This window comes from Bacillus sp. YP1, from assembly GCF_000877815.1.
GTDB lineage: Bacteria > Bacillota > Bacilli > Bacillales > Bacillaceae > Bacillus > Bacillus subtilis.
Genome location: NZ_CP010014.1, coordinates 173,014 through 403,699 on the forward strand (window position 1 = coordinate 173,014; position 230,686 = coordinate 403,699).

Genomic DNA, 230,686 nt, shown 5'->3' on the forward strand with positions numbered 1-230,686 from the left:
TAGGAATGCGGAGATTTTGCTCGAATTTCTTAATACACAAACCGTAACGGTTTCATAAATGAAGTGATGAAAGGAGGAGACAGCCAATGAGCCAACTCTTCAAATCATTTGATGCGTCGGAAAAAACGCAGCTCATCTGTTTTCCGTTTGCCGGCGGCTACTCGGCGTCGTTTCGCCCTCTCCATGCTTTTTTGCAGGGGGAGTGCGAGATGCTCGCTGCCGAGCCGCCGGGACACGGCACGAATCAAACGTCAGCTATTGAGGATCTCGAAGAGCTGACGGATTTGTACAAGCAAGAACTGAACCTTCGCCCTGATCGGCCGTTTGTGCTGTTCGGACACAGTATGGGCGGAATGATCACCTTCAGGCTGGCGCAAAAGCTTGAGCGTGAAGGCATCTTTCCGCAGGCGGTTATCATTTCTGCAATCCAGCCGCCTCATATTCAGCGGAAGAAAGTGTCCCACCTGCCTGATGATCAGTTTCTCGATCATATTATCCAATTAGGCGGAATGCCCGCAGAGCTTGTTGAAAATAAGGAGGTCATGTCCTTTTTCCTGCCTTCTTTCCGATCAGATTACCGGGCTCTTGAACAATTTGAGCTTTACGATCTGGCCCAGATCCAGTCGCCTGTTCATGTCTTTAACGGGCTTGATGATAAAAAGTGCATACGAGATGCGGAAGGGTGGAAGAAGTGGGCAAAAGACATCACATTCCATCAATTTGACGGCGGGCACATGTTCCTGCTGTCACAAACGGAAGAAGTCGCAGAACGGATTTTTGCGATCTTGAATCAGCATCCGATCATTCAACCGTGATCAAAAGCGGACAGCTTCGGCTGTTCCGCTTTTTTTTGTGTTGAATGCCAATTTTTGCATGGTATAATAGTCGAAATACTCAAACAAAGGCAGGTCGAAACATGCGCACGTCTCCCAGGATGAAATGGTTTGTATTGCTGTTTACGTTTGTTTTCGCCATCGGAATGAACTCATTCAGAAATTCCTTTCAATTTTTTATGCTGCCAATGGCAGATGCCTTCCATGCCGACAGGTCGCTGATTTCGGTTTCTGTCAGCATTTTTATGATCACAACCGGCATCGTCCAGTTTTTTGTCGGTTTTTTTATCGACCGTTTCAGTGTCAGAAAAATTATGGCGCTTGGAGCTGTCTGCATCAGCGCAAGCTTTTTGGTGCTTCCTTATTCACCGAATGTTCATGTGTTTTCCGCCATTTACGGTGTGCTTGGCGGAATCGGGTATTCCTGCGCGGTCGGCGTGACGACCCAGTATTTCATCAGCCGTTGGTTTGACACACACAAAGGTCTGGCGCTTGCTATTTTGACCAATGCCAACTCTGCGGGCCTGCTGCTTCTCTCACCCATTTGGGCTGCGGCTCCGTATCATGCCGGCTGGCAGAGCACCTATACCATTTTGGGAATCGTCATGGCGGCTGTTCTGCTGCCGCTCCTCGTCTTTGGGATGAAGCACCCGCCGCATGCGCAAGCGGAGTCTGTGAAAAAATCTTATGATTGGCGGGGGTTTTGGAACGTGATGAAGCAATCCCGCCTCATTCATATCCTGTACTTCGGCGTGTTTACTTGCGGATTTACAATGGGAATTATTGATGCTCACCTCGTCCCGATACTGAAGGATGCGCATGTCTCTCATGTCAACGGAATGATGGCCGCGTTCGGGGCATTTATCATCATTGGCGGATTATTGGCGGGCTGGCTGTCAGATCTCCTCGGCAGCAGAAGCGTCATGCTATCCATCTTATTTTTCATTCGGCTGCTCAGCCTCATTTGCCTGCTCATTCCCATTCTCGGAATTCATCACAGTGACCTTTGGTACTTCGGGTTTATCCTGTTATTCGGGCTCAGTTACACAGGCGTGATCCCGCTGACCGCGGCGTCAATTTCGGAAAGCTATCAAACAGGATTGATCGGATCGCTGTTAGGCATCAATTTCTTTATCCATCAGGTTGCCGGAGCTCTCAGCGTGTATGCGGGCGGTTTGTTTTTTGACATGACTCATGGTTATTTGCTGATTGTCGCTGTGTGCATTGTGTTTGTGGGTTTATCGGCTGTAATAGAGCTGGTGCCGTTTTTAGATAAACAAAAGGCAAAAGAAACCCACCAATCAATATAAAAGGATCAGCACTGTCAATGCTGATCCTTTTTAAATTTGAGTTTTTTTGTTTCGGTATTTTTAAGGATAATCTCCTTGAATCTGTTCATTTCCTCTTTGGAATGAAAAAAACGTTTTGGGATCGCAATATATTGGCCACTTGATGTATTGACCCTGAAGATATTATTATATTCGAAAACAGCTGTGATTTCATCCCAATTGAAAATGAGGTCATATTTTTTAGAACATATACGAATTCCTTCTTGGTTCAGAGTATATGTTCTTTTAAATTTCATCCGTTCGTTCTTCTTGTATGCTCTGGAAAACTTCACATATAGAAGCAGGAGGAGCAGCAGTGTAAACAGAACGGACATCACGATAATCAACATACTGTTCATAAATAAGTTAAGCGCGTCACTGCCATAAACGATACGGGGCCATCCGTTAATGAAGTTAACTGCAGCAAATATGGCGCAAAACAACAGAAAGTAAAAGCATGATATTTTTGCGATTTGATAAAAAAAGATTTCTCTTACATCCTTAAAAGCGATTTCTCCTGGAAGATTGATACTTTCACTAGCATATTGAATCATACGGTAAACCTACACCTCTAACCATGTTTTTCCTTTCAGTCTAGCATAATTTCTCATTTTTTTGCAGGCATACCAGGGCGCTTTGTTTTTTTCTCCAGATTGATATTGCTCCCCACCACGCCAATCATAATACAAACAGCCCCGGCAAGATGATACCAGGCCAGGCTTTCTTTGAGAATTACAACTCCTGCAATCATCGTCACAATGGTAGATACATGATTAAAAGCGCTCATTTTAAACGCCTCAATTCGCGACAGCGTATAGTTAGACAGAAATGAAGTGACAAGTGAAGACAGCACGCCCAAATACACAATGGCGAGAACGAAGCCGGGCTCCCGGAACGGCAGAAAATAAGTGCCGACTGTTCCCGCCGCTCCGTGACGCACAAGGGCGATGGCGTTGAAGACGACAAAGCCGATGGCTGACATGATATAGGTGAGCTCTGTCAGCTTGAACCGCTGCGTCATTTTTCTGGCAGCAGTATTGTACATCGCTGAAGACAAAGCGGACAATAGGATCAGCAAAGACCCTTTTAAGCTGGCTGATTCCACGTCAACGCCTTTCATCACAAAAATAAACATGACGCCGGCAACGGATAAAACCGTGAACCCCTTTTGTGTCCACGTTGGGCGTTCCTTTAAAACATAAGCGGCAAAGACCATCGTGAAAATCGGAATGGCTGCCTGAATAATTCCCGCTTCAGAGGAGGACGAGTACACAAGGCCGAATGCCTGAAAGCTGAAAAATAACGCGGGATACAGCAGGGCGAGCGGCAAAATGGCAATGACGTCCTTTACGCGGATTGATAGCTTTACCCAGCCGAATAAGATCGGTACAGTGGCCGCAGCAAACGCAATGGTGAACCGATGCGCCAAAATATCAAACGGCTCTGCTGTTTGCAGTGCGATTTTTACGAATAGAAAGGATAAACCGATAATGAACGAATATAAAATAGCCGCTATATAAGCGGGGGCTTGCTGATGTTTAACCATAATGGGAAGGGCTCCTTTACCTGAATTGCAGCGCCGGTCGCTCCCTTTATTGTATGGCCGCGGTCAGAACGGTACAATGAGAAAAACAATGAACTGTACCGGTACAAAACAGGGGGAGAAGGCATGGAGAAATATATGAGTCTAGTAACGAGGATAGAGGAGATGATGCAAAGCACCGCCTATCAAGAAGGAGACAGGCTTCCATCTATCCGTCAGCTGTCCGCCCGCTACCAAGTCAGCAAAAGCACAGTGATCCGCGCGCTGCAGGAGCTGGAAAAGCGCCACCTTATCTATTCTGTTCCGAAAAGCGGCTATTATATTGTGAAAAAGACAGGGAAATCAAAAAGCGGGCAGCTTGGCCCCATCGACTTTGCCACATCTGCGCCGGATCCAGATGTGTTTCCGTATCTTGATTTTCAGCACTGTATCAACAAAGCGATTGATACGTACAAAAACGATTTGTTTATTTATGGGACGTCAAAGGGGCTTCCATCACTCATCCGCGTACTCCGAAAGCTCTTGGCCACTCAACAGGTATTTGCGGATGAACGGCATATTTTCATTACATCAGGTGTCCAGCAGGCGTTATCCTTGCTTTGTGCCATGCCGTTCCCAAATGGGAAAGAGAAGATCGCCATTGAACAGCCGGGCTACCATTTGATGGTCGAACAGCTTGAGACGCTCGGGATTCCCGCCATCGGGGTGAAACGAACGGAAGAAGGGCTTGATATAGCCGAGGTTGAGCGGTTATTTCAAACAGAATCGATTAAATTTTTTTATACGATGCCGCGCTTCCATAACCCGCTTGGCTGCTCATTGTCAGAGCGTGATAAACAGGAGCTTGTGAGACTGGCAGAAGCGTATGATGTCTATCTCGTTGAGGATGATTACCTCGGTGATCTGGAGGAAAATAAAAAGGCAGATCCGCTGTACGCATATGATCTGTCCTCACATGTCATCTATTTGAAAAGCTTCTCGAAAATGATGTTCCCCGGCCTCCGCGTGGGGGCGGCTGTTTTGCCCGAAGCGCTGACTGACACGTTCTATGCGTACAAAAAACTGAACGACATCGACTGTTCAATGATTTCTCAAGCAGCATTGGAGATTTACCTGAAAAGCGGTATGTACGGCAGGCATAAGGAGAAAATCAGAGATTCTTATAAAGAGCGGTCGCTGAGGCTACATCAAGCCATTCGAACTCACAGGCAGCTGGGAAGCGGACGCTTTACGTTCTCCAGCGGGCAGGCACCCTGTATGCACACCCATCTGGTGCTTCCTCAGGATCTGCCCGCCTCAAGAGTGATTCATAGACTGAAAAAACAAGGGGTTCTCCTTGAGGCGATAGACCGTCATTATTTATCAGATTATCCGAAAGAAAATCTATTAAAAATCAATATTTCCAATGTGAAAACGGAAGATATTGAGCGCGGTGTCAAGCTGTTGATGAGCCATTTATAAAAGCTCTTCGTACGAGACCATTGTGATATCCTCGGGGAAATCAGGGTGTGCGGCGCATACAGCCATTTTGTAGCCGGAATCGACCTCATACGTTTTGATATAGCATGGGGAATGGCTGTCCGGAAGCTCAATGGATACTTGTCCGTCCTGGTGCAGGCGCACTGAAAAGGAATCAAGCGGAAGCGATAAGCCTTTGCCTTCCTGTTTGATAAAGCTTTCTTTCATTGACCATAGATGATAAAAATAGTCTGTCTGCTCGTCCTTGTCTTTTGCTAAAAGGTCGCTGTACTCTGTTTTTGAAAAGAAGCGCTTGGCGATCTCAAGGCTGATCGGTTTCGTTTTTTCGATATCTATGCCGATCGGCTGTGAATCAAACGCACCAATGACCCAGCGGCCGGAGTGAGAAATATTGAAATGAGCGTCGGGAAGATCAGGGATGCACGGCTTCCCGTATTCCTGCGTGCTAAAGCGGATATCGGATTTGTCCAACTGATACTGCCTGCTTATGACTGAGCGAACGAGCACATCTCCCAGCAGGGTGCGGTGAGCATCTTCTTTATGATAAAATCTCCGACATTTCTCCCGTTTTTCAGGTGATATGAAAGACATGAACCGTTCATTTTCTTCCTGTGAAAGCGGGCGGTCCATATAAATTCCGTAAATCTTCATTCTAGATCCTCCGTCTGCAAAAGATTGTCAAAACCATCCTATCATACTTCCACAAGACTCATATAGAGGAGAAAATAAAAAAACAAAGCCAAGGCGGCTTTGTTTTAGTGTACAGGCGGAGATGCTTTCACAGCGGCTGTCCGCCTTGCCACAGCATAATTCAGCAACTGGATTGACTGGGGCAATGAAAAGCGCAAAATAAGTCCCGTGAGGATGGCGGTCAAAATGGTGCCAAAACCGATCGGCCCGCCCATGCCCCATGCCGCAAACAAAATGGTTATTTCCATGCCGTTCCGCACCCATTGCACATTCCAGCCGGTTTTTTCTGTAATCAGCATCATCAGTGAATCACGCGGCCCCGCGCCAAGGCCTGCTGATACATAAACACCGACGCCGTAACCGATCAGCACCACGCCTAGAGAGAAGACGATGATCGAGCCTGTGTAGGTCGAGGGGGCAGGCAGAATGAAATTGAAAAAATCTATAAATACACCAATGAGCACCATATTCAGGAGGGCACCAATTTTCGGCCAAGCTCTCGTAAACAATGACGTGAATCCGACGATGAGCGCTCCAATAATGATGGACCACTGGCCGACGGTAAGCCCGAAGTGCTGAAACAGGCTGTAATGAAATGCATCCCACGGACTAATGCCGAGTGCTTTTCCTTCTATCGTCAGGGATACACCAAAAGCCAAAATGATCAAACCGGCAAAATAAAATGTCCAGCGCAGAACAAGTTCTTGCTTCACGTGAGGTCCCTTCTTTCGTAAAAATCAGTCGATTGTCATTGTAGCACATCTGACAGAAGGGCGGAATAGGCGAAAGGGGCTCAACAAAAAAACAGGGCCGCCGCAGGCGCCCTGTTTCAGCGTGTTGGCAAACCCTTGCATTCGTTGTCAGGCCTGTGCTTCGGTGCTCACGAATTTAACATTCGCTGTGCTCCAATGCTCGCCCTTCCTAGACTTCAAAGGTTTTCAATCACGCTGAAAATCACAAAATCCTAAAACGAAAATCGTTTTAGGATTTTGTCAATAATCTGAAACAGGGCGCTGGCGCCCTGTTTTTCTTATTACAGCGGGTTCAAAATCCGGTTCAAGAACCGCTGTGTCCGTTCTTCTTTTGGTGCAGTGAAAATTTGCTCCGGCGGTCCTTGCTCCACGATAACGCCGCCGTCGATGAAGATGACTTCATCCGCAACTTCCTGCGCGAACTTGATTTCGTGGGTCACGACGACCATGGTCCAGCCTTCATTGGCCAAGTCCTTGATTACCTTCAGCACCTCTCCGACAAGCTCGGGATCAAGCGCTGAAGTCGGTTCATCAAACAGCATGAGCTCAGGCTGAATTGCCAGTGCGCGGGCGATGCCGACGCGCTGCTGCTGTCCGCCGGAAAGCTGGAACGGATATAAATCCATTTTGTCCTTCAATCCGACTTTATCTAGAAGCTGAATCGCTTCTTTTCTGACTTCCTCTTTGTTTCGTTTTTGCACCTGAATAGGGCCCTCCATCACGTTTTCAAGAGCTGTGCGGTGCGGGAACAGGTGATACGCCTGAAACACCATTCCGGATTTTCGGCGAAGCTTTAGGATATCCGCCTGTTTCACCTTTTTGGAGAAATCGATGGAGAAATCATCAAATGCAAGCTCTCCGCGATTCGGGATCTCCAGAGCGTTCAGGCAACGGAGCAGCGTCGTTTTCCCTGAACCTGAAGGCCCAAGTATGGCGATGACTTTTCCTTTTTCAATCTTCATATCTATTTTTTTTAAAATTTCATTTTCACCGAATGATTTGTTTAATCCTTTAACGGTAAGCATACTCGGAACCTCCTTATTTGGCCACGTAGCGGTCAAGACGCCGTTCGATGACATGCTGGACGAGTGAAAGCAGGAAGCAGATAATCCAATAAATAAAGGCTGCTTCAATATAGATCACTAAAATTTGATCAAGATTCCGCGCGCCGATTTCCTGGGCTTTTCTGAACAGCTCAGCGACCAGAATTTGAGAGGCGAGGGATGTATCTTTAATCAGGCTGATAAAGGTATTGGATAATGGCGGGATCGACACACGAAACGCCTGCGGCAAAATGACGCGGAACAGCGTTTTTTGATGTGTCATGCCAATTGTGTAGCCGGCTTCCCATTGCCCTTTCGGCACGGATAAAATAGATGCCCGAATGATTTCAGATGCATAGGCGCCGACGTTTAAAGAAAAGGCGATAACTGCGCTTGGAAATGGATCTAATGTGACGTTAAAGGCCGGGAACAGATAGAAAATGATGAACAATTGAACGAGAAGAGGAGTGCCGCGTATTGCGGATACGTATACGCTGAACACCCATCTCAAAGGTCTCACTTTCGACATTCTGGCAAGCGCCGTAATCAGCGCCAGGATCATTCCGAATATAAAGGAAAGAATCGTAAGGGGAATCGTATAGTAGATTCCCCCTGAAAGTATCGGCCAGAATGACTGCTGCACCAGATCCCACGGGATCGCCGTGCCAAGCGTCAATGCCGGCAGATTATTTAGAAACATCTTCGCCGAACCATTTTTTAGAAATTTTAGAAAGAGTCCCGTCCTCTTTCATTTCTTTTAATGCTTTGTTGACTTGATCAACAACCTCGCCGCTTCCTTTACGGAACGTGAAATATGTTGACTGAGGATCACCTGTTTCAAACGCGATTTTCACGTTTTTATTGCCAGATGTTTTTAAGTAGTTCAATACGGCAAGCTTATCGTTGTATGTCATATCGACACGGCCTTGCTGGATCATTTGAAGGGCCTGCGCCATACCTTCAACGCCTTCTACTTTAGCGCCGGCATTTGTAGCTAATTTGTTGTAGTTGCTTGTCAGTGATTGAGCTGACGTTTTTCCTTTTACGTCTTTTTCAGACTTAATATCGTTGTTGTCTTTTTTCGTTACGACAACAGCTCTTGATGTTGTGTATTTATCTGAGAAATCATATTTGTCTTCACGATCTGTTTTTCCGACTTGGTTGGCAACAACGTCAAACCGTTTGGAATTCAGGCCGGCAAACATACTGTCCCACTGTGTTTCCTTAAAGTCGACTTTAAGCCCGAGGCGTTTTGCGACTTCTGTGATAACTTCGACATCATAGCCAGTCAGTTTATCAGTGTCTTTGTCGTGGTAAGTGAACGGCTCATATGTTCCTTCCGTTCCGACTGTGAGCACACCTTTTTTCTTAATTGAAGCCCAAAGATCGCCATCTTTGGCATTATCTTTTGACTGATTGTCATTTCCTGCTCCGCAAGCTGCAAGAGCTGCAATACTTACGACCATGAATAAAGCCAATAATGCTTTTTTCATCTTATTCCCCACTTTTCTGGTTGATTTTATTGAAATAAAAAAATAGCTTACAAATCTAAAGGATAACTTTTTTTTAGTATGAGTCAAGTAATTGGTTTTCATAAGGCAAAATCTTTTAAAATAAATCCAAAAATTGCTGTGCCGGTTTAGGCAAATAACTGTCCGTTCTCCACATGACAGCCGGTGTCATAATGAAGGGATTATTTTCGATATGGACGGTGTGAACGTGATTTCTCATATGAACGGGAATCATTGTGACGGGCAAAATAGACGCGCCGAATCCGGATGACACGAGACTGAGCAAAGTTGCAGAGTCGTGGCATTCACAAACAATGCGCGGCTCCAGGTTCAAACGATGAAATTCATTCATGACCTGATTATAGACGCCTTTTCCGTTGACAGGCCGCAGCAGGATCAGCGGAAATGAAGGAATGTCCTCCATCTTAATGGTGTCTCCGCACGGATATCCGGCTTCATCTGAAAGCACGAGCACACATGGAATGTCATCAAGCTGCTTGAATTGTACTGTGTCACTTTTGATCAGTGTTGTCGTGACCGCCGCATCGATTTGCCGGCTTTCCAGCAGTTCCAACAGTGTCGCGGGTTCATTTTCCCAAATATTAAAGGTGAGATGGGGGTATCTCTCTTTGATCTGTGTTACTTTTTCAAGCATCAGAGCCGCGCAATAAATCGTTGATCCCACGGCAAGTGTGCCGGCTACTTCCTCCTTCAGCTCCTGTACCTCAATGACTGCATCTTCAAACCTATGCAGAATCTCTTTTGCTCTTTTTAGAAAAACAGCTCCTTCATATGTAAGAGTCATTTGTTTTTTCTTGTTACGGTCAAACAGGACAACACCAAGTTCGTCCTCCAGCTGTTTGAGCTGCCTGCTTAAAGGCGGCTGCGCCATGTGAAGCTTTTTGGCTGCGGACGTGATTTTCTGTTCTTGGGCAATGGTAATGAAGTATCGAAGCTGGCGAATATCCAAAAGAAAGCGCCTCCTTATCATACCTTTTAGGTATTAAATATAGATTTAATAGATATTTTTCATATGGATATATCAGGAGTATGATTGAAATGAAAGCAGAATTCAAGCGTAAAGGAGGGGGCAAAGTGAAACTCGTTGTCGGAATGACAGGGGCAACAGGGGCCATTTTCGGGGTCAGGCTGCTGCAGTGGCTGAAGGCCGCCGGAGTGGAAACCCATCTCGTTGTGTCTCCTTGGGCAAACGTCACGATCAAACACGAAACAGGCTATACCTTACAAGAAGTAGAACAACTGGCCACATACACTTACTCACATAAGGATCAGGCGGCAGCCATTTCAAGCGGGTCGTTTGATACCGATGGAATGATTGTTGCGCCGTGCAGCATGAAATCTCTCGCAAGCATTCGCACCGGAATGGCGGATAATCTGCTGACACGTGCGGCGGATGTCATGCTCAAGGAGAGAAAAAAACTCGTCCTCTTAACGAGAGAGACGCCTTTGAACCAAATACATCTCGAAAATATGCTAGCGCTTACGAAAATGGGCACCATCATTCTTCCTCCGATGCCGGCATTTTATAATCAGCCGAGCAGCTTAGAGGAAATGGTTGACCATATTGTATTCAGAACGTTGGACCAATTCGGCATTCGGCTTCCTGAAGCGAAACGCTGGAATGGGATTGAAAAACAAAAAGGAGGAGCTTGATCATGGCTTATCAAGATTTCAGAGAATTTCTCGCTGCCCTTGAAAAAGAAGGACAGCTGCTTACAGTGAATGAAGAGGTAAAGCCGGAACCGGATTTAGGGGCCGCCGCACGGGCAGCCAGCAATCTTGGCGATAAAAGTCCCGCGCTCTTATTTAACAACATTTACGGCTATCATAACGCGCGAATTGCGATGAATGTCATCGGCTCTTGGCCGAACCATGCCATGATGCTGGGCATGCCGAAAGACACACCGGTAAAAGAACAGTTTTTTGAATTCGCAAAGCGTTATGACCAATTTCCGATGCCGGTCAAACGTGAGGAAACAGCGCCATTTCATGAAAATGAAATCACAGAAGATATCAATTTGTTCGATATACTGCCTCTTTTCAGAATAAACCAAGGAGACGGAGGCTACTATCTAGACAAAGCGTGTGTTATTTCCCGTGATCTTGAGGACCCTGACAACTTCGGCAAACAAAATGTCGGCATTTACAGAATGCAAGTCAAAGGAAAAGACCGCCTTGGCATTCAGCCTGTCCCGCAGCACGATATTGCAATCCATCTGCGCCAAGCTGAAGAACGCGGCATCAATCTTCCGGTCACCATTGCGCTCGGCTGTGAGCCGGTCATTACAACGGCGGCATCGACTCCGCTTCTCTATGATCAATCAGAATACGAAATGGCAGGCGCTATTCAAGGCGAACCATATCGCATCGTCAAATCAAAGCTGTCTGATCTTGATGTTCCGTGGGGTGCTGAAGTGGTGCTTGAAGGTGAGATTATTGCCGGAGAGCGCGAATATGAAGGGCCGTTTGGTGAATTCACAGGCCATTATTCCGGCGGACGCAGCATGCCGATTATCAAAATTAAACGCGTCTATCACAGAAACAATCCGATCTTTGAACATTTATACTTAGGCATGCCTTGGACAGAATGCGATTACATGATCGGCATTAACACATGCGTGCCGCTTTATCAGCAGTTAAAAGAAGCGTATCCGAACGAAATTGTGGCAGTGAACGCCATGTACACACACGGTTTAATCGCGATTGTTTCCACAAAAACCCGCTATGGCGGATTTGCGAAAGCGGTCGGCATGCGCGCACTCACAACGCCGCACGGACTCGGCTACTGCAAAATGGTCATTGTCGTTGATGAGGATGTCGATCCATTCAACCTTCCGCAGGTCATGTGGGCGCTTTCGACCAAAATGCATCCGAAACACGATGCGGTCATCATTCCGGACTTATCTGTCCTGCCGCTTGATCCGGGATCCAATCCATCAGGAATCACTCACAAAATGATTCTCGACGCCACTACACCGGTTGCGCCGGAAACAAGAGGCCATTATTCACAGCCGCTTGATTCTCCGCTAACAACGAAAGAATGGGAACAAAAACTAATGGACTTAATGAATAAATAAGGAAAGGATGTTCGAAATGCATACATGTCCTCGATGCGACTCAAAAAAGGGAGAAGTCATGAGCAAATCGCCTGTAGAAGGCGCATGGGAAGTTTATCAGTGCCAAACATGCTTTTTTACATGGAGATCCTGTGAACCGGAAAGCATTACAAATCCCGAAAAATACAATCCAGCGTTTAAAATTGATCCAAAGGAAACAGAAACAGCAATTGAAGTTCCGGCGGTGCCGGAACGAAAGGCTTGATCCGCGTGAACTGTATGTCAGACCGTCTCTTTGAGCTGCTTGACGGGAGCTGCCTGAATGAGAAGCAGCATGAGGCCTTCGTTCTGCAAACAGTATCAGAGGATGGCTGGCCGCATGCCGCTATGATCAGTGCAGGTGAAATCATCGCGCTGAGCCGAACTGATATCCGAATCGCTCTGTGGAAAAACACAATGACTTCGGCCAACATCCTTCGCACAGGAAAAGCACAGTTCACGGCGTGGTGGAAGGGAGCGGCCTATTATGTAAAGCTTGAATGCGCGCCTTTACCGCCTTTGAAAGATGCCGAATATGAAAGAGACCGTTTTTCCTGCCGCATCGTTTCAGTGAAGGAGGACGTTGCGAAATACGCTGATTTGACTTCAGGTGTCCGTATACAGCTTCACAGCGCTGAAGAGGTGCTGAGCAGATGGGAGAAGACCCTGGAAGATTTAAAGCGGTAATATCGATAGCCTGACGCCATGCGTCAGGCTTTTTTTATATAATGAAAACAAAGGGGGCGTGAGAAATGGAACGTGCGGGGATCTGTCACTCGGACGGCTTTGATTTAGCTTATCGAATTGAGGGCGAGGGCGCACCCATCCTTGTGATCGGGAGTGCGGTTTACTATCCGCGCCTTTTTTCCTCAGATATCAAACAGAAATATCAATGGGTCTTTGTCGACCATAGGGGATTTGCTAAGCTTAAGCGAGGGCTTCGTGCGGAGGATTCGAGGCTTGATGCCGTCTTGGCTGATATCGAAAGGATGAGAACATTTCTTCAGTTTGAGGATATTATTATCCTGGGGCATTCCGGGCATGCTTTTATGGCTTTGGAATATGCCAGGACATATCCTGAACATGTCCGGAAGGTGGCGCTCTTCAATACTGCGCCTGATAACAGTGAAGAAAGACAGCGAAAAAGTGAATCATTTTTCATGGAAACAGCCAGCCTTGAGAGAAAGAAACGCTTTGAAAAAGATATCGCGAATTTGCCGCAGGACATTGAAAAAGATCCTGAAAGACGCTTCGTGCATATGTGTATTCGCGCTGAAGCGAAAAGCTTTTATCAAGAGCGGCCGCATGCAGCTGCCTTATGGGATGGCGTATTCACGAATATGCCGATCATTGATGAATTATGGGGCAATACATTTGCCCGGATTGATCTTCTTCAGCGGTTAGCTGATGTTCGTATGCCGGTGTATATCGGATTAGGGAGATATGATTATTTGGTTGCACCCGTTTCGCTATGGGATGCTGTTGACGATTTATATCCCCATGTGGATAAGGTTATTTTTGAAAAGAGCGGCCATCAGCCGATGCTGGAAGAACCGGAAGCCTTTGATCAAAGCTTCAGCAAATGGCTGGATCAATAAAAAAACAGCCCGCAGATCAAAATCCGCGGGCTGTTTCTGATTATAAGACCCCTTTCATCGCGCGTTTGATCATCGGCGAGAGCAGCAGGAGAATGCCGCCAAGAACGATAGAAATCAAACCGATGGTGCCGAAGTACATTGTTTCAGGAATTTTATCAAACAATCCGGCTACTTGGGCATTGATCGCTTGGGCTGCCGCGTTCGTCAGAAACCACATACTCATTGTCTGTGCAGAGAAGGCAGCTGGTGCCAGTTTCGTTGTCACGGATAAACCGACTGGAGACAGGCACAGCTCTCCAAGCACGACAAGCAGGAAGCTGAGAACGAGCCAAAGCGGGCTTACGAGTGCTTCTTTTCCTTGCATAGCAGGGAATACCATAATGATAAATGACAATCCGGCTAAAATAATTCCGATTGAGAATTTAACTGGTGTAGACGGCTGGCGTTTGCCAAGCTTCATCCAGAGCCATGCGAATATTGGCGCAAAAATGACGACAAACAATGGATTTAATGATTGGAACCATGATGATTGAAGTTCGAATCCGCCCAATGAAAGTCTTATGCGTTCATCAGCGTATACCGCAAGAATGGTCGCTCCCTGTTCCTGAATGGCCCAGAACATGACAGCACCGATAAACAAAGGAATGTAAGCGGCAAGACGGGATTTTTCTGTGCTGTCCGCTTTTTTGCTTGTAAACATGATGATGAAATAAATGACAGGAATCAAAATACCGAGAATACTTACAAGGTCGATAAAACGATTGATCGTCAGCACGCCTGTTTGTACAGAGATCATCACTGCGATCGCCACGATGATAACACCGATTCCGGTGCCAATCGCAGATTTTTTAGACAGCGGATTCGGCACATTGGAACCTGCAAGCCCGAGGTTTTTCTTTCTTGTCAAAGCAAAAACGATAAGGCCGAGAAGCATTCCGACCGCGGCAGCTCCGAATCCGAGATGATAGTTGTACTTCTGTCCGAGTGTTCCGACAATTAACGGCGCGAGTAAACCACCGAGGTTAATCCCCATGTAGAAAATACTGAAACCTGAGTCGCGGCGCGGGTCTTCTTTCGTGTAAAGATCCCCAACCACGCTTGAAACGTTTGGTTTTAATAAGCCTGTTCCGACAATGATAAGCACCATGCTGATATAGAATGCTATCGAACTGCCCGGATAGGCGAGTGCAATGTGGCCGAACATAATGAATATGCCGCCGTAAAACACGGTGTTTGCGGTACCGAATACCCGGTCAGCGAGCCATCCGCCAATAATGGTGGACATGTATACGAGTGATCCGTAAATCGACATAATGGCAACCGCAGTGCCCTTGTCAAAGCCGAGCCCTCCGTTTACCGTCTCTGTATACAAATAGTAAAGTAAGATTGCTCTCATTCCATAGTAAGAGAAACGTTCCCAAAATTCGGTGAAAAATAGTGTAAATAGTCCTCGCGGGTGACCAAAGAACCCTTTTTGCGGGACGCTTTTAATGATACTTTCGTTATCAATCGAAGCCATGTCAGCCAAACCCTTTCTAAAAAAAGTGTATTATAAAAATCATATTCTTATATAATACTTGTGTCAATATAATTTATACTCATTTCAAATAGTTCCATATTGGAAAAATTATAAATACCTAAAAATAGTGATTTCCTCCTAATTTTTAAACTTTTTATCGAGAGATTTTCTTACACAACTATTCCTTTATATTTTTTTAATAAAATTTTAGAGAAATGTACAAGCAGATCGGGCCTTTGTGAGTAACATGATAGTAATCATAGAGAAGGAGGCTCGCAATTGGCTGAATTCATATTAAATGCAGCGGATTTCGGTGTTCCTGGAGATGGTAAAACGGATTCGACAGAACGGATTAATCAGTGCCTTAGTACAGCTGTTTCGAAAGGCTATCATACTGTCTGGTTTCCAAAGGGAACATATTTAATAGACGCAACGCTTGGCGGAGATCTTAATCAGAAGTTTCGAAACGCGGGGATCATTGTTCCCGGCAACCTTGAGATTATGATGGACCCCGAATGTATCATGAAAGTGATACCGAATAGTTCGTGGGGTTATTCCGCATTTTATGTAGGCAAGCAAGAGAATATAACCATTTCCGGGGGACAAATTATCGGCGAACGGGATGAGCATACGTATGCCTCGGCAGGGATAAGGTCAACCCATGAATGGGGCTTTGGCATATGTATTGAAGGATGCTCGAATGTTGTCATTGATGATGTGAAAATTTCCGATTTTACCGGCGATGGGATCATAGTCAGCCCAAGGGGATTAAAGACCAATCAAGATTATCGAACGTCAGAGCAAATTATCATCCGCCGCTGTGAGGTTCGGCGGTCGAGGAGAAATAACATTTCCATTACCGGATGTGACATGGTCACGGTGGAGGAATGCTTGATTGAAGATGCCGGAACGGGGAATGGAACAGCGCCGAAATTCGGAATTGACATTGAAGGATATGGCGAAGGTGATGTTGATTATGAGGAACCGATTAATGTATCAATTCGCAATAACCACTTTGTTGGAAACGTTTCAAGTTCTGTGACCAATTTTAACGGGTATGGCATTTTAATAGAAGGAAATCACTCAGACAATACAATCAGCTACGGATATGGGACGCAAACAGTGATCAAGGGAAATATACTGAGGCGCCCTGAAGACGCGGCGGCTGCGCCAAGAGTCGGGATAACCGGACTCGGTGTATCACAAGGAAAAGAGACCAGTGATGCAGTGATCGCTGGCAACCTCATTACCGGATTTTCAACAGGAATTGATGTCAGGGGAAAGAGCGTTCTTGTGACGAACAACAAAATCAGCAACTTTGAAAACACAGGGATATTGGTTTATCAGTCCTCCGACGTAAAGGTAGACGGAAACCAAATTCAAAACGGACTGTCTGAAACAAGGCGCAGCATCGGTCTTCGCGCAGTGCTTTCAGATGACACCGCTTTTCTGAATAACTGTCTCATTCAAGTCGTTGACGGTGTGAGCGTTTCGGGCGGAAACATGATCATTAAAGATAATCTCCTGAGAAAATTCAGCCGAGGCATTTGGATTGCTCAAGGGAACGCGGTGATTGAAGGGAATACACTGAATCCTGGCGCGTTTGAAGCAGTGCCGGAATCATATTCTGTTTCCGTTACAAACAATGCCGGCGCTATCATCAAAAACAATACATTTAAAGAGTTTAAAAATTACCCCATTTACTGCTCCACAAGTGCAAAAACCTCAATTATCGGCAACCACTTAGAGAGATCTCCGCTTTTGGTCACCATCTATATCAGCGCCGGTGTGCATGAGATTTTTGATAATACCATTTCAGTCAACAGAACAGCTGGGAATCCGATTGTGATTTATCTCAATGGCTCTGCAGGCTCTATCATCTCAGGAAACACCATCAATAACCTCTCCGCGGGCACTGCGACAGCTATTCAAACAAACACGTCAACCAATTCCAAAATCATCGGCAACCGCATTTTTAAAGGGACTATCAACAAACACAGCAGTGATGCAATAGACGGCAATATTATCGTCTGAAAAAAGCGCCCCCTCTAGGGGTTCTTTTTTTTCGATTTATAGATCACGTACATTTCTCTCACAAGTACTAACACAAAAAATAAAAGCACGACCCATTCCGCAAATGTTGTCATCTTAAAGCTGGACATATTGTTATAAATGGCTTTTGTTAAACTGAACCCTTGAAGCATGTCCATCAATACAGAAATAGCTAATAAACAAATTAATATGACTCCTGTCACGCCCAATATCTTCATGCTTCATCATCCTCCGCTTTTAGTGTCTATCGTTGGCGGAGAAGTTATACCGCATCTAAACCTAATGCATAATCTCAATTTTAAAAGGAAGAATATGAGAAAACGACAAGGAAAGGTATTTGTGTATGCCTTTATTTTCTAAGCGAAAGAACAATACAAGTTCGAAAGACAAGCGCAATACAGAAGAAAAGAATCAGGAACAGAAGCAAGAAAAAGAAAGGCCGGTTCTCATTTCTCCAAGTTTGGCAAAGAATATAGCGGAAACGAAAAAGGAAGTCGGAAGCAGCTCTGACGTCATCATTCGCGAGATTAAAATCGGGGAGCAGGATCATGTCCACCTAGCTGTTATCTATATTGCTGGGCTGGTCGATAATAACACGATCCATGAGTCGTTAATTGACCCATTGGTACAGGATGAGTCTATCCAGAATACTCATGCGATCCAGCAAATTCTTGAAAAAACGCTCCCGCTCGGCGGGGTGAAAGCGGAAAAGAGCTGGGACAAGCTTTTTTCCGAGTTAATGCTTGGCAATGCGCTCATTTTTGCTGATGGCTATGATGAAGCTTTGATTTGCAGCACTCAAGGGGGAGAGCAGCGCTCCATCCAAGAGCCGAGCACCCAGGTGTCATTCCGCGGCCCGCGCCAAGGGTTTACAGAGTCTCTGCAAACCAATATTTCCATGATCCGGCGATACATTAAAAATCCGAATTTATGGGTTGAAAAAATGAAAAAAGGTTCTGTTACGAATACGGATATCGCTCTCATGTACATTCAAGGAATATGTGATGAAAAGGTGCTGAAGGAAGTGAAGCAGCGCCTGAAAAAAATAGATATTGACAGTATTTTGGAATCTGGATATATTGAGCAGCTGATTGAAGATGAAACCTTTACGACGTTTCCGACTATGTATCATACAGAACGCCCTGATGTTGTAGCGGGTAATCTGTTAGAAGGAAGATTCGCGATTATTGTGGACGGAACACCGTTTGTGCTTATTGCCCCGGCCTTATTTGTCCAGTTTTTTCAGTCTGTTGAGGATTATTATTCGCGTTTTGACATTGCGACAAGCATAAGAATTCTTCGTGTTTTAGTCTTTTTCATTTCGCTTGTGGCTCCGGCTGTATACGTGGCAGCCACGACGTTTCATCAAGAAATGATACCGACTCAGCTGTTAGTGGTCATTGCGGCCCAGCGGGAAATTGTCCCGTTTCCGGCTGTTGTGGAGGCGCTGACGATGGAGGTTGCTTTTGAGATTCTGAGGGAAGCGGGAGTCAGGCTGCCCCGGGTTGTCGGCTCGGCAGTGTCAATCGTAGGCGCGCTCGTAATCGGCCAGGCTGCCGTACAGGCTGGTATCGTCTCTCCGGCAATGGTGATTATCGTGGCACTCACCGCGATTGCAAGCTTCGCAACACCGGCGTTTGCAATGGCGATTTCAGCCCGGCTTATTCGGTTTATTTTTATTATTGCCTCAGCTGTTATGGGTTTTTACGGGCTGATTTTAGGGATCATTATGATGTTTGTCCACTTATGCAGTCTTCGTTCATTCGGCGTTCCATATATGTCGCCGCTTGCACCCTTTTCTTCACAAGGTGTAAAGGACGCGCTTTTCCGGATTCCGTGGTGGGCTGATGAAAAAAGGCCGGAATCGATCAGTAAGGAAGATAAGGTGCGGCAGGGGAAGGATCAACGCCCAGAGCCGGCCGCTTCACGAGGAATGGTGAACAAAGACTTGGAAGAAGGGGATCAGAATGGTACGTAAATGTCTATTAGCCGTTCTTATGCTTGTGAGCGTCATTGTGCTGCCCGGCTGCTGGGATAAGCGTGAACTGACAGATCTTGCGATTATCTCGGCGATTGGCATCGATCGGACAAACGAAGGCAACTACGTGCTGCATCTTCAAATTATCAATCCCGGAAATGTCGCCGGCGGGCTTCAGGGAGGCGGTGCTGGGGACAGGCCGCCTGTATCTGTCTATTCAATTGAAGGCGACAATTTGACGGAAGCACTCAGAAAAGCCTCCATGAAGGTATCTCGGCGGCTTTATTTTGCCCATACCAACCTAGTCGTAATCAGCGAAAAGCTGGCGAAAGAGGAAGGGCTGGATTTTGTATTAGACAATCTTGACCGGGACACGGAATTCAGGACAACGGCGACCTTCGTCGTTGCCCATAAAACAAAAGCAGAAAATATCGTGAAAATCCTGACGCCTATTGATAAAATTCCGTCAAACAAAGTCAATAAAACCCTCGATTTCACGGAGGCGCAATACGGTCGGGTGGTCAAAACCAATATTCAGGACGTTTTGAAAACACTTGCCAGCGACACAAGGGCACCGATTATTCCGGGTTATTTGATGATTGGCGATGATAAAAAAGGAGTCAGCATGGAAAACACGCAGGCAACTGACCCGAAAGCCATTCTTCAGGCAGACGGCTTGGCGGTTTTTGATAAGGCTGGGTATTTAAAGTATTGGATTGAAGATGATGAAAGCGTGGGGGCAGTCTGGCTTATGAATAAGGTCCAGCATACGTTTATTAATGCTGATTGGGGCAAGACGAAAGATGCGGTCAGCTTGCAGGTTACCCATCAAGATACAAAGCTGGTACCTGATATGCGGAACGGACGTCCGCACATCCATGTGAAAGTGACGGTTGAAGGAATTATAGATGCTGTCAAATACCCTTTCCAATTGTCTAATCCGAAGGTGCTGGCCGCTATTGAAAAATCGCTCAACAAAGAGCTTGAAAAGGAAATCAGCCATACTGTGAAAATGATCAAGAAGAATAAGATAGATTTTGTCGGTTTTGGTGACACGATATATAGAAAGTATCCGGAGCAGTGGGAGAAAATGAAGAACACATGGGACAAAGAATATTTGCCCGAACTGCCCATCGATGTGAAGGCCGAGACGTATATCAGAAGGACGGGATTGCGGAACAATCCGATCAAACACCAGTTTAAAGATGATTAGGTCTGAAGAAAGGAGAAGTGACAGATGGAAAAAGCCAGAATAAGCATAAGGCAGCTGTTTGTCATGATTATCATTTTTGAGCTGGGCAGCTCCTTATTGATTACACCCGGATCAATGGCGGGCAGGGATGCTTGGATCGCAGTTCTGTTGGGGTGTGCGGCCGGTTTGTTTCTTTTCTATTTGTATCAAGGAATTTATCAATGTTACCCCAATTCTTCTCCGAAAGAATATATGGATGATATGCTGGGAACCAAGCTGAGCTGGCTGTTTTCATTTCTCTATATTTTGTACTTTGCCTATATTGCCGCAAGGGTCCTGCGTGACTTTGGAGAAATGCTGCTGACATTTGCTTATCATGATACACCTATCATTATTGTAAATGGTTTATTAGTGATAGTTAGCATATACGCTGTAAGAAAAGGAATCGAAGTGCTCGCCCGCGCGGCTGAGCTACTTTTCGGAGCCATGTATTTACTGGGCGCGATCGGCCTCGTGCTGATTGTTGTCTCAGGTTCTATAGACCCGAATAACTTAAAACCGGTTTTGGCAGACGGCATTTCTCCTGTCCTTTACTCAGTTTTCACTCAGACCATGTACGTTCCGTTTGGCGAAGTCGTTTTATTTGTGATGATTTTCCCTAACCTGAATGACAGAAAAGATGTGAAAAAAATGGGGATGATTGCCATAGCTATTAGCGGATTGGTTGTGGCGCTCACCGTGGCGATTAATATCAGCGTGCTTGATGTTGATCTTACACTCAGATCCCAGTTCCCGCTTTTAAGTACGATTCAGACAATCAAGGTCGAAGAATTTTTAGACCGGCTCGATGTCTTTTTTATGCTGGCGCTGATCATCGGCGGCTTCTTTAAGGTTAGCCTCTACTTATATGCCACTGTGGTTGGGACATCTACGCTCTTTAAGGAAAAGAACCCCTCTCAATTGGCTTATCCGATGGGATTGGGCATCTTAATCCTTTCTATAACGATCGCGACTAACTTTTCAGAGCACTTGAACGAAGGCTTGAAAGTGGTGCCGCTGTATATTCATTTGCCTTTTCAATTATTGTTTCCGCTCTTTCTGTTTATTGTGGCTGTTTGGAAAAAGAAACGAAGAGAGAAGTCAAAAGGGGCGGAAGCAAAAAAATGATAAAAAGAGCGGGGGGATGCAGCCGCCGCTCTTTTTATGTTCACTTCTATATAAAAGGGGGATATAGGGTGCGCCCCTGTCTGCACTGGCAGAGGCGCGTTTTGTTATACGACTGCGATGTTTTCCTTCACAGTAAAGCTTCCTCTTGAAAGTCTGATATTGATGTCTGACACTTTTGCAATTTGTTCATCGTGCGTCACCATGATGACACATTTATTTTCCTTGTGTGCCAGATCTTGAAAGAGCCGTACGATCTCTTTTGATGTGTCCTCATCAAGGTTTCCGGTCGGTTCATCGGCTACGATAAGATTCGTGTCACAGCAGAAAGCCCTTGTAATTGATACCCGCTGCTGCTGTCCGCCGCTCAGTGTGAGCACTTTTTGCCGGGCTTGTTTTTCGTTGATGCCAACCTTCTGCAGCATGTCAAGCGCATATGATTCTTTGTTTTTTTCTTTAGAACCTGTGATTTCCATAGCGGTTGTGACGTTCTGCAAAGCCGTCATATACGGGAGCAGGTTGTACGCCTGAAAGACGATTGATACATATTGATTTCTGAAATTGGTTAAGCCGATTTTAGAAACCGCTTTTCCGTCGTAAAGGATGTTTCCTTCTTTTGGTGCGTCAAGTCCGCCTGCCAGAGACAGGAAAGTGGTTTTCCCCGTCCCTGATGTTCCGACGATTGTGTAGAATTTTCCTTTTTGAAAGCTGATGTTAATATCCTGAAACAATGGCTGGCTTTTGTCTTTATACCAGTAGCCGACTTGTTGAAATTGTAATAAGCTCATAGGTTCCGCCTCTTTCTATTCCTGTTTTGTCAATATCGTTTTCGGATGAAGCCGCAGTACTGAAATTGACGGCAGCAATGTTGCAATGATTGCGATTAGGATGCCGATCCCGCCAAGAATAAGCATGTCGTTCATAGAAACCGCGACGTTCAGTGAATCGATAACGTCCACGTTTGATGAACTGTGGCCGAACATTCCGCCGCCCATGCCGCCACCGCCGCCGGGCATTTGTCCGCTTGCGGTTTGCGTTGAATCTGTTGATGAACTGATCTGCTGGGATAAAAGCTGATTTCCAAGCTGATTCGCGACGAGATTTCCCGTCACAGATGCAAGGCCGATAGCGATAACGGCCACAATCAGAATCTCAGTCAAGAACTGTCCAATCAATTTCCATCGTTTTTCACCGATGGCCATTAACACGCCCATTTCGTATTTGCGCTCCCTGATTGACATCATGACAATCAGGCCAAGGATGACGGCGCCTGCTACTGATACAAGATACACGACGTTTTTAGAGAAAGAAGCCACATTTTCAATCGGGCCGACCATTTGCTGGTAAAGCTGATCGTTTGTATTCAGTGTGTACGTATCGAAGTCAATTGATGTTTTCTTCGCTGCTTTTACGAAAGCATCCATATTTTTCGCGTCGTCCATATAGTAAACAGCTGAGTCAATCGTATTTTTATAGTCGTCGCCTTTCAGCGCCGCTGTTGCTGTGTAAGGCGTATAAAGCTTGTTATAAGGATTTAAGAAAGAGAAATTTTGGGCTTGGTCATCACCTGAAGATGTTGTTTTATAAATACCGACGATCTTCAGCTTTACTGTCGTATCTTCATCTGTTGCTGATTCAATTGTGATCGAATCGCCAACGCTCAAATCATTTTCTTCCGCTAATGTTTCGTTGATCACTGTTACTTTTTTGCCGACATCTGATTTTGTAATCGCGCGTCCGTCTGTGATTTTTGAATCCCCGTCAGAGAAGTCATCAACTAATGCTGTGCTGATGACACCTTCAATCGAAAGATCGGCTTGCACCATTTGCGGTCCGCCTTGTCCGCCGCCTTGGCTGTTTTTAGCGGTTGAGCTTGAACTGCTGGAGCTGGAATCACTTGAACTAGAGCTTTCAATCGCATCAAAGTTTCCTGCGTTGGCTGAAGCTGATGTGGTGTAATTGTAGCTCTTCACATGATCAAGCGCTGCAAGCTTATTCGCATCAGACACTTTGATCGGTGTTGATTCGAAGCTGCGTTTTTCACCGCTGTCCTGCTGCTTTTCCATTTGCTTTTGGCGGTCAACCTGAAGTGTCACGCTTCCGCCGAGTTCCTGTCTGGCCAGTTCGCTTGACTTTTGTGCTGCCGACTGGATGGTGAGGCCTGATAGAACAAAGACACATATGACTGTAAACACAAATAATTGCAATAACGTTTTTCCCTTTTTAGCCTTCATATTCCAAAAGGCCCGTTTGATAAAGTTCATTTATGTTCCTCCGCATTGGTATTTTTATTGATAAGACCGCCTTTGGGGCGCGTCCCCTTGCTGATAAATTAATAGTAGTCCAAAGGTATGAAAAAAATATGAACAATCTATTTCTAGTTGATGAAATAAAAACTAACAATTGTGAAACGCAAAACCTTCTGTTTAAAATGGTGCTATTATATAAAAAAGCATCAAAACAACCGGAGGATATAATGAAAATATTAATGATAGAAGATAATGTTAGTGTATGTACGATGACGGAGATGTTCTTTTTTAAAGAAGGTTTTGAAGCGGAATTCGTTCATGACGGGTTAGAAGGGTACCAGCGTTTTACGGAAGAAAATTGGGATCTGATCATTTTGGATATCATGCTTCCATCTATGGACGGCGTGACCATCTGCAGAAAAATAAGAGAGACAAGCACGGTGCCGATTATCATGCTGACTGCCAAAGACACTGAATCAGATCAGGTCATCGGCTTTGAGATGGGGGCGGACGATTATGTCACAAAGCCGTTCAGCCCGCTGACATTGGTTGCCCGCATCAAAGCCGTCATCAGAAGATACAAGGCGACAGGCAAAGCGGTTATTGATGAAGATATGATTGAAACGGAATGCTTTACCATTAATAAGAAGACGAGAGAAGTATTATTAAACGGAGAGCCTGTAGAAAATCTCACGCCGAAGGAATTCGATCTGCTTTATTACCTTGTCCAAAATCCGCGGCAGGTGTTCTCCAGAGAACAGCTGCTTGAGCAGGTATGGGGCTATCAATTTTATGGAGATGAGCGAACGGTTGACGTTCATATCAAACGGCTGCGGAAAAAGCTTGCCAGCGAGGACAAGCCTTTCCTGTATACTGTGTGGGGAGTAGGGTATAAATTTGATGAAGATTAAATATTTATATCAGCTGCTGCTAAGCCATATCAGCATTTTGATTTTAGCGTTTGTCATTATCATTTCTCTGTTTTCCCACTTTGTGAAGGAATTTGCCTATCAGAACAAAGTAGAGGAATTGACGTCATATGCGGTGCAGATTGCAAATGAATTCCAAGCCGGCCAGGTGGACATGCGCAGGCTCTATCCTTATCAGGACATGTTAAGCACAAGAAAGACGCAGTTTATCATCTTTAATGAAGAGCAGCAGCCCTATTTTCTTCCTGAAGGCTTTCATCACCCACCAAGGGAACAGCTGAAGAAATCAGAATGGAATAAGCTTAAAAAAGGGCAGACTGTCATGATCAGGGCAGATGGCCGTTTTGATGATGAAGTGTCACTTGTGGCGCAGCCTATATTTGTTCAGAACGAATTTAAAGGCGCCGTTCTGCTGATTTCTCCGATCAGCGGCGTTGAACAGATGGTCAATCAGGTCAACCTCTATATGTTTTACGCTGTGATCAGCACGCTTGTGATTACGATTCTCGTGAGTTGGCTTCTGTCCAAATTCCATGTCAAGCGGATTCAAAAGCTGAGAGAAGCGACAGATAAAGTGGCTTCCGGCGATTATGACATCCATTTGGAAAACAGCTACGGGGACGAAATCGGCGTTCTGGCCTCTGACTTTAATATCATGGCGAAAAAACTAAAGCAGTCAAGGGATGAAATCGAGCGCCTTGAGAAGCGGAGAAGGCAGTTTATCGCTGACGTGTCACATGAATTAAAAACACCGCTGACGACGATCAACGGTTTGGTTGAAGGGTTGAACAGCCATACGATTCCTGAGGATAAAAAGGATAAATGCTTCTCGCTGATCAGTGAGGAAACGAAGCGCATGCTGCGGCTCGTAAAAGAAAATCTGGATTATGAAAAAATCAGATCCCAGCAAATTACCTTGAACAAGCTAGACGTTCCTCTGATCGAGGTGTTTGAAATCGTGAAAGAGCACTTGCAGCAGCAGGCGGAAGAAAAACAAAACAAGCTGATGATCCAAGTAGAGGATCACGTCATCGTACATGCCGATTATGACCGGTTCATTCAAATTCTCGTCAACATTACGAAAAACAGCATCCAATTTACGCAAAACGGTGACATTTGGCTGCGCGGAATGGAAGGTTATAAAGAGACGATTATTGAAATTGAAGACACGGGTATCGGCATTCCAAAAGAGGATATTGAGCATATTTGGGAGCGATTCTATAAAGCAGATATTTCAAGAACGAACACAGCATACGGTGAATACGGACTCGGTCTCTCGATCGTCAGGCAGCTCGTTGAAATGCACCAGGGCACAGTAGAAATCAAGAGTGAAGAAGGGAAAGGCACAAAGTTCATCATCCGCCTTCCTTTAACGGCAAAACAGCAATAGCATACAGGGCGGCGGCATCATCTGATGCATCCGCCTTTTTTGCACACCGCTTCGGTTTATTGCGTGCTCCCGAAAACAAAGATTGCGTGTTTTTCGGGTTGGGACGGTCTATAAACATGATAAAATATGACATAAACAGTTTTTGATGGGAGAGGGTGAAGGAATGAAGAGCGGGGTAATTCCTTCTTCAGCGGTCGGTCAAAAAATTAACGAGTGGTACAGATATATCCGGACATTCAGCGTGCCGGATGCCGAAGTGTTAAAAGCTGAAATCCAGCAGGAACTGAAACACATGCAGCATGATTCCAACTTGCTGCTTTATTATTCACTAATGGAATTCCGGCACCAGCTTATGCTGGATTATCTTGAGCCGTTAGAGAAATTAAATATCGAAGACCAGCCAAGCCTGTCTGAATTATCAAGAAACATTGACAGCAACCAGGCAGATCTCAAAGGGCTGCTCGACTATTACGTGAATTTTTTTCGCGGGATGTATGAATTTGATAAGCGGGAATTTATTTCTGCCATTACATACTATAAACAGGCGGAGAAAAAGCTCTCCTTTGTCGCAGACCATATTGAACGGGCTGAATTTTATTTTAAAATCGCGGAAGCTTATTATTATATGAAGCAAACGTATTTTTCATTGATTAATATAAAAAACGCCTATGAAATTTACGTGGAGCAGGAAACCTATAATGTGAGAATCATTCAATGCCATTTCGTCTTCGGGGTCAACCTGATGGATGAAAGAAATTTCGAACAAGCCGCACGCCATTTCAAATTGGCGCTCAATATGGCCCAAGCGGAACAAAAAGCCCAGCTGGTCGGAAGAGCATACTACAATCTCGGATTATGCTATTACAATCAAGACCTTCTAGACCCTGCCATTGATTACTTTGAAAAAGCGGTCTTCACATTTGAAAGCAGCAGGATCGTCAATTCTCTCCCGCAAGCCTATTTTTTAATCACCCTGATTTATTATAAACAGGGAAAACATGATAAAGCTTCGGAATATCACAAGCGGGGCTATGAATATGCTAAAGAAACAGACGATGCAGACTATGCCGTAAAATTCGAGTTTTTGCAATCCCTATATCAGGATCAGCCCAATGAAGAAGGAATCGAACGATGTTTCCAGTACTTAAAAAATAAAAATATGTACGCTGATATAGAGGATTTAGCCCTAGAAGTAGCAAAATATTACTATGAACAGAAATGGTTTAAACTGTCTGCTTCCTACTTTCTACAAGTTGAAGAGGCAAGAAAACAAATACAAAGGAGTGAAGGTTTGTATGAAATTGAAATCTAAGTTGTTTGTTATTTGTTTGGCCGCAGCCGCGATTTTTACAGCGGCTGGCGTTTCTGCTAATGCGGAAGCACTCGACTTTCATGTGACAGAAAGAGGAATGACGTAAGAACAAGCCCCTTCTCATTAGCGAGAAGGGGTTTTTCTTTTCAAAAAAACACCGCAAGACATAGTCTTGCGGTGCCGCGCCTTCATGGAGATTACGTTTATTTAGTAGCCTCCTACAAATGCAGTTCCCACAATGATCAAGAGGATAAATAACACAACAATCAAAGCGAAAGAAGTTCCGTAACCTGACATTTTGTGCACCTCCTTGCGAGATTGCTTCAGCAAATGCTGCAAAACTGTGGCGGACAGGGTCCCGCAGAGACGGTCAGCAGCTTAGAAGCCGCCAACAAACGCAGTCCCTACGATAATTAATAGAATAAACAATACAACGATTAAAGCGAAAGAACTGATGCCGCCGTAACCGCCGCCGTTAGAGTATCCTGACATAAGGTTTCACCTCCCTATGAAGGATACTATAAGATATGCTGAACCGATCCATTTGGCAGGGATAATAGTGGACAAGAGAAAAAATGAAGAATTCGGCTATATGAAGGTGATATAAAAAAATAGCGGGCGCTGCCGCCCGCTATTTATGTACGATTAAGAGATCAGCACGCCCGCGAAAAATTCCTGGTATAACGCTTGAACGGCTTTTCTTTCTTCGGCTTCTTTTACGCCAAACATCATGCTCACTTCAGAAGACCCCTGATTGATCATTTCGATATTCACCTGTGCCTCTGATAATGCTTTGGCGGCTCTTGCCGTTGTACCGACATTGTGGCGCATCGCTTCCCCTACAACCATAATCAGGGCGAGATGATGCTCGACGATGACTTCATCGGCATGCAAATCCTCTTCGATCCGTTTGATGACGCTGCGTTCAGTGGCGGCATCCATTTGCCCCTGCCGTAAAATGATTGTCATGTCATCGATTCCCGATGGAACATGCTCATACGTCAAACCATGCTCCTCCAGGATTTGAAGGGCTCTGCGGCCAAAACCGATTTCTCTGTTCATGAGATACTTGCTGATATAAATGCTGCAAAAACCGGTGTCGCTGGCAATGCCGACGACAGGCCCGTTTGTGTTATCCCGCTTGCTGACGACGCGGGTGCCTTCGGCTGAGGGGTTGTTCGTATTTTTGATCTGAACAGGAATCCCCGCTCTGAATGCCGGAATGAGCGCTTCATCATGAAACACTGAAAAGCCCGCGTAGGACAGCTCCCGCATCTCTCTATATGTCAGCTCGCTGATTTCCTTTGGATTCTCAACGAAGGACGGATTGACAGAATACACAGCGTCCACGTCTGTAAAGTTTTCGTACAAATCGGCTTGTAGTCCGTTGGCAAGAATCGAACCGGTAATATCAGAACCGCTCCGTGAGAATGTGATCACATCGCCATCCTTGCTGAATCCGAAAAAACCGGGAAAAATGATGAGTCCGTCACGTTCCCGAAGACGATAGAGGTTTTGATAGGATTCAGGAAGAACTTGCGCGTTGCCGGGTTCATTTGTCACAAAGAGGCCGGCATCCTTCGGGTTTACATATTCCGCTTTGACGCCTTTATAACGGAAGTAAGCGGCGATCAGTTTGGCATTGTTATCCTCTCCGCTGGCCTTGACTGCGTCAAGGTATTGTTCGGGATTGCTTTTGTCTCCTTCTAAAAGCTTAAACAGATCATCTCTGATTTTTTCGATAATGCTTTGCCCCAGCTGAAGCTCATTGGCGATGAGAGCGTACCGTTCCACAACAGCTTCCGCCAGTTCAGGTGCGCTGCCTGTTGCCAAATATTGTTCTGCACATGCGATTAAGAGATCAGTCACTTTCGTATCCTCGGCATAGCGTTTTCCCGGAGCTGAAACGACTACAGCTTTCCGTGCCGGATCTGAGGTAACGATGTGAAACACCTTGTCAAGCTGGGCGCCTGAAGCAAGTGAGCTGCCTCCGAATTTAACGACCTTCATGTTTACATCTCCTAATGTTTAAAATTTTCACACAAATTTAGTATTTATTATCTCTCTTTCAGTACTGTAAATCAAGGGGGAATTTCTTTCTCAGGAGAACATTTGTATTTTTCACGAGGAATAATGTTAGGTTTGCTGACCGTATGCCTGCGTTATAAAGATAAATATGGTAAACAGCCTAACGTTTTGGGATGGAAAATGGTTAGAATGATTAGTAAAATTGATAAATGACTAGGTTAATATTTTTAAAGAATATTGACTAACCCTATAAAAATGGTAATATGTAAATGATAATGATAATCAATTACTATATGGCCATATTGTTTTGAGTCCTTGCGGAGTAGGAGATACGTTCTTTTTGCTGTAAGGATGTAAGGAGGCAGCATGAAGCTACGTTACTTATTTATTCTACTTATCATATTAGCAGTCACATCTGTATTTATCGGTGTAGAAGATCTGTCGCCGCTTGATCTCTTCGATTTAAGCAAACAAGAGGCGTCAACGCTGTTTGCAAGCCGTTTGCCGCGATTGATCAGCATTGTCATTGCGGGATTAAGCATGAGCATCTGCGGTTTGATTATGCAGCAGATCAGCAGAAATAAATTCGTGTCACCGACGACGGCGGGCACGATGGATTGGGCGAGGCTCGGCATTTTAATTTCCTTGCTGCTGTTTACATCCGCCAGTCCTTTAATCAAAATGCTGGTCGCGTTTGTCTTTGCCCTTGCAGGAAATTTTCTGTTTATGAAAATCCTTGAAAGAATCAAGTTTAACGACACCATCTTTATTCCGCTTGTCGGTTTAATGCTCGGGAATATCGTCAGTTCAATCGCGACATTTATCGCATATAAATATGACTTGATCCAGAATGTGTCATCATGGCTGCAGGGAGACTTCTCTTTAGTCGTGAAAGGAAGATACGAGCTTCTTTATCTGAGTATTCCGCTCGTTATCATTGCCTATGTGTATGCGGATAAATTCACATTGGCCGGTATGGGTGAAAGCTTTTCTGTCAACCTCGGCCTCAAGTATAAACGGGTTGTGAACATCGGGCTCATTATCGTGTCCCTGATCACGTCTCTTGTCATTTTGACTGTCGGTATGCTGCCGTTTCTCGGTTTAATCATCCCGAATATTGTATCGATTTACAGAGGAGACAATCTGAAGAGCAGCCTGCCGCATACTGCGCTGTTGGGAGCAGTTTTTGTGCTGTTTTGCGATATACTGGGCAGAATCATTATCTTCCCTTATGAAATCTCGATTGGCCTGATGGTCGGAATCATCGGCAGCGGCATTTTCCTGTTTATGCTGTTAAGGAGAAAAGCCTATGCGTAACCAGATGAAAATAGCTTTGCTCGTTGGTTTAGCCATTGTATGTATTGGCTTGTTTTTGTTTTATGACTTAGGCAATTGGGATTACACCCTGCCGAGACGAATCAAAAAAGTCGCTGCCATTGTGCTGACTGGGGGAGCGATTGCGTTTTCGACCATGATCTTTCAAACGATTACGAACAACCGCATCCTGACGCCGAGCATTTTGGGCCTTGATTCTCTCTACATGCTGATTCAGACTGGCATTATCTTTTTGTTCGGTTCTGCGAATATGGTCATCATGAATAAAAACATCAACTTTATCATCTCTGTTCTGCTGATGATCCTGTTTTCTCTTGTTTTGTATCAGATCATGTTCAAGGGTGAGGGGAGAAATATCTTTTTCCTTCTGCTTATCGGAATCGTGTTTGGCACGCTGTTCAGCAGCCTGTCTTCTTTTATGCAGATGCTGATTGATCCGAACGAGTTCCAAGTTGTGCAGGACAAGATGTTTGCCAGCTTTAACAATATCAATACGGATTTGTTATGGCTCGCGTTCATCATCTTCCTGCTGACAGGCGTTTATGTCTGGCGTTTTACAAAATTTTTCGATGTGCTGTCGCTCGGACGCGAGCACGCCGTGAATTTGGGCATTGACTACGACAAAGTGGTGAAGCAGATGCTGATCGTGGTTGCGATTTTGGTTTCTGTTTCAACAGCGCTAGTCGGGCCGATTATGTTTTTAGGCCTTCTGGTCGTCAACCTGGCGAGAGAATTCCTGAAAACATATAAGCATTCATACTTAATCGCAGGCTCCGTTTTCATCAGCATCATTGCGCTGGTCGGAGGGCAGTTTGTGGTTGAGAAAGTGTTTACCTTCTCAACGACGCTGAGCGTCATTATTAATTTTGCCGGCGGGATTTATTTTATCTACTTGCTGTTAAAGGAGAATAAATCATGGTAGAGGTCAGAAATGTAAGCAAACAATATGGCGGGAAAGTTGTTCTTGAAGAGACGTCAGTCACGATTCAAAAGGGCAAAATCACCTCGTTTATCGGTCCTAACGGCGCCGGCAAAAGTACGCTGCTGTCTATCATGAGCCGCCTGATCAAAAAGGATTCCGGCGAGATTTACATAGACGGACAAGAGATTGGAGCATGTGACAGCAAAGAGCTTGCCAAGAAAATGAGCATTTTGAAGCAGGCGAACCAAATCAATATCAGGCTCACGATCAAAGACCTCGTCAGTTTTGGCAGGTTTCCGTACTCACAGGGCCGGCTGACAGAGGAAGACTGGGTTCATATCAACCAGGCGCTCAGCTATATGAAGCTGGAAGACATTCAAGACAAATACTTGGATCAGCTGAGCGGCGGACAGTGCCAAAGGGCATTTATCGCCATGGTCATTGCCCAGGACACAGATTATATTTTTCTGGATGAGCCGCTGAACAATCTGGATATGAAACACTCAGTTGAAATTATGAAACTGCTGAAACGGCTGGTAGAGGAGCTTGGAAAAACGATCGTCATCGTTATTCACGATATCAATTTTGCTTCAGTCTATTCTGACCATATCGTCGCTTTGAAAAACGGCCGAATCGTAAAAGAAGGACCACCTGAAGAAATGATAGAAACGTCAGTGCTTGAGGAAATCTACGATATGACCATCCCGATTCAGACGATTGATAATCAAAGAATAGGTGTTTATTTTTCTTAATATATAGAAGAGGTGAGGAGCATGAAAAAGTTCGCGTTACTATTCATCGCTTTGGTCACTGCCGTTGTCATTTCTGCATGCGGAAACCAAAGCACAAGCAGCAAAGGTTCTGATACAAAGAAAGAACAAATCACAGTGAAACACCAGCTCGACAAAAACGGCACAAAAGTACCGAAGAACCCTAAAAAAGTTGTCGTATTTGACTTTGGAAGCTTAGATACATTAGATAAACTAGGACTTGATGATATAGTAGCGGGCCTGCCGAAACAAGTCCTTCCTAAATATCTGTCCAAATTCAAGGATGACAAATACGCTGATGTCGGCAGCTTAAAAGAGCCAGACTTCGACAAAGTGGCAGAATTAGATCCTGATCTGATCATTATTTCAGCAAGACAATCTGAGTCTTACAAAGAATTCTCTAAAATTGCGCCGACGATTTACCTTGGTGTAGATACAGCGAAGTACATGGAATCATTTAAATCAGACGCTGAAACAATCGGTAAAATCTTTGATAAAGAAGACAAAGTGAAAGATGAGCTCGCAAACATTGATCACTCAATCGCAGATGTAAAGAAAACCGCTGAAAAGCTTAACAAAAACGGTCTCGTCATCATGGCGAACGATGGAAAAATCAGCGCGTTCGGCCCTAAATCAAGATACGGCCTGATCCATGACGTATTCGGCGTGGCTCCGGCTGATCAAAACATCAAAGCGTCTACGCACGGACAAAGTGTTTCTTACGAGTACATTTCAAAAACAAACCCTGATTACTTGTTTGTTATTGACCGCGGTACAGCAATCGGAGAAACATCATCTACAAAACAAGTCGTGGAAAACGATTATGTGAAAAACGTAAACGCAGTGAAAAATGGTCATGTCATCTACCTTGATTCTGCTACTTGGTATTTATCAGGAGGCGGACTTGAGTCTATGACGCAAATGATTAAAGAAGTGAAAGACGGTTTAGAAAAGTAAAACCAAAAAGAGCCTCCGCTAAGTAGCGGGGCTCTTTTTTTGTTAATCAGCGTGCCGGCTGCTGTTCGGCAGGGCGCTGAGGTTTCTTTAATGTGAATGAGAGAAGGAAGCCGACAAGTGCAATGACGGCAGCCACAATAAAAGCGGCATTCATGCCGTGCAGGGCGGCGTGCTTTACATTTGTCGTGCCTGCATGTGCCGCCTGGTTGCTCATCACGGAAACCAATAGTGCGGTTCCGATCGAGCCGCCGACTTGGCGAATCGTGTTGTTCATCGCAGTTCCGTGCGGAATCAAGTGGCGCGGCAGCGCGTTGATTCCGGCTGTTGTCACCGGCATCATGATCATGGCGGTGCCTAAGAGACGAACGGTGTATAAAACGACAATCCAAGCGAGTGACGTATGGTCAGTCAGCTGCATAAACGGCAGAGATGTCAGGAAAATGATGCAGAAACCGGCAATCGCCAGCCCTCTTCCGCCGACACGGTCAAAAATTCTGCCGATAATCGGCGACATAAAGCCCATCACAACGGCTCCCGGAAGGAGCATAAGCCCTGTATCAAAAGCTGTGACGTCTCTGACATTTTGTGTATAAAGCGGCAGGATGGTTTCCGTACCGATCAATAATGCAAAGACGAGGGTTCCCAGCAGTGTTGTTAAGCTGAAAACGCCAAACGTGAAGACGCGGAATTCCAGCATCGGTTTTTCAAGCTTCATTTGTCTTGTGATAAACAAGAGCAGCGCGATGACACCCACCAGCAGTGAAATCAAGACGGTTGAACTGGACCAGCCATAAGAGCCGACGCTTGAGAAGCCGTACAGAAGGCCGCCGAACCCAAATGTTGAAAGGATGACTGATAAAATATCAATCTGTGTTTTTCTTAAAGTCGTCACGTTTTTCATCAGGATGCTGGCAAGAATCAAATCAATCACAGCAAACGGAAGAATAATATAAAACAATGATCTCCAAGAGAAAGCTTCGACAGCCCATCCGGAAAGAGTCGGTCCGATCGCAGGCGCGAATGAGATGACCAATCCGACCATACCCATAGCCTGGCCGCGCTTTTCAATCGGAAAGATTGTCAGGAATACAGTCTGCATGAGCGGCATCATAATGCCGGCTCCAGCCGCTTGAATGATACGCGCTGTCAGCAGAACCGGGAAGTTCGGCGCGAACGCTCCGACGACTGTTCCGGCAGTGAAAATGCTCATTGCTGTGATGAGCAGCGCCCGGCTTGTGAATTTCTCAATTAAAAACGCGGTAATCGGAATTAAAATCCCGTTGGTTAACATAAATGATGTTGTCAGCCATTGTGCTTGGTTGGCATCGACATTGAAATCCCTCATGATATGGGGAAGTGCGGTAATCAACAATGTCTGGTTCAAAATCGCCACAAACGCTCCGGCTAACAAAATGCCGACAATGACAGAACGGTTAAAAGGTTTTTGTTCAATACTTGTGTTCAATACATATCCCTTCTTTTCTCTAAGTAATTAACAGTGTTTTTAACATGGAAACGGGCTGTGTTAAAACACCGGTTTGTTCCAGATAGCCAATCAGTGATTTGAGTAAAAAAGCGCGGGGTTCTTCCTTCTTCGCTTCTTCCTCCAGCATAGCGGCTGCGGATGTCAGTTCATCTACGTCATAGTCCGCGGCGGACAGGGAAGAGATGCCTTTATGTAATTCCTTCAGGCTTTCCGATAATAGGACTGATTTATCCTTTGGCTTGTAGGAGGATGCTGAATGAATATAAAGCTCGATGGCTTCGGGCGGAAGAAGAGACTGGCGGGTTTCCCTGTTTTTGATAATCTGATTGAGGGTGCTGATGATAAACTCTGCGATCGGGTGAAGCTCAAGCGGTTTTTCCTCGATTTTGATCAGCATTAAAAACTCACGCATCATACCATGAAGAATGATGACCAAATCCCACACAAATGGGAGAATGGTTTCTCCATACGCCTGGATCAGCGAATCGCGGTGCCAGCAGATAATCGTCGATCTGGTCTGATGGATATGCTGTTTGACCCGGTCATTATGCAGCTTGGGGTTTCCGTAGGTCAGCATATTGAAAAACTGCTGATTCCGCCTGAAGCCCTCCAGTTCCATTTTGACCTTTTGCGTCAAACGCTCCTCCGGTGTAAGTGCGGTATTTTCCTGAAGTCTTGAGGCCGCGGCCACCATTTGCTTCTGGTTAAATGACAGCAGCTCCAAAAGCAGATCTTCTTTAGATTGAAACAGCTTATATATCGAAGCTTTTGACATCTTACATTCTTCTGCGATCGCCTGCATGGAAACCGACGTAAAATCCTTTTCCGAAAAAAGCTTTCGCGCGGCTAACAAGATATCTGTTTTTTTATCAAGCATCTCATGGCTTCCTTCTTTCTTGAACATTAGAAAACCCATTGGTTCACAGAAAACCAATGAGTAACAATGAAAAAATTTTACCAGATAAACAAAATAGAAGTCAATGGATTTTAACCGGGTAAATGAAAGGCCTGCCGGAAAATCCGACAGGCCGAATAAGAGCTTATTTTTCAACTTTAAATCCTTGTTTTTCAAGCATTTCACGGATGTGCGGATAGTACAGGCGCTCATAGTAGGAAGCGATGCTCTGTGACCAGTTTCTTGTTTCTTTTCCGTTTGTCCGTTTATTCATGTATTCAGACATCTGTTCGTCGTATGCCTGAATGTGAGACGTCAGCTCATCCTGATTCAAATAAGTTTCCTGATGATTGACAGCTTCCTGCGGTAAGCGCGGTTTTTTCGCTGAACGGTCGGCAGGATGCCCAATGACAAGGCCGGATAAAGGGAACACGTATTTCGGAAGCTCAAGCAGTTCGATCAGCTCTTGAGGGTTCCCGCGAACTGCACCGATCGGAACTGTGCCAAGTCCGAGTGACTCAGCCGCTGCTGTTGCTGTGCCGAGGGCAATACCAGCGTCTACTGCGCCGACAAGAACAGATTCCAATCCATTTGTGATTTCCATTTTGAAATCATGCAGATCTTCAAGCGCAATTTTGGCCCGGTTGAAATCTGCGCAGAACAGCAGGAAAACAGGAGCTTGATCGATCCATGGCTGGCCGCCTGCCAGCTCGGAGATTTTCTTTTTGCGCTCTTTATCCTGGACTGTGATCACAGTCACTTGCTGTCCGTTGATAGAAGAAGGGGCTGATTGCACCGCTTCAATGATTTGGTCCAATTGCTCCTGAGCTACAGGCTCATCTGTGTAGCTGCGAATCGAGCGGTGGTCTGTTAAAGATTTAATCACTTCATTCATATGAGACACCCTTCCTTTACTCGTTAAGCTCTGTGCGGACAACATCAAGAGGAGCGCTCAGCAGTTCTTTTCCTTTTGCGACAAACCCTTGGAAATGCGCAGTTTCGTTATGGAATTTCATTGCCGCTTCATCTTTCCATTTTTCAAGCATGACAAATGTATTTTCTTCGCCTACTTTTTCGAATAGGTCGTATTGCGCGTTGCCTTCCTCAGCTCTTGAATGCTGAACAAGTGATTGAGCCTCGCTCAAAAATTCCTCGCGTTTTTCTGGTTTTACTTTGATGTAAGCTTGTAATACGATCATTTAAATCTCCTCCGTTGTTATGCGAATTTATTGTTCGAATTTCATCGAACTAAATGTAACATGTATTCTAAATGAGGTAAAGGAAAAACCCTTATATAGTAAAATTGTCATTCTAATTGTTGTGTGATACATTTGTGTCATGAACATTCCAAACCATCCAGAAACAGAAACATTGCAGCTGACAAAGGTTCTTCATGCACTTAGTGATCCGCTTCGTTTAGAACTCGTCAAGCAATTAGCTGAAGCAAAAGAAAAAACGTGCAGCACCTGTGCAGATGTGCAGGTTGCCAAATCGACTTTGTCGCATCATTTTAAAGTTTTGAGAGAATCAGGCATCGCTCAAGTTCGGATAGAAGGAAAGCGCCGGTATTATTCGCTTCGCGCTGAAGACCTTGAAAAGGCATTTCCGGGACTGCTTGAAGCCGTGCTGAATGTAGACCAGGACCGCTGGTGAATCAATCCCCTGTAACGGGGATTTTTTTATGTCCGTAAACCGCTTTGAAAAGCCGCTGCACACCCTCCTGAATATCTTCTTCCTTCAGCCGTGCAAAGCCGATAATGAGAGCGGGCCTGCCCGTTTGCCGCTTGTTTTCCTTCAAGTTAAATCGGCTCATTCCGAATATTTCAAGCTGCAGCCCGGCAGCATGTGACAGGATGTCTTGTTCGGTGCGCCTGGTATCAAATTCGGTAACAAAATGCAGTCCCGCATTTGCCCCTTTTACGGTAACCTCTCCGCTGAACTCTGCTTCTAAAGCGGTGATCAGGCGTTCTCTCTTTTCTTTATAATGCTGCTTCATTTTTTTTATATGCTTCTGATATTCACCAGACTCGATAAATTCCTGCAGGGTGAGCTGTGTAAGTGATGAGCAAGTCTGCAGATCATAGCCCCGCTGTTTGTATGTCCTCAACAGCTCAGGCGGCAACACCATATAGCTGATCCGCAAGCCGGGGAGAAGGGACTTTGAAAAGGTTCCCATATAGATGACATTTTGAAAACGGTCGAGGCTTTGCAGCGCCGGAATACTGTCTACATCATATGTGAATTCACTATCATAATCGTCCTCAATGATATATCGGCGCGGCTCCTCGGCTGCCCAGTTCAGCAGCTGAATTCTTCTGGATACAGGCATAATCGTTCCGGACGGAAACTGATGCGACGGGGTGGTCACTAGCACATCTGGTTGCTGTCTGGTGATTTCAGCAATCGACATGCCCTTTTCATCCAGCATGATCGTCTTGACTTGTTTTCCGGCATTCTTCAAAAGCTGATACATGCGTCTGTAGCCAGGCTCCTCCATCGCATACACGGCTTCCTTGGGTAAAAGCTCAGTCAACAGCTGCATGAGCACCTGTGTGCCTGCCCCTATGATCATTTGTTCTGGCCTGCATTTTACACCCCTCGTCAGGGAAATGAGCCTGGTAATGGCCGCTCTCACTTCATATATCCCTTGCGGATGTGACATATCGCCGAGCGTGCGGTATGAGCGGGAGGCCGCTTTTTGCTCGCAGCGGAACCAGCTTTTGATGGGAAAATGGTCTGTATCGGAACTCATGTGTGAAAACGATATCCAATCGCTCTGGTCGATGTGAATCTCTTTTAGATCATCCGGCAGTGCAAATGGAGGGTGTTCCTCGGCGGAAAACATGTCTAGTTCCTCCACGAAGAAACCCTTTCGTTCAATGGCGTACAAATACCCTTCAGCCAGCAGCTGCTGATAGGCTGAATTCACTGAATTTACGCTGACCTTGAGATTTTCAGCCAGCTCCCGCTTGGAGGGAACCTTCGAGTGAGGCAGCAGATTGCGGCTGAGGATTTCTTTTTTCAGCTTTTGATAAATTTGCTGATAGATATAATCGGCTTGCTCTGAACGATCGAGTGTAATTGTGATATCCATTTTGTAGTTTCTCCTTCTGATACCATCAAAAAGTTATAATTGGTACTTTTCATCATACCAAAGAGAAGTCAGAATGATAAGAAAATACCGACAGGGGGATATTCACATGAGTCAAACAACAGTAAGCATCACAACTGCACAATGGCAGCAAAAACGGGATCAATTTGTGTCAAAAGGTGTGAGCAACGGCAACCGCAGTCTGGCGGTCAAAGGAGAAGGGGCCGAGCTGTACGATCTGGACGGCCGGAGATTTATTGATTTTGCAGGCGCTATCGGCACGTTAAATGTCGGACACTCGCATCCGAAGGTGGTTGAGGCTGTGAAGCGGCAGGCGGAGGAGCTGATTCATCCTGGTTTTAATGTCATGATGTACCCGACTTATATCGAATTAGCAGAAAAACTGTGCGGCATCGCGCCGGGCAGCCATGAGAAAAAAGCGATTTTTCTTAACTCAGGGGCGGAAGCGGTCGAAAACGCCGTGAAAATCGCCAGAAAGTATACAAAGCGTCAAGGCGTTGTCTCATTTACGCGCGGGTTTCATGGACGCACGAATATGACGATGAGCATGACAAGCAAGGTAAAACCTTATAAATTCGGTTTCGGGCCTTTTGCGCCAGAGGTTTATCAAGCGCCGTTCCCTTATTATTATCAGAAGCCGGCCGGCATGAATGATGAAAGCTATGACGACATGATGATCCAAGCGTTCAATGATTTCTTTATCGCTTCAGTGGCGCCTGAAACGGTGGCGTGTGTCGTGTTGGAGCCAGTGCAGGGAGAAGGCGGGTTTATTATTCCTTCGAAACGGTTCGTACAGCACGTCGCTTCATTCTGCAAAGAACACGGCATTGTTTTTGTTGCTGATGAAATCCAAACCGGCTTTGCCAGAACTGGCACTTATTTCGCAATTGAGCACTTTGATGTAGTGCCCGATCTGATCACGGTTTCTAAATCGCTTGCGGCAGGCCTGCCATTAAGCGGCGTGATCGGGCGTGCGGAAATGCTTGATGCGGCAGCGCCAGGGGAGCTGGGCGGCACGTATGCCGGCAGCCCGCTCGGCTGCGCGGCGGCTTTGGCAGTCTTGGATATTATCGAAGAAGAAGGACTGAATGAGCGATCTGAAGAAATTGGCAAAATCATTGAAGACAAGGCGTGTGAGTGGAAACAAGAATTCCCGTTCATCGGTGACATCCGCAGACTCGGGGCGATGGCCGCAATCGAAATCGTCAAGGATCCTGACACGCGTGAGCCTGATAAGGCAAAAGCAGCAGCGATCGCGGCCTATGCGAATCAAAACGGATTACTTTTGCTGACAGCGGGAATTAACGGTAATATCATCCGCTTTTTGACACCGCTCGTCATCTCAGACAGCCTATTAAATGAAGGGCTCAGCATCTTGGAGGCGGGCCTGCGAGCTTAATCATTGGAAAGAAAACGGCCGGGTCTGCTATCATTTTAAGTAATCATGAAAAGAAAGGAATGTTCAATATGCCAGATCAATTAACGGTCTACAACCCGGCTACGGGCGAGGAGATCAAAACGATTCCTCAGCAATCAGCCAAAGAGGTAGAAGAAGCCATTGAACGTTCACATCAAGCGTTTAAAACGTGGTCTAAAACATCAGCGAACGAAAGAGCGTCTCTTTTGAAAAAATGGTATGAGCTGATTGTTGAACATAAAGAAGAGCTTGCAGATTTAATTACAAAGGAAAACGGAAAACCATACAAGGAAGCAGTTGGCGAAGTGCTTTACGGCGCAGGCTATATCGAATGGTTCGCAGAGGAAGCGAAGCGTGTGTACGGAAGAACGGTCCCGGCCCCGACAACGGGTAAACGAATTGTTGTCACACGCCAGCCGGTCGGCCCCGTTGCTGCTATCACGCCCTGGAATTTCCCGAATGCGATGATTACACGCAAAGCGGCGCCTGCTCTTGCCGCTGGCTGTACATTTATCATCAAGCCGGCGCCGGACACACCGCTGTCTGCTTATGAACTAGCGCGCCTCGCATATGAAGCGGGCATTCCGAAGGATGTTCTTCAGGTTGTAATCGGCGATGGAGAAGAAATCGGAAATGTGTTCACAAGCAGTCCGAAAATCCGCAAAATCACGTTCACAGGCTCAACACCTGTAGGGAAAATCCTTATGAAAAACAGCGCGGACACCGTGAAGCACGTCTCAATGGAGCTCGGCGGACACGCCCCGCTGATCGTAGATGAAGATGCAGACATTGACCTTGCTGTTGAACAGGCGATGGCGTCCAAATACCGAAACGCCGGCCAAACCTGCGTATGCGCCAACCGCCTGATCGTTCATGAATCCATTAAGGATGAATTTGCTGCGAAACTGAGCGAGCAAGTGTCTAAGCTGAAAGTCGGAAATGGACTTGAGGAAGGCGTCAATGTCGGACCGATCATCAACAAACGAGGCTTCGAAAAAATCGTCAGCCAAATAGATGATGCGGTTGAAAAAGGCGCGAAGGTTATTGCTGGGGGCACATATGACCGAAACGATGACAAAGGGTGCTACTTTGTGAATCCGACAGTGCTCACCGATGTCGATACGTCCATGAACATCATGCATGAGGAAACATTCGGCCCGGTCGCCCCGATCGTCACGTTTTCTGATATTGATGAAGCGATTCAGCTTGCCAACGATACACCGTATGGCTTGGCTGCTTACTTCTTCACAGAAAACTACCGCCGCGGCATCTATATTTCCGAGAATCTAGAGTATGGCATTATCGGCTGGAATGACGGCGGACCGTCAGCGGTTCAAGCGCCATTCGGCGGAATGAAAGAAAGCGGCATTGGCCGTGAAGGCGGTTCAGAAGGTATCGAGCCGTACCTTGAAACAAAATATTTGTCCATCGGTTTATAAAAAAATGCACGCTCCTGAGAGCTGCCGGATTTTCCGGCAGCTCTTTTTGTGTTCCGGCGAATAATCACAACAATTCCAGCCAAAATAACAGCAAATACATTTTGAAAGAAGGTTCCCCAACAATGGATTTATTATTGGCTCTTCTCCCGGCTTTGTTTTGGGGGAGCATTGTTCTCTTCAATGTGAAATTAGGCGGCGGGCCGTACAGCCAGACACTGGGAACGACGATCGGGGCACTCATTGTTTCTATCGTTATTTACTTTTTTGTTCAGCCCGTTCTGTCACTTCGCATTTTTATTGTTGGAATCGTATCCGGCTTATTTTGGTCACTTGGACAGGCCAACCAGCTGAAAAGCATTCAATTGATGGGCGTGTCGAAAACAATGCCGATTTCCACAGGAATGCAGCTCGTTTCCACCTCGCTTTTCGGTGTGATCGTGTTCCGCGAATGGTCAACACCGATTGCGATTACGCTTGGCGTTCTCGCTTTGATCTTTATCATTGTGGGAATCATTCTCACGTCCTTGGAAGATAAGAATGATAAAAAAGAGGGCGAGCCAAGCAATTTGAAAAAGGGCATTTTGATTCTCCTTGTTTCGACTCTTGGTTATTTGGTTTATGTAGTCGTGGCTAGATTATTCAATGTGTCCGGCTGGTCCGCGCTGCTGCCACAGGCAATTGGCATGGTGGTCGGGGGGTTAGTTTTAACCTATAGACACAAACCCTTTAACAAGTATGCGATCAGAAATATTCTCCCAGGGTTAATCTGGGCAGGCGGAAATATGTTTTTGTTTATTTCTCAGCCGCGAGTCGGCGTTGCAACGAGCTTTTCCCTTTCACAAATGGGAATTGTCATTTCTACGCTCGGCGGTATTTTCATCCTGCGTGAAAAGAAAACGAAACGCCAGCTTATAGCAATTGCGATCGGAATTATCCTGATTATTGCTGCCGCTGTATTCTTGGGAATCGCCAAAACAAATTCATAACAAATGGAGGAAGATGTATATGTATCCGGATTTAAAAGGAAAAGTCGTCGCTATTACAGGAGCTGCTTCAGGGCTCGGAAAGGCAATGGCCATTCGCTTCGGCAAGGAGCAGGCAAAAGTGGTTATCAACTATTATAGTAATAAACAAGATCCGAACGAGGTAAAAGAAGAGGTCATCAAGGCGGGCGGTGAAGCTGTTGTCGTCCAAGGAGATGTCACGAAAGAGGAAGATGTAAAAAATATCGTGCAAACGGCAATTAAAGAGTTCGGCACACTCGATATTATGATTAATAATGCCGGTCTTGAAAATCCTGTGCCATCTCACGAAATGCCGCTTAAGGATTGGGATAAAGTCATCGGCACAAACTTAACAGGTGCCTTTTTAGGAAGCCGTGAAGCGATTAAATATTTCGTAGAAAACGATATCAAGGGAAATGTCATCAACATGTCCAGTGTGCACGAAGTGATTCCTTGGCCGTTATTTGTTCACTACGCGGCAAGTAAAGGCGGGATAAAGCTGATGACAGAAACATTGGCGTTGGAATACGCGCCGAAGGGCATTCGCGTGAACAATATCGGGCCAGGTGCGATCAATACGCCAATCAATGCTGAAAAATTTGCTGACCCTAAACAGAAAGCAGATGTAGAAAGCATGATCCCGATGGGATATATCGGCGAACCGGAGGAGATCGCCGCAGTGGCAGCCTGGCTTGCTTCGAAGGAAGCCAGCTACGTCACAGGCATCACGTTATTCGCGGACGGCGGCATGACACAATATCCTTCATTCCAGGCAGGACGCGGTTAAATAAAAAAGCGACCCAGACATGACATCTGGATCGCTTTTTTTATTATGCACGCTTTTTCTTAACAAGCGCTGCTACAGATAAAATAATGGCAGCCGCAGACAGCACAATCGCTGTAATGTCTAGAGCTGAAGAACCTGGGTTTTCGGAATCGTCTTTTGTTTTCGTGGCGCCGTGCTCATCTGTCACTTGTTTTGCAGACGTGATGTTTGTAATGGAATGAGGTGTATCGGCATCCTCGTCACCTGTCCACTCAACAATGCTGCCGTCTTTGTAATATTGGTATGCGTCCCAAGCAGCTTCCTCCGCTTTGTCAGGGTTTTTGGCAACAAAGGTAAACTGCTGGAACTGTCCTTCCTGAATGCCTCCGTCAGTCGCCTCCCATGTCACGGACACTGATTTGTCATCATGTTTTTGAGTGGAAACCTTCCAGCCCGGAATTGGCTCATATTGCTGGAATTCAACATCCTTCGGCATTTTGAGGACAACCTTCGTTGTCGGCAGATTCTTCTCAGAAGGAACCTTCATTGTATACGTTTCCCAAGAGCCTGCAGCAGACTCAGCCGGTTTTACAGAAACATGCGCGCTGGCAGGGGCCGTAAAGAATAAGAGGGAGCCGACAATAGCCGGACATAGTGTCAATGCGATTTTTTTCAACAACGTAAACACTCCTTAATTGGTCTTTGTAAACATGATATTGATTTCGTTAAAGTCGCCGGTCAGGCCGTGGACTTTGATCTTCCAGTTTCCTTTTTCATTAATCGACAGGTTTTGATCTTGGAAGACGCCTTTTGTTTTTTCTTCTAATGTAAAGGTGCTTTTGTTTTCGCTGCCTGACAGGCCTGTTTTATAAACGGTTAACGTCATTTGCTGGATGTTTTTCACGGGATCTCCGTTATGGTCGGTGACACGCAGCTCAAAAACATTTTTTCCGGGCTGGTTTGGGCTGATGCTGAGAGAAACGCTTTGTCCGTTCTCAATCGCTTTGGTTTGGTAGAACGGTTCCGGCGCTGGCTCAGGCGGGCTTGGCAGGCTTGTAAACACGGCCGCTGTGATCAATACAGCGATGCCGATTGCCCACTCCGCTTTCAACGTTCGGCTGATTCCTGTGCGGCGCTGCTTTCTGGTAAGCAGAAAATGAATCGCACCTAAGACCAGCATGAAAACAAACAGCCCGCTTTTCACTAAAAGAGCTTGGCCGTACGCTGTATGGAACAGTGAATCCATTGAACGAATGATGAAAAATCCATTGAGCAAGCCTGAAAACAAAATGACGCCGACTGCAGTGAGCGCCCATGGAGAGAACCGTCTGACCGTCTCCCACGCGAGCGTTTTGTCAGGCTGCCTCCATTCTTTTGAGAGCAGCAAAACGAGTGCCGCTATTCCGCCGACCCAGATGGAAGCGGAAGTTAAATGAAGGAAATCCATCAAAATGCCGACCGTTTTTTCTTCAACGACAGCAGCATGCCCGGTAAACGCCTTGGCAAGCAGGAGACCGAAAAAGAAAATGAGCGGCGCTGTCCAATAGCCAAAGGATGAAAAGCGGTTTTTCCGTATCGCAGGGATGACAGACAGTGCGAGCAGCACGAACAGCGCGGCCTGTATGATCCAAATGGAGCCGCCTGCTGTCTCAAACAGTGTTTCTCTGATGTAGCCCGGCTGGAATGCGCTGCCCCAGCCGCCGCCTGCGTTCGCTTTTGTCTGAATCGGAAGCTGAAGCAAAAGCGCCAGCCCCAGTGCTGCGATCGAGCCGGTCAGGATACGTCTCGTCCGTTTGACGAGCTGTTCTGATTTCCCTTTATACCAGAAAAGATGGAAGAAAACCGTTCCGCTAAACAGAGATAGGGCTGTATACAGAATCGCGCGATCTGCTGCTGTTCCCGGATTCAGCGCTGAATCGGCTGCTTTTTGGCTGCTGAATCCGCCATCCGCTTTCCCGATACTGAACGGGATGACGCCGGAAACCGGATGCCCGTCCGCGGATACGGCATTCCATTCCGCTCTGTACACATCATGAGGCAGATTCTTTTTCAGCTTCACTGTCATGATGTGATGATTATCTTTTTTGATTTCAGTCTTGTCCGTATCCACACGGTCGCCGTTTGAATTATAGACTTTAATGTAATGAAACCCTTCTTCAACCGGTTCATTAAATTCGATTTCCACCTGTGCAGGGGCGTTTTTTAATTCGCTGTTTTCCCCAGGTGAAGATTTGACAATATAGGCGTGAGCAAAGCTTGTTTTCGGCAGGAAAACAAGAAAAAGCAGAAGGATGATCCACCATCTGTTTCGCTTCATCACTCAGACACCACCTTCCGCTGTATGTGTTGTGTTATTTCTTGGTGCAGGTGCAGCGTTTCTTTCGGTCTTGAAGCATGTCTTCCAGTGCTTGGTCGAAAGTGCAGACGGCTCCGCCGAATCCTTTTTGAAATCGTTCGGCATGGTCAAGTGTCGCAAACGGAATGGCCTGCGGCTGGCAGCAGCGCAGGTTTAATTCAGCATTTACGACGAAATAAGCCGAACCGGCACTGACGGTTGTCTGTAACAGAAAATCTCTGCAAATCAAGTGTGAAACCTCTTCCGTTTTATCCGCGTAACGCAAAAACGCGCAATGTGCGCAGCATAGCTGTTCAATGTCTTGGTTTACCGTAATCAGCTGAACCGAATGAGCTTGATTGACGGGCTTCAAACAATAGCTGCACATATGATCCGTTTGAGGTGTTCGGGCGGGGAGCGTGATGCCGCCGGCCGTTTTAATGACCTGATTTGACTGAACCAGCTGATTGACATCTCTATATACCGTCATTTCCGAAACGCCGAACCTTGCGCTGATGTCAGAAATTCTAAGCGAGCCTTCTTCTTTCAGCCACTTCAGTATGTGTTGCTGTCTATTAATCGGAAGCATTCATACACCCTCTTCATTAAGATCTATTTAAGCGTAGAGGATTTTAGAGACAGAGACAAGTAAGCTGATGATAAAAAATGTGAAAATGTGTTGAACAGCAACAAAACGAAACAGAAGGGACTCTGGTATAATAGACAGATGGAATAGAAAGTGAGGAATACCCTATGAAAGAAACACCATGCCCGAACTGCGGCAAACCTTTGACAGGCGATATGGTCAGATCATCAAATGTGCCTTGTCAATTTCGCTGCGGACACTGCCGGGAACGGCTTTATGAATATAAAGTATCAGCTCCGATTATGCTGGTATCATTAGCGGCCATCGTGCTGCTTATTTATCTTTTGCTGCTCCTCCGCAATGCGGCAGGCTCAGTGCTGCCAGCTGTACAGCACGTGCCGATGGCTGTTTTTGCGCTTGTGTGCGCCTATCCCGTTTTTATTGTGAGTGAGCGAATGATCGCAAAGTACGTGATTCAAAACGGCAACATTATTTATAGAGGAAAGAGAAAAGGCTCCTGATATCAGGAGCCTTTTTATTTTTAAAAAATTGTCACAGTCATGTGCCAAAGTCCTCTTTACTTTCAATTGTATAGGGACTGTAAGCGTTTTAACATAGAGTCAAAGGGAAGCATCATTCTCTGAACATATTTTTTTATCTTACAGCGACAAACAAAACAGGGAGGGTTTATATATGCAGCAGCAAGAACAGCAGCAAGGCGGCATGAAAGTGAAAGTGCAGCGCTTTGGGAGTTATTTGAGCGGAATGATCATGCCGAATATCGGCGCGTTTATCGCGTGGGGTATCATTACCGCGCTGTTTATTCCGGCAGGATGGTTTCCGAATGAACAGCTGAACACGCTGGTCAGCCCGATGATTACGTATTTATTGCCGCTTTTGATAGCGTATACAGGCGGAAAAATGATCTACGACCACCGCGGCGGAGTTGTCGGAGCGACAGCGGCAATTGGGGTGATTGTCGGATCGGATATTCCAATGTTTTTAGGCGCAATGATTATGGGTCCGCTTGGCGGATACCTCATTAAACAGACTGATAAATTATTCAAGGATAAAGTCAAACAAGGCTTTGAAATGCTGATCAACAACTTTACGGCAGGGATTGTCGGCGCGGCTTTAACGATTCTCGCGTTTTACGCCATCGGCCCGGTTGTCCTGACGCTAAATAAATTGCTGGCGGCTGGTGTGGAAGTCATTGTACACGCTAATTTACTGCCCGTAGCCAGTGTTTTTGTAGAACCGGCGAAAGTGTTGTTCCTCAACAACGCCATCAACCATGGAATCTTAAGCCCGATCGGAATCGAGCAAGCATCCCAAACAGGAAAATCAATTCTGTTTTTAGTAGAAGCAAACCCTGGACCGGGGCTCGGCATTTTGCTGGCGTACATGTTCTTTGGCAAAGGATCTTCAAAATCAACGGCTCCCGGTGCGGCGATCATCCATTTCTTCGGAGGGATTCACGAGATTTACTTCCCGTACATTCTGATGAAACCGGCCCTGATTCTCGCAGCCATTGCCGGCGGAGCAAGCGGACTTTTAACGTTTACGATCTTTAATGCCGGACTTGTCGCGGCAGCGTCACCGGGAAGCATTATCGCATTGATGGCAATGACGCCAAGAGGAGGTTATTTCGGCGTATTGGCGGGTGTATTGGTCGCTGCAGCTGTATCGTTCATCGTTTTAGCAGTGATCCTGAAATCCTCAAAAGCTAGTGAAGAAGACCTGGCTGCCGCAACAGAAAAAATGCAGTCCATGAAGGGGAAGAAAAGCCAAGCAGCAGCTGCTTTAGAGGCGGAACAAGCCAAAGCAGAAGAAGCGTCTGAGCTGTCTCCTGAAAGCGTGAACAAAATTATCTTTGCGTGTGATGCGGGAATGGGATCAAGTGCCATGGGGGCATCCATCTTAAGAAACAAAGTGAAAAAAGCGGAGCTTGACATCAGTGTGACCAACACGGCCATTAACAATCTGCCTAGTGATGCGGATATTGTCATCACCCACAAAGATTTAACAGACCGCGCGAAAGCAAAGCTGCCGAACGCGACGCACATATCAGTGGATAACTTCTTAAACAGCCCGAAATACGACGAGCTGATTGAAAAGCTGAAAAAGTAATCTTATAGAAAGAGAGTGATACTCATGCAAGTACTCGCAAAGGAAAATATTAAACTCAACCAAACGGTATCATCAAAAGAAGAGGCCATCAAATTGGCAGGCCAGACGCTGATTGACAACGGCTACGTGACAGAGGATTACATTAGCAAAATGTTTGAACGTGAAGAAACGTCTTCTACGTTTATGGGGAATTTCATTGCCATTCCACACGGCACAGAAGAAGCGAAAAGCGAGGTGCTTCATTCCGGAATTTCAATTATACAAATTCCAGATGGTGTTGAGTACGGAGAAGGCAACACGGCAAAAGTGGTATTCGGCATTGCGGGAAAAAATAATGAGCATTTAGACATTTTGTCTAATATCGCCATTATCTGCTCAGAAGAAGAAAATATTGAACGCCTGATCTCCGCTAAAAGCGAAGAAGATTTGATCGCCATTTTCAACGAGGTGAACTGACATGATCGCATTACATTTCGGTGCGGGGAATATTGGGAGAGGGTTTATCGGCGCGCTGCTTCATCACTCCGGCTATGATGTGGTGTTTGCGGATGTAAACGACACGATGGTCAGCCTCCTCAACGAAAAAAAAGAATACACAGTAGAACTGGCAGAAGAGGGACGTTCATCAGAGGTCATTGGCCCGGTGAGCGCTATTAACAGCGGCAGTCAGCCCGAAGAGCTGTACCGGCTGATGAATGAGGCGGCGCTCATCACAACAGCTGTCGGCCCGAATGTGCTGAAGCTGATTGCCCCATCTATCGCAGAAGGTTTAAGACGGAGAAACACTGCAGACACACTGAATATCATTGCCTGCGAAAATATGATTGGCGGAAGCTGCTTCTTAAAGAAAGAGATATACAGCCATTTAACGGAAGCAGAGCAGAAATCCGTCAGTGAAACGGTAGGTTTTCCGAATTCTGCCGTTGACCGGATCGTCCCGATTCAGCATCATGAAGACCCGCTGAAAGTATCGGTTGAACCATTTTTCGAATGGGTCATTGATGAATCAGGCTTTAAAGGGAAAACACCAGTCATAAACGGCGCACTGTTTGTTGATGATTTAACGCCGTACATCGAACGGAAGCTGTTTACGGTCAATACCGGACACGCGGTGACAGCGTATGTCGGCTATCAGCGCGGACTCAAGACGGTCAAAGAAGCAATCGATCATCCGGAAATCCGCCGTGTCGTTCATTCGGCGCTGCTTGAAACTGGTGACTATCTCGTCAAATCGTATGGCTTTAAGCAAACTCAACACGAACAATATATCAAAAAAATCATCGGTCGCTTTGAAAATCCTTTCATTTCGGACGATGTGACCCGCGTAGCGAGGTCACCTCTCAGAAAACTGGGAGAAAATGATAGACTTGTAGGCCCGGCAAAGAAAATAAAAGAACCGAATGCACTGGCGGAAGGAATTGCCGCAGCACTGCGCTTCGATTTCACCGGTGATCCTGAAGCGGTTGAACTGCAAGCGCTGATTGAAGAAAAAGGATACAGCGGCGTACTTCAAGAGGTGTGCGGCATTCAGTCTCATGAACCGTTGCACGCCATCATTTTAAAGAAACTTAATCAATAACCGATCACCCGTGACACAATGTCACGGGCTTTTTTTACTATCTCGCAATCTAGTATAATAGAAAGCGCTTACGAAAACAGGGAAGGAGAATGACGATGAAACAATTCGAGATTGCGGCAATACCGGGAGACGGAGTAGGAAAAGAGGTTGTAGCGGCTGCTGAGAAAGTGCTTCATACAGCCGCTGAGGTACACGGAGGTTTGTCATTCTCATTCACGGCTTTTCCATGGAGCTGTGATTATTACTTGGAGCACGGCAAAATGATGCCCGAAGATGGAATACATACGCTTACTCAATTTGAAGCGGTTTTTTTGGGAGCCGTCGGAAATCCGAAGCTGGTTCCCGATCATATATCGTTATGGGGCCTGCTGCTGAAAATCCGGAGGGAGCTTGAGCTTTCCATTAATATGAGACCCGCCAAACAAATGGCAGGCATTACGTCGCCGCTTCTGCATCCAAATGATTTTGACTTCGTGGTGATTCGCGAGAACAGTGAAGGTGAATACAGTGAAGTCGGCGGGCGCATTCACAGAGGCGATGATGAAATCGCCATCCAGAATGCCGTGTTTACGAGAAAAGCGACAGAACGTGTCATGCGCTTTGCCTTCGAATTGGCGAAAAAACGGCGCAGCCATGTGACAAGCGCCACAAAGTCTAACGGCATTTATCATGCGATGCCGTTTTGGGATGAAGTCTTTCAGCAGACAGCCGCTGATTATAGCGGAATCGAAACATCATCTCAGCATATTGATGCGCTGGCCGCTTTTTTTGTGACGCGTCCGGAAACGTTTGATGTCATTGTGGCGAGCAACTTGTTCGGTGATATTTTAACCGACATCAGCTCAAGCCTGATGGGAAGCATCGGCATTGCGCCTTCTGCGAACATCAATCCATCCGGCAAATATCCGTCCATGTTTGAACCGGTTCACGGCTCAGCTCCTGACATTGCCGGACAGGGCCTTGCCAATCCGATTGGCCAGATTTGGACAGCGAAGCTGATGCTCGACCACTTCGGAGAGGAAGAATTGGGGGCGAAAATTCTGGATGTAATGGAGCAAGTGACTGCCGACGGCATCAAAACACGCGACATTGGGGGACAAAGCACAACGGCTGAGGTCACTGATGAAATCTGTTCGCGCTTAAGAAAGCTCTGATGAATCAGGCCGGGGCAGATGGCTGCCCGGGCCTGTCCATTTCCTTACGAAAATTTCCACGAAAGTCTAACCAAGCAGATCCAAATGCTGTATAATAATTTGGAATTCTTAGGAAAGCATCGGGTGAAGGAAGTTGAATGCAAAAACAATCACGTTAAAGAAAAAAAGAAAAATCACAACGATCGTTATACTCAGTATCATTATGATCGCAGCTCTCATTTTTACGATCAGATTGGTGTTTTACAAGCCTTTTCTTATTGAAGGATCATCAATGGCCCCAACGCTTAAAGACTCAGAAAGAATACTGGTTGATAAAGCAGTCAAATGGACTGGCGGGTTTCACAGAGGCGACATCATAGTCATTCATGACAAAAAGAGCGGCCGCTCTTTTGTCAAACGTTTAATCGGTTTGCCTGGTGACAGCATTAAAATGAAAAATGATCAGCTATACATAAATGATAAAAAGGTGGAAGAACCATACTTAAAGGAATATAAACAGGAGGTCAAAGAGTCGGGTGTAACCTTAACGGGTGACTTCGAGGTTGAGGTTCCTACCGGTAAATATTTTGTGATGGGAGATAACCGTCTCAATTCACTGGATAGCAGAAACGGAATGGGCATGCCTTCTGAAGACGATATCATCGGTACTGAATCTCTCGTCTTTTATCCATTCGGTGAGATGAGACAGGCAAAATAAAACTCAGTGCAACAAAGAACATGGAACGTACGGAACCAAAACACGCGATAATAAAGCGCTGTAAGCGATTAAAAAATTTCTGATGAAACAGGGCGGAGCCGTTTTTCCGCCCCGTTTTTTATGATAGAGAGCGTTTTGAAGAAAAGGGCCCTGTTGAAATAAACAGAATCAGGATTGGCGAAGCCGTGAAGCGCATCGAATTGATAAATCTCAAGATGGGTATGCTGTTTTTCCCGCAGTTTTTTGATAAGAAGCGCTACGTCAAACGACGGCTCATAATTAGGGAAAAACAATAGGACCGGGCAGGCTGGCACGTGATGAAGAGAGTCGCGTATCCGGGAACCGTAATAACAAACCGATCCGCTCACCTCAGGCATACTGCTGCATTTCCATGCGATAGTAGCCCCCACGCTGAATCCAATCACAAAGATGTGCCGTCCGGCGTTTTGTCTGATCAAATTCTGGATGATGGTTTCTCCCGTTTTCAGCCGTTCGTGTTTTGTAAATTGTTCGTATGCCGTTTTTTCTTCTTGCAGTGTGTAGACTTCATCCTCGCCGAGCAGGTTGGGCGTCAACACATCATATCCAGCCATTTTGATCAGCCGGCCCATCTTTTTCATATGGCTGTTTACACCGTATATTTCGTGTACGAGAATGACAAGCGGTTTTGGGGACATAACGGCCTCCTTTTGTGTTTTTCCCATTATATCCTATCGTTTCACTTTAGGCTGAGATATAATGGTCAAAAAAGGAGATATAAAATGAACTCATTACCTTTGCCTCACCGCTATCCATTTATGTTTATTGATGGCGTGACGGATAGCGAGCCCGGCAAACATGCGGCAGCTTATAAGCTGATTAGTGAGAACGATTGGTTTATTACTGATACGAAAACAGAAATGCCGTTTTCACTTGTGATTGAAGCGCTTGCGCAAACCGCGGCTTTTACAGGAATTACAGATGAGAACAGCTTGGGATTATTGTCTTCGGTGAAGAAAGCGGAAAAGCTGGGAGAAGCTGTGCCTGGTGACCGGCTTGATCTTACGTTTGAAGTCACGCGCAATCGGCGCGGGTTTGTGTTCGGACATGCCAAGGCATCAGTTGGAGAGCAGCCTGTTGCTGAAGCTGAAATCGGCATCTATATTGAAAAATGAAAAAAACCCTTCACAACATTTTGTGAGGGGTTCTATTTTGTGTCGTAATCCCGTTCGCTTTGAGAGTTATCTCTTTGCTGGCGTTTGTGTTTTTCATCATTCATATTTTCCTTCAGCTCTTCATTAGGAATCGGATCGGTTAAGTCGTTGTGCTGGGGGTTTTCATTTGGTTTGTTTTGCTGTTTTTTTTCTGTCATGTTTGATCACCTCACCGTTTGTTTTCCTCTTATCCATTCTCCTCAAACATAGGAAATCGCTTTTTTGTCCCGCTGGGTATAATGTATTAGAATAGAGAGAAGCACAACAAAAAGATAAAGAGAGGTACATATATGTCTGTTCAAAGAGAAGATGTAGATATCAAGCTGATCGCAATTGATATGGATGGTACACTGCTGAACGACGAGCAGCTGATCTCGGATGAAAACCGCAAAGCCATTCGTGAAGCGGAGGATAAAGGTGTGTATGTGGTGATCAGCACGGGCCGGACGCTGATGACGTGCAGGGAGCTGGCGGAATCGCTAAAGCTGTCATCCTTTCTAATCACGGCAAACGGCAGTGAAATTTGGGATTCGAATTTTAATTTGGTGGAACGGAAGCTGCTTCATACGGACCATATTCAAATGATGTGGGATTTGCGGAATAAGCACAACACTAATTTCTGGGCTTCTACGGTGAATAAAGTATGGAGAGGCGAGTTTCCGGAAAACATTACGGATCATGAATGGCTCAAATTCGGCTTTGACATTGAGGATGACGATATCCGAAACGAAGTGCTTGAGGAGCTGAGAAAAAACAAAGAGCTCGAAATCACAAATTCAAGTCCGACAAACATTGAAGTCAACGCGCTTGGCATCAACAAAGCTGCAGCCCTTGCCAAGGTTACGGAAAAACTCGGCTTTACAATGGAGAATGTGATGGCGATGGGCGACAGCCTTAATGACATTGCGATGATCAAAGAAGCGGGTCTTGGCGTCGCAATGGGCAATGCGCAAGACATCGTAAAAGAAACGGCTGATTATATCACGGATACAAATATTGAGGATGGTGTCGCTAAAGCGATTCGCCATTGGGTACTATAAAAAAAGAGAGTCCTAAGATGGACTCTCTTTTTTAGTTTGGCAGGTTTTCTTCTGGGACCATGGTAGGTTTTCTGACAAAAGTATTTCACAAACTGATATGATTCACTTATAATGAAATAAAGTTCAAAAATTCGGAATAGTCGTTCCGGATTTCGGGACAATAAATGACATAAAGCATATCGCTTGCTTTGGCAGGAGGGATTCTGTGTTTCAGATTGATTTAAACTGTGATTTAGGAGAAAGCTTCGGAGCCTACAAGATAGGTCTTGACCAAGATATTTTAGAGTATGTGACATCAGCGAATATCGCATGCGGATTTCATGCAGGAGATCCTAGTGTTATGCGAAAAACCGTCGCGCTTGCAGCGGAAAAAGGCGTAAAAATCGGCGCGCATCCGGGTTTGCCGGATTTACTCGGTTTTGGGCGCCGCAATATGGCGATTTCTCCTGAGGAAGCGTATGATCTTGTCGTTTATCAAATTGGCGCGCTCTCTGGCTTTTTAAAAGCAGAGGGACTTCACATGCAGCACGTCAAGCCGCATGGCGCTTTATACAATATGGCGGCAGTCGATCAAAAACTGTCGGATGCTATCGCGAAAGCTGTCTATAAGATTGATCCAGGCCTGATTCTTTTCGGTCTTGCTGAGAGCGAGCTCGTAAAAGCGGGAGAACGGATCGGACTACAGACCGCAAATGAAGTGTTCGCCGACAGAACATACCAATCGGACGGCACGCTGACACCGCGCTCCCAGCCGGACGCACTCATTGAAAGTGATGATGCCGCCGTCACCCAGGTCATCAAAATGGTGAAAGAAGGGGCGGTCAAATCTCAGCAAGGACATGATGTGTCATTAAAAGCAGATACAGTCTGCATTCATGGAGATGGAGCCCATGCGCTGACATTTGCGCAAAAAATCAGAAAACATCTCAAAGCGGCTGGAATTGAAGTGACAGCTATTTCAGAACAGAAGTCAACATAAAGGAGGAACAATAGATGGAGCAGCAGAAAAAGACAGCAGGAAAAAAAGCGGGCAGCTGGTCATTGCTGATGGGCGCCGCCTTTTTAATGGCGACATCAGCAATCGGGCCGGGTTTCCTCACCCAAACCGCAACATTCACAAACACACTCGCAGCAAGCTTCGGTTTTGTCATCTTAATCTCTATTATTTTAGATATTTTCGCCCAAACCAATGTGTGGCGCATCATCGCAGTTTCTGGAAAACGAGGTCAGGAAATTGCGAATATGGTGCTTCCCGGACTGGGGTATTTCATCGCCATTCTCGTCGTGCTTGGCGGACTAGCTTTTAATATTGGGAATATCGGAGGGGCCGGGCTGGGACTTCAGGTGCTGTTCGGCATTACACCTGAAACAGGCGCTTTAATCAGTGCCGTTATCGCCATTTTGATTTTTGTCATCAAGGAAGCAGGAAAAGCGATGGACCGTTTTACGCAAATCGCGGGGTTCGTGATGATTATTTTAACGGTCTACGTTGCGGCGACGACAGCTCCTCCGGTCGGACAGGCAGTCGCAAATACATTCGTCCCGGAACACATCAGCATATTTGCCATTGTCACCCTAGTGGGCGGAACCGTCGGCGGTTATATCACATTTGCCGGAGGACACCGTTTGCTTGATGCCGGAATTAAAGGGAAGGAATCCATTCCGCAGGTGACAAAAAGCTCGGTTGTCGGCATTTTAATTACATCTGTCATGCGTATCGCTCTTTTTCTTGCGGTTCTAGGCGTTGTATCGAAAGGCCTGCACATTGATGAAAGCAACCCGGCGGCCTCTGTCTTCAAACTGGCTGCAGGAAATGTCGGTTATAAAATTTTCGGATTGATCATGTGGTCTGCGGCGATTACGTCTGTTATTGGAGCAGCCTATACATCTGTTTCGTTTTTCAAAACCTTTTCTCCAAAAATTGAAAAGAATTCACGCGGTATTATTATCGGATTTATTGTGATTTCTACGTTAGCTTTTATCACAATCGGCCAGCCTGCGAAGATCCTCGTCCTTGTCGGTTCACTGAACGGCTTAATTCTGCCGATTGCACTCGGAACGCTGCTTGTTGCCGCCTACAAGAAAAACATTGTCGGTGATTATAAGCATCCGCTTTGGCTGACAAGCACAGGCGCGCTTGTAGTGATTGTAATGGCAGTTATGGGAATCTACACGTTAATTACACAACTTCCTCAATTGTGGAGCTGATATAAGTGGAGCAATTAAACAAAATGGCGCCAAAGGATGTACGCGCCCTGATACGAGAGGGGAAAATAAACGGGCCGACCGCAGGCATGTCCGGCGGCTACGCCCAAGCGAATCTTGTGGTTTTGAAAAAGGACCTTGCGTTTGACTTTCTGCTGTTTTGCCAGCGAAATCAAAAGCCCTGCCCCGTGCTGGATGTGACTGAAGCAGGTTCGCCTGTGCCGTCTCTGGCTGCGCCTGATGCTGATATCAGAACGGACTTTCCGAAATACCGTATTTACAGGCACGGTATCTTAACGGAAGAAGTATCTGATATTACGCCATACTGGGAGGACGATTTTGTCGGCTTTCTGATCGGATGCAGTTTCTCCTTTGAACAGGCACTGATCAATAATGGGATAGCTGTCCGGCATATTGATGAGGGGACAAACGTCTCGATGTATAAAACGAATATCGATTGTGTTCCGGCGGGGGCGTTTCACGGACAGATGGTTGTCAGCATGAGGCCGGTTCCTGAACGGCTGGCTGTACGTGCCGCACAAGTGACCTCGCGTTTTCCGGCTGTGCACGGAGGGCCGATCCATATCGGTAATCCGGGAGCAATCGGGATTCGAGATCTCGGAAAACCGGATTTCGGAGATGCCGTTTCCATTCGTGACGGCGAGGTTCCTGTTTTTTGGGCATGCGGGGTGACCCCGCAAGCCGTGGCTATGAATGTAAAGCCTGAAATGGTCATCACACATGCGCCGGGGCATATGCTCATCACAGATATTCGAGACGAGTCGCTTGCGGTGCTGTAGCCTCTCGTCATCCTGATGAACGAGAAATAAAAGAGGTGAGAAAGATGACTGTACGATATCAAATCGAACAGCTCGGTGATTCTGCAATGATGATCCGATTCGGAGAAGAAATCAATGAACAGGTCAACGGCATTGTCCATGCCGCGGCCGCTTATATAGAAGAACAGCCATTTCCGGGATTCATTGAATGTATCCCGGCTTTTACAAGTCTAACCGTATTTTATGATATGTATGAAGTGTACAAGCATTTGCCTCAAGGCATAAGCTCACCTTTTGAGAGTGTCAAGCGCGATGTCGAAGAGCGGCTGGCAGAAATAGCCGAAGACTATGAGGTCAACCGCCGTATTGTAGAAATTCCCGTCTGCTATGGCGGTGAATTCGGTCCGGATTTAGAAGAGGTGGCGAAGATCAATCAGCTGTCACCGGAGGAAGTAATCGACATTCATACAAACGGTGAATATGTGGTGTATATGCTTGGCTTCGCGCCCGGTTTTCCTTTTCTAGGCGGGATGTCAAAACGCATTGCAGCTCCGAGAAAATCATCACCAAGACCGTCGATTCCCGCAGGTTCGGTCGGTATTGCGGGATTGCAGACAGGCGTTTACCCGATTTCAACGCCGGGCGGCTGGCAGCTGATCGGCAAAACGCCGCTGGCTCTTTTCCGGCCGCAGGAAAACCCGCCGACATTGCTGCGGGCGGGAGATACTGTGAAATTCGTTCGCATCTCAGAAAAAGACTATCACGCCTATAAGGAGGAGTCCAATTGAGCATGAAAGTATTAAAGCCCGGACTGCTCACAACGGTTCAGGATATAGGCAGAACGGGATACCAAAAATACGGCGTTCTGGCCAGCGGCGCTATGGATACGGTTTCACTGCGCATTGCCAATCTGTTGATAGGAAACGGCGAAAATGAAGCAGGTCTCGAAATAACGATGATGGGGCCCGGTCCGTCGTTTCATTTTTCAAAACAGACACTGATTGCTGTGACAGGGGCGGACTTCACGCTGCGTATTAATGACGAGGAAGCGCCTTTATGGAAGCCTGTGCTCATCAAGGAAAACAGCACGGTCAGCTTTGGCCCCTGCAAACTCGGCAGCCGTGCTTATTTGGCGGCAGCCGGTGGCATTGAGGTGCCTGCCGTCATGGAAAGTAAAAGCACATACGTCAGAGGAAGCATCGGCGGACTTCATGGCAGAGCGCTTCAAAAAGAAGATCAACTGAACATTGGAGAGATGTCAGCTCTTTCGCAAACCATCCTTTCCCGCTTAAGTTCGCAGCTTGGAAATCAGGGGTTTGCAGCACCGAAGTGGTCAGTCAGCCGCGGCAGATTTCTGCCATTGAAGAAGAATCCCGTCATTCGGGTGCTGGAAGGAAAGCAATTTGCCTTTTTCACAGAAGAATCAAAAACGCGTTTTTATGAAGAAGCATTTCGTGTCACGCCGCAGTCTGACCGTATGGGCTACAGGCTCAAAGGAGAACCGCTCGAACTGAAGGCCCCGCTTGAGATGGTGTCGGAAGCGGTTTCATTCGGAACAGTCCAGGTGCCGCCTGACGGAAACCCGATTATCCTGCTTGCAGACCGGCAGACGACTGGCGGCTATCCGAGGATCGCGCACATCATATCCGCTGATCTTCCGATTGTTTCCCAAATCATGCCGGGCGAGCACGTCCAGTTTGAGCCTGTGTCCCTTCAGGAGGCAGAAGCGCTTGCGGTAGAACGGGAACAGCATATAAAAGAACTGAAAACGAGAATAAAGATGGAATGGCTGACATAGCAAAGGGGATGCATGATGCAGAATAAAAACAAAACCGTAGTCAAATCTATGGCGCTGCTTAATTTGTTTTTGCACAAACCAAGCCTAACCTTAAGTGAACTGGTGTCGCTGACGGGAATGCCGAAGACCTCTGTTCACCGGATGGTCAGCTCCTTGGAGGAAATGGGGTTCCTCAGTCGGGATGCGTCCGGCGCTTATTCGCTGGGATTGGTGTTTTTGGAATTCGGACAGCTTGTCGCTGACAGGCTGGATATCAGAAAAATAGCGAAACCGGTGATGGAAGAGCTGTGCCGGGAAGTGGATGAGGCCGTGCAGTTGATCATGAGGGATGGCAATGAAGCGATATACGTTGAGAAAATAGAAGGGACACAGACTGTGCGGCTGTATACGGCGATCGGCAGGCGTTCCCCCCTATACGCGGGAGCGTGCGCCAGAAGCATTCTGTCCTTTCTTCCCCGTGAAGAAATCGAAGCATACATCAAACAAACCGAGCTCATTTCGATTGGCTCCGGAACGATTACCGATCCCGAAAAACTGCTTCAGGAGATTGATGCCTCTGTGCAAAATGGCTATACTGTCAGCTATTCAGAGCTCGAAAACTATACGGCGGCGATCGGCGCCCCGATCTTTAACCATAAGCGCCAAGTGGCAGCCGGCATTAGCATTGCAGGCTTTGAAGCGAGATTTACAGAAGACAGGCTGCCCTATTTAACAGAAAAGGTGAAGGACGCCGCTTTACAGATTTCAAGAAAAATAGGATATACATAAGTAGCCAATCTTTTCTCTGCTGCGTACATTAACGTATCGACGTTCAAGAGTGGAGGAAAGAACATGGTGCTTCGATATACAGCTCTGGGCGATTCCTTGACGACAGGGAGAGGCTCTGGGCTGTTTTCACCCGGCTTCGTCCAGCGTTTTGGGGACATGATGGAAGCTGACTTGAAAACAAGAACGGCAATAAAAATATTTGCCAGATCAGGCCTGAATACAGAAGAGATTTTGGGACTCCTGTCATATCCCTATGTGCAAAAATGCATTCGAGATGCTGATATGATAACGATCACAGGGTGCGGAAACGATCTCATCGATTCGGTCTTAGCCTACCAAACCTCTAAGGATGAAACGATTTTCAGCCGTGTATCCGCCCATTGCCATGAGAATTTTGAAAAGATGATTGCCAAAATCGCCGAGATTAAAGGAGAAAAACCTTCCCCGTACGCCATCCGAGTGTTCAACTTATACAATCCGTTTCCCGGCATTGAAATCGCCGGCAAATGGATCACATCCTTTAATTCACATTTAGAAACACTTGCATCAGCACCCCATGTCAAAATCGCAGATGCCTATAGCATCTTCAAAGGCAAGGAGCGGGAATATCTGTCCTTTGACGGTGTCCATCCGAACTGCAAAGGCTATCAAGCGATGGCTGAAGCCGTTCACAAGCTAGGCTATAAAGAACTATCAGTTTCATAGAAAACGCGCCTCATGACAGGCGCGTTTTTTTATGTGTGATCGAAATATTAAAAGAAACTTAAAATTCTCTGTCTTCTGTTCTACAGACAAACAAAGTGCGCTAGAATAATGGAGGACGTAGGCAAATATAGCCATAACGTTCAATATTTCGTATATAAGGAAGGATGGTCCTTTTGTTTCGGATTTTTAAAATGTCTTTTGCGGTTATCATTATTATACTGGCGCTTATTGCTTTTAACTATACGGAACACACCTCTGTTATCCAATCGGTCATGCTCGTCTTTCTTGGCGCGGTCATGTTTATGCAGGGGCTTGAAGAGCGCAAAAAAGAAAATGACGGCTCAGGCGCTTTTAATATTTATACCGCCGTTTTTGTATGGTCTGTCTCCCTTATCGGTTTTACACTTCATATTATATAAATCTATTACACATCCTGAAAATGCTCGACCGTCGGGAACGGGGTATAGAATCGATGAAGCAAGGCTTTCCACTCTTGATACTCTGAAGAACCGCGAAAGCCTTCCGTATGGTTCTCAAGTGTTTCCCACTCCACAAGAAGCAGATATTTATGCGTTTCCTCCATGCATTTTGATAACGAGTGAGTGATATAGCCCTTCATGCCGGAAATAATCGGCGCCGCTTGCCGGAATGCATCCTCAAACTCTTGTTCAAGGCCTTCTTTAATGTGAAGCATTGCTGCCTCTCTGACCATGCTATCCCTTCTTTCTGTCTTTTCAAATAGTCTACAGCAAACGATAGGAGATTTCTGCAAAATCGGTGAACTTTTCCTTCATTTTCAAAAAAATCTTGCACGCACCAATTCAATTAAGAGAAAATAACAAGTGGAAGGCAGGGGAAAGTCATGTTAAAAAAGTGTATTCTACTAGTATTTCTATGCGTCGGATTGATTGGGTTAATCGGATGCTCCAAAACAGATTCACCAGAGGATCGCATGGAAGCATTCGTGAAACAGTGGAACGATCAGCAATTCGATGACATGTATCAAAGCCTGACTAAAGATGTCAAAAAAGAAATCTCCAAAAAAGATTTCGTCAACAGGTATAAAGCCATCTATGAGCAGGCCGGCGTAAAAAATTTGAAAGTCACTGCGGGAGAAGTAGATAAGGACGATCAAGACAACAAGACAATGAAACATATCCCGTATAAAGTCAGCATGAACACAAATGCCGGCAAAGTCAGCTTCAAGAATACTGCTGTGCTGAAATTAGAAAAAACAGATGACGAGGAGTCATGGAATATAGATTGGGACCCATCGTTTATTTTCAAGCAGCTGGCTGACGACAAAACCGTGCAAATTATGAGCATTGAACCGAAACGAGGCCAAATTTACGATAAAAATGGAAAAGGTTTAGCTGTCAATACAGATGTTCCGGAAATTGGAATTGTTCCCGGAGAGCTTGGCGATAAAAAAGAGAAAGTTATAAAAGAACTCGCCAAAAAACTTGATTTGACTGAAGACGACATCAAGAAAAAGCTGGATCAAGGCTGGGTAAAAGACGATTCGTTTGTGCCGCTCAAAAAGGTCAAGCCTGACCAGGAGAAGTTAGTTTCTGAAGCGACGTCATTACAAGGCGTAACAAGAACGAATGTCAGCTCCCGCTACTATCCGTATGGCGAAAAGACAGCCCATTTGACAGGCTATGTCCGCGCCATTACAGCGGAAGAACTGAAGAAAAAGAAAGAAGGAACGTACAGCGATACGTCTAACATCGGTATCGCCGGACTTGAAAATGTGTATGAAGACAAGCTAAGAGGCACAACTGGCTGGAAAATCTACGTGCCGCAAACCGGGGAAGTCATTGCTGAAAAGAAAGCAAAGGACGGCGAGGATCTTCACCTCACAATTGATATCAAAACGCAAACGAAGCTGTATGATGAACTGAAGGATGACAGCGGGGCGGCAGTCGCGCTGCAGCCGAAGACAGGCGAAACACTCGCCCTTGTCAGCGCGCCTTCCTACGATCCAAACGGATTTATTTTCGGCTGGAGCGATAAGGAATGGAAAAAGCTAAACAAAGATAAAAACAATCCGTTTTCAGCGAAATTCAATAAGACATACGCGCCAGGTTCTACCATTAAACCGATTGCGGCTGCTATTGGAATCAAAAACGGCACCCTTAAAGCCGATGAGAAGAAAACAATCAAAGGCAAGGAGTGGCAAAAAGATTCGAGCTGGGGCGGCTATTCAGTGACACGTGTGTCTGAGAGACTTCAACAAGTCGATTTGGAAAACGCCCTTATTACGTCAGACAATATTTATTTTGCCCAGAATGCGCTTGATATGGGAGCGGACACCTTCACAAAAGGCTTGAAGACATTCGGTTTTTCAGAGGACGTTCCGTACGAATTCCCGATCCAGAAATCGTCTATTGCAAATGACAAGCTTGATTCAGACATTTTGCTTGCGGATACAGGCTACGGACAAGGGCAAATGCAAATGTCTCCGCTTCACTTGGCAACTGCTTACACGCCATTTGTTGACAATGGAGACCTTGTCAAACCGACGCTGATCAAAAAAGATTCACAAACAGCTGATGTTTGGCACAAGCAAGTGGTCACCAAGGAAGGAGCAGCAGACATTACAAAAGGTCTGAAAGGCGTTGTGGAAGATGAGCGCGGATCAGCGTATCAGCCTGTCGTGAAAGGAATCACAGTGGCCGGGAAAACAGGAACAGCCGAGCTGAAAACATCAAAAGATGATAAAGACGGCACGGAAAATGGCTGGTTTGTCGGCTACGATTACAAAAACAAAGACCTGCTTGTCGCCATGATGATCCAAAATGTGCAGGACCGCGGCGGCAGCCACTATGTCGTTGAGAAAGCGAAAAAGCAATTTCAATCGAATTAAAATGTCTTTTTAAAAGGAGCGAAAGGAAAAAGGGGATCTGAGGCCGAATGAACTAGTAAGGGGCAAAACCCGGTTTATACAAAGAAAAGAGGGATTTTGCATGCAGCGTATTCAATTGGCGGAGGATCTTCAATTTTCAAGAGTCATACACGGGCTTTGGCGGCTGAATGAATGGAACTATTCAGATGCTGAACTTCTGAGCCTCATTGAATGGTGTATCGATCACGGCATCACGACCTTTGATCATGCGGATATTTATGGAGGCTATACGTGCGAAAAGCTGTTTGGAAACGCCCTTGCCCTTTCGCCTGGATTAAGAGAAAACATAGAGCTGGTCACAAAATGCGGTATCGTTCTTGAATCGCCTGAACGGCCAGCTCACAGATCGCATCATTATAACACAAGCAAATCGCATATTTTGGCATCCGTTGAGCAATCGCTTATGAACCTTAGGACGGATTATATCGATGTGCTGTTGATTCACAGACCGGACCCGCTCATGGATCCGGAGGGGGTAGCAGAGGCGTTTCAGGCCTTGAAATGCTCTGGCAAGGTCAGGTACTTTGGCGTTTCAAATTTTAAAGATCACCAGTATCGGATGCTGGAATCATATTTGCCCGAGAAGCTCGTAACCAACCAGATTGAGCTTTCCGCATACGAATTAGAAAATATGCTCGACGGCACTTTGAACCTGTGCCAGGAAAAACGGATTCCGCCGATGGCTTGGTCGCCTCTGGCAGGCGGCAAAGTATTCACTGGAAACACGGATAAAGACCAGCGTGTCCGCACGGCGCTTGAATCCGTCCAAGGGGAAATCGGCGCTGCTTCATTGGACGAGGTCATGTACGCATGGCTGTTCACGCATCCGGCCGGCATCATGCCGATTGTCGGAAGCGGAAAGCGCGAGCGGATTTCCGCCGCGATAAATGCGTTGTCATACAAGCTTGACCAGGATCAATGGTTCCGCATTTTTACAGCCGTACAGGGTTACGATATTCCATAAAAAGCATCAGCTTACCAGCTGATGCTTTTTCAATATTGTCACACCGCATAGTGCCAAATTACCATTTATAAGTGATTGATTCTTTCTTGAAAGCGTTTTATATTAAAGGGAAACCTCTCTATATCCTCTACTGCATCTCCTTGCGACTTCATCCGCACATCAAGATAGTCTAGGAGGTCTTTTTTATGTATATGACTGCCAGAGAACAAAAGCTGTTAAAGCACTTATTATTACAAAACAGATATATAACCGTAACTGAGCTTGCTGAGCTGATGCAAGTCAGCACGAGAACCATTCACAGGGAACTCAAATCAATTAAACCGCTGATGGAAACCGTGGGGCTTACGTTAGATAAACAGCCCGGTAAAGGGTTGAAAGCAGTGGGAAGTCCCGAAGATAAACAAAAGCTGCTTACTGATTTATCATATGAACAGCATGAATACAGCGCCGACGAACGGAAACTGCTCATTCTTTGTTCGTTATTAGAGTCTCAGGAGCCCGTCAAACTGTACACGCTTGCTCATGATCTCCAGGTGACGAATGCCACGGTCAGCTATGACTTAGATGAGCTCGAGAAGTGGATTTCTCCCTTCGGACTGACACTGATCCGCAAAAGAGGTTTTGGCATCCAGCTCATAGGGCCGGAGAATGCGAAACGGAAAATTGTCGGCAACTTGATTGTGAACCGTCTCGACATCCAAATGTTTTTGGAAGCGGTTGAATTAAACATCAAAGGAAAAACCGATTCTTCAGAGAAAATGTTCGGGGTTGTCAGCAAAGGTGAGCTGTTAAAAATGGAGCGCATCTTATTTCAGCTCAAAGAAAAAATCGCTTTTTCATTGTCCGACAGCTCCTATATAGCGCTCGTCGTCCATCTGACGTATGCGATCGAACGAATTAAGCTTGGGGAAACTATCACCATGGAGCAAAATGAGCTTGAGGAACTGAAGAATGCGAAGGAATACAGCTCCGCTCTTGAAATCGCGGGCGAGCTTGAACGTGCCTTCGGCGTGACGATTCCAGAGGCGGAGGTCGGCTATATTACAATCCATCTTCGAAGCGCCAATCGAAAATACAAAACAGAATACAAAGCGCAGGAAATTGAGCTGGAAACAGCCCTGCAAACAAAGCGGCTCATTGCTTTTATTTCAGACAAAATCAGAATGGATCTGACGAAAAACTACTCTTTATATGAAGGCTTGATTGCCCATTTGGAGCCGGCCGTCAGCCGCATAAAAGAAAATATTGAGATATACAATCCGATGAAGGAACAGATCAAGCGCGATTATTTTCTGCTTTATATGGCGATCGAAGAAGGCGTCGAAAAGTATTTTCCGGGCATGTCCTTTTCTGATGATGAAATCGCTTTTATCGTTCTTCACTTTGGCTCGGCTCTTGAAATCAAAAAAGAAGAAGCAAAAGTGAAAGCGCTTGTCGTCTGCTCAAGCGGGATCGGCTCCTCGAAAATGCTTGCCTCCAGACTGAAAAAAGAGCTGCCGGAAATTGAATCGTTTGATATGTCATCCCTGATCGAGCTAAAGGGGAAGGATGTTCAAGCCTATGATATGATTGTGTCCACTGTACCGATTCCTTATGAAAACATTGATTACATCATGGTCAGCCCACTATTAAATGAGGAAGACGCAAACCAGGTCAAGCAGTATATCAAGCGGAAGATTCCCCTTATTCTTAACAAAAAAAGAAGCCCGAAGGAAGAGGCGCAGCAAGCTGATGTACCTGACATGCTAGAGGCGGCGGAAAGCATAGGGCGGTATATGGAAGTTATCCAAGATGTTCTGCGCCATTTTACGCTAGCTCCACTCAAAACAAACCCGGACCATAGCATGCTTTTGCTAGAGCTTTTTCAACAGCTGAAGAAGGATGGCCTGATCCGTAATCCGGAAAAAGCCGCGGTTTGCCTGGCTGAGCGGGAGAAACAAGGGGGATTGGGAATCCCCGGAACAAACATGGCGCTTTATCATCTCAAAAATGATGAAATCGTCCTGCCTTTTTTCAAAATGTTTGATCTCAGCACCTCCTATGAAGTGGATGGCATGGACGGAAATACCCTCAGGATGACACGCATTCTCGTCATGATGGCGCCTAACTCATTATCTGCTGAAGGCTCGGAGATTTTAAGCGCGATCAGCTCGGCAATTATCGAGAGCGGAGAAAGCATGGCGGGGTTTCAGGAAGAAGGAGAACAAGAATTGTATCAGCGGTTAAACCGCATATTTTTCACATGGATGAAAGAAAAAAACATACTGTAATCCTGCATGGCACACGTCAAAAATTTGGCGTGTGTTTTTCTTTGGACGGGGAACAAAATAAGAAAATGTGGGACTATTTTATCATTCAGTATTGGAATAATTCCAAAATGAAATAGTTTTACAAGTTATCTTTTTTGGGTTAAAATGGGTGAGGTAAGGAAGAAAATCTAACAAATTATTGAAGATTCAAGAGAATATAGGAGATGACGATATGGAAACATTACAGCATCTGATTCTGCATGACATGCCGAATAGCGAAGATATAGAGGCTGTAAAAAGCGGAGACCATACACTGACATATAAAGGTTACCGTAAACGGATTAATCAGCTGGCGAATGCCATGCTTCAAAAAGGAATTCAAAAGGGCGACCGTGTTGCATTGCTTTGCAAAAACGGCCATCCCGCCTCAACTGTTATGTTCGCCGCACTTGAAATAGGTGCTGTTGTCGTACCTGTCAGCTGGCAGCTGAAACCATATGAAATGACAGGCATTTTAAAAGCAAGTGAACCGAAAGCAATGTTTTACGGAGCGGAGTTTAAAGAGACACTGGATGAAGTTCTTCCTGAATTGTCCTCACTGTGTGTAACAATGGAAACTGGAACAGCTTACGAAACATCTGCTGAATTTGAAGCGCTGTTTGCAGGTCCTGATCATTTGCCAGAGACGGAAATGGTTTCCCCTGATGATACAGCACTTCTGATGTTTACATCTGGAACAACGGGTAACCCGAAAAGATGCATGATTACACATGGCGGCATATACAGATACGTTAAAAAATCCAACAGCTCAATAGCACGCATGAAGGGCCTTCGTTTTCTCGCGTGCCATCCGATTTATCATACGAGTGCGCTCATTTGCATCATGCTTGGAACGTTTGCAGAAACAACCTTTGTGTTTACAAAGGATCAAGATCCTGTTCACATGCTGAAGGTCATTGAAGAAGAGAAAATTCAGACAGTGATGGCTCTTCCTGTGTTCTACACGTATTTGCTTGAGGCGTGGGAAACGCACCAAACTGACTTATCTTCGCTTGTTATTTTAATGACAGGCGGAACAAAAGTGCCGAGCAGCCTAATCCGCCGCTATCTTGATATTGGCATTCCGCTTGCGCATGGCTATGGAAGTACTGAGGCTTGGGGCATCAGCACATGGACGCCTGATATGGGAATGGATAAAGCGGCATCTGCAGGAAAACCTGTGGCAGGTGTTAAAGTCAAAGTGGAAGATCCTCTGACCGGAGAAGAACTTCCTCAAGGAGAAATCGGCGAAATCGTTGTTCATACTCCATTCTTATTTAAAGGCTATGAAGACAATCCTGAAGCAACAGAGAAAGTGCTGCAAAATGGATGGTTTAGAACCGGAGATTCAGGATATGTAGATGAAGATGGCTTTATTTTCATCACGGGACGCTACAAGGATGTCATTATTTACGGAGGCGATAACGTCTATCCTGATCAGGTTGAAGAAGTTATCCAGCAGATCCCGGGAATCCTTGAAACGGCTGTGGTCGGTATTCCAGACCCGCTTTACGGTGAAAAACCGAAAGCTTTTATCGTGAAAAATGGCGGCCAGCGCATCACGGAAGAGGATGTCATCGCATTTTGTAAAGAACGCCTGTCCGCTTACAAAATACCTGAAGTTGAATTTGTTAACGAACTGCCGAAAAACAACCTTGGCAAGGTGAAAAAAGACGTCCTGCGCAATCAGGCTGTACATTCATAAAAGAAGAAGCCCGTCCACTTTATGTGGCGGGCTTCTTTGCACTTGCACAGACGGAAAGCTCAGGCTTAATGTTCTTAAATTGTATATCAATGTCTTCGAAGCCGGCTGCTTTAAAGTCAGCAATCATCTGTCTTCCAAATGATTTGGTTTTTTCAGGACTGGCATCCGCTTCCCGCGGCTGCATCGTAATGGCTGCTTTGCCACCTGGCTTTAATGCCCGATAAATCTGTTTCATGCCTTTTGTTTGGTCATTCCAAATGGTGTAGTTGTTAACGGAAATCACTTTATCATAAAACGAGGCGGGGAGAGGAAATGTCTCGATGCTTCCTTGTATCAGGCGTACGCCCTTTGGTTTCACTCTGCGGGCGGCCAGCTTCAGCATGGCCTCTGACACATCAATCCCATGAAGATGAACATCCTTCTCGCATTTCAGCATCTGCTGCATGCAGTATCCCGGGCCAAACCCGACTTCTAAAATGCTGTCCCCGCGCGTGATACCCAACTGATTGATTGTCCACTGATTCAGTGTTTGATTTTCAGCAGCCATGATGTACCCGGCAATCATGCCGATGACGCCCTTTGGCCTGCTGAATCTTCTAGAAAGCATGTTAATCATTCAGCAACCAACCCCCTTTTTGAGTTAATTTCCTCCAAGCGTTCCATGTGAAACATTTTTCTGATAAAGCAATGCGAAGGTGCTACGCCATGTTTATCCAAAGAGTGTGTGAGGTACACAACAAATAGACATGAAAACAAAGGAGGAGAATCATCATGGCAAATTATCCAAAAGAACTGCCGGCACAAACTCAAAGTCGCCAGCCGGGAATTGAAAGCGAAATGAATCCGAGTCCGGTGTATGAGTACGAGGATTATAAAGGAGCAGACAAATTAAAAGGAAAAGTAGCTCTTATTACAGGTGGCGACAGCGGGATCGGACGCGCGGTTTCCGTCGCTTACGCAAAGGAAGGCGCAGACATCGCCATTGTGTATAAGGATGAGCATGAAGACGCTGAGAAGACGAAGAAACGTGTTGAACAAGAAGGCGTAAAATGCCTGCTGATTGCTGGTGACGTAGGTGAAGAGGAATTCTGCAATGAAGCGGTTGAAAAAACGGTCAAGGAACTAGGCGGCCTTGACATCCTTGTCAACAATGCAGGTGAACAGCATCCGAAGGAAAGCATCAAAGATATTACGAGCGAACAGCTTCACCGCACATTCAAAACAAATTTTTATTCTCAATTTTATTTGACTAAAAAAGCAATTGATTACCTGAAACCGGGCAGCGCCATCATCAATACGACATCCATCAACCCGTACGTAGGGAACCCGACACTGATTGATTATACAGCGACAAAAGGGGCGATCAATGCCTTTACAAGAACAATGGCGCAGGCGCTTGTCAAAGACGGCATCCGTGTAAATGCAGTCGCGCCGGGTCCAATTTGGACGCCACTAATCCCAGCTACGTTCCCTGAAGAAACAGTTGCTCAATTTGGGCAAGATACGCCGATGGGCCGTCCTGGACAGCCTGTTGAGCACGTCGGCTGTTATGTGCTTCTGGCATCAGATGAGTCCTCTTACATGACAGGACAGACCCTGCATGTCAACGGCGGAAACTTTGTGACGACATAAGAGGGAGTGAGACATATGGGCATCACGAAAGAAGAAGTGAACAGCTACTATCAAAAAGCAGGGATTGTATTAACGGACGAGGAAGTAGACCAAATCCAGCTGATGGATTACGGCTTAGGAAAAGAAAGAAAAGTCGGGCTCCAGCTCTTCGTCTACGTCAATACAGACCGTTATTGCTCAAAGGAATTGGTGCTGTTTCCGGGACAGACTTGCCCGGAACACCGCCATCCGCCGGTCGACGGCCAGGAAGGCAAGCAGGAGACCTTCCGCTGCCGCTACGGAAAAGTGTATCTTTACGTAGAAGGAGAAAAAACGCCGCTTCCAAAAGTTCTCCCTCCTCAGGAAGACAGAGAACACTATACGGTCTGGCACGAAATTGAGCTAGAACCGGGCGGGCAATACACGATTCCACCAAACACAAAGCATTGGTTCCAGGCTGGGGAAGAAGGTGCTGTCGTGACGGAAATGTCATCGACGAGCACGGATAAACATGATATCTTTACCGATCCAAGAATATAAGGATGAGGCTTAGCAGCCCATCCTTTTTTGTATTGAAAAAAACAGAATCATCGATATAATGGGTGAAAAAGGAAAGAGGGCGAGGTAATGTTCACTTGCAAGGTAAATGAGCACATCACCATCCGATTATTGGAGCCGAAGGATGCTGAGCGGCTGGCCGAACTCATTATCCAAAATCAGCAGCGGCTCGGCCAGTGGCTGTTTTTTGCAGAAAATCCAAGCAGCGCTGAAACGTACAGAGAAACCATCATTCCAGATTGGCGGCGCCAGTATGCCGACCTGAACGGCATTGAGGCGGGGCTCCTTTATGACGGCAGCCTATGCGGCATGATCAGCCTGCATAACCTTGATCAAGTGAATCGAAAGGCTGAAATCGGATATTGGATTGCTAAAGACTTTGAAGGGAAAGGCATTATTACAGCTGCCTGCCGAAAACTTATTACGTATGCTTTTGAAGAGCTTGAGCTGAATCGTGTGGCGATTTGTGCGGCTGTCGGAAACGAAAAAAGCAGAGCGATTCCGGAGCGGCTCGGGTTTCTAGAGGAAGGCAGGGCACGGGACGGCTTATACGTAAATGGCATGCATCACGACCTCGTCTACTACAGTCTGTTAAAGCGTGAATGGGAAGGCGAAAAATAAAGAGCACACTTTCTTGTTTAAATCTTCCCCGGATGTGGAAAAGTAACAGCGGAGACGTTAAAAAGGAGTGATTCGAGATGAATCAGCAAGACATTAAACAAAAAGTGCTTGATGTTCTAGATCACCATAAAGTAGGTTCGCTCGCAACAGTTCAAAAGGGCAAACCGCATTCCCGCTACATGACTTTTTTCCATGACGGGCTGACGATTTACACACCGACAAGCAAGGAAACTCATAAAGCGGAAGAAATTGAGAACAACCCCAATGTCCACATTTTATTAGGCTATGATTGTGAAGGTTTTGGCGACGCATATGTCGAAGTTGCCGGAAAAGCCAAAATCAACAATTCGGCAGAACTCAAGGACAAAATATGGAGTTCCAAATTAGAGCGCTGGTTTGACGGCAAGGATGACCCGAATCTGGTGATTCTTGAAATTGAACCGGAGGATATCAGATTAATGAATGCCGGGGAGAAAACACCGGTCTCACTCGAACTATAAAAAATTTGTGTTTTCAAGGGCGATATGTTATTATGAATAGCTAGTAAGAAAAATAAGCAAATAAAAAAGAAAGTAAACTTCTTTTTTCTGTTTTGAGAGAGAAGCTTACCGCTTCCCAAGCAGCATAACCAGCTGCCCTTATTCTTTTCCTTCATAACAAATCGCCCCTAACGATGAGATGGAAAAAAGACTTTTTTGTTTTACAATTCACACCGGCGCGGCTTCGGAGCCGCAGTGACGATTGAGAGGTAGGGCTTTCGTTGTCTTGTGTTCAAGAAATTTCCATGGTGTTTACTTTCCAGAATGATTCTTCGGAACAATGCTTTATGAATCTAACCCGCCTGACTTGGCGGATGATATAATCTTTATTTGCGTATAGAAAAGAATAAGACAAACCGCCCGGCGTACGCCGGACGGTTTTTTTATTGCAAAAAACACATCGTACTGAAACCTCCTTGTCTTCATTCCAGTCTTATCTCTAGGATGAAATTGGAGGAAGAATAACGTGCATGTCATTACAACACAAGTACTTTTTATTTTTTGTTTTTTATTGCTGATTCACTCGATAGAAACTTTAGCCTATGCCACAAGGCTTTCCGGGGCCCGCGTTGGATTTATTGCGTCCGCGCTTTCTCTGTTTAATGTCATGGTCATCGTATCCAGAATGTCGAACATGGTGCAGCAGCCCTTTACCGGGCATTTAATTGATGATGCTGGAAAAAACGCACTGGCGATTGTAGGGGAGCAGTTCCGCTTTTTAATTTTCGGATCGACAGTTGGCACCATTTTGGGCATTATCCTGCTCCCGTCTTTTGTCGCTCTTTTTTCACGGGCGATTATTCACTTGGCGGGCGGCGGCGGCTCCGTTTTTCAAGTATTCCGAAAGGGATTCTCGAAACAAGGATTCAAAAATGCCCTTTCCTATTTGCGTCTGCCGTCCATTTCATATGTAAAAGGATTTCATATGCGCTTGATTCCGAAGCGTTTGTTTGTCATCAACATGCTGATCACATCGATTTATACGATTGGTGTGCTTTCGGCTTTATACGCAGGCCTTTTGGCGCCGGAGCGCAGCACGACAGCCGTCATGGCTTCGGGTTTGATCAACGGAATTGCAACGATGCTGCTGGCTATTTTTGTTGATCCTAAGGTATCCGTTCTTGCTGATGATGTGGCAAAAGGAAAACGAAGCTATATCTATTTAAAATGGACCTCTGTCACAATGGTCACATCAAGGGTGGCGGGCACACTCCTCGCCCAGCTCATGTTTATTCCCGGGGCCTACTATATCGCGTGGCTGACAAAGTGGTTTTAATAAGAAAGGCTGGATCATAAAGATCCAGCCTTTTTGCGCTTCCTTATTTATAGTTCCTTAATCCGCGGTCGTACAAAAAATTTCCGAATGGGACGAAAGCGGCGATGAAGCCGGCAGCTGACCATTTCAGCGGCCATTTGACAGAGAAGGTTGCATAAGCCAAGACAAGCAAATACAAAATGAACAACCCGCCGTGAACCGAACCGACAATTGTCACCGCAAGCGGAAGGCCTGCCCAATATTTAAGCGGCATAGCGATGAACAACAGGATTAAGAGTGACATTCCTTCAATAAAACCCATCGTGCGAAGTCTTCCGATCGGCGTGTGCAGCATAAATCGCCCTCCTTGTGGACACGTTTTCATTTTATACTATAAACAATCCGGGGGGGCATATGACAGCTTTCAAAAAATGTTCGGAAAACATTCATTTTTACATGCCTTTTCTAGGGAACTGTACTTGTCATTTACAAAAATACCCGAGATAATGTGTACAAAATCAAAAAAGAAGGATGTTGAAATGAAACTTGACCAGATTGATCTGAATATCATTGAGGAGCTGAAGAAGGACAGCCGTTTGTCGATGAGGGAATTAGGCAGAAAAATTAAGCTGTCGCCTCCATCTGTAACAGAACGGGTAAGACAGCTTGAATCGTTTGGCATCATCAAGCAATACACGCTGGAGGTCGACCAGAAAAAACTGGGGCTTCCCGTTTCCTGCATTGTGGAAGCAACCGTTAAAAACGCGGATTATGAGCGGTTCAAAAGCTATATTCAAACATTGCCGAATATTGAATTTTGCTACCGGATTGCGGGTGCAGCCTGCTATATGCTGAAAATCAATGCCGAAAGCCTCGAAGCGGTAGAAGATTTCATTAACAAAACATCGCCCTACGCGCAAACCGTCACTCACGTCATTTTCTCAGAAATTGACACGAAAAACGGGCGCGGTTAGAGAGTGCCGCGCGAAGTCTGTTATAATAACAGGATGAGCGTGAAAGAAAGAGAAGTGATCAAGCATGTCAAAAACAGTTGTATTAGCTGAAAAACCTTCAGTCGGCCGGGATTTAGCCCGGGTACTGAAGTGCCATAAAAAAGGAAACGGTTATCTCGAAGGCGATCAATATATTGTGACTTGGGCTTTAGGCCATTTGGTGACGCTTGCTGATCCGGAAGGCTACGGAAAAGAATTTCAATCATGGCGCCTAGAGGATCTGCCGATTATCCCAGAACCCTTGAAGCTTGTGGTGATAAAAAAAACCGGAAAGCAGTTCAATGCAGTCAAATCCCAGCTTACCCGTAAAGACGTCAATCAGATTGTCATCGCGACTGACGCAGGCCGGGAAGGTGAGCTTGTTGCGCGCTGGATCATTGAGAAAGCGAATGTCCGAAAACCAATCAAGCGGCTGTGGATTTCATCTGTGACGGATAAAGCGATCAAGGAAGGTTTTCAAAAGCTGCGCAGCGGCAAAGAATATGAAAACCTGTACCATTCTGCCGTCGCCAGAGCGGAAGCGGATTGGATTGTGGGGATCAACGCCACCCGTGCACTTACCACAAAATTCAATGCCCAGCTCTCATGCGGGCGTGTGCAGACTCCGACGCTTGCCATGATTGCAAAGCGCGAGGCAGACATTCAGGCGTTTACGCCCGTTCCGTATTACGGCATACGTGCTGCAGTCGACGGCATGACGCTGACGTGGCAGGATAAGAAATCAAAGCAGACGAGAACGTTCAATCAAGATGTAACAAGCCGTTTGCTAAAAAATCTCCAAGGAAAGCAAGCGGTCGTAGCTGAGCTGAAAAAAACAGCGAAAAAAAGCTTTGCGCCTGCGCTTTATGATTTAACGGAGCTCCAGCGTGACGCCCACAAGCGCTTCGGTTTTTCTGCCAAAGAAACGCTTTCTGTCCTGCAGAAGCTATATGAGCAGCATAAGCTCGTCACATATCCGCGGACGGACTCTAGATTTTTATCCAGTGACATCGTCCCGACGTTAAAAGACCGTCTGGAAGGCATGGAAGTAAAACCGTATGCCCAATATGTCAGCCAAATTAAAAAACGCGGCATTAAATCTCATAAAGGATATGTCAATGACGCGAAGGTGTCAGACCACCACGCGATTATCCCGACCGAAGAGCCGCTCGTTCTCAGCAGTCTGAGTGATAAAGAACGAAAGCTGTATGACCTGATTGCGAAACGTTTCCTGGCTGTATTAATGCCTGCATTCGAATATGAGGAAACAAAGGTCATCGCAGAAATCGGCGGAGAAACCTTTACGGCGAAAGGCAAAACCGTGCAGTCGCAAGGGTGGAAAGCCGTTTATGATATGGCGGAAGAGGATGATGAGCAGGAGGATGACAGAGATCAGACACTTCCTGCGCTTCAAAAAGGCGACACACTTGCCGTCCGCACGTTAACGGAAACAAGCGGCCAAACGAAGCCGCCTGCCCGCTTTAATGAAGGGACCTTGCTGTCAGCGATGGAAAACCCAAGCGCGTTTATGCAGGGAGAAGAAAAAGGCCTCGTCAAAACGCTTGGAGAAACAGGCGGCCTCGGCACGGTGGCAACGCGTGCCGACATTATTGAAAAACTGTTCAACAGCTTTTTAATCGAGAAAAAAGGCCAAGATATTTTTATCACATCTAAAGGAAAACAGCTCCTGCAGCTTGTTCCGGAGGATCTGAAATCACCGGCCTTAACAGCAGAATGGGAGCAAAAGCTGTCTGCGATCGCGGCCGGCAAATTGAAATCGGCTGTTTTTATTAAAGATATGAAGGCTTACGCTCACCAAACGGTAAAAGAAATCAAAAACAGCAGCCAAACCTTCCGACATGACAACATTACGGGAACGGCATGTCCGGAATGCGGCAAAATGATGCTGAAAGTAAACGGCAAACGCGGGACGATGCTCGTGTGCCAAGATCGTGAATGCGGAAGCAGAAAAACGATTGCCCGAAAAACAAACGCACGCTGCCCAAATTGCCATAAAAGAATGGAGCTTCGCGGCCAAGGCGAGGGCCAAACCTTTGCGTGTGTGTGCGGTCACCGTGAAAAGCTCTCTGTATTTGAAAAACGAAAAAACAAAGACAAAGCGCGTGCTACCAAACGGGACGTATCCTCTTATATGAAAAAACAAAATAAAGATGAGCCGATTAACAACGCGCTGGCAGAACAGCTGAAAAAACTCGGTTTGGATAAATAATAAAAAAACCTGTGCCTATCGCACAGGTTTTTTATTGGACTTAGGTCCTGTTTTCTTAATGTTCAAAAAGGGAAAAAAAAGCTAGCAATCTGCATTTTTTTTCTTTTATAGTAAATGTACTTTGTAACATGGCAGTCATATTTTCGTCTATAACTATTTGTGAGCGTCTGATTTGCTTCAGGCGACAAAGGGGGATTTGCCTGTGAGGCATGTACTAATTGCTGTCATCTTATTCTTCTTATCTATCGGACTTTCCGCAGGGTGTGCTGAAGCTGGAAACAAGACCCAAAATCAGTCGGCGACAGAAGTGAATGCCAGCCCGCTCCAGCCGGCGGAATATTTCATCTATCACAATTTAATGAATGACAAAGGGCTGATCAAAACCGATTTTTCAGACCAGCCTTCTTACTTGTCGGAATCTCTCGGACTGTGGATGGAGTTTCTGCTCAGCAAAAATGACGCACCACATTTCCAGGATCAATATCAGCATCTGACTGATTCATTTCTGATGAGCAATCACTTGGTGACGTGGAAGATTCAAAATGGCCAAGCGAGCGGGACGAATGCGCTGATAGATGATATGAGAATTATGCTGTCTCTTGACCAAGCCGCCGCAAAATGGGGCCGCAGCGACTACGCGCAAACGGCTAGGGATATCGGCACGTCTTTGAAGACATACAATATGAACAACGGGTTTTTTACAGACTTTTACGACTCACAGGCCGCTTCAAAGGATGTGACGCTTTCATACGTCATGCCTGATGCCTTAGCTGTCTTAAAGAAGAATGGAATCATAGACGAAGAAACAGAACAGCGGAATGCCAATGTTCTCTATTCAGCTCCTTTAAAAAATGGCTTTCTGCCGAAGACATACAGCTCGGAGACGAAGGAATACACATATGATAGTGAAATCAACCTGATTGATCAGCTTTACGCTGCTTGGCATTTGCCGGAAGGGGATGAAAAAGCATCTGTTTTAGCGGACTGGATCAAGCAGGAATTTCAGAAAAACGGAAAGCTGTACGGGCGGTATTCGGCATATACGAAGGAGCCTGCCGTCCAATATGAGTCTCCATCCGTATATGCCTTAGCCGTATTGTTTTTGACAAAACAGCATGAAAACAGTTCTGTCATCAAAGCCATATATGATAGAATGAATGACTTTGAAATTCATGATCCGGTGAAATCGTATTATGGAGGCTATATGAGCGGCACTCAGACGCATTCATTTGACAATCTGCTGCCGCTGTTAGCCGAAAGGAAGCTTTTTAATGAAAATATCATTCAGTGAATCACAAAAATTATTTGCTTATTTTTCAGGGCTCATCGCGGCCCTGTCTTTGTTTATTTATTATGTGTCAGCCCAGCAATCAGAAGGTGCTCTGATCCTTTGCATCACATTTGGCGTCATCGCCGCAGGCATCTGGTTCGGCCCGATTTACGCGCTGGCAGTGACCTTAATCGTACTCTTTGTTCTCGGCACCTTAATGATGTTTTTCCAGACTGGACAGACATCGCTCTTTCCGGCTGAGGAAGGGCTGCGAATGCTTGTCGTGTGGGGAATCGCGCTTTTGCTGTTTTCTTTTATTTCTGGAAGAATCCACGATATTACAGCAGAGCTTCGGCGCTCAATGACACGGCTTCAATCCGAAATTAAAAGCTATGTTGCTGTTGACAGAGTGACTGGTTTTGATAACAAGCAAAGGATGAAGCTGGAACTTTCAGAAGAAATCAAGCGGGCGGAGCGCTACGGCAATTCTTTTGTGTTTTTGCTGCTCCATATGCATTATTTCAAAGAGTTTAAGTCTTTGTACGGTGAAAAAGAAACGGACCGCCTCTTCCAATATGTCGGTCAGCAAATCAGGACAAGCGTTCGGGAAACGGATAAGAAATTCCGTCCCTCTGACGAGCGTATCGGGATCGTGCTGACGCACACGCCTGCTGAACATATGCCGGCCGTTCTGACTAAGCTGAAGAAACAATTGGATACATATCAGCTGGAAAATGGAAAGTATGTGTCGCTTACGTTCCACGTTTGCTATTTGCCCTACCGCAACGATATCCAAACAGCTGATCAATTTTTAGAAGAACTGGAAAACGAGATGATGATGAATGAACTATAAAGGAATCACATTGCTATGCGTCATGATGCTTCTATTTTCAGCTATTGCGTCTTTTCCCGTTTCTGCGCAAGCGAAAGATCAGGATGCCGGCATTCTCATCATCTACTCAACCTTGGACGGCAAAGAGTCGTCACAAGTCAAAATGCTCGATTTGCTTGCGGGCCACTTTACATCCCATGTGACAGTCAAAAAAGATTCAGACGTTGAAGCGTCGGATTTCAAAGGGAAAGACCATGTGATTTATTACGGCCAAACGAAAAGAAAGCTCAGCCAAAAATTGCTGTCTCTTATCAGCGGCGTGAAAAAACCGGTTGTCGCCATTGGCTATAACGCAGGCCAAATCAGCCAATTTTCTGGGCTTTCATTAGCCCGCAAAGAAAATGTGTTTCAGGTTCACAGCAGGTCAGAAAAGGCCGATGTGTCTCTGGAAAGCGGGCTTAACGTGCTGAGTGTATCAGGCCTGAAAGGAACGGCGCTTTACACCTTCAAAGCGGATGAAGGCACAACGCATTCTTTTATATGGAAAACAAAAAAAGGGAATGTGTACATTGGATTAACAAATTTGTTAAATGACAATTTGATCGTGGCGAAACAGCTCAGAGAAGCTTTCGGAGAGAAGGCGGGGACGACGTTATTGTATTTGCGTCTCGAGGATATCAGCCCGATGTCTGATGAAAAACTGCTGCTTCAAGCCGGTACATACCTGCATAAGCGGCATATTCCTTTTATCCTGGCGGTCATTCCGGTTTACTTGAATCCGGAAACAGGCGACAAAGTGTATTTGTCTAATCAACCGAAGATGGTCAAGGTGCTGAAGAAGCTGCAAAGCATGGGCGGCAGTATCATAGTTCACGGCTATACTCACGCTTATCGCTACAGTGAAACAGGAGAGGGATTTGAATTTTGGGATGCAAAGGCGGATCAGCCGATTACATCCGGAAATGCCGAAGACCCCCCGTCCATTTTGGAGAAAGAACAGGACTTCCCGAACGAACAAGCCTATCACAGCTATCTTGAACCATTTCGGGAAAAGGAAGAAACGTATACAAAACAAAAACTGACGCGTGCCATTGAGGATTTGACATCATCGGGTCTTTACCCGCTGGCGTTTGAAGCGCCGCATTACACGATGTCCGAATATGGCTATCAAATCGCCTCGCAGTATTTTACAAGCATTTTCGGCCAGGTCCAGCTCAGCAGCACAACATGGAAAACATCCGGTGCACCTCCGTTTGTGACTGCTCCTTCGATGCTGCACGGAATGACGCTTTATCCGGAAACGATCGGCTTTGTCGACACATCGAAGCAAAACCCGCTCGGTGAGATGGAGGAGCATATCTCCCAGATGATTGATTTTGAAGGCGGAGTAGCCGGAGGATTTTATCACCCGTACCTTGGGATGAAATATCTGCCTGAGCTGGTTGATCAGATGGAACGCATTCCAGACAGTGAATGGCTTGATTTAAAGAAAACGAAACAAACCGTCAAAACAGACAAAGTGGAAATTCATACAAGCGGTGACGGAACGATTCAGGTGAAAAACGGCGTAAGCCCCATTTACGAGTTTTTCGATCATCACCGGCAAACCCCTCTGGAAAAGGCGTTATGGATTCTCTCCGCTGTTGTGCTCTTATTTGTCATCATGTTTGTCAGTTATACGTTTTACTTGAGAGCCACATTGAAAAAACGAATTTTTAAGGAGAGAAGAAGCCTTGGGTAATACGCTGTTCTTTATCTCGCTAAGTTTAATATGGGTTATGCTTCTCTACCACATGTTCCTCATGCAGGGCGGGTTTCGCCACTATATGACCTTCGAACGGAATATCCCGAAGTGGAGAGAAAATATGAAGGAACTGCCGAAGGTCAGCGTCCTCATCCCGGCGCATAACGAAGAGGTTGTGATTCGGCAGACGCTGAAGGCCATGGTCAACCTTTATTATCCGAAGGACCGGCTGGAGATTATCGTCGTTAATGATAATTCATCAGACCGGACGGGTGATATCGTCAATGAATTTTCCGAGAAATACGATTTCATCAAAATGGTGATTACGAAGCCGCCAAATGCAGGAAAAGGAAAATCCTCTGCACTTAACTCGGGTTTTGCCGAATCGAACGGCGATGTGATCTGTGTGTATGACGCCGACAACACGCCTGAGAAAATGGCCGTGTATTACCTCGTGCTCGGCCTGATGAATGACGAAAAGGCAGGCGCCGTGGTAGGGAAATTCCGCGTCATCAATGCGGCAAAGACGCTGCTGACGAGGTTTATTAATATCGAAACGATCTGTTTTCAGTGGATGGCCCAGGGAGGCAGATGGAAGTGGTTCAAAATCGCCACGATCCCAGGCACCAACTTCGCGATCCGCAGAAGCATTATCGAAAAGCTCGGAGGCTGGGATGACAAAGCGCTCGCTGAGGATACTGAGCTGACCATCCGGGTATATAATCTCGGCTATCACATCCGCTTTTTCCCTGCCGCCATCACGTGGGAGCAGGAACCGGAAACATGGAAGGTATGGTGGCGCCAGCGCACCCGATGGGCGCGCGGCAATCAATATGTCGTGCTCAAATTTTTGGCGCAGTTTTTTAAGCTGAAACGAAAACGGATTATCTTTGATTTGTTTTATTTTTTCTTTACGTACTTCCTGTTTTTCTTTGGCGTGATCATGTCAAATGCGATTTTTGTAGTGAATTTGTTTTATGATTTGCATTTGTCTGTTGGATTTTTGGCAATGATTCTCTGGATTTTGGCGTTTTTCTTATTTATGACAGAGGTCATGATTACGTTGAGCATTGAAAAAACAGAAATGAACAAGCAAAACTTTTTTATCGTATTTCTCATGTACTTCACATACTCGCAGGCATGGATTGTGCTTGTTATCTACTCTTTATTCGTAGAAATCAAGCACCGTTTATTCAAGCAAGAGGTCAAATGGTACAAGACAGAACGATACAATCAACATAAAAGCGGGTGACCTTTTTGAAACAAATAATGATTTTTCTCACAAGCTTCATGCTGCTGGCGATGACTGGACAAACGGCTCTTGCCAAAGACGTACAGGTCAGCGGTTCGCTCCTTGGGAAAAGCAGCCAAGAACAAGCCAAACAGCAGGTGCTGACAAGCGAGCTGATTACACTGTATGGATCAAAAGACAGCGCAGAGCTGACGTATCAGATCCCGGCAGGCGCCTCTTCGGGCAATCAGCAATTGGTAATCGAATACGAGGCATCAAATCTTTTAATTTCTCCATCATCGTTAACGGTTGTCATTGATGATGAACCGGTCAAGACGTTAAAGCTTGATGGTGATTCCAAACGGAAAACAGTGAAGCTGAATCTGAATAAAAGCCAGTCTGCGCAAGGCTATCACAACGTATCGCTGAAATTCTACGGCGTAATGAAAGAGGGCGTGTGCGTCAGACAGGATACATCAGGCAACTGGATCAAAATTTATCCGGACAGCCGGCTGACACTTGCTGACAGCAGTGAAGCGAAGGGAACGTCGCTGGACCATTATCCGTATCCTTTCGCCCAATCTGGAAATACAGCGGAAGAAACAGCTATCGTCATTCCGGATAACCCAAGTTCAGCAGAAATAGAAGCTGCTGTTAAAACAGAAGGCTATTTGAAAACGGTGGACAGCAGTGTCAGTATTGCGTATGTCACGGAATCTGAACTGAAAAAAATCGATAAGCCGACGATTGTTATCGGCGTGGACAAGCATTGGAACGGCAAAGTGAAAAAACTGTTGAAACAAGCCGGGCTACAGGCAAAAGGAGAAAACCTTCTGCTTGCGGAGCGGGTGCTGAAAGCAGAGGGCAAACAGCAGCCGGTTCTGTTTGCGCAAGCGGCGTCCGAGGACGCGCTCACAAAAAAAATCAGCGTGATGACAGATCAGACATATACAGGCCAGCTCAGCGGCGATACACTTTCAATCAGCAAGCTTCAGCAGACTGAAAAAAAAGAAAGCGATAAGCTGACCCTTGAGAATTTTGGAGCGGGTGATATCACAATTGGAGCCGACAAAACATCTTCAGCACATTATTTTTATCCGGCTTCGGCTGTTTTAGATGAAAACCAATCGGCGAAGCTGTCGCTTAAACTGAAAAAGTCTGAAACGATTCAAGCCTCAACGGCTGAAAACGAGTCAGCCTCTCAGGCTGCAGAACTGAAAGTGATGATCAACGGCCAGCCGCACTCGGTCCGGCTTGATGAATTAGGAAAAGAAGATAAAAACGGATTCTATCATGTCACAGTGAAAGTGGACCCTAAGCTGCTGCAAAAAAACCGCTACATTGATATTCAGTTCGTCACGACCGGTTTAAAGGAAAACAACCCTTGTAACACCACTGATGAAGAAAAGTGGGTTTTTATCGATAAAAACAGTACATTATCATACGCCATCAAAGGCATGTCCCCGTCAGCGGATTTTCAAGAGTGGCCGCTGCCTTACGCCGGAAACCAGGATCAAACAACGTTAATCGTGCTTCCTGACACCGTAAGCCAATCGAAGCTAGAGGAGCTTTCTCTCGTAACAGAATCCTTTGGCAACGAAGCACAGCATTCATATACGGTAAAGAAATCATCTGACGTTACAGCAAATGATGCGAAAGGACGAAACCTCATTTTCATAGGAGGGATCAATCAATTTTCTCTTCTGAAGGAGAAATCATCAGATCTGCTTGTGCCGCAGGAAAAGAACGGCTCGTTTGATGTATCTAGTTTCGAGATGCTGAATGAGACGACAAAACAAGTGGTATTTACCCAAGCATCGGTTTGGGATTCACGCTATACAATGGCTGTCTTTGCACCGTCAAAAGGAGATGGCACGGCTGTCACAAAAGAGATCATCAGTTATCTGAACAGCAACGATGAGTCGGCAACCGTCCTTAATGAAACAAACAGCCAGCAGGTGTTTACAAACCACCAGCAGCTCAAATCGGAAACAAACAGTTCCGATGCAGAACAACCAACACAGGATCATAGCCAGAAATGGATGTATATTGGTGTGCTGGCACTCATTATGGTGGTTGCGGCAGTGTTCATTTGGATTGCCGTAAGACGCAAAAAAAGAAAGACAGATACAGAATAAAACAGAGGCGATTTTAGCCTCTGTTTTTTTATTTTTGGTAAGTAAATTCCATTTGTGGAACCTGTCATTTTATTTTTTTCTCTCAGCCAATAAGCCTCTTTACAACGTGCGGGAACGGGAGTATGATCTCTTTTAGAAAACAAATCGCTTAATCTGAAATCAGAGCGGGGGACCCAATAGAACGGCTTTTTGCCGTTGGGGTGAATCCTTTTTAGGTAGGGCTAACTCTCATATGCCCGAATCCGTCAGCTAACCTCGTAAGCGTTCGTGAGAGGAGATGAATGAAACCTGTGTTCGATGTTATGGCACAGGGGCATCCGTTTGCCTCTGTGTTTTTTGTTGTTCATTTTTGAATGCAAATCGCATACAGAGACATCATAGCAGAAAGGACTATCATCAACATGTGAGAGCAAGACACTGATGGATGTTTTATTGTTTTAATTGAAAAATGAGAAATTAAAAGGGGAAGACATCGATGTATCATTCAATCAAACGTTTTTTGATTGGGAAACCACTAAAATCCCAAGCAGCTGGAGAGCAAAAACTGACGAAATTAAAAGCCTTGGCTATGCTTTCCTCAGATGCGCTGTCATCTGTCGCATATGGGACAGAACAAATTCTAATCATTTTGGCAACAATCAGTGCAGCCGCATTTTGGTACTCCATTCCGATTGCGGTTGGCGTTCTCATCTTGCTGCTCGCACTGATTCTTTCATACAGGCAAATTATTTACGCTTATCCGCAGGGCGGCGGGGCGTATATCGTTTCTAAAGAAAATCTCGGTGAAAAACCGGGATTGATTGCGGGCGGTTCATTGCTTGTTGATTATATTTTAACAGTAGCGGTAAGTATTTCCGCAGGCACGGATGCCATCACGTCAGCCTTTCCTGCATTGCATGATTATCATGTGCCGATCGCTATTTTTCTCGTGTTAGTGATTATGATTTTGAACCTGCGCGGGCTTTCGGAATCAGCATCCATACTTGCCTACCCGGTTTATCTGTTTGTGGTGGCGCTTTTGGTTCTCATTGCAGTCGGGTTGTTTAAACTTATGACAGGACAAATAGACCAGCCAGCCCATCATACATCGCTCGGCACACCTGTAGCCGGCATTACGCTATTTTTGCTGCTTAAGGCTTTTTCCTCCGGATGCTCAGCGTTGACCGGGGTTGAGGCCATTTCTAATGCGATTCCTGCATTCAAAAACCCGCCTGCGCGAAACGCGGCAAGAACGCTTGCGATGATGGGGATTTTGCTGGCGATTCTGTTTTCCGGCATCACGGTTCTCGCGTACGGGTATGGTACGGCGCCGAAACCTGATGAAACAGTGGTTTCACAAATTGCGTCCGAAACCTTTGGGCGGAATGTGTTCTACTATGTCATCCAAGGTGTCACATCGCTTATTTTGGTTCTTGCGGCAAATACGGGATTCTCAGCCTTCCCGCAGCTTGCCTTCAACCTGGCGAGAGACCAGTATATGCCGCGAATGTTTACAGTCAGGGGCGACCGCTTAGGCTTCTCAAATGGGATTATCTTTTTAGGCTTTGCCTCCATTGTTCTCATTATCTTATTCGGGGGACAGACGGAGCACTTAATCCCGTTATATGCTGTGGGCGTATTTATTCCATTTACGCTTTCACAAACCGGCATGTGCATGAAATGGATCAAGCAAAAACCAAAAGGCTGGATCGGAAAAATGCTGATCAACTCCTGCGGCGCTCTGATATCATTTATGGTTCTATCCATTCTGTTTGTGACGAAGTTTAATGTCGTATGGCCTGTGTTAATCTTTATGCCTATCGTCGTTTTGCTGTTTTTTGCGATTAAAAATCACTATACTGCGGTTGGTGAACAGCTTCGCATCGTAGACAAAGAGCCGGAAGAAATCAAAGGCACCGTTGTGATTGTGCCTGTGGCCGGTGTCACCACCGTCGTGCAAAAATCGATTCACTATGCGAAATCACTGTCCGATCAGGTGATCGCCGTTCACGTGTCATTTGACAGAGAACAGGAAAAGAAATTCGAAAAACGTTGGGAAGAGCTTAATAACGGAGTGCGTCTCGTGACGCTTCACTCCTCTTACAGAAGCCTTGTCCATCCGTTTGATAAGTTTTTGGAAACAGTTGAGGCAAAAGCGAAGAAGGAGCAGTTTTCCGTTATGGTGCTGTTTCCGCAATTTATAACGAAAAAACGCTGGCACACCATCCTTCACAACCAATCGGCCTTCCTCCTCAGAGTCCGGCTGTTCTGGAAAAAGGACATAATGGTTGCCACACTGCCGTATCATTTTAAAAAGTAAAGCTCTAGGACCAAGGGAATCACCTTGGTCCTTTTTAGCGGGAAAAGGAGGTATGGGGGTGTATACACAAGGTGCTTTTGTGATCGTATTGAACGAAAGTCAGCAAATTCTGCTGGTGAAACGAAAAGATGTCCCTCTATGGGATTTGCCGGGCGGCAGGGTTGATCCCGGGGAATCGGCTGAGGAAGCGGCAGTGCGGGAGATATTGGAAGAAACGGGATACAATGCAGCGCTTTCTGCGAAAATAGGTGTTTACCAAAGGCCAAAGTTTCAAGATGAACAGCATCTGTTTTTCGGAAGCATTACAGGCGGACAAGCAATGGCTGACGGCACAGAGACAGCGGGATTAAAGTGGGTTTCCCCGGGGCGTTTGCCGCTTTTTATGGTGCCGAATCGAAAAAGGCAGATCAATGATTTCAAGAACGGCGCTCAAGATGTAAATGTCACCGTCAAGGATAGCGGGTTGCTCGCGGCGATCGACCTGTTGAAAAGAAGACTGGGCAAGTGATTCAGGTCTCCGGGTTTTAAAGCCTTTCTCCTGTGGTATTGAAAAAAGGAAAAAGGAGGATACGTTATGGCACACAAAACTGCAGGACAAGCAATGACAGAGCTGCTTGAGCAATGGGGAGTTGATCATGTATACGGCATCCCCGGAGACAGTATAAATGAGTTTATCGAAGAATTAAGACACGAAAGAAATCAACTGAAGTTCATTCAAACCCGCCACGAAGAGGTAGCGGCACTGGCAGCCGCGGCTGAAGCAAAACTCACCGGCAAGATCGGAGTCTGTCTGTCAATCGCAGGGCCGGGAGCGGTGCACTTATTAAATGGTTTATATGATGCTAAAGCCGACGGCGCCCCTGTGCTGGCGATTGCAGGACAGGTTTCTTCTGGCGAAGTCGGACGGGACTATTTCCAGGAGATTAAGCTGGAGCAAATGTTTGAGGACGTGGCCGTGTTCAACAGAGAGGTACATAGCGCGGAATCACTTCCGGATCTCTTAAATCAGGCGATCAGGACCGCCTACAGCAAAAAAGGCGTTGCGGTATTGAGCGTGTCAGATGATTTGTTTGCGGAGAAAATCAAACGGGAGCCCGTGTATACTTCACCGGTGTATATTGAAGGGAACCTAGAACCGAAAAAAGAACAGCTCGTCACCTGCGCCCAATATATTAATAACGCTAAGAAACCGATTATCCTGGCAGGGCAGGGAATGAAAAAGGCGAAACGGGAGCTCTTAGAATTTGCGGACAAAGCCGCCGCTCCGATCGTTGTTACACTCCCGGCAAAGGGTGTTGTTCCCGATAAGCACCCGCATTTTCTCGGCAACCTCGGGCAGATCGGAACAAAGCCGGCTTACGAGGCAATGGAGGAATGTGATTTATTAATCATGCTCGGAACGTCATTCCCGTACCGTGATTATTTGCCAGATGACACGCCGGCGATACAGCTCGATTCAGACCCGGCAAAAATCGGAAAACGGTATCCGGTGACAGCGGGCCTTGTCTGCGATTCGGCTCTCGGTCTGCGCGAATTGACAGAGTATATTGAACGCAAGGAAGACAGAAGATTCCTGAATGCCTGCACAGAACATATGCAGCATTGGTGGAACGAAATTGAAAAAGATGAGACAGAGGCAACAACACCGCTTAAACCTCAGCAGGTCGTGGCCCGTCTTCAGGAAGCGGCAGCCGATGATGCGGTGCTCTCTGTCGATGTCGGCACTGTGACAGTCTGGATGGCGCGTCATTTCAAAATGAACGCGAACCAGGATTTCATCGTTTCCAGCTGGCTTGCGACAATGGGTTGCGGCCTGCCGGGAGCGATCGCAGCAAGCTTGTCCGAACCGGAACGCCAGGCGATCGCCGTCTGCGGTGACGGGGGATTTTCCATGGTCATGCAGGACCTCCCGACCGCCGTCAAATATAAGCTCCCGATCACAGTCGTTATTTTAAACAACGAAAATCTCGGCATGATTGAGTACGAGCAGCAGGTCAAAGGCAATATCGACTATGTCACAAAACTTCAAAATGTCGACTATGCCGCATTTGCAGAAAGCTGCGGAGCAAAGGGCATCAAAGTGACTAAAGCGGAAGAGCTTGCGCCGGCTTTCCATGAGGCGCTGCACTCTGACCAACCGGTCGTAGTGGATGTCATGATTGGAAACGAACCGCCGCTTCCTGGCAAAATCACCTACGGGCAGGCGAAAGGTTTTAGCAAGTACATGCTGAAAAACTTCTTCGAAAACCAAAAATTTGAAATGCCGTCACTGAAGAAAAGCTTGAAACGGTTATTTTAAAAAAACAGGGGCCCTAAGAGCCCTTGTTTTTTGTTGGAAACAAATGTATTTTCAGCATGTTTGAATTCATAAAATGATCGGTATATGTATTAGGAACTGATTTCGCCATACTCGAAACAGACAAAAGGACAAATGCATCTTGTTTCAAAGCAAGATGCATTTGTCCTTGTATGTTTATTCTTATCAAATCTTACAGAACTCTTCTCATTATAAGCTTATTTCTCTTTTTTCTTCAGCCCGAAGAAGAAAGGAAAAGCAGAACCGACCAAGAAGGTGCCGAATAAAAACATGCCGCCGATAAACACGTGGAAATTTGTGTGTCCGGCCGTAAACGCCGTGATTAAGGAAATGATACTGAGCACGATCATGGCAATGCCGGGCGCGACTCTCATTTTTCCCTTGGATCTATGGGCAGTAACAGAACATAAAATGCCGATAACAATAGGAACAATCCACAAATAAAACAGAATAAATACTGACATCATCAAAACTCCGATTTTTCTTCTATCATAACAAATTTCTGTCAAAAAGGGTATCAATGAGCTTTGCGAAAAAATAAAAACCGGCTTTAGAAGCCGGTTTTTATTGAAACGTATCTACAATTAAAAACACATTCAAAGCAACGATCAATACAGCAATCAGCCAAGACACCACTGTGACCCATTTGGCGTTGATCAGAGATCCCATGATCCGTTTATTGCTTGTAAACATAATAAGCGGAATGAGGGCAAAGGCGATCCCGAATGACAGCACGACCTGGCTCAGTACGAGAGCGGTCGTCGGATTAACACCTGACGCGATGATCAAGATCGGCGGAATGATCGTGATAAAACGCCGTACATACAGCGGAATGCGGTAGTTGATAAATCCTTGCATAATCACGTCGCCTGAAAGTGTGCCGACAGACGAACTGGATAGACCGGCAACGAGCAGCCCGATCCCGAATAAAGCCGCAGACATAGGGCTGACAAGATGTCCGAATTGCTGAAATGCGACGTCGAGATCCTCAACAAACAGGCCGTTTTTGAAGAATAATGCGGCAGCCACAATCAGCATACTTGCATTAATAGCCCCTGCAATCAGCATCGCTATTAAAATATCAATAAATTCAAACCTAAAGATTTTTTTCCGTTCTGCATCAGTTTTGCCAACCACCCGCCGCTGTGTAAGGGCAGAGTGTAAATAAATGGCGTGCGGCATAACAGTTGCGCCAAGAATACCCGCTGCAAGAAGCACACTGTCGGTGCCATGAAACGCCGGGACAAAAAGGCCCTTCATCACTGACACGGCATCAGGCTTTGCGAAAAAGGTCTGCAGCGCAAAGGCGATCACGACCACAAACAGCATACCGGCAATACCGGCTTCAAGTGAGCGATAACCGCGGCGCTGAAGCTCCAATATCGCGAAAGAACCGATCGCCGCAATAATAGACGCTTCAAGCATCGGAATGCCGAACAGCAAATACAGTCCCAGAGCCGCTCCGATAAATTCCGCCAGATCAGTTGCGATAATGACCAACTCGCCCTGAATCCATAATCCGATCGAGACAGGCTTCGGGAATTCTTCACGGGCAACCTCAGGCAGATTTTTGCCTGTCGCAATACCGAGTTTGGCGGATAGGGATTGAATTAAAAGCGCCATGATATTGGAAAATAATATCACCCATAAGAGCATATATCCGTATTTAGAACCCGCCGAAATATTCGTTGCGAAGTTGCCGGGATCAATATAGGCAATGGCTGCTATAAATGCAGGGCCGAGAAAAGGGAGCAGCCCTCTGAATCCTCTGATTTTCCCGTCAAGCGCATCTTGGACGGCTTTGGAACGGGGAGATTGTGCTGTGATGTCCTTGTTCATCATGTCTCACCTGAATTCTGTTTGTTTTTGCCGTACAACAAAGAGTTTCCTTAAGGCAAATTATTTTATCTACATCATATGACCATCCCGGTTTCTTGTCAACCGAAAATGTTCAAAATACACTTCTGAATTTTTCCCTGTTATGTAACATGATATGTAGGGATTCGGGATAAGGTCCCATATAAAAAGACATCGTTTCATTTCGAAACGATGCCTCCTGTATCTAATGAGTCGAGTCTAGGCTTCCTTCCGCAGCCCGCGGAATATAAGGCCCAGCAAGAACACGAAGATGGCTGCCCCGATGATGGCCGGGAAAATAGCAAAGCCGGCGAGGCTCGGTCCCCATGTGCCAAGAAGTCCGTGCCCGATCCAAGCGCCGATCAGCCCGGCAATCATAGAGCCGAAAATTCCTCCCGGCAGCCGGTTTCCTACAATGGCGCTCCCAATTAATCCGATAACAATTGCAACAACTAATGAAACCAAAAAGCTAAGCATCATGATCACCTCTCATAAATGATTTACCAATCAATAACCGCTCCTGATCATTTCGAAACACCTAAAAGCATATTCCTTTATGATCCTGTTTTAATCTTTCTCTGCACACTGCCGTCAGCTAAATGAACAATGACCTCAGTGCCTTTATGCGCCGCGATTTCCTTTGCCCGTTCAATCGCTTCTTTCTTTGTATCCTTGATTTCAGACACACGTTTGGCGCCCTCGGCTTTGACTGCCCAGCCTTTTTTATGCTTAATAACATGCTCTGCTTTATTCATGAGCTCGGGGTTGCTGCCGCTGCTTGGATCAGCATCGCGTTCTGTCTCATCATCATGCGTCAGGAAATCATCAATTTCATCTGTAGAGGCGTTTTCCGCCCATTCCTTCGCTTTGCTTGTCGCAATTGGAATCGCGCGCCCTTCCTCATAGCCTTCATCAATCATCGCATTCGCAATGTCTATCGCCTTTTTTCTCACCGGCTTCTCAAGATTTTTTAATGAAGCAGGATAATCCTTCATCGACCAAGGCATGTCCATCACTCCTTTTCCTTTTATAAAAATGGTACCCGCAGGTGAAAAATAAAAACGCATCCGAAAAAATGAAGGTATACTATATAGTAGAAAAAACGGAAGGGAAGTGCGGATTGGGTGCTAACAGAACGAAAAGAAGACTTACATCAGCAATTAAAAGAGATAGAGAAATGGGAAAAAGATCAGCAAAAAGTCTGGTTTTGGGAAAAGCTCAGCCGTCTCCCGTTTCAGCTGCTGGACAAGCTGACACCGGAATTCATCCAGAAAAAGATCGGCAAGCTCTTGGATGAGGTCGGCAGCTTTGTTCAAACAGGCGGACAGTACCTGACATCTGAAAAACAGATTATCAGGATATTTCAAAAGAAACTGCCGGAGGAGATCTTTGAATCGCTGGAGGACATCCGGAAAGCGCCTCTTCCTGTCATGGATGAAATTGCGGAAGGAATGGGCAAAAACAGAACAAACGCAGCAACCGTTCAAGGCGCGACAACCGGTGTGGGCGGCGTGTTTACGCTGGCGGCAGACATTCCGGCAGTGCTTGGCTTATCACTAAAAACATTACAGGATATCGCAGTCGCATACGGCTATGACCCAAAGGAGAAAAAAGAACGCGTCTTCATTGTGAAATGTCTGCAGCTGACGTCGGCTGATGTTGTCGGCAAAAGATCGATTTTGCAAGAATTAAAACACTACGATCAAGACCGTACATATAAGAATGTCGCTTCTCAAATCCAAGGCTGGCGAGAAGTCGTTTTGGGCTATCGAGACACGTTTGGCTGGAAAAAACTTTTCCAGATGGTGCCGGTTGCCGGAATGGTTTTTGGCGCCGCTGCCAATCGTTCAACATTAAACGACATTACCGAGACAGGCATGATGCTGTACAAAAAGAGGCGCATTCTTGAACGACTGAAAGAAACAGAACGAGAGATGGAATAGCAGAAAGCAGACGGACACCGCGATCCGCCTGCTTTTTTTAGTGGAAACATACCCAATGTGTTTTGTTTGTTTAAAAGAATTGTGAGCGGGAATACAACAACCAACACCAATTAAAGGAGGAATTCAAAATGGCAGACAATAACAAAATGAGCAGAGAAGAAGCAGGTAGAAAAGGCGGAGAAACAACAAGCAAGAACCATGACAAAGAATTCTATCAAGAGATTGGTCAAAAAGGCGGAGAAGCCACTAGCAAAAACCATGACAAAGAGTTCTATCAGGAAATCGGCGAAAAAGGCGGAGAAGCCACTAGCAAGAACCATGACAAAGAGTTCTATCAAGAAATCGGTGAAAAAGGCGGAGAAGCCACTAGCGAAAATCATGACAAAGAATTCTATCAAGAAATCGGCCGAAAAGGCGGAGAGGCAACAAGCAAAAATCATGATAAAGAATTCTACCAAGAAATTGGCTCAAAAGGCGGAAACGCCCGCAACAACGACTAATCAAAAGCATAAAGGCAGACAACCTGTAAATAAAAAAGCGATCCGGCACATCAGCTGGATCGCTTTTTTTTGGAATCTTCTCAATTTATGCCACTATTGCGATACAATAAGTGAAAAAGGGGTTTTCGCTAATGTCCAAGATGCAAAACTTGCTCGCCATCGCAAATGAAGTCAAAGAAAAGCACGCCAATTTTTCAATCTCAGAGGTCAACGACCACTGCGTGCGCCTTGCGGTGTTTACGGGAGAATATGACTGGCACCATCACCCTGACTCAGACGAATTGTTTATTGTTCTTGAAGGGGAGCTGCTGATCGATTTTAAGGACAAAGAAACCGCGGTGCTCAAAGCAAATGACAGCCTGCTGATCCCGAAAGGCACGGTTCACCGCACACGCTCTTATGTCAGAACGGTTAATCTCTGTGTGGAGCATAAACAAGCCGAAACCGTCATCATAGAGGAGCAGCCATGCTAATCAAAAAGATGATATGTGAAGTAGACGCTGCAAACGCTGAAGCATTTGCAAAAGCGCAGTCACAGTGGGGAGCATTATCGCATATAAGCGGCTTTATCAAACAGGCCGGCGGCTGGCGAAAAACGATAGACGAGCCGCTCACCGCAGAAATCATCAGTGTATGGGAAAACAGAGAAGCCTATGATCATTTTATGGAGAACGAACATGACAGCATATACGAGGAAAACGATCAGAAGGCTGTAATTCTTTCGATAGAGGTGACGGTGTACGAAGAGGATAAACCGTTCGTTCACGATCTGTTACATAACCCCGATATCCGGTACGAACCAAACTGGACGGTTCTGAAGGCATAATCAAAGCCCAAAACATCATGTTTTGGGCTTGTCTCTTTACTCGCGTCCCGGAAGTGTATTATGAACATAAGGCGGTGCTGGTTTTAACTCCGGTTTTTCTCCAAACGTTTTTGCCTCTTTCACATATTCAAAGGCTTCTCCGTCCGGCGCTTTTTCATTCAGCCAGTTTTGCTCGGCGCTTTCTTCGCCTTCAGAGAAATTGATAAGCTGATGTGAGAACTCTTGTTTTTCGAGCGCTTTCGGGAATGTACCCGGCACAACCGGACCTTCCTGTGCTTCTAATTCTTTAATGGCGGCGAGCCATTGATTTTGGTGCATTGTGTCACGCGCCAGCAGGAAGCTGAGCATATCTTTGACGCCTTTGTCATCCGTCATTTCAAACAGGCGTGCGACCTGCAGACGGCCCTGAGATTCCGCATTCAGGTTGGCGCGGAAGTCTGCCAGCAGGTTTCCGCTTGCTACGATATAACCGCCGCTCCAAGGTACGCCTGTACTGCTTTCCGGCATGGCGCCAAGTCCTGATACAATCGCATGGTGAGGGTTCATGCCGCCTAGGATGGAGCCGATGACCGGATCTTCAGCAGCTTTTTCCTGCTGATCAAGAGGGGCATCCTCAAGAAGTCTGGCAATCATCGTTGCGATCATTTCAACATGCCCGAGCTCCTCAGTTGCCGTATCCATCAGCAAGTCCTTGTATTTTTCATTTCCTCTTGTGTTCCAGCCTTGAAATAAGTACTGCATGGCAACTGAAATTTCTCCGAATTGCCCGCCTAAAATTTCTTGCATTTTTTTAGCGAATAATGGATCTGGACGATCTGGTTTAGCAGGATGCTGCAGCATTTTTGTGTGCTTAAACATGTACCCATCTCCTTTTTCGATTATCTCTTTTTATATTTCCGATCGATAGAAAGATAAACGAAAAACAGCGTATCGAGATGGGAACTATGAATCTTTTCGCAGCTCCAACAGTTCCCGGATCAGCTCCCGGCCGAAGATGGGCTCATACTGCCGGTAAACAGGGTCAAGACGCTTCATCCATTCTTGTTTCTCTTTATCTGACAGCTCATAAATATGTATAGCAGAATTCTTTTTGATTTCTTCCAGCTGCTCCTTGTTCATTTGTTCGGCATACGTTTCATTCCAATCCGTCGTCTCCTTCATCGCTTCAGTCAAAATGCGCCTTGTTTCTGGTGTTTGCGCCTTCCAGAAGTGTTCATCGGTCATGACAGCGTAGCCGAGATAACCGTGGCTGCTTATTGTCAAATAGTCCTGAACATTATAAAATTTTTTAGAATAGATGTTTGAAATTGTATTTTCTTCGCCATCGACTACATTGTTTTCTAACAGCTGAAAGGTAGAATTGAAGGATTCCTGATGAGGTGTTGCGCCAAGCAGCTTGAACTGATCCTCAATCACATCGCTTTGCATAATGCGCAGATCCTGCCCTTTTAAATCATCCGGTGTTTTGACCGGCCCTTGATTTGTTGTGATTTGCTTAAAGCCGTTCGTCCAATAGGCCAGTCCTTTTAATTGGTTTTTCTTTAGAGAATCAAACAGCTGTGTACCGATGCTTCCGTTCAGCCCTTTTTTGACGGCGTTGTAATCTGTAAATGCATACGGCAGATCAAGCACTCCCCATTCAGGCGAGAGCATGCCGAGCTTCGATGTGGAGGGGGCGATAAATTGAACATCGCCGTTTTGCAATGCTTCAATTTCTTCAATGTCCGAGTACAGGCTTCCATTCGGAAATACTTCTATTTTTATTTTCCCGCCTGATTTTTCGTTCACCAGATCAGCGAATTTATTGGCGGCCAGCCCTTTTGGCGTATTTTCAGCAACCACGTGGCTGAATTTAAACACGATTTGATCCTGCAGGCCTTCCTGGTCGTCATCATAAACAATCTTTTTATTGCCGGTATGATCATGGAATCCGATAAATAAAGCGGTTGCAATTCCAGCGATCATCAGTGCGAGACATGCAAGCAAACTCTTCATGAAAAGCCCTCCCCTATGTTAAGGATAATGGGGGCAATGACATTCGTAAAGACCTGAAAGGAGAAGCTGATGAACAAAAAGAAGCTCTCAATCCGTTGGAAAATCACGATCTTATCCTATATACTCGTCATTTTCTCCTTTTTGATCGGCGGCATTGTGCTCATCGGCAACATTCAGCATACAGAGGAGCGGGAGCTGAAAAAGCGGCTGATGAATACGGCCCGGACTGTGTCAGAGATGACAGAAGTGAAAGAAGCCTTGGCGCGAAAAAAACAAACAGAAGCTGTTCGCCATGCGGTTGAAGAAATCAGGATGATTAATGAAGCAGACTATATTGTCGTCATGGATATGAATCACATCCGATATACGCATCCTGTCAGCACAAGCATCGGCAAGAAATCAGAAGGTGCAGACGAGGAGGCAGCGTTTGCGGAGCACATTTATTTCTCTGAAGCAAAGGGCGAGCTCGGCACGGCGGTTCGCGCTTTTTATCCGGTTAAGGATCAAGACCTGAACCAAATAGGCGTGGTGCTTGTCGGAAAAACGCTGCCGGGGATCGCTGACATCCTGCTTCATTTAAAGCGTGATATCGCCTTCATCGTTGTGCTGACACTCGGCTTCGGCCTTGCTGGTTCCTTTTTGCTGGCCCGCCATATCAAAAAACAAATGTTTCAGCTTGAACCCCATGAGATTGTCCGAATGTATGAAGAACGGACAGCGACGTTTCACTCGATGAATGAAGGGGTAATCGCCATTGACAATCGTCTCATCATTACGATTTTCAATGAAAAAGCGAAACAGATCTTTGAAGTGCAAGGGGATCTGATCGGCAAGGTGATTTGGGAGGTTCTCAAGGATTCGCGCCTGCCTGAAATCGTGGAGCGGAACAAAGCGGTTTATAATGAAGAAATTCGTGTCAGCGGAAAAGTCATCATGAGCAGCAGAATTCCGATCGTCATGAAGAAAAAAGTGATCGGCGCCGTTGCGATTTTTCAGGACAGAACGGAAGCGGCCAAGATGGCAGAGGAATTGACTGGTGTCAGAAACTTTGTGGAGGCGCTCCGTGTCCAAAACCATGAGCATATGAATAAGCTGCACACGATCGCCGGCCTCATCCAGCTGGGGAAATCTGAAAAAGCCTTGCAGCTTGCATTTCAGGCATCAACTGAGCAGGAAAATGTGACTGAATTTTTGCATCGCTCGATTCAAAATGACGCTGCGGCAGGCCTTTTATTAAGTAAAATCAGAAGGGGAAGAGAGCTCGGCATTGCTGTTCATATAGATGAAAACAGCAGTCTTCAGCAATTTCCCGAGCATGTTGATCAGCATGATATTGTCGTGCTTTTAGGGAATCTGATTGAAAATGCCTTCGGCTCATTTGAAACCGTTCAATCTGAAGACAAACGAATTGACATTAGTATCGAACAAACAGATGATATCCTTGCTATTTTAATAGAAGATAACGGCTGCGGAATTGATCCGGCACATATGCCTCGCCTTTACGACAAAGGTTTTACGGTCAATAAAACTGGTGGCACAGGCTATGGCCTGTATCTAGTGAAACAAATCATAGACAAAGGATCGGGCACGATAGAAGTTGATTCACATGCGGGGCAGGGGACATCTTTTTCTATCGTTTTTCCAATGAAGGGGGAGGAAGCACAGCATGGCTCGTAAAGAATGGAAGGTTCTGCTCATTGAAGACGATCCGATGGTTCAAGAGGTCAATAAGGATTTCATTACAACTGTTAAAGGCGTTACTGTCTGTGCAACGGCAGGAAACGGAGAGGAAGGCATGAAGCTGATTAAAGAAGAACAGCCGGATCTCGTCATTCTCGATGTGTACATGCCGAAAAAAGACGGCATCAAGACCTTGCAGGAGATCAGAAAGCAAAAGCTTGAAGTGGATGTCATTGTCGTCTCCGCTGCAAAAGACAAGGAAACGATCTCACTCATGCTGCAAAACGGGGCGATTGACTATATCTTAAAGCCGTTTAAGCTTGAGCGAATGAGACAGGCGCTCGAAAAGTACAAGCAATATAAACAAAAAATCGAAGCGAATGATACGCTGTCCCAGGAACAGCTCGATGCGATCCTGAATATTCCGCAGCAGGCCGTACAGGATCTGCCGAAAGGGTTGAATCACTTCACGATGAATGAAGTCACTGCTTTTTTGAAACAGCAAACCGCATCCCTTTCTGCTGAAGAGGTCGCCAAGGCGCTCGGCATCGCCAGAGTGACAGCCAGACGATATCTTGATTACTTAGAAAAAACCGGGATCATCAAATTGGACGTTCAATACGGCGGAGTCGGCCGGCCGGTCAACCGCTACGTGTTAAAAGGATAAACCTGAGACCAAAAAGACCAAAATGTCCGTTATGATCATAAACTTCCCCAGACGTTATGAAAACGCTATCATTCTAGTAAGAAAGACACAAAAGGCGAATAGGACAGGGGGATGAAGGATATGAAACTGTTTAAAAATTTAACAGTTCAGGTCATAACCGCGGTCATCATCGGGGTCATTGTCGGGCTGGTCTGGCCGGATGTCGGCAAAGAAATGAAACCGCTTGGCGATACATTTATCAACGCTGTTAAAATGGTGATCGCACCAATCATTTTCTTCACAATCGTTCTCGGGATTGCAAAAATGGGCGATATGAAGAAGGTTGGAAAAGTAGGGGGAAAAGCGTTTATCTATTTCGAGGTTGTCACCACCCTCGCACTCATTATCGGTTTATTTGTCGTCAATATTATGAAGCCGGGTGCGGGTCTTGATTACAGCAAGCTTGAAAAGGGAGATGTATCACAATACACGCAAAATGGTGGTCAGGGAATCGACTGGATTGAATTTGTTACACACATTGTTCCATCCAACATGGTTGATGCCTTCGCAAAAGGGGACATTTTGCAGGTCTTATTCTTTTCTATTCTTTTCGGAGTGGGTCTTGCGGCATTAGGCGAAAAAGGAAAAAGCGTCATTGATTTCTTCGACAAGGTTTCTCACGTTTTTTTCAAAATTATCGGCTACATTATGCGTGCCGCGCCAATCGGGGCATTCGGGGCGATGGCGTATACAATCGGACACTTCGGGCTCGATTCCATCAAACCGCTGGCAAGCTTAATGATGTCTGTTTATATTACGATGTTCCTGTTCGTATTTGTTGCTTTAAATATCATCTGCAAGCTTTACGGATTCAGCCTGTGGAATTACCTTCGCTTCATTAAGGATGAGCTTTTGATCGTGCTTGGCACAAGCTCTTCCGAATCGGTGCTTCCGCGTATGATGGATAAAATGGAGCGCTACGGCTGTTCCAAATCCGTTGTCGGGCTTGTTATTCCGACGGGCTATTCGTTTAACCTCGACGGCACATCCATTTATTTATCAATGGCGACTGTCTTTCTGGCACAGGTGTTTGGAGTAGACCTCAGCATCGGCCAGCAAATTACGATTATCCTCGTTCTGATGCTGACATCGAAGGGAGCGGCAGGTGTGACGGGAAGCGGATTTATCGTCCTTGCCTCAACGCTGTCAGCGCTGCAGGTCATTCCGCTGGAGGGTCTTGCACTCCTGCTCGGGGTCGACCGTTTCATGAGTGAAGGAAGAGCCATTGTGAACCTGATCGGAAACGGAATCGCCACGATCATTGTTGCAAAAAGCGAAAATGAATTTGATGAAGCAAAAAGCGTAGAGGCTGTTGAAGGCATGAAAAAAATGAAAACAGCAGTCTGAAAAAAGAACGGCCCATCCATGGGCCGTTTTTTTAATTGTTTAAGAATTATTAAGGTAAGGACAGAGACCTCAGCATTTTTTTGTTATATAATTTACAAATGGATACTATATTGAATGAAGGACGTTTGTCCTAACAGGAGTGTATAAATGGCCGCTTTAGTTAAATTTTTTCAGCACCCGGGAGTAAGGCGTTTCTCCATCTTTGTCGTGTTAACTGGTGTGTTATATCTATTTAAGAGCATGATCAACTTAATATTGCTTACCTTCATTTTCACATTTCTAATGGATCGTTTGGAGCTTGTCGTGCGGCAGTTTGTAAGCCAGTTCTTCCGCGTGAGCCAGCGGGTTGTCATTACGTTTCTTTACATGTTGCTGGCTGTGCTGCTTACAGTTGGGGGCTTTGTGTTTTATCCGGTCGTTGCGGCGCAGATCCAGCAGTTGGTAAAGCAGATTAAACATATTGCGTATCATCCTGACAGCATCCCTTTCTTTGATGAGATCACCAGTGTCTTCGGAGATATTAACATCAGTTCATATGTCAAAGAGGGCTTCAATGTAGTGTATACGTATCTGGCCGATATCAGCACATTCGGCTTGCAGGTTGTGATGGCGCTCATTCTTAGCATGTTTTTCTTATTTGAGAAAAAACGGCTTTCTGAATTCATGGCGAAATTTAAAACGAGCAAACTGAGGGTCTTTTATGAGGAAATTGCTTTTTTCGGAAGCAAATTTGCAAGAACGTTCGGCAAGGTGCTCGAGGCTCAATTTATCATTGCGCTCGTCAACTGTATTCTGACGTTTATCGCGCTTTGGATTATGCATTTTCCGCAGCTGTTTGGGCTTTCGATTATGGTGTTCTTCCTTGGATTGATCCCTGTAGCAGGCGTCGTCATTTCCCTGATTCCGCTCAGCATTATCGCCTACAGCACTGGCGGTGGAATGTATGTGCTCTACATTGTCCTTGTCATATTCGCCATTCATGCGATCGAAACATATTTCTTAAATCCGAAGCTGATGTCGGCGAAAACAGAGCTGCCAATCTTTTTCACCTTCACAGTACTCATTTTCTCTGAACACTTTTTCGGCATTTGGGGTTTAATTATCGGGATTCCGATCTTTGTGTTTCTCCTTGATATTCTGGATGTCACCAACAAGGAAGATAGGTCTAAAGGACCCCGAGAGAATAGCGATAAAGTTTAAAATCGAATAATGAGTGTGCCTCGATCTGCCGGCCTGCCTGTTCAGGGCATGGAATTAAGACTCGGAATCGGAGCTTGGCATTGCTTCGCACAGTGGTGAACACAACAGGTGACAATGCCTGTCATCATTACAGAAACTGAAAAGAACAAACAGTCGGAGTAAACGCTCATCATCGGTTTAACCAAACATTTGGAAGCAACAAATGCTATAATACAAACAGTGCCTAATGTTGGGCACTGTTTATTTTTTGTCGAAAAAGGAGGAAGGCTTTATGGCTGAGCCGATTTTACATATTGAAGGCCTCGATAAAAAGATTGGGTCTAAACAGATTTTAAAACAGATCAGCATGGACGTCATGGAGGGTGAAATCATCGGCCTTCTCGGTCCAAATGGTTCCGGAAAAACAACACTCATCCGTATTATCGTCGGGCTGCTGAAACAAAACAGCGGAAGCGTGACAATCAGCGGATTCCAGCATGATACAGAGTTTGAAAAAGCGATGGAAGCGGTTGGAGCGATTGTTGAGAACCCTGAGTTCTATCCGTACCTGACAGGCTGGGAAAACCTCAAGCACTTTGCGAATATGCACAAAAAAATAGCGGATGAACGGCTTGATGAAGTGGTGGAACGTGTCGGGCTGACGTCAGCGATTCATGATAAGGTGAAAACCTATTCCCTTGGGATGCGCCAGCGTCTGGGAATCGCCCAGGCAATTCTTCACCGGCCGAAGCTTCTCATTCTAGATGAACCGACAAACGGCCTCGATCCTGCGGGGATGAAGGATTTTCGCGATCATATTAAGGAACTCGCAGAAATGGAAGGAACAGCTGTCCTGTTTGCCACTCATTTATTGCGCGAGGTTGAAGACTTGTGCGACCGTGTCATCATCATTCAAAAAGGTGAGATCAAAGCGGAAGTCAGCTTACAAGGAACTGATCAAACCACAGAAAAAGCGATTATAGAAGTGCAGCCGCAAGAAAAAGCGCTCAATTGGCTGACAGGCAATCAATATCAAGCTGAGAGCCAAGACGGGACGATTGTAGTTGATGTGGCAAAAGAAAACATACCGGAGCTGAACCGATCACTTGTCGGACAAGATCTGAATGTATTTTCCATTACGCCTTACACGCAATCACTGGAAGACGAATTTATAAAAGCGACGACCGCTCATCAAGAGGAGGGAGAAGAGCTTGTCTAAATTAATTTGGAATGAACATATGAAACTTTTTAATCGGAAGGTCACTTTGGTTTCCCTTATCCTGATGGCTGTCTTTCAATTCTTCATGGCTTTGATCATTAAACGGATTGTCATCAGTGCCGGAACAGATGAAAACTTCATCGGCTATTTATCGTATACACCGAGCCTGAACATTTTGCTGCAGGCTTTAACGATCGTAATTGCAGCAACAATTGTTTCGATGGAATTTGATAAAAAGACGATCAAATTTTTGCTCATTCGTCCGGTTAAACGCCAAAAGGTCTTTTGGTCAAAATTAATCACAGTCGTGATGGTCAGCTTCTATTTGTATCTGGCATACTACATTCTGGCATTATTATTCGGTCTCGTGTTTTTTGGCACATCGGTGACTGCGGAATCAAAGACATTGCTGGTCAACACCTTGGCGCTGATCGGGTCAAACTGGCTTGAAGCTGTAATGATGGGATTATTCGGGCTGCTTTGTTCTTCGCTGTTCCGCAACAGCGCGGTAGCAGTTGTTGTTTCTTTTGTCGTTTTATACGGAGCGAGTACACTTGTTCAGCTCATGAAGTTGTTTGAAAACAAGTGGGGCAGCTTTTTGCTTTTTGCGAACACTGACTTTACGCAATACAGAAGCGGAGAGACAGCGTTGTTTTCAGGCATGACGCCATTGTTTTCAATTGGAATTCTCATCATACATGCCATATTCTTCATCGTTGTTGGCTGGTGGTGCTTCTGTAAACGGGATGTTCGGGTCTAAAGGCAAGGAATGACATTTTTGTGAAAAAGCTCACGTAAATCAATATCATTTGATATTTTGGTTTATACTAAAGGTACTGACGGAGGTGTCTCGATTGAGGAACTTTATTACCGCTTTACCGATCGTATTGCTGCTTGGATTCTCATTTGTGTCATTCATGTTTCAGTTTGAACATCTTGTTTATTTCAGGCTCGCGCTTGGGTTGTTTTCTCTCGTGGGACTGTACATGATATATAAAATGAAGACGGGCATCCGCTATTTTATCATCTATCTGTATGCCAGCTGGATTGTGTTGGCCGCAGTGACCGCTTTTGAAGAGCCGATTTTCTCAAGCTTTTTCTTTGGCGGCCTGGTGATGACGATGGGTTACCTGACATATATGCTGATTTATCTCGGCATGAAACAAGACCGGGATGCAAATCCTGTGTAATCGCGCTGTTCCCTTGGGGAACGGCGTGTTTTTCTATACTGGACAAAAAGATTAACAGTTGCGGAAAAATGGCAGGAAATCTATAATACATATTAAATTTATCGGAATTAAAACTTGGGGGGCTGCCGGATGTCATTATTTATACAAAACGATCAACAGCGGCAATGGATGGAGAAAATCGGACGGATTGCGGATGAATTTCAGCAAACAGCTGCTGAAGATGACGAACAGGGACGTTTTCCTGCAGAGAAAATACAAAAACTGCGTGATGCTGGGTATACAGCATTAACATTGCCGGCATCTCATGGCGGAGGGGGCATTTCTGTTTACGATATGCTCCTGTTTCAAGAACGGCTTGCACGGGGAGATGCTCCGACGGCTCTTAGCATCGGCTGGCATTTGAGCGTGATCGGGGAGCTTGGAGAAGGCAACAGCTGGGATGAAGACGTATTTGCATTTGTTGCCAAGGAAGTCCAGAACGGAGCTGTCATTAACAGGGCGGCGACTGAAGCGAAAACCGGAAGCCCGACAAGAGGAGGGCGTCCCGGTACACACGCCGTCAAAAAGGATGGCAAATGGGCAGTGAACGGGAGAAAAACCTTTACGACGATGTCACAAGCTCTGGATTATTTTTTAGTAACCGCATGGATTGAAGACAAACAAACAACAGGCGTGTTTCTCATTCATAAAGATGATCCCGGCTTGTCGATTGAAGAGACGTGGGATATGATGGCGATGCGGGCGACTGGGAGCCATGACCTTGTACTGAACGAAGTAATGCTTGATGACAATAAGCTGGTGGAACTGCTTCAAGGGCCTCGTGGAGCTAAGCCGAATGGCTGGCTGCTTCACATTCCTGCGATTTATCTTGGTGTGGCTCAAGCTGCTCGTGACTATGCAGTGCAATTTGCATCTGAGTATTCTCCAAACAGCTTGAATGGACCGATCAAGAATGTCCCGGCCGTACAGCAAAGAACAGGCGAAATGGAGCTTGAACTGCTCAATGCCAGACACTTTCTTTTCCATATCGCTCAATTGTATGACGATCCGGAGCGGCGTCCACACTTGACCAGCGAGCTCGGTGCGGCGAAACATATCGTCACAAACGCTGCGCTGTCTGTTGTTGATAAAGCGATGAGAATTGTCGGGGCCAAAAGCCTGGAACGAACCAACCCGCTTCAGCGCTATTACCGTGATGTGCGCGCCGGTCTTCACAACCCGCCGATGGATGACGCCGTGATACACAAGCTGGCAGCTGAAGCGTTTGAGTCATAAAAAAAGAGCCTAGCCGGCTCTTTTTATGTATTGTTTTGCTCTTGCAGATTTTTTTGATGCTTGCGGTCGATCCTGTCATAAATAACGTTCATCAGCTTTGGATTGCCCATAATCGCCTCTTTGTTTTCCTGGATCAGCTGTTGGTAAGTTTTCACTTTACGCTTCGGCATGCTCCGGTGCCCTCCTGACATGGTTGTATTCACTTTCTAACTCCGTCAGCGACAATTCATACAGATGACGCTTTGACTTTTTGTATATACCATTCTGTATTAACAGATGAATGAGCTGTTTTTTTCTGATTTCTGCAGACTGAGGTGTCATTGTGTCACCAACCTCCAATCAAACGATATTGATAATCATTATCAATTAACTTCAGTATACAATGTCCGCGTTAGCCTGTAAAGGTGAAAACAGTCCTATTCTTTCGCCAATTTACAAACATTCAACAAATCGACAAAAAGTTTCCCGGGCAATAATTTGCTGTCGAAATATTCCGCTTCATTGAACGCACCCTGCTATTTTTCATGTTTTGAACCATACTATGTAATAGAATGGAGGCTGGTATTCAATGGAGCGGACAGAAAATCTGAAAAAGGGAGAAAAAGGGGCGCTCCTCAATATTTTTGCATATGTCATCCTTGCTGTTGTAAAGCTAGTTATCGGGATTCTATATCATTCTGAAGCGCTGAGAGCAGACGGGTTAAATAATGGAACAGATATTGTTGCGTCAGTAGCGGTGCTGATAGGATTGCGGATTTCTCAAAGACCGGCAGACAGCGATCATCCATACGGCCATTATCGGGCTGAAACAATTTCGTCTCTTGTTGCGTCTTTTATTATGATGGCAGTCGGCATTGAAGTGTTAATCGGCGGAGGAAAAGCGATTGCGGGCGGCACAACGGAAACGCCAAATCTTATCGCGGCATGGACGGCGTTAGGCAGTGCTGTGTTTATGTATGGCATCTATTTATATAACAAAAGGCTGGCAGCGTCCATTAAAAGCTCTGCCCTGATGGCAGCGGCAAAGGACAGCAGGTCAGACGCTTTTGTAAGTGCCGGCGCGTTTATCGGTGTTTTTTCGTCCCAGCTGAAGCTGCCGTGGATTGATCCGGTAACGGCTTTTATCATCGGCATCATCATTTGCAAAACAGCGTGGGATATCTTTAAAGACGCTTCACATTCCTTAACAGACGGCTTCCATTTAAAAGATCTTGAGCCTTACAAACAGACCGTCGGCAGGATCGAAAATGTGCATCGCCTAAAGGATGTGAAAGCGAGGTATTTAGGCAGTACAGTTCATATCGAGATGGTCATTACGGTTGATCCGAAGCTTACAGTAGAAGAAGGCCATGGAGTGGCGGATGAAGTAGAAGACAAAATAAAACATGAACACGATGTCACTCATGTTCATGTTCATGTAGAGCCTGACGACATAAAATAAGGGTGTTTAACGAATTAGCTTATATGTTCAGATAAAAATTCAGTCACTTCTTCAGGCGTTTTGGCATTGGCGCTGTGAAGGTGAGCTGTTTTTTCACCATTTTTGAAAATAAGCAGGCTGGGAATGCCCATTACTTGGTATTTTTCAGCCAGGTCAGGAAGCTCGTCCTTATTCAGCTCATACCAATCGTTTTGGTTGTACTCTTCCAAAATATCGCCGATGAACATATTCATGCGTGTGCAGTCTGGGCACCAATCAGCATAAAACTTTACAATGATTTCTTTATCAGATTGAATCAGTTCATTAAATTGTTCGTTTGTCGTGATTTTTTTCATATGTCACATCTCCTTTTCAATGCCATTTTAATATAAAATAAAAAGGAATTACATACAAATGCATTCAACATCAGCATGCCCAAAAATAATTAGATCATTTTCCGGTGAAAATGATAAGATAGTAAAGATGAATTGTAGTGGGGGGAGTATCCATTGAAAACAAGTCTAGGATTAGTGTACGGAGGAAAGTCGGCAGAACATAATGTTTCCCTGCAGACGGCTCTGGCTGTAATCAAAGCGCTAAATACTGAGAAGTTTGATATACATCCGATTTATATAACAGAAAAAGGCGAATGGGTTAGAGGCGCCCGTTTAACTGAGCCTGTTTCAAACGTGAAAATGCTTCAATTTGAGCAAGGAGGCAATGCTTTTTCTCCAGCTGCCCTGAACCAGGAGATGTTTCCGCAGGAAGCGTCACAGCAAAATGAAGCCATCGACGTCGTATTCCCGCTCCTCCACGGACCGAACGGAGAAGACGGTACGATCCAGGGAATGCTCGAGCTGTTGAACATTCCTTATGTCGGCAACGGAGTGCTTGCTTCCTCAGCTGGCATGGATAAAGTTGTCATGAAACATTTATTTGCTCAGGCCGGCCTTGCTCAGGCTAAATACGCAGCTTTCCTTAAGAAAGACTGGACTCGTTCTCCGAAAGAAAGCTGTGAGGAGGTTGAACAGGAATTAGGCTACCCTTGCTTCGTAAAACCGGCGAACCTCGGCTCAAGTGTCGGAATCAGCAAATGCCGAAACCGTGAAGAACTGCAAAAAGCGTTTGAGCTTGCTTTCCAATATGACCGCAAAGTCGTCGTTGAAGAAGGAATTAACGGCCGCGAGATCGAAATCGGCGTTCTTGGAAATGACGATCCTAAATGCTCTGTTGTGGGAGAAATCGCACCGAAGACAGATTTCTACGATTACAAAGCGAAATATGAGGATGGAGATACTGATCTTATGATTCCGGCGATTGTGACCGATGAGGAATACGCTACAATCAGTGATATGGCGATCAAAGCGTTTAAAGCGATCGACGGTTCAGGACTCGTCAGAGCGGACTTTTTCCTGACAGCTGACGGCGAAGTTCTGATCAATGAAGTCAACACAATGCCTGGCTTTACACCTTTCAGCATGTTCCCGCTGCTCTGGAAAGAAGCCGGAGTGGAATATGCTGACCTGATTGAACAGCTTGTGGAGCTTGCAAAAGAACGCCACGCTGAAAAACAATTGATTAAGCATACATTCTAATGAAGAAGGACACTGCCGGTAAAAGGGCAGTGTTTTTTCCCGTATATACAAAAGAAAGAGAGGGACCTTACTTGATTAAGCGAACAGTAAAAAACATTGCCGAAATGGTTAAAGGCACACTAACAAATCCGCAATATGAACAAACAGTCATTCATGGAGTGGCAACCGATACAAGAAAACTGGAACAACATCAGCTCTTCATTCCGCTGAAAGGGGAACGTTTTGACGGCCACTCTTTTGTGGAGCAGGCTTTTGAAGCTGGTGTAGCGGCTGTTCTTTGGGATCGGTCAGTACCAAATCCGCCCGAGAATCACGCCGTCATTTTAGTGGACGATACCCTTACTGCACTTCAGCAACTTGCAAAAGCCTATTTGCAGGAGCTTGGCACGCGTGTCATCGGAGTAACCGGAAGCAATGGCAAAACGACAACAAAAGATATGATTCACGCCGTACTGGGGACCCAGTACCGTGTCCACAAAACTGGAGGAAACTTCAATAATCATATCGGTTTGCCGCTGACAGTTTTAGCGATGCCTGAAAATACGGAGATCGCCGTATTGGAGATGGGAATGAGCGCCAAAGGAGAAATTGACCTCTTGAGCCGCCTGGCAAACCCGGATGCGGCAGTGATTACGAATATCGGCGAATCGCATATGCAAGACCTCGGCTCTAGAGAGGGCATCGCGGAGGCGAAGCTTGAAATCATTAACGGACTTAAAGAAGACGGAGTGCTGATTTATATCGGGGACGAGCCGCTCCTTCAAAATGCATACAGCTGCCAGACGAAAACGTACGGTACGGGAACGCATAATGATTATCAGCTTCAGGATGTCAGCCAGAGTGAGGAAGGAACCCATTTTACAATCAAAGGGATAGAAAACACGTTTTTTATTCCGATACTCGGCAAGCACAATGTGATGAACGCCATGGCAGCGATTGCTGCAGGGGCTTATTTTGGCATCGCGCCTGAGGATGCGGCAAAAGGACTGAGCGGCCTAAAGGTAACCGGGATGAGACTTGAACTCATCAAAACAGACAGCGGCCTTTCGATAATCAATGACGCTTATAATGCGAGCCCGACTTCCATGAAAGCTGCAATTCAATTGACAGAAAGCCTCGAAGGCTACGGCAAAAAAATGCTCGTGCTCGGTGATATGCTTGAGCTCGGCGATCTTGAAGAAACGTTCCATAAAGAGTGCGGCGCTGTGATCAGCCCTGATAAAATTGACCGCGTCTTTACGTACGGAAAACTGGGAGCTTTTATCGCGGAAGGCGCCCTGAAACACTTTGAGAAAGGCCGCGTCAGCCATTACACTGAGAAAAAAGATCTCCTCCAAGCTGTGAAGGGAAACGCATCAAAAGGCGATTTGATTTTATTCAAAGCGTCCAGAGGTATGAAGCTTGAAGAAATCGTTAAAGATTTAATAGAGAGCCCGCTTTCATAAGAAAATATTTTGCGAAAAAACGCATATTGCATCATAAAATAACCTGATATGCAAACACTAATGTATGCCGGCCGAAAATTATGTATATCTGGCCGGCTGCGGCTATGATACAATATATATAGGTTATTTCGCGATACGAACATATTCGTCCGGACTTTTCATCGTGACCCGAAGTTCTCCGCTGGATTCTTGGGAGCGGATGGAGCAGCAGCCGGCATATTCGAGATGCCGATCTGCTTCTCATCTTATTGAAAAACAAATAGTGTAATGGTAAGATAAAACTTAAAGTAATTCGGGCTTTGTATACGGATGGATCCTGTCCTTCTTGTCTAAAGGGCAGTTTTATAAGTGGTAAATCACGACATTACTGAAACAGCAATTAGAAGGAGTTTGAATAATTTGACTATAACGTTTCAAGATTTTAATTTAAGTTCTGATCTCATGAAAGCAATTAATCGTATGGGATTTGAAGAAGCAACACCGATTCAGGCACAAACGATACCGCTCGGACTTTCAAATAAAGACGTCATTGGACAAGCGCAAACAGGTACAGGTAAAACAGCTGCGTTTGGTATACCCCTTGTTGAAAAAATTAACCCCGAGTCTCCTAATATTCAAGCAATCGTAATCGCGCCAACCCGTGAATTAGCCATTCAAGTATCTGAAGAATTGTATAAAATCGGACAAGATAAACGTGCGAAGGTTCTTCCTATTTACGGCGGACAGGATATTGGACGGCAAATCCGGGCGTTAAAGAAGAATCCGAATATTATTGTCGGAACACCTGGACGTCTTCTTGACCACATCAACCGCCGCACCATTCGTTTAAACAATGTAAATACCGTTGTAATGGATGAAGCGGATGAAATGCTGAACATGGGATTCATTGACGATATTGAATCTATCCTTTCAAACGTGCCAAGCGAGCATCAGACACTTCTGTTCTCTGCCACAATGCCTGCGCCGATCAAACGCATTGCAGAGCGCTTTATGACTGAGCCGGAACACGTAAAAGTAAAAGCGAAAGAAATGACGGTTTCTAACATTCAGCAGTTCTATTTGGAAGTGCAAGAACGCAAAAAATTCGATACACTGACTCGCCTTCTTGACATTCAGTCTCCTGAGCTTGCGATCGTATTCGGACGTACAAAACGCCGTGTCGATGAGCTGGCAGAAGCCCTGAACCTTCGCGGATATGCAGCTGAAGGAATTCACGGTGACTTAACGCAGGCGAAACGTATGGTTGCGCTTCGTAAATTTAAAGAAGGCGCAATCGAAGTTCTAGTCGCAACTGATGTTGCCGCTCGCGGACTTGATATCTCAGGTGTCACACACGTATACAACTTCGACGTGCCTCAAGATCCTGAAAGCTACGTTCACCGTATCGGAAGAACGGGCCGTGCAGGAAAAACAGGTATGGCGATGACGTTCATTACACCGCGTGAGAAAAGCATGCTTCGCGCAATTGAACAAACAACAAAACGCAAAATGGACCGCATGAAGGAGCCTACACTTGATGAAGCGTTAGAAGGCCAGCAACAGGTTACTGTTGAACGTCTTCGCACAACAATCAGTGAAAACAACCTGAACTTCTACATGACAGCGGCAGCTGAGCTGCTTGAAGATCATGATGCAGTAACAGTGGTTGCGGCGGCTATCAAAATGGCTACAAAAGAGCCAGACGACACACCGGTTCGCTTAACAGACGAAGCGCCGATGGTCAGCAAACGCTACAAGAACCAGCGCTCTTCTAAACGCAGAGACGGTCAAGGCGGCGGCTACCGCGGCGGAAAAGGGAAAAGCAACAACCGTTCTTCCTATGACAAAAAGCGTTCAAACGATCGCCGTTCTTCAGGTGACAGACGCCAGAAAAAATCTTACTAATTTGATCGATTCAGAGCCCAAAACATGATGTTTTGGGCTTTTTTATGTTCGCGATTTGTTATTCAGCAAACTTTCAGCTGACGGAAGCCATTTTTCTCTGTATGCTTAAGAATGAAACCTTTCTGTAAAAGAGACGTATAAATAACGACGAAAAAAAGGGAGGTAGGTATTTTTGAGAGAGCAGCCAAAAAACCAAATCAGTCCAGACGGATTAAAGGTTTGGCGACTTCAAGAGATCATCATATCTGCTGTTTGCTTGCTTATTGTCATTGCAGTTGCAGTGTTAAGCTATTATTTTCATTGGCCGTACTGGATCAGCGGCGTGCTCGGCGCAGTTTGGCTGCTGGGATCGATTGTGACGGTCTTTATCATTCCGAAGGTCCGTCATAAGGTGTGGCGATATGAAGTCCATGAACATGAAATAGATATTCAGTCAGGTATTTTTGTGGTGACACGTGTGATTGTTCCGATGGTTAGAGTTCAGCACGTCGATACGTCACAAGGGCCATTATTAAAAAAATACAACCTGGCAACGGTGAAAATTTCCACGGCCGCGACCGTTCATTCGATCCCCGCTTTAGAGATGGAGGAAGCGGATCGGCTGAGAGACTCCATTTCCCGTCTGGCGAGGGTGACTGACGATGATGTCTGAACCGAAACGCCTGCACCCGGCAGCAGTCATTTTGAATTTATGCCATACCATTATTCAAACGATAAAAAATATCATTCTGCCATTCTTTTTTGTGTATATTGTCAATTCAAACCATACTGTCCGTTTTTACGGAGCCATTGCGCTCGGTGTGCTGTTCATCTGGCTTGTAGCGGCAAGCATTATCAAATGGAGAAGGTTTACCTATCGAATTGAAGATGATGAATTTAGAATTGAAGAAGGCTTATTTGTTACGAAAAAGCGATACATATCGATTGATCGGATTCAAACAATGAATACGAGCGCGGGCCTTGTCCAGCAAATCTTTAAGCTTGTAAAGCTGCAAATTGAAACAGCAGGAGGAGGCAAAGAGGCAGAAGCCGTCCTTTCTGCTATTTCTGTTGAAGAAGCGGAACGCATCAAAGAAGCTGTCTTTAAGAAAAAAGCGCAAAGACGAGAAAATGAACTTGATGAAGAACGGCTTGAAGCTGAAGAGGAGTTGGATCCGTCCGTTGAGGTGCAAGAGCACTATCGCATGAACGCGAAAGAATTGCTCATGGCCGCTTCTACCTCCGGCGGAATCGGAGTCATTATCTCCGCTGTATTTGCACTTATTTCCCAGCTTGATGAAGTGCTGCCGATGGATTGGTTATTCGATAAATTTTCCTTCCTTCAGCACGCCAGTATTGGTATTTACGCGGTACTCATTTTTATCGGTTTATTTATCGCCTGGATTTTCAGCATCGCGGGCATGATGTTTAGATACGCGAACTTTCAAATCATAAAAAAAGAACAGGAACTGGTGATTTCAAGGGGAATTATTGAAAAACATCAAGTCACGATTCCGCTGCGGAAAATACAAGCCATTAAAATCAAAGAAAATATCATTCGCCAGCTTTTCGGATTTGTAACGGTGTCCATCGTCAGCGCAGGAGGCGGCGACCGGGAAAAAGAAGAAGGCGCTTTGACCATTCTCTTTCCAATGATTCATAAAAAAAAGCTTCCGCACATGCTCCGAACATTTACACCGGAATATACGCTGGAAGAAAACTGCCGCCGCCTGCCGCGGCGCGCGTTGAAACGCTATTTGTTCCGTTCTGTCATTTTTTCACTCTTTTTGATCATCCCGTTATGTATCTTCTTTCAGCCATGGGGCTATCTGTCAGTGATCCTGCTGCCGATAGAATTGCTCTTCGGCTATCTCGCGTATAAAGAGGCTGCATGGACGATCAACGGGGACCGTCTTCAGCTGACGTCTAGATTTATAGGCAGAACAACCGCCATTGTACTGAAAAAACGAATGCAGGTCTGCAAGTTCAGCCAATCCTATTTCCAAAAGAAAGGCCGCTTGTATACCATTTCTACTTCGGTGAAATCATCGAGCCATATGGAAGAATTAACGGTGAGGGATGTAGGTGAAGAGGATGCAGCCTTCATTTTAAAGTGGTACTCATATGAAAAAGCGGACGGTTAATACCGCCGCTCTTTTTTTTGCACGCATAAAAACGAAAGAAGAAACCCGCCGCATAGTCCAAACAAATGGGCCATCATGTTAATATTGGAGTTGATAAACGACATGAGAATGGCAAATGCGAGCAGTGTGATGATCATTTTGGAATGCTCCTGCCCAATTAACTCATTGCGAAAAAGAACCATAAACAGGTATACGCCAAATAGCCCGAAAATGGCGCCTGAAGCCCCGACATGCACGTAATCAAGCGGCTCTGTAACATAAGTGCCAATATTGCCGATGATGCCGGAGCCGGCGTATACAAGAAGGAAACGCGCTTTTCCCAGCATGCGTTCCAAAGCCGGGGCAAATAAAAAGATGGACATGGAATTAAACAGCAGATGTGTGAAACCGGCGTGCAGCAAAATCGGTGTGATAAGCCGCCACCATTCACCGTTTGCGACACCTAGATTATAGCCTGTGACGGTATCCCTCCATAACACGACTGAATGGGCAGGAAGTGAAAAAAACAGCCAGAGAACAGCTTGCAAAGCCAATATAAAGGTGACAACGGGGTAAAGCCTGATAAATGTTTGAAAATTTTCAGTCCGTATAAACATTCCGAGCCCCTTTTCTTCATTTTGGTATATCTATAGTAACACGTTTATGAGACAAACCATTTAAATAGTACGTACGCAAAGGAGGTTATCATACATGATTTACGGCATTGGGCTGGACATTACCGAGCTTAAACGGATCGCCTCTATGGCTGGGCGCCAGAAAAGGTTTGCCGAGCGGATTTTGACGCGAAGCGAGCTTGACCAATACTATGAGCTTTCAGAGAAAAGAAAAATCGAATTTCTCGCGGGCAGATTCGCGGCAAAAGAAGCTTTCTCGAAAGCATTTGGCACCGGCATTGGGAGACAGCTCAGCTTTCAGGACATTGAAATTAGGAAAGACCAAAATGGCAAGCCCTATATCATTTGCACGAAACTGAGCCAGGCTGCCGTTCACGTATCAATCACTCATACAAAAGAATACGCTGCCGCGCAGGTTGTGATTGAAAGGTTGTCAAGCTAGTCTGCATATTAGGGAAACCCCACTCATATATTTGATAGTGCATTAAGGGAGACAAGTTGTTTGAGGCTTTTATGGTACGCATCTGTTCTGCCTAAACGTGTACCGAGCGTACCGTTAAAGTCAAACAAGCGATTTCTTCCTTTTACATCAATTGAGAAAAAGGGGTTGAAAAAGGTGAGAAAAAGCTTTGTTTTGCTTTTAACGGGACTGCTTGCTGTTCTTATTCTTTCTGCCTGCGGGCAAAAAACACAGCAAGATATTGTGGCCGGGTTAGATGAAAAGGCGAAAGAATACACCTCGTACAAAGCAAAAGCGAAAATGACCATCGAGACAGGGAGTGAGCCTCAAGTATACAATGTAGAAATCTGGCACAAAAAGCCGTCTCTGTACAGAGTTTATTTAGAAAATCCGAAAAAGGACCAAAACCAAGTCATTTTACGAAATGAAAACGGAGTATTCGTTCTCACGCCGTCTTTAAATAAGAGCTTCAGATTTCAAAGCGATTGGCCGAACAACAGCAGCCAGGTTTATCTGTTTGAATCGCTCGTAAAGGATGTTCAAAACGATTCGGATGCAGTTTTCACAGCGAAAGAAAAGAAATACGTATTTGAAACAAAAACAAATTATCAGCATAACAAAATGCTGCCTACGCAAGAAATCACATTTAACAAAAAAGATATGAGCCCGTCATCTGTCAAAGTGATGGATACTGACCGGAAAGTAATGGTCAAAGTAGAATTCAGCAGCTTTGAATTTAATAAACAATTTGATAAAGAATCATTTGACGAAAAGAAAAATATGACTCTTTCTCAAATGGATGTTGCCACAAGCGCAAAGCCTTCCGATACATTTGCGGTCAAAACGCCGCTGGAACTGCCGCTTGGCGTCAAGCTGCTTGAAGAAAAAGATATATCTACTGAAGACGGGAAGCGCATCATCATGACGTACGGAGGAGAAAAATCATTTACGTTAATTCAGGAAAAAGCCCAGATTGCCAAGGCTTCCTCCTCCGTTACGCTGAACGGCGAACCGGTAAATCTCGGCTACACCATCGGCGCCTTGTCGGATGCATCATTGTCATGGACATATGAAGGCGTAGATTACCTTCTCTCTTCTAAAGATCTTTCTAAAGAGGAAATGGTGACAGTAGCAAAAAGCATGCAGGGACAATCATCGAAATAACAACAAAGGCCAAACATGATTTGGCCTTTTTTTCGTTAGACATCGTTTCCCTTTAGCCTTTAATTTTAGTATGATATGTAAATGATATTGAATAAAAGCTAGGAAGTGTCGTAATGAGCACAAAACCTTTTTACAGAGATACGTGGGCGGAAATTGACTTGTCCGCGATAAAGGAAAATGTCAGCAATATGAAAAAACATATCGGTGAACATGTCCACCTGATGGCAGTTGTGAAAGCAAACGCCTACGGGCATGGTGATGCAGAAACAGCAAAGGCTGCTCTTGACGCAGGTGCTTCATGCTTGGCCGTGGCTATTTTGGATGAAGCGATTTCACTGCGCAAAAAGGGCTTGAAGGCGCCTATATTGGTGCTTGGCGCGGTTCCCCCAGAGTATGTGGCAATCGCTGCTGAGTATGACGTGACCTTAACAGGTTATTCTGTTGAATGGCTTCAGGAGGCAGCCCGCCACACGAAAAAAGGTTCTCTTCATTTTCATCTGAAGGTCGATACGGGGATGAACAGGCTTGGTGTAAAAACAGAGGAAGAAGTTCAGAACGTGATGGCCATTCTTGACCGCAACCCTCGTTTAAAGTGCAAAGGGGTATTTACCCATTTTGCGACAGCGGATGAAAAAGAAAGAGGCTATTTCTTAATGCAGTTTGAGCGTTTTAAAGAGCTGATTGCTCCGCTGCCGTTAAAGAATCTGATGGTCCACTGCGCGAACAGCGCCGCCGGACTCCGGCTGAAAAAAGGCTTTTTTAATGCAGTCAGATTCGGCATCGGCATGTATGGCCTTCGCCCGTCTGCTGATATTTCGGACGAGATACCGTTTCAGCTGCGTCCGGCATTTACCCTGCATTCGACGCTGTCGCATGTCAAACTGATCAGAAAAGGCGAGAGCGTCAGCTACGGAGCCGAGTACACAGCAGAAAAAGACACATGGATCGGGACGGTGCCTGTAGGCTATGCGGACGGCTGGCTCCGAAAATTGAAAGGGACTGACATCCTTGTGAAGGGAAAACGCTTGAAAATTGCCGGCCGAATTTGCATGGACCAATTTATGGTGGAGCTGGATCAGGAATATCCGCCGGGCACAAAAGTCACATTAATAGGCCGGCAGGGGGATGAATATATTTCCATGGATGAGATTGCAGGAAGGCTCGAAACCATTAACTACGAAGTGGCCTGTACAATAAGTTCCCGTGTTCCCCGTATGTTTTTGGAAAATGGGAGTATAATGGAAGTAAGAAATCCTTTATTGCAGGTAAATACAAGCAATTAACTTACCTAAATGGAGAATTCATAAAACAGCTTTGCTTGAAGAGTGAATAATGGTATCATTATCACTGGATGGATAAAAGAGTCGTATCCGTAAGTTTGGTGGAGGTGTATGTTTTTTGTCTGAATCCAGCGCAAGAACCGAAATGAAAATCAGCTTGCCCGAAAACCTAGTAGCTGAATTGGATGGTGTAGCGATGCGGGAGAAACGAAGCAGAAACGAACTGATATCACAAGCAGTGAGAGCGTATGTCAGCGAACGAACAACTCGTCACAACCGTGATTTGATGAGACGCGGCTATATGGAAATGGCGAAAATCAACCTGAATATTTCTTCTGAGGCTCACTTTGCGGAGTGCGAGGCTGAAACGACAGTTGAGCGCTTAGTCAGCGGAGGATAATCATTTGATTGTGAAACGCGGCGATGTTTATTTTGCTGATTTATCTCCTGTTGTTGGCTCAGAGCAAGGCGGGGTGCGCCCGGTTTTAGTGATCCAAAATGACATCGGAAATCGCTTCAGCCCAACTGCTATTGTTGCAGCCATAACAGCACAAATACAGAAAGCGAAATTACCAACCCACGTCGAAATCGATGCAAAACGCTACGGTTTTGAAAGAGATTCCGTTATTTTGCTGGAGCAAATTCGGACGATTGACAAGCAAAGGTTAACGGATAAGATTACTCATCTGGATGATGAAATGATGGATAAGGTTGATGAAGCCTTACAAATCAGTTTGGCACTCATTGATTTTTAGACATATTTGCAGGTTGCTCAAATAGAGCAACTTTTTTTGTTTTCAAAAAACATAAACGATATAATAGTGAAATAACGAAAAAATATGTTGTTTTTTATTGGGAGGTAAGCGAATTTGATGTCGAATCAGACTGTATACCAGTTCATTGCCGAAAATCAAAATGAACTGCTCCAATTGTGGACTGACACACTAAAAGAATTAAGCGAGCAAGAATCCTATCAGCTGACTGACCAAGTGTATGAAAATATATCTAAAGAATATATCGACATTCTGCTGCTGTCTGTTAAGGACGAAAACGCTGCTGAAAGCCAAATCAGCGAACTGGCGCTTCGAGCGGTCCAAATCGGACTGTCTATGAAGTTTTTGGCTACTGCGCTTGCTGAATTCTGGAAGCGTCTCTACACGAAAATGAATGATAAGAGATTGCCAGATCAAGAGAGCACGGAATTAATCTGGCAGATTGACCGCTTTTTCAGCCCGATTAACACAGAAATTTTTAATCAATACTCAATCTCATGGGAAAAAACAGTATCTCTGCAAAAAATCGCGCTGCAAGAGCTGTCTGCGCCGCTTATCCCGGTGTTTGAAAATATCACTGTGATGCCTCTTGTCGGAACAATTGATACCGAACGCGCGAAACGAATTATGGAAAATCTTCTTAATGGCGTTGTCAAACACCGTTCCCAAGTCGTGCTGATTGACATTACAGGTGTCCCTGTCGTCGATACGATGGTTGCCCATCATATTATTCAGGCATCAGAAGCAGTAAGGCTTGTCGGAGCAAAATGCCTGCTGGCCGGAATCCGCCCGGAAATTGCTCAAACCATCGTCAATTTGGGGATTGATTTATCCCAAGTTATAACTAAGAATACCCTGCAAAAAGGAATTCAAACAGCATTGGAAATGACGGATCGAAAAATCGTTTCATTGGGGGAATAACATTTTGAGACATCCGAAAATCCCGATCTTGAAACTGTATAATTGCTTATTAGTGTCCATTCAGTGGGAACTTGATGACCAAACAGCATTAACCTTTCAAGAAGACTTATTAAATAAAATATACGAAACAGGTGCTAACGGAGTCGTCATTGACCTGACATCTGTGGATATGATTGATTCATTTATCGCGAAAGTGCTGGGCGACGTCATTACAATGTCTAAGTTAATGGGGGCTAAAGTCGTCTTGACCGGCATTCAGCCTGCTGTGGCAGTGACGCTGATTGAACTTGGAATCGCACTTGAGGAAATCGAAACTGCGCTCGACTTAGAGCAGGGGCTTGAGACATTGAAGCGGGAATTGGGGGAATAGCGAATGAACGACCAATCCTGTGTAAGAATCATGACAGAATGGGATATTGTGGCCGCCAGACAGTTGGGACGAAACGTTGCGAAAGAACTGGGTTTCGGCACGGTAGACCAGGCTAGAATTACAACGGCTATTTCAGAATTAGCCAGGAATATTTATTTATATGCCGGCAAAGGGCAGATTGGAATTGAACAGGTCGCAGACAGAGGAAAAAAAGGCCTGAAAATTATAGCGGAAGACCAAGGGCCGGGAATTCCTGATATCCGAAAAGTCATGGAAGACGGGTTTTCAACGTCTGGAGGACTTGGTGCGGGACTTCCCGGGGTCAAAAGGCTGATGGATGAATTCAGCTTAAATTCCGTAGCGGGGGAAGGAACAGAGATACAAGCCATCAAATGGCTTCGGTAGGAGGTAAGAACGTGGATTTTAGGGAGGTTATTGAGCAGCGGTATCATCAGCTGCTTAGTCGATATATAGCCGAATTAACAGAAACATCTTTATATCAAGCCCAAAAATTCAGCCGAAAAACAATCGAGCACCAAATTCCTCCGGAAGAAATCATCAGCATTCACAGAAAAGTGCTGAAGGAGCTGTATCCAAGTCTCCCGGAAGATGTGTTTCATTCGCTGGATTTTTTAATAGAAGTCATGATTGGCTATGGAATGGCTTATCAGGAGCATCAAACCCTTAGAGGGATACAGCAGGAAATCAAATCAGAAATTGAAATCGCGGCAAATGTCCAGCAGACGCTTCTCGGAACTAAAGTTCCTCAGGAGGAAGCGCTGGATATCGGCGCCATCAGTGTTCCCGCTAAACAGATGAGCGGTGATTACTACCACTTTGTCAAAGACAAGGAATCCATCAATATCGCAATCGCGGACGTGATCGGAAAAGGCATTCCAGCGGCTTTATGCATGTCCATGATTAAATACGCAATGGACTCTTTGCCGGAAACGGGCATACACCCTTCTCAAGTGCTGAAAAATTTGAATCGTGTTGTTGAACAAAACGTTGATGCCAGTATGTTTATTACGATGTTTTATGCGAATTACAATATGGACAAGCATCAATTTACATATGCTTCAGCGGGACATGAACCGGGATTCTATTATTCTCAAAAAGACAACACGTTTTACGATTTAGAGGCCAAAGGACTCGTTCTCGGCATCTCGCAGGACTATGACTACAAACAATTCGATCAGCATCTGGAAAAGGGCGATATGATTGTTTTATTTTCTGACGGCGTCACAGAATGCAGAACGGAAAACGGTTTCTTGGAGCGTCCTGATCTGCAGAAGCTCATTGAGGAACATATGTGTTCCTCTGCGCAGGAAATGGTCAAAAACATTTATGACAGCCTCCTCAAATTGCAGGATTTTCAGCTTCACGATGATTTTACGTTAATTGTTTTGCGGAGAAAGGTTTAACGTCTGTCAGACGAGGGTATAAAGCAACTAGTGATTTGAAGGAAAATTTGAGGTGATACGAATGAATATAAATGTTGATGTGAAGCAAAACGAGAATGATATACAAGTAAACATTGCAGGAGAAATTGATGTATACTCAGCCCCGGTGCTTAGAGAGAAGCTCGTTCCTCTGGCAGAACAAGGAGCTGACTTAAGAATTTGCCTGAAAGATGTCAGCTACATGGACAGTACCGGATTGGGCGTTTTTGTAGGGACCTTTAAAATGGTGAAAAAACAAGGTGGTTCGCTGAAACTTGAAAATCTTTCTGAACGGCTGATCCGACTGTTTGACATTACGGGCTTGAAGGACATCATTGATATTTCTGCAAAGTCAGAAGGTGGAGTGCAATGAAGAATAATGCTGATTACATCGAAATGAAAGTGCCGGCCCAACCTGAATATGTGGGAATTATAAGACTGACGCTGTCAGGGGTCGCAAGCAGAATGGGCTATACGTACGATGAAATTGAAGACTTGAAAATCGCAGTCAGTGAGGCGTGCACAAATGCGGTTCAGCACGCTTACAAAGAAGATAAAAATGGGGAAGTGTCAATACGATTCGGTGTGTTTGAAGACCGTTTAGAGGTTATTGTGGCGGATGAAGGAGACAGCTTTGACTTTGATCAAAAGCAGCAGGATCTAGGGCCGTACACACCTTCGCACACAGTTGATCAATTATCAGAAGGAGGGCTCGGTCTATATTTAATGGAAACGCTCATGGATGAAGTCAGAGTGCAAAACCACTCCGGCGTCACCGTAGCGATGACAAAGTATTTAAATGGGGAGCGAGTTGATCATGACACAACCATCAAAAACTACGAAACTAACTAAAGATGAAGTCGATCGGCTCATAAGCGATTACCAAACAAAGCAAGATGAACAAGCGCAGGAAACGCTTGTGCGGGTGTATACAAATCTGGTTGATATGCTTGCGAAAAAATACTCAAAAGGCAAAAGCTTCCACGAGGATCTCCGCCAGGTCGGCATGATCGGGCTGCTAGGCGCGATTAAGCGATACGATCCTGTTGTCGGCAAATCGTTTGAAGCTTTTGCAATCCCGACAATCATCGGTGAAATTAAACGTTTCCTCAGAGATAAAACATGGAGCGTTCATGTGCCGAGACGAATTAAAGAACTGGGTCCGAGAATCAAAATGGCGGTTGATCAGCTAACCACTGAAACACAAAGATCGCCGAAAGTCGAAGAGATTGCCGAATTCCTCGATGTTTCTGAAGAAGAGGTTCTTGAAACGATGGAAATGGGCAAAAGCTATCAAGCCTTATCCGTTGACCACAGCATTGAAGCGGATTCGGACGGAAGCACTGTCACGATTCTTGATATCGTCGGATCACAGGAGGACGGATATGAGCGGGTCAACCAGCAATTGATGCTGCAAAGCGTGCTTCATGTCCTTTCAGACCGTGAGAAACAAATCATAGACCTTACGTATATTCAAAACAAAAGCCAAAAAGAAACTGGGGACATTCTCGGTATATCTCAAATGCACGTCTCGCGCTTGCAACGCAAAGCTGTGAAGAAGCTCAGAGAGGCCTTGATTGAAGATCCCTCGATGGAGTTAATGTAATGATCCAGGTTGAAGAAAACGAGCATATTCAAACTCTAGTATATCAACTGAATAAAGAAGGGAAATCGATTTGCGGTGACAGTTTTTTTATGAAAGCTGATGATAAGGAGTTAATTTGCGCGGTTGCTGACGGACTGGGAAGTGGATCACTTGCTAATGAATCCTCTGCAGCCATCAAAGACTTAGTGGAAAACTATGCGAGTGAAGACGTAGAAAGCATTATCGAACGCTGTAATCAGGCGATGAAAAACAAAAGAGGCGCTACAGCATCTATCCTGAAAATCAATTTTGAGCAAAGGCAGTTTACGTACTGCTCTGTCGGAAATGTACGGTTTATTCTGCATTCCCCGTCTGGTGAAAGCTTTTATCCTCTGCCGATTTCGGGCTATTTATCAGGCAAGCCGCAAAAATACAAAACGCACACCGCCACCTATGAAAAGGGTTCAAAGTTCATTATACATACAGATGGACTCAACGTACCTGATATCCGCTCCCATTTGAAAAAAGGCCAATCGGTAGAAGAAATATCGAATTCGCTGAAAATGTATACGACATCGAGAAAAGATGACCTGACCTATATTCTTGGACAGCTGTCCTAAGAGAATAAGAACAAGAAGAAGCTGGAATACCGGCTTCTTTTTTTTATGTGTTTTTTTCGGTTTTTGATACACTAGAGAAAGAACGACAAAATTGGAGGCTTTGGTTACATGGAAACGTCAGCCCTTTTAAAACAGCAAATTGCGAAAGAAATAGGTTTATCACAAAAACACGTTGAAAGTGTCATCCGCCTGCTTGAGGACGGCAATACAGTCCCGTTTATTGCCCGGTATCGAAAAGAGCAGACGGGTTCAATGGATGAGGTTCAGATTCAGACGATTTCTGAACGCTGGCAATACATACAAAACCTGAATCAGCGAAAAGAAGAAGTCATCAGGCTGATTGCAGAGCAGGATAAACTGACAGATAATCTAAAACGTAAAATCGAGCAATCGGTGAAGCTTCAGGAAGTGGAAGACCTTTACCGCCCTTATAAACAAAAACGTAAAACAAAGGCGACAGTCGCCAAAAGCAAAGGCCTTGAGCCGCTTGCCGACTATATCCTGACACTTCCCCAAGATGATCATCTGGCAGCAACAGCAGACCAATACATCAGCGAAGAAAAAGAAGTGTTCACACGAGAAGAAGCGATTGAAGGCGCCAAGCACATTATTGCAGAACAAATCTCAGACGAGCCGACCTTCAGAAAGTGGATTCGCCAGGAAACCTTCAAAAGAGGAACCATTAAGTCTGCAGCCGGAAAGTCGGCAGACACCGATGAGAAAAATGTGTATGAAATGTATTACGAGTATGAAGAGCCAATTGCAAAAGTCGTTCCGCATAGGGTGCTGGCAATGAACCGCGGCGAAAAAGAAGACATTTTAAAGGTAGCGATCGAACCGCCTGCGGATCACATTAAGGCGTATTTAGAAAAACAAATCATCAAAAATCGCTCAACATCCGTAAGAGAGATTTTGCAGGAGACAATTGAAGACAGCTATAAAAGGCTGATCCAGCCGGCAATCGAGCGTGAAATCAGGAAAGAGCTCTCAGAAAAAGCTGATGAACAGGCGATTCATATTTTCTCAGAGAACTTGAGAAAGCTTCTTTTGCAGCCGCCAATGAAAGGCAAAACCGTTCTCGGTGTTGACCCAGCCTTTCGAACTGGCTGTAAGCTCGCTGTGTCAGATGAGACCGGAAAAGTCTTGAAAATTGATGTGATCTATCCGCATGCGCCAGTCAACAAAACAAAAGAAGCCCATGAAAAAGTGAAAAAGATTCTTGAGCAGTATCAAGTCGAGATGGTGGCGATCGGAAACGGCACAGCATCCAGAGAAACAGAACAATTCATCGTCAATGTACTCAAAGACATGCCGCGCAAAATTTATTATGTGATCGTCAATGAAGCGGGAGCAAGCGTCTATTCGGCTTCAGAGCTTGCCAGAGAAGAATTCCCTGACCTTAAGGTTGAAGAGCGCAGTGCCGTATCTATTGCTCGGAGACTTCAAGACCCGCTCGCGGAGCTCGTTAAGATCGATCCGAAGTCTGTTGGTGTCGGACAGTATCAGCATGACGTCAGCCAAAAACGCTTAAATGAATCTCTGCGGTTTGTCGTCGAAACGGTCGTAAACCAGGTTGGAGTAAACGTCAACACAGCCTCCGCCGCACTGCTTCAATATGTAGCTGGATTATCGAAGTCTGTAGCAGGCAACGTTGTCAAAAAACGCGAGGAAATCGGAAAGTTTTCAAATCGAAAAGAACTGAAGGACATCCCAAGGCTCGGTGCGAAAACCTATGAACAATGTATCGGTTTCTTAAGAGTGCAGGAAGGGACAGAGCCTTTGGATAGAACAGGCATTCACCCGGAAAGCTATAAAGAAACAAAAGCGCTTTTGAAAAAACTCGGACTTTCAACAGAACATATCGGCACGGCGGAATTGAAGGACAAAATCAATCAGCTGGCGCTCTCTGAAACGGCAAAAGAGCTGGGAATCGGCGAAATCACTCTGAAAGACATTTGTGAACAGCTGACAAGGCCGGAACGCGATCCACGCGATGAGGTGCCTAAGCCTTTGCTGAAAACAGACGTCCTTCAGCTGGAAGATTTGAAAGAGGGAATGGAACTGCAGGGCACCGTGCGCAATGTAGTGGACTTCGGAGCGTTTGTTGATATCGGAGTCAAACAAGACGGGCTTGTGCATATCTCAAAATTGAGCAATCAATTCGTCAAGCATCCTCTTGATGTCGTATCTGTCGGCGATATTGTGACAGTTTGGGTTGACGGCGTAGATGTACAAAAAGGCAGAGTATCGCTGTCTATGGTAAAATAAAAGCACTGCTTACGAGCAGTGTTTTTTCCTATAGAAATACCAGCATTGATTCAGCAGTTTAATTTGGTAATTATCTTTTTCAAGGAACGCTTTTTGCATCTGCTTTTTAAGCCAATTTGGCATAGGCTCATTCCTCCTCAGCTTTTATCATAAGAGGGACGGTGATTACCATATTGTATGCGAACGGTGAATTGTCCCGTTCAATGTTTTTTAAGTGAGGTGCACTATGGATAATATAGAGCTTCAAAAGCTGACAGAGGATATTTCTAAAACGTATTTTAAAAAGCCGTTCCGCCATCAGGCGCTTTTTAATGACAGGCTTAAAACCACTGGCGGCAGGTACCTGTTAACCTCCCATAACATTGAATTGAACAGAAAATATCTGATTGAACACGGCAGGGAGGAGCTGATCGGCATTATCAAGCACGAGCTCTGCCATTATCACCTCCACCTTGAAGGAAAAGGGTACAAGCACAGAGACAGAGATTTTAGAATGCTTTTGCAGCAAGTCAACGCGCCGAGGTTCTGTACACCCCTTAAGAAAAAAGCGGAAAACAAAAAAACTTATATGTATATCTGTACGGCCTGCGGCCAACAGTATATAAAGAAGCGCGCCATGAACCCTGACAGATACAGGTGCGGAAAATGCCGCGGGAAAATAAAAAGAATTTTTTCGTGAAAAAGGTTGACGAATATGGCAAGCCTATGTTACATTATAAAAGTCGTTACGAGAGATAAATAAAAATATTTACCTCTTGACACTGTAAATCAAGGCTGATATAATAAGTCTTGTCTCATTATTCCACAGTAGCTCAGTGGTAGAGCTATCGGCTGTTAACCGATCGGTCGCAGGTTCGAATCCTGCCTGTGGAGCCATATTGGAGAAGTACTCAAGTGGCTGAAGAGGCGCCCCTGCTAAGGGTGTAGGTCGCGTAAGCGGCGCGAGGGTTCAAATCCCTCCTTCTCCGCCATAAGATTTCGATATAAGTTCTCAACCATCGGCCCGTTGGTCAAGCGGTTAAGACACCGCCCTTTCACGGCGGTAACACGGGTTCGAATCCCGTACGGGTCATTCCATTTCGTTGGGCTATAGCCAAGCGGTAAGGCAACGGACTTTGACTCCGTCATGCGTTGGTTCGAATCCAGCTAGCCCAGCCATTTTTATTTTTTTGAAATCTAATAGTAAGAGCCATTAGCTCAGTTGGTAGAGCATCTGACTTTTAATCAGAGGGTCGAAGGTTCGAGTCCTTCATGGCTCACCATTTGTCTTTTTGCGGGTGTGGCGGAATTGGCAGACGCGCTAGACTTAGGATCTAGTGTCTTACGACGTGGGGGTTCGAGTCCCTTCACCCGCACTTTATTTACAAAGTGCACGCAAATCTGTTTTACTAGGTTAAGAGCCTACTAAACCAGCACAACACAATTTAATGATCACGCGGTCGTGGCGGAATGGCAGACGCGCTAGGTTGAGGGCCTAGTGGGTGAATAACCCGTGGAGGTTCAAGTCCTCTCGGCCGCATCAATGATACCAAGGGTTTAGATACCTTTGGTATTTTTTTATGCTCTCTTTTATTATGAGGCTTACTCCTTTTTACTCCACTCGTTTAGAATAGTTCATCCAGCTTATCAGCAGTTTCTTTTTGTTTATTAGGAAAGAGATGACCATAAACATCAATTGTTGTTTTGATAGAAGCGTGTCCTAAACGTTCTTTTATTGTGATGTAATCTTCTCTTTGATGAATTAACAATGCGACATGGGAATGTCTCAGATCATGAAGACGGATCGGTTCTAATTCCCCTCGATTACAAATTGTTTTGATTTTTCGGCTAAAGATGTCTTTATTTGCTGGACCCTCTTTATACTGAAAAATAAAAGTGTTTTCTGATGTTGAAACTTGAAGTCTTTCTAATATTTCTTTTTGTTTTTCTTTCCACTCCAGTAACATTTCAAATAGTTTTAGATTAATGCTGATCCGTCTATTAGAGTTTTTAGTCTTTGGTGGAGTAATTTTATATTCACCTTTAATAAAGGATAGTGACTTATACACATTTATTTCTTTTCTTACACTACCAACATCATTCCAAGTTAAAGCGAGCATTTCTCCACAGCGCATTCCTGTAAAATAAGCAACTGTGTAGAATACTTTAAAAAGCTGCTCTTCGTTTTTGTCTATTAATTTTATAAATGCTTTAAACTGCTCAGGAGTCCAAAATTTCATTTGTTTTTTAGTTATTGAAAGATTAGACACTCCATCACATGGATTAGCATTGATAATTTTTTCATTAATTGCAGTATCAAATAACTTCTTTAAGATAATCATTATGTTGTTAACAGTTTTGTTGGATAACCCTGTATCAATTAATTGTTTCTGAAAAAGTCTTATTTCTGTGTGGGTAAGCTTCTTGATATTACTATCCACAAAGTGAGGAGTAATGTGTTTATCAATTGTGTATAACTGAATCTGATAATAGTTAGGTTTGTTGTGAAGTTTGCAATTCTCCAGGTATATATTTTTCACCTCGTTGGATATGATACTGATGATGTTAAAAGGGACAATGCAGTAATACGTGTATATGATGGTGGGAAATATATTCAGCTTGCTTTCTATAATGATGGATCGCTCAATTATTCAACGTATGATTACTATGAGAAGATGGGGAATGATTATGAAGAAATGGAGCATATGCCTGCAACTGGAGAGCATGATCGTTTAGGCTTATATAAGAAAACACCTGATTATGAAGAAGTTAAAGGAAAAGAAACAAAAACACAGTAGAAATTTAACTTTTTGAGAGGAGCCACATTGGCACCTCTCTCATTGTAAAATTCATACTTCTTTTATACTGTGATTTATAGACAGTTTTTTGAACTATCTTAATGTTACAGTAAATTTACCTATGATTCTTTCATAAGTGAGGCTATAGGTTTCTAATAATGTTTGAACTTCCTTAACAGTCCAAGACTGAGGTGTTTTTTGTGATAAAGATTTAGCCAATTGAGACAATGCCCCTTTAAATTCTTGTAATAAATTTAAATCCATCACTTTAGTACCATCAGAAGGATGTGCATTTCCAAAACATTTTGAAGCTTTATGTAGGATGATCGGTACGAAATCTTGTTCATTCCCATATTTATCTTTATGCCACTGAATTGAATGCAGTAATTGCTCGATTTCTGATCGTGATATTTTATTATTTGTGCTATTATTCTTCACTTCAATAATTAAGTTTAATCCGTTCTCTAACTTCCAAAGGTTGTCAGGACCATCATTCTCTTCATCTTCAGGCATTTGAGATGCAAAACCTAAGAATTTTCCTATTTTGTAAATGCATTTTTCAAATTCAGCAGATTTTACATGAGGAGAATAGGTTAAATTAGAATATAAATTTTCAATAGCTATTACTATATCTGTAGCATTTGAAAACTGCTGTAACCATTGAACAATAACTTCCGCTTGTTTTCCTTTTACCTTCGTTAGCTTTGAGTAAGTATGAGATATTGGTTTAAGTACTTTAGAGGATAATTTTTTTGCTTTCAGCTGTATATCTACAGCACCTGTTACATCTACATTATCTAAAATATTTGCTCCTAGTTGTAAATACCATGCTTGATCTATTTCATTTAATGATTTATCGTAAGTATTCACTGCCTCTCGAATCATTGTACACGCCTCAATGTTTAAATCATTTCTATATTTCTCGAGAGCTGATTTTTCTATATTAGCAATGTTTAAAAGATAATTTGAATCGGATTTATTCTTGGAAGTAGCATTTAAAATCATTTCCTTATGATATTGTCTCCATTCTGGATCACGTGATAAACAGGCCTCTACTGCATCGTGAATTTCAGCCAAAGACTGTTCTACGCTCTCTGGTTTTTGGTCGCCAAAAAGCCCCAAACCGAAATTCAGTTGTTCTCTGGTAGCTGGTGAAAAAAAAGATCTATTGCTATCTATGCCAATAAAATTAAGCAATTTAGTATCGAGTATAAAAACAGTGCAATAATCACTTCCAGAACGGACTGCTCTCCCCAAGCCCTGTTCAATACTTTGAGCAATTTGTGCATCTATAAAAGGAGATCCCTCGCGAACAATTGAGATATAACGTTCTCTGACAGTTTGAGCATTTGGCAAACCATCTAATACTAAAATTCTGCAGGCATCGCCTGCTAGATCAATACCATCATATCTATTGATAAATACCATTAAATTTCCACGTGACTCACGTAACTTAGCCGTAGCATCTAATATATTATCTTTATCAACTATAATAGGGTTATACTCCGCCCACTCTTCTGATTTCTTTTTGTCAGGTACGATAACCACAACATTATTTTTTTCTGCATATTTTGAAATTATCGGCCGCATTAAATTGTCAGTTATTTCTGGATAGTATCTTTTGGGTGCAATAATAAGTCTTTCGCCTGCATCCCCATGATTTTCTATCTCTAAAGGATTTTCTACAGATTCTTTATCAATGCCTAGCTCTGTAATTAATTCTGTATTATTATTAAAAGTTGCAGAAAGTATGAATCTATGTTTAGCATTGTGAAAAGAAGGAATTTTTTGAATGGGTAACTGAAGTGGGGTAATTTCAATCTGAGTCCCACTTATGAAACATTGAGACCTTGGAATTTCATCTCCAATTAATCCCCATGTATATTTTACTGCTGGATCATTTGAAGAATATAATTCTTCAAGAATTGAATTCACATTTTCTGATTGCTGTCGCCAAACCCAATACGGAACTAAACGAGCAACCGTTGACTCGCCAGACTTTATTGCTGTTACAGCGCCCTGTCCTTGTTCTTTTAAAGCAAATTCAAATAGATCAAACAACTTTTTATAAGCTGGATTATTTCGATTAATTTTTATTGTGCATTGCTGCCGAGCCTTTTTTATACACGAATGCGCATCATCAATTACCAAGGACCCAATTGTTTGTATTGATCTAGAACCAAAACCCTCCACACCAAAGATTGATTTCCCATTGAATAGTCGCTCAAAAGTGGTTATTAATATCGCTTTACTATTAATGAAGTCTAAGGGAAACTCGGCAGCTTGCTTAGGGTCTTGAGGGATAGTAACAACAGGTATGTTATGAATACGAGCTTGTTCAACTGCTTGATTGACTAGTTGCTTATCAGGGCATAGGTATACAGCAGGTCCATGTCCTTCGTGGAGTTTGGATAGTAACATAAGTTGACCAATCAATGTTTTTCCCGCACCAGTATTTAGAATACCTATAATGTCTCTTTGATTACGGTTTTCATCCCATTTTTGAAGGAACTCTTTTTGATTATCGCGTAAATAATCATATCCTTCTTGATGTATTAACGATTTAAAGAGGTCACTTGGATTTATTATTTTTTTAGTTTTGGTTGTACTTCCACTTTTAATTCGATTCTTAAAGAGACTCATTGTTTTCTCCTTTTCAGATGTTTTGAAATTAATAATCTGCCGTTTTTTCCATATATTGATGTCCAGATTAAGGATATACCAAATCTCTCCACCAATCAAATAAGAATTTAAAATTCATTAATTCTTGTCAAGGACACAAAGGCTCATCACCACCGAAATAAAGACGAAAAGAATATTTTATTCAATAGACAATTCGTACCTTTTTGCATTTTAACTTTGTCAAGAAATGTTTGATCTGCCATAATAAAATTAATGTAAATATTCCAACAATTTAGTGGAGATGGGGAAGCTTTCTTGCAGCAGGGTTTTTTAAAGAGAAGCAAAATTCCATATGATTTGGTGACAAAAAAACTAAATGCTTGGTACATGGCGATAAAGAGTGATTTGGTTGATGAAGCAGAAAGAATTAAAGCGGAAGCAGAAGCTGAACTAGCTAATATAAAATGGGACATTAATTTAACATCAGCAATATAAAAAGATTTTAAGGTACTCAAGAAAGAGGCTCTCATATTTGATCAAAATCATCATAAAGAGCTGACAGCGAGATATACAGATATTAAAAGAAGGTATGCTGCTATCATGGTCGTTGCCAATCATAGAGGCATATCAAATAATGGTGAAAAACGAAGAGTATATAAATAGATTCGGCTTTAAGCTTAGTAAAAAAGTGAGAAAAAGAATGGATAATATCTAATAAAAGAGCCTAAAAAGGTTCTTTTTTTCGTTATGAAAAAAGATTAAGCTCTCAGTTAATCTTAATTTGAAATAGGTTCATTATATTTTTAAATAAATTCATGTACTAGGAGTGAAAATATGAAAACACATATTACATGGGCTTCAGCTTGTTTATTATTGATCTAGCTGACCGGATTTTCAAAGGATAAAAATTATATTTCTGACAAAAAAATCAAGGAATTAAACCATATAGAATCAACAAGCAGCACTTCGGAAAATAAAGCATTTTTTAATTACTCGGACATAGATAAGCGATATGAAACAGTTAAGAAGCATACAACCGAAAAGGGTTTGATTATGCATTCCCTTCTCGCTCAGATCAAAAGCACACAGTCAGCGTGCAAATGGATGTCCTATAAATATGTATTTTTCAATGAGCACTTCCTAATAAACATATAACCCCAAACCCCATTTGATTTTGCTTTCTTCTTTGTCGTAAAAAAGTTAAAATATTTATTTATCAAATTTGTTATAATAAGGTAGGTGGTAAGTGGACGGAGGGATAATTTGTCTGATTATTATGAATTAAAAGGTGTGCAAGCAATCCAAAATGAAACTTTAAAATTAGGATCGAAGTTAGTTTCTAAAATAAATGCTGGAGATAAAGAAATATCATTTGATGGAGAAATACAGTTATATAATTCAGCAGTGCATACTAAAGGAACATTTGAGGAAATTGTAAGAGTTCAAGTTAAGAGCACTGGTGTAGAAGAGTTCTCTGAAAGAAAGACTACATACTCATTAGAATTAGAACACTATAAAAATTATTTGAATTGCGGTGGGGTTTTGTTTTTTGTTGTTCAAGTAAGAAAAAGTAATGAAAAAACAAAAATTTTTTATAAACAACTGCTGCCATTAGAATTAGACAAGATCATTAGGCTATATGGGAATCAGAAAACTAGATCAATGGAATTAAAAGCACTAGATGGAACTAATTTGGAAAGTGTATGTAGATCGTATCTTTCAGAGCAAAAAATACAACCCACTATGTTTATTGGGAAAGAATATAAACCCGATGAATTCTCTTACTACAAGATTAGAAGTTTAACCTATGATTCATCAAGTAAATTGTTAGATGAAGAATTCTATTTATATGGTGTAGATGAATATGAAAAAATGTTTCCGGTAGATATGCTTACATTAAAAGGCTATACTATTGCTAAAAATAGGAATTTTAAAATTAGTGAAAAAAATTATGTTTTGTTTAGTGAATTTCACTATGAAAATTCACAACAAACTCTAATAATAGAAAAAGTGCTTACTATGAAGTTCGAACATAATAGACTTTCTTATGAAATAAATAAATTTGGTACGTTAGAAACTCAATTAAAAATAGTTGCATTTCTTATAGACGTCTTTGCATATATGGAAATAGAGTGTGAAGAATTTAAGTTTAAGCTGAAAAAAACTACTAAAGTGAATAAAACAAGGGATATTCTAGAAGGAACTTATTTTAAACTGAATAAATTAAAACACGTTTTTAGTGACTTTAAAATTTCATTGGATTCGAATATTGGCGACTTTAAAGATAATATTCCAAATCAGATGATGCTCCTTATAAAGACTTTTTATGATAATGAATATGAAGATTTAAAATTTCCTGATGCCATTACATTTATGGATATGTTTTTTGGTGAGTTGAGAATTGCTTTACTACATGATCCAACTAATGAAATAAAAATGAAAAATGCCTTTTCACAAGAAGTAGCAGGAATGAGAATCGTTGCTAGCACTGAAGAAATAAAAGAATCTGAAAATATAGAAAGTCATACTCCAGTTAGTATATATTCTTTAATGAGTTCAAATTTAATGTATAATGCGGCTAATTTTGATAAAGAAGTGGTTAAACAATCTTTCGATAGAGTTGATCCTTTTATAAATAATACTTCATTCCAAATAACCAATACTTTCTGTTTAGAATGTATTAAAGCCTTCGATAGGAGTGGAAGGTTCGACTTCTTATCTGTTGCAGAATATATTTATCAAAAACATTGTTATGTTTCTGATGAAGATTTTGATTCAATAGTGATATTTATAAACAAATGTCAAATCGAATACAGGATTAATAAGGAATTATCTCAGCAAAGTATTAAAAGACTTATGAATATAAAAAGAATTTATAATCATTACGGGGTTTTATTTTCTGTTAACATATTATTAGGTTCAATAATGGAAGCCAACTATTTTCTAAACAAGATGCCGAAAAAGGAAAGAGATTGTTTTCTAAATTTCCCTATATATAAAATATATAAAGAATTGATGGGTGAAAAATAAAATTCTTAATTAAATAGTTGCAAGAAGGTTAGAACAGATATTTATTTGTTTTTTTTGATCATCATTTAACCGTAATTGATGTAAATGTATAGAATTGATGTTAAGTGAATATATAAAATGTAATGAAAATAAGCTTTCATAACTAATGATACGGATTTACTATGTTGAGAGTCCATATTAGAAAACCATACCACAAACATCCTGGTATGGTTTTTATGTTGTAATCATTCATTTTGAAAATAACTTTATTGTAAGGATTGTAAAGATTAATCGTTACAATCCTCATCTTCGTCAAAATCCTCTTTACCATTTTTAAGTTGCTGAAGAAGGAATTCAAGAAAACTATTTGCAGCAGTATAACCATATCCTTCATGGTTGTCCCAAAGAATAACAGGACATTCGCCATCTACCATTTTATTTGTATCAAGACAATAAGAGAATTCATCTATATACTCAATAACAACTAGACCTGGTATAAGATTGTAAAACGTTCTGTATTCTTTTGTTTGCTCTACAACTTCAGCTCCATGAGAGTCATAACCGAGTATCATAGTTCCGAACGCGCCTCCTGAACCATACTCAGTTAAAAACCATTTATAACTGTCTGGAAGGGTTACTCTGAGATCTTCTTCTATCTCTTTGATTTCTTTATCAGTGACGCCACCAGTAAGAATTGAATATTTTTTATTCTCACCAAAGAATTTTTTCACTCTAGAGTAATTCACATTTAACCTCACATACATTTGATTTTGGTTTGCAATTCATCAATTTTATTAAGTTCATACTCATAATCACAGTTTTCTTCTAAAACAAAATTCATAGTTTCAAAGAAACTTTTCGCATTCTTTAAGAGTGATTCAAAAAAATCAAGTTTCGGTAGTAATACTTTTTGTTTTTGGTCAATTTCAAATAACAACATATCATTCGATATTGATTTCATTTTCAATAGAAGGGGTTGATCTGGAAAATAAGTTTCGCTTTTTCCTGTTTCAATAGCTTCTTCAATTAGATTTAAAAAATAAGCCCACAATTGGTCAACCAAGTCCCACATAGTGACATCAAGCAAATCTTGTTCACCATATTTTAAAATAATCGCTCCAGATAAATAGTAAGAGTCTAACTGTGGTTTTATGTTCTTTAGTCCCTCTATATTGCTAAGTGGAACAAAGTAATCGTCAATATTATTTTTTAAGATTGAAAGATCGTTTATCTTCTTATTTGGCCTAAGAATTAATGATTCAATATAAAACATTTTACCTCTCCTATTTTTCCGGATAGAATTGTCCTACTCTTCCTTTTTGAAAGCCTACAACATATTGTTGACCCTCATATGATCCTCTAATTTGATAACTAAATTTAGTTCCTTTTTTCGTTAACTCTTCACGGTTTTGTTTCATAATTGATTCTATCGCATCTGCAACATCGTTAACAGTCATCTCTTTATTAAGAAAAGATTGTTGAGACTTAATTGAACCATCCCATAAATTAGGTAGATGGCGCTCTAAAATATGCTTCATTCCTCGCTTATCAATGAGGAATGATTGTCCTCCAAAAGTGTATTTTCTGCTTTGGAAAGTTTTTAATTCGTTTACAACTTCATGCGGCTTAGCTTTCTTTAATCCTTGTACAGTAGACGAGGCCTTGAATATTTCAAGTGCAGAGTTTTTATAATTCTCTCCATCAATCACGTTAAAAGGAAAAGTCCCTGAACCACCAGCCATTGCATACTGTTGTTCAAAAACATTTGGTATTTTAACATATTCAATACCTTTTTTTATTCCTGCTTTTGAAGCTTCAAGTGTCTTAATTGCAGCAACTTTTGAACCGGCTTTTGCAACTTTGGATACTTTATCAATACCTTTCGGACCAACTATTGCAAGAACAACCGTACTCCCTACATAGGAAACCCATTTTGCTCTGCTGTAGCTATCTCCATAAATCATATCACGTTGAAATGTGTCTTCTATGTCTTTTGCTATGATCTTATAAGTATCGATTGGATGTAAGGCTGCGTTCACAGTTCCAGAAAGCGATTCAATCGGGTGTCTTGCAAGTTGATATAGACCCATCACTGTATCTTTACCTGCTTCATACATTCCCACTGCAATACCTTTTCCAATTTCAGCTTTTTGTTGGAGTTCTTCGAGTTGGCGGAAATAAACTTGCTGGTCAGGTTCCAAATTCTCGTATCCTATTTTTTTAGCGATTTTTAAATACTCGTCTGGATCTGTTACCTTTACAAGCTGTTTTTTCAAATCTTTTATTTCGCGTTTTTTAGCTTCTTCTTTTTTGATCTTCAAATAAGCTTCAGATTGCTTCTCGATATCGCTTTTTTTCTTATGTATATCGCTCTCACGATATGCCTTGGCATTATAGTGAAGGGGTGTAGCATTCTTGCCCTTACCTGTTGATTCCTGTAACTTTTGAAAGTCTACTTTAATGAATTGTTCGTTAGGTTCAGTTATTGCATATTCAGTTTTTAAGTTTTCGTCCACATCGCCTATTTTATCAACAGTCTTTTTCCGTTTGTTTTCGGCAGAAGAGAGCTCATCCTTAAAAGTCTCAGTTGAAAATAAATCAAGTGGAAGAATGTCATCGATGTCATTCAGAATATCTTTCATTGCTTTCTTCTGCTCAGACATAATTGATTTTGATTTTTTATATGCGTTTGCTAATTCATGTTCTAAGAAGGATTCCTCGATATATGCATCAGATAAGCTGGCATCTTCTAAAACACCGGAGATACTAGTAAGGAAAGCGATTTTCATTTCAATTAAATCAATCCATTGATCAGTGACACTCACATGATCGTGATAAAATGCTTTGATATTGTTTGCTCCCTTGCCAGAGAACTCACTATCATCAAGATCAGCAACAGCCTTAAATGCTTTTCTTAGCTTAATCAATTGATTTTTCAATTCTTTATAATCTTTTGCTCGGTTTTCAGCTTCAGATAACAAAGACTTAGCTTCAAATACCTTCATTGTTCAATCCTTTCAACGATTTTATATCTAAATATTACCATGGAATAGGTATGAAAGTTTTTAAAAAAAGTTTAAGGGAAGGGAACGAATTTTAGATCACTTGGCATAATGTAAGTTGGAGAAGTAACAGTTGTTTATATTCAAAATATATTTGTCTTTCATTTTTGAAACGGAATCAAAAACATTTAATTTAATTCCGAAGATAGTGTTAGGAAGACTGTATAATAAAAAGAGATACAGAATATGGGGGAACTAAAAGTGAGTTTAGGGAAAACAGTTGCACTAAACATAAAAGAAAAACAAGCCATTAAACCGACAGGGTTCTGGACATTTTTCTGTAACCCAAAGGTTTGGGCTATTGATGATTTTTTGAGTTCAAACCAAATAGAAGATACATTTTCCATTACAAGTTGGCAAAAAGAGTGGTTTAAGGAAGGTCAACAAGGGATTATTAGAGTTGGTCATGATAACCGGAATAAAAAAATGTTAAATGGTAAACCAAAATTAAATCGAGGTATTTATGCGGTAGTAGAAATAACGGGGAAACCCATTTATTCATCTGATAAAGATGAAAATTATTATTATGAAGAAAGTGATCATTTCAATTACAGAGTACCAGTTAGATACATTAAGAATTTGCTGCATTCACCAATCTTACTTGAGGATCTAGACTTTGAAAATGATGAATATGATAAGTACTTAATCGAAGGGTTTCAAGCCTCATCAATGCCGTTAAATCCAAAAGCATTTAAAAAAATATCTTCATTGATTCATAACACTGATGCACATCCTTTGAGAATTGGAGAACAATACTCAAGAAAAGATATTTACAAGATTTTTAACGTACCAGAGGGTAAACAGGGCGGGAATTGGAACACGGGGTATACTTCGTTTAATAATGATGTATTTGTCTTTGTCAATATAAGTTCTGCCGGAAGAACGGGGCATGATTACGATAATAAATTTATCGGAGATGACCTCCAATGGTTTGGTAAGAATAGTCATTCATTACAAAATGCTTCTATTCAATCTATGTTAAAACCCAAAGGTAATATTTATATTTTCACACGGGAAGATAGTAATAATCCCCTGTTTACTTACCAAGGAAATGCTAGAGTAAAAGAGTTTCATGACACTAAGCCAGTCAAAATTATTTGGGAATTTAATGATGAAAAAGAAATCCGACATAATCAAATGGCTGAGGAAATTGATAACCCAACAAGATATATTGAAGGAGCCACAAAAAAGGTCTCAGTCAACGTTTATGAGAGAAATCCCATGGCGAGGAAAAAGTGTTTAGAGCATTATGGCTTTAGTTGTGTCATTTGTGGGTTTGATTTTGAAAAGGTATTCGGAGAATTGGGTAAAGGCTTTATTCACGTACATCATATAATTGAGTTAAATCAGATAGGCAAGGAGTACGAAATTGACCCGATCAACGATTTACGTCCAGTTTGTCCAAATTGTCATGCTATGTTGCATAAGAAGAAACCTTCTTTCACAGTCGAGGAGTTAAAAGACATTATAATCGATAATAGATAAAAGCAACCATTACTTAAATCGGATTGCTACTCCATTTTTACTCCCGAATGTGAATTAACAAGTGTAAGTGCGTATAATCAAAATAAACAAACACTGATATATAAAGGCTTTGTAACAGAAAACACAGCTTCACTTTATTGAGGGCCTAGTGGGTGAATAACCCGTGAGGTTCAAGTCCTCTCGGCCGCATCAATGATACCAAGGGTTGTAGACCTTTGGTATTTTTTGTGCTTATTTTTAAAATTGTCTACTGCCCTAAAACTGCCTACTTACCTACAGTAAGCCAACTAATTTAAATTACTAGTGATTTTCTGTTTATTTGGATTTAGCTATTCGTAAACATCAATTGTGTCCACAACTTCTGCCTCTTCAGAGTGATAACCAAGAATTATTATTCGGTTTGCACCACCAGAACCGTTTACTGTTGTTTTTGGAAATTGATCACCTGTTGCATCACTGAATATCATAAAATGTACCGCCAAGAACCACAAATTACACCAGATCGATAAGTGAACCTGACGGAATCATGAATTTCGTCAGGTTCTTTCTGCATTCTGGTTCATGATTAAATCAAAGTAATCTTAATAAACATAAAAGTATTTTATATTTTTGTATAAGTTTACTTTACTTTTATATAAGGTGAGTTTATAATTTGGTTCAAGAGGTGATGGTCATGAAGAAAGATTTTGGTGATTCGATCTCAAATAAGGTTTATGAATATCGTGTACTTGCCAGATTGTCTCAGCAAGAATTAGCAAAGAAAGTCGGGGTTTCCAAACAAACCATCTTTGTAATGGAGAAAGGAAATTATGTTCCGACTCTGCTGTTAGCTTTTCGAATTGCCGAATTTTTCAAAGTGGATGTAAACGAGATTTTTACTTATGAGAAAGGAAATGATCAAAAATGAAAATGAATTCGATCACAGATACGATCACCAACGCAATTTTTTCTCCTTTAAAGTCCTGGGCTGAACATTCTCCGGGAAATTGGAATATTCTTATTGGCAGTGGGTTTGTATTGCTTGTAGTCGGATTGATTCTGACATTCGTATTTCTTAAAAAAATGGGTAAGGCTGACGAAAGAACAAATCAAATATCATTAAAAAGTGCCCTCTTTATGTTATATGGAGTAATTTTGTGCGACTTGATTTTCCCGAAAGAATATATGTGGCAAGTTTTCTTCTTATTTAAATATTCTCTTGCCTTATTAGCTTCAGGAATCTATCTAGCCGTTCGATATAAAAAAGATTTTTTGTGAATTCAATAACCGAGAAAGATAGTGTCTCTGAAGTTTTAATTGTTTTAGGAGAGGGAACGAATATGAAATCATTTTATAATGAGATTTGGAGAAGTGAGGAAGTGGGTTTTTGCTCACCAATTATTAACCATAATTCATACAACCTTATAGAAATGATGTAAAATGAAGTTAGAAAGTGTAATGAAAACAAGCTTTCATAATCAATGATATGGATTTACAATGCTGAGGGCCCAGTGGGGTGAATAACCCGTAAAGGTTCAAGTTCTCTCGGCCGCACCCCAATAATACCAAGGGTTTAACCATCTTTGGTGTTATTTTTTTGCGGAAAATACGGCTGTACCGCATTGTGGAGTCCACTAAAAAAGTGCTGACCTCTGCACAACATCGTTGCGCGAGTCTGCACTTTTATTCTGCGATTATGGGGAGTTTATTTTAATCCGTTGTTAGCCGCGCCGATACTTGGCTTTTAGAAGCTTTTTTTAAGTGGCTAAAACTAACAAATTTTTTGCCTTCTTCATCCCATAGGCGGAACTTTAACGACTTAAGGCTTGTTGCCAGTGTAATGGTCGGAACGTTTTGCAATGGTTCAGTGTTGTTATGCACTTTTTCAAGCTTATAGTTTGGGACTCTCGGGCTTAAATGATGAACATGATGAAAACCGATATTGCCTGTTAGCCACTGCATGACTTTTGGAAGTTTATAAAAAGAGCTTCCTTCAACTGCTGCTTTTACATATTCCCAATGCTCATCTTCTTCAAAATAAGAATCCTCAAACGTATGCTGAATATAAAACATCCAAATTCCGAGAGAGCCCGATATCATAAAAATCGGCACCTGAACTAGCAGGAAGTTTTGCCAGCCAACAGCCCAACATAAAAGTGCTGCCAAAGTGACGATCCCCAGGTTCGTTACATACGTATTCATCCGTTCTTTGCGTTTTGCCCCTTTTCGATTAAAACGATTGGCAATCCCAAAAACGTAAATCGGCCCAATAATAAACATAACAAACGGATTTCTGTACAATCGGTACATTATTTTTGTCTTAGTTGAGGCTTTCTTATATTCCTCAACCGTCAGTACCCAAATATCGCCTGTACCGCGTTTATCCAGGTTGCTGCTTGTCGCATGATGGACAGAATGGTCGTGTGCCCAATGATCAAACGGATGCAGAGTCAGAATTCCTGTTAATGTTCCAAGGATTCGATTCGCCTTTCTGTTCTTAAAAAAGGAATAGTGGCAGCAATCATGAAAGATGATGAAGGTTCTCACTAAAAAACCTGCCGCAACAACAGAAATCACTAATGTAAGGAAATAAGAAATCGACAAGCTCTTATATGCCAAACACCATAATAGGAAAAATGGTACCAATGTGTTAATGATTTGACAAATGCTTTTGTGTAAATCGGACTTTTCATAAGGTGTAACCAGTTTTCTCAAAGTCCTTAGGTTTTGTTCTTTCATATTAAAAAGTTTCCCCTTCCCTGGTGATCTTCTAAGTGTAGAAAACGTTTTATAGCCTTAGAAGGCCCAACGTTATACACCTCATATATGATAAGTATTCTTCCCATCCATCTGTAAAATTATTGGAAATAATAAACTGATTTCCAGTTTATTATTAGCAGAGTCAGCCGGGATACAAAAGGCGTATGAAGATTATACCCAGCACATTATCGGGTCAAACTCTCTCAATGCTCCCCCTTGGGGATCGATTTATTTGACCGTGAACATTGATTGTTTGAGGAAAAAAGGAATGAAGTAATGGGTATATCCATGAGTGACTGTTTGGAAACATCTGCAGAAACAAAGTTTTACAAGTGAACAGCCTTGTTTTTAAAAGATTATCTTGCACTTGAACAAGAAACAGCTGAGCTATTCATTAATGAAGTACTATTAAGCAAAGAAAGACACTCGTGATTCATTTTTCACGGTGTTTTCAAACCATAGTTTTTAATAGGCCTCTTATTCAGCGCTGGTATACACATGTTTAACAAATAATGCCATGAATAAATCGGAAATATAATTTGCAGTTATTTCCGATTCCTGATATAATAAAGAAGAATTATTTTTGTTCGGTGTAAAGGATAGTATGAAGATTGACTTTTCGTCTTGATGATACTTTGGGCAAGGATAGTATATACTGTGTGGTTACACACTAGGAGGCAACAAAAATGGAACAAGGTACAGTTAAATGGTTTAATGCAGAAAAAGGTTTTGGCTTTATCGAACGCGAAAATGGAGACGATGTATTCGTACACTTTTCTGCAATCCAAAGTGACGGATTCAAATCTTTAGACGAAGGTCAAAAAGTATCGTTTGACGTTGAGCAAGGTGCTCGTGGAGCTCAAGCTGCTAACGTTCAAAAAGCTTAATCTTCAATCGTTTATACAAACAGGCTCTTTATATAGGGCCTGTTTTTTTATGTCTATATCATACTCAATAAAAAACCCTACTCAACGTTCGAGTAGGGAGATGCTACAAGGTAATAGAAAAAGATTTAAAACTTCAAAGGTTTGTTTACAGTATAACATACTGGATTGACAATATGCGGAATGTATATAAAATATTTAATTTTTTGTTCAAATATAGATAAGTGACTCTTTTTTTCACTAACCTGTTCGTTCATTTAAGTAAGATTAGATGAATTATAAAAATGGTTTCATCTAAATGTTATCAACTCGCATATCTCTTTTATGAGAAGAAGATAAACAATTATTATTCAATGTGGCAGTGGATATAAGAAATTCTTAAAAATAATGAGGAGATCGATTGTTTTTTTCTCCTGGAAATAATCACTTAGAGATACCTAAAACAATGAAAGCCCTACCTCTCTTCCATCCTTACGGCTCCTTGTCCGTGCCAGTGTGAATCAGGATACTAAAAAAAGTGACTATTTTATTGAGTTTTTTGGTAAAACTTCAATCTTCGCAGAAGAAATGTAAATAATAAAAATGGATTAGAATGTAGGAATAACAAAAGAGGTCGTTAATGTTCTAAACATAAGTTGGAGAAGATTTGCTTTTCATCATAATATTCCGAAATATCTTTTGGGATGTATCTAACCAAAACTTTTTATTTGTTTTTCAGTGATTCCTTTAATTACTTCCAGTTCACTAATCAAAAATTCATATGCATTATCCAGCATTTTTTTTTCGCTTGCATTAAGTGCTTTTTCTTTCTTCATACGCATTAAATCACGTACAACTTCAGCACCTTCTTGTATTTCACCTGTTTTTATTTTGTCCGTGTTTATTTTGTACCTTTGCTTCCATGGCAGTAACCTATCTGATTCTCCATGCTGAAAAATGTGCATAATGTGTTTTAATGCAAGTATATCGGTAACTGGTCGTATATTCGAACTCAATATTTTACTCGTTGGAATCATAACTGTCATATTACTGATTGACATTCTTATGACATAATACTGTTGTTTTTCCTCTAAGAATTCTTTTTCTTCTATGGCTTCAATTATACCTGCTCCGTGCATTGGATAAACAATGTTATCACCAATTTGAAACATATCATCCACCTCCATATATGGTATCCTTCTTAAGATTACCATATATGGAGGTGTAATATCAAAATTTTAATAATAACATGATCGAATTTTTGATGTCAATAACTTTTTTGAAAAAACAGATCAAGCAAAAACAATAGGGAACGTGTCGGATTTCCAATCAGGAAAAGGTCAATTGATCCTTGTGAGCAGTTTTTCATTGGCTCAATGACATTACAGAAATGATTTGAGTAGATAAGAAAGAACGATATTCGTGAAATGTCAGCTAAAAATATTTAAAGCACATGATTAAGTTCTAATTTCTTTACCGATTTGATATGGATAACGGCCGACTTACTTAATGATGCATTTTCACTTATCTTGCGAGCAGAAAAAGGTTTGTTGATAAACATTTAGCCACCAAATTGGCATTATTATTAGGGAAATTGACAACCTTCAAATGGGTATTGAGGTGAGAAGAAAAATAAAGAAAGGAGAGATTATAAATGAAGACCAGAACATAAAGAAGTGAAGGGGAAAGAACAAGGTTAATTGAAAAGCAAACTATATAAAATAGTTTGCTTTTTTTTGTTATGACTTCACTTCTTTTTCTTTCTCTTTAATGACTAATAAAACACCGCTCAGAATTAAAAACGAACCTATCCAAAATGTCCCGCCTATTTGTTCTCCAAGCAGAATCCATCCGAGTAAGGTTCCAACCAGAGGCTGAAAAAAGAAAAAGAGGCCTCCGCTTGAAGCATTTAATAATTGTAAGCCACGGTTCCACAATAAAAATGCACAAGCGGTTGAAACAATTCCCAAATACAAAAGGCCACCTAGAATTTTAGGGTCAAGCAGTTGTGATGTAAAAATCGTGCTAGGTTTTACAAAAGGAGTTAGTGCCACAATGGCCACAAAAGTTGAATACGTTGTAACAAGTATAGGCGAATAGCTGTTTGGCACGCGTTTGATAAGCACTGACATCAGTGCCCATGTAAGTGCTGCAACAAGCAGAGAAATACCGCCAAGCTGATTAGAGGTATCAATATGTCCGTTTCCAACAATAAATAATACGCCTGTGGTCGCTAAAATTATTGAAGTTCCTTTTTTGATATTCAATGGTTCTTTAAGTAATAGACGAGCAAAAATAACCATGAACGCTGGTGTGGAGGACGTAATAATTGCTCCCATTTGTGCTGAAGACAACATCGTTCCATATTCTTGTGTAACAATTGAAATGGTGTTGCCAACAATTCCAATGGCAACAATTAATAAAAGGTCGCGCTTATGAATTTTCCAAGATTGTTTCCTTATCAAACCAACAATAAGAAGCGCAAGGATGGCGATGACGTACCTGATCCAAACCAATTCAAAAGGCGGAATTACTGCGACAACAACCTTAACCACAACATACATGCCACCCCAGATACTAGCGGCTAAAGCTAAATATATAGAACCTAACAGGGTATTTTTCATTTTTTTGTTCCCTCCGTATTTAAAATTAGGTCAATAAATGCCCTAACGGAGAGAAGTAGTCACTTTACTCCATTAAGGGCGGAGAAGTGCTACTGGAACATCATTTTCAAATAGTGGAGCTAAAAACATGTTATGATCACCTCGATTTTCAAGAATGACTATCATTATACAATGTTGGTTTTAAAGCCGTAAACACCTTAAGAGTACTCCGTTTATTAATAGAATAAACTTTATGAATTCATTTTTTTGTATGATAATGGCGTCATATTCATCGCTTGTTGAAATTTACTTATGAAATAACTGGTACTGTTAAATCCAACTTGATAAGACACTTCTGTCACATTGGATTCAGGGTGTTGCAGTAATAATAAGCTTTTTTGAATTCTATAATCCATTACATAACGTAATGGCGTCTTATTCAGCATTCGTTTAAAATAACGGCAGCATTCAGAACGGCTCAGTTGGCCAGCTTTTGCAATGTCCTCTAATGTGATTTTTTCAGCATAATGGAGATGGATCCAGTTTAACATTTGTTTCATTCGATGACTTTTTATCATTTCAGATTGATCGTACTCTAATTGAAAACCATTAACGACCAGGTTTTTCCACATTAACGTTAATTGCATCGTAATGTCAATCTCATAGAGCGATGTCTTTTGTTGAATCAATTGATTTATTTTTTTAACAGCATCTAGAATATTTTTTGCCCACTGTTGATTTCCAGCCAAAAATAAATAGGGCAAATTGGTTGAAAACATATAGGGCTGAACATAGCTTGAATACAGTTCCTGAGATAAAACGAAATGGGGTGACACATTCAAGCAAATATACGTACAATCCGAGCCTTCCTTTTCTTCGGCCATGTGCAGGCAGCCGCTATTGATAAATAATCCATCCCCTTCGTGAACCTCTATTTTTTCTTCATTTATTTGAAAGAGAGCTATCCCTTTTAGTATCAAAACAAATTGGATTTCATCATGCCAATGAAGCGGAATATAGCCATTTATATTTTGATTGATCCTTGTCTCGTAACAGGCAACTGGCAATTCTACCGTTCGGTGCTCTGTTAATTCTTTTAAATTTTGATCGATCGCAAAATTCTTCATTCTGACTTCTCACCTCAATATATTTATATTTTTTCATTCAATTTGAGTATTTTTTATCATGTTTTGCATTTATTATAACACTATTATTATATTTATTAGTGAGGAGTCATGTATGAATACTTCCAATAGAAGAATGGGATTGTTCTATGTTATCACAGGGGCGACATGTTGGGGAATTGGAGGCACAGTAGCCAAAAAACTTTTTCAAGAATATCAAATTGATGTCAATTGGCTTGTAACGACACGTTTGCTTACGGCTGGAATGTTACTTTTAATGCTGCAATTGTTCAGAAAGCATCGGTCTCAGGTTATTGAGGTTTGGAAAAACAAAGCGTCGGCTGGCCAGCTTCTTATTTTTGGCCTATTGGGAATGCTAGCTGTGCAGTACACATATATGGCATCCATTCAACATGGGAATGCTGCCGTTGCTACATTATTACAATATTTATCCCCAGTAATCGTCATTATCTACACGCTTTTGCGAAAACAAACGGTTCTTGCCAAACAAGATATCATTACTGTTGTGCTTGCTTTAGTGGGTTGCTTTTTTTTGTTAACAAATGGTTCAATGTCTCAACTTTCAGTGCCGGCAGCTGCAGTAGTATGGGGAGTTTTATCAGGATTCGCGGCAGCTTTTTATACTTTGTATGCCGTTGGTTTATTAAATAAATTTGATTCTCTTGTCGTTGTAGGTTGGGCTATGATTATTGGCGGTTTTGCATTGGGTTTTATCCATCCGCCATGGCAACTGGATTTTCAACGATTAACTGCTGAGGCGTATGCATATATTTTATTTGTGATATTATTTGGAACAATGATTGCGTTCTGGTTCTTCATAAAAAGCTTGGAAAGCCTTTCTCCCAAAGAAACAAGCCTATTAGGCAGTTTAGAACCTCTATCCGCTGTTGTAACAACTGTCGTTTGGTTAAAAGCGCCATTTGGTTCTTTTCAATGGATTGGTGCTATTTGTATTATAGGGATAACTTTAATATTGGCTTTACATAAAGAGCCTTCTATGGAGAGTGAAAAATCGATATTAAAGATTAGGAATCATGCAAATCGGGATATATAGGGGCTTTTTTTGCTTACATGACCGGTCCGACAATGAAAAACACTGGTGGAGTTTGAGCCCTCTCGGCAATATCAAAAAGACCAAGGGTTTTGACGCCCTTGGTATTTTTTCTTCAAGAACCTTCAATTCTTCTTCTCTGATCGAAAAACGTATTACCTTTTTGTAATTGGTATCCAAATTTCACTTTTAAAAGATGGTGATGTTACATCCTTATGCTCGTTCCACAATATTTCTGGACCTTCTATTTGTTCGTAATTTGACGATGGAAACCATTCGGAATAAATGCGTCCCCATACTTCTTGCAGTGTATCCGGAAATGGCCCGATTGATTCGAATACAGCCCATGTTGAGGCAGGAACTTCAAGCCGTGAGAAATTATCTGGACACTGTTTCGTTGTGGCTGCGCCAATATAGTGATCGAGCTCTCCGTTTTCCTCTGTCCGACCTTCAGAAAAATTGGTGGATGCACTAATGAGGCCTGATGGTGCTACATTAGAAAGCTCTTTTAGTTTATTTATTGCTTTTTCATCTAAACTTTCCCACATAGATGCAATCTCCGGATTAATCCCTTTAAAAATAATAGGAACTCTTTTTTTAATGCCAACGATGCGAAATGCCTCTTTTTCTTCAATACGGTAGTTCATTTCATTTCCTCCTTTAATTGTTAGCTGGAAGGTCATTCGTGGATAAGCTTTAAGGGAATGGCCATTAAGTCTGGCTTTTGATGGGTTTATGCCATGTAAATTTTGGAATGCCCGTGCAAAAGAATCAGGTGAGTTATAACCGTACTTTATTGCAATATCAATCACTTTTACATTGCTGTCTTTCAGTTCAAAAGCTGCAAGAGTAAGACGTCTGCGACGAATATATTCCGATAATGAAATACCTGCAAGGAAGGAAAACATCCTTTTAAAATGATATTCAGAGCAGAAAGCAAGCTTTGCTGCCTCTTGAAAATCAATATCATTAGTGAGGTTTTCTTCAATATACTTTAACGCCCTATTCATACTTTTAAGCAAATCCATTTATTTGGCCTCCTTTAACCAAAGAATAACAGGAGTGAAATGTATTTATCCGACATTCTGTGCACAGTTTTGCAGGATGACTTATATGAAATAAAGTAAGTGATTCACTTGTATTTGTACAGGTTTTATTGAAGCATGCTGTTCATAAAAAGGCATCAATAAAAGAAAGTTATAATTGTCTTATAAACGGCACATTCATATAATTGAGTGAAAAAGGATGCGTATCATGCCTATCAATTCTTTTGAAAATTATCCGATGAGCTGGAAGCCATCGATTGATAAAGCTGAAAAGCCTATTTATAAAGCACTTGCAGGGCAATTGGAACAGGATATTTTAAACGGAGTTTTATTACCTGGAACAAAACTTCCTCCGCAGCGAGAATTGGCTGATTATTTAGATTTAAATGTGAGTACGATTTCCAAAGCATTTAAAGTGTGTGAGTTAAAGGGGCTGCTGAGTGCGACTGTAGGGAGCGGCACATTTGTATCGTATGATGCGTTGTCGAATGCGTATTTACTTGAGGATACAAAGCCGACACATTTAATTGAAATGGGAGCAATACTTCCAGATCACGCTTCATATGAGCCCTTGTTACACCAACTGAAAAACATGATTCAGGAGGAGGATTATGAAAAATGGTTTAGCTACGGCCGGGCAGGCGAAAGCCTTTGGCAAAAAGATGCAGCTGTAAAGCTCATCCAAAGAGGCGGGTTTGAAACAACTGTTGAACACATTTTATTTGCAAATGGAGGCCAAAATGCGATTGCAGCGACATTGGCGAGTCTTTGTAAGCCTGGAGACCGCATCGGAGTTGACCATCATACGTACCCTGGTTTAAAAACTGTTGCATCATTGCTTAGTGTGCAAATCGTACCGATAAAATCAGAGAACGATGAAATGAGTCCGGAGTCACTTGAATATGCGTGTAAAAATGAAAATATTAAAGGTTTGTATTTAATCCCGGATTATCATAATCCGACGACTTCCTTTATGTCTGTTGAGAATCGAAGAATGGTTGCAGACATTGCAAAGAAATATAATCTGTTTGTTATTGAGGATGCATCGTACCATCTTCTTAGCAAAAAGCCGCTTCCGGCACTCGCCTCATTCGCACCGCAACAGGTTATCCATATTGCAAGTTTATCAAAATCGTTAGCGCCAGGCCTGCGTTTGGCTTATGTAGCAGTGCCGAGACAATATAAGGAGCCAATATCAAAGGCGCTTTATAATTTAAATATAACTGTTTCCCCGCTATTAGCTGAACTTACTGCTCGCACGATTGTATCAAATCAATTTGAAGTCTTAATTGAGAGTCATCGTGAACAAACCATTCGCAGAAATCAACTCGTAAACCGATATGTTGCGGGATATACATGTTTAGGTGTTGAAACAGGCATTTTTCGCTGGTTGTTGTTACCGGGTAAAATGTCTGGTGCCGAATTTGAAGAATTGGCTGCTCGACATGGCGTGCAAGTGTATGCGGCTGAACGCTTTGTAGTGGGAAATAGTTGTCCTGAAAGGGCTGTAAGGGTTTCTGTCTGTGCACCAAAAACACTTGAAGAGCTTGAACAAGGATTAATGATCCTGAGACGTTTGCTAGACGATCTTACCTAATATTGTTTGCCATACAATTAAGACATTGTATGGCTTTTTTGTGCGTGTTATGATGATCCACATCTAGAGGGAGGTTTATACAAAATTGGCTTTTAGAAAGGAAGGTCAGATGATGTTAGACAAGGACAGCGTAAAAGCAATAGATGTTCAAACTGCTTCATTACAAAGCTACATCGGTTCACCAGAAAAACAAAAATCGTTATACAAGCGTACACTATTCGTTGTGAGTATCTCACAAATTTTTGGCGGTGCGGGGCTGGCGGCAGGAGTGACTGTCGGTGCGCTTATTGCACAGCAAATGCTTGGCACTGATGCGTTTGCTGGTCTGCCTTCTGCGTTATTTACTTTAGGGTCAGCAGGATCTGCATTAATTGTTGGAAGACTTTCTCAACGTTATGGCCGTCGAACAGGTCTTTCGGCTGGCTTTATGATTGGCGGACTTGGAGCAATAGGCGTTATTATGGCAGCAATCATAAATAGTATTTTCTTGTTATTTATTTCGTTGCTTATTTACGGTGCAGGTACAGCCACTAATTTACAGGCCCGTTATGCTGGTACAGACTTAGCAAATCATAAGCAGCGAGCGACTGCTGTTAGTATTACGATGGTTTTTACTACATTTGGCGCAGTGGCAGGTCCAAGCTTAGTGAATGTGATGGGGGATTTCGCTCTTTCTATTGGTGTTCCATCACTTGCTGGCCCTTTCATTTTAGCCGCAGCAGCATATATGTTAGCAGGTGTGGTCCTTTTCATTATGCTTCGTCCAGATCCATTAGTTATAGCAAGAACAATAGAAGCGGCAAATGAAGAGCCTGGTGATAAAGGACATTTGGCGGCAACTGAGCATACAGAAAACAAAAAAGGGATAATCGTTGGGGCAACAGTTATGGTTCTTACCCAAATAGTAATGGTAGCTATTATGACAATGACACCGGTTCATATGAGACATCATGGGCATGACTTGGGGGCAGTAGGGCTTGTTATTGGTTTTCATATAGGTGCTATGTATCTCCCTTCACTGGTTACAGGTGTTCTTGTAGATAGGTTGGGACGTACCGCAATGGCTATTTCCTCTGGAACAACGTTGCTTTTGGCAGGTGTAATAGCAGCATTTGCTCCGGGAGATTCTATGGTTTTTCTCGTCATTGCTCTTTCTTTACTCGGATTAGGGTGGAATTTTGGTTTGATAAGCGGGACTGCCCTTATTGTAGATTCAACTGATAGTGCCACACGAGCTAAAACGCAGGGGACAGTGGATGTTCTGATTGCGTTGTCAGGAGCTGCTGGCGGAGCATTATCTGGAATGATTGTGGCAGGGTCAAGTTACCTAGCATTATCATTTACTGGAGGGATGTTGTCCTTATTACTCATTCCAGTGGTGGTATGGTTTAGGGGCCGCTAAAGGATAGGATTGTTTAATTTACATTAATTTGTTATATTGTTAGATAAAGTCTATTGCGTCGTCTAATATTCTAACTAACTATAGTTGCTCAATTAAATCTATTATAAAGATTTGACTAGGATTCCTTATAGCTGTGTCACTCACTGCATATTCTTTAATTGAATCACATAAAATGGTTATCGGATTTGAAAAAGGCAGGATTACTCGCTTTAGGTAAAGGAGTCATCACGTTGTTAAAAAGGTTTTCTCTTGTTTTTGTTACACTAATGATGTCTATCGTTGTTGTTTTAGCGGCTGCTAAAGAGTCGCCTGGAGATTATGTCATCTCATTTGATGAACCTCTTATCTTGATGATCTCAATTGGGATCGTTGTATTTTTATTTATCCCTCCATTAGTCATGTCCTTTTTTGGCAATTTGGTTGTAAGAATAATATCTGGTGTATACCAATGTTTTATCGTTTTCACTTTTCTGGGGCTCATTCCAATTGGATTTCTTATTCCCAATGGCTTTTTGACAATTCTAGTTTCTATTGCAGGAACTTTAGTCAGTATAGCTAGTGTTGCCGTAACCTTATGCATTGGCAAGAATGAAAAAGATATATAATAATTGAATTGTTATTTTTTCAGATTGTCAGTGAAATAATAAAACAAGATGAGAAGGCTTTGTGGGCCTTCTTTTTTTTGTTGTTGCATCATCCCCACTTTAAGCTTAATCTATTGAATAATAAGAGAAGGAACCTATAGAAGAATAAAATAAATAACGAGATGTCAAAAATAAAACTGGACTTCATTATTATCAATTCACGTAAATGTAAAAAGCTTGGAAAGAGAGGAATTCTTTCATGACAAATAGCAGAACGAATCCGAAGGTTGATGAATTTTTAAGTAAAGCGAAAAAGTGGAAGGAAGAATTTGAGAAGTTGAGAACCATCATTCTTGACTGTGAGCTGACTGAAGATTTTAAGTGGATGCATCCTTGTTACACATACAATAATAAAAATGTCGTTTTAATACATGGGTTTAAAGAATATTGTGCGCTTCTGTTTCACAAAGGTGCCCTATTACAGGATGCCCATGGAATTCTCATTCAACAAACGGAGAATGTACAGGCGGCGCGCCAGATTCGGTTTACAAATGTTCAGGAAATAAATGAGCTAGAAAACATTTTGAATGCCTATATTCACGAAGCCATTGAAATTGAAAAAGCTGGTTTGAAAGTGGAAGTTAACAAAAATATTGAATTGAACATTCCTGAAGAACTTCAAAATAAATTCGATGAAATCCCTGCCTTGAAAACTGCTTTTGAAGCATTGACCCCGGGACGGCAAAGAGCATACACTCTTTATTTTTCTCAAGCCAAACAATCCAAAACCCGAGAATCGAGAGTCGAAAAATATGTGCAAAAAATTCTCGATGGAAAGGGATTAAAGGATTAGGCACGCCAAGGTTCAGGCTAAAGGAATAGCATCATAGCGTAATAAGATACTTTCTATAGAAGAAAAACAAGCATAGTAAGATGCTTGTTTTTTTCTTAGGACAACATTCACTTACTGCTGAAATGCTTCTTTAGATTAACATTGTATGCCACTGGACAGCGCTATAAAATATTAATGCAACACCTAGAAATAGCTCAATGGCACGGCTCATCACATTTAGAATGCCTAGGAGAACTAATAGAACCGGAAGATTTTTAGCAAGTTACTACACTCCAAACTTTGTTTTTTGTATTAATATACCTTATTAACCATTGTTTTAGTCAGGTGCAGACAAACGAATACTGATTAATGAATCATCATGATATCGATGATCCGCTTGATTTTTTCATTGTCACCTGTATCAACATACACTGTTTTTCTGTTTTTTATGATATTCTCAGTCACTTCCCGCATAACGCCTTTTTCTACATCATCAGCGGAATCCCAGCGTAAAGGCACATTATATACATGAATCGTGCCATCCCCATTGCCATGATAAGTGACTGATCCATCTACTAAACGAGAACCTGCTAACTGGGTCACATCTTCTGGATAGCTGGCACTTGTATCATCATTAGGATTAATTGGCTCGCCAGCCGAAATATGTCGAACATTTAATTCATCTATCTCTTGATTAGGTCCAAGTTGAAGCCAAACTCTGGCATATTCGATTTTTTCCGAAGAGTATGCTGCCAATACATTGTCTTCTTTGCTTTTCTCTTCTGCTGAAGAGGTATCATTTGCAGCTTTTGTTGCAGATTCTTCTGATTCTGTTATCGGCTCCGCTTCATCCTTGCGTATTTTGGTGTTGTCTTCAGGCTCAGTGTGTTTTTCGTCAGATTGCACAGCAGAAGCTTGATTTGAAGGTTGTTGTGCTTCTTCATCCTTACTGCCCGTACATCCAGCAAGCAAAATCATGAGCAGCAGGACAGTAATACAAAAATATATCTTTCTGTGTTTCTTCATTCTTTCATTCCTCTCCATTAATTCAGGTCAGCTTCATATATAAGTTTATGTATCTAAATATTACCATGGAATAGATAGGATGATATTGAAAACTGTTTAAGAAGAGGAAACGATCTTGAATAGCATCGCGAAAACTTAAGAATTCTTAAGAAGTTTTGCCCCTTTTTCTGTGTTTTCAAGCGGGGACATGATGAAGGATTTATAACGTAAATATCCAGAGTTGAAAAAATTATTGGAGACTTACAATTATAAGTTTTTGGCGCTGGGGATGATTTGTCCAATAGCTCCAACAGATGTCGTTTGTTTTTTATCGGCAGCTGTAGGAATCAAGTATACCACTTACATTTTAACGGTTATCGTTACGAATATCCCTTTATTGATATTTTCGAGTTTCATTGTGATCAATTTTAGTGAGTCATTAATGGGAACTGTATTGGTTGTCGCATCATTTGTTTTGGTTTCTATTGTATCCATTAAAATGTGGAACACCCTTAAGCATAAACGGAGCACATAGAAATGCCACGAGACTAACCATTTATAGCTTATAAGCACCTGTAGAGATTTAAGTTCTTTCGGTATCCAATAATACCAAGGGTATAACTGCCCTTGGTATTATGTTCTGCTGCACATATATAAACCCTCCATTTTCGTTTGTAGATCCTTTTTAATTTTTGTATTTTAGGTTGAATGATCACCAGAAGAAAAATGAACGCATGATCTGAAAAGCTGTTTTGTCGCAAAATAAATAAATCAACCAACGATAACAATCTCGCTACTACGATAGATTTTGATTACTGTATATAATCGTTTTTTAGTAAATGCTCTTTCATTTTTTGTATAGCCTTCGCTTCGTCAGATCCATTTGCGTGTATATATATTTTGGTTCCGGGTTTAATTCCTAAAGCCATAATGTCCATGATGGCTTTTGGCGCTTGTTTGAGGTTAACAGTTTTCCCTTGGTATTCAAGAAAAATATCTGATGTAAACCGATGAGCTAGTCTGACTAACAGGGTAGCCGGTCGCGCAAACCCTGTTTCCTTAATGATCGTAAATTGTCTTTTAATCATTCTTCACCTCATTAAAGTCTGCCTCTTGACGGATTTATAGTTGGGCTGCAGATCAAATTTGAATTTAGAATACCTTTAGGATAAGCGGTCTAATTTCATCATTTTCTCTGCATTTTGAAATAACGCTCTTTCTTTGTGTTTACAAAATAATTCTCAACTAACTAAAATGAACAATGACTTCATTCGAGAAAAAAGCATGATTCACTAATCAACATTTGTTTATTATTGTAAATAAAAACTTGGTGTGTACAATGGTTACATTCAGGCGATTTGTTGATTATTCAACATTCCACTCTAAATTGTTGATTATCTTAAGAAAGTTTGGTGAAAAGCTATGTCCAAAGTGGATAGAAGAATAACCAAAAGTCAAGAGGCTATTAAAAGAGCTCTGATTGAGCTGATGACTGAAAAAAGTTTTGATCATATTACGATTAAGGAAATTTCCGAAAGGGCAAATGTAAACCGGGGAACAATATATCTTCATTACTTAGATAAATTTGATCTATTAGAAAAAATTATGGAAGAGCATATAAACAATATGGGGGATTTTTGTGAGTCGGCAGCTGAAATGGACTGGATTGAATCGACTGTACACTGCATGGAATACCTTGAGAGTAATTATTTATTCTTTTCGACGATGTTAGCCAGTGAAGGCGCTCGATATTTTCGCAGTCAGTTCCTCAAGTTTAATATCGAAGAGTTCAGGAAAGATGTAGATGTAACGAAAGGCAAGAATTACGGCCAAAGTGAAGATGTCATTGTTGAATTTATAGCAAATGCTTACGTAGGGGTAGTGGAATGGTGGTTGAAAAACGAAATGCCTTACCCGCCTCGTGTCATGGCAGAAAAAGTGGGGGATTTGTTAGAGCGGATTTTATAATGGCGTCAGGTAAATGGGTGTTGCGAATCGTTAGGAACAAGAAGGTGACTTATTTGTCTAAGCGAGAGATTCAAGTCTCCTCGATCGCATACAAAATACCAAGGGTTGCTGGCCCTTGGTATTTTTATACCTTCATGCATTTTTGAAGTTTATGCTTAAAGGTCTGCCTTACTTTGCAAATCGCCGAGCTGCTGCAACGCACATGATAACGGCGATATTCACTGCTACGAGTGCCCAGCCCACTTTCTCGTGCAGAATCACTGAGGCAAGCAGCAGCCCAAAAAAAGGCTGGAGAAGCTGGAGCTGCCCAACCGCCGCAATTCCTCCTTGGGCAAGACCTCGATACCAGAACACAAAGCCGATCAGCATGCTGAATAAGGATACATATGCCAGACTGAGCAGTGCGGGAACGCCGATCGCCGACCATGAGTCCGGCGTAAAAAAGAACGACAATGGCAACATAAGAGGAAGCGACAGAACGAGTGCCCATGAGATCACCTGCCAATTCCCCAGACGACGTGAAAGCCTTGCCCCTTCTGCATAACCAAGACCGCATACGACAATAGAAGCCAGCATGTACGCGTCGCCAAGCGGGGATGAACCTCCCCCCTGAATGAGGGCGAAACCTGCTACTAACAAGCTGCCAACGGTTGAGAAAATCCAGAAGACGGGGCGGGGGCGTTCACCCCCGCGCAGTACGCCGAAGACCGCCGTTGCAAGCGGAAGAAGTCCAATGAAGACAATGGCGTGTGCGGAAGTGACATGCTGAAGCGCTAAAGCTGTCAGCAACGGGAAACCAATCACTACGCCAAACGCTACCACTAATAATGAAATGAGGTCTCTTTTGGCAGGATGCTGCTGCCGGAAGATGAGAAGGAGACTTCCCGCCAGTACACCAGCTATCGCAGCGCGGCATACGGTGAGGAACAGCGGATCGAAGTCCGACACAGCCAAACGGGTCGCAGGCAGCGAGCCGCTGAAAATGAGTACGCCTATAAAACCATTTATCCAGCCATTTGTTCGTTTGTTCATTACAATCACTCCACATATCTTTCTTGTTCATTGTCTGTATTTTCTTAACAAAACCAGTAGCTAAGGATTACAATGACTATAAACTGGAATTGGCCTTTTATAAACAGCCAGTTTTCATAAAAAAATGCATACCAGTTAGGAGAACAACGCGCAAATGGATATCACGCCTTTTTTGGATAGAACTCTGGATATTCCGCTTTATCAGCAGCTTTACAGATATTTTAAAGAAAACATGCATCGGGGCCGTATTCAAAAAGGAATGAAGCTTCCTTCAAAAAGACTCCTGGCGAATCAGCTTTCCATCAGCCAAGCGACTGTAGAACGTGCCTATGAACAGCTCGCTGCTGAGGGCTATATTGTGAGCAAGCCAAGAAGCGGGTGGTTTGCTGATTATCATGATTCTGATTTTGCTTATGATAGAATGCCAAGCACAACACCCATTCAACAAGAAGCAGAAGAAAATAAACAATGGATTGATTTTCATTATGGGAATGTAGATTCTTCTTACTTCCCTTTTTCCGCATGGCGAAAAAGCATGGTCAATAGCTTAGACCAATATGGACACGAGCTTTATCGGCCGGGACATGTTTTAGGAGAGTTTGAGCTGAGAACACTCATTGCAGAGTACCTGTATCAATCTCGGGGTGTTCATTGCGGCCCTGAACAAGTGATTATAGGTGCCGGAAACCCTATTCTGCTGCAAATCTTGTGCCAAGTTTTTGAGCCGAATATTTCTATAGGGTATGAGGATCCTGGTTATCCAAGAGCACGCAAAATTTTTGAAGCCAACCGCATGAATATTGTTCCGATACCAGTCGATGAGGAAGGAATCTGTATACAGAAGATCAAAGAACAGCAGCCAAACCTTGTATATGTCACACCTTCCCATCAATTTACGCTGGGAACAATCATGACGATCAACAGAAGAATTCAGCTGCTCAAATGGGCGGCCGAACATCAATCCTTTATCATAGAGGATGATTATGACGGGGAATTTAGGTACACAGGACAGCCGGTTCCTTCTCTGCAAGGGCTTGATCAGCATAACCGTGTCATTTATATGGGCACTTTTTCTAAGTCTCTTTTGCCCTCGCTGCGTATCAGCTATATGATTCTTCCTTCGCCTCTTTTAAAAAAGGGGCATGAAATCACGTCCTTATATAAGCAAACAGTGTCCTGCCACAGTCAGCTAACCCTAGCTGAATTTATAAAAAATGGAGAGTGGCAAAAACACATCAACAGAATGAGAAAACTTTACCGCAAAAAAAGAGCCATTGTATTAGAGGCAGTGCAAAGGGAATTAGGAGAGCATGTCAGAATCCGCGGAGAAAACTCTGGGCTTCGTATCTTACTTGACGTTTATTTGCCATTTGGCGAAAAAGAGTTAATTGAGAAGGCGAAAAAACATGGAGTAAAAATTTATCCTGTTTCTCTTTCTTATCAAAATCATCCTCCTACAAAAACGGTCTCGCTCGGGTTTGCAGGGGTTTCTGAATCCGACATAAGAGAAGGCATAAAAAAACTGAAGGCTGCCTGGAAGATATGAGGGAGCTTTCAGTTTAGCAAAACGGCCAAGTGACGGAACTAAGTGTTGAGAGCTGTTCAATATTTTTTAAGTATATGATGAGTGCCAGCAGTCCAGCACACGATATGTCTGTTTAGCGAAAAACAGAATTTTTTATTTGCTCATCACAGTGCTAAAATAAACAAAATAGACAATTGAAAAAATAGAGGTGTAAGAATGAAGTTAGATGAGTTTACAATTGGCCAGGTCTTCAAAACGAAATCATTAAAAGTATCAAAAGATGATATTATGCGGTTTGCGGGTGAATTTGACCCTCAGTATATGCATGTAGATGAAGAAAAAGCGAGTAAAGGCAGATTTAATGGAATTATCGCTTCCGGCATACAAACACTGGCCATATCTTTTAAACTTTGGATTGAAGAAGGTTTCTATGGAGACGATATTATAGCCGGAACAGAGATGAATCATATGACATTCATAAAACCTGTATATCCGGATGATGAATTGTTTACAATTGTTGAGGTTCTTGATAAGCAGCCAAAGAGAAATGAATTGGGAATACTCACAGTATTGCTATCTACTTATAATCAAAAAGAAGTAAAAGTGTTTGAAGGTGAGTTATCTGTATTGATCAAACGATAACTCAGAAAGCCCGCTTTTCGCGGGCTCGATTGAAGCAGATGGGTGAAAGATGTTAGCGAGTTTCCTTTGAAAAATAAGAGGTTAAAACATCATAAACAATAGGCAAAGAAGTAAATCCCTCATCTTCTAGAAAATGACCTCCGTGCTGAACTTCGTATAACGCAGCATCAATTTGTTGTGCCAGATCCTTGCTGAATGAAAAAGGCACAATTTGGTCGTCCTTAGAAGCAATGACAGCACGGTGCTTCGCGGACTCAATGATTGTTTGATGATCAAACGATCCCTGTGTAAATTCATCTAACATCTTTAAAGTGGGCAATGATTTGGCAAAGCCGGAAACAAGTATGATTCCGCCAAGCTGTTTTCGTAATTGAAGATGTTCCAAAAATCTCAAAATGGTGGGGCAACCTAAGCTGTGCGCAACCAAATACGTATTTTCATGTAAAGTGTGCTGATATAAAGAGAGTGTATCCAGCCAATCCTCAAGTCTTGGCTGGAGCGGATTGGGCATGTTTAAAATGTCTGCTTGGACCCCATCTGCGAGCAGACGTTTTTTCAGCCAAGGGAACCAATGATTTGTTGAGGAGGCTCTGTAGCCATGAATGATATAGACTTGTTTTGTCATGTTTTCCTCCTAAGAAATATTTTCATTCAGTATAAAATTCCTCTCATTGGGAAACAAGTACGCACTTTTTTGTAAGTAGTTTTACATATGAGGCATTCCTTGTACCATTCCCCACTTACACATTTCATCTATGAGGGGATACAAAGATCGCCCTCTGTCAGATAACGAATACTCTACTTTCAGTGGGGTTTGAGAAACCTCAGACCGATGAATAAGGCCGTCAGTTTGCAATTCCTTAAGCTGTGCGCTTAACATTTTATGGGTGATGAAGGGCATAGCCCTTTTCAGCTCGCCGTATCTCATCGTTTTTTCACACCCTAACTCATAGAGTATTCTCATTTTCCATTTACCCCCTATAAGAGATAAGGTGTATTCAAATGGGGCTTGTTTACTGCGGCACAGGCTATCCATGTAATCGAACCTCCTTTTTAAGGTATCATATCAGAATAATTCAGGATTTTCGGTGTTGAAGTTTGAGGGCGATTCGCGATCTGAACTGAAAGGAACGCTTGCTCAACAGGCGGCACGGTACATGAATGTTCTAAGTCAAAGAGGGTTACCTTACTGTTAATTACTTTATTTAAAAAAACGCATGTTTTTAGCTGAAAATATCTATTATGGTATATTTAAATATAACGAAATATTTGAGAAATGAGGAATGGTATGAATACAACCAAAAAACATAAGAAATTTAAAGCGAAAATGATTCTCCAAATCATCATGGTTATCATTGGAGGAATCATTGCGGCATATGGACTAGAAACAGTGCTCATTCCAAACAGTGTATCTGATGGAGGGGTGACGGGTCTTAGCATCGTTGGTTCACAGCTATTCAACTTGCCGCTGGGGATTTTGATTGCTGTGATCAACATTCCATTTGTCTGGTTAGGATATAAGCAAATTGGGAAAAGCTTTGCATTATTATCAATTATCGGAATCGTATCGCTTGCCGCGGGGACAAGCTTTTTCCACCACACACCCGCTATCATAGAAGGAGATACCCTGTTAATTACCGTTGTCGGCGGGATTATCCTTGGATTCGGAATGGGGCTGGCGCTGCGTAATGGCGGCGCATTAGATGGAATTGACATGCTTGCTGTGCTGCTATCCCGAAAACTGCCATTCGGAACGAGCGATCTCATTCTATTCTTAAACCTATTTGTGTTTATTTTTGTTTCCACAGTATTTGGCTTACAAGGGGCATTGCTTTCAGTCATTGCTTACTACATTGCATCCAAAGTGATTCATGTTGTGGAGGAAGGCTTAAGCGGCTCTAAAACCTTTCAAATTATTACAACCCAACCTGAATTAATGGTAGAGACAATACGTGATCAATTAGGCCGAAGCGCCACATATAAAGAAGCTTACGGGGGTTTTTCCCACGAGAAATTTAAAGAAATCACATGTGTCATCAACCGTTTAGAAGAAACCAAACTAAAGGAAATTATTAATGATATTGATAAATCCGCCTTTGTCACCGTATATGACGTAGCTGAAGTGAAGGGCAGCAATTTTAGAAATCTTAATCATCACTAAAAAATAGAATGACCTTTTTAACCGTAACTGACATGCCGCGGGTAAATGTAATTAAAAACACTTTTTGAGGGCTTGTGGGTGTCACCAGTGAAGGTCTGAATCACAGAAATACCAAGGGCGTCAAAACCCTTGGTATTTTTTCTGGTTATTAGATTTTATCTTCAGCTTTACGTGCTGCTTCGAGCTTATCAATCCTGTCTTTATATTTTTCTCCCCAGTCCTTCATGTGCAGGATAACAGGTTCTAATGTTCTTCCAAACTCAGTTAAAGAGTATTCGACTTTTGGAGGGACCTGTTTATAAACCTCGCGGTGAATCACGCCATCCCGTTCCAATTCTCTTAATTGTAGCGTGAGCATACGCTGGGTAATTTTTGGGTATAGTTTTCGAAACTCACTAAACCTCTTTTTACCGTCAATGAGATGATAAAGAAGAATGCCTTTCCACTTACCTCCGATGATATCTAATGTTGTCTCCACCGGACATCCTTCAAAGTCATCAGAAGAATAATCAATGCCGAGTTTACGATTTCTCAAGCTGTTCACTCCTAATAGTATACTTTTTGATACTATATACATTCAATGTGCGTACTTTTTATATTTTAATATACATCATATAATGATGTCACATCAAAGTAATGAAAGGAATGGATCATATGAAAACACTCGTACTCGTTGTACATCCGAATATAGAATCCTCTCGTATCAATAAAAAGTGGAAAGAAGCCGTTTTAAGTGAACCGAATGTAACTGTCCATGATCTTTATGAAAAATATCGCGATCAACCAATTGATGTGGAATTTGAACAACAGCAGCTCCTGGCCCATGACCGTATCGTTTTTCAGTTTCCATTATACTGGTACAGCAGCCCACCGCTTTTAAAACAGTGGTTTGATGAAGTGTTTACGTTTGGCTGGGCTCATGGTCCCGGCGGAAATAAATTGAAGGGGAAAGAGTGGGTAACTGCCATGTCCATCGGTTCACCTGAACACTCTTATCAAGCCGGCGGATATAACTTGTTTTCGATAAGCGAGCTGACAAAACCGTTCCAAGCATCTGCCCATTTAGTAGGCATGACCTATCTGCCTTCCTTTGCCGAATATCGCGCCAATACAATCAGTGACCAAGAAATTGCCGAAAGTGCGAATCGGTATGTAAAGCATATTACAAATATAGAATTAAACCCGAAGGTTCGCCTGCAAAGGTATTTGAAACAGCTGGAGGGTGTCGATTTAACATAAAGATTGATTTTGGAAAATCCTGTACTCACCAAGCAGGATTTTTTCTTGTTCAGCAGAGGGATTTTAACATATAGCGAAAAAAGAAGAAGCCACCAAAAATAAGCTATTTGCTTGGTCCTGACTGCTTATTTTTGGTGAAATACTTATTTCTCTGTGATGAAATAAAGCAAAGCGATGACCGGAAAAGCGATTCCAATCCATAATGCTGTACTCCATCCCCCTGAGGCATATGCCCATCCTCCAATTGATGACCCTATCGCACCGCCTAGAAAGAAGATCGCCATGAATAATCCGTTTAATCGACTGCGAATTTCAGGCGCTAACGAAAAAATAGCACGTTGACTGAGCACAAGGTTTGCAGATACACCCATATCTAACAGAATAGCTGCGGCCACTAGAACTGTTATACCGACGGGGGAGCTGCTCTGAATCATGAGGGGTAATAATAAAGAGACAACGACAACAACGAGAGCGATTCCAGTGGCAAGCCTGGTTAAGCCTCGATCAGCCAGGCGGCCGCCTATTGGTGCAGCGACTGCACCCGCAATGCCCACCAATGCGTAGAGTGCTATTGCCTTCTGAGAAAAATGAAAATCAGGACCGGCCAATAATAAAGGAACGGTAGTCCAGAACAAGCTGAAAGCTCCAAATACAAACGCATGATAGATGGCACGGCGGCGTAAGACTGGAGTCGTGCGCAGCAGTTTCCACATTGAACCGAGTAAGGCAGTATAGTTTGTATTTGCTGTTGGTTTTCTGGCAGGAAGCACTTTTGATAATACGATGGCCAGGATAACACTTACCACGGCGGACAAAGCGAATATTGCATTCCACCCCCAGATATCAGCGACTAGACTAGATATCGGACGGGAAAGCATAATACCGAGTAATAAGCCGCTCATGACATTGCCAACAACCCGGCCGCGTGCAGCGTCTGATGCAAGGTATGATGCAAATGGAACAAGCACTTGGGCTGCGATTGATCCCAATCCGACGAAAAACGCAGCTGCTAAAAACAGTGTTCCATGCTTCACAAATGCTGTTAGTGTCAAAGCTGCTGCGCTTAGAAGGAGCGATGTAACGACAAGTTTTTTGTTTTCGATAATATCTCCTAAAGGGACAAGGAATAGTAAGCCGGCAACGTATCCGATTTGGGTGAGTGTGACGATCAATCCAGCACTGCTTGGAGAAAGTCCAATTGCCTTACTAATTAATCCGACCAAGGGTTGTGCATAGTAAAGATTAGCAACAATGATACCGCATGCAGTTGCGAGAAGAAGGGTTAAACTGGGTGAAATCCTCTGACCTGCTTGTTTGTTTCCCTTAGCCATATGAATGAACTCCTTTTTAAGTGGTTTTTTGAGTGTAATTATGACTTCTCACAAGTGATTTTATAAACTAAACGTTCAGTTTTGTTGATTAATGAAAATAATATACTAAACGTTCAGTTTTGTAAATAGGTTTCTGTTTTCTTTTTTATTTAGGTTAAGTATACTGAACGTATAGTTTATATTTCGGGAAGGAATGATTCATGTGCAGAGTAAACGAGGGCGGCCGCGTGATGAAGGAACGCATAAGGCGATTCTCTCTGCAGCCTATGGCCTATTGCTGGAAAAAGGCTTCGATGCGGTGACAGTCGATAAAATTGCCGAGCGTGCGAAAGTGAGTAAAGCAACGATTTATAAATGGTGGTCTAACAAAGCTGCCGTTATCATGGACAGCTTTCTTTCGACAGCGACGGACAGGCTGCCTGTGCCTGATACAGGGTCGTCAGTACAAGATATAGTAACCCACGCCACGAATTTAGCTAGGTTTTTGACAAGCCGGGAAGGAACCGTTATTAAGGAATTAATAGGGGCAGGGCAGTTGGATGAAAAATTGGCAGAAGAATATCGCACGCGATTTTTCCAGCCTCGCCGCCTCCAAGCGAAAGGCCTTCTAGAAAAGGGAATTCAGAAAGGTGAATTGAGAGAGAATCTTGATATTGAAGTAAGCATAGATCTCATTTACGGACCAATTTTCTATCGTCTGCTTATAACAGGGGATGAGGTGAATGATTCCTATGTGCATGATTTGGTGATGAACGCGTTTAAGGGAGTTCAAGCTACCTCTGCTACAGAGAGTATGTAGCTGATAAGAACTGCAAAAGCTACGGTTTATATGACAAATTGGTTCTCTCTAATCGCACAGTGAAAGATAAGATTTTTGTTGCTGAGCGGAATCATCGAGGGAAAAGTTCTCTTATCGGATGTCGAAAAAGAAGTCATTCAATCGTGAATACATTATATTATTACATTTCCTTTTCATCGATTGGAACAAGGGTTCTATACTTCAATGGAATATCGCAAAGTTGGAGTATTTAAAGAACAGGGGAAAATCGATGGCCATTATGTAGATGTCATGGCAATGGAAAAAATACTTGCAATGTAAACAGGCCTCTAAAGAGACCTGTTTTTTAATATCCAGAGGATCTGTCTATTTTCATCTTGGGCTCTATGACTACTCCCATAACTGAAATAGTCTAATATTTATACCGGAATATTTGATGTTCCGAATATAAGGGATTGTTTATATAAATAAAAGTTTATATAATGACGGGGGCGCTAAGGAAACGCGGGGAGCGACTCAGGTTTTCGTTTCAAAGTTTTGATCCTTAAGATATACGGAGCGCTACATATGGAAACGTAAAGGGGAATGTATAATCATTTGGCGTGTATATAACGATTTGCTTATATATTGATTTGGGAAGGAGGAGCTCATATGACGATTGATGTTGCGGCGATGAGTCGTTGTTTGAAAACACTTAGTGATCAAACTAGGCTTATAATGATGAGATTATTTCTTGAAAAAGAATATTGTGTCTGTCAATTGGTTGATATGTTCGAAATGAGCCAGCCCGCCATAAGCCAGCATTTGCGGAAATTAAAAAACGCAGGTTTTGTGAATGAGGACAGAAGAGGCCAATGGCGTTATTATTCAATAAATGGTTCCTGTCCTGAGTTTGATACATTGCAATTGATCTTACATCAAATTGATCAGGAGGATGAATTGTTAAACCATATCAAACAAAAGAAAACTCAAGCGTGTTGCCAGTAAGGAGGCATTAGATTGACATCAATGATTTTGGCAGTATTCATCTTTTTATTAACTCTAGTATTGGTCATATGGCAGCCGAAAAATTTATCTATAGGGTGGTCAGCCTGTGGAGGCGCAGTTTTAGCTCTAATAGCAGGTGTTGTCAATTTTCATGATGTGTTAACTGTGACAGGGATTGTTTGGAATGCGACATTGGCTTTTGTGGCCATCATACTGATATCGTTAATTCTTGATACTATCGGTTTCTTTGAATGGGCAGCGCTTCATATGGCTAAGGCTGCAAAAGGAAACGGTGTGCGGATGTTCGTTTATGTATCTCTATTAGGGGCTATCGTCGCCGCGTTATTTGCAAATGACGGTGCAGCTCTTATATTGACACCAATTGTATTAGCGATGGTCAGAGCATTACATTTTAATGAAAAATTAGTTTTTCCTTTTATTATTGCCAGCGGATTTATTGCGGATACCACTTCGCTTCCTTTAGTAGTGAGCAATTTGGTCAACATTGTTTCAGCGGACTATTTTCATATTACGTTTATTGATTATGCATCCAGAATGGTTGTCCCGTACTTGTTTTCGCTGCTGGCGAGCATCATTGTACTTTACCTTTTCTTTAGAAAAAGCATACCAAAACGCTATGATCTGACTGAGGTTAAAAAACCTGTTGAAGCAATTAAAGATCAAAACATGTTCAGACTGTCATGGTATATCTTAGGGCTGCTGTTAATTGGATATTTTGCAAGTGAATTTTTTTCTATCCCTGTATCAGTGGTAGCGGGCAGCATTGCGATCATTTTCTTAATCGCTGCGCAAAAGAGTCCGGCCGTCCATACAAAGAAAGTGGTGAAAGAGGCGCCATGGGCTATCGTTTTCTTTTCAATTGGCATGTACGTTGTTGTGTATGGTGTCCGAAATGCCGGATTAACGGATGTCCTTTCAGATGTGATTCAAGCCGCAGCTGATCAAGGATTGTTTGCTGGGACAATTGGAATGGGCTTTATTGCGGCGATTCTTTCTTCCATTATGAATAACTTGCCGACTGTTATGATTGACGCATTGGCGATTGCCGGTACAGATACACATGGGATGATGAGAGAAGCGCTTATTTATGCAAATGTGATCGGTTCAGATTTAGGACCTAAAATAACACCGATTGGTTCCTTGGCGACATTATTATGGCTTCATGTTCTTTCGCACAAAGGTATGAAAATTTCCTGGGGCACGTATTTTAAAACAGGAATTATCCTCACGATACCCACTTTATTGATCACACTTGTCGGCCTGTATATTTGGCTGCTGATAATCCATTCTTGTTTCTAAAAGGACAAGGTCACTATATCAAGGAAAACAATGCACTGGTAACTCTTGCCGCAGCCAAATGGCTGAAGGGTGGGGGAGAAAATACCTTGGGGACAATTGGAATGTGTACAGCGCAGGAATCGAAGCTCATGGATGACATCTGAAAGCTGTCAAAGCTATGAAAGAAGCAGGGATTGATATTTCAAATCAAACATCGGATAAATTTGATGATCCGGCAAAAGCACACGGAACAGAAGAAGTGTTTCCAAAGGGTCCGTGATGAAATTGGTGACCGTTTAAAACAGTTTGCTGTAACTGGGGAATAAAGAATCGATATACTCAGCGTTTCCTTGGGTTATATAATGCAATGTGTTGTTCAACAGGTGTCTGCGAGCTGAGTGCAGACACCTGTTTTTGTTTTTATTTGTCTGAGATTCGTAACAGGGAAGTTATTTAGCTGGTGACAGAGGAAAATTGATTTGTGAACAGAATCATGAAGGAGACGGTGTTTTAAAGGAGTTGTCTGTTTTGCAGGAATTAACAAAAGAAAAATACAGTAGCTTAAAAACAATGTTTGATGACAAATATTGTCCCACATTTGTCTATTCAATATTAGACCAAACCATTCCGGGAGCTGTTTATGCAGATGATCAAACCTTTCCTAAATCGTTTTTTATAGGAACTGAATCAGGCATTTATTTTATTGCGGGAGACCAAGGGAATCGGGATTTTCATGATTTCATTGCAGGATATTATGAAGAACAAGTGAAATCATCAAAACGATTTACCTTGTTTTCTTCCAGTGATACATGGGATAGCGTAATGAAACCCATACTGAAAGATGACTTGAACCAAATGAGAAGAGCTGCATTTTCTTATCAACCAAAATCTTTCAAAAAGACTTTGCAACTGCCAAAGGGTCTTGTATTGAAAAGAATAGACGAAGACATCATTTCACACAGCACAGCGTTTAACAGCGCGTATTATGAGGAGTATTGGGATTCTGTCTCACAGTTTGCTTCAAAAGGTTTTGGATTTGCCGTATTACATGGCAATCATGTAGTAAGTGAGTGTACTTCTATATTTTTAGGGCATAATCGAGCGGAAGTGGATATCTATACACTTGAGGAATATAGAGGACTGGGGTTAGCTTATTGCGTAGCAAATAGGTTTATAGCGTTTTGTATTGAAAATGGGATTGTTCCTAGCTGGGATTGTGATATCTGCAACAATTCGTCCATTGCATTAGCAGCTAAACTAGGGTTTAAGACGGTAACGGAATACACTATTTACTACTCTGGCTAACCTTAATGAAAGAACCTTAAAAGGAGATACCAACCGATGTTGGTATCTTTTTTGTTTTAGAGTTTTTTTACCCTTTTAGCAGAAAAATGGGTGATGAAAATCTTATTCATTTTATTTACTTTTAGGTAGGTAAAACATACCCCGCCAACTGTAACCACTCCGCCTAGCAGAGAGAGCAGTGTGGGTATCTCGCCGATCCAGAGCCAAGATATGATCAAGGCTAAAGCCGGTGTAACATAAAGTGAAAGGGTTGCTTCTGAAGCACCGACGAGTGAAGTGACATATGCAAGTGCGAAGTAAGGAATAACCGTCGGCAATAATCCTAAGTAAACGATAGACAAAGTTGCGCTTATTGAAGCGTTCATCATCTCTTCGCCTAAGCCTGGCAGAAACACAAGCATAGGTATTGTTCCGCCCCAAATGGTGAATGTAACGAATGGAATAAAACCATATTTTTTTATATAGCGGGCTTGAAAAACGAAATAAATACTCTCCGAAAATGCTGCCAGCAGGATGACCAAGATACCGCTCATTGAATATGTAAAGTCTCCCGCCCCAAATGCAATCAATAATACACCCAATAAACTGATCATAGAGCCAAGCCATTTCGTAAATCCAAAATGCTCTTTATAAAACAGGCGGGATAGCATGGCTGAGAAGATCGGTGCCGTAGTAACGAGTAAGCTTGCAACTCCGGCACTAACTGTTTTTTCACCGATGTTCAGCAAAATGTGATAGAGTGCAAATCCTAAAAACCCTAAAAGAAAAATGGCAGGAATGTCTTTCAAGTCGGGTAGGTGCATCTGAGTCAAAACAGCAAAAAGCAATAATGCCATAGAGCCGATTAACAAACGAAATAAAGCAAGGTGTTCTGGTGTGTACCCTTCTAGTCCTGCGCGAATTCCCGGAAAAGCAGATGCCCATAAACCAATCATGAGACTATGAGATATCATTATTTGAACTGTTTTCTTTCGCATTCCTCTCACTCCTCTTTACAAAAACCAACCAGTTATTTAATGTGGTTTTATATTAATAAAGATTTGGTGATATGGCTTCAACCAGTTAAACGGATTTTGACCCAACCAATTTATTTTAAGGAGACCGATTCTATGAGCTTTCCAGAAGAAAAAAAGATGAAAAAGCTCCCTAAGTACAGACAAATCGTTCATTTTATTAAAGAGAAAATAGGAAATGGAGAGTGGCCGATTGGAAGCAAGATTCCAAGCCAGCGCACGCTTGCAAAAGATTTTCAGGTAAATCGGAGCACAGTGATTACAGCGTTAGAGGAATTGATGGCCGATGGGCTAATAGAAGGCACAATGGGGAAAGGCACAGTTGTTATCAACAACACATGGACACTGATGGCTAAGAATTCTGCTCCCGATTGGGATCAATATGTCACCTCTGGCATTCAGATGCCAAGCCGAAAAATCGTTCAAGAGATAAATCAATCAGAATCAAATACAGACCTTATACAGCTCAGTAAAGGTGAACTTTCAGCTGAGATTTTTCCTTTGGCTGTTATGAAAGAGATGATGGGGAAGGTATCTCAACACATGGAGGCATTCGGATATGAAGAACCAAAAGGTTACTTACCTTTGAGGGAGGCATTAAGCAACTATTTAAAAACCATTGGAATCAACGTCTCATCTTCTTCCATTCTGATTGTCTCAGGAGCGTTGCAAGCCTTGCAGCTGATATCAATGGGGCTGTTACAAAGAGGATCAACCGTTTATCTTGATCAGCCCTCCTACCTTTATTCATTACACGTATTTCAATCAGCTGGTATGAAGCTGACTGGACTTCCTATGGATAATGAAGGACTTTTGCCTGAAAATGTTCATTTAACAAGAGGAGAGCGGGGAAGGGCTATCTTATATACAAATCCATGTTTTCACAATCCGACTGGTATTCTTATGTCTAAAAAGCGACGGGAAGAAATCCTAGCAGTAAGTGAGAATACACAGCTTCCTATTATTGAAGATGACATTTATCGTGAGTTATGGATCGATGAAATTCCGCCATATCCTATTAAAACAATTGATAAAAATGGACACGTACTGTACATAGGAAGTTTATCGAAAACATTAAGCCCAGGTTTGAGGATTGGATGGATCGTCGGACCGGAACCGGTGATTGAACGTTTATCTGACATTAAAATGCAAACAGATTATGGATCCAGTTCGCTATCCCAGAGAGTAGCGGCAGAGTGGTTTACTTCCGGCCAATACCAGCAGCATGTAGAAAAGGTTAGGCAGCAATTAAAGGTGAGAAGAGAATTGGCCTTGAGTGCTTTAGAAACTCATTTGAAAGATGTGGCGACATGGAATATCCCAAAAGGAGGATTTTTTGTCTGGATAAAAATATTGCCTTCCATATCAATGAAATTACTTTATACTAAAGCCTTATCAAAAGGGATTCTGCTCAATCTCGGCAGTATCTATGCTCAGGAAAAAGGGAATTATATTCGCTTATCATATGCTTATGCATCTCTTGAAGACCTTCAAAAGGGGATTTATGAGTTGGGTTTAATGATAAAAGAATTGGCAAGCAGGTAACTTTTATATCCTTAAATGGATGTTTCACTAAAAAAGAGATCAAGCCTAATGATCGCTTGATCTGATAATAACAAGGGTTACTAGAATAGATCAAATCATGGTTCGGTCTTAAAATGATCATGTCTCTGAGCGAAAAGTCTTTCCGACTTCTCTTCCTAAACCAAAGTAATGTCTGAAATTATAGATAAGCGGGCTCCATTTGGAAGGGTTGATATGGTTTTCGTCTAGTATAATACTTTCCTCGGCATGAAAATGTAGTGCCTGCGTCTCTACAATTGCGAATGACGATTCATATTCTGGAAGCCGAATGTGTTTCACTTCGGCTTCTATTTGGATAGGGCATTCTTTGATTCGTGTTGGTGATACTGTTTTTGATTGTAAAGGCGTTAACCCTGCTGCCTCGTATTTTTCTTTTTTATATGTAAATCCGAGCTGCTTCTTTAAAGGCGGTATGCTTTTTTTTCCGCTATAAGATGAAATTCTTTCAACGTTTTCCCATAATTCCGGGCCAGGCAAGTTTATGACACACTCTTTGTGTCTTTCCAAATTGTCGATGGCTTTTCCTCCCAGTCCTACTCCAAGGATTATATAATGTCCAAGAGCCCAAGAAGAAGACATAGGACTAATATTAGTGGTTCCATCCTCATTCAATGTGGTTAGAAGAAATGTCGAGGTACCATAATACATGATCTTGGGTTTGATTTCCTTAAATCGACGAGTGTCTCGTTTTTTGATGTCCAATGTTTTTTCCTCCTTGTCACGCTTACATTTATATTGTAAAGGATTAACATTTCAACTATCATCGAAATATGAATGTAAGGAGGAAAATCATGAATCCTAATATTGCAAAAATCTCTTCGCTGCTATCAGATCCCTCGCGTTCTTCCATTCTTCTCAGTCTGATGGATGGAAGGATACACCCTGCGGGAGAGCTTGCATATCTCGCTAACATTAAACCTCAAACCGCCAGTTTTCACCTGAATAAATTGCTTGAAGCAAAGCTGATTAGCGTAGAGAAGCATGGGAGACATCGGTATTACAGATTGGCTGACTCAGATGCTGCAAATGTGATCGAACAATTGCTTCATATTGCGCCTAAAGCAAAAGTCAAATCTTTAAAAGAGTCAAAAGAGAAAAAGGACTTGCATTTCGCCCGTACCTGTTATGATCATTTGGCAGGTTATGTGGGCGTGCAAATGGCACATTCATTAGTTGAGCAGGGGATGTTAAAAAAAGTTGATTTAAACTTTGAGGTGACTTCAGAGGGTGCTTTATTCTTTTCAAAGTTAGGCATCAATGAAGAGCAACAACGGAATAAGAGGAGAGCTTTTGCCCGCTGCTGTTTGGATTGGAGTGAACGGCAGCATCATATTGCAGGAGCATTAGGAAACGCCCTATTGGTGCGCATGTTAGAAGAAGAATGGATCGTTCGTATGCCTAAAACGAGAGCGATTAGGATTACACAAAGCGGGAAAATCGCGTTTGAAAAGCACCTAAACGTGAAGATTTAGGATTTTGAAGCGGAAACACCAGATGATGAGGCACGATATCTAGGAGGAGTAAGATTTGTTCTAATCTTACTCCTTCTTCTTATTTTGAAGCAGCTCGATTCCCCATTGCAATAGAGATGCGGTTCCAACTGTTTATTTGATTAATGATGAGAACAAGGTCAACATATTGTTTTTCATCATAATGTTCCCGCACCCGATGATATAGCTCATCAGGAACCCTTTTAGATGGAATGAGCGTGATGTGTTCAGATAGTTCGAGAGCCGCTTTCTCTTCAGGTGAGTAAAAATCACATTCATTCCAAGCATGTAAACAGTAAATTCGCTGTTCAGTTTCCCCCATTTTGCGGGCATCGGACGTATGCATATCTATGCAGTAGGCACAGCCGTTCATTTGAGAGACTCTGATTTTGATTAGTTCTCTCGTCGTTCGGTTAATTGAGGATTGTTTCGTGTATTTCTCCATATCCATCATGATTTTCATACCTTCAGGTGCAATCTCATAGTAGGACACTCTTTGACTCATAAAGCAAGACTCCTTTCCATAGAATACCTAGATTGTATCTCGGTATTGATCATTTTACCAATGTGCGGTTTGAATGACAGCTGTTTCAGCGTCTTTTGGAAAGAAGCTTCTTTGAATAAAAATAAGGGTAGCCAGCAATGATGAGTGGAGCTGCTAATGCAAGCAGTATCCATGAGCCTGATTGGCTGTCTCTAGTGACTCTAATGAATATATAAGTACCGATCAGAAAATATAATAAAGCACCTAGAAACCAATACATGTTCATTCCTCTTTTTTCTTGCTTTTTGGTTGCGCATTTTTGTCTGTCATATGGCTTAATCGATCAGGGTTCTGATTTTTTAATACCTTTTCGGTCCGGATTCCTTTTCTCTTTAATGATAAAATTGTGAGATCAATCGATTTCAATGATGATCATTCAATGAATAGTAAGTTCCTTATGATTTTAAAGGTAAATTTGAAAAGATAAAACGTACATAGAGGCAGAACGTTCATGTACGTTTGGGCAATGATCACTTGTTGGAAACTCTAATGTTTCCCTGCACCTGATATTGTTGTGTTCCTTCTCTTCCTATAAAATGATTGGATACATGTATGTTTGCACGTTGAAATATGAGTTCGATTTTCATGAATCTCTATTCGGTGAAACAGGTAAAGGAAGTGGATAAGGTTTGCTTATAAGGAATCCTTTTAAAGATAAATATTACTCACATGATAGGCGGGCATTAAACATGCTTGCACTCAGAGTGCCGGGCCTGGCTTTTATTCTCATGATCTATATAGCCTCTATCGTGCTGCAATTTGTTTCTGGGGGGTGGTCCATTTTATTGCTTTATGCGTTTACCATATTAATCGCCATTTTTGCTTTGCTTCATTGGCACTCATATCGCTGGGTTAAGAAAAGAGTGATTCTGTATTTCGCGGTACAAGGTTTGATCACCTTTGCACTTGCTAATCTCATGACTGGCTTCTTTATACTTGTGATTATCGGCCTTTATGCATTTTTAATTGGACAAATTATAGGAATGGCAGACAGAAGAAGGACTTTTCTCATTCTTTATCTATTGCTGCTGCTGGTCATAAATTCGGCGTATCACCTTCATAAAGGTGAAGTTTTGCATTTTATTGTTATTGCTGGTCCAATCATGATTGTCATCATTACTTATGCCGCAACATTTTTTGCCCAAGTCGATGAAAAAATAAAAGCTCAATTGACTCTTGAAAGGCTGGAGCTGGCTCATCAGCAGGTAGAACAGCTGACGCTGCAGAACGAAAGACAGCGGATGGCCCGAGACTTACACGATACGCTTGCTCAAGGTCTTGTCAGTTTAAATATGCAGCTGGATGCGATTCATGTTCATCTCGCCAAAGGCAACACAGAGAGAGCGAAGGAAATCATACAACAATCGATGAAAAGAGTGAAAAGCACATTAGCTGATGCACGTTCAGCTATTGACGATCTCCGCAGCAAATCAGAAGAAATCGGTGTTTTAAAAGAAAGAATTACCTCGCTAATGGATCATTTTATAGAGTCGACAGGCATGGCTTGTTTATTAGATTACAGATTGCATCAGGTGCTGGATGTGCGTACAGCTGAAAACTGTTATTACATCATTGGAGAATGCATGACGAATGCGGCAAAGCATGCTGAGGCGAAAACAATCTGGATATCCATTTGGGATGATGAAAAGGGAAGGCTCCATTTAACAGTTAAGGATAACGGCAAGGGATTTGATGTTGAAAAAGGAAAGAAAAAGAGAGGACATTATGGGCTTCTTGGCATACAAGAACGCGTCAGGGCAATAAATGGCCAATTCAATATCAAGAGTACAAAATTGAAAGGAACACAAATTGAGATCACTGTACCAATTCAGGGAGAGATGCAAGATGAATAAGGTTTTAATCGTTGATGACCATCTTGTCGTGAGGGAAGGTCTGAAGCTTTTAATTGAAACGAATGATCAATACACCATTATAGGAGAGGCGGAAAATGGAAAAGTCGCAGTCCGTCTTGCAGATGAATTAGAACCGGATATCATTCTGATGGATTTGTATATGCCGGAGATGAGCGGGTTAGAGGCCATTAAACAAATAAAAGAAAAACACGATACCCCCATCATTATTTTGACTACATATAATGAAGATCACTTAATGATCGAAGGGATTGAATTAGGAGCGAAAGGATATCTGTTAAAGGATACGAGTTCAGAAACCCTTTTTCACACAATGGATGCAGCGATCAGAGGAAATGTGCTGTTGCAGCCTGATATCCTCAAACGTCTGCAAGAAATCCAATTTGAGCGGATGAAAAAGCAGCGCAATGAGACGCAGCTGACAGAAAAGGAAGTCATTGTTCTAAAAGCAATTGCTAAAGGTCTTAAAAGCAAAGCGATTGCCTTTGATTTGGGCGTCTCTGAGCGAACAGTAAAGTCCAGATTAACGTCCATTTACAATAAATTAGGCGCGAATTCAAGAACTGAGGCAGTAACGATTGCCATGCAAAAAGGTATTCTGACAATAGACAACTAAACTGCATATTTGAAAATTGCCCAAACGTACATGCCCGAATGTACGTTTTTTTCATTTCATTGTCAACTACAATGAGAAAGAATGTGATCAAGCAATGTGTTGAAAGGAGATTATCATGTCAAAAATGTTATATACATTAGGAGGATGGGTTGCTCGCAATCGCATAAAAGCAATATGTGCGTGGATCGTTGTGTTAGTTGCTGCGATAGGCCTTGCAGTCACCTTGAAACCAAGTTTTTCTGAGGATATGTCCATACCTGACACACCTTCGGAAAAAGCGATGGATGTGATTCAAAAAGAATTTCCTCACGGTCCTGATAAAGGGAGCATACGGGTTATTTTCGGTGCTGGTGATGGGGAGAAACTTACTGGGAAGCCAGCAAAAAAAGCAATAGAAGATACGTTCAAAGAAATCAGTAAAGATGATTCTGTTGACTCGATTGCAAGTCCTTTTGTGACAGGGACAATCGCGAAAGATGGCACAGTTGCCTATGCTGATATCAAGTATAAATCATCAGCAGATGATATAAAGGATTACTCTATCAAACACTTAAAAGACAGTTTGAAACTGGCTGATGATGAAGGATTGCAAACTGAGCTAAGCGGAGATGTACCGGGAGCCGAGATGGAGATAGGCGGTGTCTCTGAAATTGTCGGCATTATCTTGGCTTTTGTCGTTTTAGCCATTACATTCGGTTCTTTATTAATAGCAGGTTTGCCGATTTTAACTGCAATGATTGGTTTAGGTGTAAGTATTGGACTGGTTTTGATTGGGACACAAGTATTTGATATTGCTTCCGTCAGTCTTTCATTAGCCGGAATGATTGGCCTTGCTGTTGGTATTGATTATGCTTTATTTATTTTTACGAAACACCGCCAGTTTTTAGGCGAAGGCATACAAAAGAATGAATCAATTGCGAGAGCCGTGGGAACAGCGGGAAGCGCAGTCGTTTTTGCCGGACTTACTGTTATCGTTGCACTTTGCGGATTGACTGTCGTTAACATTCCTTTTATGTCTGCGATGGGGCTGACAGCAGGGCTTAGTGTACTGATGGCTGTTTTGGCTTCCATCACACTTGTGCCTGCGGTCTTATCGATTGCAGGGAAGCGGATGATTCCGAAATCAAACAAGAAAATAGAAAAACAAAGCACTGAAACAAATGTCTGGGGACGCTTTGTCACCAAAAATCCTATCATTCTAAGTGTATGCAGCATTCTGATTTTGATCGTCATTAGTATACCATCTATGCATTTGGAACTGGGCTTGCCTGATGCTGGGATGAAAGCTAAGGATAATCCGGATCGCCGGGCATATGACTTGCTTGCCGAAGGCTTTGGAGAAGGATTTAATGGCCAATTAACAATCGTAGCGGATGCCGCAAATGCTACAGAAAATAAGGCGGAGGCTTTCGCAGATGCAGTGAAAGAAATAAAGGGTTTAGACCATGTAGCAAGTGTCACCCCTGCAATGCCTAATAAAGAAGGGAACTTTGCCATCATTACGGTCGTTCCGGAAACAGGTCCAAATGATGTCACAACGAAAGATTTGGTACACGATGTACGCAGTTTGTCAGATAAAAACGGAGTAGATTTGCTTGTTACTGGATCGACTGCAGTGAATATTGACATTTCAGATCGCCTGAATGATGCGATACCGGTGTTTGCTGTACTTATTGTTGGATTTGCGTTTGTATTGCTGACCATCGTTTTCCGTTCGCTGCTTGTGCCGCTTGTTGCTGTTGCAGGTTTCATGTTGACGATGACAGCCACTCTTGGGATTTGTGTATTTGTCTTGCAAGACGGGAATCTCATCGACTTTTTCAAAATACCTGAAAGAGGGCCGATACTCGCGTTCCTGCCGATTTTATCTATTGGGATTCTGTTCGGGTTAGCCATGGATTATCAAGTATTCCTCGTCAGCAGAATGCGTGAAGAATATGTAAAAACAAAGAATCCAGTACAAGCCATTCAGGCTGGATTAAAACACAGTGGTCCTGTTGTTACAGCAGCCGGCTTGATCATGATCTTCGTTTTTGCAGGATTTATCTTTGCAGGCGAAGCTTCTATTAAAGCCAACGGATTAGCACTTTCCTTTGGTGTGCTCTTTGATGCCTTTATTGTAAGAATGACACTGATTCCAAGTGTCATGAAGCTGATGGGGAATGCAGCCTGGTATTTGCCGAAATGGTTAGACAAGATGATTCCGAACGTGGATATAGAAGGGCATCAACTGACAAAGGAAATACAGCCGGAAATAGATCATGAACAAAAGAAACAAATCAGTGTGTAATAGAAAAAGCAGATCTTTTATGATCTGCTTTTTTGCTTATGGTAGTATTTAGAAGATGAAGTCGGCAGTTAAAAGGAGACACTTATGGCGCCATCACTCATTTTCGATATGGATGGAACTTTGTTTCATATTGGCAGAAGCTGCATCATACTAGCAGGCATCCCAGGAGAAGTGACATGATTTTTTGACTTTGCATTCACTACTTGATGCCAAGGATCTTGAGAATCCTTCTTGAAAATAAAGGATTTTACAACTGATCATATAAGAAACCTAAAGAAACAAGCACACAAAACCAGCTGCGGGTTTTGTCCAAGAAAAATAGAGTCCATAAGAGGGACTCTATTTTTTGAAATGCCCGGCTAGAAGCATATTGCAGGACTTTATGAATGCAAATCACTATCTTATAAGCCCTTACCGTGAAATGCCTGTTTCTGCATTGAAAAAACGCATTACACGTTCATTTACGTAAGCGGGTTGTTCCATCGATAAAACATGTCCGGCATTTTTAATGACTTCCGCCTCAATATCAGGAACGAATGAAGAGGCTCGGTGCAGGGCTGAGTGGGGATCATAGATGACTTCATGTTCACCAAGTAATAATAGGATAGGAACTCTTGCTGAACGTAATTCCTCATCGGTAAAAACATACGGAAATCCGTCGGCTTTAGGATTTGGATTTCTTGATCCATCCTGCCACATTACCCCTGCCTGAAACTGCTTCACAAAAATCGGGTGCAGCACATTCTGATCATTCATCATCCAATTTAAGAATGTTTCAACTCCATTTGACGCTGTAAGGCCAAGAGCGTATTTGTAGAAATCGTGATGAAATGGCAAAAACGTTTCTGCCGGACTCAGTATAGCTGCGCTTTTTACTCTCTCAGGCATACGTAAAAGGAAATTCATCGTATGGAGACCGCCAAGCGAAAGTCCGATCATGTGGGACTTTTCGATCCCCAGATTGTCAAACACATCAAGAAGCCAATTGGCGTAATCCGTTCTTGTACCGCTTACATTCTCAGGAATACTCTTGTTTTTATCACCTATGATATCAACTGCATAAGTTCTGTATTTGCTGCTCCAATCGGCGATGTTGGGATACCACATCGTCGAGCTGAATAATGCTCCGTGGAGTAATACAAGCGGCGGGGCATCCTCTGGGCCGCTTGCAATCACATGTGTTTGACCAAAACGAGTAGATATATAGAATGATTTGCAACGGACCGGCCAAAGACTAAGGCTTTCATTATAAGTTTGATAATAGCGGATACCGTTGTCACTTAATTCGGGAATACTAGATGAATGGTTTGACATACAAATGCCCCTCCCAACATTGTTTAAATGAATGTGCCGTTTCGTGATGGGGAATCTGATTTTGATATAACAGACTTTATTTACAATATAATACAGTTGTTGTTAGACGTCAAATCCAAGATGAAAAGGAAATAAAACGATTGGAACAGATTATTGAAAATCAATATAACAGAATATTAACCTCCTTTGTGGAGCCGCTTCATTAAAACCGCAATCCAAATGCATGAATCACAAAAATCACAACAGGAGGGATCAAGAGGGAAGGCAGCAAATTCAATGTTTTGAACTTCTTGATTCCAAGAATGCTTAGACCTGAACTGAGGATGAGTATGCCTCCCACAATTGTGATTTCATTAATAAGGTCTGTATTGATTGCGCTCTCCATTACTTTAGCAAATAAATAGATGGAGCCTTGCCAGGCAAATAATACAATGGCTGCAGCCGCTATTCCAAAACCAAAAGTTGAAGCGAGCACAATGGAGGTGATCCCATCTAACATCCCGTTTGTCAGGAGGTATGTATAATCTCCATGCAAAGCGGCTTCAACAGGGCCCAATATTGACAGCGAACCTATACAAAATAATAAGACCGCAGTAGATAAGCCCTCTGCTAAATTACTTTTAGAAAATTTGTTCACCAGCTTGTTGAATCGTAATTCTAAATTGATGATCTGGCCTAGCAAACCTCCAATGGCTAAACTCACGATGAATAGAATGGGATATTTACTATCAGGCAAATGCTGTGTAATGGCGTTGATCCCCAGCGCGACTGCAGCGAATCCCATTGCCTGCATCAAAATATCCTGGTATTCATCTTTAATGCCTTTTTTGAATATCCCCCCGATTATGCTTCCTGCAATGATCATCACTGTGTTAAAAATCGTTCCAAACATAAGTTTTCTCCTCCAAAAATCATTCCTGCATAAAAAATAAACCCTCTAGTTAGTAGAGAGTCAAGGGAGATAAAAACATATTCATGAGATTATTTGATGGGCAGCAGGATTTCAGTCACGTAATTATCTAGGTTATTCGTAATGCCATAATCAATGAGTGTGATTTCGATTGAGTCCCCTGCTACTTCATAATGATGTTCTTTCATATATGCCAGTAATTTTTTGTAGTATGGTTCGGCTTCTGGATGTGACCCTTTAAACCTAATTTGCAGATATTCTCTTGAAGGAAAGATGATTTCTGAAGAAGTTTTTTCATTTTCATCTTCAAGAATCATAAATATACTGGAATATTTGTCAAACTGTTTTGCTTTCACATTTGCTGCAGAAATGGATAAACCAATCTTGCCTATGAATATATCTTCGTTTACATTCAGGTGGGTTCTCAATTCAGCTAACGAATGTTCGATATCATGGCCGAGAACATATTCATGCTGCAAGTAAGCCACACGCATTGCGGGAAGTTTGATTTTTGAAATTTGATGTAACGGCATGTTAACGGCATCTTCTATATGTGTGATGCGTCGGGAGATCTTTCGTTCGATGCGTTCCAATTCTTTCTTTTTTCGATCAATTTCAGCCTGCTGGCTTTTTAGTAAATGAAGAAGAGTGTTTGTATTTTGAGAGTTATAAAAATCAAGAAGCTTATTGATTGGCAGGCCTAGGGCCCTCAAATACTTGATGGTATCAAGCCGCTCAAACTGTTGGGTAGAATAATATCTATAGTTCGTTTGCTCATCTTTATATTCCGGTTTCAAAAGGCCGATTTCATCATAATACCGAAGAGCAGAGATTTTCACATTGAATAACTTTGACACTTCTCCAATCGAAAAAAATTCCTTCATTCTAACAACCTTTCTGTGCCTATGATTGATATACACACATTATATAGTACGGCGAGTTCTAAAGGTAAAGTTTGCATCATAAAGAAAAAGCTCCTTCTAAAAAGGAGCTTTTCACTCTTCGAAATAAGGATTTACATGGATGAGCACTTCTTCTACATCTGAAAACTGTCTTTTGATTTCATTTCGAATTTCGCGGGCAATATCGTGTCCCTGCTTAATTGTCAAATCATGATCCAAAGATAAACGGACATCAAGCAATTTATAGTGGCCATGTTCTCGCGCGCGGATTCTATCAATTCGTTTTACTTGATCACATTGAAAAATAACAGCTTTATATTCCTCTATCAGCTCGGGATCAACACTCTTTTCCATGAGCACATCAACAGACGGCCTGATTAATTCCATTGAAATCTTAAAAATGAGGTAAGCAACGATTGCACTGGCAATGGCATCGGCGTACAACAGATAGGACCATCCGCGGGTGTTTCCGATGATAGCCAACAGGACGCCGATAAAAGCGGCAAGAGAGGCAACGATATCGCCTTTATGATCGTACGCAATCGCTATAATCGCTTTGCTGTTCCATTTTTCCCCTTGCTTTATAGAATAACGATATAAGATTTCCTTAGCCACGTACGAAATCAGAGCCGCAAACAATGCGCTGTATTGGGGAACGCTTGGCCCTTTAACAAAGGACAGAATCGCTTCTATGAGGATATAAACGGATACGATCACTAAGATAATTCCTACAATCGCCTCACTAATGACTTCAGCTTTTCCGTGACCAAAAGGATGGTCTTGATCGGGCGGTTTATTGGAAATTCCGATCACTGCCAAGACTGCAATCGAAGCAACGACATCTGCCGCGGAATGTATTCCGTCTGCAAACACGGCTTCACTATCGCCTACCAGCCCAAAAAAGACCTTTCCTGCCATTAAGATCAGATTGGCGATCAATGCAATCAAAGCAACTTTTCTGCTTATTTGTTCTCTTTCACTTGCCATTTTTTCCTCCTATAAAACTGCACAAAAAAATAGGAGTGCTCTATATACGCTCTCCGTATCCTTTCCTGTGTAATCACTTTGCTTATCATACCAATTCAATTTCGAGTGGGTCTACAGCAACGTTGTTTCCTGTTTACTAATAAATAAGGTGACAGAAAAAAAGTTGGAGCTGTGCTAAAAGGTCATACAGCAAACAAATGAGTTCTTATGTAACAACAGTGATGATTCGCCATTAAAATGCTGCCGTCAGTGAAAAATTTCCACCTGATTGTTAAAAACCTATTGACATGAGAAGATCTGTATTTTATTATTATCTCATATTCAAGATATTTTAATTCGAGATATTTGATTGAAAAGATCAGCGATCAAGCGCAACTCTAAGTGTTCAATCGTTGTCAGTTCTTTTACACAATATTCAATATGATTTTTTATAACATAATATCTCGAATTCGAGATAAAAGGGAGTGTAGCGTAATGGCTGAATTTACTCATTTAGTCAATGAAAGACGATCTGCAAGCAATTTTCTTTCAGGTCATCCAATCACAAAAGAAGATCTCAATGAGATGTTTGAATTGGTTGCATTGGCGCCATCGGCTTTTAATTTGCAGCATACAAAATATGTGGCGGTTCTTGACCAGGACGTAAAGGAAAAGCTGAAGCAGGCCGCAAATGGACAATATAAAGTGGTTAGCTCTTCTGCGGTTCTCTTGGTATTAGGGGATAAGCAGGCATATCAACAAGCGGCTGATATCTATGAAGGTTTAAAGGTATTGGGGATATTAAATAAGCAAGAGTATGACCACATGGTGCACGACACCGTTTCGTTTTATGAAAACAGGGGAGAACAATTTAAGAGAGATGAGGCGATAAGGAATGCTTCACTTTCTGCGATGATGTTTATGCTGAGTGCTAAGGAAAAAGGCTGGGATACCTGCCCGATGATCGGCTTTGATGCGGAAGCCGTAAAACGGATTTTGAACATAGACGACCAATTTGAGGTTGTCATGATGATTACGATTGGAAAAGAAAAAACAGAGAGCAGAAGACCGCGCGGCTACCGGAAGCCTGTGAATGAGTTTGTTGAGTATATGTAAAAGGAGCGGATAAAAATGGCTAAAAAAACGATGGGAATTCATCATATTACAGCGATTGTCGGTCACCCTCAAGAGAACACAGATTTTTACGCAGGAGTGCTTGGGCTTCGTTTGGTCAAGCAAACTGTCAATTTTGATGACCCAGGTACGTATCATCTTTATTTTGGGAATGAAGGCGGGAAGCCGGGAACAATCATTACCTTCTTTCCGTGGGCCGGAGCCCGCCAAGGCGTCATTGGAGACGGTCAAGTTGGCGTGACTTCGTATGTCGTGCCGAAAGGGGCTATGGCATTTTGGGAAAAGAGACTAGAAAAGTTCAACGTTCCCTACACCAAAATCGAGCGCTTTGGGGAACAATATGTAGAATTTGATGATCCTCATGGACTGCACTTAGAAATCGTGGAAAGAGAAGAAGGAGAGGCTAACACGTGGACTTTCGGAGATGTAACGCCCGATGTTGCCATTAAAGGTTTTGGGGGTGCAACCCTATTATCAGCGCAGCCTGACAAAACCGCTGAGCTTTTAGAAAACATCATGGGGCTGGAACGAGTCGGCAAAGAAGGAGACTTCGTTCGTTATCGTTCCGCCGGTGATATCGGAAATGTGATTGACCTTAAGTTAACGCCTATTGGCCGCGGGCAAATGGGGGCCGGAACGGTGCATCACATCGCTTGGCGGGCTAACGATGATGAAGATCAGTTAGATTGGCAAAGATATATTGCTTCCCACGGATATGGTGTAACTCCTGTTCGGGATAGAAACTACTTTAATGCCATTTACTTCAGGGAACACGGGGAAATCCTGTTTGAAATCGCAACTGATCCCCCAGGCTTTGCACATGATGAAACACAGGAAACAATGGGCGAAAAACTAATGCTGCCTGTGCAATATGAACCGCATCGCACACAAATTGAACAAGGGCTGCTGCCGTTTGAAGTAAGAGAGTTAGATTGATTTGACACATAAAAAATAAAGAAACATATATTCAATTGATGATTGCTGGATGGTACTGTCAGCACAGAATCAGATGAAATCAAAGATGAGGAGAGATACAAATGGAAGATGCAGGACTGTTGCTTATTCGTATAATGATTGGTGTGGTGTTTTTGTTTTATGGCACACAAAAATTATTCGGCTGGTTTGGCGGATACGGGATTAAAGGAACCGGACAATGGTTCGAATCAATTGGGGTGAAACCAGGAAACGTTGCGGCCGCTCTATCAGGTCTTGGGGAGTTAGTAAGCGGAATTCTATTTATTTTAGGCGTATTCCTCCCGCTTGGAGCTGCTATCATAACGATCATCATGTTAGGTGCTATCGTAAAAGTCCATGGAGCGAAAGGTTTTGCGAATGGCGCCGGAGGTTTTGAATATAACCTGGTGCTCATTGCAGTTTCCATAGGGGTTGCACTCATCGGTTCAGGAGCTTACGCTTTGCATTTTTAATACGAAAGTATGTAAGAACAGTTGCTGCTTGTCGGTAACTGTTCTTTTATTTTGACATTTTCGGCAAGCTTGCAGGTACTCTGCAAAGCAAAAAAGCGGATATCATAAATATAAATCTGTATAGTGAATGATACGTATTGATGAGCTTGGTCATGAAAAACAGACCTATTTGAAGGAGTAAATGGATGAAAAAGATGACAGAATTACATTCATTAGTTTCTATAGAAAACTTTATCAAACAGCACAAATTCAGTTTTATTTATATATCAAGGCCTGGCTGTACAGTATGTCACGCAGTTCTGCCCCAGCTCAGAATAGTATTGGATCAGTTTCCAAACATCAAATTGGGGCATATCAATGCTGACGATGTAGCAGAGGTCGCCGGCAGATTTTCAGTTTTCACCGTTCCTGTGCTTCTTTTGTTCATTGATGGGACTGAGTTTCTAAGAGAAGCCCGTTTTGTTCATTTTGAACAGCTTGAACAAAAGCTGAAAAGGGTTTATCGATTATATGAAGGTGAATAAAGGGTTTATACGTTTCACATAGCCAGCCCCATATAAGGGCTTTTTGTCATTTTAAAGGGGACAAGGCTCAAGTCCTCTCCAATGAAAGAACATATTAAAAAACAATCGAAGTTTGGACAAAGAGCTTGTTAAATTAAGAAAGATTTAAGGAATGAATTGGAAAGGATTTATATCTTTTCGCTTCTTTATTGGTCATAATGAAGTTGTGCCAAAAAGAGATGTTTGGCAGTGAACATATCAATAAAAGGAGCTTTTTGAAAATGGGCTGGAGCAAATGGATTAATCTTTTCTGCATCATAGCACTAGGATCAGTCATGGGGTATAAATTATTTACCCATCAGCATATTAGTACTCCTCACTTTATCATATCCTCAGCACTCATCCTGTGGAACATCATTGGGCTTTTCAGAAAAGAATCATCATATCAAACGAGACAAACTAAAGAAATAAGGTAAAAAAAGAACTCAAATGAGTTCTTTTTTTTATTCTTCACTAGGCGAAGAAGGGTTATCAACCTGCCCTTGATCACTTGTATCATTATCACAACTTGCTGAAATAATAATTGAATGAGAAGGAGAGTAATCTCCTAATGTGAAATTCACTCCGTAATTTTTGCTGTTCGCAGTATGGCTGTTTTGCAAGTTTTGTCCGATATCTGTATTGGCGTTTTGTGTCATTCCATTTATCGTGAGATTTGAGATGTTGATTTGAGATCGCATGCTTCAAAAACTCCTTTCACTCAGAAGTAGCTGTCATAAAGGACGCTGGCAGTCTATTTACTTCTATGATATTGCGTTTTTATATCATTGCATCAACATAATGGTAAAAATAATAGCGAGTGAATGATCATCTTTTGAAGATGATCAACCTATCAGCAGAAATAAAGCCGCCTGATAAAGAGGCGGCAGATCGTTATATGTCATCTATGAATTTGATGTATCGTTTTTCGTTTGCCTGAAGGATAAGATAGTCGTTTTTAATGATGAGTAGGAGCCTATAGCAGCGTAGCCATAAAACCAGCCCATAAATACGCCAGAAAAGAGGCTGTGTCGATGGCTTATGAAAACAGAAATGACAAGGCCTGTTATTAAGGCAACTGACGGTACAAAAGTTTTGGGGATTTTCAATAATATTTTGAGGATTTGGGTTATCAATATGATGATTGGAACAGCTATCACAGCATCCCAAAAGTTCGTGTGAATAATTGGAAAAGCCATACGGCACCTCATGAAGTGTTTATTTCTTAATTTTTACGCTAAAAGCTTGGAAAGCAGCTCTTGGATCGCATATGTTACATTTTGGGCTTGATTGGCGGAGCTTGTTTGGCTTAAAGCATTGGATTCAAAAACCAAACCTGTATTACTCCCACCGGAACCCTCTGTTGTTTTAGACACAGAGAACGGGCTGATGGAAACTGCAAATCCGTTATTAAAAACGCTGTTCCCGGATATCGAATGAATATAAACTGGGAATTTCATCATTCATCTCTCCTCTCTGTTATGACTGTTTATACAATATGGTGTGTGAGCAGCAGTTGCTTAAACAAAACGGCAAAAACTTTCAGTAAGAGACAAAAACCTGCAAAATGCCACAAGCGCCTTTTGTTAATGCAGCTTTTTAGGGACGTTTTTTTTATTTTTTTTGCCAACTTCATCAAAAATATTCTGATTGCCAGACTGGGCTTGTCCGTCCTTATTTATGAAATCGGGGTGAATGAGTTTTTTCAGATCCCTGACTGTTAAAGGCTTGGCGTCATCAGTCAATTCAATTCCTAATTGTCCGTTGGCCTCTAATGTCGCTATTTTAACATCTTGTATAGCCGTAACGCCGTGAAGCCGTAGCTGCATTTCAAGCTGGTCAGCTGTAAGTCTCATCTTCTTTAAGTTTTCGATATGAAGCTGTCCGTTTTCAATGACGATTTTTGCTTTTCCGGTTAACATCTTTTCAATGGTGTTCGATTTCATTTGGATCCATTCCATAACGATGAGTGTGCTTGTGAAAATTGCCGCTGCAATTAATGTTTTGAAGAGGCTGTACTCGATGATTGGCTGAACGATAATAGTTCCGATCGAAATCATGACAACCGTTTGAGTTGACGTCATTTGTGCGATTGATTTCCTTCCTGAAATTCTCAGCAAAATGACCCCGGCTACAATGAGAACAAGAGATTCCCAAGTGAAATTCATGCTACCACCTGACCAATGATGAATTAGATTTGTCATGGGATTGGCTTTTCTTCCGGCCAATCGCAATTTAATATATCCGAAAGGCAGTCGGTTCATTCTGTCCTGAACCGAACAATATTTTTGGTATAGATGGATATATTAAGCCAAACAATGATAGCAACAGGAGTTTTTTGGCCGAAACAATCTGGGAAGCGGGGAGCGCCATAACATGATTGAACTTGAAGTTGTCATTAGAACGGTTGCCAGCTTTGGCTTGCTGTTAATCGCAGAACGAATTTTAGGCAAACAGACAATCTCTCAAATGACGATTTTTGATTTTATTGCGGCGATCACACTAGGGGCGATTGCTGGTGGATTAGCTTACAATACTTCAATAAAACCGCACAATATGGCCATTTCGTTTAGTATTTTTGTGCTAACCATTTTTCTAATTTCGTTTCTGTCGATAAAGAACAGGAAGCTGAGGAAATTTTTTGCCGGAGATCCAACAGTGCTGATTCAAAACGGGAAGATACTTGAATCAAATATGAGGAAAATGCGTTACACACTTGATTATTTAAATCAGCAATTGCGGGAAAAAGAAATATTTAATATCGAAGAAGTTCTTTTTGCCATTCTTGAAACGAATGGTCAGCTGACTGTGTTAAGAAAACCGCAATTCCGGCATGTGACCAAACAGGATTTAATGATTGCGGTAAACCAAGAACACAGGCTTCCGATAGAGCTTATTATGGACGGAGAAATCATTGAGAATAATTTAAAGCAGAATCGTTTGACGGAATCCTGGCTTTTGGAAGAATTGCAAAAAAGAGACATAAAGGTGAAAGAGACCGTGTACGCAGTGCTGCTGGGTAATGGGGATATTTATGTGGATCAATATAAAGACCATATATCAGTCCCTATGGATAAGGAATGAAGGAACAATCAATCTTAAAGCCCCTTATTGAACGCAACGGTTTCAACTTGTCTTGGGTACGAAATATGCAGAAGCCCGTTTAACAGCTGAATCTGTAACAAATGAGTTTCAGCGGCTTCGGGAAGCTGAATGATTCGCTCAATTTCTCCGTAATACCGTTCACGCAGCACTTCCATTTCGGCTGGAAAAACAGGCGTGATCGTTCCTTTGATCAGCAGCTGGGTTTTAGACAGTAAACGGATCGTTAATTCTTCCTCATACACACCGGGCATTTCCACAATGATAAAATTATATTCCTCATCTTGATAAAAGTCGTAAACAAACGTAGAAGCTTCGGAATCAAAAAAATGTTCCGGGGCTTTATATTTGAGCACATTTGTCCAAAAGTCACTTTGTTTATATTCATTCGTAATCTCAAGCCACTTTCGAATTTTTTCGAAATCCATATGAGATTCTCCTTAAATTTGATTTGAAATCGGCGCAGAAGGGTTTCCGATTTGGTCTTGGTCACTAACGTCTGAATCAATATTTCCAGTGTTTAAAAGTGAAGACGTAGGCGAAAGATCCCCTAAGGAAAAGTTTGCTCCAAAATATTTGCTGTTCGCAGTATGGCTGTTGTGCACAGTCGGACCGACATCTATATTTCCGTTTTGCGTGACGCCGTTGATCTTAATATTTGCGATATTAATTTGATATGGCATAGACGAAACCCCTTTAATCTAAAATTGGCGGTGGTGCAATCGGAGGAGCATTAACGTTGGATGTATCAGAGTTGCCGATAGATGTCTGGTCATTTACATCAGGATCGTTTAAGAAGTTTTCCATTACGGATTCTGTAGGTGATGTATCACCGAAAGAAGAGTTGGTCCCTTGAGATTTTTGATTGTTGGTAGGGCTGTTATAAGCAGCTTCGCCTATTGTAATTGAACCATTGCCCGAAATACTGTTGATCTTCAAATAATATAGGTTGATTACTGTAGACGGCATCCCATCACACCCTTCCATCTTTCTGTACAGTACATTATGCGCCGCTGCACCCAATTGTTCCTTGCATTTACGGGCAAAACTCTATCTGGCCCCGGAGTGATGCTCAATTATCAGTGAATGAAAAGCCATTGATATAGGAATCAATGAATTGATTCAGTTATTCGAAATGCATGAGACCTTTTAATAAAGGAAGCTGGCAAACAGGATCAGTTTGAAATCATTGACAATGAAGCTAATGCCATGAAATAATACTCGTGAGTAACATTAATCGTGAGTATTATTTTGGGGGTGGTCCTAGTTGAAAAGTAAAGGACGTAAAGGAGTAGAAAGCCGAAAACGGTTACTTAAAGCTGCCGCTAATGAATTTTCGGTTCGGGGATTCCATGACGCGAAGGTAAGTGAAATTGTGAAAAAAGCTGGGTTCACGCAGCCTTCATTTTACCTGTACTTTCAAAGCAAAGAAGCCATCTTTGCCGAGTTAATAACCGATTTTCACTCTCGAGTCAGAAAGCTGACAGAGTCACTTCTTCTGGAAAACGGATTAAACACGGAGGATGTGTCAAAACGGGTACTGCTAGCTGTAGAGACTGTTTTTCAATTTTTGGATGAGGACAAGGATTTAACCAAGATCGGCTTTTTTCTCAACCCGGAAGCAAAACAAATGAAAAAAGACTTGGCGATGGTTTTGAAAGAGAACTTAGAAGCAGAACAGCGGCTTGGCTATTTTCACTCTGAACTGGATATGGAAACTGTCGCTGAGTGTTTGGTCGGCATGATTGAACATTTAACCGAATCATTTTTGTTAACCGGAATCAAAGATCCGGCAAGCCTCGCAGCAGAGGTTGTGAATCTTTTAATTTACGGGATGCTTCCGAAAGGGAATGATGTAAGATGATATCTATTATGATGAAAGTCAGTTTGGCAGTTTTTATGCTTGCGGGAGGCATCATAAAGGTAAGCCGCGTTCCCTTTCAAGTTGAGCATTGGCGGCATTATCAATATCCATTATGGTTTCTGACTGTTACTGGCATTCTTGAAATAGCCGGGGCACTTGCTATGACAGCGGGAATTTGGAATCGGTATGCAGCAATTGGAGCAGGTGTTCTGTTTGTCGTTCTCATGGCGGGAGCAATTCATGCGCATATGTTTCGAGCAAGACAATCGGCCATCATGGCGATACCAGCGATGATTTGTTTGATTGTTTCTATCATGATCATCATGGGGAGTTACACGTAAGCTTTTCACTAATGTTTAAGAACAAGCCCATTTGCAGGAAATCTCCTGTTCTTATCGAATAATAGAAAGTCCAGGAATTAACTGAAGCAGTAAAATAGAGATCCATTTCTGCGTTATTCGTCCGGCATCAGCTGGGCTTTTTTTATAAAGGAGGAATACAGGTTGGCATTAACTTTGGAAGACATGACTGAGGAAGAGTTCGAAGCCTTTCGAGTGATGTCCGTGCAAAATTTTGCGAAACAAAACATAACGTCAGGAACTTGGACGGAAAAAGAGGCGTTTGAGAAATCGGAGCAGGCATATGAAAACATGATTCCGAATGGGCGAGACAGCAGCAATCATTATTTTTGGAACATCACAAATGACCAAGGAGAAAGAATGGGCTGGCTCTGGCTGTATGCTGATCCATTACATCCGCAAAAGGAAGCGTTTATCTATTCCTTTGGATTGTATGAAGCCTTTCGCGGAAAAGGACTTGCTCAATTGGCGCTTCAAACGCTTGATGAAAGAGCAAGAGAGCTTGGTGCGGAAAGGCTGGCTCTACATGTATTTGCACACAACGAGACAGCCGTCTATCTTTATCAGAAGATGGGCTATGCCATGACCAATATACGTATGCGGAAACAGCTATGCTGAAAAGCCGCTTACGTTACCCAAATACAACATGCCTATCTGGAAGCGGTGGCAGGGTACTATAAGTCATCATTAGAAAGATTAAGGTCATGGGAGGCTTGAACATATAAAGAAAAAGGACAACAGCTGTTGTCCTTTTCAATGCCGCTTGAACTTTCTCTCTCAGTCTTTTTTGTCTTGATGATCCAGCTCTTTTATTCGTTTCGTAAGCTCATTGAAAGCCTGATCAAGCTCCTTATACCCTTTATCATTTGGCGTCATAAAACTGAGCTTTCCCAGCACTTCTTGTCTTTCTGTCTCAAGCTTTAACCGAAGCTCCTCCCGCTCATTTCTTTCTGAAGGAGCGTCGTTTAACTGCTTTTCGATGCCGTTGTTTGAGATGACGAGTTTACTGTTTGTTGTTTTTTCGAGAAAGTATCGGTCATGTGAAACCGCCAGCAATGTGCCGCTGTATTGTGACAGTGTTTCTTCCAGCTGTTCGCGTGACGGCAGGTCGAGATGGTTTGTCGGCTCATCTAAAATCAGCACGTCTTTTTCCTCCAGAATATATGCCATCAGCTTGATCTTTACACGCTCACCCATACTCATATGCTTGATCGGTTCAGTCCATTGGGCGGCTGTAAAACCTAAGTGCCTCATCAGATTTTGAACGTGCCCCCTTGCTTTGAATGTTTCATTCTCAAATAACTCTTCCGGTGTTTGTTCTAAAGGCAAATCAAACACCTCCTGCGTTAAATAGCCGATGTTTGCGGACGGCGACACCCATACACTTCCTTCTGCTGTTTCCTGTCCCAGAATGATGTTCAGTAATGTCGTTTTTCCGCTGCCATTGGGGCCTATGATCGCAACCTTTTCGCCGTGCTGAATCGTAAAGTTTGCGTTTTTAAAGAGGGTCCTTTCTTCAAACGCTTTTGTTACATTCTGAACTTCTAAAAAACGTTTTCCTGTTTTGTGGGTTGTATCGATTGAAAAGCGGACTGTATATTCTGGGGTAACGGGTTTTGCCTTTGCTTTTTCCAGCTCTTTTTCAAGCCGCTTCTGCTTGGATTTTATCTGGGCATCCGTACGCTTCGCTTTTACCCGGTGATATTCTTTAAACCCTTCCTTTTTCGTCGATTGAGCATGGGCTTTTTCCGACCAAGAAGCGAGCTCATTCATTTGTGCTTCAATCCGTTCGACCATTTTTTGCTGCTTTTCATATTCACGCTGCTGGGTGAGTCTTTTCTTCTCCCGGAACTTCATATACCCGGAGTAATTCCCTTTGAATTCAATCAGCGTCTGATCCTCAAGCGACCATATTTTTGTTGCGGCTTCGTCTAAAAAATATCGATCGTGAGAAACGAGAATCACCGTGCCGCTATAATGTTTCAGCTGTTGGATGAGAAATTGCAAGCTTTTTTCATCAAGGTGGTTTGTCGGTTCATCTAACAGCAGCAGATCTGCATCCTCTGATAGTCCTTTCGCCAGCCGCGCTTTCAGTTTTTCACCGCCGCTTAACTGATGAAAATCACGAAGAGGCACATGCCATTTCTCCAGTAACTTCTTTTCGGCAGGTGTCTGATCCGCAAAGGAATATGCCGCTGTTTCCTGTTCAACCAAAGCCAGTTTTATATCCTTTCGAAGGATTTGACCCTGGGAAGGGGCTAAGTCATTGTGAATGAGGTGCAGCAGCGTAGATTTCCCAGCGCCGTTTTTGCCGATAATCCCAATGATATCTCCTTGCTGAACACTGGCATTTATATTTTTAAAAACAGTCAGATCCTTCACTTCATAGCTAACGTTTGTTAATGTTACGATCTCTTTCATCCATATCCCTCGCTTTAAAGGGAGAATAAAAAAATCCTCCCAAATGTGTTGGAAGGATTAGCCGTGCCTGTGCATGATCAAATAAGCTATTTTTTATAAATAGCAGGTCGTATATATAGAAAATGGGCAGACTAATCCTATTTTTTGATTTGAAATATTGATTTCAAACGATAAAAATAAGATTAGTTAATCATTGTCCACCCATCATCCCTTCTTGTTTTGATTACAAACACTATAGCATACCTTCAAATTCAAAAGCAAAGGTCATTTTCATCAAAAAAACTCCTGCTCTCATTTTTGAGGCAGGAGTTTCGAGTGTTATTGATGCTTCGCTTTTCTCACTTTATAAATCACAATCAGCAAAATAAACCAAACCGGTGTGACAAATAAGGAAACACGAGTATCCTGTGCCAGTGCCAGCACAACCAGAACAAACGCCAGGAACGCAAGAATCAGGTAATTTGTAAACGGATAAAGCGGAAGCTTAAACTTGTTTGTTTTCGCTAATTCAGGTCTTGTTTTGCGGTATTTCATATGGCAGATGACCGTAATCCCCCAAATGTAGATAAAGCATACGGTTGAAATACTTGTGATCAGGGTGAATACGCCTTCTGGCATGATGTAGTTTAACGTAACACCGATTAAAATCACGATAGCTGAAAAGAATAAAGCATTTCTAGGCACTTTACGCTGAGTCAGTTTCGCCATTGACTCAGGCGCATTGTGATCTTTCGCCAGGGAATAGACCATACGGCTTGTACTGAATACAGCGCTGTTGCATGCTGAAGCAGCGGATGTCAACACAACAAAGTTGATAATACTTGCAGCCCCGACGATGCCAACAGCGACAAATACTTGTACGAATGGGCTTTCGCTGGGATTGATGATATCCCAAGGATAGATGCTCATAATCACGAGAAGAGCCCCGATATAAAAAAGCAGCACACGGACAGGAATATTGTTGATCGCCTTAGGGATTACTTTTTCAGGGTTTTCTGTTTCACCGGCCGTAAGCCCGACAAGCTCAATGCCGACAAAAGCAAACACAACCATCTGGAACGAGAGGATAAACCCGTGCATGCCATTCGGGAACAGGCCTCCGTGGCTCCAGAGGTTTGTGAAGCTGGACACTCCTGAGCTTGTGGAAAAGCCTTTGAAAATCATCACAAGGCCAATGACGATTAACGCCAAAATGGCAATGACTTTAATCAAAGCGAACCAAAATTCTAATTCTCCAAAAAGCTTGACTGTCGCCAGATTCATAATCAGTAAAATAATAAGAGCGATTAAGCCAGGCACCCATTGCGGCACACCCGGGAGCCAATATTGAGTGTAGAGCCCGACTGCTGTCAGATCAGCCATCGCAATGGAAATCCAGCAGAACCAATATGTCCAGCCGGTGATAAAAGCTGCCATATCGCCTAGGTAGTCTTGTACAAAATCCACAAAAGAGTGATAGTTCAAGTTTGATAACAGCAGTTCACCCAGCGATCTCATAATTAAAAAGCAAATGATCCCTGTGATCATATAAGCAAATAAAATCGAAGGTCCGGCAAAATGAATCGATTTGCCCGAGCCGAGAAATAAGCCTGTCCCAATGGCTCCGCCGATGGCGATGAGCTGGATATGCCTGTTTTTCAAGCCTCTCTGCAACGTTTGCTGATTTATATTGTCTTTCGTCATGTCGTCTGTCACTTTATGTGTTCCTCCATTGAAAATTGTTTATTGAGTCAGCAATCTATTTTTAATGATTATTATAACACTAAAATTTCTATCTTTTTTACTAAAAAAGGATTGATGAAAAGAATTTTAATGTGATTTGGACTATTTCCCGAAAAAAGCGGCTCCATTTAGGGAGCCGCTTTTTTATGCTTTTTCAGTTTTTTTCATAAACAGGTAGAGCCCGTAATCTGTCGGTGCGGATGCGTAGCCTGCCTGCCGCAGCATTGCTGTGATATTGCCGCGGTGGTATGTCCCGTGGTTGACAACGTGGGGAAGCAGTTCGGAAACAGTTGTTTCCATGATTCCGCTTGAGGGATTTTGAATCTGGAGTGGCTTATTGAGCTGTTCTTTTTGCTGTAAAAATAGTATATAGCGCTCGGATAACCTCAGAAAAAGGTCTTCCATTTCCTCTATTTCTTTAGCCTCTGTCTGTTCTTTAAGCTGTTCAGCTAAAGCCAAGGCATCGCTCAAGTTTTTGCCGGAAAACACTTCAATCCAGCCGAGATCAGAAAGATAAACATGAGACAATACATGGGATATTGACGGAAACACGCTTTGAATTTCTTGATGGTATACCTCTTTTGGAAGCTCTTTTAATCGGTTGAATATTTGTTGATTGGCCCAGACGTTATATTCATACAATTTGAATGCAAAATCTGACATGTTAAAATTCCCCCTTTCGTGTGTATAGCTTCTATTATACACGAACGTGCGTTCTTATGTAGAGTGCTCGTGAATAAAATTTGTTGACATATATAGTTTAGAGGAATAAACTAATTGACATTGAACATAAAGTTTAGCGGGGTAAACTATAATGAGGAGGGGAAGATATTGAATGAACAAAAGCTATGTCAGGCGATAAACCTGTTTGTGGAAGTCCTGCTTGAAGGGACAGAATTTGTGCATCGTGAAATCAATCAGGATGTCTTCAAGCATATCTCAAGGGAACAGGCAGACCTGTTGAAAATTTTAAAAGTCAAGGGCCCAACATCTCCCGGCAGCCTGGCCATGTACCAAAATGTACATAAGAGCGCGATCTCTAACAGACTGAAAAAGCTGCTCGAAAAGGGATTGGTTCAATGGGGCGACTGTCCGGAAAAAAGTGATAGGCGCTCTAAGCTTATTAACATTACACCCAGTGGTGAACACATACTAGAAGAATTAGATTCTGCCATCTTTAACGCGCTCAAACCGCTGATCGATGATATAGAGGAGGAACACTTACATTCCATCATCGAGATATTCACCATTTTAAAAAGCAAATTTAAAGGAGGAGATTCTGCCGAATGAGAGCAATCATCAAATTCAAGTGGGCAATTGCAGCCATAGTATTAGCACTTACCGTCGTTTTGAGTTTGTTTTCTCCGAACTTAACGGAGCTGGCCAATCAAAAGGGGCAGGCCCAGCTTCCCGCTGATGCCGTTTCAGAAAGAGCAAACGCCATTTTAAAACAAGCGGGAGAAGACAATAATTCGATCAGTGTTGTCTTTACATTAGACAACGCTATAAAGAAAGAAACAGAGAATCAGCTCCGGATAATGATTGATAAAATCAAAAAGATCGACGGTGTAGAAGAGGTAACATCTCCTCTGTCAGCGGAAAAAGAAGTCAAAGACCAGTTGATGTCGAAAGACAAGAAAACCGTTCTCATGCCTATCACGATTACAGGTTCTGATAAAAAGGCGGAAAAAATTGCGGACGAGATTTATCAAATCGTTCCTGATGACTTGACGGCATATATTACGGGAGCTTCCCTTATCAACCAGGATTTCGCTCACAGCTCAGAGGAAGGGCTTAAGAAAACGGAAGTGATCACAGTCTGCCTGATCATCGGTTTACTGTTGATCGTGTTCCGATCTGTTGTGACGCCTTTTATCCCGATTGTGGTTGTCGGTTTTTCTTATCTGATCAGTCAATCCATACTGGGCATCCTTGTATACAATGTTGATTTTCCTATCTCGACGTTTACGCAAACCTTCTTAGTCGCGATCTTGTTCGGCATTGGAACAGATTACTGCATACTGCTTCTTACACGATTCCGTGAAGAATTGGCAAACGGGCATGATAAAAAAGAAGCGGCGCTTATCGCTTACCGCACAGGGGGAAAAACCTTATTTATCAGCGGATTTGCGGTATTGATCGGATTTTCCGCCTTAGGATTTGCGAAGTTTGCGATTTTCCAATCCGCAGTGGGGGTAGCAGTCGGTGTGGGAATTTTAATGATCATCCTCTACACACTGCTGCCATTATTTATGGTGACGCTGGGTGAAAAATTATTCTGGCCTTCTAAGAAAGTGCTGTCACACAGTGATAACAAACTATGGGCGTTTCTCGGCAGACACTCCGTTGCGCGTCCGTTTCTGTTCATTGTCATCACGGTGGTGATTACGCTTCCGTTCATCTTGACCTATGATGACCAGATTTCATTCGACTCAACTGCAGAAATCAGCAGCGATTATAAATCTATAAAAGCTCTCGAGGCCATTAAGGATGGATTCGGGGAAGGAAAAGCGTTCCCGATCAATGTTGTCGTAAAAGGAGACAAAGATCTTACAACAGCTGATACAATCCCCTATCTAGGAAATATCAGCAAAGCGATCGAGAAAGTTGATCATGTTGACTCTGTGATGACCATTACGCAGCCGACTGGTGAAAAAATCAAAGATTTATATATTGATAACCAGCTAGGATCGGTTTCAGACGGGCTGGATAAGACGGTAAAAGGGATTGCCGATGTCCAAAGCGGATTAACGGATATAGAAAACGGACTGAATCAAATGGCAGGGCAAACCGGCTCGGCCTCAAATGGAGGGTCTGGCGGTTCACTGGGCGATGCGGCAGATGGCTTGGGCAAAATCAATCAGCAGCTGCAGCTCGTGAGCAAACAGATTTCCCAAACCGGCAATACCGCACAGACCGTGCAGCAGCTTACGGCAATCAGCGGACAGCTTGGCCAGATTCAAACCGGTCTTGAACAAGCGAACCAGCAGCTCTCAGGCCAGCAGGCACAAGCCGGAACGCTGACAGAAAGCCTAAAGAAGCTGTCCGAAGGCGTGAGGAACGCAAATCAGGGCCTGACGAAAGTCTCTGACGGTATTACAGCTTCCAGTGATATGTTAGAGGACATGAGCAAAAGTCCAACTGTAAGAGATACAGGCATATTCATTCCTGATCAAGTAATGAAGGACAAAGACTTTAAGAAGTCAATTGACCAGTATTCCTTTGCAGATGGCAAAGGTGTTCAATTAAGTGTCGTTCTGGATTCAAATCCGTACTCAGAACAAGCTATTGCGACAATAAACCAAATCAAAAAAGCTGTCGCAAACGAAGTTGACGGCACTCCTTTGGAGGATGCACAGATCGTATACGGCGGGGTCACGAGTATGAATGCGGACTTAAAGGAGCTGTCCACAACGGACTTCTCCAGAACAATGGTGATTATGATTATAGGCCTGTTTATCGTGTTAACCATTTTGTTCCGCTCAATGATCATGCCGATTTATATGATCGCGTCATTGCTGCTGACGTACTATACGTCGATATCCATAACAGAATTAATTTTTGTAAACGGCTTAGGAAACGCGGGTGTCAGCTGGGCAGTGCCATTCTTCAGCTTTGTCATCTTGATCGCGTTAGGGGTAGATTATTCGATCTTCTTGCTGGATCGATTTAAGGAAGAGGTGCACCTTGGCATTGAGCAAGGTGTCGTCAGGTCAATGAGCAAAATGGGATCTGTCATTATTACAGCTGCCATTATATTGGCCGGTACGTTCGCGGCGATGATGCCTTCAGGTGTCAATACACTGATGCAGGTGGCAAGTGTTATCATCATCGGGCTCTTGCTTTACGGCCTTGTCATACTTCCGCTCTTCATCCCGGCAATCATTGCAACCTTTGGAGAAGGAAACTGGTGGCCGTTCGGCAGGAAGAAAGGAAAAGAATATTCGAGAGAAGAGTGATGAATGGTCATCACTCTTTTTTCATGACTAAACGACTAACTTTAGACGTGTTACCCAAAAAGGTCAGACGCAAACGGCGGCTGTACTTAAAAACAAAGAGCCCGGAAAACATTCCCGGGCTCTTTGTTTTATTTCCATTCTGCAATTGTATCAATCGGCAGACGGTAGGAAGCATAGCCTTCGTCTGCTGCTTTTCCGATAGAAAGTAGCATAACCGGTACATAACGTTCTTTATCTAATCCGAAGGTTTCCGCGATGTTTTCTTTATCGTATCCGCCGATCGGGTTTGTATCGTAGCCATGCGCGCGTGCAGTCAGCATCAGCTGCATGGAAACGAGACCTCCGTCAATCAGGATCGTTTCACGGTTGACCTGTGCCGGAAGCTTTTCAAAATGTGCGGTCAGCGCAGCGATTTGTCTGTCTTTGACCTCCTGCGGCATGTAACCAAGTTCCACGGCTTTTGAATAGATTTCTTCTAAGTAGTCTGCATTGTTCATGTCTGCAAATACAGCGATGACAGCAGATGATGTTGTGACCTGTGTTTGGTTAAAGCTTGCAAGCGGTGCGAGCTTTTCTTTTCCTTCCGGGCTGTCAATGACAAGAAAACGCCATGGCTGCGCGTTAACAGAAGATGGGGCAGTTGTTGCTTCCTCTAAGATCTCTGTCATTTCTTCTTTGCTGATTTTTACTGCCGGATCATAGTTGCGGATAGAACGGCGGCCTTTCATAATTTCCATAAAATCGTTTGTTTTGATCATGTTGATACACTCCTCTTAAGCTTCGATATTATTTATATTGTTTCGCATGCGCGCCAGCACATCAATGAGCAGGCGGCGTTCTTCTGCGCTTACATTTGCGAGCATTTCCTTCATGAAACGCTCCTTTTCCTTCTTAGAAGACTCAATTCGCTCTCTTCCTTGGTCTGTTAACCGAACAAGGGTGATGCGGTTGTCCTCAGGCTTGCGCCGCCTTGATACCATGCCTTTAGCTTCCAGCTGTTTCAGGTGTCTGGTAACGGCTGCGCTATCGATATTTACTTTCTTTTGAAGGTCGCTTTGACTGATCTCATCTGCATGATAAAGCAATGTCAGCAATTCCAAACGAGATTGGCTGATGCCCGTGCATGCCTCGAACTTCACGCCAATCACCTTGTTCACGCCTTGCAGCTGATATAAAATCTCGGCTTCCTCTGAACAAAATGACGCCAAAACCCATCCCTTCTTTCCTGTCAAAACTATTAATTGATATATCAATGATTGACACGTCAATTAATATACAACGATTGATTTCATCTTGCAAGCCATTTGCACTTTTGAACAACCTCCCAGCGCATAAAATTCGCTAGGCTAGAACTTAGCAAAAAAAGCTGGCCGCTTCTTCAGATGATGCTGGTCACGATGATTCCCTGCATCATTCCCATTTATAGGTGTTCGGAATATCACTTTGCCGAGCCCGTGCTCAAGCGGCTTTCACAGGCTGAAAGTTATGATACAATATACAAATGTTTCACAGCTTCAATCCATAGTTGGAGCTGACATCCATTATATAAGGGACTAGGTTGAAGGGAAGGTTTGATAACATGCTGCACAATCCAACTGGAAAAGAACGCTTGGCACTAGCGTTTCTGCTCGGCATGCTTGCTATATTGGGCCCGCTTAATATAGATATGTATTTGCCAAGTTTTCCTGAAATCGCGAAAGATTTATCAGCAAGTGCTTCACTTGTTCAGTTAAGTTTAACAGCCTGTCTGGTCGGGCTTACGATCGGCCAGCTGATTGTCGGGCCGGTCAGCGATGCGCAGGGAAGACGAAAACCGCTATTAATCTGTATTTTTTTATTTGCGTTATCTTCTCTGTTTTGTGCACTGTCGCCCAATATAACAACTTTAGTGGCTGCGCGTTTTTTACAAGGCTTCACTGCTTCTGCAGGGCTTGTGCTGTCTCGCGCAATCGTCCGCGATGTGTTTACCGGAAGAGAGCTTTCTAAATTTTTCTCGCTGTTAATGGTCATTACCGCGGTGGCGCCAATGGTTGCGCCTATGACAGGCGGTGCCATTTTGCTTTTGCCGTTCGCAACGTGGCATACAATTTTTCACGTCTTAATGATCATCGGATTTTTACTAGTTCTTCTGATTGCATTGAGGTTAAAAGAAACGCTTCCGCCGGAAAAACGGATTCCAAGCTCAATCGGAACATCCGTCAAAACGATGGGCAGCCTGCTGAAGGATCGATCCTTTATGGGGTACGCGTTAACTGTCGGATTTATTCACGGGGGAAGCTTTGCATATGTGTCTGGTACGCCTTTTGTATACCAGGATATCTACGGGGTGTCTCCGCAGGTATTTAGTATTCTTTTTGGCATTAACGGGCTGGCGATTATATCGGGCAGCTTTATCATCGGACGCTTTGGCGGAATCATTCATGAAAAAAGCCTGCTTCGTATAGCGGTCATTACGGCTATGATTGCGACGGCTGTGCTATTAACCATGACCATGATTCACGGTCCTCTTGCTACATTAGTCATATCCATTTTCATTTACATGATTACGATCGGCATGGTTCTGACCAGCACGTTTACCCTAGCCATGGAAAAGCAGGGGCACCGCGCCGGAAGTGCAAGTGCGCTGCTTGGAATGCTTCCGCTGCTCCTCGGTTCAATCGTGTCACCGCTTGTAGGCATTAATGAGACAACAGCCGTTCCGATGGGAGCCATCATGTTTGTGACAGCTGTCATCGGCTCACTGGCGTTTTTTGGATTAACGAAAGAACGAGTAGGGCAGAATTCATAAAAAAACCTGACATGACGTCAGGTTTTTTGTTTTATTTAGAATAACAACAGCAGGCCTGCAATCGCCGGAGTCAAAAAGATGGCTGATTTCAAAACCACCTTTGGCATGAGGTTGGTGAATTTCGCGCCTACATAGGCCCCGCACATTGTCCCGACCAGAACTTTGACAAGTAAAACGTAATCAACAAAACCTTCTGTAATATATCCGATGCCTCCACCTACAGCCAGAGGGATGATCACAAGCATCGTCGTTCCGACAGAATGGCGAATGGACAGATTCAGCATAATCATTAAACCGATTTGAATAAAAGGTGCCGACCCGATGCCGAATGTGCCGGAAAGAACGCCGGCTGCAATTCCTAAGATGACCGCTCTCGTATACGTTGAAAGAGTGCTTTGATTCACTTGAGCCTTCTCTTTTAAAATAAATAATCTGATTAAAATGAGAATTGCTGATAAAAATAACATTCCAGCCGTCAAATAATGAAGCAAATCAGCCGGAATAAAAGAAGTCAGCTTGGCGCCGAAAAATGAGCCAACCGCAGCAAAGCCTCCGACTATTAAGCCGATTTTCATTTGAATGTTACCCTCGCGATAGTGGCTGTATGCCCCTGATAAGCTTGTAAAAGCCATGCCGGCAAGCGAAGTGCCTAAAGCCGTATGAATCGGGATATGGAAAAGAAGCGTTAAAAGGGCAATGACAAAGCCGGCTCCACCGGCGCCAATAAAGCCTAAAATAATTCCTAGAAGAAACATAACAAGAATAATGAGCATATTTTTTCCTCCATTGAAAAGATGTAAAAATGTAATCGTGCGCTATTCTGGCGGAGGTATGGTGTCCTATTGACGAAGAAAAACACGCCGTTTTTTCAGTTGCCAGTAGTCCGTCGACCGTCGTTCAGCAAACATATCGTACCTCAAATTCAGGGATCTGACAAGGCAGTTTGTTGCTTCCCATTACCATCTGTTATATGATTTTGATGAAGAAAAACCCTTGAATATATTCAAAAGAGGTATTATATATGGACGATTTTAAATTAGATAAGCCGACTCCCTACTACCTGCAATTTTATAACCAGCTAAAAAAAATGATCTTCAACGGGACTTTTAAGCCTGGGGAACGGATAAACGAAACACAGCTGGCGAAAAGCTTTGGCGTCAGCCGCTCTCCGATAAGGGAAGCCATGCGATTGCTTGAGAAAGATGGTTTGTTAAAAGCGGATGACCGAAATGGATTTTCGATCACGTCGTTAACGGCAAAAGATGTAGATGAGATTTATAAAATCAGAATTCCGCTGGAGCAGCTGGCAGTCGAATTAGTCATAGACGAAGCGGACGAAGAAGAGCTGACCATACTCGAAAAACAGCTTGAAGAAACAGAGAAAGCGATTCACAACGGCACGGAAGATACAGAAATCATTCGTTTAAACCAAAAATTTCATGAGCTGCTGGTTGATTTCAGCCATAACAGACATTTGAAAAATTTGCTTGAGCATGTAAATGACCTGATTCATTTTTGCAGAATCCTTAATTATACCGGCGATCACCGCGCAGAAACGATACTGCGTGAGCACCGCAGGATATTTGAAGAAGTGAAAAAGAAAAACAAAGAAGCAGCCAAACAGCATGTGCTGGCTCATTTCAATCATGACTGTGAGCATTTGAAGCATGTGCTTGAAGAAGGTAAAGAGAATTGATTTCTATGATCCGGTACCAAGGGGGAGCAGAACCCTTGGTTTTTTTATGTATTCACCACATATCTAAGAGGCCCCGTTAATAAGATTTTATGATGGTTTGACTAACGAATAATGGGGGTTAAACATGTTTATCCATATCGTCGGGCCTGGTGATTCTTTGTTTTCGATAGGCAGAAGATACGGTGCTTCTGTTGATCAAATACGGGGTGTGAATGGTTTAGATGAAACGAATATCGTGCCGGGGCAGGCTCTGCTTATCCCTCTTTATGTATATACAGTCCAGCCGGGAGATACGCTTACCGCCATTGCAGCTAAAGCGTTTGTGCCATTAGAGCGACTGCGAGCGGCCAATCCGGGCATCAGCCCAAATGCTTTACAAGCGGGAGCAAAAATAACGATTCCTTCGATCTCAAATTACATTGCGGGAACATTGAGTTTTTATGTGCTCCGTAACCCAGACCTCGATCGGGAATTAATCAATGATTATGCGCCATACTCGTCTTCGATTTCGATTTTCGAATACCATATTGCACCGAACGGCGACATTGCAAACCAATTGAATGATGCGGCCGCTATTGAGACAACTTGGCAAAGGCGAGTCACGCCGCTGGCAACAATAACGAACCTTACATCAGGAGGCTTCAGTACGGAGATTGTTCACCAAGTGCTAAACAATCCGACAGCGAGAACCAATCTGGTCAACAACATTTATGACTTAGTTTCCACAAGGGGATATGGCGGTGTCACAATCGATTTTGAGCAGGTGAGCGCCGCGGATCGCGATCTTTTCACTGGGTTTTTACGCCAGCTGAGAGATCGACTTCAGGCGGGAGGGTATGTGCTGACGATAGCTGTTCCTGCAAAAACAAGTGATAATATTCCATGGCTGAGGGGCTACGATTACGGGGGGATAGGAGCGGTTGTCAATTATATGTTTATCATGGCTTATGATTGGCATCATGCCGGAAGTGAGCCGGGTCCTGTAGCGCCGATTACTGAAATAAGGAGAACCATTGAGTTTACGATTGCGCAGGTGCCGAGCAGAAAAATCATTATCGGAGTCCCGCTCTACGGGTACGACTGGATCATCCCGTACCAGCCGGGCACAGTTGCTTCAGCGATTTCAAATCAAAACGCAATCGAAAGAGCGATGAGGTACCAAGCCCCGATACAATATTCAGCCGAATATCAATCACCGTTTTTCCGGTACAGTGATCAGCAGGGGCGGACGCATGAGGTATGGTTTGAGGATGTCAGGAGCATGAGCCGGAAGATGCAGATCGTCCGCGAATACAGATTGCAGGCTATTGGCGCTTGGCAGTTAACGCTGGGCTTTACACCGGGCCCATGGCTACTGCGGAAATTTTTTACGATCAGAAAAGTGTAAAAAAAGACACCAGAGCTTGGGTGTCTTTTTTTTGATTAAGTCCAGAGCAGCAGAATAGTTCATTCATTTGTACCTTGCATGGGTTGTGTTCCCATTTTACGATTAGTAGTAGTCTGATCAAACAAAGAGTCAGAATACGATTTGAGAAGGAGTTGTCTACATGAAGACAGTATTGATTTTGAATTTTCCTGCGGAAGGCCATGTGAATCCTACCTTAGGCATTACAAAAGCGTTTTCCGATAAGGGATATGATGTCCATTATATATCCACTGAAAAATATAAAAAACGATTAGAAGCAGCGGGAGCAACGGTCCATCTTCACCGGGATCTGCTGCGAACAACACCTATTCATGTCGGTTCGCCCAATGGCATTCTTGATTTCGTGAAAATCCATATCAAAACGTCATTGGACATTTTACAGATTGTCAAAGACTTATCTAAGAGCATTCAATTTGATTTTGTTTATTATGATAAATTCGGCGCGGGGGAATTGGTAAGGGATTACTTAGATATTCCAGGGGTCTCTTCATCGGCGTCTTTCTTGTTTGGCGAGGAGCACCTGAAAATCCTGCCGCTGCATCCGGAGTCTGGAGCGCCGCTTGAATTGGATCAAGAGTGCGAAGATCTTTTGGCAAAAATGAAAGAAACGTACGGTGTTGCCCCGAAAAACCTGGTTCAATTCATGAACAATAAAGGGGAATTGAACGTAGTGTATACAAGCCGTTATTTTCAGCCAGAAAGTGATCGTTTCGGGGATGAATGTCTGTTTATCGGGCCAAGCTTTCCAAAGAGAGCGGAAAAAACGGATTTCCCGATTGAACAGCTAAAAGATGAGAGTGTCATTTATATTTCAATGGGGACTGTACTGGATCATACAGAGGATTTCTTCAACCTTTGTATTGATGCATTTTCAGGCTTTAACGGAAAAGTCGTCATCGCTGCCGGAGAAAAAGCGGACCTGACCAAATTAAAGCAGGCGCCGGAAAACTTTATCATTGCTCCGTATGTCCCTCAGCTGGAAGTGCTGGAGCAATCGGATGTTTTCATTACACACGGCGGAATGAACAGCGTAAACGAAGGCATTCATTTCAGCGTGCCACTGGTTGTCATGCCTCATGACAAGGATCAGCCGATGGTGGCGCAGCGTCTCTCTGAACTCCATGCAGGCTATGTCATCTCTAAAGATGAAGTCAATGCCCAAATATTAAAACAGGCCGTAGATGAGGTTTTGCGCAACGATCAGTATACGGCAGGCATTAAAAAAATCAATCAAAGCTTCAAGGAATGTATGGACATGGAAGAAGTGATGGAGCGGATTGATGAGTTGATTCGCCAAAAAAACAAATAAGAAAAAGAACTCCCGTACCTTGTACGGGAGTTCTTGATTTAAAACTTGATTTTGATTTTTTGAGCATCACTGATTTTCTTATGGTTATGGTCAAAGACGTCACTTGTCGTGATTTCGATCCACTTGATCTCTTTTGTTTTCTTCTCAGCATCCTCGGCCTTATCATGAGCATGGCGGCTTGATGCGTTCACAATAAAGCCGAGATTTCCGGACTTTTCGGCGCCGCCTTCCAATTCGCCGTTTAACTCTTCAAGATAAATATCTTTGTTCCATTCAAAGGTTTCGCCCGTATTTGTTTTCATCAATGCAATCGGCGCAACATTTACTTTTTTTGAAGAGGTGTTCTTGATATCAACGAAAACCTTAACGAAATCAAACTCTTCATCGTGTGTTAACTCATGAAAGTAATCAATCATGCTGTAGTCCGGGCGCAAGTGGATCAGCTTCATTTCTTTTACTGTTAACTCCACGTCGCCAATCTTATAGGTTTTGTTCACTTGTTTGATATCTTTTAAGACAGCTTTTCCTTTATCATCTGAAAACGTTTGGCCGACCTTAAGCAATGATCGGTCATCAGTTACCTGGGAATTAGGCTGATAATCATCTGTGCTGTCCTTCTGGGATGAAGTGCTTTGCGGCTCAGCTTTTACTGTTTTCTCCCCGCCTGCATGCTGTTTTTCAGTACTGGCGTTTGATGAGCAGCCCGCAAGCATGATAGCAAAAACGAAAATTGAAAGAATTCTTCTCATGATGATTCCTCCATTAAAAAGAGATCCCGTTACTTCATACAAGCAACGGGACACCTTGTATTCTTTTACTTATCGTTAATCTTAATGTTGTATTGTAAAGCCTTGAAAACATTTTTGGCGATTTCTGTATTGTCGATTTGGCCGGCAAATGTCTCACTAGACGGACCGTATGCATAGACGGGAACATCTTCACCGGTATGTCCGCCTGTTGTCCATCCAGTGTGAGAGCGTTTATTAAAGATGTTCTCGATTGCGTTATCGATATCCAGTACTTCCTTCGATTTTGCCGCTTCTTCAACAGATTGAATTTCGGCTTTTGTTAAAGCCAATTTCTTTTGATCGATATATGTTTTCAACGTTTTTTCAACATCCGCGCCGTCAGCGATCTTTTCTGCCATAAAGTCTGGTGTGCGCTTGGCGGCTTTAATGGGTTCACTGAACCAGTTGTAGATGCCGTCCGCACCGATGGAATATCCGCCGGTTGAGTGGTCAGCCGTTGCGACAACCAATGTGTGCTTGTCTTTTTTAGCAAAATCAATAGCCGCCTTATAAGCTTGTTCAAAGTCTTCCATCTCGCTCATGGCGCCGACGATATCATTGTCATGGCCCGCCCAGTCAATTTGGCTGCCTTCCACCATGAGGAAGAATCCGTCTTTATCCTTGTTTAATTTTTTTATGGCTGTGTTTGTCATATCTTTAAGTGATGGAATATCCTTCGTCCGGTCAATCTTTTTAGGCAGGCCGCCGTCAGCGAATAGGCCGAGAACTTGGCTGTCTTTGTTTTTCAGCATGTCCTTGCGATCATCCACATAGCTGTACCCCGCCTTTTTGAATTCCTTAATCAAATTACGGTCCTTACGGTCAAAATTGCTCTTTCCTCCGCCTAGAAGGACATCAATTTTGTGCTTGCCGTTGACCATCTCATCAAAATAATCATCCGCAATTGAGTTCATATTTTTTCGGCTGTGGTCGTGTGAACCAAAAGAGGCCGGAGTGGCGTGTGTAATTTCTGAAGTGGCCACAAGTCCTGTTGCTTTTCCTTTTTCTTTCGCAGCTTCAAGCACCGTTTTGGCTTCTGACCCGTCGTTATCAACGGCTATGGCATTATTGTATGTTTTAATTCCCGCAGACATAGCCGTTGCCGCCGCTGCAGAATCCGTTACATTTTGTTCAGGATCATCGGGGTAAGTTGTTTGCTGGCCGACAAGATACTGATCAAAAGCCGTAGGCTCCACAACTTTTGTCTTTTTATTATCCTTTAAGTATCGATAAGCAGACGTATAAGACACACCCATACCATCACCAATCAGAACAATAACATTTTTAATTTCGTCTTGGTTCCCCTTTTTCTTTTCCTGGGCGCTGGCTTCAGGCACACTGCCGCTGGCTAAGCTGCTGAACGCAATTGATGATAAAATCGCGATAGGCAGTAATTTCTTCGGGAATTTTTTCAACTGGATAACCTCCTAAATATAGATGAATCTCAATGACAACCCAATTATATTTTTAAACTGTTAAGCTAGTATTAATCGATTTTAAAGATTGGATTTACAAGAATAATGAACTGCTATCAAGAGAAAGGAAAGAGTGATAGTACTATAGAAATAAATTGGAGGAATAGATACTGGCCGTGGATAGGCGGACTGAAATCTGCTATAGTCGCATAGAAGCAACCCGCTTACATCTTGAACAATTTTAAGGATTATGTTGGAAAGAGGTATTGTGTAAGCACATGTCTGAGCAGTTCATATGGAGTGGCATCATTTTATTTTAGGAGGGAACAACATGGACATTTTTTCTGAGTATTTAGCGGGGATTGATGACCCGTTCCACCGAGAAAGAACGGAAGAGGTGTTAACTTGGATAAAAAATAAATATCCAAATTTACATACAGAAATAAAATGGAACCAACCGATGTTTACGGATCACGGTACATTTATTATTGGCTTTAGTGTTTCTAAAAAGCATTTAGCTGTCGCTCCTGAAAAAGTAACGATAGCGCACGTAGAGGATGATATTGTGAAGGCAGGATATGACTACACCGAGCAGCTGATACGTATCCCTTGGAACGATCCAGTTGATTACACGCTACTTGAGAAAATGATTGAGTTTAATATTCGGGATAAGGCAGACTGCTCCACTTTTTGGCGAAAATGAAGGAAAAAGGCATAACATATGAGCTGTATAAAATATGTTACACCTTTTCATTTGTCTATTTTTCGTTTTGATCATCTATTGCTGCTTTTCTTCAAACAAGGTCTTTTCATTGAGCGTAAGCTGGCTCGCAGAATAATGATTACCTTGTTTCCATTTCACTTCAATCGTAATATCATGGCCTTCAAGCTCATGTTCATCTAACCGCTCTAAAAAAGAAACGGACTTTTCTTTTGCGCTTCCATCAGAAAAAGTGCCTCCAGCATAATCATGCATCGGGATTTCCGTGTCAGAACTCAGCAGAACTTCATCATCCTTTTTTACAATCAGTGATTCCAAATAAGTGTTGTCTATTTCAATTGTATCACCGATCCAATAAAGTTTGCCGCTGTATTCATTCGGTGCATCTTCATTTTTTGTGAAAATAGCTTCCCAATTCTGGTCTTTGCTTTCTCCCTGCCAATTCGGATACTCCAAACGAACATGATGAATCAGGTGATAGGAAAAAAAGATCAAGCAGAAAGCGATTAATAGGAATGCCATGAAAATGAGAGGGTATTTATAATGACTGGACATAAAAGACTCCTATTCGTTTAATCAATTACCTTCGAAAATAGAATTTCATCCCGAATCAAAATGCCGTTTTTAGCCACCTCGGGAATCTCCGGCTTGAGTCGGCGCGCTTTTTCAACTGCGTTCGGAAACACTGCAGCGAATTGATAGCCTCTCTTTTGATAAAACGCCATCGCATGTACATTATCATTCGTTGTGATAAGCTTTATTCGTTGACAATGTGCATGTTTAGCCGTCTCTTCAACCTGCTGAAGTAAAGCTGTGCCGATTCCTTTATTTTCAATCATACTATCTAATGAAATAATTTCACAATCTTTCCCATCTATCAAGTATGTAATACAGCCAATGATTTCGCCGCTTTCATTTACTGCGGCAAATCCATCTAATTCATCACACCGAAAAATGCCGCTGGAAATCGCCATCTCGGGTGTACCCCATTGCTTGGCAAAAAAATCGGTCAACATATGTTTCGCTATCTCATTGTTTGGGATGATGATCATCATAACACTCCTCTATTGAAAGATTGCATATGTACTATCAATATAAACAATATATAACAAAAAAAATAGATATTGAGGTGACGGCATGGAAATCAGCGATGTTATTTACGGGCACCACCATATAGATGGAGTACTGGAAGAGCTTATCAAAAGCGCTCCTGTGCAAAGATTAAAAGGGATCTATCAAGGCGGAGCAAGCTTTTTAGTCAATCGAAGGTGGAATGTGACCAGGTATGAGCACTCCATCGGCGTAATGCTCCTCATCAAAAAGCTCGGAGGAACGATAGAAGAACAGATTGCGGGTCTGCTCCACGACGTATCACACACAGCTTTTTCTCATGTGGTCGACATTGTCTTTGAAAATCAAGCAGAAGACTATCATGAAAACATCTTTCAACAAGTCATTGTTCACTCTGAAATCCCGGACATTTTACAAAAACACGGCTATCATACTGAAGAACTTTTATCTGACGATTCAAGGTGGACATTGCTCGAACAGCCCGCACCGGAGCTGTGTGCTGATCGGACAGACTATACGCTGCGTGATATGTACCGATATGGACACATTAACCTGCACGAAGCGCAAACCTTTTTGGATCATCTTATTGTGAGAAACGGAAGGATGTTTCCTGATAGTATTGAAGCCGCCGAATGGTTTGTCAGTGTGTACTACAAGGAAGTAATTGATTTCTTTTTGAATCCTGTGAATGTATATGGATATGAATATTTAGCGCGAGCATTGAAGGCAGCGCTGCGGCATGATGTCATATCTGCAGAGGATCTGCTGAAAACGGACCAAGAGGTACTGAACATCCTGCGTGCATCAAAAAATGAAGAAGTCCTGAGCTTGCTTACATCCATTCATCCCGGCATACAAGTAATAGAGGATGACATCCAGTACGATTTCCATCAAAAGAAGAAAATGCGCCTAATCGATCCATCCATTTTTCTTGATGACAAATGGATCAAATCCTCAGGTGTTTCTGAAAAGGTGAGGAAAATGGGTGAGGCCGCTTATCAAAAAGCAAAAAAAGGTGTATATATAAAAATCTTAAAGCAGTAATTGCCGCCTGACAGCGGCTTTTTTTATGTTTGGCTTTGCAAACAAAGGGGAATAGGACAAACTGCGGGAACGCTTTATGAGAATATCAGCGTATTTACATACCGTTCGGGGGTATAGTATTATCGAGAGGGCATGTTTTCATTGTCTGCGGGCAAAAGTTACAGGAAAAAAATGAAGCAAAGGAGAATGAACATGAAAATCTCTAAAAATGCACTGGGAATTCTGATGTTATCTCTTGTTTTTGTTTTATCAGCATGCGGCAATAACAACAGTACGAAAGAAAGCACACATGACAATCATTCAGACTCCTCAACACATGAAGAGATGGACCATTCCGGATCAGCTGACGTTCCAGAGGGATTACAGGAATCTAAAAATCCGAAATACAAAGTAGGCAGCCAGGTAATCATCAATACTTCCCATATGAAAGGCATGAAAGGTGCTGAAGCTACGGTAACAGGTGCCTATGATACAACTGCGTATGTTGTTTCTTATACTCCGACTAATGGGGGACAGCGTGTGGATCATCACAAATGGGTGATCCAAGAAGAAATCAAAGATGCCGGAGATAAAACGTTACAACCCGGAGATCAGGTGATTTTAGAGGCTTCTCATATGAAAGGCATGAAAGGAGCAACAGCCGAGATCGATTCCGCGGAAAAAACAACTGTATACATGGTTGACTATACATCGACAACAAGCGGCGAAAAAGTGAAAAACCACAAATGGGTCACCGAAGATGAGCTTTCAGCTAAATCATAAAAAATCCTCCTTTTACAAGGAGGATTTTTTTGCTGTCTGAACAGGTCTTGTTAAAGAAATGAAAGCAAACAGGACAGCGATGATCACAATCGATCCGCCGCACCATGCCGTTGACACCACAGTACCCGTCTGATCCAAAACAACACCGCCAATGGCTGAGCCAAGGGCAATTCCGACTTGGAGGGCCGATGTGTTAAAGCTTTGCTGAATGTCAGACGAATCAGGTGCAATTTCAATTAAATAGCTTTGCTGAGCCGGGGCGAGGCTCCAGCTCAGAAGACCCCAAATCACCATGACAGGCAAAAAGAAAATCATAGACGATGTAGACAGCGGCAGTAAGAACATAATGATGGCAAAGGAACCGGTCACCAGCAAAATGCTCTTAAAGGAACCAAGCCGGTCAGATAGCGCTCCTCCGAAAGGGCCTCCGCATACAGCAGATATCCCGAAAAGGAAATAACAAATGCTGACCCAGAAAGAGCTCAGGTGAAGAGTCTCTTCTAAAAACGGCGCAAAGTAAGCGTAAAGCGTGTAGTGGCCAGCTAATGTAAACATCGTGACGAGGTGTGAACTCGCGATTTTCAGATTACCGATCGTCTTGAGTTGTTCCCGGAAAGGAATCATTTTCTCCGCCGGTATTCTTTCAAAGAAGATTGAAATAATCAGCATGGAGATCAGTGCCAACAGGCCGATGCCAAGGAACAAAATCCGCCACCCGAAGGAATCGCTGATTAAGATTCCGAGCGGCACGCCTAATGCGATAGCAGAGCTGAATCCCATAAAAATAATTCCGATTGCGCGGGCTCTGTATTCAGGCGCTACAATTTTCGGGGCAATTGTTAAAGAAAGCACAACAATCAGCCCTGTACTCATTGCTGCCAATACCCTAGATACCATCAGTGTTGCGAAATTAGGGCTGAAATAGGCGACAAGATTGCTAAGGAAGAAAACAAATAAAGCAATTAGATATAAGCGCTTCCGCTCAATCTTCGCAGTCAATGCCAAAAGCAGCGGCCCAGATACTGCATATCCCAGCGCAAACACACTGATCAGCTGTCCGGCTGAAACAATGGAAATGTCTAAATCATTTGCGATCTGAGGAAGAATTCCCCCCACAATTAACTCAACCAATCCGACTGCAATCGTAGAAGCTGCAAGCAGGAAAACTTTGAAATTCATAACAAACTCCTTTACTTAAATGTTTTGATAAATAAAAAAAATCCTGATTACAAAAAATGTCATAAACAAATTTTGTAATCAGGATTTTACGGTTCCTGGTAGACACCCTCAAACCATATTATTGAGGTTATACAAGTGATAATAGCTATTTAATTGATTCGTTTCCGTTGATGAGTGTACCACATTATGAATGAATCTTCCATAGAAAAATTTATAAAATGATGAACCGGACAAGCATATGATTATATTTATTTTACAAAAGTATAGACATTTAAAAATAAATGACTATAATAATCCATGTAAGCGTTTTAATCACAAGGGGGGATAGCAGTTGAAAAAAATATTACTCGCGTGCAGTTCAGGAATGTCTACCAGTTTATTGGTGACAAAAATGAAGGAATACGCACAGTCTATCGGTGAGGAAGCAGAGATTTGGGCTGTTGGCCAGGATAAAGCAAAAGAAGACATGAGAAAAGCGGATGCCGTTTTGATCGGTCCGCAAATGAGCTTTCTGAAAAGCGAACTCCAAAAAGAAGCGGATCAATACAACATTCGGGTTGAAGTCATTGACATGATGGCCTACGGAATGGCAGATGGGAAAAAAGCGTATGAGCAGGCATTGTCCTTAATGGTGAATCAATAATGGAACAGATGAAAATCACGAATTTAACAGACGAGCAAATCAGTTTTCAGCTAATCCTGCACAGCGGAAATGCCCGCAGCTGCATCATACAATCACTGCGCGCCTACAAAGAAGGGAACAAGGACGAGGCTGATGCCCTCATTGCCAAGGCTGAGCAGGATTTATCCGCGGCCCATGACATTCACTTTCAAATGATACAGAAGGAATCCGGCGGAGAAGCAACAGCTTTTTCATTGCTGCTTATGCATGCAGAGGATCATCTGATGTCAACATTATCCATGAAAGAATTAGTGAAAGAGATGCTTGATCTCTTTAAAACCAAGAATCTATAAATAATCGGGGTGGATAGGGTGTTCGAGAAAATCAGCCAATTCCTTGTTCCAATTGCAGGGAGGTTAAACAATAACCGCTATTTGCAAGTGTTGCGTGATGCATTTATGCTGGCTTTCCCGCTGACGATATTCGGGTCCATTTTTGTCGTGTTAACGAATTTGCCGTTTCTAAACAAAATCATGAATGCCTCAATGCTTACATCGTTTCAGTCTCATTTCGGCATTGCCTCCACGGCGACTATGGGCATTATGTCTGTCTTTGTTGTGTTCGGGATAGGCTATTACCTGTCAAAAAGCTATCAGGTCGAAGCTGTATTTGGCGGAGCGATCGCTTTGGTTTCCTTTTTGCTCTTAACGCCATTTATCGTTCAGCCAGAAACAGGAGATGCCATTACAGGGGTTATTCCGGTCGACCGTCTCGGTGCAAAAGGGATGTTTCTTGGGATGATTACGGCATTTCTTTCTGGTGAAATTTACAGAAGAATCGTTCAAAAAAACCTGACAATCAAAATGCCAGCCGGCGTTCCGCCTGCTGTAGCAAAATCATTCGCCGCACTTATTCCGGCTTTTATCACATTGACCGTATTTTTGCTGATTAACGTAATGGTGACTCTGTTTTTTAAAACAAATATGCACGACGTCATTTATCATGCGATTCAGGCTCCGCTTGTCGGACTTGGAAGCGGTATCATTCCAACGCTGATTGCCGTGTTTTTCATTCAAATTCTTTGGTTTTTCGGACTGCATGGACAGATCATTATCAACTCCGTGATGGACCCGATTTGGAATACACTGCAGGTAGAAAACCTTTCTGCTTACACGGCGGGAAAAGAAATCCCTCATATTATTTCAAAACCGTTTATGGAGATTTATACAGTAGGGATGGGCGGAACCGGGATGACGCTTGCGATTGTGTTTACCATTCTCATATTCATGAAAAGCAGGCAGATGAAGCAAGTATCAAAACTTGGCCTTGCTCCCGGTATTTTTAACGTAAACGAACCGATTATCTTCGGGCTTCCGATTGTCATGAATCCGATCATTATTGTGCCTTGGGTGCTGGCGCCGATGGTTGTTACGCTCGTCACCTATTTGGCCATGTCAGCGGGGCTCGTTCCGCCTCCGACTGGTGTGACGGTGCCGTGGACGGTTCCATTATTCATTAATGGCATCATGGCGACGAACTCAATCATGGGGGGCGTGATGCAGCTTATCAATCTGCTGATTGTCTTCGTGATCTGGTTTCCGTTCCTAAAAGCAATGGATAAATTAAATCTGGCAAAAGAAAAAGAACAGGCTGTGCAGGAGACAGCTGCTCAGCAAAATGATAACAGCATAAAAATGTGACATAAGGGGAGAGAGACTTGGCACAAACAGAACAATATCGTTTTCCAAAGGATTTTTGGTGGGGATCATCGGCTTCAGCAACACAAACGGAGGGTGCCGCCGACAGAGACGGAAAAGGCCAGAATATATGGGATTATTGGTTTGAAAAAGAACCGCATCGTTTTTTTGATCATGTCGGCCCCGCAGACACATCCCAATTTTACGACAACTATAAAGAAGATATCAGGCTGATGAAGGAGCTTGGCCACAACTCGTTCCGGATGTCGATTTCCTGGTCACGTTTAATACCAAACGGAACGGGCGAGATCAACGATAAAGCCGCAAATTTCTATAACAATGTCATTGATGAGCTGATCGCTAACGGAATTGAACCATTTGTCAATTTGTTTCATTTCGATATGCCGATGGCGCTTCAAAAAATCGGCGGCTGGGTCAACAGAGAGACGGTTGACGCGTATGAAAACTATGCAAGAACGTGCTTCCGTTTGTATGGCGGACGGGTGAAAAAATGGTTCACGCATAATGAACCAATTGTTCCCGTAGAAGGCGGATACCTATATGATTTTCATTATCCAAACAAGGTCGACTTTAAAGAGGCTGTCCAGGTTGGATTTCATACGATGCTGTCAAGTGCCCGTGCGATTCAGGTTTACAGGGAGATGGAGCAGGACGGAAAAATCGGAATCATTTTAAATTTGACTCCATCATACCCGAGAAGCAGCCATCCGGCGGATGTGAAAGCCGGGGAAATCGCAGACGCGTTTTTTAACAGATCTTTTTTAGACCCATCTGTCAAAGGCGAATTTCCCAAAGAGCTGGTTGACATTTTGAAGCATGAAGGCTTTATGCCAGATTACAACGCTGAAGATCTTGACATCATCAAAAAGAACACGGTTGACCTGTTGGGAGTGAATTATTACCAGCCGAGACGTGTGAAAGCGAAAGAACATCTTCCGAATCCCGACGCTCCTTTTTTGCCGGACAGGTATTTTGATCCCTACGTCATGCCGGGCCGCAAAATGAATCCGCATCGCGGCTGGGAGATCTATGAAAAAGGCGTTTATGATATTTTGATTAATTTAAAAGAAAACTACGGCAACATCGAGTGTTTTATCTCTGAAAACGGTATGGGGGTTGAAGGTGAAGAGCGATTCAGGGATGAACAAGGCATCATTCAAGATGATTACCGGATTGAATTTATAAAAGAGCACCTCAAATGGATTCACCGCGCCATACAGGAAGGCTCGAACGTAAAAGGCTATCACTTATGGACGTTCATGGACAACTGGTCTTGGACAAATGCCTATAAAAACCGATACGGGTTTGTATCAGTCAATCTTGAGAAAGACGGAGAAAGAACCGTCAAAAAGAGCGGAAAATGGTTCAAAAAGGTTGCTGAGCATAGCGGTTTCTAGGTTTTCCTAAAGGTCAAGATCTTCCGGCAATCATCATAACGAATAGAGATGACGAAAATCCGCAACATTGATGAAATAGGGAAAAGAACTTATGATATCCGTAAAAGCTTATGTGATATCAGACTCTAACAGCTGCCGGAGGATACCAATGAATAAATACGAAATCATTGCAAATGAAATGAGAAATAGAATTAAAAATAACGTATATCCGATCGATCAGCCCATTCCTGATGAAGTATCTCTTGCAAAAGAATTTAACTCAAGCCGCATGACGATGAAGAGAGCCTTGGATAATTTAGTTGCCGAGGGTCTGCTGTTCAGAAAACGAGGCCATGGCACGTTTATTATTCAATCTGCAATACAGGATGACCATGTACATGTAGTCAGCAATGAGATTCTCGGATTGACCAACTTGCTGAAAGATAAAAAAATCCAAAGCAAGGTCATTCAGTTTGAAGTGCAATTTCCCACTGAGGAAGTGGCCGCCCATTTGTCTATTGATCAGAAAACACCGGTTTATTATGTCGTTCGGCTGCGAATTGTAGAAGGTGAACCCTATGTATTAGAAAAAACATATATGCCGACTCATTTAATACCGGGCATTAATGACGATGTCCTTCATGATTCGATCTACAATCACATTACAAATGTGCTGCAGCTCAAAATCGCCGGAACGCATCGGAAAATCAGAGCCTGCAAATCTGATCATATTGACCAGCAGCATCTGGGCTGTAAACAGGATGATCCAATTCTGGAAGTGGAACATGTGGGCTTCTTAGATACCGGGATTCCATTTGAATATTCCTTTTCACGTCATCGGCATGACAAGTTTGTTGTGACTTCTGTAAACATACGGCGCTGATTGCGGAGACAACAAGGAGGCCATCTGCATGCTTGGCGGTATTGAAGCAGGCGGCACAAAGGTTATTTGTGCTGTCGGTAAAGAAGATGGAACAATCATTGACCGAATAGAATTCCCTACAAAGATGCCGGATGAAACGATAGAGAAAGTGATTCAATATTTTCGCCAATTTTCATTACAGGCGATCGGCATCGGCTCCTTTGGCCCCGTTGATAACGATAAAACCAGTCAAACATACGGTACCATTACGGCCACGCCGAAAGCGGGCTGGAGACACTACCCCTTTTTGCAAACTGTTAAGAACGAAATGAAAATTCCAGTCGGATTTAGTACAGATGTCAACGCTGCGGCGCTGGGTGAATTCCTTTTCGGTGAAGCGAAGGGTCTCGACAGCTGCCTGTATATAACGATTGGTACTGGCATCGGTGCGGGCGCAATTGTAGGGGGCAGGCTCCTTCAGGGGCTGTCGCACCCAGAGATGGGCCATATTTATATCCGGAGGCACCCGGATGACGCATACCAAGGGAAGTGTCCTTATCATGGAGATTGCTTTGAAGGCTTGGCTTCCGGTCCCGCCATTGAAGCGCGCTGGGGAAAAAAAGCCGCGGATTTATCAGGTATAGCACAAGTCTGGGAACTGGAAGGGTACTATATTGCCCAAGCACTGGCTCAGTATGTTTTGATCCTTGCACCTAAAAAAATCATTCTTGGCGGCGGCGTCATGCAACAGAAACAAGTGTTTTCTTATATCTATCAATATGTACCGAAAATCATGAACAACTACTTAGATTTTTCTGAATTGTCAGATGATATAAGTGATTATATTGTACCTCCACGTTTAGGCAGTAACGCCGGAATCATCGGCACGCTAGTTTTAGCGCATCAGGCCTTACAAGCAGAGGCAGCATCCGGGGAGGTGCGATCATGACGCATCCATTATTTTTAGAGCCTGTCTTTAAAGAAAGACTATGGGGAGGGACGAAGCTTCGTGACGCTTTTGGCTACGCAATACCCTCACAAAAAACAGGTGAGTGCTGGGCCGTTTCTGCACATGCCCATGGCCCGTCGGCTGTAAAGAACGGCCCGCTGGCAGGAAAGACACTAGATCAAGTATGGCAAGATCACCCAGAGATATTCGGGTTTCCGGATGGTAAGGTGTTTCCGCTGCTGGTAAAGCTGCTGGACGCCAATATGGATCTCTCCGTGCAAGTCCATCCTGATGATGATTATGCAAAACTGCATGAAAATGGCGACCTTGGTAAAACGGAGTGCTGGTATATCATTGATTGCAAAGATGACGCCGAACTGATTTTGGGACATCACGCAAGCACAAAGGAGGAATTCAAACAACGAATAGAAAGCGGTGATTGGAACGGGCTGCTGAGGCGAATCAAAATCAAGCCCGGAGATTTCTTTTATGTGCCAAGCGGTACACTCCATGCATTATGTGAGGGAACCCTTGTCCTTGAAATCCAGCAAAACTCTGATACAACGTATCGCGTATACGATTATGACCGCTGTAATGACCAGGGCCAAAAAAGAACTCTTCATATAGAAAAAGCCATGGAAGTCATAACGATACCGCATATCGATAAAGTGCATACACCGGAAGTAAAAGAAGTTGGTAACGCTGAGATCATTGTTTATGTGCAATCAGATTATTTCTCAGTGTACAAATGGAAGATTAGCGGCCGAGCTGCTTTTCCTTCACATCAAACCTATTTGCTGGGGAGTGTTCTGAGCGGATCAGGACGAATCATAAATAATGGTATTCAGTATGAATGCAATGCAGGCTCACACTTTGTCTTGCCTGCGCATTTTGGCGAGTTTTCAATAGAAGGAACATGTGAATTCATGATATCTCATCCTTAATGAATGGGGGAGTTGCATTTGTTTAAGAAACATACGATCTCTTTGCTCATTATATTTTTACTTGCGTCTGCTGTTTTAGCAAAACCAATTGAAGCGCATACTGTGTCGCCTGTGAATCCTAATGCCCAGCAGACAACAAAAACAGTGATGAACTGGCTTGCGCACCTGCCGAACCGAACGGAAAACAGAGTCCTTTCCGGAGCGTTCGGAGGTTACAGTCATGACACATTTTCTATGGCTGAGGCTGATAGAATCCGAAGCGCCACCGGGCAATCGCCTGCTATTTATGGCTGCGATTATGCCAGAGGATGGCTTGAAACAGCAAATATTGAAGATTCAATAGATGTAAGCTGCAACGGCGATTTAATGTCGTATTGGAAAAATGGCGGAATTCCGCAAATCAGTTTGCACCTGGCGAACCCTGCTTTTCAGTCAGGGCATTTTAAAACACCGATTACAAATGATCAGTATAAAAAAATACTAGATTCTTCAACAGCAGAAGGAAAGCGGCTAAATGCCATGCTCAGCAAAATTGCTGACGGACTTCAAGAGCTGGAGAACCAAGGTGTGCCTGTTCTGTTCAGGCCGCTGCATGAAATGAACGGTGAATGGTTTTGGTGGGGACTTACATCATATAATCAAAAGGATAATGAAAGAATCTCTTTATATAAACAGCTCTACAAGAAAATCTATCATTATATGACCGACACAAGAGGACTTGATCATTTGATTTGGGTTTACTCTCCCGACGCCAACCGAGATTTTAAAACTGATTTTTACCCGGGCGCGTCTTACGTGGATATTGTCGGATTAGATGCGTATTTTCAAGATGCCTACTCGATCAATGGATACGATCAGCTAACAGCGCTTAATAAACCATTTGCTTTTACAGAAGTTGGCCCGCAAACAGCAAACGGCAGCTTCGATTACAGCCTGTTCATCAATGCAATAAAACAAAAATATCCTAAAACCATTTACTTCCTCGCATGGAATGATGAATGGAGCCCAGCAGTAAACAAGGGTGCTTCAGCTTTATATCATGACAGCTGGACACTCAATAAGGGAGAAATATGGAATGGCGATTCTTTAACGCCAATCGTTGAATGAATCAGTAATGTACAATAAGAAGGTGCTCAAGAAGTTTCTTGAGCACCTTCCCACTGGATTAAGCATTCATATCGCCTAACCCAGGACTGTGTTCATTCGGTATTTCAGGAAGCACTGGTACGGGAAACCCTGCCGGAGGATCTATTACTTGTAACTCTCCGCCATTTCGGCTTGGAGATTTCCCTTGATAGATTTCACCGATTCTCGTTTCATCCAACCTAAAGTTAAACTGTGCATTATGGTAGCCTAATTCGACATACTTTCTGCACTCAGGATATTTATTAATGTCATAATTCGGTACAGGGAGGAGCTTCGCCCACTCAACGCCCAATGTCTCGAGCGCTTTCGCGAATGCATTCTGGTGAGCATTGTCGCGTACAATCAGAAAAGCAAGTGTTTCGCGGAACGTCTGATTAGAGCTCATTTCATAAATTCTTGTTTTTTGCAGCACACCTGTCGACTCAAGAAGCAGATTATCAAGCAGGTCAGTAATTAAGTTTCCGTGGTTATACACCCACGACCCGTTCCACGGATTGCCCCCTGCATCAACAGGAAGGGAACTTTGCGCTCCAATAATATAATGATGAGGATTAGCATGTTTAACCGCTTCATCAAGTGGCGCTTGATCTGCACCTTGACTGCCGACACCTTCACCGCCTGATTCATCTAATAAAGCATTGATTGTGTTTTGAACCAGTTCAACGTGGGCAATCTCCTCCAAAAAAATGCCGCGAAGCAGATCGCGGTACTGTTTCTGCTTTCCTCTGAAATTAGAGCTTTGGAAAAAAAACTGCATCATTGTACGCATTTCTCCGTAATGACCGCCTAATATCTCCTGCAGGACCTTAGCAGCTGCCGGGTCTGGCTTGTCCGGTTTAATGATATTAATCAGTTCCTCTTTGTAGTAATACATAACACGCCTCATTTCTTCTTAAGAGATTTTCTTATATTATTTGTAAGATGAGATAAAATATATACATGATAAGCATGGGAAGGCGTGAAAGAAGAAAATAAAAAAATACAGGAAAAGTGTTGACCAAATAAAACAGGCATGGTATATTATTAAACGTCGCTGATGAACAGCGTGAAACAAAACAGAAAAACAAAAAAGTTTTCCTAAGGTGTTTACAAGATTTTAAAAATGTGTATAATAAGAAAAGTCGAATTGAAAAAGATTCGAAAAAACATTAAAAAACTTCTTGACTTCAACATCAAATGATAGTATGATAGTTAAGTCGCTTGACAAGCGCCCGTAGCTCAATTGGATAGAGCGTTTGACTACGGATCAAAAGGTTAGGGGTTCGACTCCTCTCGGGCGCGCCATTTAAGATACCACGCGGGTGTAGTTTAGTGGTAAAACCTCAGCCTTCCAAGCTGATGTCGTGAGTTCGATTCTCATCACCCGCTCCATTATTGAATGATCTTTGAAAACTAAACAAGACAAAACGTACCTGTTAATTCATTTTTATAAATCGCACAGCGATGTGCGTAGTCAGTCAAACTAGGGCCTGCACGACGCAGGTCACACAGGTGTCGCCGCAGGATGCGGTGAACTTAACCTGTGATCCATTTATCGGAGAGTTTGATCCTGGCTCAGGACGAACGCTGGCGGCGTGCCTAATACATGCAAGTCGAGCGGACAGATGGGAGCTTGCTCCCTGATGTTAGCGGCGGACGGGTGAGTAACACGTGGGTAACCTACCTGTAAGACTGGGATAACTCCGGGAAACCGGGGCTAATACCGGATGGTTGTTTGAACCGCATGGTTCAAACATAAAAGGTGGCTTCGGCTACCACTTACAGATGGACCCGCGGCGCATTAGCTAGTTGGTGAGGTAACGGCTCACCAAGGCGACGATGCGTAGCCGACCTGAGAGGGTGATCGGCCACACTGGGACTGAGACACGGCCCAGACTCCTACGGGAGGCAGCAGTAGGGAATCTTCCGCAATGGACGAAAGTCTGACGGAGCAACGCCGCGTGAGTGATGAAGGTTTTCGGATCGTAAAGCTCTGTTGTTAGGGAAGAACAAGTACCGTTCGAATAGGGCGGTACCTTGACGGTACCTAACCAGAAAGCCACGGCTAACTACGTGCCAGCAGCCGCGGTAATACGTAGGTGGCAAGCGTTGTCCGGAATTATTGGGCGTAAAGGGCTCGCAGGCGGTTTCTTAAGTCTGATGTGAAAGCCCCCGGCTCAACCGGGGAGGGTCATTGGAAACTGGGGAACTTGAGTGCAGAAGAGGAGAGTGGAATTCCACGTGTAGCGGTGAAATGCGTAGAGATGTGGAGGAACACCAGTGGCGAAGGCGACTCTCTGGTCTGTAACTGACGCTGAGGAGCGAAAGCGTGGGGAGCGAACAGGATTAGATACCCTGGTAGTCCACGCCGTAAACGATGAGTGCTAAGTGTTAGGGGGTTTCCGCCCCTTAGTGCTGCAGCTAACGCATTAAGCACTCCGCCTGGGGAGTACGGTCGCAAGACTGAAACTCAAAGGAATTGACGGGGGCCCGCACAAGCGGTGGAGCATGTGGTTTAATTCGAAGCAACGCGAAGAACCTTACCAGGTCTTGACATCCTCTGACAATCCTAGAGATAGGACGTCCCCTTCGGGGGCAGAGTGACAGGTGGTGCATGGTTGTCGTCAGCTCGTGTCGTGAGATGTTGGGTTAAGTCCCGCAACGAGCGCAACCCTTGATCTTAGTTGCCAGCATTCAGTTGGGCACTCTAAGGTGACTGCCGGTGACAAACCGGAGGAAGGTGGGGATGACGTCAAATCATCATGCCCCTTATGACCTGGGCTACACACGTGCTACAATGGACAGAACAAAGGGCAGCGAAACCGCGAGGTTAAGCCAATCCCACAAATCTGTTCTCAGTTCGGATCGCAGTCTGCAACTCGACTGCGTGAAGCTGGAATCGCTAGTAATCGCGGATCAGCATGCCGCGGTGAATACGTTCCCGGGCCTTGTACACACCGCCCGTCACACCACGAGAGTTTGTAACACCCGAAGTCGGTGAGGTAACCTTTTAGGAGCCAGCCGCCGAAGGTGGGACAGATGATTGGGGTGAAGTCGTAACAAGGTAGCCGTATCGGAAGGTGCGGCTGGATCACCTCCTTTCTAAGGATATTATACGGAATATAAGACCTTGGGTCTTATAAACAGAACGTTCCCTGTCTTGTTTAGTTTTGAAGGATCATTCCTTCGAAACGTGTTCTTTGAAAACTAGATAACAGTAGACATCACATTCAATTAGTAATACAAGATATCACATAGTGATTCTTTTTAACGGTTAAGTTAGAAAGGGCGCACGGTGGATGCCTTGGCACTAGGAGCCGATGAAGGACGGGACGAACACCGATATGCTTCGGGGAGCTGTAAGCAAGCTTTGATCCGGAGATTTCCGAATGGGGAAACCCACCACTCGTAATGGAGTGGTATCCATATCTGAATTCATAGGATATGAGAAGGCAGACCCGGGGAACTGAAACATCTAAGTACCCGGAGGAAGAGAAAGCAAATGCGATTCCCTGAGTAGCGGCGAGCGAAACGGGATTAGCCCAAACCAAGAGGCTTGCCTCTTGGGGTTGTAGGACACTCTGTACGGAGTTACAAAGGAACGAGGTAGATGAAGAGGTCTGGAAAGGCCCGCCATAGGAGGTAACAGCCCTGTAGTCAAAACTTCGTTCTCTCCTGAGTGGATCCTGAGTACGGCGGAACACGTGAAATTCCGTCGGAATCCGGGAGGACCATCTCCCAAGGCTAAATACTCCCTAGTGACCGATAGTGAACCAGTACCGTGAGGGAAAGGTGAAAAGCACCCCGGAAGGGGAGTGAAAGAGATCCTGAAACCGTGTGCCTACAAGTAGTCAGAGCCCGTTAACGGGTGATGGCGTGCCTTTTGTAGAATGAACCGGCGAGTTACGATCCCGTGCAAGGTTAAGCAGAAGATGCGGAGCCGCAGCGAAAGCGAGTCTGAATAGGGCGCATGAGTACGTGGTCGTAGACCCGAAACCAGGTGATCTACCCATGTCCAGGGTGAAGTTCAGGTAACACTGAATGGAGGCCCGAACCCACGCACGTTGAAAAGTGCGGGGATGAGGTGTGGGTAGGGGTGAAATGCCAATCGAACCTGGAGATAGCTGGTTCTCTCCGAAATAGCTTTAGGGCTAGCCTCAAGGTAAGAGTCTTGGAGGTAGAGCACTGATTGGACTAGGGGCCCCTACCGGGTTACCGAATTCAGTCAAACTCCGAATGCCAATGACTTATCCTTGGGAGTCAGACTGCGAGTGATAAGATCCGTAGTCGAAAGGGAAACAGCCCAGACCGCCAGCTAAGGTCCCAAAGTATACGTTAAGTGGAAAAGGATGTGGAGTTGCTTAGACAACCAGGATGTTGGCTTAGAAGCAGCCACCATTTAAAGAGTGCGTAATAGCTCACTGGTCGAGTGACTCTGCGCCGAAAATGTACCGGGGCTAAACGTATCACCGAAGCTGCGGACTGTTCTTCGAACAGTGGTAGGAGAGCGTTCTAAGGGCTGTGAAGCCAGACCGGAAGGACTGGTGGAGCGCTTAGAAGTGAGAATGCCGGTATGAGTAGCGAAAGAGGGGTGAGAATCCCCTCCACCGAATGCCTAAGGTTTCCTGAGGAAGGCTCGTCCGCTCAGGGTTAGTCGGGACCTAAGCCGAGGCCGAAAGGCGTAGGCGATGGACAACAGGTTGATATTCCTGTACCACCTCCTCACCATTTGAGCAATGGGGGGACGCAGGAGGATAGGGTAAGCGCGGTATTGGATATCCGCGTCCAAGCAGTTAGGCTGGGAAATAGGCAAATCCGTTTCCCATAAGGCTGAGCTGTGATGGCGAGCGAAATATAGTAGCGAAGTTCCTGATTCCACACTGCCAAGAAAAGCCTCTAGCGAGGTGAGAGGTGCCCGTACCGCAAACCGACACAGGTAGGCGAGGAGAGAATCCTAAGGTGATCGAGAGAACTCTCGTTAAGGAACTCGGCAAAATGACCCCGTAACTTCGGGAGAAGGGGTGCTCTGTTAGGGTGCAAGCCCGAGAGAGCCGCAGTGAATAGGCCCAGGCGACTGTTTAGCAAAAACACAGGTCTCTGCGAAGCCGTAAGGCGAAGTATAGGGGCTGACGCCTGCCCGGTGCTGGAAGGTTAAGAGGAGCGCTTAGCGTAAGCGAAGGTGCGAATTGAAGCCCCAGTAAACGGCGGCCGTAACTATAACGGTCCTAAGGTAGCGAAATTCCTTGTCGGGTAAGTTCCGACCCGCACGAAAGGCGCAACGATCTGGGCACTGTCTCAACGAGAGACTCGGTGAAATTATAGTACCTGTGAAGATGCAGGTTACCCGCGACAGGACGGAAAGACCCCGTGGAGCTTTACTGCAGCCTGATATTGAATGTTGGTACAGCTTGTACAGGATAGGTAGGAGCCTTGGAAACCGGAGCGCCAGCTTCGGTGGAGGCATCGGTGGGATACTACCCTGGCTGTATTGACCTTCTAACCCGCCGCCCTTATCGGGCGGGGAGACAGTGTCAGGTGGGCAGTTTGACTGGGGCGGTCGCCTCCTAAAAGGTAACGGAGGCGCCCAAAGGTTCCCTCAGAATGGTTGGAAATCATTCGCAGAGTGTAAAGGCACAAGGGAGCTTGACTGCGAGACCTACAAGTCGAGCAGGGACGAAAGTCGGGCTTAGTGATCCGGTGGTTCCGCATGGAAGGGCCATCGCTCAACGGATAAAAGCTACCCCGGGGATAACAGGCTTATCTCCCCCAAGAGTCCACATCGACGGGGAGGTTTGGCACCTCGATGTCGGCTCATCGCATCCTGGGGCTGTAGTCGGTCCCAAGGGTTGGGCTGTTCGCCCATTAAAGCGGTACGCGAGCTGGGTTCAGAACGTCGTGAGACAGTTCGGTCCCTATCCGTCGCGGGCGCAGGAAATTTGAGAGGAGCTGTCCTTAGTACGAGAGGACCGGGATGGACGCACCGCTGGTGTACCAGTTGTTCTGCCAAGGGCATCGCTGGGTAGCTATGTGCGGACGGGATAAGTGCTGAAAGCATCTAAGCATGAAGCCCCCCTCAAGATGAGATTTCCCATTCCGCAAGGAAGTAAGATCCCTGAAAGATGATCAGGTTGATAGGTCTGAGGTGGAAGTGTGGCGACACATGGAGCTGACAGATACTAATCGATCGAGGACTTAACCATATTTTTGAATGATGTCACACCTGTTATCTAGTTTTGAGAGAACACTCTCAATTTGTTTGGTGGCGATAGCGAAGAGGTCACACCCGTTCCCATACCGAACACGGAAGTTAAGCTCTTCAGCGCCGATGGTAGTCGGGGGTTTCCCCCTGTGAGAGTAGGACGCCGCCAAGCATTACTTTTATCATCGCGGGGTGGAGCAGTTCGGTAGCTCGTCGGGCTCATAACCCGAAGGTCGCAGGTTCAAATCCTGCCCCCGCAACCAAATATATGATTAAATAAGGAGTGCCCTAAGGGTGCAACCAAAATAATCCTATACAAATATGGTCCGGTAGTTCAGTTGGTTAGAATGCCTGCCTGTCACGCAGGAGGTCGCGGGTTCGAGTCCCGTCCGGACCGCCATTAATGTAAACGAAACGATCATGTTTTCGTTTTTTTTGTGTTTTCTTTTACTGTATCTTCTGCTTGGTGTCATAGCCAAGCTTTCTTTATATCGGGAACATCTTGGATATTCCAGCAAAATTCGATAAACTAGGAAGAGCACAAATAGGCATAAGCAGGGTTGAAAGGAGGTTTTGGTTCATGGATGAATTTGATTTGATACATAGCATTACTCCGCGGACCATTCACCATTCTTCCGTTGATGTAGGAATAGGTGATGATGCAGCGCTCTACACTGCGAAACACGGCGTTCAGGAAATTGTTTGTGTTGATACTATGGTAGAAGACGTGCACTTCAAATTACACTATTCCTCACCTGAAGATATCGGGTACAAGGCGTTAGCCGTTAATATAAGTGATATTGCCGCGATGGGAGGCATTCCTAAGTTTTATCTGGTATCACTTGCGGTACCTTCAAAATGGACTGAATCTGAAATCAAGGCGATGTATGAAGGAATGAATGAACTGGCGAAACTATATCATATGGATCTGATTGGCGGCGATACAGTTTCTACCGCTGACAAATTAGTCGTTACAGTCACTGTAATCGGTGAAATTGAAAAGGGACAGGCCTGTTTGCGCAGCTTGGCAAAACCGAATGATATTGTGTTTGTAACCGGTGAAATCGGTTCTTCTGCAGCAGGGCTTTCTTTATTGCTGGAAGAGACTAATCCTCAAAACTCATCTGTGGAAACGGATTACTTTATCCACAGGCATAAACGGCCTGAGCCAAGAGTAAGCGTCGGCAGATTATGCTCGAGTTTTAAGCGAGCAGCTTTAAATGATATTAGTGACGGATTGGCTAGTGAACTGAACGAGATTGCAGAAGCCAGCTGTGTTTCAATTGAAATTGATGAAAGCATGCTTCCAATTCATTCTGATTTGCCTAAGCTTCATCCTAACTGGAAAGAATGGGCTTTGTTTGGCGGTGAGGATTTTGAGCTGACAGGGACGGTTTCAGATGAGGAGTGGGAAGTGTTGAAGCAGGAGTGCGCAGCACGTCAACTTCCCATTACAAAGATTGGCCATGTCAGGGAAAAAACAAATTCTAAAGTGATCCTAAAAACAGATCAAACATCAATGATCTTAGAGAAAAAGGGATATAATCATTTTAAATAAGACGGGTGACTCGTGTGAAGCAATTAAAATGGAGAACTGTAAATCCAGAAGAAACAAAAGCAATTGCCAAGCTGACGGCAGCGTTTGCTAAACCGGGAGACGTCCTGACATTAGAGGGCGATTTAGGTGCAGGAAAAACGACTTTTACGAAAGGTTTTGCAGAAGGGCTGGGAATTACACGTGTTGTAAACAGTCCGACTTTTACAATTATAAAAGAATATAACGATGGCGTACTTCCTCTTTATCATATGGATGTGTATAGAATGGAAGATGAAAGTGAAGATTTGGGACTTGATGAATATTTTCACGGACAAGGTGTCTGTCTCGTTGAATGGGCTCATTTAATTGAAGAACAGCTGCCGCAGGAGCGACTGCAAATTGTCATCAAAAGAGCTGGTGATGATGAGCGGGAAATTACCTTTACTGCTGTCGGGAATCGGTATGAAATGCTTTGTGAGGAGTTAAGTAGACATGACAATATTAGCAATTGATACATCAAATTATACATTGGGCATTGCGCTGCTTCGAGAAGACACCGTTATAGCAGAATACATTACATACTTGAAAAAGAACCACTCTGTAAGAGCGATGCCTGCTGTTCATTCATTGCTGAATGATTGTGATATGGCACCGCAGGACCTTTCTAAAATTGTCGTTGCAAAAGGCCCTGGTTCATACACAGGAGTAAGAATAGGTGTGACGTTGGCCAAAACACTTGCCTGGTCTTTAGACATTCCAATAAGTGCTGTATCAAGTCTTGAGACGCTTGCGGCAAATGGCCGGCATTTTGACGGTCTGATCAGCCCAATCTTTGATGCTAGACGGGGACAGGTGTACACAGGTCTGTATCAATATAAAAATGGGCTTTTAGAGCAAGTTGTTCCAGATCAAAATGTGATGCTGGCAGATTGGCTGGAGATGCTAAAAGAAAAGGACCGCCCTGTTTTGTTTTTAGGCCATGATACTTCTCTTCACAAGCAGATGATCGAGGATGTGCTTGGAACAAAAGGGTTCATTGGAACTGCCGCCCAGCATAACCCGCGTCCTTCAGAATTGGCTTTTCTCGGGAAGGAAAAGGAAGCAGCTGATGTTCATGGGCTTGTCCCGGATTACTTGCGGCTGGCAGAAGCTGAAGCGAAATGGATTGAAAGTCAAAAGTAGGGTGATAGGATGAAAACAAAAGCAGCGGTCAGAAATATGCGGCTTGAAGATATAGATCACGTATACGAAATCGAAGCATCCTCCTTTACGTCTCCTTGGACGAAGGATTCGTTTTATCATGAGCTGCTGGAAAATCCGTATGCTCATTATCTCGTGATTGAAAAGGACGGCCATCTTGCTGGGTATTGCGGGATTTGGATTGTGATGGACGATGCCCAAATTACAAATATAGCGATAAAACCAGAGTATCGCGGCCAGTCTTTAGGAGAAACGCTTTTTCGCTCAGCTGTTGAACTGTGCAAAGAAAAAGACGCAAGGCGGCTTTCGCTTGAAGTGAGGGTTTCGAATCATCCTGCTCAAGGCTTATATAAGAAATTCGGGATGCAGCCCGGCGGAATAAGAAAGAACTATTATACTGATAACGGGGAAGATGCGTTAATTATGTGGGTGACGATAAATGAGTGAGCAAAAAGACATGTACGTATTAGGAATTGAAACAAGCTGTGATGAGACTGCTGCAGCTATTGTGAAAAACGGGAAAGAGATCATTTCAAACGTAGTAGCCTCTCAAATTGAAAGCCATAAGCGCTTCGGAGGCGTTGTTCCGGAAATTGCTTCAAGACATCATGTTGAACAAATCACTTTGGTTATAGAAGAGGCGTTTCGCAAAGCTGGCATGACGTATAGTGATATTGATGCGATTGCAGTAACAGAAGGTCCGGGACTGGTGGGAGCGCTTCTTATTGGAGTGAATGCCGCTAAAGCATTGAGCTTTGCACATAACATTCCGTTAGTAGGCGTTCATCATATAGCCGGTCATATATACGCGAACCGTCTTGTAGAAGACATCGTGTTCCCGGCACTGGCATTGGTCGTTTCAGGAGGCCATACAGAACTGGTTTATATGAAGGAACATGGATCATTTGAAGTCATTGGGGAAACCCTTGATGATGCGGCAGGAGAAGCCTACGACAAAGTGGCGCGGACGATGGGATTGCCATATCCGGGTGGACCGCAAATTGACAAGCTAGCTGAAAAAGGGAATGACAATATTCCGCTTCCTCGCGCATGGCTTGAAGAAGGCTCTTACAACTTCAGCTTTAGCGGATTGAAGTCTGCGGTGATCAATACGCTTCATAATGCATCCCAAAAAGGGCAAGAGATTGCTCCGGAAGATTTGTCTGCCAGTTTCCAAAATAGTGTGATCGATGTCTTGGTAACCAAAACGGCGCGCGCGGCAAAGGAATATGATGTCAAACAGGTCCTTTTAGCCGGAGGAGTAGCTGCAAACAGAGGCCTCAGAGCTGCATTAGAAAAGGAATTTGCCCAGCATGAAGGGATTACGCTTGTCATTCCTCCATTAGCTTTATGCACGGATAATGCTGCGATGATTGCTGCTGCTGGTACAATTGCTTTTGAAAAAGGAATTCGCGGTGCATATGATATGAATGGCCAGCCTGGCCTTGAATTGACTTCTTATCAAAGTCTCACGAGATAATAGCGTGAGACTTTTTATATGTTTGTTATTAACAGATAATTCACAATTTATCCACATGTCTGTGAGTAATTATAGAGATATAGATGGCCAAAGGGCTGAAGTCACTGTTAATAAAGTGGATAAATTCAGAATATTTTGTGGATATTGTGTATAAAGCGCTTACTTTTTTTTGCTTATTAGGGTATGTTCTGTGGATAAAAAGCACCTCTAAAAAGAGGTGCTTGACTTTTTTAATCTTCTTCTGTGGATAGTTCTTCCCATTCGGACAAAAGAGATTCCAGCTCCTGATTAAGCTTCTCATTGTCTGCATGGATAGCTTGTACTTTTTCATGGTCCTGATAGACTTCAGGGTCACATAGCAATTCATCATTGCGGCTAATGTTCTCTTCAATGGTTTGAACAGTGGTTTCAATTTCTTCAATCCGACGGAGTCGTTGGCGCTCTTTCTTTTTCCATTCTTTTTCTTCCTCGTAGGAACGTTTGGAGTCAGACTTCACTGTAGCTGGCGTTTTTTCAGTTTCCTCTTGCTGATTTATTTTCTCCAATTCAAGCTGCTCTGTTTTTTTCTCTGTATAATAATCGTAATCTCCCAGATACTCCTCTATATGGCTTGAAGAAAGCTCCAATACTCTTGTGGCGATTCTGTTAATAAAATATCTGTCATGTGAGACAAATAACAGTGTGCCTGGATAATCAATCAGCGCGTTTTCGAGAACTTCTTTGCTGTCTAAATCCAGATGGTTCGTCGGTTCATCAAGGATGAGAAAGTTGGCTTTTTGAAGCATCAGCTTAGCTAGAGCCAATCTTGCTTTTTCGCCTCCGCTCAGTGAATGAACAGGTTTCAGCACATCATCTCCGGAGAATAAGAAATTTCCGAGACACGTTCTGATTTCTTTTTCTGGGAGCCCGGGGTACTCGTCCCACAGCTCATCAAGGACACGTTTAGAGGAAGTCAGCTCAGCCTGTTCCTGATCATAATAGCCGACACTGACATTTGAGCCGTATGAGATTGTTCCTTGATCTGGTTTTAGGGTGTCTATCAATGTTTTCAGCAATGTCGATTTACCAATTCCGTTAGGGCCGACAAGCGCTGCGCTTTCTCCTCTTGTGAGCATGAATGACACTTCTGTTAAAAGCGGCGGCTGGTTTTCATAGCTGATTGTGAGATCCTGAACACGAAGGACTTCATTTCCGCTCTGTTTTGTAATATCAAAATGAAAGTTTGCGGATTTTTCATCGCCAAGCGGTTTTGACATGACTTCCATTCGCTCCAGCTGCTTTCTGCGGCTTTGCGCCCTTTTGGTGGTAGAGGCTCTCGCCAGATTTCGGTCTACGAAGTCCTGCAGCTTTGCAATCTCGTCCTGCTGCTTTTCATACATTTTAAGATCTTTTTCATACTGCGCGGCTTTTTGATCGAGATAAGCGCTGTAGTTGCCGTGATACTTTTTGCTTTCTGCTCTTGATACCTCGTACACCTGGTTTACTACTTTGTCCAAAAAGTAGCGGTCATGCGAAACGATGAGGATGGCGCCTGAATAGCCTTGTAAATAATGCTCAAGCCAGGTAAGCGTATCAATATCCAGATGGTTTGTCGGCTCATCGAGAATGAGCAAATCAGGCTGTGTTAACAGAAGCTTACCTAAAGCCAGTCTTGTTTTCTGGCCTCCGCTGAGGCTTTGAACCTGTGTAGAATCGTCAAAATGGCTGAAGCCGAGACCATGCAGCACAGATCTTACATCCGCTTCATATTGATAGCCGCCTTTATCTTTGAATTCCTGCTGAAGGCGGTCGTAGGTTTTCATGATGCTTTCTAATTCACCCGGGTCAGCTGCCGCCATTTTTTCTTCCATAGCCCGCATTTCCTTTTCCATTGCTTTTAAGTGGTCAAAAACAGTCAGCAGCTCTTCTTTTATGGTAAGCTTAGAATCCAAGCCAGTATGCTGGGCGAGATATCCCATTGTAATATCTTTCGGTTTAATAATTTCGCCCTTTTCATACGAAAGCTGGCCTGCGATAATTTTAAGGAGCGTGGATTTTCCGGCGCCATTTCTTCCTACAATGGCGATGCGATCACGATTTCTGACTTCCAGCTTTATATTGTTTAAAATAGTATCAGCACCAAATGATTTGGACAGCTGATTAACTTGTAAGATCATCATATTATTTCACCTCTGCTATAATAAGTTAAGTGTAGCTTATGAACCAGAAGTCAGCAAACAATACATTGGCCATATAAGACATAGAGAAGAAAATAGTGTATGATCTGTTTAAGGAGCGTTTTAATATGAATGGATTTTCTCATTTTAATGAACAGGGCAGAGCCCAGATGGTGGATATTAGCGAAAAATCTTCGACTGTCCGTACTGCGGCGGCTGTTTCAAGCGTACACATGAAG

At 43.3% G+C, this 230,686-nt stretch carries 236 protein-coding genes, 11 tRNA genes, 3 rRNA genes, 5 pseudogenes and 2 riboswitches (2 of these 257 running past the window's edge); of the genes and pseudogenes, 169 read left to right on the forward strand and 86 right to left on the reverse strand.

Annotated elements, in window-relative coordinates; translation table 11 throughout:
- The 3 genes from srfAC to QF06_RS00720 all read left to right on the forward strand — a co-directional run.
- Nucleotides 1-58, forward strand: partial view of a surfactin non-ribosomal peptide synthetase SrfAC gene (gene srfAC / locus QF06_RS00710; RefSeq protein ID WP_041850682.1) — the 3' end only. 3,770 nt of this gene lie to the left of the window's left edge; the window shows 58 of its 3,828 coding nt (coding positions 3,771-3,828); its start codon lies beyond the left edge, outside the window; it ends in the stop codon at nt 56-58.
- 28 nt (nt 59-86) lie between these two features.
- Nucleotides 87-815, forward strand: coding sequence for a surfactin biosynthesis thioesterase SrfAD (gene srfAD / locus QF06_RS00715; protein ID WP_003234568.1), 729 nt, complete (start codon nt 87-89; stop codon nt 813-815).
- 101 nt (nt 816-916) lie between these two features.
- Nucleotides 917-2,143 carry an MFS transporter gene (locus tag QF06_RS00720; RefSeq protein WP_041850683.1) on the forward strand — a complete coding sequence of 409 codons (1,227 nt, stop codon included), beginning with the start codon at nt 917-919 and terminating at the stop codon, nt 2,141-2,143.
- A 14-nt stretch (nt 2,144-2,157) separates the two neighbouring features.
- Here QF06_RS00720 and QF06_RS00725 read toward each other — a convergent pair whose 3' ends face one another.
- Together QF06_RS00725 and QF06_RS00730 are read right to left on the reverse strand one after the other, a co-directional pair.
- Nucleotides 2,158-2,715, reverse strand: coding sequence for a YcxB family protein (locus QF06_RS00725; RefSeq protein ID WP_041850684.1), 558 nt, complete (start codon nt 2,713-2,715; stop codon nt 2,158-2,160).
- Between the two features lie 53 nt (nt 2,716-2,768).
- Entirely contained in the window at nt 2,769-3,707 is a 939-nt protein-coding gene (locus QF06_RS00730) for a DMT family transporter (RefSeq protein WP_041850685.1), read from the reverse strand.
- 123 nt (nt 3,708-3,830) lie between these two features.
- Here QF06_RS00730 and QF06_RS00735 point away from each other — a divergent pair, with 123 nt between their 5' ends.
- Nucleotides 3,831-5,165, forward strand: coding sequence for an aminotransferase-like domain-containing protein (locus QF06_RS00735; RefSeq protein ID WP_041850686.1), 1,335 nt, complete (start codon nt 3,831-3,833; stop codon nt 5,163-5,165).
- On the opposite strand, the gene QF06_RS00740 is transcribed toward QF06_RS00735, so the two are convergent.
- From QF06_RS00740 to bsdA, 6 genes are all read right to left on the reverse strand, one after another.
- The gene (locus QF06_RS00740) at nt 5,160-5,834 is read right to left on the reverse strand and encodes a 4'-phosphopantetheinyl transferase (RefSeq protein ID WP_021481768.1); all 675 of its coding nucleotides are present in this window, start codon (nt 5,832-5,834) and stop codon (nt 5,160-5,162) included. The genes QF06_RS00735 and QF06_RS00740 overlap by 6 nt on opposite strands.
- Nucleotides 5,835-5,938: 104 nt before the next feature.
- Nucleotides 5,939-6,586 (reverse strand): YczE/YyaS/YitT family protein, encoded by a 648-nt coding sequence (locus QF06_RS00745; protein WP_014475783.1) that lies wholly within the window; start codon nt 6,584-6,586, stop codon nt 5,939-5,941.
- 320 nt (nt 6,587-6,906) lie between these two features.
- Complete coding sequence (tcyC, locus tag QF06_RS00750; protein WP_043940049.1) at nt 6,907-7,650, reverse strand: cystine ABC transporter ATP-binding protein TcyC; 744 nt, start codon at nt 7,648-7,650, stop codon at nt 6,907-6,909.
- 13 nt (nt 7,651-7,663) lie between these two features.
- Nucleotides 7,664-8,368: a cystine ABC transporter permease TcyB gene (tcyB, locus tag QF06_RS00755; RefSeq protein WP_003234541.1), complete on the reverse strand. Its 705-nt coding sequence runs from the start codon at nt 8,366-8,368 to the stop codon at nt 7,664-7,666.
- Complete coding sequence (gene tcyA / locus QF06_RS00760) at nt 8,355-9,161, reverse strand: cystine ABC transporter substrate-binding lipoprotein TcyA (protein WP_032726543.1); 807 nt, start codon at nt 9,159-9,161, stop codon at nt 8,355-8,357. Before tcyA ends, tcyB begins: the two co-directional genes overlap by 14 nt.
- Nucleotides 9,162-9,276: 115 nt before the next feature.
- The gene (bsdA, locus tag QF06_RS00765; RefSeq protein WP_003234533.1) at nt 9,277-10,149 is read right to left on the reverse strand and encodes a transcriptional regulator BsdA; all 873 of its coding nucleotides are present in this window, start codon (nt 10,147-10,149) and stop codon (nt 9,277-9,279) included.
- 89 nt (nt 10,150-10,238) lie between these two features.
- Here bsdA and QF06_RS00770 point away from each other — a divergent pair, with 89 nt between their 5' ends.
- From QF06_RS00770 to QF06_RS00790, 5 genes are all read left to right on the forward strand, one after another.
- Entirely contained in the window at nt 10,239-10,853 is a 615-nt protein-coding gene (locus tag QF06_RS00770; protein ID WP_014478815.1) for a non-oxidative hydroxyarylic acid decarboxylases subunit B, read from the forward strand.
- Nucleotides 10,854-10,855: 2 nt separating this feature from the next.
- A complete protein-coding gene (gene bsdC / locus QF06_RS00775; RefSeq protein ID WP_003234529.1) occupies nt 10,856-12,277 on the forward strand; it encodes a phenolic acid decarboxylase BsdC in 1,422 nt (473 codons plus the stop codon).
- Between the two features lie 16 nt (nt 12,278-12,293).
- Nucleotides 12,294-12,521: a phenolic acid decarboxylase subunit BsdD gene (bsdD, locus tag QF06_RS00780; protein ID WP_010886405.1), complete on the forward strand. Its 228-nt coding sequence runs from the start codon at nt 12,294-12,296 to the stop codon at nt 12,519-12,521.
- Nucleotides 12,518-12,982, forward strand: coding sequence for a pyridoxamine 5'-phosphate oxidase family protein (locus QF06_RS00785; RefSeq protein ID WP_021481766.1), 465 nt, complete (start codon nt 12,518-12,520; stop codon nt 12,980-12,982). The genes bsdD and QF06_RS00785 overlap by 4 nt, the downstream gene beginning before the upstream one ends.
- Nucleotides 12,983-13,047: 65 nt before the next feature.
- On the forward strand, nt 13,048-13,893 hold the full coding sequence (locus QF06_RS00790; RefSeq protein WP_043940050.1) for an alpha/beta fold hydrolase: 846 nt from the start codon (nt 13,048-13,050) through the stop codon (nt 13,891-13,893).
- A gap of 40 nt (nt 13,894-13,933) precedes the next feature.
- Here the strand turns inward: QF06_RS00790 and QF06_RS00795 are convergent, their stop codons facing one another.
- Nucleotides 13,934-15,412: a peptide MFS transporter gene (locus QF06_RS00795; RefSeq protein WP_043940051.1), complete on the reverse strand. Its 1,479-nt coding sequence runs from the start codon at nt 15,410-15,412 to the stop codon at nt 13,934-13,936.
- Nucleotides 15,413-15,691: 279 nt separating this feature from the next.
- On the opposite strand from QF06_RS00795, the gene QF06_RS00800 reads away from it, so the two are divergent.
- A complete protein-coding gene (locus tag QF06_RS00800) occupies nt 15,692-17,446 on the forward strand; it encodes a right-handed parallel beta-helix repeat-containing protein (protein WP_032726540.1) in 1,755 nt (584 codons plus the stop codon).
- Nucleotides 17,447-17,460: 14 nt separating this feature from the next.
- Here the strand turns inward: QF06_RS00800 and QF06_RS00805 are convergent, their stop codons facing one another.
- Nucleotides 17,461-17,682: a YczF family membrane protein gene (locus QF06_RS00805; RefSeq protein ID WP_014475793.1), complete on the reverse strand. Its 222-nt coding sequence runs from the start codon at nt 17,680-17,682 to the stop codon at nt 17,461-17,463.
- Nucleotides 17,683-17,807: 125 nt separating this feature from the next.
- On the opposite strand from QF06_RS00805, the gene gerKA reads away from it, so the two are divergent.
- The 3 genes from gerKA to gerKB are packed head-to-tail and all read left to right on the forward strand — an operon-like array spanning nt 17,808 to nt 21,801.
- Nucleotides 17,808-19,442: a spore germination protein GerKA gene (gerKA, locus tag QF06_RS00810; protein WP_041850690.1), complete on the forward strand. Its 1,635-nt coding sequence runs from the start codon at nt 17,808-17,810 to the stop codon at nt 19,440-19,442.
- Nucleotides 19,432-20,655 carry a spore germination protein GerKC gene (gene gerKC, locus QF06_RS00815; RefSeq protein ID WP_043940052.1) on the forward strand — a complete coding sequence of 408 codons (1,224 nt, stop codon included), beginning with the start codon at nt 19,432-19,434 and terminating at the stop codon, nt 20,653-20,655. The genes gerKA and gerKC overlap by 11 nt, the downstream gene beginning before the upstream one ends.
- 24 nt (nt 20,656-20,679) lie before the next feature.
- Nucleotides 20,680-21,801 (forward strand): endospore germination permease GerKB, encoded by a 1,122-nt coding sequence (gerKB, locus tag QF06_RS00820; RefSeq protein ID WP_041850692.1) that lies wholly within the window; start codon nt 20,680-20,682, stop codon nt 21,799-21,801.
- Between the two features lie 104 nt (nt 21,802-21,905).
- On the opposite strand, the gene QF06_RS00825 is transcribed toward gerKB, so the two are convergent.
- A complete protein-coding gene (locus QF06_RS00825; protein WP_041850693.1) occupies nt 21,906-22,586 on the reverse strand; it encodes an ABC transporter ATP-binding protein in 681 nt (226 codons plus the stop codon).
- A 15-nt stretch (nt 22,587-22,601) separates the two neighbouring features.
- Nucleotides 22,602-24,062 carry an ABC transporter permease gene (locus tag QF06_RS00830; RefSeq protein WP_041850694.1) on the reverse strand — a complete coding sequence of 487 codons (1,461 nt, stop codon included), beginning with the start codon at nt 24,060-24,062 and terminating at the stop codon, nt 22,602-22,604.
- Nucleotides 24,063-24,274: 212 nt separating this feature from the next.
- Between QF06_RS00830 and yclJ the strand changes: the two genes are divergently transcribed.
- The 4 genes from yclJ (at nt 24,275) to phrC (ending at nt 27,784) form a co-directional block, all read left to right on the forward strand.
- Entirely contained in the window at nt 24,275-24,958 is a 684-nt protein-coding gene (gene yclJ / locus QF06_RS00835; RefSeq protein ID WP_003246532.1) for a two-component system response regulator YclJ, read from the forward strand.
- Nucleotides 24,945-26,366: a two-component system sensor histidine kinase YclK gene (gene yclK, locus QF06_RS00840; protein WP_072173981.1), complete on the forward strand. Its 1,422-nt coding sequence runs from the start codon at nt 24,945-24,947 to the stop codon at nt 26,364-26,366. Before yclJ ends, yclK begins: the two co-directional genes overlap by 14 nt.
- Nucleotides 26,367-26,529: 163 nt before the next feature.
- Nucleotides 26,530-27,678 (forward strand): response regulator aspartate phosphatase RapC, encoded by a 1,149-nt coding sequence (gene rapC / locus QF06_RS00845; RefSeq protein WP_043940053.1) that lies wholly within the window; start codon nt 26,530-26,532, stop codon nt 27,676-27,678.
- The gene (phrC, locus tag QF06_RS00850; protein ID WP_003224994.1) at nt 27,662-27,784 is read left to right on the forward strand and encodes a phosphatase RapC inhibitor PhrC; all 123 of its coding nucleotides are present in this window, start codon (nt 27,662-27,664) and stop codon (nt 27,782-27,784) included. Before rapC ends, phrC begins: the two co-directional genes overlap by 17 nt.
- A gap of 101 nt (nt 27,785-27,885) precedes the next feature.
- Here phrC and QF06_RS20775 read toward each other — a convergent pair whose 3' ends face one another.
- From QF06_RS20775 to QF06_RS00865, 3 genes are all read right to left on the reverse strand, one after another.
- Nucleotides 27,886-27,975 (reverse strand): YjcZ family sporulation protein, encoded by a 90-nt coding sequence (locus QF06_RS20775; protein WP_015482794.1) that lies wholly within the window; start codon nt 27,973-27,975, stop codon nt 27,886-27,888.
- 81 nt (nt 27,976-28,056) lie between these two features.
- Nucleotides 28,057-28,170 (reverse strand): YjcZ family sporulation protein, encoded by a 114-nt coding sequence (locus tag QF06_RS20780; RefSeq protein WP_003234495.1) that lies wholly within the window; start codon nt 28,168-28,170, stop codon nt 28,057-28,059.
- Between the two features lie 153 nt (nt 28,171-28,323).
- The gene (locus QF06_RS00865) at nt 28,324-29,688 is read right to left on the reverse strand and encodes an aspartate kinase (protein WP_043940054.1); all 1,365 of its coding nucleotides are present in this window, start codon (nt 29,686-29,688) and stop codon (nt 28,324-28,326) included.
- 384 nt (nt 29,689-30,072) lie between these two features.
- Between QF06_RS00865 and yclN the strand changes: the two genes are divergently transcribed.
- From yclN to yclQ, 4 genes are read left to right on the forward strand one after another with little or no spacing between them, the layout of a single operon-like run.
- Complete coding sequence (yclN, locus tag QF06_RS00870; protein WP_014475804.1) at nt 30,073-31,023, forward strand: petrobactin ABC transporter permease YclN; 951 nt, start codon at nt 30,073-30,075, stop codon at nt 31,021-31,023.
- A complete protein-coding gene (yclO, locus tag QF06_RS00875; RefSeq protein ID WP_003246705.1) occupies nt 31,016-31,963 on the forward strand; it encodes a petrobactin ABC transporter permease YclO in 948 nt (315 codons plus the stop codon). Before yclN ends, yclO begins: the two co-directional genes overlap by 8 nt.
- Nucleotides 31,957-32,715, forward strand: a complete 759-nt coding sequence (gene yclP, locus QF06_RS00880; protein WP_014475806.1) for a petrobactin ABC transporter ATP-binding protein YclP — start codon at nt 31,957-31,959, stop codon at nt 32,713-32,715. The genes yclO and yclP overlap by 7 nt, the downstream gene beginning before the upstream one ends.
- Before the next feature lie 21 nt (nt 32,716-32,736).
- Complete coding sequence (gene yclQ / locus QF06_RS00885) at nt 32,737-33,690, forward strand: petrobactin ABC transporter substrate-binding protein YclQ (protein WP_003246619.1); 954 nt, start codon at nt 32,737-32,739, stop codon at nt 33,688-33,690.
- Nucleotides 33,691-33,736: 46 nt separating this feature from the next.
- Here the strand turns inward: yclQ and QF06_RS00890 are convergent, their stop codons facing one another.
- From QF06_RS00890 to QF06_RS00905, 4 genes are all read right to left on the reverse strand, one after another.
- Nucleotides 33,737-35,155, reverse strand: coding sequence for an MDR family MFS transporter (locus QF06_RS00890; RefSeq protein ID WP_014478836.1), 1,419 nt, complete (start codon nt 35,153-35,155; stop codon nt 33,737-33,739).
- Between the two features lie 19 nt (nt 35,156-35,174).
- On the reverse strand, nt 35,175-36,053 hold the full coding sequence (locus QF06_RS00895; protein ID WP_041850765.1) for a TetR/AcrR family transcriptional regulator: 879 nt from the start codon (nt 36,051-36,053) through the stop codon (nt 35,175-35,177).
- A 163-nt stretch (nt 36,054-36,216) separates the two neighbouring features.
- Nucleotides 36,217-36,966: an oxygen-insensitive NADPH nitroreductase gene (nfsA, locus tag QF06_RS00900; RefSeq protein ID WP_003234479.1), complete on the reverse strand. Its 750-nt coding sequence runs from the start codon at nt 36,964-36,966 to the stop codon at nt 36,217-36,219.
- A 16-nt stretch (nt 36,967-36,982) separates the two neighbouring features.
- On the reverse strand, nt 36,983-37,270 hold the full coding sequence (locus QF06_RS00905) for a putative quinol monooxygenase (protein ID WP_041850697.1): 288 nt from the start codon (nt 37,268-37,270) through the stop codon (nt 36,983-36,985).
- A 139-nt stretch (nt 37,271-37,409) separates the two neighbouring features.
- Here QF06_RS00905 and QF06_RS00910 point away from each other — a divergent pair, with 139 nt between their 5' ends.
- Complete coding sequence (locus QF06_RS00910) at nt 37,410-37,724, forward strand: ArsR/SmtB family transcription factor (protein WP_003234476.1); 315 nt, start codon at nt 37,410-37,412, stop codon at nt 37,722-37,724.
- Between the two features lies 1 nt (nt 37,725).
- On the opposite strand, the gene gabR is transcribed toward QF06_RS00910, so the two are convergent.
- Nucleotides 37,726-39,165, reverse strand: coding sequence for a MocR-like transcriptional regulator GabR (gabR, locus tag QF06_RS00915; protein WP_041850698.1), 1,440 nt, complete (start codon nt 39,163-39,165; stop codon nt 37,726-37,728).
- Nucleotides 39,166-39,271: 106 nt separating this feature from the next.
- Between gabR and gabT the strand changes: the two genes are divergently transcribed.
- The 4 genes from gabT to gdh all read left to right on the forward strand — a co-directional run bounded on the left by gabT (nt 39,272) and on the right by gdh (nt 43,830).
- Complete coding sequence (gabT, locus tag QF06_RS00920; protein WP_041850699.1) at nt 39,272-40,582, forward strand: 4-aminobutyrate--2-oxoglutarate transaminase; 1,311 nt, start codon at nt 39,272-39,274, stop codon at nt 40,580-40,582.
- A gap of 68 nt (nt 40,583-40,650) precedes the next feature.
- Nucleotides 40,651-42,039: a succinate-semialdehyde dehydrogenase gene (gene gabD, locus QF06_RS00925; RefSeq protein ID WP_014475814.1), complete on the forward strand. Its 1,389-nt coding sequence runs from the start codon at nt 40,651-40,653 to the stop codon at nt 42,037-42,039.
- 122 nt (nt 42,040-42,161) lie between these two features.
- Complete coding sequence (gene glcU, locus QF06_RS00930; protein ID WP_003234455.1) at nt 42,162-43,025, forward strand: glucose uptake protein GlcU; 864 nt, start codon at nt 42,162-42,164, stop codon at nt 43,023-43,025.
- A 19-nt stretch (nt 43,026-43,044) separates the two neighbouring features.
- Nucleotides 43,045-43,830 carry a glucose 1-dehydrogenase gene (gdh, locus tag QF06_RS00935; protein WP_003246720.1) on the forward strand — a complete coding sequence of 262 codons (786 nt, stop codon included), beginning with the start codon at nt 43,045-43,047 and terminating at the stop codon, nt 43,828-43,830.
- A gap of 43 nt (nt 43,831-43,873) precedes the next feature.
- On the opposite strand, the gene QF06_RS00940 is transcribed toward gdh, so the two are convergent.
- From QF06_RS00940 to ycnK, 3 genes are read right to left on the reverse strand one after another with little or no spacing between them, the layout of a single operon-like run.
- Entirely contained in the window at nt 43,874-44,488 is a 615-nt protein-coding gene (locus tag QF06_RS00940; RefSeq protein WP_021481748.1) for a YcnI family copper-binding membrane protein, read from the reverse strand.
- A 12-nt stretch (nt 44,489-44,500) separates the two neighbouring features.
- Nucleotides 44,501-46,126, reverse strand: a complete 1,626-nt coding sequence (gene ycnJ / locus QF06_RS00945; protein WP_041850700.1) for a copper transporter YcnJ — start codon at nt 46,124-46,126, stop codon at nt 44,501-44,503.
- A 34-nt stretch (nt 46,127-46,160) separates the two neighbouring features.
- Entirely contained in the window at nt 46,161-46,733 is a 573-nt protein-coding gene (gene ycnK / locus QF06_RS00950; RefSeq protein ID WP_041850701.1) for a copper uptake transcriptional regulator CutR, read from the reverse strand.
- A gap of 164 nt (nt 46,734-46,897) precedes the next feature.
- On the opposite strand from ycnK, the gene QF06_RS00955 reads away from it, so the two are divergent.
- From QF06_RS00955 to sipU, 6 genes are all read left to right on the forward strand, one after another.
- The gene (locus QF06_RS00955; protein WP_017696160.1) at nt 46,898-47,251 is read left to right on the forward strand and encodes a hypothetical protein; all 354 of its coding nucleotides are present in this window, start codon (nt 46,898-46,900) and stop codon (nt 47,249-47,251) included.
- 172 nt (nt 47,252-47,423) lie between these two features.
- A complete protein-coding gene (locus QF06_RS00960; protein ID WP_043940055.1) occupies nt 47,424-48,860 on the forward strand; it encodes a PTS mannitol transporter subunit IIBC in 1,437 nt (478 codons plus the stop codon).
- A gap of 24 nt (nt 48,861-48,884) precedes the next feature.
- Nucleotides 48,885-49,316 (forward strand): PTS mannitol transporter subunit IIA, encoded by a 432-nt coding sequence (locus QF06_RS00965; protein ID WP_003234440.1) that lies wholly within the window; start codon nt 48,885-48,887, stop codon nt 49,314-49,316.
- 1 nt (nt 49,317) lies between these two features.
- Nucleotides 49,318-50,439 carry a mannitol-1-phosphate 5-dehydrogenase gene (locus tag QF06_RS00970; RefSeq protein WP_043940056.1) on the forward strand — a complete coding sequence of 374 codons (1,122 nt, stop codon included), beginning with the start codon at nt 49,318-49,320 and terminating at the stop codon, nt 50,437-50,439.
- Between the two features lie 89 nt (nt 50,440-50,528).
- Nucleotides 50,529-51,593 carry a tartrate dehydrogenase gene (locus QF06_RS00975; RefSeq protein WP_003234436.1) on the forward strand — a complete coding sequence of 355 codons (1,065 nt, stop codon included), beginning with the start codon at nt 50,529-50,531 and terminating at the stop codon, nt 51,591-51,593.
- A 133-nt stretch (nt 51,594-51,726) separates the two neighbouring features.
- Complete coding sequence (gene sipU / locus QF06_RS00980; protein ID WP_021481743.1) at nt 51,727-52,290, forward strand: signal peptidase I sipU; 564 nt, start codon at nt 51,727-51,729, stop codon at nt 52,288-52,290.
- 68 nt (nt 52,291-52,358) lie between these two features.
- On the opposite strand, the gene QF06_RS00985 is transcribed toward sipU, so the two are convergent.
- Nucleotides 52,359-52,967 carry a dienelactone hydrolase family protein gene (locus QF06_RS00985; RefSeq protein ID WP_031315645.1) on the reverse strand — a complete coding sequence of 203 codons (609 nt, stop codon included), beginning with the start codon at nt 52,965-52,967 and terminating at the stop codon, nt 52,359-52,361.
- Between the two features lie 84 nt (nt 52,968-53,051).
- Between QF06_RS00985 and QF06_RS00990 the strand changes: the two genes are divergently transcribed.
- Nucleotides 53,052-53,444, forward strand: coding sequence for a 3-hydroxyacyl-ACP dehydratase FabZ family protein (locus QF06_RS00990; RefSeq protein WP_041850704.1), 393 nt, complete (start codon nt 53,052-53,054; stop codon nt 53,442-53,444).
- 32 nt (nt 53,445-53,476) lie between these two features.
- Here the strand turns inward: QF06_RS00990 and QF06_RS20785 are convergent, their stop codons facing one another.
- The gene (locus QF06_RS20785; RefSeq protein ID WP_014478851.1) at nt 53,477-53,641 is read right to left on the reverse strand and encodes a hypothetical protein; all 165 of its coding nucleotides are present in this window, start codon (nt 53,639-53,641) and stop codon (nt 53,477-53,479) included.
- A 132-nt stretch (nt 53,642-53,773) separates the two neighbouring features.
- Here QF06_RS20785 and QF06_RS00995 point away from each other — a divergent pair, with 132 nt between their 5' ends.
- The 9 genes from QF06_RS00995 to QF06_RS01035 all read left to right on the forward strand — a co-directional run bounded on the left by QF06_RS00995 (nt 53,774) and on the right by QF06_RS01035 (nt 61,197).
- A complete protein-coding gene (locus tag QF06_RS00995; RefSeq protein ID WP_003234424.1) occupies nt 53,774-54,523 on the forward strand; it encodes a phosphoglycolate phosphatase in 750 nt (249 codons plus the stop codon).
- A gap of 205 nt (nt 54,524-54,728) precedes the next feature.
- The gene (pxpA, locus tag QF06_RS01000) at nt 54,729-55,502 is read left to right on the forward strand and encodes a 5-oxoprolinase subunit PpxA (protein ID WP_041850705.1); all 774 of its coding nucleotides are present in this window, start codon (nt 54,729-54,731) and stop codon (nt 55,500-55,502) included.
- 14 nt (nt 55,503-55,516) lie between these two features.
- Nucleotides 55,517-56,731 carry an NRAMP family divalent metal transporter gene (locus tag QF06_RS01005; protein ID WP_024573240.1) on the forward strand — a complete coding sequence of 405 codons (1,215 nt, stop codon included), beginning with the start codon at nt 55,517-55,519 and terminating at the stop codon, nt 56,729-56,731.
- A gap of 23 nt (nt 56,732-56,754) precedes the next feature.
- On the forward strand, nt 56,755-57,528 hold the full coding sequence (locus QF06_RS01010) for a putative hydro-lyase (protein WP_010886407.1): 774 nt from the start codon (nt 56,755-56,757) through the stop codon (nt 57,526-57,528).
- A gap of 44 nt (nt 57,529-57,572) precedes the next feature.
- The gene (pxpB, locus tag QF06_RS01015; RefSeq protein WP_029726563.1) at nt 57,573-58,295 is read left to right on the forward strand and encodes a 5-oxoprolinase subunit PxpB; all 723 of its coding nucleotides are present in this window, start codon (nt 57,573-57,575) and stop codon (nt 58,293-58,295) included.
- Nucleotides 58,296-58,297: 2 nt separating this feature from the next.
- Nucleotides 58,298-59,305, forward strand: coding sequence for a 5-oxoprolinase subunit PxpC (gene pxpC, locus QF06_RS01020; RefSeq protein ID WP_080332576.1), 1,008 nt, complete (start codon nt 58,298-58,300; stop codon nt 59,303-59,305).
- A gap of 15 nt (nt 59,306-59,320) precedes the next feature.
- Entirely contained in the window at nt 59,321-60,073 is a 753-nt protein-coding gene (locus tag QF06_RS01025) for an IclR family transcriptional regulator (protein WP_014478857.1), read from the forward strand.
- 63 nt (nt 60,074-60,136) lie between these two features.
- A complete protein-coding gene (gene lipC, locus QF06_RS01030; RefSeq protein WP_041850707.1) occupies nt 60,137-60,778 on the forward strand; it encodes a spore germination lipase LipC in 642 nt (213 codons plus the stop codon).
- A 173-nt stretch (nt 60,779-60,951) separates the two neighbouring features.
- Nucleotides 60,952-61,197: a YczI family protein gene (locus QF06_RS01035; protein ID WP_003240256.1), complete on the forward strand. Its 246-nt coding sequence runs from the start codon at nt 60,952-60,954 to the stop codon at nt 61,195-61,197.
- A 5-nt stretch (nt 61,198-61,202) separates the two neighbouring features.
- Here the strand turns inward: QF06_RS01035 and QF06_RS01040 are convergent, their stop codons facing one another.
- Nucleotides 61,203-61,490, reverse strand: coding sequence for an antibiotic biosynthesis monooxygenase family protein (locus tag QF06_RS01040; RefSeq protein ID WP_014478859.1), 288 nt, complete (start codon nt 61,488-61,490; stop codon nt 61,203-61,205).
- 150 nt (nt 61,491-61,640) lie between these two features.
- Between QF06_RS01040 and pbpC the strand changes: the two genes are divergently transcribed.
- The 4 genes from pbpC (at nt 61,641) to QF06_RS01060 (ending at nt 68,643) form a co-directional block, all read left to right on the forward strand.
- Nucleotides 61,641-63,647 carry a penicillin-binding protein 3 gene (gene pbpC / locus QF06_RS01045; RefSeq protein WP_014478860.1) on the forward strand — a complete coding sequence of 669 codons (2,007 nt, stop codon included), beginning with the start codon at nt 61,641-61,643 and terminating at the stop codon, nt 63,645-63,647.
- Nucleotides 63,648-63,747: 100 nt separating this feature from the next.
- Nucleotides 63,748-64,650 (forward strand): aldo/keto reductase, encoded by a 903-nt coding sequence (locus QF06_RS01050; RefSeq protein ID WP_038827741.1) that lies wholly within the window; start codon nt 63,748-63,750, stop codon nt 64,648-64,650.
- 185 nt (nt 64,651-64,835) lie between these two features.
- Nucleotides 64,836-66,920: a mannitol operon transcriptional activator MtlR gene (mtlR, locus tag QF06_RS01055; protein WP_041850708.1), complete on the forward strand. Its 2,085-nt coding sequence runs from the start codon at nt 64,836-64,838 to the stop codon at nt 66,918-66,920.
- A gap of 211 nt (nt 66,921-67,131) precedes the next feature.
- Nucleotides 67,132-68,643, forward strand: coding sequence for a class I adenylate-forming enzyme family protein (locus QF06_RS01060; RefSeq protein ID WP_041850709.1), 1,512 nt, complete (start codon nt 67,132-67,134; stop codon nt 68,641-68,643).
- A 19-nt stretch (nt 68,644-68,662) separates the two neighbouring features.
- Here QF06_RS01060 and QF06_RS01065 read toward each other — a convergent pair whose 3' ends face one another.
- Nucleotides 68,663-69,259 carry a class I SAM-dependent methyltransferase gene (locus QF06_RS01065; protein ID WP_038827745.1) on the reverse strand — a complete coding sequence of 199 codons (597 nt, stop codon included), beginning with the start codon at nt 69,257-69,259 and terminating at the stop codon, nt 68,663-68,665.
- A gap of 155 nt (nt 69,260-69,414) precedes the next feature.
- Here QF06_RS01065 and QF06_RS01070 point away from each other — a divergent pair, with 155 nt between their 5' ends.
- The 5 genes from QF06_RS01070 to amj all read left to right on the forward strand — a co-directional run bounded on the left by QF06_RS01070 (nt 69,415) and on the right by amj (nt 73,248).
- Entirely contained in the window at nt 69,415-70,275 is an 861-nt protein-coding gene (locus QF06_RS01070; protein WP_003234401.1) for an SDR family oxidoreductase, read from the forward strand.
- A 15-nt stretch (nt 70,276-70,290) separates the two neighbouring features.
- Nucleotides 70,291-70,794, forward strand: a complete 504-nt coding sequence (lyxE, locus tag QF06_RS01075; RefSeq protein WP_003234400.1) for a D-lyxose ketol-isomerase — start codon at nt 70,291-70,293, stop codon at nt 70,792-70,794.
- 87 nt (nt 70,795-70,881) lie between these two features.
- Nucleotides 70,882-71,433, forward strand: a complete 552-nt coding sequence (locus tag QF06_RS01080) for a GNAT family N-acetyltransferase (RefSeq protein ID WP_041850710.1) — start codon at nt 70,882-70,884, stop codon at nt 71,431-71,433.
- Nucleotides 71,434-71,510: 77 nt separating this feature from the next.
- Nucleotides 71,511-71,933: a pyridoxamine 5'-phosphate oxidase family protein gene (locus QF06_RS01085; protein WP_003234396.1), complete on the forward strand. Its 423-nt coding sequence runs from the start codon at nt 71,511-71,513 to the stop codon at nt 71,931-71,933.
- A gap of 505 nt (nt 71,934-72,438) precedes the next feature.
- Nucleotides 72,439-73,248, forward strand: a complete 810-nt coding sequence (amj, locus tag QF06_RS01090; protein ID WP_003234394.1) for a lipid II flippase Amj — start codon at nt 72,439-72,441, stop codon at nt 73,246-73,248.
- Between the two features lie 43 nt (nt 73,249-73,291).
- Here amj and QF06_RS01095 read toward each other — a convergent pair whose 3' ends face one another.
- Nucleotides 73,292-73,582, reverse strand: coding sequence for a DUF3817 domain-containing protein (locus QF06_RS01095; RefSeq protein WP_003246602.1), 291 nt, complete (start codon nt 73,580-73,582; stop codon nt 73,292-73,294).
- 184 nt (nt 73,583-73,766) lie between these two features.
- On the opposite strand from QF06_RS01095, the gene lrpC reads away from it, so the two are divergent.
- The 10 genes from lrpC to QF06_RS01145 all read left to right on the forward strand — a co-directional run bounded on the left by lrpC (nt 73,767) and on the right by QF06_RS01145 (nt 88,262).
- Nucleotides 73,767-74,201: a transcriptional regulator LrpC gene (gene lrpC, locus QF06_RS01100; RefSeq protein ID WP_003246585.1), complete on the forward strand. Its 435-nt coding sequence runs from the start codon at nt 73,767-73,769 to the stop codon at nt 74,199-74,201.
- A gap of 64 nt (nt 74,202-74,265) precedes the next feature.
- The gene (locus QF06_RS01105) at nt 74,266-76,449 is read left to right on the forward strand and encodes a DNA topoisomerase III (protein WP_003246684.1); all 2,184 of its coding nucleotides are present in this window, start codon (nt 74,266-74,268) and stop codon (nt 76,447-76,449) included.
- A gap of 202 nt (nt 76,450-76,651) precedes the next feature.
- Entirely contained in the window at nt 76,652-77,740 is a 1,089-nt protein-coding gene (locus tag QF06_RS01110; protein WP_003246551.1) for a lipoprotein, read from the forward strand.
- Nucleotides 77,721-78,572, forward strand: coding sequence for a cyclic-di-GMP receptor EpsK (epsK, locus tag QF06_RS01115; RefSeq protein WP_003246541.1), 852 nt, complete (start codon nt 77,721-77,723; stop codon nt 78,570-78,572). The genes QF06_RS01110 and epsK overlap by 20 nt, the downstream gene beginning before the upstream one ends.
- 10 nt (nt 78,573-78,582) lie before the next feature.
- On the forward strand, nt 78,583-80,292 hold the full coding sequence (locus tag QF06_RS01120; RefSeq protein WP_010886408.1) for a DUF2334 domain-containing protein: 1,710 nt from the start codon (nt 78,583-78,585) through the stop codon (nt 80,290-80,292).
- Nucleotides 80,285-81,547, forward strand: a complete 1,263-nt coding sequence (locus QF06_RS01125) for a glycosyltransferase family 2 protein (protein WP_003246697.1) — start codon at nt 80,285-80,287, stop codon at nt 81,545-81,547. The genes QF06_RS01120 and QF06_RS01125 overlap by 8 nt, the downstream gene beginning before the upstream one ends.
- 5 nt (nt 81,548-81,552) lie before the next feature.
- The gene (locus QF06_RS01130) at nt 81,553-83,664 is read left to right on the forward strand and encodes a cellulose biosynthesis cyclic di-GMP-binding regulatory protein BcsB (RefSeq protein ID WP_003246598.1); all 2,112 of its coding nucleotides are present in this window, start codon (nt 81,553-81,555) and stop codon (nt 83,662-83,664) included.
- A gap of 135 nt (nt 83,665-83,799) precedes the next feature.
- Nucleotides 83,800-83,943: riboswitch (cyclic di-AMP (ydaO/yuaA leader) on the forward strand.
- Nucleotides 83,944-84,139: 196 nt separating this feature from the next.
- Complete coding sequence (gene kimA, locus QF06_RS01135) at nt 84,140-85,963, forward strand: potassium transporter KimA (RefSeq protein ID WP_003246693.1); 1,824 nt, start codon at nt 84,140-84,142, stop codon at nt 85,961-85,963.
- A gap of 58 nt (nt 85,964-86,021) precedes the next feature.
- On the forward strand, nt 86,022-86,471 hold the full coding sequence (gene mutT / locus QF06_RS01140) for an NUDIX hydrolase (RefSeq protein ID WP_003246544.1): 450 nt from the start codon (nt 86,022-86,024) through the stop codon (nt 86,469-86,471).
- A gap of 66 nt (nt 86,472-86,537) precedes the next feature.
- The gene (locus tag QF06_RS01145) at nt 86,538-88,262 is read left to right on the forward strand and encodes a pyruvate oxidase (protein WP_003246569.1); all 1,725 of its coding nucleotides are present in this window, start codon (nt 86,538-86,540) and stop codon (nt 88,260-88,262) included.
- Here QF06_RS01145 and QF06_RS21685 read toward each other — a convergent pair.
- The 5 genes and pseudogenes from QF06_RS21685 to QF06_RS01165 form a co-directional block, all read right to left on the reverse strand.
- Nucleotides 88,254-88,449, reverse strand: a pseudogene (locus QF06_RS21685) (hypothetical protein). The gene QF06_RS01145 and the pseudogene QF06_RS21685 overlap by 9 nt on opposite strands.
- Nucleotides 88,450-88,477: 28 nt before the next feature.
- A complete protein-coding gene (locus QF06_RS01150; RefSeq protein ID WP_017697017.1) occupies nt 88,478-88,744 on the reverse strand; it encodes a hypothetical protein in 267 nt (88 codons plus the stop codon).
- 100 nt (nt 88,745-88,844) lie between these two features.
- On the reverse strand, nt 88,845-90,122 hold the full coding sequence (locus QF06_RS01155; RefSeq protein ID WP_041850718.1) for an Nramp family divalent metal transporter: 1,278 nt from the start codon (nt 90,120-90,122) through the stop codon (nt 88,845-88,847).
- 234 nt (nt 90,123-90,356) lie between these two features.
- Nucleotides 90,357-90,614, reverse strand: coding sequence for a GlsB/YeaQ/YmgE family stress response membrane protein (locus tag QF06_RS01160; protein WP_003246519.1), 258 nt, complete (start codon nt 90,612-90,614; stop codon nt 90,357-90,359).
- A 77-nt stretch (nt 90,615-90,691) separates the two neighbouring features.
- Nucleotides 90,692-91,144 carry a DUF2188 domain-containing protein gene (locus QF06_RS01165; RefSeq protein WP_041850719.1) on the reverse strand — a complete coding sequence of 151 codons (453 nt, stop codon included), beginning with the start codon at nt 91,142-91,144 and terminating at the stop codon, nt 90,692-90,694.
- A 117-nt stretch (nt 91,145-91,261) separates the two neighbouring features.
- On the opposite strand from QF06_RS01165, the gene QF06_RS01170 reads away from it, so the two are divergent.
- The 4 genes from QF06_RS01170 (at nt 91,262) to QF06_RS01185 (ending at nt 93,406) form a co-directional block, all read left to right on the forward strand.
- Nucleotides 91,262-92,080, forward strand: a complete 819-nt coding sequence (locus tag QF06_RS01170; RefSeq protein WP_041850720.1) for an EcsC family protein — start codon at nt 91,262-91,264, stop codon at nt 92,078-92,080.
- Nucleotides 92,081-92,208: 128 nt separating this feature from the next.
- Nucleotides 92,209-92,580 carry a glucose starvation-inducible protein GsiB gene (gsiB, locus tag QF06_RS01175; protein WP_003246542.1) on the forward strand — a complete coding sequence of 124 codons (372 nt, stop codon included), beginning with the start codon at nt 92,209-92,211 and terminating at the stop codon, nt 92,578-92,580.
- A gap of 131 nt (nt 92,581-92,711) precedes the next feature.
- Nucleotides 92,712-93,053, forward strand: a complete 342-nt coding sequence (locus QF06_RS01180) for a cupin domain-containing protein (RefSeq protein ID WP_003246564.1) — start codon at nt 92,712-92,714, stop codon at nt 93,051-93,053.
- On the forward strand, nt 93,047-93,406 hold the full coding sequence (locus QF06_RS01185; protein ID WP_024572056.1) for a YdbC family protein: 360 nt from the start codon (nt 93,047-93,049) through the stop codon (nt 93,404-93,406). Before QF06_RS01180 ends, QF06_RS01185 begins: the two co-directional genes overlap by 7 nt.
- 36 nt (nt 93,407-93,442) lie before the next feature.
- On the opposite strand, the gene QF06_RS01190 is transcribed toward QF06_RS01185, so the two are convergent.
- Together QF06_RS01190 and dctB are read right to left on the reverse strand one after the other, a co-directional pair.
- A complete protein-coding gene (locus tag QF06_RS01190; RefSeq protein ID WP_041850721.1) occupies nt 93,443-94,264 on the reverse strand; it encodes a manganese catalase in 822 nt (273 codons plus the stop codon).
- An 84-nt stretch (nt 94,265-94,348) separates the two neighbouring features.
- Nucleotides 94,349-95,401: a C4-dicarboxylate TRAP transporter substrate-binding protein DctB gene (gene dctB, locus QF06_RS01195; protein WP_033883551.1), complete on the reverse strand. Its 1,053-nt coding sequence runs from the start codon at nt 95,399-95,401 to the stop codon at nt 94,349-94,351.
- Between the two features lie 69 nt (nt 95,402-95,470).
- On the opposite strand from dctB, the gene dctS reads away from it, so the two are divergent.
- The 8 genes from dctS (at nt 95,471) to QF06_RS01235 (ending at nt 103,997) form a co-directional block, all read left to right on the forward strand.
- Entirely contained in the window at nt 95,471-97,078 is a 1,608-nt protein-coding gene (gene dctS, locus QF06_RS01200; protein ID WP_033883548.1) for a two-component system sensor histidine kinase DctS, read from the forward strand.
- Nucleotides 97,068-97,748 carry a two-component system response regulator DctR gene (gene dctR / locus QF06_RS01205; RefSeq protein ID WP_014478888.1) on the forward strand — a complete coding sequence of 227 codons (681 nt, stop codon included), beginning with the start codon at nt 97,068-97,070 and terminating at the stop codon, nt 97,746-97,748. Before dctS ends, dctR begins: the two co-directional genes overlap by 11 nt.
- A gap of 120 nt (nt 97,749-97,868) precedes the next feature.
- On the forward strand, nt 97,869-99,134 hold the full coding sequence (gene dctP, locus QF06_RS01210; RefSeq protein WP_014475862.1) for a C4-dicarboxylate transporter DctP: 1,266 nt from the start codon (nt 97,869-97,871) through the stop codon (nt 99,132-99,134).
- Nucleotides 99,135-99,281: 147 nt separating this feature from the next.
- Nucleotides 99,282-100,334, forward strand: a complete 1,053-nt coding sequence (locus tag QF06_RS01215; protein WP_038827763.1) for an AI-2E family transporter — start codon at nt 99,282-99,284, stop codon at nt 100,332-100,334.
- A 271-nt stretch (nt 100,335-100,605) separates the two neighbouring features.
- Nucleotides 100,606-101,532, forward strand: a complete 927-nt coding sequence (locus QF06_RS01220; RefSeq protein WP_021481708.1) for an ABC transporter ATP-binding protein — start codon at nt 100,606-100,608, stop codon at nt 101,530-101,532.
- A gap of 19 nt (nt 101,533-101,551) precedes the next feature.
- Nucleotides 101,552-102,292, forward strand: a complete 741-nt coding sequence (locus tag QF06_RS01225) for an ABC transporter permease (protein WP_231573535.1) — start codon at nt 101,552-101,554, stop codon at nt 102,290-102,292.
- Nucleotides 102,293-102,386: 94 nt separating this feature from the next.
- The gene (locus tag QF06_RS01230) at nt 102,387-102,722 is read left to right on the forward strand and encodes a hypothetical protein (RefSeq protein WP_003225151.1); all 336 of its coding nucleotides are present in this window, start codon (nt 102,387-102,389) and stop codon (nt 102,720-102,722) included.
- 129 nt (nt 102,723-102,851) lie between these two features.
- Entirely contained in the window at nt 102,852-103,997 is a 1,146-nt protein-coding gene (locus tag QF06_RS01235; protein ID WP_032726490.1) for an acyl-CoA dehydrogenase family protein, read from the forward strand.
- A 23-nt stretch (nt 103,998-104,020) separates the two neighbouring features.
- On the opposite strand, the gene fbpB is transcribed toward QF06_RS01235, so the two are convergent.
- Together fbpB and QF06_RS20795 are read right to left on the reverse strand one after the other, a co-directional pair.
- Nucleotides 104,021-104,200, reverse strand: a complete 180-nt coding sequence (gene fbpB, locus QF06_RS20790; RefSeq protein ID WP_080262603.1) for a Fur-regulated basic protein FbpB — start codon at nt 104,198-104,200, stop codon at nt 104,021-104,023.
- The gene (locus QF06_RS20795) at nt 104,154-104,318 is read right to left on the reverse strand and encodes a Fur-regulated basic protein FbpA (protein ID WP_014478893.1); all 165 of its coding nucleotides are present in this window, start codon (nt 104,316-104,318) and stop codon (nt 104,154-104,156) included. Before QF06_RS20795 ends, fbpB begins: the two co-directional genes overlap by 47 nt.
- Nucleotides 104,319-104,565: 247 nt before the next feature.
- On the opposite strand from QF06_RS20795, the gene QF06_RS01240 reads away from it, so the two are divergent.
- Nucleotides 104,566-105,438: a cation diffusion facilitator family transporter gene (locus tag QF06_RS01240; RefSeq protein WP_014475869.1), complete on the forward strand. Its 873-nt coding sequence runs from the start codon at nt 104,566-104,568 to the stop codon at nt 105,436-105,438.
- A gap of 14 nt (nt 105,439-105,452) precedes the next feature.
- Here the strand turns inward: QF06_RS01240 and QF06_RS01245 are convergent, their stop codons facing one another.
- Nucleotides 105,453-105,773, reverse strand: a complete 321-nt coding sequence (locus tag QF06_RS01245) for a thioredoxin family protein (RefSeq protein ID WP_003234326.1) — start codon at nt 105,771-105,773, stop codon at nt 105,453-105,455.
- Nucleotides 105,774-105,926: 153 nt separating this feature from the next.
- Between QF06_RS01245 and QF06_RS01250 the strand changes: the two genes are divergently transcribed.
- The 5 genes from QF06_RS01250 (at nt 105,927) to QF06_RS01270 (ending at nt 112,464) form a co-directional block, all read left to right on the forward strand.
- Entirely contained in the window at nt 105,927-107,012 is a 1,086-nt protein-coding gene (locus tag QF06_RS01250; protein ID WP_041850722.1) for a D-alanine--D-alanine ligase, read from the forward strand.
- A gap of 71 nt (nt 107,013-107,083) precedes the next feature.
- Nucleotides 107,084-108,457 (forward strand): UDP-N-acetylmuramoyl-tripeptide--D-alanyl-D-alanine ligase, encoded by a 1,374-nt coding sequence (locus tag QF06_RS01255; RefSeq protein ID WP_041850766.1) that lies wholly within the window; start codon nt 107,084-107,086, stop codon nt 108,455-108,457.
- A gap of 399 nt (nt 108,458-108,856) precedes the next feature.
- Nucleotides 108,857-110,341, forward strand: coding sequence for a degradosome RNA helicase CshA (gene cshA / locus QF06_RS01260; RefSeq protein ID WP_003246685.1), 1,485 nt, complete (start codon nt 108,857-108,859; stop codon nt 110,339-110,341).
- Nucleotides 110,342-110,513: 172 nt separating this feature from the next.
- Nucleotides 110,514-110,993 (forward strand): PH domain-containing protein, encoded by a 480-nt coding sequence (locus QF06_RS01265; RefSeq protein WP_003234318.1) that lies wholly within the window; start codon nt 110,514-110,516, stop codon nt 110,991-110,993.
- Nucleotides 110,983-112,464: a PH domain-containing protein gene (locus QF06_RS01270; RefSeq protein ID WP_041850723.1), complete on the forward strand. Its 1,482-nt coding sequence runs from the start codon at nt 110,983-110,985 to the stop codon at nt 112,462-112,464. Before QF06_RS01265 ends, QF06_RS01270 begins: the two co-directional genes overlap by 11 nt.
- On the opposite strand, the gene QF06_RS01275 is transcribed toward QF06_RS01270, so the two are convergent.
- The gene (locus QF06_RS01275) at nt 112,461-113,060 is read right to left on the reverse strand and encodes a rhomboid family intramembrane serine protease (protein ID WP_041850724.1); all 600 of its coding nucleotides are present in this window, start codon (nt 113,058-113,060) and stop codon (nt 112,461-112,463) included. The genes QF06_RS01270 and QF06_RS01275 overlap by 4 nt on opposite strands.
- A gap of 94 nt (nt 113,061-113,154) precedes the next feature.
- Here QF06_RS01275 and acpS point away from each other — a divergent pair, with 94 nt between their 5' ends.
- The 14 genes from acpS (at nt 113,155) to QF06_RS01345 (ending at nt 123,961) form a co-directional block, all read left to right on the forward strand.
- Nucleotides 113,155-113,520 carry a holo-ACP synthase gene (gene acpS / locus QF06_RS01280; protein ID WP_015252768.1) on the forward strand — a complete coding sequence of 122 codons (366 nt, stop codon included), beginning with the start codon at nt 113,155-113,157 and terminating at the stop codon, nt 113,518-113,520.
- Between the two features lie 165 nt (nt 113,521-113,685).
- On the forward strand, nt 113,686-114,702 hold the full coding sequence (locus QF06_RS01285; RefSeq protein WP_072557167.1) for a LolA family protein: 1,017 nt from the start codon (nt 113,686-113,688) through the stop codon (nt 114,700-114,702).
- A 113-nt stretch (nt 114,703-114,815) separates the two neighbouring features.
- The gene (alr, locus tag QF06_RS01290; RefSeq protein ID WP_015252766.1) at nt 114,816-115,985 is read left to right on the forward strand and encodes an alanine racemase; all 1,170 of its coding nucleotides are present in this window, start codon (nt 114,816-114,818) and stop codon (nt 115,983-115,985) included.
- 115 nt (nt 115,986-116,100) lie between these two features.
- Entirely contained in the window at nt 116,101-116,382 is a 282-nt protein-coding gene (endB, locus tag QF06_RS01295) for a type II toxin-antitoxin system antitoxin EndoAI (RefSeq protein WP_003225183.1), read from the forward strand.
- 4 nt (nt 116,383-116,386) lie between these two features.
- Nucleotides 116,387-116,737, forward strand: coding sequence for a type II toxin-antitoxin system endoribonuclease NdoA (gene ndoA, locus QF06_RS01300; protein ID WP_003156187.1), 351 nt, complete (start codon nt 116,387-116,389; stop codon nt 116,735-116,737).
- Between the two features lie 114 nt (nt 116,738-116,851).
- On the forward strand, nt 116,852-117,676 hold the full coding sequence (gene rsbRA, locus QF06_RS01305) for an RsbT co-antagonist protein RsbRA (RefSeq protein ID WP_009966610.1): 825 nt from the start codon (nt 116,852-116,854) through the stop codon (nt 117,674-117,676).
- Nucleotides 117,677-117,680: 4 nt separating this feature from the next.
- A complete protein-coding gene (gene rsbS / locus QF06_RS01310) occupies nt 117,681-118,046 on the forward strand; it encodes an RsbT antagonist protein RsbS (protein WP_003225190.1) in 366 nt (121 codons plus the stop codon).
- A 3-nt stretch (nt 118,047-118,049) separates the two neighbouring features.
- Nucleotides 118,050-118,451, forward strand: coding sequence for a serine/threonine-protein kinase RsbT (gene rsbT / locus QF06_RS01315; RefSeq protein ID WP_003246640.1), 402 nt, complete (start codon nt 118,050-118,052; stop codon nt 118,449-118,451).
- Nucleotides 118,452-118,462: 11 nt separating this feature from the next.
- A complete protein-coding gene (rsbU, locus tag QF06_RS01320) occupies nt 118,463-119,470 on the forward strand; it encodes a phosphoserine phosphatase RsbU (protein WP_003234295.1) in 1,008 nt (335 codons plus the stop codon).
- 61 nt (nt 119,471-119,531) lie between these two features.
- The gene (gene rsbV, locus QF06_RS01325; RefSeq protein ID WP_003234298.1) at nt 119,532-119,861 is read left to right on the forward strand and encodes an anti-sigma factor antagonist RsbV; all 330 of its coding nucleotides are present in this window, start codon (nt 119,532-119,534) and stop codon (nt 119,859-119,861) included.
- Nucleotides 119,858-120,340 (forward strand): anti-sigma B factor RsbW, encoded by a 483-nt coding sequence (gene rsbW, locus QF06_RS01330; protein WP_003234299.1) that lies wholly within the window; start codon nt 119,858-119,860, stop codon nt 120,338-120,340. Before rsbV ends, rsbW begins: the two co-directional genes overlap by 4 nt.
- The gene (sigB, locus tag QF06_RS01335) at nt 120,306-121,094 is read left to right on the forward strand and encodes an RNA polymerase sigma factor SigB (protein WP_003246715.1); all 789 of its coding nucleotides are present in this window, start codon (nt 120,306-120,308) and stop codon (nt 121,092-121,094) included. The genes rsbW and sigB overlap by 35 nt, the downstream gene beginning before the upstream one ends.
- Nucleotides 121,094-121,693 (forward strand): phosphoserine phosphatase RsbX, encoded by a 600-nt coding sequence (gene rsbX, locus QF06_RS01340; protein WP_003246608.1) that lies wholly within the window; start codon nt 121,094-121,096, stop codon nt 121,691-121,693. Before sigB ends, rsbX begins: the two co-directional genes overlap by 1 nt.
- Before the next feature lie 108 nt (nt 121,694-121,801).
- Nucleotides 121,802-123,961 carry a Tex family protein gene (locus QF06_RS01345; protein WP_041850726.1) on the forward strand — a complete coding sequence of 720 codons (2,160 nt, stop codon included), beginning with the start codon at nt 121,802-121,804 and terminating at the stop codon, nt 123,959-123,961.
- 9 nt (nt 123,962-123,970) lie between these two features.
- Here QF06_RS01345 and cmpA read toward each other — a convergent pair whose 3' ends face one another.
- Complete coding sequence (gene cmpA, locus QF06_RS21690; protein WP_003225207.1) at nt 123,971-124,084, reverse strand: cortex morphogenetic protein CmpA; 114 nt, start codon at nt 124,082-124,084, stop codon at nt 123,971-123,973.
- A gap of 103 nt (nt 124,085-124,187) precedes the next feature.
- Between cmpA and QF06_RS01350 the strand changes: the two genes are divergently transcribed.
- From QF06_RS01350 to QF06_RS01385, 8 genes are all read left to right on the forward strand, one after another.
- Nucleotides 124,188-124,640, forward strand: a complete 453-nt coding sequence (locus tag QF06_RS01350) for a SprT family protein (RefSeq protein WP_003234309.1) — start codon at nt 124,188-124,190, stop codon at nt 124,638-124,640.
- A 122-nt stretch (nt 124,641-124,762) separates the two neighbouring features.
- Nucleotides 124,763-124,837, forward strand: a tRNA-Asn gene (locus QF06_RS01355).
- A gap of 4 nt (nt 124,838-124,841) precedes the next feature.
- Nucleotides 124,842-124,932 (forward strand) — tRNA-Ser (locus tag QF06_RS01360).
- 29 nt (nt 124,933-124,961) lie between these two features.
- Nucleotides 124,962-125,033: transfer RNA gene (locus QF06_RS01365), tRNA-Glu, on the forward strand.
- Between the two features lie 11 nt (nt 125,034-125,044).
- A tRNA-Gln gene (locus tag QF06_RS01370) sits at nt 125,045-125,119 on the forward strand.
- 28 nt (nt 125,120-125,147) lie between these two features.
- Nucleotides 125,148-125,223 (forward strand) — tRNA-Lys (locus QF06_RS01375).
- Nucleotides 125,224-125,234: 11 nt separating this feature from the next.
- Nucleotides 125,235-125,316, forward strand: a tRNA-Leu gene (locus tag QF06_RS01380).
- A gap of 80 nt (nt 125,317-125,396) precedes the next feature.
- A tRNA-Leu gene (locus QF06_RS01385) sits at nt 125,397-125,480 on the forward strand.
- Between the two features lie 85 nt (nt 125,481-125,565).
- On the opposite strand, the pseudogene QF06_RS01390 reads toward QF06_RS01385, so the two are convergent.
- Nucleotides 125,566-126,486 (reverse strand): annotated as a pseudogene (locus QF06_RS01390) (tyrosine-type recombinase/integrase); the annotation flags it as partial.
- Here QF06_RS01390 and QF06_RS21695 point away from each other — a divergent pair.
- A complete protein-coding gene (locus QF06_RS21695; RefSeq protein ID WP_231573529.1) occupies nt 126,445-126,738 on the forward strand; it encodes a cystatin-like fold lipoprotein in 294 nt (97 codons plus the stop codon). The pseudogene QF06_RS01390 and the gene QF06_RS21695 sit on opposite strands and share 42 nt — an antisense overlap.
- Before the next feature lie 93 nt (nt 126,739-126,831).
- Here QF06_RS21695 and QF06_RS01400 read toward each other — a convergent pair whose 3' ends face one another.
- Nucleotides 126,832-129,381, reverse strand: a complete 2,550-nt coding sequence (locus tag QF06_RS01400; protein WP_041850728.1) for a DEAD/DEAH box helicase — start codon at nt 129,379-129,381, stop codon at nt 126,832-126,834.
- 294 nt (nt 129,382-129,675) lie between these two features.
- Between QF06_RS01400 and QF06_RS21700 the strand changes: the two genes are divergently transcribed.
- From QF06_RS21700 to QF06_RS01410, 4 genes and pseudogenes are all read left to right on the forward strand, one after another.
- Nucleotides 129,676-129,855, forward strand: a complete 180-nt coding sequence (locus tag QF06_RS21700) for a response regulator aspartate phosphatase (protein ID WP_041850729.1) — start codon at nt 129,676-129,678, stop codon at nt 129,853-129,855.
- Nucleotides 129,856-129,861: 6 nt separating this feature from the next.
- Nucleotides 129,862-130,075 (forward strand): annotated as a pseudogene (locus QF06_RS22290) (helix-turn-helix domain-containing protein); the annotation flags it as partial.
- Between the two features lie 167 nt (nt 130,076-130,242).
- Nucleotides 130,243-130,472 (forward strand): annotated as a pseudogene (locus QF06_RS20815) (hypothetical protein); the annotation flags it as partial.
- A gap of 151 nt (nt 130,473-130,623) precedes the next feature.
- On the forward strand, nt 130,624-132,390 hold the full coding sequence (locus QF06_RS01410; protein WP_041850730.1) for a DUF4365 domain-containing protein: 1,767 nt from the start codon (nt 130,624-130,626) through the stop codon (nt 132,388-132,390).
- 266 nt (nt 132,391-132,656) lie between these two features.
- On the opposite strand, the gene QF06_RS01415 is transcribed toward QF06_RS01410, so the two are convergent.
- The 3 genes from QF06_RS01415 to QF06_RS01425 are packed head-to-tail and all read right to left on the reverse strand — an operon-like array spanning nt 132,657 to nt 135,374.
- Nucleotides 132,657-133,115, reverse strand: coding sequence for an SMI1/KNR4 family protein (locus QF06_RS01415; protein WP_041850731.1), 459 nt, complete (start codon nt 133,113-133,115; stop codon nt 132,657-132,659).
- An 8-nt stretch (nt 133,116-133,123) separates the two neighbouring features.
- Complete coding sequence (locus QF06_RS01420; protein WP_041850732.1) at nt 133,124-133,642, reverse strand: hypothetical protein; 519 nt, start codon at nt 133,640-133,642, stop codon at nt 133,124-133,126.
- 10 nt (nt 133,643-133,652) lie between these two features.
- Nucleotides 133,653-135,374 (reverse strand): ribonuclease YeeF family protein, encoded by a 1,722-nt coding sequence (locus QF06_RS01425; protein WP_041850733.1) that lies wholly within the window; start codon nt 135,372-135,374, stop codon nt 133,653-133,655.
- Nucleotides 135,375-135,617: 243 nt separating this feature from the next.
- Here QF06_RS01425 and QF06_RS22070 point away from each other — a divergent pair, with 243 nt between their 5' ends.
- From QF06_RS22070 to QF06_RS01440, 3 genes are all read left to right on the forward strand, one after another.
- Nucleotides 135,618-136,916 (forward strand): DUF3427 domain-containing protein, encoded by a 1,299-nt coding sequence (locus QF06_RS22070; protein ID WP_231573530.1) that lies wholly within the window; start codon nt 135,618-135,620, stop codon nt 136,914-136,916.
- Between the two features lie 673 nt (nt 136,917-137,589).
- Complete coding sequence (locus tag QF06_RS01435; RefSeq protein WP_029316771.1) at nt 137,590-137,823, forward strand: helix-turn-helix transcriptional regulator; 234 nt, start codon at nt 137,590-137,592, stop codon at nt 137,821-137,823.
- Nucleotides 137,820-138,173: a hypothetical protein gene (locus tag QF06_RS01440; protein WP_033883540.1), complete on the forward strand. Its 354-nt coding sequence runs from the start codon at nt 137,820-137,822 to the stop codon at nt 138,171-138,173. The genes QF06_RS01435 and QF06_RS01440 overlap by 4 nt, the downstream gene beginning before the upstream one ends.
- Before the next feature lie 432 nt (nt 138,174-138,605).
- Here the strand turns inward: QF06_RS01440 and QF06_RS01445 are convergent, their stop codons facing one another.
- Nucleotides 138,606-139,634, reverse strand: a complete 1,029-nt coding sequence (locus QF06_RS01445; RefSeq protein ID WP_041850734.1) for a Delta(5) desaturase DesA — start codon at nt 139,632-139,634, stop codon at nt 138,606-138,608.
- Nucleotides 139,635-140,341: 707 nt separating this feature from the next.
- Here QF06_RS01445 and cspC point away from each other — a divergent pair.
- The gene (gene cspC / locus QF06_RS01450) at nt 140,342-140,542 is read left to right on the forward strand and encodes a cold shock protein CspC (protein WP_003234247.1); all 201 of its coding nucleotides are present in this window, start codon (nt 140,342-140,344) and stop codon (nt 140,540-140,542) included.
- A gap of 686 nt (nt 140,543-141,228) precedes the next feature.
- Here the strand turns inward: cspC and QF06_RS01455 are convergent.
- The 3 genes from QF06_RS01455 to QF06_RS01465 all read right to left on the reverse strand — a co-directional run bounded on the left by QF06_RS01455 (nt 141,229) and on the right by QF06_RS01465 (nt 144,248).
- Complete coding sequence (locus QF06_RS01455) at nt 141,229-141,690, reverse strand: CarD family transcriptional regulator (RefSeq protein WP_010886417.1); 462 nt, start codon at nt 141,688-141,690, stop codon at nt 141,229-141,231.
- 567 nt (nt 141,691-142,257) lie between these two features.
- Nucleotides 142,258-143,142 carry a DMT family transporter gene (locus QF06_RS01460; protein WP_041850735.1) on the reverse strand — a complete coding sequence of 295 codons (885 nt, stop codon included), beginning with the start codon at nt 143,140-143,142 and terminating at the stop codon, nt 142,258-142,260.
- A gap of 230 nt (nt 143,143-143,372) precedes the next feature.
- The gene (locus tag QF06_RS01465; protein ID WP_041850736.1) at nt 143,373-144,248 is read right to left on the reverse strand and encodes an AraC family transcriptional regulator; all 876 of its coding nucleotides are present in this window, start codon (nt 144,246-144,248) and stop codon (nt 143,373-143,375) included.
- A 112-nt stretch (nt 144,249-144,360) separates the two neighbouring features.
- Between QF06_RS01465 and QF06_RS01470 the strand changes: the two genes are divergently transcribed.
- Complete coding sequence (locus tag QF06_RS01470) at nt 144,361-145,320, forward strand: DMT family transporter (protein ID WP_041850737.1); 960 nt, start codon at nt 144,361-144,363, stop codon at nt 145,318-145,320.
- A 152-nt stretch (nt 145,321-145,472) separates the two neighbouring features.
- Here QF06_RS01470 and QF06_RS01475 read toward each other — a convergent pair whose 3' ends face one another.
- The gene (locus QF06_RS01475; protein ID WP_041850738.1) at nt 145,473-146,345 is read right to left on the reverse strand and encodes an AraC family transcriptional regulator; all 873 of its coding nucleotides are present in this window, start codon (nt 146,343-146,345) and stop codon (nt 145,473-145,475) included.
- A gap of 226 nt (nt 146,346-146,571) precedes the next feature.
- On the opposite strand from QF06_RS01475, the gene QF06_RS01480 reads away from it, so the two are divergent.
- From QF06_RS01480 to QF06_RS01495, 4 genes are all read left to right on the forward strand, one after another.
- Entirely contained in the window at nt 146,572-147,960 is a 1,389-nt protein-coding gene (locus QF06_RS01480; protein WP_029317373.1) for an aminotransferase-like domain-containing protein, read from the forward strand.
- A 109-nt stretch (nt 147,961-148,069) separates the two neighbouring features.
- Nucleotides 148,070-149,362 carry an MFS transporter gene (locus QF06_RS01485; protein WP_029317372.1) on the forward strand — a complete coding sequence of 431 codons (1,293 nt, stop codon included), beginning with the start codon at nt 148,070-148,072 and terminating at the stop codon, nt 149,360-149,362.
- Between the two features lie 230 nt (nt 149,363-149,592).
- Entirely contained in the window at nt 149,593-149,967 is a 375-nt protein-coding gene (locus tag QF06_RS01490) for a hypothetical protein (protein ID WP_029317371.1), read from the forward strand.
- A gap of 238 nt (nt 149,968-150,205) precedes the next feature.
- Nucleotides 150,206-150,799, forward strand: a complete 594-nt coding sequence (locus QF06_RS01495; protein ID WP_015715291.1) for a YdeI/OmpD-associated family protein — start codon at nt 150,206-150,208, stop codon at nt 150,797-150,799.
- A 345-nt stretch (nt 150,800-151,144) separates the two neighbouring features.
- Here the strand turns inward: QF06_RS01495 and QF06_RS01500 are convergent, their stop codons facing one another.
- Together QF06_RS01500 and QF06_RS01505 are read right to left on the reverse strand one after the other, a co-directional pair.
- Nucleotides 151,145-151,804 (reverse strand): hypothetical protein, encoded by a 660-nt coding sequence (locus tag QF06_RS01500; protein WP_041850739.1) that lies wholly within the window; start codon nt 151,802-151,804, stop codon nt 151,145-151,147.
- 791 nt (nt 151,805-152,595) lie between these two features.
- Nucleotides 152,596-152,871, reverse strand: coding sequence for an HPr family phosphocarrier protein (locus QF06_RS01505; RefSeq protein ID WP_033883528.1), 276 nt, complete (start codon nt 152,869-152,871; stop codon nt 152,596-152,598).
- Nucleotides 152,872-153,205: 334 nt separating this feature from the next.
- On the opposite strand from QF06_RS01505, the gene QF06_RS01510 reads away from it, so the two are divergent.
- The gene (locus tag QF06_RS01510) at nt 153,206-153,751 is read left to right on the forward strand and encodes a TetR/AcrR family transcriptional regulator (protein ID WP_024572652.1); all 546 of its coding nucleotides are present in this window, start codon (nt 153,206-153,208) and stop codon (nt 153,749-153,751) included.
- A 168-nt stretch (nt 153,752-153,919) separates the two neighbouring features.
- On the opposite strand, the gene QF06_RS01515 is transcribed toward QF06_RS01510, so the two are convergent.
- A complete protein-coding gene (locus QF06_RS01515) occupies nt 153,920-154,783 on the reverse strand; it encodes a DMT family transporter (RefSeq protein ID WP_041850740.1) in 864 nt (287 codons plus the stop codon).
- Nucleotides 154,784-154,937: 154 nt separating this feature from the next.
- On the opposite strand from QF06_RS01515, the gene pdxR reads away from it, so the two are divergent.
- Nucleotides 154,938-156,329: a MocR-like pyridoxine biosynthesis transcription factor PdxR gene (gene pdxR / locus QF06_RS01520; protein WP_041850741.1), complete on the forward strand. Its 1,392-nt coding sequence runs from the start codon at nt 154,938-154,940 to the stop codon at nt 156,327-156,329.
- 195 nt (nt 156,330-156,524) lie between these two features.
- Nucleotides 156,525-156,950 (forward strand): MaoC family dehydratase, encoded by a 426-nt coding sequence (locus QF06_RS01525; RefSeq protein WP_003234221.1) that lies wholly within the window; start codon nt 156,525-156,527, stop codon nt 156,948-156,950.
- 52 nt (nt 156,951-157,002) lie between these two features.
- Here the strand turns inward: QF06_RS01525 and QF06_RS01530 are convergent, their stop codons facing one another.
- The gene (locus tag QF06_RS01530; RefSeq protein ID WP_038428401.1) at nt 157,003-157,575 is read right to left on the reverse strand and encodes an alpha/beta hydrolase; all 573 of its coding nucleotides are present in this window, start codon (nt 157,573-157,575) and stop codon (nt 157,003-157,005) included.
- 81 nt (nt 157,576-157,656) lie between these two features.
- Nucleotides 157,657-157,986: a winged helix-turn-helix transcriptional regulator gene (locus QF06_RS01535; protein ID WP_041850742.1), complete on the reverse strand. Its 330-nt coding sequence runs from the start codon at nt 157,984-157,986 to the stop codon at nt 157,657-157,659.
- A gap of 252 nt (nt 157,987-158,238) precedes the next feature.
- Here QF06_RS01535 and QF06_RS01540 point away from each other — a divergent pair, with 252 nt between their 5' ends.
- Nucleotides 158,239-159,111 carry a YitT family protein gene (locus QF06_RS01540; protein WP_029317361.1) on the forward strand — a complete coding sequence of 291 codons (873 nt, stop codon included), beginning with the start codon at nt 158,239-158,241 and terminating at the stop codon, nt 159,109-159,111.
- 148 nt (nt 159,112-159,259) lie between these two features.
- On the opposite strand, the gene QF06_RS01545 is transcribed toward QF06_RS01540, so the two are convergent.
- Nucleotides 159,260-159,646 carry a winged helix-turn-helix transcriptional regulator gene (locus tag QF06_RS01545; protein WP_033883525.1) on the reverse strand — a complete coding sequence of 129 codons (387 nt, stop codon included), beginning with the start codon at nt 159,644-159,646 and terminating at the stop codon, nt 159,260-159,262.
- 110 nt (nt 159,647-159,756) lie between these two features.
- On the opposite strand from QF06_RS01545, the gene QF06_RS01550 reads away from it, so the two are divergent.
- Complete coding sequence (locus tag QF06_RS01550) at nt 159,757-160,350, forward strand: NAD(P)H-dependent oxidoreductase (protein ID WP_041850771.1); 594 nt, start codon at nt 159,757-159,759, stop codon at nt 160,348-160,350.
- Nucleotides 160,351-160,493: 143 nt separating this feature from the next.
- On the opposite strand, the gene QF06_RS01555 is transcribed toward QF06_RS01550, so the two are convergent.
- Nucleotides 160,494-161,681 (reverse strand): MFS transporter, encoded by a 1,188-nt coding sequence (locus QF06_RS01555; protein ID WP_041850743.1) that lies wholly within the window; start codon nt 161,679-161,681, stop codon nt 160,494-160,496.
- Between the two features lie 202 nt (nt 161,682-161,883).
- Between QF06_RS01555 and QF06_RS01560 the strand changes: the two genes are divergently transcribed.
- The 5 genes and pseudogenes from QF06_RS01560 to QF06_RS01575 all read left to right on the forward strand — a co-directional run bounded on the left by QF06_RS01560 (nt 161,884) and on the right by QF06_RS01575 (nt 166,050).
- Entirely contained in the window at nt 161,884-162,480 is a 597-nt protein-coding gene (locus tag QF06_RS01560; RefSeq protein ID WP_020425115.1) for a TetR/AcrR family transcriptional regulator, read from the forward strand.
- A gap of 630 nt (nt 162,481-163,110) precedes the next feature.
- Complete coding sequence (gene aseR / locus QF06_RS01565) at nt 163,111-163,446, forward strand: metal-responsive transcriptional regulator AseR (protein ID WP_015252729.1); 336 nt, start codon at nt 163,111-163,113, stop codon at nt 163,444-163,446.
- A 12-nt stretch (nt 163,447-163,458) separates the two neighbouring features.
- Complete coding sequence (locus QF06_RS01570) at nt 163,459-164,766, forward strand: arsenical efflux pump membrane protein ArsB (RefSeq protein ID WP_041850744.1); 1,308 nt, start codon at nt 163,459-163,461, stop codon at nt 164,764-164,766.
- Between the two features lie 58 nt (nt 164,767-164,824).
- Nucleotides 164,825-165,071, forward strand: a pseudogene (locus QF06_RS20830) (hypothetical protein).
- 193 nt (nt 165,072-165,264) lie between these two features.
- Nucleotides 165,265-166,050 carry a GNAT family N-acetyltransferase gene (locus QF06_RS01575; protein ID WP_080332581.1) on the forward strand — a complete coding sequence of 262 codons (786 nt, stop codon included), beginning with the start codon at nt 165,265-165,267 and terminating at the stop codon, nt 166,048-166,050.
- A 56-nt stretch (nt 166,051-166,106) separates the two neighbouring features.
- Here QF06_RS01575 and QF06_RS01580 read toward each other — a convergent pair whose 3' ends face one another.
- A complete protein-coding gene (locus QF06_RS01580; RefSeq protein WP_041850746.1) occupies nt 166,107-167,027 on the reverse strand; it encodes a DMT family transporter in 921 nt (306 codons plus the stop codon).
- Between the two features lie 132 nt (nt 167,028-167,159).
- Between QF06_RS01580 and QF06_RS01585 the strand changes: the two genes are divergently transcribed.
- Entirely contained in the window at nt 167,160-168,608 is a 1,449-nt protein-coding gene (locus QF06_RS01585; protein ID WP_015252725.1) for an aminotransferase-like domain-containing protein, read from the forward strand.
- 117 nt (nt 168,609-168,725) lie between these two features.
- Here QF06_RS01585 and QF06_RS01590 read toward each other — a convergent pair whose 3' ends face one another.
- Complete coding sequence (locus QF06_RS01590; RefSeq protein ID WP_041850747.1) at nt 168,726-169,349, reverse strand: flavin reductase family protein; 624 nt, start codon at nt 169,347-169,349, stop codon at nt 168,726-168,728.
- Between the two features lie 89 nt (nt 169,350-169,438).
- Between QF06_RS01590 and QF06_RS01595 the strand changes: the two genes are divergently transcribed.
- Nucleotides 169,439-170,119, forward strand: a complete 681-nt coding sequence (locus QF06_RS01595; RefSeq protein WP_003244115.1) for an ArsR/SmtB family transcription factor — start codon at nt 169,439-169,441, stop codon at nt 170,117-170,119.
- Nucleotides 170,120-170,198: 79 nt separating this feature from the next.
- On the opposite strand, the gene QF06_RS01600 is transcribed toward QF06_RS01595, so the two are convergent.
- The 3 genes from QF06_RS01600 to QF06_RS20840 form a co-directional block, all read right to left on the reverse strand.
- Nucleotides 170,199-170,642 (reverse strand): carboxymuconolactone decarboxylase family protein, encoded by a 444-nt coding sequence (locus QF06_RS01600; protein ID WP_014478970.1) that lies wholly within the window; start codon nt 170,640-170,642, stop codon nt 170,199-170,201.
- Nucleotides 170,643-170,727: 85 nt separating this feature from the next.
- Nucleotides 170,728-170,907 carry a hypothetical protein gene (locus QF06_RS20835; RefSeq protein ID WP_010886421.1) on the reverse strand — a complete coding sequence of 60 codons (180 nt, stop codon included), beginning with the start codon at nt 170,905-170,907 and terminating at the stop codon, nt 170,728-170,730.
- A complete protein-coding gene (locus tag QF06_RS20840; RefSeq protein WP_041850748.1) occupies nt 170,904-171,047 on the reverse strand; it encodes a hypothetical protein in 144 nt (47 codons plus the stop codon). The genes QF06_RS20835 and QF06_RS20840 overlap by 4 nt, the downstream gene beginning before the upstream one ends.
- Before the next feature lie 263 nt (nt 171,048-171,310).
- Between QF06_RS20840 and ydfH the strand changes: the two genes are divergently transcribed.
- The 3 genes from ydfH (at nt 171,311) to QF06_RS01620 (ending at nt 175,458) form a co-directional block, all read left to right on the forward strand.
- Nucleotides 171,311-172,534: a two-component system sensor histidine kinase YdfH gene (ydfH, locus tag QF06_RS01610; protein WP_041850749.1), complete on the forward strand. Its 1,224-nt coding sequence runs from the start codon at nt 171,311-171,313 to the stop codon at nt 172,532-172,534.
- Nucleotides 172,527-173,168, forward strand: coding sequence for a two-component system response regulator YdfI (ydfI, locus tag QF06_RS01615; RefSeq protein ID WP_003244318.1), 642 nt, complete (start codon nt 172,527-172,529; stop codon nt 173,166-173,168). Before ydfH ends, ydfI begins: the two co-directional genes overlap by 8 nt.
- A gap of 115 nt (nt 173,169-173,283) precedes the next feature.
- Entirely contained in the window at nt 173,284-175,458 is a 2,175-nt protein-coding gene (locus QF06_RS01620) for an MMPL family transporter (protein ID WP_041850750.1), read from the forward strand.
- 411 nt (nt 175,459-175,869) lie between these two features.
- Here QF06_RS01620 and QF06_RS01625 read toward each other — a convergent pair whose 3' ends face one another.
- The 4 genes from QF06_RS01625 to mneP all read right to left on the reverse strand — a co-directional run bounded on the left by QF06_RS01625 (nt 175,870) and on the right by mneP (nt 179,571).
- A complete protein-coding gene (locus tag QF06_RS01625) occupies nt 175,870-176,772 on the reverse strand; it encodes a carboxylesterase (protein ID WP_003234180.1) in 903 nt (300 codons plus the stop codon).
- Nucleotides 176,773-176,974: 202 nt separating this feature from the next.
- Nucleotides 176,975-177,664, reverse strand: a complete 690-nt coding sequence (locus QF06_RS01630) for a DUF554 domain-containing protein (RefSeq protein WP_015252719.1) — start codon at nt 177,662-177,664, stop codon at nt 176,975-176,977.
- A gap of 89 nt (nt 177,665-177,753) precedes the next feature.
- A complete protein-coding gene (locus QF06_RS01635) occupies nt 177,754-178,566 on the reverse strand; it encodes a MerR family transcriptional regulator (protein ID WP_003234177.1) in 813 nt (270 codons plus the stop codon).
- A 111-nt stretch (nt 178,567-178,677) separates the two neighbouring features.
- Nucleotides 178,678-179,571 carry a manganese transporter MneP gene (mneP, locus tag QF06_RS01640; RefSeq protein WP_015252717.1) on the reverse strand — a complete coding sequence of 298 codons (894 nt, stop codon included), beginning with the start codon at nt 179,569-179,571 and terminating at the stop codon, nt 178,678-178,680.
- 474 nt (nt 179,572-180,045) lie between these two features.
- On the opposite strand from mneP, the gene QF06_RS01645 reads away from it, so the two are divergent.
- The 5 genes from QF06_RS01645 (at nt 180,046) to QF06_RS22295 (ending at nt 183,090) form a co-directional block, all read left to right on the forward strand.
- Nucleotides 180,046-180,666 carry a nitroreductase family protein gene (locus QF06_RS01645; protein WP_041850752.1) on the forward strand — a complete coding sequence of 207 codons (621 nt, stop codon included), beginning with the start codon at nt 180,046-180,048 and terminating at the stop codon, nt 180,664-180,666.
- Nucleotides 180,667-180,681: 15 nt separating this feature from the next.
- On the forward strand, nt 180,682-181,620 hold the full coding sequence (locus QF06_RS01650) for a ring-cleaving dioxygenase (protein WP_041850753.1): 939 nt from the start codon (nt 180,682-180,684) through the stop codon (nt 181,618-181,620).
- Between the two features lie 101 nt (nt 181,621-181,721).
- On the forward strand, nt 181,722-182,111 hold the full coding sequence (locus QF06_RS01655; RefSeq protein ID WP_003234169.1) for a DoxX family protein: 390 nt from the start codon (nt 181,722-181,724) through the stop codon (nt 182,109-182,111).
- 185 nt (nt 182,112-182,296) lie between these two features.
- A complete protein-coding gene (locus QF06_RS01660) occupies nt 182,297-182,635 on the forward strand; it encodes a thioredoxin family protein (protein ID WP_015252714.1) in 339 nt (112 codons plus the stop codon).
- Nucleotides 182,636-182,895: 260 nt separating this feature from the next.
- On the forward strand, nt 182,896-183,090 hold the full coding sequence (locus QF06_RS22295; RefSeq protein ID WP_032677460.1) for a hypothetical protein: 195 nt from the start codon (nt 182,896-182,898) through the stop codon (nt 183,088-183,090).
- 27 nt (nt 183,091-183,117) lie between these two features.
- On the opposite strand, the gene QF06_RS01670 is transcribed toward QF06_RS22295, so the two are convergent.
- From QF06_RS01670 to QF06_RS01685, 4 genes are all read right to left on the reverse strand, one after another.
- Nucleotides 183,118-183,354, reverse strand: coding sequence for a spore germination protein (locus QF06_RS01670; protein ID WP_003244342.1), 237 nt, complete (start codon nt 183,352-183,354; stop codon nt 183,118-183,120).
- Between the two features lie 204 nt (nt 183,355-183,558).
- Nucleotides 183,559-183,852, reverse strand: coding sequence for a hypothetical protein (locus QF06_RS22075; RefSeq protein ID WP_009969672.1), 294 nt, complete (start codon nt 183,850-183,852; stop codon nt 183,559-183,561).
- Nucleotides 183,853-183,885: 33 nt separating this feature from the next.
- Nucleotides 183,886-184,116 carry a spore germination protein gene (locus tag QF06_RS01680; RefSeq protein WP_003244212.1) on the reverse strand — a complete coding sequence of 77 codons (231 nt, stop codon included), beginning with the start codon at nt 184,114-184,116 and terminating at the stop codon, nt 183,886-183,888.
- A gap of 123 nt (nt 184,117-184,239) precedes the next feature.
- Nucleotides 184,240-184,821: a DUF421 domain-containing protein gene (locus QF06_RS01685; protein WP_003234158.1), complete on the reverse strand. Its 582-nt coding sequence runs from the start codon at nt 184,819-184,821 to the stop codon at nt 184,240-184,242.
- Between the two features lie 208 nt (nt 184,822-185,029).
- Here QF06_RS01685 and QF06_RS01690 point away from each other — a divergent pair, with 208 nt between their 5' ends.
- Complete coding sequence (locus QF06_RS01690; protein WP_024572977.1) at nt 185,030-185,737, forward strand: DUF421 domain-containing protein; 708 nt, start codon at nt 185,030-185,032, stop codon at nt 185,735-185,737.
- Nucleotides 185,738-185,751: 14 nt separating this feature from the next.
- On the opposite strand, the gene cotP is transcribed toward QF06_RS01690, so the two are convergent.
- The 3 genes from cotP to QF06_RS01705 are packed head-to-tail and all read right to left on the reverse strand — an operon-like array spanning nt 185,752 to nt 186,724.
- Nucleotides 185,752-186,183: a spore coat protein CotP gene (cotP, locus tag QF06_RS01695; protein ID WP_003234154.1), complete on the reverse strand. Its 432-nt coding sequence runs from the start codon at nt 186,181-186,183 to the stop codon at nt 185,752-185,754.
- A 12-nt stretch (nt 186,184-186,195) separates the two neighbouring features.
- Entirely contained in the window at nt 186,196-186,438 is a 243-nt protein-coding gene (locus QF06_RS01700; RefSeq protein ID WP_003234151.1) for a spore germination protein, read from the reverse strand.
- Between the two features lie 13 nt (nt 186,439-186,451).
- Entirely contained in the window at nt 186,452-186,724 is a 273-nt protein-coding gene (locus tag QF06_RS01705) for a spore germination protein (RefSeq protein ID WP_003243854.1), read from the reverse strand.
- A gap of 298 nt (nt 186,725-187,022) precedes the next feature.
- On the opposite strand from QF06_RS01705, the gene QF06_RS01710 reads away from it, so the two are divergent.
- From QF06_RS01710 to QF06_RS01720, 3 genes are all read left to right on the forward strand, one after another.
- The gene (locus QF06_RS01710) at nt 187,023-187,619 is read left to right on the forward strand and encodes a TetR/AcrR family transcriptional regulator (protein ID WP_019712445.1); all 597 of its coding nucleotides are present in this window, start codon (nt 187,023-187,025) and stop codon (nt 187,617-187,619) included.
- On the forward strand, nt 187,616-187,960 hold the full coding sequence (locus QF06_RS01715) for a DoxX family protein (protein ID WP_029317346.1): 345 nt from the start codon (nt 187,616-187,618) through the stop codon (nt 187,958-187,960). Before QF06_RS01710 ends, QF06_RS01715 begins: the two co-directional genes overlap by 4 nt.
- 162 nt (nt 187,961-188,122) lie before the next feature.
- Nucleotides 188,123-188,596 carry a GNAT family N-acetyltransferase gene (locus tag QF06_RS01720; RefSeq protein ID WP_041850754.1) on the forward strand — a complete coding sequence of 158 codons (474 nt, stop codon included), beginning with the start codon at nt 188,123-188,125 and terminating at the stop codon, nt 188,594-188,596.
- Nucleotides 188,597-188,755: 159 nt separating this feature from the next.
- Here the strand turns inward: QF06_RS01720 and vmlR are convergent, their stop codons facing one another.
- The 3 genes from vmlR to dinB all read right to left on the reverse strand — a co-directional run bounded on the left by vmlR (nt 188,756) and on the right by dinB (nt 192,784).
- Nucleotides 188,756-190,399, reverse strand: a complete 1,644-nt coding sequence (vmlR, locus tag QF06_RS01725) for an ABC-F type ribosomal protection protein VmlR (RefSeq protein ID WP_015252709.1) — start codon at nt 190,397-190,399, stop codon at nt 188,756-188,758.
- Between the two features lie 318 nt (nt 190,400-190,717).
- Nucleotides 190,718-192,094, reverse strand: a complete 1,377-nt coding sequence (locus tag QF06_RS01730; RefSeq protein WP_003234143.1) for an amino acid permease — start codon at nt 192,092-192,094, stop codon at nt 190,718-190,720.
- Between the two features lie 171 nt (nt 192,095-192,265).
- Nucleotides 192,266-192,784, reverse strand: coding sequence for a damage-inducible protein DinB (dinB, locus tag QF06_RS01735; protein ID WP_038828173.1), 519 nt, complete (start codon nt 192,782-192,784; stop codon nt 192,266-192,268).
- A 168-nt stretch (nt 192,785-192,952) separates the two neighbouring features.
- On the opposite strand from dinB, the gene QF06_RS01740 reads away from it, so the two are divergent.
- A complete protein-coding gene (locus QF06_RS01740) occupies nt 192,953-193,411 on the forward strand; it encodes a MarR family transcriptional regulator (RefSeq protein WP_041850755.1) in 459 nt (152 codons plus the stop codon).
- The gene (locus QF06_RS01745; protein ID WP_041850756.1) at nt 193,408-196,080 is read left to right on the forward strand and encodes an MMPL family transporter; all 2,673 of its coding nucleotides are present in this window, start codon (nt 193,408-193,410) and stop codon (nt 196,078-196,080) included. Before QF06_RS01740 ends, QF06_RS01745 begins: the two co-directional genes overlap by 4 nt.
- Before the next feature lie 128 nt (nt 196,081-196,208).
- Here QF06_RS01745 and QF06_RS01750 read toward each other — a convergent pair whose 3' ends face one another.
- Together QF06_RS01750 and QF06_RS01755 are read right to left on the reverse strand one after the other, a co-directional pair.
- Nucleotides 196,209-196,838 carry a nitroreductase family protein gene (locus QF06_RS01750; RefSeq protein WP_003234135.1) on the reverse strand — a complete coding sequence of 210 codons (630 nt, stop codon included), beginning with the start codon at nt 196,836-196,838 and terminating at the stop codon, nt 196,209-196,211.
- A 15-nt stretch (nt 196,839-196,853) separates the two neighbouring features.
- The gene (locus QF06_RS01755) at nt 196,854-197,348 is read right to left on the reverse strand and encodes a MarR family transcriptional regulator (RefSeq protein WP_015252703.1); all 495 of its coding nucleotides are present in this window, start codon (nt 197,346-197,348) and stop codon (nt 196,854-196,856) included.
- 311 nt (nt 197,349-197,659) lie between these two features.
- On the opposite strand from QF06_RS01755, the gene QF06_RS01760 reads away from it, so the two are divergent.
- Complete coding sequence (locus QF06_RS01760; protein WP_015715324.1) at nt 197,660-198,868, forward strand: MFS transporter; 1,209 nt, start codon at nt 197,660-197,662, stop codon at nt 198,866-198,868.
- A 35-nt stretch (nt 198,869-198,903) separates the two neighbouring features.
- Here QF06_RS01760 and QF06_RS01765 read toward each other — a convergent pair whose 3' ends face one another.
- Nucleotides 198,904-199,641, reverse strand: coding sequence for a sulfite exporter TauE/SafE family protein (locus QF06_RS01765; protein WP_003234130.1), 738 nt, complete (start codon nt 199,639-199,641; stop codon nt 198,904-198,906).
- Between the two features lie 248 nt (nt 199,642-199,889).
- On the opposite strand from QF06_RS01765, the gene QF06_RS01770 reads away from it, so the two are divergent.
- The 3 genes from QF06_RS01770 to QF06_RS01780 all read left to right on the forward strand — a co-directional run bounded on the left by QF06_RS01770 (nt 199,890) and on the right by QF06_RS01780 (nt 203,299).
- Entirely contained in the window at nt 199,890-200,564 is a 675-nt protein-coding gene (locus tag QF06_RS01770; RefSeq protein ID WP_003234129.1) for a GntR family transcriptional regulator, read from the forward strand.
- A 124-nt stretch (nt 200,565-200,688) separates the two neighbouring features.
- Complete coding sequence (locus tag QF06_RS01775; RefSeq protein WP_015715325.1) at nt 200,689-201,951, forward strand: glycoside hydrolase family 18 protein; 1,263 nt, start codon at nt 200,689-200,691, stop codon at nt 201,949-201,951.
- A gap of 160 nt (nt 201,952-202,111) precedes the next feature.
- A complete protein-coding gene (locus QF06_RS01780; protein WP_015715326.1) occupies nt 202,112-203,299 on the forward strand; it encodes a macrolide family glycosyltransferase in 1,188 nt (395 codons plus the stop codon).
- 38 nt (nt 203,300-203,337) lie between these two features.
- Here the strand turns inward: QF06_RS01780 and QF06_RS01785 are convergent, their stop codons facing one another.
- Complete coding sequence (locus QF06_RS01785; RefSeq protein WP_015715327.1) at nt 203,338-204,048, reverse strand: membrane lipoprotein lipid attachment site-containing protein; 711 nt, start codon at nt 204,046-204,048, stop codon at nt 203,338-203,340.
- 65 nt (nt 204,049-204,113) lie between these two features.
- Nucleotides 204,114-205,502 (reverse strand): alkaline phosphatase family protein, encoded by a 1,389-nt coding sequence (phoB, locus tag QF06_RS01790; protein ID WP_015715328.1) that lies wholly within the window; start codon nt 205,500-205,502, stop codon nt 204,114-204,116.
- A 331-nt stretch (nt 205,503-205,833) separates the two neighbouring features.
- Between phoB and fra the strand changes: the two genes are divergently transcribed.
- Nucleotides 205,834-206,205 (forward strand): iron chaperone frataxin, encoded by a 372-nt coding sequence (fra, locus tag QF06_RS01795; RefSeq protein ID WP_015715329.1) that lies wholly within the window; start codon nt 205,834-205,836, stop codon nt 206,203-206,205.
- A gap of 75 nt (nt 206,206-206,280) precedes the next feature.
- Here fra and QF06_RS01800 read toward each other — a convergent pair whose 3' ends face one another.
- A complete protein-coding gene (locus QF06_RS01800) occupies nt 206,281-206,778 on the reverse strand; it encodes a YdhH/YoaO family protein (RefSeq protein WP_015715330.1) in 498 nt (165 codons plus the stop codon).
- 17 nt (nt 206,779-206,795) lie between these two features.
- A complete protein-coding gene (locus QF06_RS01805) occupies nt 206,796-207,278 on the reverse strand; it encodes a GNAT family N-acetyltransferase (protein WP_080332574.1) in 483 nt (160 codons plus the stop codon).
- 82 nt (nt 207,279-207,360) lie between these two features.
- On the opposite strand from QF06_RS01805, the gene QF06_RS01810 reads away from it, so the two are divergent.
- Together QF06_RS01810 and QF06_RS01815 are read left to right on the forward strand one after the other, a co-directional pair.
- Nucleotides 207,361-208,338 carry an HD domain-containing protein gene (locus tag QF06_RS01810; protein WP_015715332.1) on the forward strand — a complete coding sequence of 326 codons (978 nt, stop codon included), beginning with the start codon at nt 207,361-207,363 and terminating at the stop codon, nt 208,336-208,338.
- Nucleotides 208,339-208,479: 141 nt separating this feature from the next.
- On the forward strand, nt 208,480-209,100 hold the full coding sequence (locus QF06_RS01815) for a YdhK family protein (RefSeq protein WP_080031073.1): 621 nt from the start codon (nt 208,480-208,482) through the stop codon (nt 209,098-209,100).
- Between the two features lie 12 nt (nt 209,101-209,112).
- On the opposite strand, the gene pbuE is transcribed toward QF06_RS01815, so the two are convergent.
- Complete coding sequence (pbuE, locus tag QF06_RS01820; RefSeq protein ID WP_003234105.1) at nt 209,113-210,279, reverse strand: purine transporter PbuE; 1,167 nt, start codon at nt 210,277-210,279, stop codon at nt 209,113-209,115.
- Between the two features lie 55 nt (nt 210,280-210,334).
- A riboswitch (purine riboswitch) is annotated at nt 210,335-210,434 on the reverse strand.
- A 176-nt stretch (nt 210,435-210,610) separates the two neighbouring features.
- Between pbuE and QF06_RS01825 the strand changes: the two genes are divergently transcribed.
- From QF06_RS01825 to gmuG, 8 genes are all read left to right on the forward strand, one after another.
- Nucleotides 210,611-210,922 (forward strand): PTS sugar transporter subunit IIB, encoded by a 312-nt coding sequence (locus QF06_RS01825; RefSeq protein ID WP_014475989.1) that lies wholly within the window; start codon nt 210,611-210,613, stop codon nt 210,920-210,922.
- On the forward strand, nt 210,922-211,254 hold the full coding sequence (locus QF06_RS01830) for a PTS sugar transporter subunit IIA (RefSeq protein ID WP_015252690.1): 333 nt from the start codon (nt 210,922-210,924) through the stop codon (nt 211,252-211,254). Before QF06_RS01825 ends, QF06_RS01830 begins: the two co-directional genes overlap by 1 nt.
- A gap of 18 nt (nt 211,255-211,272) precedes the next feature.
- Nucleotides 211,273-212,601, forward strand: a complete 1,329-nt coding sequence (gene celB, locus QF06_RS01835) for a PTS cellobiose transporter subunit IIC (protein ID WP_015715334.1) — start codon at nt 211,273-211,275, stop codon at nt 212,599-212,601.
- Nucleotides 212,602-212,618: 17 nt separating this feature from the next.
- Nucleotides 212,619-214,016 (forward strand): 6-phospho-beta-glucosidase GmuD, encoded by a 1,398-nt coding sequence (gmuD, locus tag QF06_RS01840; RefSeq protein WP_015715335.1) that lies wholly within the window; start codon nt 212,619-212,621, stop codon nt 214,014-214,016.
- Between the two features lie 148 nt (nt 214,017-214,164).
- Nucleotides 214,165-214,878, forward strand: coding sequence for a transcriptional regulator GmuR (gene gmuR / locus QF06_RS01845; protein WP_015715336.1), 714 nt, complete (start codon nt 214,165-214,167; stop codon nt 214,876-214,878).
- A gap of 28 nt (nt 214,879-214,906) precedes the next feature.
- Nucleotides 214,907-215,806: an ROK family protein gene (gene gmuE, locus QF06_RS01850; protein WP_015715337.1), complete on the forward strand. Its 900-nt coding sequence runs from the start codon at nt 214,907-214,909 to the stop codon at nt 215,804-215,806.
- Nucleotides 215,803-216,750 carry a mannose-6-phosphate isomerase, class I gene (manA, locus tag QF06_RS01855; protein WP_041850757.1) on the forward strand — a complete coding sequence of 316 codons (948 nt, stop codon included), beginning with the start codon at nt 215,803-215,805 and terminating at the stop codon, nt 216,748-216,750. Before gmuE ends, manA begins: the two co-directional genes overlap by 4 nt.
- Before the next feature lie 18 nt (nt 216,751-216,768).
- Entirely contained in the window at nt 216,769-217,857 is a 1,089-nt protein-coding gene (gmuG, locus tag QF06_RS01860) for a mannan endo-1,4-beta-mannosidase (RefSeq protein WP_041850758.1), read from the forward strand.
- 58 nt (nt 217,858-217,915) lie between these two features.
- On the opposite strand, the gene QF06_RS01865 is transcribed toward gmuG, so the two are convergent.
- Complete coding sequence (locus QF06_RS01865; RefSeq protein ID WP_015382918.1) at nt 217,916-218,770, reverse strand: manganese catalase family protein; 855 nt, start codon at nt 218,768-218,770, stop codon at nt 217,916-217,918.
- Between the two features lie 333 nt (nt 218,771-219,103).
- On the opposite strand from QF06_RS01865, the gene QF06_RS01870 reads away from it, so the two are divergent.
- From QF06_RS01870 to tsaD, 12 genes are all read left to right on the forward strand, one after another.
- Nucleotides 219,104-219,180, forward strand: a tRNA-Arg gene (locus QF06_RS01870).
- A 13-nt stretch (nt 219,181-219,193) separates the two neighbouring features.
- Nucleotides 219,194-219,267 (forward strand) — tRNA-Gly (locus QF06_RS01875).
- A gap of 160 nt (nt 219,268-219,427) precedes the next feature.
- Nucleotides 219,428-220,977, forward strand: a 16S ribosomal RNA gene (locus QF06_RS01880).
- Between the two features lie 170 nt (nt 220,978-221,147).
- Nucleotides 221,148-224,075: ribosomal RNA gene (locus tag QF06_RS01885) — 23S ribosomal RNA — on the forward strand.
- Nucleotides 224,076-224,130: 55 nt separating this feature from the next.
- Nucleotides 224,131-224,246, forward strand: a 5S ribosomal RNA gene (rrf, locus tag QF06_RS01890).
- The 16S, 23S and 5S rRNA genes sit together here with 4 tRNA genes alongside, the layout of an rRNA operon.
- 14 nt (nt 224,247-224,260) lie before the next feature.
- Nucleotides 224,261-224,337, forward strand: a tRNA-Met gene (locus QF06_RS01895).
- A gap of 60 nt (nt 224,338-224,397) precedes the next feature.
- Nucleotides 224,398-224,474, forward strand: a tRNA-Asp gene (locus QF06_RS01900).
- 180 nt (nt 224,475-224,654) lie between these two features.
- Nucleotides 224,655-225,632 carry a thiamine-phosphate kinase gene (gene thiL, locus QF06_RS01905; protein WP_041851247.1) on the forward strand — a complete coding sequence of 326 codons (978 nt, stop codon included), beginning with the start codon at nt 224,655-224,657 and terminating at the stop codon, nt 225,630-225,632.
- 14 nt (nt 225,633-225,646) lie between these two features.
- Nucleotides 225,647-226,123 carry a tRNA (adenosine(37)-N6)-threonylcarbamoyltransferase complex ATPase subunit type 1 TsaE gene (gene tsaE, locus QF06_RS01910; protein ID WP_041336741.1) on the forward strand — a complete coding sequence of 159 codons (477 nt, stop codon included), beginning with the start codon at nt 225,647-225,649 and terminating at the stop codon, nt 226,121-226,123.
- Nucleotides 226,104-226,793, forward strand: a complete 690-nt coding sequence (gene tsaB, locus QF06_RS01915; RefSeq protein WP_003234078.1) for a tRNA (adenosine(37)-N6)-threonylcarbamoyltransferase complex dimerization subunit type 1 TsaB — start codon at nt 226,104-226,106, stop codon at nt 226,791-226,793. The genes tsaE and tsaB overlap by 20 nt, the downstream gene beginning before the upstream one ends.
- 9 nt (nt 226,794-226,802) lie before the next feature.
- Entirely contained in the window at nt 226,803-227,258 is a 456-nt protein-coding gene (rimI, locus tag QF06_RS01920; protein WP_003243019.1) for a ribosomal protein S18-alanine N-acetyltransferase, read from the forward strand.
- A complete protein-coding gene (gene tsaD / locus QF06_RS01925; protein WP_003234076.1) occupies nt 227,251-228,291 on the forward strand; it encodes a tRNA (adenosine(37)-N6)-threonylcarbamoyltransferase complex transferase subunit TsaD in 1,041 nt (346 codons plus the stop codon). The genes rimI and tsaD overlap by 8 nt, the downstream gene beginning before the upstream one ends.
- A 230-nt stretch (nt 228,292-228,521) precedes the next feature.
- Here the strand turns inward: tsaD and QF06_RS01930 are convergent, their stop codons facing one another.
- Nucleotides 228,522-230,450 carry an ABC-F family ATP-binding cassette domain-containing protein gene (locus tag QF06_RS01930; protein ID WP_029317385.1) on the reverse strand — a complete coding sequence of 643 codons (1,929 nt, stop codon included), beginning with the start codon at nt 230,448-230,450 and terminating at the stop codon, nt 228,522-228,524.
- Between the two features lie 125 nt (nt 230,451-230,575).
- Here QF06_RS01930 and moaC point away from each other — a divergent pair, with 125 nt between their 5' ends.
- Nucleotides 230,576-230,686, forward strand: partial view of a cyclic pyranopterin monophosphate synthase MoaC gene (moaC, locus tag QF06_RS01935; RefSeq protein ID WP_003243499.1) — the 5' portion only. It continues 402 nt past the right edge of the window; only the first 111 of its 513 coding nucleotides appear in the window; its start codon is at nt 230,576-230,578; its stop codon lies off the right edge, out of view.

Excerpts from the sequence above, each read along its gene's own strand:
- QF06_RS01400 (WP_041850728.1), bottom strand. The coding sequence starts at position 129,381 with ATGAGTCTCTTTAAGAATCGAATTAAAAGTGGAAGTACAACCAAAACT.
- dinB (WP_038828173.1), bottom strand. The coding sequence starts at position 192,784 with ATGTCAGATTTTGCATTCAAATTGTATGAATATAACGTCTGGGCCAAT.
- QF06_RS01225 (WP_231573535.1), top strand. The coding sequence starts at position 101,552 with ATGAAACTTTTTAATCGGAAGGTCACTTTGGTTTCCCTTATCCTGATG.
- QF06_RS01680 (WP_003244212.1), bottom strand. The coding sequence starts at position 184,116 with ATGATGAAATTCCCAGTTTATATTCATTCGATATCCGGGAACAGCGTT.
- gabR (WP_041850698.1), bottom strand. The coding sequence starts at position 39,165 with ATGGATATCACAATTACACTCGATCGTTCAGAGCAAGCCGATTATATC.
- acpS (WP_015252768.1), top strand. The coding sequence starts at position 113,155 with ATGATTTACGGCATTGGGCTGGACATTACCGAGCTTAAACGGATCGCC.
- gerKB (WP_041850692.1), top strand. The coding sequence starts at position 20,680 with ATGGAAAAAGCCAGAATAAGCATAAGGCAGCTGTTTGTCATGATTATC.
- aseR (WP_015252729.1), top strand. The coding sequence starts at position 163,111 with ATGACGATTGATGTTGCGGCGATGAGTCGTTGTTTGAAAACACTTAGT.
- QF06_RS01535 (WP_041850742.1), bottom strand. The coding sequence starts at position 157,986 with ATGGATAGCCTGTGCCGCAGTAAACAAGCCCCATTTGAATACACCTTA.
- QF06_RS00725 (WP_041850684.1), bottom strand. The coding sequence starts at position 2,715 with ATGATTCAATATGCTAGTGAAAGTATCAATCTTCCAGGAGAAATCGCT.
- QF06_RS00905 (WP_041850697.1), bottom strand. The coding sequence starts at position 37,270 with ATGATCGTATTACAAGCTTACATCAAAGTAAAACCAGAAAAACGCGAG.
- QF06_RS01635 (WP_003234177.1), bottom strand. The coding sequence starts at position 178,566 with ATGAAGGAATTTTTTTCGATTGGAGAAGTGTCAAAGTTATTCAATGTG.
- QF06_RS01805 (WP_080332574.1), bottom strand. The coding sequence starts at position 207,278 with ATGATGATCATCATCCCAAACAATGAGATAGCGAAACATATGTTGACC.
- epsK (WP_003246541.1), top strand. The coding sequence starts at position 77,721 with ATGAAAATATCATTCAGTGAATCACAAAAATTATTTGCTTATTTTTCA.
- QF06_RS22295 (WP_032677460.1), top strand. The coding sequence starts at position 182,896 with ATGGGCTGGAGCAAATGGATTAATCTTTTCTGCATCATAGCACTAGGA.
- QF06_RS01700 (WP_003234151.1), bottom strand. The coding sequence starts at position 186,438 with ATGCCATATCAAATTAATATCGCAAATATTAAGATCAACGGCGTCACG.
- QF06_RS01780 (WP_015715326.1), top strand. The coding sequence starts at position 202,112 with ATGAAGACAGTATTGATTTTGAATTTTCCTGCGGAAGGCCATGTGAAT.
- QF06_RS01005 (WP_024573240.1), top strand. The coding sequence starts at position 55,517 with ATGGAGCAGCAGAAAAAGACAGCAGGAAAAAAAGCGGGCAGCTGGTCA.
- QF06_RS01160 (WP_003246519.1), bottom strand. The coding sequence starts at position 90,614 with ATGCTTAGCTTTTTGGTTTCATTAGTTGTTGCAATTGTTATCGGATTA.
- QF06_RS01715 (WP_029317346.1), top strand. The coding sequence starts at position 187,616 with ATGATATCTATTATGATGAAAGTCAGTTTGGCAGTTTTTATGCTTGCG.
- QF06_RS01930 (WP_029317385.1), bottom strand. The coding sequence starts at position 230,450 with ATGATGATCTTACAAGTTAATCAGCTGTCCAAATCATTTGGTGCTGAT.
- mtlR (WP_041850708.1), top strand. The coding sequence starts at position 64,836 with ATGTATATGACTGCCAGAGAACAAAAGCTGTTAAAGCACTTATTATTA.
- QF06_RS01770 (WP_003234129.1), top strand. The coding sequence starts at position 199,890 with ATGGACGATTTTAAATTAGATAAGCCGACTCCCTACTACCTGCAATTT.
- QF06_RS00975 (WP_003234436.1), top strand. The coding sequence starts at position 50,529 with ATGACGATGAAACAATTCGAGATTGCGGCAATACCGGGAGACGGAGTA.
- mneP (WP_015252717.1), bottom strand. The coding sequence starts at position 179,571 with ATGGCAAGTGAAAGAGAACAAATAAGCAGAAAAGTTGCTTTGATTGCA.
- QF06_RS01070 (WP_003234401.1), top strand. The coding sequence starts at position 69,415 with ATGGCAAATTATCCAAAAGAACTGCCGGCACAAACTCAAAGTCGCCAG.
- QF06_RS01220 (WP_021481708.1), top strand. The coding sequence starts at position 100,606 with ATGGCTGAGCCGATTTTACATATTGAAGGCCTCGATAAAAAGATTGGG.
- QF06_RS00990 (WP_041850704.1), top strand. The coding sequence starts at position 53,052 with ATGAACTCATTACCTTTGCCTCACCGCTATCCATTTATGTTTATTGAT.
- QF06_RS01155 (WP_041850718.1), bottom strand. The coding sequence starts at position 90,122 with ATGATGAACAAGGACATCACAGCACAATCTCCCCGTTCCAAAGCCGTC.
- QF06_RS01765 (WP_003234130.1), bottom strand. The coding sequence starts at position 199,641 with ATGCTCATTATTCTTGTTATGTTTCTTCTAGGAATTATTTTAGGCTTT.
- QF06_RS01345 (WP_041850726.1), top strand. The coding sequence starts at position 121,802 with ATGGAAACGTCAGCCCTTTTAAAACAGCAAATTGCGAAAGAAATAGGT.
- QF06_RS01095 (WP_003246602.1), bottom strand. The coding sequence starts at position 73,582 with ATGCTGCACACGCCGATCGGAAGACTTCGCACGATGGGTTTTATTGAA.
- QF06_RS00965 (WP_003234440.1), top strand. The coding sequence starts at position 48,885 with ATGCAAGTACTCGCAAAGGAAAATATTAAACTCAACCAAACGGTATCA.
- QF06_RS01690 (WP_024572977.1), top strand. The coding sequence starts at position 185,030 with ATGATTGAACTTGAAGTTGTCATTAGAACGGTTGCCAGCTTTGGCTTG.
- QF06_RS00995 (WP_003234424.1), top strand. The coding sequence starts at position 53,774 with ATGTCTGTTCAAAGAGAAGATGTAGATATCAAGCTGATCGCAATTGAT.
- QF06_RS01505 (WP_033883528.1), bottom strand. The coding sequence starts at position 152,871 with ATGATTAAAAGACAATTTACGATCATTAAGGAAACAGGGTTTGCGCGA.
- QF06_RS00970 (WP_043940056.1), top strand. The coding sequence starts at position 49,318 with ATGATCGCATTACATTTCGGTGCGGGGAATATTGGGAGAGGGTTTATC.
- QF06_RS01180 (WP_003246564.1), top strand. The coding sequence starts at position 92,712 with ATGTCCAAGATGCAAAACTTGCTCGCCATCGCAAATGAAGTCAAAGAA.
- QF06_RS01065 (WP_038827745.1), bottom strand. The coding sequence starts at position 69,259 with ATGATTAACATGCTTTCTAGAAGATTCAGCAGGCCAAAGGGCGTCATC.
- pbuE (WP_003234105.1), bottom strand. The coding sequence starts at position 210,279 with ATGAATTTCAAAGTTTTCCTGCTTGCAGCTTCTACGATTGCAGTCGGA.
- gmuE (WP_015715337.1), top strand. The coding sequence starts at position 214,907 with ATGCTTGGCGGTATTGAAGCAGGCGGCACAAAGGTTATTTGTGCTGTC.
- QF06_RS01085 (WP_003234396.1), top strand. The coding sequence starts at position 71,511 with ATGAATCAGCAAGACATTAAACAAAAAGTGCTTGATGTTCTAGATCAC.
- QF06_RS01830 (WP_015252690.1), top strand. The coding sequence starts at position 210,922 with ATGGAACAGATGAAAATCACGAATTTAACAGACGAGCAAATCAGTTTT.
- lyxE (WP_003234400.1), top strand. The coding sequence starts at position 70,291 with ATGGGCATCACGAAAGAAGAAGTGAACAGCTACTATCAAAAAGCAGGG.
- QF06_RS00955 (WP_017696160.1), top strand. The coding sequence starts at position 46,898 with ATGAAAGAAACACCATGCCCGAACTGCGGCAAACCTTTGACAGGCGAT.
- lipC (WP_041850707.1), top strand. The coding sequence starts at position 60,137 with ATGGTGCTTCGATATACAGCTCTGGGCGATTCCTTGACGACAGGGAGA.
- QF06_RS01350 (WP_003234309.1), top strand. The coding sequence starts at position 124,188 with ATGGATAATATAGAGCTTCAAAAGCTGACAGAGGATATTTCTAAAACG.
- QF06_RS00720 (WP_041850683.1), top strand. The coding sequence starts at position 917 with ATGCGCACGTCTCCCAGGATGAAATGGTTTGTATTGCTGTTTACGTTT.
- QF06_RS00770 (WP_014478815.1), top strand. The coding sequence starts at position 10,239 with ATGAAAGCAGAATTCAAGCGTAAAGGAGGGGGCAAAGTGAAACTCGTT.
- QF06_RS01530 (WP_038428401.1), bottom strand. The coding sequence starts at position 157,575 with ATGACAAAACAAGTCTATATCATTCATGGCTACAGAGCCTCCTCAACA.
- QF06_RS01625 (WP_003234180.1), bottom strand. The coding sequence starts at position 176,772 with ATGTCAAACCATTCATCTAGTATTCCCGAATTAAGTGACAACGGTATC.
- manA (WP_041850757.1), top strand. The coding sequence starts at position 215,803 with ATGACGCATCCATTATTTTTAGAGCCTGTCTTTAAAGAAAGACTATGG.
- QF06_RS01470 (WP_041850737.1), top strand. The coding sequence starts at position 144,361 with ATGAATACTTCCAATAGAAGAATGGGATTGTTCTATGTTATCACAGGG.
- sigB (WP_003246715.1), top strand. The coding sequence starts at position 120,306 with ATGACACAACCATCAAAAACTACGAAACTAACTAAAGATGAAGTCGAT.
- gerKC (WP_043940052.1), top strand. The coding sequence starts at position 19,432 with ATGGTACGTAAATGTCTATTAGCCGTTCTTATGCTTGTGAGCGTCATT.
- ycnJ (WP_041850700.1), bottom strand. The coding sequence starts at position 46,126 with ATGAAGCGAAACAGATGGTGGATCATCCTTCTGCTTTTTCTTGTTTTC.
- QF06_RS01580 (WP_041850746.1), bottom strand. The coding sequence starts at position 167,027 with ATGCGAAAGAAAACAGTTCAAATAATGATATCTCATAGTCTCATGATT.
- pbpC (WP_014478860.1), top strand. The coding sequence starts at position 61,641 with ATGTTAAAAAAGTGTATTCTACTAGTATTTCTATGCGTCGGATTGATT.
- dctP (WP_014475862.1), top strand. The coding sequence starts at position 97,869 with ATGAAACTGTTTAAAAATTTAACAGTTCAGGTCATAACCGCGGTCATC.
- dctB (WP_033883551.1), bottom strand. The coding sequence starts at position 95,401 with ATGAAGAGTTTGCTTGCATGTCTCGCACTGATGATCGCTGGAATTGCA.
- QF06_RS01515 (WP_041850740.1), bottom strand. The coding sequence starts at position 154,783 with ATGAACAAACGAACAAATGGCTGGATAAATGGTTTTATAGGCGTACTC.
- pdxR (WP_041850741.1), top strand. The coding sequence starts at position 154,938 with ATGGATATCACGCCTTTTTTGGATAGAACTCTGGATATTCCGCTTTAT.
- phrC (WP_003224994.1), top strand. The coding sequence starts at position 27,662 with ATGAAATTGAAATCTAAGTTGTTTGTTATTTGTTTGGCCGCAGCCGCG.
- rsbV (WP_003234298.1), top strand. The coding sequence starts at position 119,532 with ATGAATATAAATGTTGATGTGAAGCAAAACGAGAATGATATACAAGTA.
- rimI (WP_003243019.1), top strand. The coding sequence starts at position 226,803 with ATGAAAACAAAAGCAGCGGTCAGAAATATGCGGCTTGAAGATATAGAT.
- QF06_RS00740 (WP_021481768.1), bottom strand. The coding sequence starts at position 5,834 with ATGAAGATTTACGGAATTTATATGGACCGCCCGCTTTCACAGGAAGAA.
- QF06_RS01865 (WP_015382918.1), bottom strand. The coding sequence starts at position 218,770 with ATGTATTACTACAAAGAGGAACTGATTAATATCATTAAACCGGACAAG.
- QF06_RS01275 (WP_041850724.1), bottom strand. The coding sequence starts at position 113,060 with ATGTTTATACGGACTGAAAATTTTCAAACATTTATCAGGCTTTACCCC.
- alr (WP_015252766.1), top strand. The coding sequence starts at position 114,816 with ATGAGCACAAAACCTTTTTACAGAGATACGTGGGCGGAAATTGACTTG.
- QF06_RS01455 (WP_010886417.1), bottom strand. The coding sequence starts at position 141,690 with ATGTTTCAAATTGGTGATAACATTGTTTATCCAATGCACGGAGCAGGT.
- QF06_RS01145 (WP_003246569.1), top strand. The coding sequence starts at position 86,538 with ATGGCACACAAAACTGCAGGACAAGCAATGACAGAGCTGCTTGAGCAA.
- glcU (WP_003234455.1), top strand. The coding sequence starts at position 42,162 with ATGGATTTATTATTGGCTCTTCTCCCGGCTTTGTTTTGGGGGAGCATT.
- yclN (WP_014475804.1), top strand. The coding sequence starts at position 30,073 with ATGAAGCTACGTTACTTATTTATTCTACTTATCATATTAGCAGTCACA.
- QF06_RS01510 (WP_024572652.1), top strand. The coding sequence starts at position 153,206 with ATGTCCAAAGTGGATAGAAGAATAACCAAAAGTCAAGAGGCTATTAAA.
- QF06_RS01215 (WP_038827763.1), top strand. The coding sequence starts at position 99,282 with ATGGCCGCTTTAGTTAAATTTTTTCAGCACCCGGGAGTAAGGCGTTTC.
- QF06_RS01670 (WP_003244342.1), bottom strand. The coding sequence starts at position 183,354 with ATGCGATCTCAAATCAACATCTCAAATCTCACGATAAATGGAATGACA.
- QF06_RS01630 (WP_015252719.1), bottom strand. The coding sequence starts at position 177,664 with ATGTTTGGAACGATTTTTAACACAGTGATGATCATTGCAGGAAGCATA.
- QF06_RS01750 (WP_003234135.1), bottom strand. The coding sequence starts at position 196,838 with ATGATCAAAACAAACGATTTTATGGAAATTATGAAAGGCCGCCGTTCT.
- QF06_RS01010 (WP_010886407.1), top strand. The coding sequence starts at position 56,755 with ATGGCGCCAAAGGATGTACGCGCCCTGATACGAGAGGGGAAAATAAAC.
- dctS (WP_033883548.1), top strand. The coding sequence starts at position 95,471 with ATGAACAAAAAGAAGCTCTCAATCCGTTGGAAAATCACGATCTTATCC.
- rapC (WP_043940053.1), top strand. The coding sequence starts at position 26,530 with ATGAAGAGCGGGGTAATTCCTTCTTCAGCGGTCGGTCAAAAAATTAAC.
- QF06_RS01705 (WP_003243854.1), bottom strand. The coding sequence starts at position 186,724 with ATGCCGTCTACAGTAATCAACCTATATTATTTGAAGATCAACAGTATT.
- yclO (WP_003246705.1), top strand. The coding sequence starts at position 31,016 with ATGCGTAACCAGATGAAAATAGCTTTGCTCGTTGGTTTAGCCATTGTA.
- QF06_RS20785 (WP_014478851.1), bottom strand. The coding sequence starts at position 53,641 with ATGACAGAAAAAAAACAGCAAAACAAACCAAATGAAAACCCCCAGCAC.
- QF06_RS01655 (WP_003234169.1), top strand. The coding sequence starts at position 181,722 with ATGGAAGATGCAGGACTGTTGCTTATTCGTATAATGATTGGTGTGGTG.
- QF06_RS01245 (WP_003234326.1), bottom strand. The coding sequence starts at position 105,773 with ATGAAAAAAATCACGACAAACGAACAATTTAATGAACTGATTCAATCT.
- QF06_RS01460 (WP_041850735.1), bottom strand. The coding sequence starts at position 143,142 with ATGAAAAATACCCTGTTAGGTTCTATATATTTAGCTTTAGCCGCTAGT.
- QF06_RS00985 (WP_031315645.1), bottom strand. The coding sequence starts at position 52,967 with ATGTCCCCAAAACCGCTTGTCATTCTCGTACACGAAATATACGGTGTA.
- QF06_RS01745 (WP_041850756.1), top strand. The coding sequence starts at position 193,408 with ATGAGAGCAATCATCAAATTCAAGTGGGCAATTGCAGCCATAGTATTA.
- tsaD (WP_003234076.1), top strand. The coding sequence starts at position 227,251 with ATGAGTGAGCAAAAAGACATGTACGTATTAGGAATTGAAACAAGCTGT.
- QF06_RS00960 (WP_043940055.1), top strand. The coding sequence starts at position 47,424 with ATGCAGCAGCAAGAACAGCAGCAAGGCGGCATGAAAGTGAAAGTGCAG.
- QF06_RS01485 (WP_029317372.1), top strand. The coding sequence starts at position 148,070 with ATGATGTTAGACAAGGACAGCGTAAAAGCAATAGATGTTCAAACTGCT.
- gsiB (WP_003246542.1), top strand. The coding sequence starts at position 92,209 with ATGGCAGACAATAACAAAATGAGCAGAGAAGAAGCAGGTAGAAAAGGC.
- tcyB (WP_003234541.1), bottom strand. The coding sequence starts at position 8,368 with ATGTTTCTAAATAATCTGCCGGCATTGACGCTTGGCACGGCGATCCCG.
- thiL (WP_041851247.1), top strand. The coding sequence starts at position 224,655 with ATGGATGAATTTGATTTGATACATAGCATTACTCCGCGGACCATTCAC.
- rsbW (WP_003234299.1), top strand. The coding sequence starts at position 119,858 with ATGAAGAATAATGCTGATTACATCGAAATGAAAGTGCCGGCCCAACCT.
- lrpC (WP_003246585.1), top strand. The coding sequence starts at position 73,767 with ATGAAACTTGACCAGATTGATCTGAATATCATTGAGGAGCTGAAGAAG.
- QF06_RS01165 (WP_041850719.1), bottom strand. The coding sequence starts at position 91,144 with ATGCCTTGGTCGATGAAGGATTATCCTGCTTCATTAAAAAATCTTGAG.
- QF06_RS01235 (WP_032726490.1), top strand. The coding sequence starts at position 102,852 with ATGTCATTATTTATACAAAACGATCAACAGCGGCAATGGATGGAGAAA.
- bsdC (WP_003234529.1), top strand. The coding sequence starts at position 10,856 with ATGGCTTATCAAGATTTCAGAGAATTTCTCGCTGCCCTTGAAAAAGAA.
- tcyC (WP_043940049.1), bottom strand. The coding sequence starts at position 7,650 with ATGCTTACCGTTAAAGGATTAAACAAATCATTCGGTGAAAATGAAATT.
- QF06_RS00795 (WP_043940051.1), bottom strand. The coding sequence starts at position 15,412 with ATGGCTTCGATTGATAACGAAAGTATCATTAAAAGCGTCCCGCAAAAA.
- dctR (WP_014478888.1), top strand. The coding sequence starts at position 97,068 with ATGGCTCGTAAAGAATGGAAGGTTCTGCTCATTGAAGACGATCCGATG.
- QF06_RS20780 (WP_003234495.1), bottom strand. The coding sequence starts at position 28,170 with ATGTCAGGATACTCTAACGGCGGCGGTTACGGCGGCATCAGTTCTTTC.
- QF06_RS01240 (WP_014475869.1), top strand. The coding sequence starts at position 104,566 with ATGGAGCGGACAGAAAATCTGAAAAAGGGAGAAAAAGGGGCGCTCCTC.
- QF06_RS01685 (WP_003234158.1), bottom strand. The coding sequence starts at position 184,821 with ATGAATTTCACTTGGGAATCTCTTGTTCTCATTGTAGCCGGGGTCATT.
- ycnK (WP_041850701.1), bottom strand. The coding sequence starts at position 46,733 with ATGCTTCCGATTAATAGACAGCAACACATACTGAAGTGGCTGAAAGAA.
- QF06_RS01105 (WP_003246684.1), top strand. The coding sequence starts at position 74,266 with ATGTCAAAAACAGTTGTATTAGCTGAAAAACCTTCAGTCGGCCGGGAT.
- QF06_RS00830 (WP_041850694.1), bottom strand. The coding sequence starts at position 24,062 with ATGAACTTTATCAAACGGGCCTTTTGGAATATGAAGGCTAAAAAGGGA.
- gmuR (WP_015715336.1), top strand. The coding sequence starts at position 214,165 with ATGAATAAATACGAAATCATTGCAAATGAAATGAGAAATAGAATTAAA.
- QF06_RS01645 (WP_041850752.1), top strand. The coding sequence starts at position 180,046 with ATGGCTGAATTTACTCATTTAGTCAATGAAAGACGATCTGCAAGCAAT.
- QF06_RS01060 (WP_041850709.1), top strand. The coding sequence starts at position 67,132 with ATGGAAACATTACAGCATCTGATTCTGCATGACATGCCGAATAGCGAA.
- kimA (WP_003246693.1), top strand. The coding sequence starts at position 84,140 with ATGTATCATTCAATCAAACGTTTTTTGATTGGGAAACCACTAAAATCC.
- QF06_RS00825 (WP_041850693.1), bottom strand. The coding sequence starts at position 22,586 with ATGAGCTTATTACAATTTCAACAAGTCGGCTACTGGTATAAAGACAAA.
- srfAD (WP_003234568.1), top strand. The coding sequence starts at position 87 with ATGAGCCAACTCTTCAAATCATTTGATGCGTCGGAAAAAACGCAGCTC.
- QF06_RS01775 (WP_015715325.1), top strand. The coding sequence starts at position 200,689 with ATGTTTATCCATATCGTCGGGCCTGGTGATTCTTTGTTTTCGATAGGC.
- QF06_RS00895 (WP_041850765.1), bottom strand. The coding sequence starts at position 36,053 with ATGCTTGATAAAAAAACAGATATCTTGTTAGCCGCGCGAAAGCTTTTT.
- QF06_RS01525 (WP_003234221.1), top strand. The coding sequence starts at position 156,525 with ATGAAGTTAGATGAGTTTACAATTGGCCAGGTCTTCAAAACGAAATCA.
- QF06_RS01185 (WP_024572056.1), top strand. The coding sequence starts at position 93,047 with ATGCTAATCAAAAAGATGATATGTGAAGTAGACGCTGCAAACGCTGAA.
- QF06_RS01190 (WP_041850721.1), bottom strand. The coding sequence starts at position 94,264 with ATGTTTAAGCACACAAAAATGCTGCAGCATCCTGCTAAACCAGATCGT.
- QF06_RS01420 (WP_041850732.1), bottom strand. The coding sequence starts at position 133,642 with ATGTTTTATATTGAATCATTAATTCTTAGGCCAAATAAGAAGATAAAC.
- tsaB (WP_003234078.1), top strand. The coding sequence starts at position 226,104 with ATGACAATATTAGCAATTGATACATCAAATTATACATTGGGCATTGCG.
- yclJ (WP_003246532.1), top strand. The coding sequence starts at position 24,275 with ATGAAAATATTAATGATAGAAGATAATGTTAGTGTATGTACGATGACG.
- QF06_RS22070 (WP_231573530.1), top strand. The coding sequence starts at position 135,618 with ATGGGGGAACTAAAAGTGAGTTTAGGGAAAACAGTTGCACTAAACATA.
- QF06_RS01495 (WP_015715291.1), top strand. The coding sequence starts at position 150,206 with ATGACAAATAGCAGAACGAATCCGAAGGTTGATGAATTTTTAAGTAAA.
- QF06_RS01480 (WP_029317373.1), top strand. The coding sequence starts at position 146,572 with ATGCCTATCAATTCTTTTGAAAATTATCCGATGAGCTGGAAGCCATCG.
- QF06_RS01270 (WP_041850723.1), top strand. The coding sequence starts at position 110,983 with ATGATGTCTGAACCGAAACGCCTGCACCCGGCAGCAGTCATTTTGAAT.
- QF06_RS01475 (WP_041850738.1), bottom strand. The coding sequence starts at position 146,345 with ATGGATTTGCTTAAAAGTATGAATAGGGCGTTAAAGTATATTGAAGAA.
- QF06_RS01760 (WP_015715324.1), top strand. The coding sequence starts at position 197,660 with ATGCTGCACAATCCAACTGGAAAAGAACGCTTGGCACTAGCGTTTCTG.
- QF06_RS00735 (WP_041850686.1), top strand. The coding sequence starts at position 3,831 with ATGGAGAAATATATGAGTCTAGTAACGAGGATAGAGGAGATGATGCAA.
- QF06_RS20795 (WP_014478893.1), bottom strand. The coding sequence starts at position 104,318 with ATGACACCTCAGTCTGCAGAAATCAGAAAAAAACAGCTCATTCATCTG.
- QF06_RS01435 (WP_029316771.1), top strand. The coding sequence starts at position 137,590 with ATGAAGAAAGATTTTGGTGATTCGATCTCAAATAAGGTTTATGAATAT.
- cotP (WP_003234154.1), bottom strand. The coding sequence starts at position 186,183 with ATGGATTTCGAAAAAATTCGAAAGTGGCTTGAGATTACGAATGAATAT.
- rsbX (WP_003246608.1), top strand. The coding sequence starts at position 121,094 with ATGATCCAGGTTGAAGAAAACGAGCATATTCAAACTCTAGTATATCAA.
- QF06_RS00865 (WP_043940054.1), bottom strand. The coding sequence starts at position 29,688 with ATGAAGGTCGTTAAATTCGGAGGCAGCTCACTTGCTTCAGGCGCCCAG.
- gerKA (WP_041850690.1), top strand. The coding sequence starts at position 17,808 with ATGCCTTTATTTTCTAAGCGAAAGAACAATACAAGTTCGAAAGACAAG.
- QF06_RS01540 (WP_029317361.1), top strand. The coding sequence starts at position 158,239 with ATGAATACAACCAAAAAACATAAGAAATTTAAAGCGAAAATGATTCTC.
- QF06_RS01600 (WP_014478970.1), bottom strand. The coding sequence starts at position 170,642 with ATGAGTCAAAGAGTGTCCTACTATGAGATTGCACCTGAAGGTATGAAA.
- QF06_RS00730 (WP_041850685.1), bottom strand. The coding sequence starts at position 3,707 with ATGGTTAAACATCAGCAAGCCCCCGCTTATATAGCGGCTATTTTATAT.
- rsbT (WP_003246640.1), top strand. The coding sequence starts at position 118,050 with ATGAACGACCAATCCTGTGTAAGAATCATGACAGAATGGGATATTGTG.
- fra (WP_015715329.1), top strand. The coding sequence starts at position 205,834 with ATGGACATTTTTTCTGAGTATTTAGCGGGGATTGATGACCCGTTCCAC.
- yclQ (WP_003246619.1), top strand. The coding sequence starts at position 32,737 with ATGAAAAAGTTCGCGTTACTATTCATCGCTTTGGTCACTGCCGTTGTC.
- cmpA (WP_003225207.1), bottom strand. The coding sequence starts at position 124,084 with ATGCCAAATTGGCTTAAAAAGCAGATGCAAAAAGCGTTCCTTGAAAAA.
- QF06_RS20835 (WP_010886421.1), bottom strand. The coding sequence starts at position 170,907 with ATGAACATGTATTGGTTTCTAGGTGCTTTATTATATTTTCTGATCGGT.
- tcyA (WP_032726543.1), bottom strand. The coding sequence starts at position 9,161 with ATGAAAAAAGCATTATTGGCTTTATTCATGGTCGTAAGTATTGCAGCT.
- QF06_RS01445 (WP_041850734.1), bottom strand. The coding sequence starts at position 139,634 with ATGAAAGAACAAAACCTAAGGACTTTGAGAAAACTGGTTACACCTTAT.
- gdh (WP_003246720.1), top strand. The coding sequence starts at position 43,045 with ATGTATCCGGATTTAAAAGGAAAAGTCGTCGCTATTACAGGAGCTGCT.
- QF06_RS00910 (WP_003234476.1), top strand. The coding sequence starts at position 37,410 with ATGAACATTCCAAACCATCCAGAAACAGAAACATTGCAGCTGACAAAG.
- QF06_RS01800 (WP_015715330.1), bottom strand. The coding sequence starts at position 206,778 with ATGTCCAGTCATTATAAATACCCTCTCATTTTCATGGCATTCCTATTA.
- vmlR (WP_015252709.1), bottom strand. The coding sequence starts at position 190,399 with ATGAAAGAGATCGTAACATTAACAAACGTTAGCTATGAAGTGAAGGAT.
- QF06_RS01440 (WP_033883540.1), top strand. The coding sequence starts at position 137,820 with ATGAAAATGAATTCGATCACAGATACGATCACCAACGCAATTTTTTCT.
- QF06_RS01785 (WP_015715327.1), bottom strand. The coding sequence starts at position 204,048 with ATGAGAAGAATTCTTTCAATTTTCGTTTTTGCTATCATGCTTGCGGGC.
- yclP (WP_014475806.1), top strand. The coding sequence starts at position 31,957 with ATGGTAGAGGTCAGAAATGTAAGCAAACAATATGGCGGGAAAGTTGTT.
- QF06_RS00790 (WP_043940050.1), top strand. The coding sequence starts at position 13,048 with ATGGAACGTGCGGGGATCTGTCACTCGGACGGCTTTGATTTAGCTTAT.
- QF06_RS01595 (WP_003244115.1), top strand. The coding sequence starts at position 169,439 with ATGAATCCTAATATTGCAAAAATCTCTTCGCTGCTATCAGATCCCTCG.
- nfsA (WP_003234479.1), bottom strand. The coding sequence starts at position 36,966 with ATGAATGAAGTGATTAAATCTTTAACAGACCACCGCTCGATTCGCAGC.
- QF06_RS01465 (WP_041850736.1), bottom strand. The coding sequence starts at position 144,248 with ATGAAGAATTTTGCGATCGATCAAAATTTAAAAGAATTAACAGAGCAC.
- QF06_RS01620 (WP_041850750.1), top strand. The coding sequence starts at position 173,284 with ATGTCAAAAATGTTATATACATTAGGAGGATGGGTTGCTCGCAATCGC.
- QF06_RS01550 (WP_041850771.1), top strand. The coding sequence starts at position 159,757 with ATGGATCATATGAAAACACTCGTACTCGTTGTACATCCGAATATAGAA.
- QF06_RS01810 (WP_015715332.1), top strand. The coding sequence starts at position 207,361 with ATGGAAATCAGCGATGTTATTTACGGGCACCACCATATAGATGGAGTA.
- bsdD (WP_010886405.1), top strand. The coding sequence starts at position 12,294 with ATGCATACATGTCCTCGATGCGACTCAAAAAAGGGAGAAGTCATGAGC.
- QF06_RS00805 (WP_014475793.1), bottom strand. The coding sequence starts at position 17,682 with ATGAAGATATTGGGCGTGACAGGAGTCATATTAATTTGTTTATTAGCT.
- QF06_RS01585 (WP_015252725.1), top strand. The coding sequence starts at position 167,160 with ATGAGCTTTCCAGAAGAAAAAAAGATGAAAAAGCTCCCTAAGTACAGA.
- pxpB (WP_029726563.1), top strand. The coding sequence starts at position 57,573 with ATGACTGTACGATATCAAATCGAACAGCTCGGTGATTCTGCAATGATG.
- QF06_RS01040 (WP_014478859.1), bottom strand. The coding sequence starts at position 61,490 with ATGGTCAGAGAGGCAGCAATGCTTCACATTAAAGAAGGCCTTGAACAA.
- QF06_RS01660 (WP_015252714.1), top strand. The coding sequence starts at position 182,297 with ATGAAAAAGATGACAGAATTACATTCATTAGTTTCTATAGAAAACTTT.
- QF06_RS01050 (WP_038827741.1), top strand. The coding sequence starts at position 63,748 with ATGCAGCGTATTCAATTGGCGGAGGATCTTCAATTTTCAAGAGTCATA.
- gabD (WP_014475814.1), top strand. The coding sequence starts at position 40,651 with ATGCCAGATCAATTAACGGTCTACAACCCGGCTACGGGCGAGGAGATC.
- pxpC (WP_080332576.1), top strand. The coding sequence starts at position 58,298 with ATGAAAGTATTAAAGCCCGGACTGCTCACAACGGTTCAGGATATAGGC.
- ydfI (WP_003244318.1), top strand. The coding sequence starts at position 172,527 with ATGAATAAGGTTTTAATCGTTGATGACCATCTTGTCGTGAGGGAAGGT.
- QF06_RS01650 (WP_041850753.1), top strand. The coding sequence starts at position 180,682 with ATGGCTAAAAAAACGATGGGAATTCATCATATTACAGCGATTGTCGGT.
- QF06_RS01150 (WP_017697017.1), bottom strand. The coding sequence starts at position 88,744 with ATGTCAGTATTTATTCTGTTTTATTTGTGGATTGTTCCTATTGTTATC.
- QF06_RS01500 (WP_041850739.1), bottom strand. The coding sequence starts at position 151,804 with ATGAAGAAACACAGAAAGATATATTTTTGTATTACTGTCCTGCTGCTC.
- QF06_RS01555 (WP_041850743.1), bottom strand. The coding sequence starts at position 161,681 with ATGGCTAAGGGAAACAAACAAGCAGGTCAGAGGATTTCACCCAGTTTA.
- gabT (WP_041850699.1), top strand. The coding sequence starts at position 39,272 with ATGAGTCAAACAACAGTAAGCATCACAACTGCACAATGGCAGCAAAAA.
- QF06_RS20775 (WP_015482794.1), bottom strand. The coding sequence starts at position 27,975 with ATGTCAGGTTACGGAACTTCTTTCGCTTTGATTGTTGTGTTATTTATC.
- QF06_RS01025 (WP_014478857.1), top strand. The coding sequence starts at position 59,321 with ATGCAGAATAAAAACAAAACCGTAGTCAAATCTATGGCGCTGCTTAAT.
- QF06_RS01080 (WP_041850710.1), top strand. The coding sequence starts at position 70,882 with ATGTTCACTTGCAAGGTAAATGAGCACATCACCATCCGATTATTGGAG.
- cspC (WP_003234247.1), top strand. The coding sequence starts at position 140,342 with ATGGAACAAGGTACAGTTAAATGGTTTAATGCAGAAAAAGGTTTTGGC.
- QF06_RS22075 (WP_009969672.1), bottom strand. The coding sequence starts at position 183,852 with ATGGCTTTTCCAATTATTCACACGAACTTTTGGGATGCTGTGATAGCT.
- QF06_RS01425 (WP_041850733.1), bottom strand. The coding sequence starts at position 135,374 with ATGAAGGTATTTGAAGCTAAGTCTTTGTTATCTGAAGCTGAAAACCGA.